The organism is Phnomibacter sp. (assembly GCF_036803085.1).
Taxonomy (GTDB): Bacteria; Bacteroidota; Bacteroidia; order Chitinophagales; family Chitinophagaceae; genus Phnomibacter.
The window spans coordinates 1-230,686 of sequence record NZ_DAIRUZ010000007.1 but is presented as its reverse complement, the minus strand read 5'-3'; the positions used below and the strand labels follow the sequence as shown (position 1 = coordinate 230,686).

Annotated in this window: 205 protein-coding genes, 1 tRNA gene, 1 pseudogene and 1 riboswitch (1 of these 208 cut by a window edge); of the genes and pseudogenes, 122 read left to right on the top strand and 85 right to left on the bottom strand. The window is 45.7% G+C overall.

What is annotated here, in order from left to right; genetic code table 11:
* Window positions 1-184: the end of a 6-pyruvoyl trahydropterin synthase family protein gene (locus V7Q13_RS14540; RefSeq protein ID WP_333801388.1), read on the top strand. The gene continues 224 nt to the left of window position 1, outside the view; the window shows 184 of its 408 coding nt (coding positions 225-408); its start codon lies beyond the left edge, outside the window; it ends in the stop codon at window positions 182-184.
* A 28-nt stretch (window positions 185-212) separates the two neighbouring features.
* Window positions 213-512 (top strand): hypothetical protein, encoded by a 300-nt coding sequence (locus tag V7Q13_RS14535; RefSeq protein WP_333801387.1) that lies wholly within the window; start codon window positions 213-215, stop codon window positions 510-512.
* On the opposite strand, the gene V7Q13_RS14530 is transcribed toward V7Q13_RS14535, so the two are convergent.
* Window positions 509-922 (bottom strand): thiol-disulfide oxidoreductase DCC family protein, encoded by a 414-nt coding sequence (locus V7Q13_RS14530; protein ID WP_333801386.1) that lies wholly within the window; start codon window positions 920-922, stop codon window positions 509-511. The genes V7Q13_RS14535 and V7Q13_RS14530 overlap by 4 nt on opposite strands.
* Before the next feature lie 351 nt (window positions 923-1,273).
* On the opposite strand from V7Q13_RS14530, the gene V7Q13_RS14525 reads away from it, so the two are divergent.
* Window positions 1,274-2,428, top strand: a complete 1,155-nt coding sequence (locus V7Q13_RS14525; RefSeq protein ID WP_333801385.1) for a dipeptidase — start codon at window positions 1,274-1,276, stop codon at window positions 2,426-2,428.
* A 290-nt stretch (window positions 2,429-2,718) separates the two neighbouring features.
* On the opposite strand, the gene V7Q13_RS14520 is transcribed toward V7Q13_RS14525, so the two are convergent.
* Both V7Q13_RS14520 and V7Q13_RS14515 read right to left on the bottom strand, forming a co-directional pair.
* The gene (locus V7Q13_RS14520) at window positions 2,719-3,891 is read right to left on the bottom strand and encodes an MFS transporter (protein WP_333801384.1); all 1,173 of its coding nucleotides are present in this window, start codon (window positions 3,889-3,891) and stop codon (window positions 2,719-2,721) included.
* Between the two features lie 281 nt (window positions 3,892-4,172).
* Window positions 4,173-5,459, bottom strand: coding sequence for a Y-family DNA polymerase (locus V7Q13_RS14515; protein WP_333801383.1), 1,287 nt, complete (start codon window positions 5,457-5,459; stop codon window positions 4,173-4,175).
* Between the two features lie 143 nt (window positions 5,460-5,602).
* Here V7Q13_RS14515 and V7Q13_RS14510 point away from each other — a divergent pair, with 143 nt between their 5' ends.
* The 4 genes from V7Q13_RS14510 (at window position 5,603) to V7Q13_RS14495 (ending at window position 9,114) form a co-directional block, all read left to right on the top strand.
* Window positions 5,603-6,040, top strand: coding sequence for a LexA family protein (locus V7Q13_RS14510; protein ID WP_333801382.1), 438 nt, complete (start codon window positions 5,603-5,605; stop codon window positions 6,038-6,040).
* Between the two features lie 3 nt (window positions 6,041-6,043).
* Window positions 6,044-6,685 carry a 2'-5' RNA ligase family protein gene (locus V7Q13_RS14505; protein WP_333801381.1) on the top strand — a complete coding sequence of 214 codons (642 nt, stop codon included), beginning with the start codon at window positions 6,044-6,046 and terminating at the stop codon, window positions 6,683-6,685.
* A gap of 4 nt (window positions 6,686-6,689) precedes the next feature.
* A complete protein-coding gene (locus V7Q13_RS14500) occupies window positions 6,690-7,799 on the top strand; it encodes a PA0069 family radical SAM protein (RefSeq protein WP_333801380.1) in 1,110 nt (369 codons plus the stop codon).
* A gap of 79 nt (window positions 7,800-7,878) precedes the next feature.
* A complete protein-coding gene (locus V7Q13_RS14495; RefSeq protein WP_333801379.1) occupies window positions 7,879-9,114 on the top strand; it encodes a DEAD/DEAH box helicase in 1,236 nt (411 codons plus the stop codon).
* A gap of 100 nt (window positions 9,115-9,214) precedes the next feature.
* Here V7Q13_RS14495 and V7Q13_RS14490 read toward each other — a convergent pair whose 3' ends face one another.
* The 9 genes from V7Q13_RS14490 to V7Q13_RS14450 all read right to left on the bottom strand — a co-directional run bounded on the left by V7Q13_RS14490 (window position 9,215) and on the right by V7Q13_RS14450 (window position 21,499).
* Window positions 9,215-12,109, bottom strand: a complete 2,895-nt coding sequence (locus tag V7Q13_RS14490) for a TonB-dependent receptor (protein ID WP_333801378.1) — start codon at window positions 12,107-12,109, stop codon at window positions 9,215-9,217.
* Window positions 12,110-12,230: 121 nt separating this feature from the next.
* Window positions 12,231-13,739: a TSUP family transporter gene (locus V7Q13_RS14485; protein WP_333801377.1), complete on the bottom strand. Its 1,509-nt coding sequence runs from the start codon at window positions 13,737-13,739 to the stop codon at window positions 12,231-12,233.
* A 1-nt stretch (window position 13,740) separates the two neighbouring features.
* Entirely contained in the window at window positions 13,741-15,402 is a 1,662-nt protein-coding gene (locus V7Q13_RS14480; RefSeq protein ID WP_333801376.1) for an NADPH-dependent assimilatory sulfite reductase hemoprotein subunit, read from the bottom strand.
* Window positions 15,403-15,432: 30 nt separating this feature from the next.
* Window positions 15,433-17,133, bottom strand: coding sequence for a diflavin oxidoreductase (locus V7Q13_RS14475; protein ID WP_333801375.1), 1,701 nt, complete (start codon window positions 17,131-17,133; stop codon window positions 15,433-15,435).
* Between the two features lie 20 nt (window positions 17,134-17,153).
* Entirely contained in the window at window positions 17,154-18,008 is an 855-nt protein-coding gene (cobA, locus tag V7Q13_RS14470) for a uroporphyrinogen-III C-methyltransferase (RefSeq protein ID WP_333801374.1), read from the bottom strand.
* Window positions 18,009-18,075: 67 nt separating this feature from the next.
* The gene (locus V7Q13_RS14465) at window positions 18,076-19,317 is read right to left on the bottom strand and encodes a sulfate adenylyltransferase subunit 1 (protein ID WP_333801373.1); all 1,242 of its coding nucleotides are present in this window, start codon (window positions 19,315-19,317) and stop codon (window positions 18,076-18,078) included.
* A 54-nt stretch (window positions 19,318-19,371) separates the two neighbouring features.
* The gene (locus V7Q13_RS14460) at window positions 19,372-19,740 is read right to left on the bottom strand and encodes a four helix bundle protein (protein WP_333801372.1); all 369 of its coding nucleotides are present in this window, start codon (window positions 19,738-19,740) and stop codon (window positions 19,372-19,374) included.
* A gap of 81 nt (window positions 19,741-19,821) precedes the next feature.
* Window positions 19,822-20,730: a sulfate adenylyltransferase subunit CysD gene (gene cysD, locus V7Q13_RS14455; protein WP_442958262.1), complete on the bottom strand. Its 909-nt coding sequence runs from the start codon at window positions 20,728-20,730 to the stop codon at window positions 19,822-19,824.
* 46 nt (window positions 20,731-20,776) lie between these two features.
* Window positions 20,777-21,499: a phosphoadenylyl-sulfate reductase gene (locus tag V7Q13_RS14450; protein WP_333801370.1), complete on the bottom strand. Its 723-nt coding sequence runs from the start codon at window positions 21,497-21,499 to the stop codon at window positions 20,777-20,779.
* Between the two features lie 372 nt (window positions 21,500-21,871).
* A riboswitch (SAM riboswitch) is annotated at window positions 21,872-22,002 on the top strand.
* 281 nt (window positions 22,003-22,283) lie between these two features.
* Between V7Q13_RS14450 and V7Q13_RS14445 the strand changes: the two genes are divergently transcribed.
* The 5 genes from V7Q13_RS14445 to V7Q13_RS14425 all read left to right on the top strand — a co-directional run bounded on the left by V7Q13_RS14445 (window position 22,284) and on the right by V7Q13_RS14425 (window position 28,308).
* The gene (locus V7Q13_RS14445; RefSeq protein WP_333801369.1) at window positions 22,284-23,591 is read left to right on the top strand and encodes an O-acetylhomoserine aminocarboxypropyltransferase/cysteine synthase family protein; all 1,308 of its coding nucleotides are present in this window, start codon (window positions 22,284-22,286) and stop codon (window positions 23,589-23,591) included.
* 65 nt (window positions 23,592-23,656) lie between these two features.
* Window positions 23,657-24,775 (top strand): homoserine O-acetyltransferase family protein, encoded by a 1,119-nt coding sequence (locus V7Q13_RS14440; RefSeq protein ID WP_333801368.1) that lies wholly within the window; start codon window positions 23,657-23,659, stop codon window positions 24,773-24,775.
* 35 nt (window positions 24,776-24,810) lie between these two features.
* On the top strand, window positions 24,811-26,115 hold the full coding sequence (locus V7Q13_RS14435) for a homoserine dehydrogenase (RefSeq protein WP_333801367.1): 1,305 nt from the start codon (window positions 24,811-24,813) through the stop codon (window positions 26,113-26,115).
* Between the two features lie 245 nt (window positions 26,116-26,360).
* The gene (locus V7Q13_RS14430) at window positions 26,361-27,308 is read left to right on the top strand and encodes a glycosyltransferase family 2 protein (protein WP_333801366.1); all 948 of its coding nucleotides are present in this window, start codon (window positions 26,361-26,363) and stop codon (window positions 27,306-27,308) included.
* An 88-nt stretch (window positions 27,309-27,396) separates the two neighbouring features.
* Window positions 27,397-28,308, top strand: a complete 912-nt coding sequence (locus tag V7Q13_RS14425; RefSeq protein ID WP_333801365.1) for a lysylphosphatidylglycerol synthase transmembrane domain-containing protein — start codon at window positions 27,397-27,399, stop codon at window positions 28,306-28,308.
* A gap of 1 nt (window position 28,309) precedes the next feature.
* Here V7Q13_RS14425 and V7Q13_RS14420 read toward each other — a convergent pair whose 3' ends face one another.
* From V7Q13_RS14420 to V7Q13_RS14395, 6 genes are all read right to left on the bottom strand, one after another.
* A complete protein-coding gene (locus V7Q13_RS14420) occupies window positions 28,310-28,510 on the bottom strand; it encodes a hypothetical protein (protein WP_333801364.1) in 201 nt (66 codons plus the stop codon).
* 123 nt (window positions 28,511-28,633) lie between these two features.
* Window positions 28,634-29,392, bottom strand: a complete 759-nt coding sequence (locus V7Q13_RS14415) for an SDR family NAD(P)-dependent oxidoreductase (RefSeq protein ID WP_333801363.1) — start codon at window positions 29,390-29,392, stop codon at window positions 28,634-28,636.
* 57 nt (window positions 29,393-29,449) lie between these two features.
* Window positions 29,450-32,101, bottom strand: coding sequence for a PKD domain-containing protein (locus tag V7Q13_RS14410; protein WP_333801362.1), 2,652 nt, complete (start codon window positions 32,099-32,101; stop codon window positions 29,450-29,452).
* Between the two features lie 82 nt (window positions 32,102-32,183).
* Complete coding sequence (locus tag V7Q13_RS14405; RefSeq protein ID WP_333801361.1) at window positions 32,184-32,987, bottom strand: alpha/beta fold hydrolase; 804 nt, start codon at window positions 32,985-32,987, stop codon at window positions 32,184-32,186.
* 2 nt (window positions 32,988-32,989) lie between these two features.
* The gene (gene lnt / locus V7Q13_RS14400; RefSeq protein WP_333801360.1) at window positions 32,990-34,573 is read right to left on the bottom strand and encodes an apolipoprotein N-acyltransferase; all 1,584 of its coding nucleotides are present in this window, start codon (window positions 34,571-34,573) and stop codon (window positions 32,990-32,992) included.
* A gap of 61 nt (window positions 34,574-34,634) precedes the next feature.
* Complete coding sequence (locus V7Q13_RS14395; RefSeq protein ID WP_333801359.1) at window positions 34,635-36,158, bottom strand: dipeptidase; 1,524 nt, start codon at window positions 36,156-36,158, stop codon at window positions 34,635-34,637.
* 69 nt (window positions 36,159-36,227) lie between these two features.
* On the opposite strand from V7Q13_RS14395, the gene V7Q13_RS14390 reads away from it, so the two are divergent.
* A complete protein-coding gene (locus V7Q13_RS14390; protein ID WP_333801401.1) occupies window positions 36,228-37,145 on the top strand; it encodes a TonB family protein in 918 nt (305 codons plus the stop codon).
* Between the two features lie 30 nt (window positions 37,146-37,175).
* On the opposite strand, the gene V7Q13_RS14385 is transcribed toward V7Q13_RS14390, so the two are convergent.
* Complete coding sequence (locus tag V7Q13_RS14385; protein ID WP_333801358.1) at window positions 37,176-37,805, bottom strand: O-methyltransferase; 630 nt, start codon at window positions 37,803-37,805, stop codon at window positions 37,176-37,178.
* Between the two features lie 288 nt (window positions 37,806-38,093).
* On the opposite strand from V7Q13_RS14385, the gene V7Q13_RS14380 reads away from it, so the two are divergent.
* Window positions 38,094-39,131 (top strand): hypothetical protein, encoded by a 1,038-nt coding sequence (locus V7Q13_RS14380; protein ID WP_333801357.1) that lies wholly within the window; start codon window positions 38,094-38,096, stop codon window positions 39,129-39,131.
* Window positions 39,132-39,167: 36 nt separating this feature from the next.
* Here V7Q13_RS14380 and V7Q13_RS14375 read toward each other — a convergent pair whose 3' ends face one another.
* Window positions 39,168-39,863 (bottom strand): TIGR00730 family Rossman fold protein, encoded by a 696-nt coding sequence (locus V7Q13_RS14375; RefSeq protein WP_333801356.1) that lies wholly within the window; start codon window positions 39,861-39,863, stop codon window positions 39,168-39,170.
* Between the two features lie 87 nt (window positions 39,864-39,950).
* Window positions 39,951-41,468: a sodium:solute symporter gene (locus tag V7Q13_RS14370; RefSeq protein ID WP_333801355.1), complete on the bottom strand. Its 1,518-nt coding sequence runs from the start codon at window positions 41,466-41,468 to the stop codon at window positions 39,951-39,953.
* A gap of 170 nt (window positions 41,469-41,638) precedes the next feature.
* Between V7Q13_RS14370 and V7Q13_RS14365 the strand changes: the two genes are divergently transcribed.
* On the top strand, window positions 41,639-42,199 hold the full coding sequence (locus tag V7Q13_RS14365) for a TIGR00730 family Rossman fold protein (protein ID WP_333801354.1): 561 nt from the start codon (window positions 41,639-41,641) through the stop codon (window positions 42,197-42,199).
* Here V7Q13_RS14365 and V7Q13_RS14360 read toward each other — a convergent pair.
* On the bottom strand, window positions 42,196-42,771 hold the full coding sequence (locus tag V7Q13_RS14360; protein WP_333801353.1) for a hypothetical protein: 576 nt from the start codon (window positions 42,769-42,771) through the stop codon (window positions 42,196-42,198). The two genes, V7Q13_RS14365 and V7Q13_RS14360, sit on opposite strands and share 4 nt — an antisense overlap.
* Before the next feature lie 190 nt (window positions 42,772-42,961).
* On the opposite strand from V7Q13_RS14360, the gene V7Q13_RS14355 reads away from it, so the two are divergent.
* Window positions 42,962-43,684: a hypothetical protein gene (locus tag V7Q13_RS14355; protein WP_333801352.1), complete on the top strand. Its 723-nt coding sequence runs from the start codon at window positions 42,962-42,964 to the stop codon at window positions 43,682-43,684.
* Window positions 43,685-44,333: 649 nt separating this feature from the next.
* Here V7Q13_RS14355 and V7Q13_RS14350 read toward each other — a convergent pair.
* Window positions 44,334-45,209, bottom strand: coding sequence for an HIRAN domain-containing protein (locus V7Q13_RS14350; RefSeq protein WP_333801351.1), 876 nt, complete (start codon window positions 45,207-45,209; stop codon window positions 44,334-44,336).
* 672 nt (window positions 45,210-45,881) lie between these two features.
* Here V7Q13_RS14350 and V7Q13_RS14345 point away from each other — a divergent pair.
* The 3 genes from V7Q13_RS14345 to V7Q13_RS14335 all read left to right on the top strand — a co-directional run bounded on the left by V7Q13_RS14345 (window position 45,882) and on the right by V7Q13_RS14335 (window position 52,766).
* The gene (locus V7Q13_RS14345; protein WP_333801350.1) at window positions 45,882-49,283 is read left to right on the top strand and encodes a DUF4011 domain-containing protein; all 3,402 of its coding nucleotides are present in this window, start codon (window positions 45,882-45,884) and stop codon (window positions 49,281-49,283) included.
* Window positions 49,229-51,784 (top strand): DUF3320 domain-containing protein, encoded by a 2,556-nt coding sequence (locus V7Q13_RS14340; protein WP_333801349.1) that lies wholly within the window; start codon window positions 49,229-49,231, stop codon window positions 51,782-51,784. Before V7Q13_RS14345 ends, V7Q13_RS14340 begins: the two co-directional genes overlap by 55 nt.
* A 271-nt stretch (window positions 51,785-52,055) precedes the next feature.
* On the top strand, window positions 52,056-52,766 hold the full coding sequence (locus tag V7Q13_RS14335; RefSeq protein ID WP_333801348.1) for a hypothetical protein: 711 nt from the start codon (window positions 52,056-52,058) through the stop codon (window positions 52,764-52,766).
* Between the two features lie 6 nt (window positions 52,767-52,772).
* On the opposite strand, the gene V7Q13_RS14330 is transcribed toward V7Q13_RS14335, so the two are convergent.
* From V7Q13_RS14330 to V7Q13_RS14315, 4 genes are all read right to left on the bottom strand, one after another.
* Window positions 52,773-53,237 carry an ASCH domain-containing protein gene (locus tag V7Q13_RS14330; protein ID WP_333801347.1) on the bottom strand — a complete coding sequence of 155 codons (465 nt, stop codon included), beginning with the start codon at window positions 53,235-53,237 and terminating at the stop codon, window positions 52,773-52,775.
* Window positions 53,238-53,365: 128 nt separating this feature from the next.
* Window positions 53,366-54,106 carry a hypothetical protein gene (locus tag V7Q13_RS14325; protein WP_333801346.1) on the bottom strand — a complete coding sequence of 247 codons (741 nt, stop codon included), beginning with the start codon at window positions 54,104-54,106 and terminating at the stop codon, window positions 53,366-53,368.
* A 1,078-nt stretch (window positions 54,107-55,184) separates the two neighbouring features.
* Window positions 55,185-55,697, bottom strand: a complete 513-nt coding sequence (locus V7Q13_RS14320) for a hypothetical protein (RefSeq protein ID WP_333801345.1) — start codon at window positions 55,695-55,697, stop codon at window positions 55,185-55,187.
* On the bottom strand, window positions 55,694-56,764 hold the full coding sequence (locus V7Q13_RS14315) for a helix-turn-helix domain-containing protein (RefSeq protein WP_333801344.1): 1,071 nt from the start codon (window positions 56,762-56,764) through the stop codon (window positions 55,694-55,696). Before V7Q13_RS14315 ends, V7Q13_RS14320 begins: the two co-directional genes overlap by 4 nt.
* 721 nt (window positions 56,765-57,485) lie before the next feature.
* Here V7Q13_RS14315 and V7Q13_RS14310 point away from each other — a divergent pair.
* The 9 genes from V7Q13_RS14310 (at window position 57,486) to V7Q13_RS14270 (ending at window position 64,311) form a co-directional block, all read left to right on the top strand.
* Window positions 57,486-58,451 carry a CBASS oligonucleotide cyclase gene (locus tag V7Q13_RS14310; protein WP_333801343.1) on the top strand — a complete coding sequence of 322 codons (966 nt, stop codon included), beginning with the start codon at window positions 57,486-57,488 and terminating at the stop codon, window positions 58,449-58,451.
* 5 nt (window positions 58,452-58,456) lie between these two features.
* Window positions 58,457-58,966, top strand: coding sequence for an HORMA-1 domain-containing protein (locus V7Q13_RS14305; protein WP_333801342.1), 510 nt, complete (start codon window positions 58,457-58,459; stop codon window positions 58,964-58,966).
* Entirely contained in the window at window positions 58,967-59,902 is a 936-nt protein-coding gene (locus V7Q13_RS14300; protein ID WP_333801341.1) for an AAA family ATPase, read from the top strand.
* A gap of 2 nt (window positions 59,903-59,904) precedes the next feature.
* On the top strand, window positions 59,905-60,624 hold the full coding sequence (locus tag V7Q13_RS14295; RefSeq protein WP_333801340.1) for a DUF6602 domain-containing protein: 720 nt from the start codon (window positions 59,905-59,907) through the stop codon (window positions 60,622-60,624).
* Window positions 60,625-60,628: 4 nt separating this feature from the next.
* On the top strand, window positions 60,629-61,696 hold the full coding sequence (locus tag V7Q13_RS14290; protein ID WP_333801339.1) for a hypothetical protein: 1,068 nt from the start codon (window positions 60,629-60,631) through the stop codon (window positions 61,694-61,696).
* 308 nt (window positions 61,697-62,004) lie between these two features.
* The gene (locus tag V7Q13_RS14285) at window positions 62,005-62,253 is read left to right on the top strand and encodes a thermonuclease family protein (RefSeq protein ID WP_333801400.1); all 249 of its coding nucleotides are present in this window, start codon (window positions 62,005-62,007) and stop codon (window positions 62,251-62,253) included.
* A 430-nt stretch (window positions 62,254-62,683) separates the two neighbouring features.
* Window positions 62,684-63,616, top strand: a complete 933-nt coding sequence (locus V7Q13_RS14280; RefSeq protein ID WP_333801338.1) for an exonuclease domain-containing protein — start codon at window positions 62,684-62,686, stop codon at window positions 63,614-63,616.
* 50 nt (window positions 63,617-63,666) lie between these two features.
* Window positions 63,667-63,885 carry a hypothetical protein gene (locus tag V7Q13_RS14275; protein ID WP_333801337.1) on the top strand — a complete coding sequence of 73 codons (219 nt, stop codon included), beginning with the start codon at window positions 63,667-63,669 and terminating at the stop codon, window positions 63,883-63,885.
* Between the two features lie 9 nt (window positions 63,886-63,894).
* Window positions 63,895-64,311 carry a hypothetical protein gene (locus V7Q13_RS14270; protein WP_333801336.1) on the top strand — a complete coding sequence of 139 codons (417 nt, stop codon included), beginning with the start codon at window positions 63,895-63,897 and terminating at the stop codon, window positions 64,309-64,311.
* A gap of 865 nt (window positions 64,312-65,176) precedes the next feature.
* Here V7Q13_RS14270 and V7Q13_RS14265 read toward each other — a convergent pair.
* Entirely contained in the window at window positions 65,177-67,585 is a 2,409-nt protein-coding gene (locus V7Q13_RS14265) for a S8 family peptidase (RefSeq protein WP_333801335.1), read from the bottom strand.
* A gap of 150 nt (window positions 67,586-67,735) precedes the next feature.
* On the bottom strand, window positions 67,736-68,710 hold the full coding sequence (locus V7Q13_RS14260) for an AAA family ATPase (protein WP_333801334.1): 975 nt from the start codon (window positions 68,708-68,710) through the stop codon (window positions 67,736-67,738).
* A gap of 717 nt (window positions 68,711-69,427) precedes the next feature.
* Between V7Q13_RS14260 and V7Q13_RS14255 the strand changes: the two genes are divergently transcribed.
* The 6 genes from V7Q13_RS14255 to V7Q13_RS14230 are packed head-to-tail and all read left to right on the top strand — an operon-like array spanning window position 69,428 to window position 75,569.
* Window positions 69,428-70,021, top strand: coding sequence for an RNA polymerase sigma factor (locus V7Q13_RS14255; protein ID WP_333801333.1), 594 nt, complete (start codon window positions 69,428-69,430; stop codon window positions 70,019-70,021).
* Window position 70,022: 1 nt separating this feature from the next.
* Window positions 70,023-70,619 (top strand): hypothetical protein, encoded by a 597-nt coding sequence (locus V7Q13_RS14250; RefSeq protein WP_333801332.1) that lies wholly within the window; start codon window positions 70,023-70,025, stop codon window positions 70,617-70,619.
* A 1-nt stretch (window position 70,620) separates the two neighbouring features.
* Entirely contained in the window at window positions 70,621-71,637 is a 1,017-nt protein-coding gene (locus tag V7Q13_RS14245) for a PD-(D/E)XK nuclease family protein (RefSeq protein WP_333801331.1), read from the top strand.
* Complete coding sequence (locus tag V7Q13_RS14240) at window positions 71,591-73,981, top strand: hypothetical protein (protein WP_333801330.1); 2,391 nt, start codon at window positions 71,591-71,593, stop codon at window positions 73,979-73,981. Before V7Q13_RS14245 ends, V7Q13_RS14240 begins: the two co-directional genes overlap by 47 nt.
* A 14-nt stretch (window positions 73,982-73,995) precedes the next feature.
* A complete protein-coding gene (locus V7Q13_RS14235) occupies window positions 73,996-74,439 on the top strand; it encodes a hypothetical protein (protein ID WP_333801329.1) in 444 nt (147 codons plus the stop codon).
* On the top strand, window positions 74,436-75,569 hold the full coding sequence (locus tag V7Q13_RS14230) for a hypothetical protein (protein ID WP_333801328.1): 1,134 nt from the start codon (window positions 74,436-74,438) through the stop codon (window positions 75,567-75,569). Before V7Q13_RS14235 ends, V7Q13_RS14230 begins: the two co-directional genes overlap by 4 nt.
* A gap of 398 nt (window positions 75,570-75,967) precedes the next feature.
* On the opposite strand, the gene V7Q13_RS14225 is transcribed toward V7Q13_RS14230, so the two are convergent.
* Together V7Q13_RS14225 and V7Q13_RS14220 are read right to left on the bottom strand one after the other, a co-directional pair.
* Window positions 75,968-76,114, bottom strand: coding sequence for a hypothetical protein (locus V7Q13_RS14225; protein WP_333801327.1), 147 nt, complete (start codon window positions 76,112-76,114; stop codon window positions 75,968-75,970).
* 120 nt (window positions 76,115-76,234) lie between these two features.
* Entirely contained in the window at window positions 76,235-76,576 is a 342-nt protein-coding gene (locus V7Q13_RS14220; protein WP_333801326.1) for a hypothetical protein, read from the bottom strand.
* 766 nt (window positions 76,577-77,342) lie between these two features.
* Between V7Q13_RS14220 and V7Q13_RS14215 the strand changes: the two genes are divergently transcribed.
* From V7Q13_RS14215 to V7Q13_RS14205, 3 genes are all read left to right on the top strand, one after another.
* Complete coding sequence (locus tag V7Q13_RS14215) at window positions 77,343-80,318, top strand: SusC/RagA family TonB-linked outer membrane protein (RefSeq protein WP_333801325.1); 2,976 nt, start codon at window positions 77,343-77,345, stop codon at window positions 80,316-80,318.
* Window positions 80,319-80,328: 10 nt separating this feature from the next.
* Window positions 80,329-81,711 carry a RagB/SusD family nutrient uptake outer membrane protein gene (locus V7Q13_RS14210; protein ID WP_333801324.1) on the top strand — a complete coding sequence of 461 codons (1,383 nt, stop codon included), beginning with the start codon at window positions 80,329-80,331 and terminating at the stop codon, window positions 81,709-81,711.
* 94 nt (window positions 81,712-81,805) lie between these two features.
* On the top strand, window positions 81,806-83,065 hold the full coding sequence (locus V7Q13_RS14205; RefSeq protein WP_333801323.1) for a TlpA family protein disulfide reductase: 1,260 nt from the start codon (window positions 81,806-81,808) through the stop codon (window positions 83,063-83,065).
* Between the two features lie 32 nt (window positions 83,066-83,097).
* Here the strand turns inward: V7Q13_RS14205 and V7Q13_RS14200 are convergent, their stop codons facing one another.
* Window positions 83,098-83,451 carry a hypothetical protein gene (locus V7Q13_RS14200; protein ID WP_333801322.1) on the bottom strand — a complete coding sequence of 118 codons (354 nt, stop codon included), beginning with the start codon at window positions 83,449-83,451 and terminating at the stop codon, window positions 83,098-83,100.
* 203 nt (window positions 83,452-83,654) lie between these two features.
* The gene (locus tag V7Q13_RS14195) at window positions 83,655-84,059 is read right to left on the bottom strand and encodes a hypothetical protein (RefSeq protein ID WP_333801321.1); all 405 of its coding nucleotides are present in this window, start codon (window positions 84,057-84,059) and stop codon (window positions 83,655-83,657) included.
* Between the two features lie 428 nt (window positions 84,060-84,487).
* On the opposite strand from V7Q13_RS14195, the gene V7Q13_RS14190 reads away from it, so the two are divergent.
* The 3 genes from V7Q13_RS14190 to V7Q13_RS14180 all read left to right on the top strand — a co-directional run bounded on the left by V7Q13_RS14190 (window position 84,488) and on the right by V7Q13_RS14180 (window position 87,251).
* On the top strand, window positions 84,488-86,014 hold the full coding sequence (locus tag V7Q13_RS14190) for a sensor histidine kinase (RefSeq protein WP_333801320.1): 1,527 nt from the start codon (window positions 84,488-84,490) through the stop codon (window positions 86,012-86,014).
* A 39-nt stretch (window positions 86,015-86,053) separates the two neighbouring features.
* Entirely contained in the window at window positions 86,054-86,800 is a 747-nt protein-coding gene (locus V7Q13_RS14185; RefSeq protein ID WP_333801319.1) for a LytR/AlgR family response regulator transcription factor, read from the top strand.
* A 235-nt stretch (window positions 86,801-87,035) separates the two neighbouring features.
* Window positions 87,036-87,251, top strand: coding sequence for a hypothetical protein (locus V7Q13_RS14180; RefSeq protein WP_333801318.1), 216 nt, complete (start codon window positions 87,036-87,038; stop codon window positions 87,249-87,251).
* Window positions 87,252-87,557: 306 nt separating this feature from the next.
* Here V7Q13_RS14180 and V7Q13_RS14175 read toward each other — a convergent pair whose 3' ends face one another.
* The 3 genes from V7Q13_RS14175 to V7Q13_RS14165 all read right to left on the bottom strand — a co-directional run bounded on the left by V7Q13_RS14175 (window position 87,558) and on the right by V7Q13_RS14165 (window position 88,842).
* Window positions 87,558-87,791: a hypothetical protein gene (locus V7Q13_RS14175; RefSeq protein ID WP_197429062.1), complete on the bottom strand. Its 234-nt coding sequence runs from the start codon at window positions 87,789-87,791 to the stop codon at window positions 87,558-87,560.
* Window positions 87,775-88,023: a hypothetical protein gene (locus V7Q13_RS14170; RefSeq protein WP_333801317.1), complete on the bottom strand. Its 249-nt coding sequence runs from the start codon at window positions 88,021-88,023 to the stop codon at window positions 87,775-87,777. Before V7Q13_RS14170 ends, V7Q13_RS14175 begins: the two co-directional genes overlap by 17 nt.
* Before the next feature lie 63 nt (window positions 88,024-88,086).
* Window positions 88,087-88,842 (bottom strand): hypothetical protein, encoded by a 756-nt coding sequence (locus V7Q13_RS14165; RefSeq protein WP_333801316.1) that lies wholly within the window; start codon window positions 88,840-88,842, stop codon window positions 88,087-88,089.
* A gap of 678 nt (window positions 88,843-89,520) precedes the next feature.
* On the opposite strand from V7Q13_RS14165, the gene V7Q13_RS14160 reads away from it, so the two are divergent.
* The 3 genes from V7Q13_RS14160 (at window position 89,521) to V7Q13_RS14150 (ending at window position 94,279) form a co-directional block, all read left to right on the top strand.
* Entirely contained in the window at window positions 89,521-92,016 is a 2,496-nt protein-coding gene (locus V7Q13_RS14160; RefSeq protein WP_333801315.1) for a gliding motility-associated C-terminal domain-containing protein, read from the top strand.
* A 421-nt stretch (window positions 92,017-92,437) separates the two neighbouring features.
* On the top strand, window positions 92,438-92,887 hold the full coding sequence (locus V7Q13_RS14155) for a hypothetical protein (protein WP_333801314.1): 450 nt from the start codon (window positions 92,438-92,440) through the stop codon (window positions 92,885-92,887).
* A 168-nt stretch (window positions 92,888-93,055) separates the two neighbouring features.
* A complete protein-coding gene (locus V7Q13_RS14150) occupies window positions 93,056-94,279 on the top strand; it encodes an S-adenosylmethionine:tRNA ribosyltransferase-isomerase (protein ID WP_333801313.1) in 1,224 nt (407 codons plus the stop codon).
* Here V7Q13_RS14150 and V7Q13_RS14145 read toward each other — a convergent pair.
* Together V7Q13_RS14145 and V7Q13_RS14140 are read right to left on the bottom strand one after the other, a co-directional pair.
* Window positions 94,276-94,530, bottom strand: coding sequence for a hypothetical protein (locus V7Q13_RS14145; RefSeq protein ID WP_333801312.1), 255 nt, complete (start codon window positions 94,528-94,530; stop codon window positions 94,276-94,278). The genes V7Q13_RS14150 and V7Q13_RS14145 overlap by 4 nt on opposite strands.
* A gap of 224 nt (window positions 94,531-94,754) precedes the next feature.
* Entirely contained in the window at window positions 94,755-96,098 is a 1,344-nt protein-coding gene (locus V7Q13_RS14140; protein ID WP_333801311.1) for a sensor histidine kinase, read from the bottom strand.
* 159 nt (window positions 96,099-96,257) lie between these two features.
* Between V7Q13_RS14140 and V7Q13_RS14135 the strand changes: the two genes are divergently transcribed.
* On the top strand, window positions 96,258-96,809 hold the full coding sequence (locus tag V7Q13_RS14135) for a YqgE/AlgH family protein (protein WP_333801310.1): 552 nt from the start codon (window positions 96,258-96,260) through the stop codon (window positions 96,807-96,809).
* Window positions 96,810-96,864: 55 nt separating this feature from the next.
* Here the strand turns inward: V7Q13_RS14135 and atpC are convergent, their stop codons facing one another.
* Both atpC and atpD read right to left on the bottom strand, forming a co-directional pair.
* Entirely contained in the window at window positions 96,865-97,116 is a 252-nt protein-coding gene (gene atpC / locus V7Q13_RS14130; RefSeq protein ID WP_157479388.1) for an ATP synthase F1 subunit epsilon, read from the bottom strand.
* A gap of 47 nt (window positions 97,117-97,163) precedes the next feature.
* Window positions 97,164-98,669, bottom strand: coding sequence for a F0F1 ATP synthase subunit beta (atpD, locus tag V7Q13_RS14125; protein ID WP_333801309.1), 1,506 nt, complete (start codon window positions 98,667-98,669; stop codon window positions 97,164-97,166).
* Between the two features lie 338 nt (window positions 98,670-99,007).
* On the opposite strand from atpD, the gene V7Q13_RS14120 reads away from it, so the two are divergent.
* Together V7Q13_RS14120 and V7Q13_RS14115 are read left to right on the top strand one after the other, a co-directional pair.
* Complete coding sequence (locus V7Q13_RS14120; protein ID WP_333801308.1) at window positions 99,008-99,355, top strand: RNA recognition motif domain-containing protein; 348 nt, start codon at window positions 99,008-99,010, stop codon at window positions 99,353-99,355.
* Window positions 99,356-99,842: 487 nt separating this feature from the next.
* Window positions 99,843-104,621, top strand: coding sequence for a translocation/assembly module TamB domain-containing protein (locus V7Q13_RS14115; RefSeq protein ID WP_333801307.1), 4,779 nt, complete (start codon window positions 99,843-99,845; stop codon window positions 104,619-104,621).
* 62 nt (window positions 104,622-104,683) lie between these two features.
* Here V7Q13_RS14115 and V7Q13_RS14110 read toward each other — a convergent pair whose 3' ends face one another.
* Window positions 104,684-105,271, bottom strand: coding sequence for an OmpH family outer membrane protein (locus V7Q13_RS14110; RefSeq protein ID WP_333801306.1), 588 nt, complete (start codon window positions 105,269-105,271; stop codon window positions 104,684-104,686).
* A 113-nt stretch (window positions 105,272-105,384) separates the two neighbouring features.
* Between V7Q13_RS14110 and V7Q13_RS14105 the strand changes: the two genes are divergently transcribed.
* Entirely contained in the window at window positions 105,385-105,858 is a 474-nt protein-coding gene (locus tag V7Q13_RS14105; RefSeq protein WP_333801305.1) for a 23S rRNA (pseudouridine(1915)-N(3))-methyltransferase RlmH, read from the top strand.
* On the opposite strand, the gene V7Q13_RS14100 is transcribed toward V7Q13_RS14105, so the two are convergent.
* On the bottom strand, window positions 105,855-106,223 hold the full coding sequence (locus V7Q13_RS14100) for a YraN family protein (RefSeq protein ID WP_333801304.1): 369 nt from the start codon (window positions 106,221-106,223) through the stop codon (window positions 105,855-105,857). The genes V7Q13_RS14105 and V7Q13_RS14100 overlap by 4 nt on opposite strands.
* Window positions 106,224-106,309: 86 nt before the next feature.
* Between V7Q13_RS14100 and V7Q13_RS14095 the strand changes: the two genes are divergently transcribed.
* From V7Q13_RS14095 to V7Q13_RS14085, 3 genes are all read left to right on the top strand, one after another.
* Complete coding sequence (locus V7Q13_RS14095) at window positions 106,310-106,873, top strand: DUF6580 family putative transport protein (protein WP_333801303.1); 564 nt, start codon at window positions 106,310-106,312, stop codon at window positions 106,871-106,873.
* 196 nt (window positions 106,874-107,069) lie between these two features.
* Window positions 107,070-109,220 carry an elongation factor G gene (gene fusA, locus V7Q13_RS14090; RefSeq protein ID WP_333801302.1) on the top strand — a complete coding sequence of 717 codons (2,151 nt, stop codon included), beginning with the start codon at window positions 107,070-107,072 and terminating at the stop codon, window positions 109,218-109,220.
* A gap of 99 nt (window positions 109,221-109,319) precedes the next feature.
* A complete protein-coding gene (locus V7Q13_RS14085) occupies window positions 109,320-109,982 on the top strand; it encodes a Crp/Fnr family transcriptional regulator (RefSeq protein ID WP_333801301.1) in 663 nt (220 codons plus the stop codon).
* A gap of 190 nt (window positions 109,983-110,172) precedes the next feature.
* On the opposite strand, the gene V7Q13_RS14080 is transcribed toward V7Q13_RS14085, so the two are convergent.
* Window positions 110,173-111,468: a DUF5690 family protein gene (locus tag V7Q13_RS14080; protein WP_333801300.1), complete on the bottom strand. Its 1,296-nt coding sequence runs from the start codon at window positions 111,466-111,468 to the stop codon at window positions 110,173-110,175.
* A gap of 111 nt (window positions 111,469-111,579) precedes the next feature.
* Between V7Q13_RS14080 and V7Q13_RS14075 the strand changes: the two genes are divergently transcribed.
* Window positions 111,580-112,329, top strand: coding sequence for a ribonuclease H-like domain-containing protein (locus tag V7Q13_RS14075; protein ID WP_333801299.1), 750 nt, complete (start codon window positions 111,580-111,582; stop codon window positions 112,327-112,329).
* Window positions 112,330-112,364: 35 nt separating this feature from the next.
* On the opposite strand, the gene V7Q13_RS14070 is transcribed toward V7Q13_RS14075, so the two are convergent.
* Window positions 112,365-115,511, bottom strand: coding sequence for a VPS10 domain-containing protein (locus tag V7Q13_RS14070; protein WP_333801298.1), 3,147 nt, complete (start codon window positions 115,509-115,511; stop codon window positions 112,365-112,367).
* A 332-nt stretch (window positions 115,512-115,843) separates the two neighbouring features.
* Between V7Q13_RS14070 and rpsJ the strand changes: the two genes are divergently transcribed.
* The 23 genes from rpsJ to map all read left to right on the top strand — a co-directional run bounded on the left by rpsJ (window position 115,844) and on the right by map (window position 128,883).
* The gene (gene rpsJ / locus V7Q13_RS14065; protein ID WP_157479374.1) at window positions 115,844-116,149 is read left to right on the top strand and encodes a 30S ribosomal protein S10; all 306 of its coding nucleotides are present in this window, start codon (window positions 115,844-115,846) and stop codon (window positions 116,147-116,149) included.
* A gap of 274 nt (window positions 116,150-116,423) precedes the next feature.
* Entirely contained in the window at window positions 116,424-117,041 is a 618-nt protein-coding gene (gene rplC / locus V7Q13_RS14060) for a 50S ribosomal protein L3 (protein ID WP_333801297.1), read from the top strand.
* Window positions 117,042-117,083: 42 nt separating this feature from the next.
* Window positions 117,084-117,716, top strand: coding sequence for a 50S ribosomal protein L4 (gene rplD / locus V7Q13_RS14055; protein WP_333801296.1), 633 nt, complete (start codon window positions 117,084-117,086; stop codon window positions 117,714-117,716).
* Between the two features lie 26 nt (window positions 117,717-117,742).
* The gene (gene rplW / locus V7Q13_RS14050; RefSeq protein WP_157479372.1) at window positions 117,743-118,042 is read left to right on the top strand and encodes a 50S ribosomal protein L23; all 300 of its coding nucleotides are present in this window, start codon (window positions 117,743-117,745) and stop codon (window positions 118,040-118,042) included.
* A gap of 81 nt (window positions 118,043-118,123) precedes the next feature.
* Window positions 118,124-118,963, top strand: coding sequence for a 50S ribosomal protein L2 (rplB, locus tag V7Q13_RS14045; RefSeq protein ID WP_157479371.1), 840 nt, complete (start codon window positions 118,124-118,126; stop codon window positions 118,961-118,963).
* A 77-nt stretch (window positions 118,964-119,040) separates the two neighbouring features.
* Window positions 119,041-119,310, top strand: a complete 270-nt coding sequence (gene rpsS / locus V7Q13_RS14040; protein ID WP_157479370.1) for a 30S ribosomal protein S19 — start codon at window positions 119,041-119,043, stop codon at window positions 119,308-119,310.
* Between the two features lie 91 nt (window positions 119,311-119,401).
* The gene (rplV, locus tag V7Q13_RS14035; protein ID WP_157479369.1) at window positions 119,402-119,737 is read left to right on the top strand and encodes a 50S ribosomal protein L22; all 336 of its coding nucleotides are present in this window, start codon (window positions 119,402-119,404) and stop codon (window positions 119,735-119,737) included.
* Between the two features lie 40 nt (window positions 119,738-119,777).
* Window positions 119,778-120,554 carry a 30S ribosomal protein S3 gene (gene rpsC, locus V7Q13_RS14030; protein ID WP_333801295.1) on the top strand — a complete coding sequence of 259 codons (777 nt, stop codon included), beginning with the start codon at window positions 119,778-119,780 and terminating at the stop codon, window positions 120,552-120,554.
* A gap of 52 nt (window positions 120,555-120,606) precedes the next feature.
* Window positions 120,607-121,026, top strand: coding sequence for a 50S ribosomal protein L16 (gene rplP, locus V7Q13_RS14025; RefSeq protein ID WP_333801294.1), 420 nt, complete (start codon window positions 120,607-120,609; stop codon window positions 121,024-121,026).
* A gap of 105 nt (window positions 121,027-121,131) precedes the next feature.
* Complete coding sequence (gene rpmC / locus V7Q13_RS14020; protein WP_333801293.1) at window positions 121,132-121,341, top strand: 50S ribosomal protein L29; 210 nt, start codon at window positions 121,132-121,134, stop codon at window positions 121,339-121,341.
* A gap of 39 nt (window positions 121,342-121,380) precedes the next feature.
* The gene (rpsQ, locus tag V7Q13_RS14015) at window positions 121,381-121,638 is read left to right on the top strand and encodes a 30S ribosomal protein S17 (RefSeq protein ID WP_157479366.1); all 258 of its coding nucleotides are present in this window, start codon (window positions 121,381-121,383) and stop codon (window positions 121,636-121,638) included.
* Between the two features lie 121 nt (window positions 121,639-121,759).
* Window positions 121,760-122,128 carry a 50S ribosomal protein L14 gene (rplN, locus tag V7Q13_RS14010; RefSeq protein WP_157479365.1) on the top strand — a complete coding sequence of 123 codons (369 nt, stop codon included), beginning with the start codon at window positions 121,760-121,762 and terminating at the stop codon, window positions 122,126-122,128.
* An 83-nt stretch (window positions 122,129-122,211) separates the two neighbouring features.
* The gene (rplX, locus tag V7Q13_RS14005; RefSeq protein WP_333801292.1) at window positions 122,212-122,550 is read left to right on the top strand and encodes a 50S ribosomal protein L24; all 339 of its coding nucleotides are present in this window, start codon (window positions 122,212-122,214) and stop codon (window positions 122,548-122,550) included.
* The gene (gene rplE, locus V7Q13_RS14000; RefSeq protein WP_333801291.1) at window positions 122,550-123,125 is read left to right on the top strand and encodes a 50S ribosomal protein L5; all 576 of its coding nucleotides are present in this window, start codon (window positions 122,550-122,552) and stop codon (window positions 123,123-123,125) included. The genes rplX and rplE overlap by 1 nt, the downstream gene beginning before the upstream one ends.
* Before the next feature lie 93 nt (window positions 123,126-123,218).
* Window positions 123,219-123,488 (top strand): 30S ribosomal protein S14, encoded by a 270-nt coding sequence (gene rpsN / locus V7Q13_RS13995; protein WP_157479363.1) that lies wholly within the window; start codon window positions 123,219-123,221, stop codon window positions 123,486-123,488.
* A 110-nt stretch (window positions 123,489-123,598) separates the two neighbouring features.
* Window positions 123,599-123,997: a 30S ribosomal protein S8 gene (gene rpsH / locus V7Q13_RS13990; protein ID WP_333801290.1), complete on the top strand. Its 399-nt coding sequence runs from the start codon at window positions 123,599-123,601 to the stop codon at window positions 123,995-123,997.
* 96 nt (window positions 123,998-124,093) lie between these two features.
* Window positions 124,094-124,648, top strand: coding sequence for a 50S ribosomal protein L6 (gene rplF, locus V7Q13_RS13985; protein WP_333801289.1), 555 nt, complete (start codon window positions 124,094-124,096; stop codon window positions 124,646-124,648).
* A 70-nt stretch (window positions 124,649-124,718) separates the two neighbouring features.
* Window positions 124,719-125,072, top strand: a complete 354-nt coding sequence (gene rplR / locus V7Q13_RS13980; protein WP_333801288.1) for a 50S ribosomal protein L18 — start codon at window positions 124,719-124,721, stop codon at window positions 125,070-125,072.
* Between the two features lie 81 nt (window positions 125,073-125,153).
* Entirely contained in the window at window positions 125,154-125,672 is a 519-nt protein-coding gene (rpsE, locus tag V7Q13_RS13975) for a 30S ribosomal protein S5 (protein WP_333801287.1), read from the top strand.
* Window positions 125,673-125,759: 87 nt separating this feature from the next.
* A complete protein-coding gene (rpmD, locus tag V7Q13_RS13970) occupies window positions 125,760-125,948 on the top strand; it encodes a 50S ribosomal protein L30 (RefSeq protein WP_333801286.1) in 189 nt (62 codons plus the stop codon).
* A 122-nt stretch (window positions 125,949-126,070) separates the two neighbouring features.
* Entirely contained in the window at window positions 126,071-126,520 is a 450-nt protein-coding gene (rplO, locus tag V7Q13_RS13965) for a 50S ribosomal protein L15 (RefSeq protein WP_333801285.1), read from the top strand.
* Window positions 126,521-126,606: 86 nt separating this feature from the next.
* A complete protein-coding gene (gene secY, locus V7Q13_RS13960) occupies window positions 126,607-127,944 on the top strand; it encodes a preprotein translocase subunit SecY (protein ID WP_333801284.1) in 1,338 nt (445 codons plus the stop codon).
* A gap of 108 nt (window positions 127,945-128,052) precedes the next feature.
* Window positions 128,053-128,883 (top strand): type I methionyl aminopeptidase, encoded by an 831-nt coding sequence (gene map, locus V7Q13_RS13955; RefSeq protein WP_333801283.1) that lies wholly within the window; start codon window positions 128,053-128,055, stop codon window positions 128,881-128,883.
* Between the two features lie 66 nt (window positions 128,884-128,949).
* Here map and V7Q13_RS13950 read toward each other — a convergent pair whose 3' ends face one another.
* The 3 genes from V7Q13_RS13950 to V7Q13_RS13940 form a co-directional block, all read right to left on the bottom strand.
* The gene (locus V7Q13_RS13950; RefSeq protein WP_333801282.1) at window positions 128,950-129,483 is read right to left on the bottom strand and encodes a DUF4878 domain-containing protein; all 534 of its coding nucleotides are present in this window, start codon (window positions 129,481-129,483) and stop codon (window positions 128,950-128,952) included.
* 93 nt (window positions 129,484-129,576) lie between these two features.
* Entirely contained in the window at window positions 129,577-130,257 is a 681-nt protein-coding gene (locus tag V7Q13_RS13945) for a YiiX/YebB-like N1pC/P60 family cysteine hydrolase (RefSeq protein ID WP_333801281.1), read from the bottom strand.
* A 7-nt stretch (window positions 130,258-130,264) separates the two neighbouring features.
* Entirely contained in the window at window positions 130,265-131,290 is a 1,026-nt protein-coding gene (locus tag V7Q13_RS13940) for a PhoH family protein (protein WP_333801280.1), read from the bottom strand.
* 462 nt (window positions 131,291-131,752) lie between these two features.
* Here V7Q13_RS13940 and ppdK point away from each other — a divergent pair, with 462 nt between their 5' ends.
* Window positions 131,753-134,518, top strand: a complete 2,766-nt coding sequence (gene ppdK / locus V7Q13_RS13935) for a pyruvate, phosphate dikinase (protein WP_333801279.1) — start codon at window positions 131,753-131,755, stop codon at window positions 134,516-134,518.
* A gap of 146 nt (window positions 134,519-134,664) precedes the next feature.
* On the top strand, window positions 134,665-135,966 hold the full coding sequence (locus V7Q13_RS13930) for an aminopeptidase P family protein (RefSeq protein WP_333801278.1): 1,302 nt from the start codon (window positions 134,665-134,667) through the stop codon (window positions 135,964-135,966).
* A 5-nt stretch (window positions 135,967-135,971) separates the two neighbouring features.
* Here the strand turns inward: V7Q13_RS13930 and V7Q13_RS13925 are convergent, their stop codons facing one another.
* A complete protein-coding gene (locus V7Q13_RS13925) occupies window positions 135,972-138,512 on the bottom strand; it encodes a gliding motility-associated C-terminal domain-containing protein (RefSeq protein WP_333801277.1) in 2,541 nt (846 codons plus the stop codon).
* A gap of 160 nt (window positions 138,513-138,672) precedes the next feature.
* Window positions 138,673-139,119: a hypothetical protein gene (locus V7Q13_RS13920; protein ID WP_333801276.1), complete on the bottom strand. Its 447-nt coding sequence runs from the start codon at window positions 139,117-139,119 to the stop codon at window positions 138,673-138,675.
* Between the two features lie 303 nt (window positions 139,120-139,422).
* On the opposite strand from V7Q13_RS13920, the gene V7Q13_RS13915 reads away from it, so the two are divergent.
* The 6 genes from V7Q13_RS13915 (at window position 139,423) to V7Q13_RS13890 (ending at window position 145,924) form a co-directional block, all read left to right on the top strand.
* Entirely contained in the window at window positions 139,423-140,301 is an 879-nt protein-coding gene (locus tag V7Q13_RS13915; protein WP_333801275.1) for a CDP-alcohol phosphatidyltransferase family protein, read from the top strand.
* Window positions 140,302-140,516: 215 nt separating this feature from the next.
* Complete coding sequence (locus V7Q13_RS13910; protein ID WP_333801274.1) at window positions 140,517-142,913, top strand: tail fiber domain-containing protein; 2,397 nt, start codon at window positions 140,517-140,519, stop codon at window positions 142,911-142,913.
* A 127-nt stretch (window positions 142,914-143,040) separates the two neighbouring features.
* Window positions 143,041-143,286 (top strand): phosphoribosylformylglycinamidine synthase subunit PurS, encoded by a 246-nt coding sequence (purS, locus tag V7Q13_RS13905; RefSeq protein ID WP_157479349.1) that lies wholly within the window; start codon window positions 143,041-143,043, stop codon window positions 143,284-143,286.
* Window positions 143,287-143,411: 125 nt separating this feature from the next.
* The gene (gene rsmI / locus V7Q13_RS13900) at window positions 143,412-144,077 is read left to right on the top strand and encodes a 16S rRNA (cytidine(1402)-2'-O)-methyltransferase (protein ID WP_333801273.1); all 666 of its coding nucleotides are present in this window, start codon (window positions 143,412-143,414) and stop codon (window positions 144,075-144,077) included.
* Between the two features lie 54 nt (window positions 144,078-144,131).
* Window positions 144,132-144,977: a TIGR01459 family HAD-type hydrolase gene (locus V7Q13_RS13895; RefSeq protein ID WP_333801272.1), complete on the top strand. Its 846-nt coding sequence runs from the start codon at window positions 144,132-144,134 to the stop codon at window positions 144,975-144,977.
* A gap of 41 nt (window positions 144,978-145,018) precedes the next feature.
* Window positions 145,019-145,924 (top strand): DUF72 domain-containing protein, encoded by a 906-nt coding sequence (locus tag V7Q13_RS13890; RefSeq protein ID WP_333801271.1) that lies wholly within the window; start codon window positions 145,019-145,021, stop codon window positions 145,922-145,924.
* Here the strand turns inward: V7Q13_RS13890 and V7Q13_RS13885 are convergent.
* The 3 genes from V7Q13_RS13885 to V7Q13_RS13875 all read right to left on the bottom strand — a co-directional run bounded on the left by V7Q13_RS13885 (window position 145,921) and on the right by V7Q13_RS13875 (window position 149,517).
* Window positions 145,921-147,156: a cation:proton antiporter domain-containing protein gene (locus V7Q13_RS13885; protein WP_333801399.1), complete on the bottom strand. Its 1,236-nt coding sequence runs from the start codon at window positions 147,154-147,156 to the stop codon at window positions 145,921-145,923. The two genes, V7Q13_RS13890 and V7Q13_RS13885, sit on opposite strands and share 4 nt — an antisense overlap.
* Window positions 147,157-147,261: 105 nt before the next feature.
* Window positions 147,262-147,978, bottom strand: coding sequence for a nucleotidyltransferase family protein (locus V7Q13_RS13880; protein ID WP_333801270.1), 717 nt, complete (start codon window positions 147,976-147,978; stop codon window positions 147,262-147,264).
* Between the two features lie 96 nt (window positions 147,979-148,074).
* Window positions 148,075-149,517, bottom strand: coding sequence for a RapZ C-terminal domain-containing protein (locus V7Q13_RS13875; protein WP_333801269.1), 1,443 nt, complete (start codon window positions 149,515-149,517; stop codon window positions 148,075-148,077).
* Window positions 149,518-149,858: 341 nt separating this feature from the next.
* On the opposite strand from V7Q13_RS13875, the gene hisG reads away from it, so the two are divergent.
* The 10 genes from hisG to V7Q13_RS13825 all read left to right on the top strand — a co-directional run bounded on the left by hisG (window position 149,859) and on the right by V7Q13_RS13825 (window position 159,410).
* Entirely contained in the window at window positions 149,859-150,713 is an 855-nt protein-coding gene (hisG, locus tag V7Q13_RS13870) for an ATP phosphoribosyltransferase (protein WP_333801268.1), read from the top strand.
* 169 nt (window positions 150,714-150,882) lie between these two features.
* Window positions 150,883-152,094, top strand: coding sequence for a histidinol dehydrogenase (hisD, locus tag V7Q13_RS13865; RefSeq protein WP_333801267.1), 1,212 nt, complete (start codon window positions 150,883-150,885; stop codon window positions 152,092-152,094).
* A gap of 128 nt (window positions 152,095-152,222) precedes the next feature.
* Entirely contained in the window at window positions 152,223-153,305 is a 1,083-nt protein-coding gene (gene hisC / locus V7Q13_RS13860) for a histidinol-phosphate transaminase (protein WP_333801266.1), read from the top strand.
* Window positions 153,298-154,443 (top strand): bifunctional histidinol-phosphatase/imidazoleglycerol-phosphate dehydratase HisB, encoded by a 1,146-nt coding sequence (gene hisB, locus V7Q13_RS13855; RefSeq protein ID WP_333801265.1) that lies wholly within the window; start codon window positions 153,298-153,300, stop codon window positions 154,441-154,443. The genes hisC and hisB overlap by 8 nt, the downstream gene beginning before the upstream one ends.
* 94 nt (window positions 154,444-154,537) lie before the next feature.
* Complete coding sequence (gene hisH, locus V7Q13_RS13850) at window positions 154,538-155,140, top strand: imidazole glycerol phosphate synthase subunit HisH (protein ID WP_333801264.1); 603 nt, start codon at window positions 154,538-154,540, stop codon at window positions 155,138-155,140.
* Between the two features lie 103 nt (window positions 155,141-155,243).
* Entirely contained in the window at window positions 155,244-156,053 is an 810-nt protein-coding gene (hisA, locus tag V7Q13_RS13845; protein ID WP_333801263.1) for a 1-(5-phosphoribosyl)-5-[(5-phosphoribosylamino)methylideneamino]imidazole-4-carboxamide isomerase, read from the top strand.
* Window positions 156,054-156,115: 62 nt separating this feature from the next.
* Window positions 156,116-157,000, top strand: coding sequence for an imidazole glycerol phosphate synthase subunit HisF (gene hisF / locus V7Q13_RS13840; protein WP_333801262.1), 885 nt, complete (start codon window positions 156,116-156,118; stop codon window positions 156,998-157,000).
* On the top strand, window positions 156,997-157,158 hold the full coding sequence (locus V7Q13_RS13835) for a hypothetical protein (RefSeq protein WP_157479336.1): 162 nt from the start codon (window positions 156,997-156,999) through the stop codon (window positions 157,156-157,158). Before hisF ends, V7Q13_RS13835 begins: the two co-directional genes overlap by 4 nt.
* Window positions 157,155-157,754 carry a bifunctional phosphoribosyl-AMP cyclohydrolase/phosphoribosyl-ATP diphosphatase HisIE gene (gene hisIE, locus V7Q13_RS13830; protein ID WP_333801261.1) on the top strand — a complete coding sequence of 200 codons (600 nt, stop codon included), beginning with the start codon at window positions 157,155-157,157 and terminating at the stop codon, window positions 157,752-157,754. The genes V7Q13_RS13835 and hisIE overlap by 4 nt, the downstream gene beginning before the upstream one ends.
* A gap of 243 nt (window positions 157,755-157,997) precedes the next feature.
* The gene (locus tag V7Q13_RS13825) at window positions 157,998-159,410 is read left to right on the top strand and encodes an MATE family efflux transporter (RefSeq protein ID WP_333801260.1); all 1,413 of its coding nucleotides are present in this window, start codon (window positions 157,998-158,000) and stop codon (window positions 159,408-159,410) included.
* A 189-nt stretch (window positions 159,411-159,599) separates the two neighbouring features.
* Here V7Q13_RS13825 and V7Q13_RS13820 read toward each other — a convergent pair whose 3' ends face one another.
* From V7Q13_RS13820 to V7Q13_RS13800, 5 genes are all read right to left on the bottom strand, one after another.
* A complete protein-coding gene (locus V7Q13_RS13820) occupies window positions 159,600-160,784 on the bottom strand; it encodes an acetyl-CoA C-acyltransferase (RefSeq protein ID WP_333801259.1) in 1,185 nt (394 codons plus the stop codon).
* 129 nt (window positions 160,785-160,913) lie between these two features.
* Window positions 160,914-162,563, bottom strand: coding sequence for an AMP-binding protein (locus V7Q13_RS13815; RefSeq protein ID WP_333801258.1), 1,650 nt, complete (start codon window positions 162,561-162,563; stop codon window positions 160,914-160,916).
* 76 nt (window positions 162,564-162,639) lie between these two features.
* The gene (locus tag V7Q13_RS13810) at window positions 162,640-163,137 is read right to left on the bottom strand and encodes a hypothetical protein (RefSeq protein ID WP_333801257.1); all 498 of its coding nucleotides are present in this window, start codon (window positions 163,135-163,137) and stop codon (window positions 162,640-162,642) included.
* A 96-nt stretch (window positions 163,138-163,233) separates the two neighbouring features.
* Complete coding sequence (locus V7Q13_RS13805) at window positions 163,234-165,366, bottom strand: elongation factor G (protein ID WP_333801256.1); 2,133 nt, start codon at window positions 165,364-165,366, stop codon at window positions 163,234-163,236.
* A gap of 151 nt (window positions 165,367-165,517) precedes the next feature.
* Complete coding sequence (locus V7Q13_RS13800; protein ID WP_333801255.1) at window positions 165,518-165,880, bottom strand: hypothetical protein; 363 nt, start codon at window positions 165,878-165,880, stop codon at window positions 165,518-165,520.
* 186 nt (window positions 165,881-166,066) lie between these two features.
* On the opposite strand from V7Q13_RS13800, the gene V7Q13_RS13795 reads away from it, so the two are divergent.
* A complete protein-coding gene (locus V7Q13_RS13795; RefSeq protein WP_333801254.1) occupies window positions 166,067-167,209 on the top strand; it encodes a M28 family metallopeptidase in 1,143 nt (380 codons plus the stop codon).
* A 9-nt stretch (window positions 167,210-167,218) separates the two neighbouring features.
* Window positions 167,219-167,743, top strand: coding sequence for a DUF1572 family protein (locus V7Q13_RS13790; RefSeq protein WP_333801253.1), 525 nt, complete (start codon window positions 167,219-167,221; stop codon window positions 167,741-167,743).
* 132 nt (window positions 167,744-167,875) lie between these two features.
* On the opposite strand, the gene V7Q13_RS13785 is transcribed toward V7Q13_RS13790, so the two are convergent.
* On the bottom strand, window positions 167,876-168,361 hold the full coding sequence (locus V7Q13_RS13785) for a cytidine deaminase (RefSeq protein WP_333801252.1): 486 nt from the start codon (window positions 168,359-168,361) through the stop codon (window positions 167,876-167,878).
* 78 nt (window positions 168,362-168,439) lie between these two features.
* Window positions 168,440-170,185, bottom strand: a complete 1,746-nt coding sequence (gene lepB, locus V7Q13_RS13780) for a signal peptidase I (RefSeq protein WP_333801251.1) — start codon at window positions 170,183-170,185, stop codon at window positions 168,440-168,442.
* A 197-nt stretch (window positions 170,186-170,382) separates the two neighbouring features.
* Here lepB and V7Q13_RS13775 point away from each other — a divergent pair, with 197 nt between their 5' ends.
* Window positions 170,383-171,279, top strand: a complete 897-nt coding sequence (locus V7Q13_RS13775) for a MerR family transcriptional regulator (protein WP_333801250.1) — start codon at window positions 170,383-170,385, stop codon at window positions 171,277-171,279.
* An 11-nt stretch (window positions 171,280-171,290) separates the two neighbouring features.
* Here the strand turns inward: V7Q13_RS13775 and V7Q13_RS13770 are convergent, their stop codons facing one another.
* Together V7Q13_RS13770 and V7Q13_RS13765 are read right to left on the bottom strand one after the other, a co-directional pair.
* Window positions 171,291-172,448, bottom strand: a complete 1,158-nt coding sequence (locus V7Q13_RS13770) for a sigma-54-dependent transcriptional regulator (protein ID WP_333801249.1) — start codon at window positions 172,446-172,448, stop codon at window positions 171,291-171,293.
* Window positions 172,449-172,513: 65 nt separating this feature from the next.
* The gene (locus V7Q13_RS13765) at window positions 172,514-173,293 is read right to left on the bottom strand and encodes a (Fe-S)-binding protein (protein WP_333801248.1); all 780 of its coding nucleotides are present in this window, start codon (window positions 173,291-173,293) and stop codon (window positions 172,514-172,516) included.
* A 172-nt stretch (window positions 173,294-173,465) separates the two neighbouring features.
* Between V7Q13_RS13765 and V7Q13_RS13760 the strand changes: the two genes are divergently transcribed.
* The 4 genes and pseudogenes from V7Q13_RS13760 (at window position 173,466) to V7Q13_RS13745 (ending at window position 177,076) form a co-directional block, all read left to right on the top strand.
* Window positions 173,466-174,134 (top strand): LysE family transporter, encoded by a 669-nt coding sequence (locus tag V7Q13_RS13760; protein ID WP_333801247.1) that lies wholly within the window; start codon window positions 173,466-173,468, stop codon window positions 174,132-174,134.
* A 212-nt stretch (window positions 174,135-174,346) separates the two neighbouring features.
* Window positions 174,347-175,231 carry a CHASE3 domain-containing protein gene (locus V7Q13_RS13755; protein WP_333801246.1) on the top strand — a complete coding sequence of 295 codons (885 nt, stop codon included), beginning with the start codon at window positions 174,347-174,349 and terminating at the stop codon, window positions 175,229-175,231.
* 18 nt (window positions 175,232-175,249) lie between these two features.
* A pseudogene (locus V7Q13_RS13750) lies at window positions 175,250-175,462 on the top strand (CHASE3 domain-containing protein); the annotation flags it as partial.
* Window positions 175,463-175,639: 177 nt separating this feature from the next.
* Window positions 175,640-177,076, top strand: a complete 1,437-nt coding sequence (locus V7Q13_RS13745; RefSeq protein WP_333801398.1) for a PAS domain-containing sensor histidine kinase — start codon at window positions 175,640-175,642, stop codon at window positions 177,074-177,076.
* An 18-nt stretch (window positions 177,077-177,094) separates the two neighbouring features.
* On the opposite strand, the gene V7Q13_RS13740 is transcribed toward V7Q13_RS13745, so the two are convergent.
* The 3 genes from V7Q13_RS13740 to V7Q13_RS13730 all read right to left on the bottom strand — a co-directional run bounded on the left by V7Q13_RS13740 (window position 177,095) and on the right by V7Q13_RS13730 (window position 180,007).
* Window positions 177,095-178,180 (bottom strand): LptF/LptG family permease, encoded by a 1,086-nt coding sequence (locus tag V7Q13_RS13740; RefSeq protein WP_333801245.1) that lies wholly within the window; start codon window positions 178,178-178,180, stop codon window positions 177,095-177,097.
* A 91-nt stretch (window positions 178,181-178,271) separates the two neighbouring features.
* Window positions 178,272-179,393 (bottom strand): BT_3928 family protein, encoded by a 1,122-nt coding sequence (locus tag V7Q13_RS13735; RefSeq protein WP_333801244.1) that lies wholly within the window; start codon window positions 179,391-179,393, stop codon window positions 178,272-178,274.
* Between the two features lie 65 nt (window positions 179,394-179,458).
* Window positions 179,459-180,007 (bottom strand): DUF1599 domain-containing protein, encoded by a 549-nt coding sequence (locus V7Q13_RS13730; RefSeq protein WP_333801243.1) that lies wholly within the window; start codon window positions 180,005-180,007, stop codon window positions 179,459-179,461.
* A gap of 52 nt (window positions 180,008-180,059) precedes the next feature.
* Between V7Q13_RS13730 and folP the strand changes: the two genes are divergently transcribed.
* Window positions 180,060-180,890 carry a dihydropteroate synthase gene (gene folP, locus V7Q13_RS13725; RefSeq protein WP_333801242.1) on the top strand — a complete coding sequence of 277 codons (831 nt, stop codon included), beginning with the start codon at window positions 180,060-180,062 and terminating at the stop codon, window positions 180,888-180,890.
* Window positions 180,891-180,892: 2 nt separating this feature from the next.
* Here folP and V7Q13_RS13720 read toward each other — a convergent pair whose 3' ends face one another.
* On the bottom strand, window positions 180,893-184,204 hold the full coding sequence (locus V7Q13_RS13720; protein ID WP_333801241.1) for a caspase family protein: 3,312 nt from the start codon (window positions 184,202-184,204) through the stop codon (window positions 180,893-180,895).
* A gap of 106 nt (window positions 184,205-184,310) precedes the next feature.
* Between V7Q13_RS13720 and V7Q13_RS13715 the strand changes: the two genes are divergently transcribed.
* Both V7Q13_RS13715 and V7Q13_RS13710 read left to right on the top strand, forming a co-directional pair.
* Entirely contained in the window at window positions 184,311-184,727 is a 417-nt protein-coding gene (locus tag V7Q13_RS13715; RefSeq protein WP_333801240.1) for a nuclear transport factor 2 family protein, read from the top strand.
* Window positions 184,728-184,832: 105 nt separating this feature from the next.
* Window positions 184,833-185,603, top strand: coding sequence for a 3-hydroxybutyrate dehydrogenase (locus V7Q13_RS13710; protein WP_333801239.1), 771 nt, complete (start codon window positions 184,833-184,835; stop codon window positions 185,601-185,603).
* Here the strand turns inward: V7Q13_RS13710 and V7Q13_RS13705 are convergent.
* The 6 genes from V7Q13_RS13705 to V7Q13_RS13680 form a co-directional block, all read right to left on the bottom strand.
* Window positions 185,600-186,109, bottom strand: a complete 510-nt coding sequence (locus tag V7Q13_RS13705) for a YkgJ family cysteine cluster protein (protein ID WP_333801238.1) — start codon at window positions 186,107-186,109, stop codon at window positions 185,600-185,602. The two genes, V7Q13_RS13710 and V7Q13_RS13705, sit on opposite strands and share 4 nt — an antisense overlap.
* A gap of 34 nt (window positions 186,110-186,143) precedes the next feature.
* On the bottom strand, window positions 186,144-186,785 hold the full coding sequence (locus V7Q13_RS13700; RefSeq protein WP_333801237.1) for an NAD(P)-dependent oxidoreductase: 642 nt from the start codon (window positions 186,783-186,785) through the stop codon (window positions 186,144-186,146).
* 376 nt (window positions 186,786-187,161) lie between these two features.
* Entirely contained in the window at window positions 187,162-187,494 is a 333-nt protein-coding gene (gene ytxJ / locus V7Q13_RS13695; RefSeq protein WP_333801236.1) for a bacillithiol system redox-active protein YtxJ, read from the bottom strand.
* Between the two features lie 218 nt (window positions 187,495-187,712).
* Window positions 187,713-188,777, bottom strand: a complete 1,065-nt coding sequence (locus V7Q13_RS13690) for a hypothetical protein (protein WP_333801235.1) — start codon at window positions 188,775-188,777, stop codon at window positions 187,713-187,715.
* A complete protein-coding gene (locus tag V7Q13_RS13685) occupies window positions 188,774-190,141 on the bottom strand; it encodes a DNA cytosine methyltransferase (RefSeq protein WP_333801234.1) in 1,368 nt (455 codons plus the stop codon). The genes V7Q13_RS13690 and V7Q13_RS13685 overlap by 4 nt, the downstream gene beginning before the upstream one ends.
* Before the next feature lie 2 nt (window positions 190,142-190,143).
* Window positions 190,144-190,452, bottom strand: a complete 309-nt coding sequence (locus V7Q13_RS13680; RefSeq protein WP_333801233.1) for a helix-turn-helix domain-containing protein — start codon at window positions 190,450-190,452, stop codon at window positions 190,144-190,146.
* Window positions 190,453-190,678: 226 nt separating this feature from the next.
* Here V7Q13_RS13680 and V7Q13_RS13675 point away from each other — a divergent pair, with 226 nt between their 5' ends.
* From V7Q13_RS13675 to V7Q13_RS13660, 4 genes are read left to right on the top strand one after another with little or no spacing between them, the layout of a single operon-like run.
* Entirely contained in the window at window positions 190,679-192,061 is a 1,383-nt protein-coding gene (locus tag V7Q13_RS13675) for a UDP-N-acetylmuramate--L-alanine ligase (protein WP_333801232.1), read from the top strand.
* A gap of 57 nt (window positions 192,062-192,118) precedes the next feature.
* Entirely contained in the window at window positions 192,119-192,889 is a 771-nt protein-coding gene (locus V7Q13_RS13670) for a 3'-5' exonuclease (protein ID WP_157479309.1), read from the top strand.
* An 8-nt stretch (window positions 192,890-192,897) separates the two neighbouring features.
* Complete coding sequence (locus V7Q13_RS13665; RefSeq protein ID WP_333801231.1) at window positions 192,898-194,010, top strand: hypothetical protein; 1,113 nt, start codon at window positions 192,898-192,900, stop codon at window positions 194,008-194,010.
* Between the two features lie 45 nt (window positions 194,011-194,055).
* Window positions 194,056-194,802: a polyprenol monophosphomannose synthase gene (locus tag V7Q13_RS13660; protein ID WP_333801230.1), complete on the top strand. Its 747-nt coding sequence runs from the start codon at window positions 194,056-194,058 to the stop codon at window positions 194,800-194,802.
* A 219-nt stretch (window positions 194,803-195,021) separates the two neighbouring features.
* Here the strand turns inward: V7Q13_RS13660 and V7Q13_RS13655 are convergent, their stop codons facing one another.
* Entirely contained in the window at window positions 195,022-196,737 is a 1,716-nt protein-coding gene (locus V7Q13_RS13655; RefSeq protein ID WP_333801229.1) for a hypothetical protein, read from the bottom strand.
* 37 nt (window positions 196,738-196,774) lie between these two features.
* Window positions 196,775-197,545 carry an ABC transporter ATP-binding protein gene (locus V7Q13_RS13650; protein ID WP_333801228.1) on the bottom strand — a complete coding sequence of 257 codons (771 nt, stop codon included), beginning with the start codon at window positions 197,543-197,545 and terminating at the stop codon, window positions 196,775-196,777.
* A gap of 105 nt (window positions 197,546-197,650) precedes the next feature.
* Here V7Q13_RS13650 and V7Q13_RS13645 point away from each other — a divergent pair, with 105 nt between their 5' ends.
* Entirely contained in the window at window positions 197,651-198,523 is an 873-nt protein-coding gene (locus tag V7Q13_RS13645) for a DMT family transporter (protein WP_333801227.1), read from the top strand.
* 5 nt (window positions 198,524-198,528) lie between these two features.
* Here V7Q13_RS13645 and V7Q13_RS13640 read toward each other — a convergent pair whose 3' ends face one another.
* The 6 genes from V7Q13_RS13640 to V7Q13_RS13615 form a co-directional block, all read right to left on the bottom strand.
* Window positions 198,529-199,281 carry a LytR/AlgR family response regulator transcription factor gene (locus V7Q13_RS13640; protein ID WP_197428314.1) on the bottom strand — a complete coding sequence of 251 codons (753 nt, stop codon included), beginning with the start codon at window positions 199,279-199,281 and terminating at the stop codon, window positions 198,529-198,531.
* Between the two features lie 152 nt (window positions 199,282-199,433).
* Window positions 199,434-200,315: a sensor histidine kinase gene (locus V7Q13_RS13635; RefSeq protein ID WP_333801226.1), complete on the bottom strand. Its 882-nt coding sequence runs from the start codon at window positions 200,313-200,315 to the stop codon at window positions 199,434-199,436.
* Between the two features lie 76 nt (window positions 200,316-200,391).
* On the bottom strand, window positions 200,392-201,351 hold the full coding sequence (locus tag V7Q13_RS13630) for a fasciclin domain-containing protein (protein ID WP_333801225.1): 960 nt from the start codon (window positions 201,349-201,351) through the stop codon (window positions 200,392-200,394).
* A gap of 217 nt (window positions 201,352-201,568) precedes the next feature.
* Window positions 201,569-204,025 carry a TonB-dependent receptor gene (locus tag V7Q13_RS13625; RefSeq protein WP_333801224.1) on the bottom strand — a complete coding sequence of 819 codons (2,457 nt, stop codon included), beginning with the start codon at window positions 204,023-204,025 and terminating at the stop codon, window positions 201,569-201,571.
* Between the two features lie 572 nt (window positions 204,026-204,597).
* Window positions 204,598-205,164: an outer membrane beta-barrel protein gene (locus V7Q13_RS13620; protein WP_333801223.1), complete on the bottom strand. Its 567-nt coding sequence runs from the start codon at window positions 205,162-205,164 to the stop codon at window positions 204,598-204,600.
* Window positions 205,165-205,478: 314 nt separating this feature from the next.
* The gene (locus V7Q13_RS13615; RefSeq protein WP_333801222.1) at window positions 205,479-205,661 is read right to left on the bottom strand and encodes a hypothetical protein; all 183 of its coding nucleotides are present in this window, start codon (window positions 205,659-205,661) and stop codon (window positions 205,479-205,481) included.
* A 96-nt stretch (window positions 205,662-205,757) separates the two neighbouring features.
* On the opposite strand from V7Q13_RS13615, the gene V7Q13_RS13610 reads away from it, so the two are divergent.
* Window positions 205,758-206,294 carry a GNAT family N-acetyltransferase gene (locus V7Q13_RS13610; RefSeq protein ID WP_333801221.1) on the top strand — a complete coding sequence of 179 codons (537 nt, stop codon included), beginning with the start codon at window positions 205,758-205,760 and terminating at the stop codon, window positions 206,292-206,294.
* Window positions 206,295-206,311: 17 nt separating this feature from the next.
* The gene (locus V7Q13_RS13605) at window positions 206,312-207,271 is read left to right on the top strand and encodes a YpdA family putative bacillithiol disulfide reductase (protein WP_333801220.1); all 960 of its coding nucleotides are present in this window, start codon (window positions 206,312-206,314) and stop codon (window positions 207,269-207,271) included.
* Here V7Q13_RS13605 and V7Q13_RS13600 read toward each other — a convergent pair.
* The 3 genes from V7Q13_RS13600 to V7Q13_RS13590 are packed head-to-tail and all read right to left on the bottom strand — an operon-like array spanning window position 207,268 to window position 208,257.
* Entirely contained in the window at window positions 207,268-207,663 is a 396-nt protein-coding gene (locus tag V7Q13_RS13600) for a hypothetical protein (RefSeq protein WP_333801219.1), read from the bottom strand. The two genes, V7Q13_RS13605 and V7Q13_RS13600, sit on opposite strands and share 4 nt — an antisense overlap.
* 11 nt (window positions 207,664-207,674) lie before the next feature.
* A complete protein-coding gene (locus V7Q13_RS13595; RefSeq protein WP_333801218.1) occupies window positions 207,675-208,043 on the bottom strand; it encodes a phage holin family protein in 369 nt (122 codons plus the stop codon).
* 1 nt (window position 208,044) lies between these two features.
* Window positions 208,045-208,257: a YtxH domain-containing protein gene (locus tag V7Q13_RS13590; protein WP_333801217.1), complete on the bottom strand. Its 213-nt coding sequence runs from the start codon at window positions 208,255-208,257 to the stop codon at window positions 208,045-208,047.
* 184 nt (window positions 208,258-208,441) lie between these two features.
* Between V7Q13_RS13590 and V7Q13_RS13585 the strand changes: the two genes are divergently transcribed.
* From V7Q13_RS13585 to V7Q13_RS13555, 7 genes are all read left to right on the top strand, one after another.
* Window positions 208,442-210,013 carry a L,D-transpeptidase family protein gene (locus tag V7Q13_RS13585; RefSeq protein ID WP_333801216.1) on the top strand — a complete coding sequence of 524 codons (1,572 nt, stop codon included), beginning with the start codon at window positions 208,442-208,444 and terminating at the stop codon, window positions 210,011-210,013.
* Between the two features lie 21 nt (window positions 210,014-210,034).
* Window positions 210,035-211,201 carry a hypothetical protein gene (locus V7Q13_RS13580; RefSeq protein WP_333801215.1) on the top strand — a complete coding sequence of 389 codons (1,167 nt, stop codon included), beginning with the start codon at window positions 210,035-210,037 and terminating at the stop codon, window positions 211,199-211,201.
* A 74-nt stretch (window positions 211,202-211,275) separates the two neighbouring features.
* Entirely contained in the window at window positions 211,276-213,132 is a 1,857-nt protein-coding gene (locus V7Q13_RS13575; protein ID WP_333801214.1) for a DNA polymerase III subunit gamma/tau, read from the top strand.
* Between the two features lie 181 nt (window positions 213,133-213,313).
* Window positions 213,314-214,975, top strand: a complete 1,662-nt coding sequence (locus V7Q13_RS13570) for a pyruvate dehydrogenase complex dihydrolipoamide acetyltransferase (RefSeq protein WP_333801213.1) — start codon at window positions 213,314-213,316, stop codon at window positions 214,973-214,975.
* Window positions 214,976-215,124: 149 nt separating this feature from the next.
* The gene (locus V7Q13_RS13565) at window positions 215,125-215,691 is read left to right on the top strand and encodes a hypothetical protein (RefSeq protein WP_333801212.1); all 567 of its coding nucleotides are present in this window, start codon (window positions 215,125-215,127) and stop codon (window positions 215,689-215,691) included.
* A 333-nt stretch (window positions 215,692-216,024) separates the two neighbouring features.
* A complete protein-coding gene (locus tag V7Q13_RS13560) occupies window positions 216,025-216,627 on the top strand; it encodes a class I SAM-dependent methyltransferase (RefSeq protein WP_333801211.1) in 603 nt (200 codons plus the stop codon).
* 67 nt (window positions 216,628-216,694) lie between these two features.
* Window positions 216,695-219,349: an alpha-L-rhamnosidase-related protein gene (locus V7Q13_RS13555; protein ID WP_333801210.1), complete on the top strand. Its 2,655-nt coding sequence runs from the start codon at window positions 216,695-216,697 to the stop codon at window positions 219,347-219,349.
* Between the two features lie 142 nt (window positions 219,350-219,491).
* Here the strand turns inward: V7Q13_RS13555 and fumC are convergent, their stop codons facing one another.
* Window positions 219,492-220,892: a class II fumarate hydratase gene (fumC, locus tag V7Q13_RS13550; protein WP_333801209.1), complete on the bottom strand. Its 1,401-nt coding sequence runs from the start codon at window positions 220,890-220,892 to the stop codon at window positions 219,492-219,494.
* Window positions 220,893-221,280: 388 nt separating this feature from the next.
* Between fumC and V7Q13_RS13545 the strand changes: the two genes are divergently transcribed.
* On the top strand, window positions 221,281-222,036 hold the full coding sequence (locus tag V7Q13_RS13545) for a CHAP domain-containing protein (RefSeq protein ID WP_333801208.1): 756 nt from the start codon (window positions 221,281-221,283) through the stop codon (window positions 222,034-222,036).
* 547 nt (window positions 222,037-222,583) lie between these two features.
* On the opposite strand, the gene V7Q13_RS13540 is transcribed toward V7Q13_RS13545, so the two are convergent.
* The gene (locus tag V7Q13_RS13540) at window positions 222,584-224,038 is read right to left on the bottom strand and encodes an SLC13 family permease (protein WP_333801207.1); all 1,455 of its coding nucleotides are present in this window, start codon (window positions 224,036-224,038) and stop codon (window positions 222,584-222,586) included.
* Window positions 224,039-224,163: 125 nt separating this feature from the next.
* Here V7Q13_RS13540 and V7Q13_RS13535 point away from each other — a divergent pair.
* Together V7Q13_RS13535 and V7Q13_RS13530 are read left to right on the top strand one after the other, a co-directional pair.
* Window positions 224,164-224,250: transfer RNA gene (locus V7Q13_RS13535), tRNA-Ser, on the top strand.
* Between the two features lie 234 nt (window positions 224,251-224,484).
* Window positions 224,485-225,684, top strand: coding sequence for a site-specific integrase (locus V7Q13_RS13530; RefSeq protein WP_333801206.1), 1,200 nt, complete (start codon window positions 224,485-224,487; stop codon window positions 225,682-225,684).
* Between the two features lie 89 nt (window positions 225,685-225,773).
* Here V7Q13_RS13530 and V7Q13_RS13525 read toward each other — a convergent pair whose 3' ends face one another.
* Window positions 225,774-226,187 carry a hypothetical protein gene (locus V7Q13_RS13525; RefSeq protein ID WP_333801205.1) on the bottom strand — a complete coding sequence of 138 codons (414 nt, stop codon included), beginning with the start codon at window positions 226,185-226,187 and terminating at the stop codon, window positions 225,774-225,776.
* A 286-nt stretch (window positions 226,188-226,473) separates the two neighbouring features.
* Between V7Q13_RS13525 and V7Q13_RS13520 the strand changes: the two genes are divergently transcribed.
* The 3 genes from V7Q13_RS13520 (at window position 226,474) to V7Q13_RS13510 (ending at window position 230,500) form a co-directional block, all read left to right on the top strand.
* The gene (locus V7Q13_RS13520) at window positions 226,474-227,406 is read left to right on the top strand and encodes a metallophosphoesterase (protein WP_333801204.1); all 933 of its coding nucleotides are present in this window, start codon (window positions 226,474-226,476) and stop codon (window positions 227,404-227,406) included.
* A 117-nt stretch (window positions 227,407-227,523) separates the two neighbouring features.
* Window positions 227,524-228,411, top strand: coding sequence for an agmatine deiminase family protein (locus V7Q13_RS13515; RefSeq protein ID WP_333801203.1), 888 nt, complete (start codon window positions 227,524-227,526; stop codon window positions 228,409-228,411).
* Window positions 228,412-228,808: 397 nt separating this feature from the next.
* Window positions 228,809-230,500, top strand: a complete 1,692-nt coding sequence (locus V7Q13_RS13510; RefSeq protein ID WP_333801202.1) for a reverse transcriptase family protein — start codon at window positions 228,809-228,811, stop codon at window positions 230,498-230,500.
* The last annotated feature ends 186 nt before the right edge of the window (window positions 230,501-230,686 follow it).

Here is a 230,686-nt window from a genome sequence, read left to right as displayed (position 1 = left end):
GGATCCGCTGGATCATCATAACCTGAATGTGGGTGTGCCATGGCTGGCAGGCAAAATGTGTAGTACCGAAGTGCTGGCCGAAGCCATCTGGCAGCAACTGGCGCCACATATTAGCGGTTGCACCCTGCACCAAATTCGCCTCTACGAAACGCCCCGCATTTATGTGGACTACTTTGGCGAATAAAACAGAATTTCGCACCCATTCATTTCACATGTCTATCAGTACAGAAGAACGCCGTTTTATCCGCAATTGGGAAGAACAACGCAAAGGTGGCAAAGCCTCGTTTGTAGCCATTTATACGTTTGGCTATTTCATGGTTTTGTTTATGTTGGGTATTGCCGGTTGGCTGTTTTCAGGCCTGCGATTTGTAACACTGCCACTCATTACCGGATTGGGTAGTGTAGCATTGGTTGGTGCCATCGCACTCAGCTTTTGGCAATGGCAGCGCCACCAAAAAAAGTTTGCCCGCATCATTCAGCGGGAAATTACCGAAGGCGATCAGCAGGCTTAATCGAGAAAACGACTGCGCCACTCCGGCCGGGGCAGCCAGCATTCATTTTTGTGGCCAAACCAGCGATAGCGGTTGCGGGCCACCAGATTGTACACAGCATCACGAAGGAAACGCGGCACCACTATCAACGGGTACAACCACTTATAACCCCGCAGGTGCCGGGCGGCCCGCAGCGCAGCGGTAGAGCGGGTGTACACCACGCCATCTTCTATCAGTACAAAAGAATTGAAATCGGTGAGCGGCAGTCCATGCTGCTGCAGCAATTGCTGGCCGGCAGCACCTTGCAAAGAAGCAAACTGAAAATAACCCGCAGCATCATGCGTAAGTACCTGCTGCACACTGCTGCTGCAGAGGTTGCATACACCATCAAACAAAATGATGGCCCGTGCCGAAGAATTGTTGCTGCTCATTTTCCAAAGATATCTGCCAAATCAACGGCAGCCATACCCTGTAATACGGATGTTGGAATGTGTTGGTATTAAGCTTTGCTATGGCACTGGAGGAACAATGGCCTATTAAGTTTACAGTTAAACAGGGGGAGGCGTTGGCTGGGCAAAACGGCCGGAGGCGTCGGGTTTGCCTTGAATTTTCTTTGGTTACTTTCTTTTTTTCAAGAAAAAGAAAGTAACAATGCTGCTGATAAAACCGGGTTGTTTGATGAGATCGGCGAAAGAAATGGGAAGTCATCATATTCATCATCTGTAGAAGAATGGAAAAAGTAATTCAAACTCCACCATCTTAGCACCGCATTCCACTACCACATGAAAAAGTTCCTGAAAATTACCAGCGGGGTACTGGCCATTGTTGCCATCCTGTTTTTTGCACTGGCACCGGGCATTATCGACCGCTCTAAAAACAAAGTGAGCATCAAAGGTCCATTTGCCAAAAACAGCTGGTACGATTCCATTCCGTTCATTGCCGATTTGCATTGCGATGCCCTGCTGTGGGACCGCAACCTGCTCAAAGAAAGTGATCACGGCCATGTAGACATTCCCCGCATGCAGCAAGCCAACATGGCTTTGCAGGTTTTTACGGTGGTGAGCAAAGTGCCCGCAGGCATCAACATTGAGCAAAACGATGCCAGCTCCGACCAAATAGGGCTGCTCAGTTTTGCGCAGCTGCGGTCGCCATCGTGGTGGTTTGGAGTAAAAGAAAGAGCCCTCGGTCAGTGCCAAAACCTGCACGATTTTGCCGCCGCTTCCAACGGTGTGTTTCGGGTAATTACGAATCAAACAGAATTGCAGCAATACTTTCAAGACCGTACCGCCAACCGCCAGCTTACGGCAGGCATGCTGGGACTGGAAGGGGCGCATTGCTTGGAAAACGACCTCAGCAACCTCGACCTGTTTTACAAAGCTGGTGTACGCTACATCGGGCTCACCCACTTCTTCGACAATGAATGGGCCGGCTCGGCACATGGTATGCAAAAAGGCGGTCTTACGACCAAGGGCCGGCAACTGCTACGCAAAATGGATAGCCTGCACATGATTGTGGATCTGGCACATGCATCGCCGCAAACCATCAGCGATGTACTCACCGAACACAACGGACCTGTATTGGTGTCGCACACAGGTGTACGTGGTGTATGTGATAACCAACGCAACCTGAGTGATGCACAAATTGATGCCATCGGCCGCCGCAACGGGCTCATTGGTATTGGTCTGTGGGAAACCGCCGTGTGTGGCAAGGATGCCGTGGCTACTGCCAAAAGCATTCGCTATGTGGCCGATAGAATTGGGGTAGATAAAGTGGCCCTCGGCTCCGATTGGGATGGTGCTTTTGAAATGCACTTCGCCGTAACGGGCACACCGCTGATTGTAACGGCACTGCAGCAGCAAGGCTTCTCCCGCCCCGAAATAGAACAGATCATGGGTGGTAACATACGGGCATTTATGCTGCGGAATTTGCCGAAGTAGGGCGGGGAGGTTTTTCGCACAGAGCTAAGGAGGTCAGGGAGGTTGTGTGCCTTCGGCAAAATGGCTCTGCGTACACTGTTTCGCAGCGGTTTAAACGGGAGATTTATTTCGCACAACTTGTGCCGCAGCAGGCGGGAGAGGACGCAGAGAGCACGGAGGTTTTGTTGCCTTCGGCACAGCCTCTTTGCGTTCACTGTTTCTCTGCGGTGTAAACGGGAGAATTTTTTTCGCTGAGCTGAAACAAAGTGTTTATTGGAATTTTAGCTTGAGCTAATGAAGATGGCTCTTTATTATTTGTTGGGCGAAGGAGTAGTACTTAAATACACCACCACCAGCAGCGTAACCACAGCAGTGATAGTAAAGGCAACGCCAGCGCCAAACTGAAACCACAGCCATCCGGTAAGGGTACTGGCCAGCAGGCTGCCGATGCTTTGCAAACCGGCAAAAGAACCAATGGCAGTGGCTGTTTCTTTTTGGGGTACAATGTTGGATATCCATGCTTTGACTATGCCTTCAGTGGCAGCGGCATAAACACCATAGAGTAGAAACAAGCCTGCAAAAACATACAGATTACTGCTTACAGACATGCCCAGATAAACGATGGCAAACAGTACAAGTCCGAAGATAAAAATCTTTTTCAAACCTATTTTATCGGCCAGTATGCCAATGGGATACGCCAGCAATGCATACACCAGGTTGTAAAAAATATACACACCAATTACCTGCGCATCATTGAGGCCGGCATCTTTGGCTTTGAGCAACAGAAACACGTCGGAGCTGTTGAATAAGGTAAACAGCAATAGGCCTGCAACCAGTTGCTTGTACGCAGCAGGACTTTCTTTCCAGTAATGAAACAAGGAAAGGAATGGTACTTTTTGATGAGAAGGCTGCCGCGGCTGTTTTTTTTCTTTCAATATAAAAGAAGCAATAACGGCCAACAGACCGGGGATGAAAGCGATGTAAAACAAGGTACTGTAATCCTGTGGCCAAAAGTAGAGGTACAGCAAGGCTGCGGCGGGGCCCAACACAGCTCCCAGTGTATCCATTGAGCGGTGAAAGCCGAACACCCTGCCCTTGGTAGCCGGAGTAGCTTCATCGGATAGCAGGGCATCTCTGGCACCGGTACGAATACCCTTGCCCAGGCGGTCAATGGTACGGGCCGTAAAAATCCACAATGGATATACAAACATCGCCATCATGGGTTTAGAAAGGGCACTCAGTGCATAGCCCATTTGTACAAAAGGTACCCGCTTGCCACTGCTGTCGGATAGCTTGCCGAAATAACCCTTGCTCAACCCTGCAGTGGCTTCGGCCACCCCTTCCAAAATGCCTATCACCACAATGGAAAAACCAATGGATTTGAGATAAATTGGCATTATGGGGTACAGCATTTCGCTGGCCATGTCGGTAAACAAACTCACCAACGATAGTACCCAAACGGTTCTGGTAATGGCGGGGCGCATAGAGGAGATTTTTTTCGCACAGAGGCTTAGATGTTTTATTGTCTTCGCAAAAGTCTTTGGTTCTCTGTTTCTCTTTGGTTTAAAGGGAAGGAATTTATTTCACACGTAGGCTTTTGGGTACAGAAGTTCTTTGAATAAGCAGATTGCTGTATTCAGGGAGGATAGATAATTTATGAAAGGAAGCGGGGTTAAAAACTGTTCGTCTTTTTAGTAGTTACGGGTGTTATCAGCCCTACTACTAAAACACAACTACAAACCCCAAGCCACAAACAGTTTAGCTATCATCCAATCTCAAACAATTCATTCCACCGCGTAGTATACCTCGGGCTGTGGAAGTTTTGCTGCATCTTCCAGTTGCGGGTGGTGCCGCCGGCAGCGTATTTCAGCACATCGTTGCGCTGGCTGAAGTTGATGTTATCCATCATGTCCATGAGTTTGCGGCTGCGGTCGTCCATGGCATGGTCGAACAGGCTGCGTTGCACGGCAGTGTCGGGCACAATATCGCTGAGTAGTACACCTGCTTTTTTGTAGGCCCTGCCTGGCTCGTAGAGGGCTTCTACCATTTGCACGGCAGGTTTGATTAATTCGTGGGTAACGGAAGTGGCTACGGGCAATACCATGTAGTTGCTGATGGTGGGCCCGTGCCTAAAGCGGCCATCGGCTGCCGGTGGCTCTTTGGGTATCACAAATACACTGATGCTTCCGGCTGCACCATGCTGCCGGCGCAGCTTTTCGGCCGCCCGGCTGGTGTAGGTAGCCACCGCTTCTTTAATGCTTTGCAGGTCGGTTACGGTTTGGCCAAACATGCGGGTGGTGGCAATCATTTTCTTTACCTTTAGTTCTTCTTTCATGCCCAGCACCGGCTGGCCCTGCAGCTCCCGCAGCAGGCGTTCGCCCACCACGCCACCGAGGTGGTTGCGGGCAAACAGCAGGTTTTGCTGGCGCAGCTGCCAGGCCGTTGTAATGTTCATGCGTTGTAGCTTTTGCGCATAGCGGTGGCCTACGCCCCACACATCTTCCACGGCTGTTTTTTCGAGGGCCTGTTGTATGCGGCGTTCGGTGTTCAGCACCAATACACAGTTCGTGATGGCTTTGTTTTTTTTAGCCAGCCGGTTGGCTACCTTGCTCAGCACTTTGGTGGGCGCCACACCAATGGATACTTTAATGCCCGTCCACTGTTCTACCTGTTGGCGCAGGTTCATCGTAAATGCGTGGAGCGTGGCAGTACTCATGTCGTCATCAAGGTCAATAAACGCTTCGTCTACGCTATACACTTCTACTTTATCGGGGCCCACGGCCTGGCGCAGGGTTTCCATTACCCGCCAGCTCATATCGCCATACAGGTTGTAGTTGCTGGAAAATACCGCCACATTGTGCTGCTCTATCAGGTGCTTGTTTTGAAAATACGGCGCTGCCATGCCTACGCCCAATGCCTTGGCTTCGTCGCTGCGGGCAATGATGCAACCATCGTTGTTGCTGAGCACCACTACGGGTTGCTGCGCCAGTTTGGGTTTAAACAGGCGTTCGCAGGAGCAGTAAAAACTATTGCAATCAACGATGGCTTTCATACAAAAAAGAGGATGCACGGAGCCGCCCGGCCAGCCACTCCACCGGAGCGGTGCCGCTACTAACCCTGTGTACAACTATTTTGCAAAACTAATTATTTGAGTATAAAAATACTAAATAATTTAGCGCAACAATTGGAAGTACCATGGATGAGGAAACCCTGCATGAGAGTGCCTACCGGGGCACAAAGGCCTTTACACAGCTGGATGTGAAAACGGCCAATGCCACAGGTTTTGGTGCCGCCGCCGACGACTATATGGAGCGGGGCATCGACCTGAATGAGCAGTTGATACGCAACAAACCGGCTACGTTTTTCTTTCGCATGGCGGGTGATGCCATGGAAGGGGCGGGCATTTATGCCGGCGATGTGCTGCTGGTAGACCGCAGCATTAAAGTGGCCAGTGGCAAAATTATTGTGGCCATCCTCAACGGAGAGTTGATGGTGCGGCGCTACAAACAGCAGTTCAACAAAGCCTGGCTGTGTGCCGAGCACAAGCGGCACAAAGATGTAGAGCTCACCGAGTTCTGCGATTTTCAAACCTGGGGTGTGGTTACGTATTCCATTCACCAGCACAAACACTAATGTATGGCAGCTTACCCGGCGCATGAACGCAAGCCTGCTGTACGCAGCAGCCGCTATGCATTGCCCCTCACGGACTACAGATTGGTGCTGCAGCCACACCCCGATTTGTACGGGCAGTTGCTGCAATTGAAGCAGGATTTTGCGCAGCAATACCAGTGCCCCGATGCGGTGGCTGATGAACCTACGATTCTGCTGATGCGGTTTCAGCAGTTTGCCATGAGCGAAGCGGCATTGCAAAAGCGACTGCAGGATTTGCTCTGTCATCAGGCGCCTTTTTTGGTGCAGCTGCATGGCTTTGGCAACCTGCCCACGCATACGGTATTTGTGCAGGTGGCTACTAAAAATGGCATTCTGCAATTGCTGCAGCTGCTGCTGCCTTTGCAATCGATGCTGCGGCTGAGCCAGTTTAATAAAGCGCATTACATGGCAGACCCTTACCTCACACTGGCCCGGCAGCTACAGCCCTGGCAATATGAAAAAGGCTGGCGGCAATACCGGCACACGCCATTCAGCGGCAGCTTCGTAGCCAGCGAAGCCCTGCTGCTGAAGCGGCCCCCACAGGCAACACAATTTTCGCTACTGGCCCGCTTTGCATTTGCTGCCCACCCGGTAGCGGCACCGCCGGTACAAACCCTCTTGTTTTAACCACATGCCCCAGCAACAACACCCCAATGCCCGCCCCAAGCCAGCCGCTGCCGATGCGACTGCTACGCCGTACGTAAAAGGGCGTGGCGCACAAATCAATACGCCCAACCGGTTTTTGAAAAATCACCGGGTGCAGGAACACATCGAAGCCATTGATGAATGGACCGTAGCCAACGAAGCCACGGTGTATCTGGAAGACAACGCCAAAACGCTGGTGAATAAAGTAGACAGTCCTGATGTAGGCATGTTTTACAGCATGAATCCGTACCAGGGTTGTGAGCACGGCTGCATTTACTGCTATGCCCGCAATGCCCATGAATACTGGGGTTACAGCGCCGGTCTCGATTTTGAACGCAAGATTATTGTGAAGAAAAATGCACCGCAGCTGCTGCGCAAATTTTTGCTGCATCCCAAGTGGGATGCGACGCCCATTAGTCTGAGTGGCAATACCGATTGCTACCAGCCGGCAGAGCAGCGCTTTCGGCTTACCCGCCAGCTGCTGGAAGTATGCAACGAGTTTAACCAACCCGTGGGTATGATTACCAAAAATGCCGGCATGCTGCGGGATAAAGATTTACTGCAGGAAATGGCGGCCAAAAATCTCATCAGCATTTTGGTAAGTATCACCAGCCTCAACGAAGATTTGCGGCGGGTAATGGAGCCCCGCACTACCACGGCCACACAGCGTTTGCGGCTGATTAATGAACTGAGCCATGCGGGTGTACGCATGGGCGTAATGCTCGGCCCCATGATACCGGGCCTCAACGATCATGAAATGCCCAATATCATAAAGGCTGCTGCCGACAATGGTGCCGTGTTTAGTGCTTACACATTCATCCGGCTCAACGGATCGGTGAAGCTGATGTTTCATGATTGGTTGTATAAAAACTTTCCCGACAGGGCCGATAAAGTGTGGCACCAAATTGAACATGCACACGGTGGCAAAGTGAATGACAGTCGCTTTGGTATCCGCATGCGGGGCGAAGGGCCGGTGGCTGAATTGGTGCGGCAGCAGTTTCTGCAATACAACAAACGTTATGGTCTCAATGCTGAACGCTGGAACCTCGACAGCAGCCGATTTCGCCGGCCGGGAGAGCAGGGAAGGTTGTTTTAGGCAGGACAGTCGGTAGCCCGTAGTCCGTGGTCGGTAGTCGGTAGTCCGTCGTCAGCCCGAACCGTTACCTTTGCCCCACATGAAATTTGAGAAGTATCCCATTTTGCCCGCTATAAAAACCAACCTTGCTGCGTTGGGTTTTAACCGTTTAACCGATATTCAGTACAAAGCCATGCCCAGTATTATGAAGGGCGAAGATGTGCTGGCCATTGCGCAAACCGGCACGGGCAAAACCGCTGCCTTTGCCATTCCGCTAGTGCAGCACATACTCACCAGCAGACGCCGGGCAACTGGTGTGCGGGCATTGGTAATGGTGCCTACCCGTGAGCTGGCCATGCAAATTCATGAAGTGTTTTGCAGCATTGCCAAAGGCACTACGGCACAGGTAATGGCGGTGGTAGGCGGTGTAGAGCAAGACAAACAAATAGCCCGTCTGCAAGCGGGTATTGATGTACTGATTGCTACACCCGGCCGATTGTTTGATTTGATTGCACAGCAGCACATCAACATTGAAGCGGCAGAAATACTGGTGCTGGATGAAGCAGACAGAATGATGGCTTTGGGTTTTATGCGTGACATTAAAGATGTAAAGCGCCGACTGCCACGGGAGCATCAAACCTTGTTTTTTTCTGCTACCATCAACGAAGAAATAAAAGACCTGGCTTACTCATTGGTGCGTAATCCTATTCGCATACAAGTGAGTCCGCAGAATACAGTGAGCCGTAACGTAACACACACAGTGGCCAACATTGCCATGGATGACAAACGTTTTTTTCTGGAGCGTACCATACAGCAAAATCCCGATAGTAAAATACTGGTGTTTGTACGTACACGGGTACGTGCCGAACGGGTGCAGAAAGCCATGGAAAGAGTAGGGTTGAAAACAGCCGTGATACATGGTGATAAAGAACAGGATGAACGCTTTGAAGCGTTGAAGCAATTTGCGGATGGTACCATCAAAGTACTCATTACTACTGATGTAAGTGCAAGAGGTATTGATATCAAAAAAGTGGAGTACGTTATCAATTACGATATACCTGATGTAGCCGAAAACTATGTACACCGCGTAGGCCGTACAGGTCGTGGTATGGAAAAAGGTTATGCCCTTTCTTTTTGCAGCGAAGAAGAAAAGCCCCTGCTGGCCGCGGTAGAAAAATTCATCGGGCAAAAAATAGATGTCATTGATATTTCGAAAGGCGATTACAACGACATGATTGATTTGTCGGCATCAGCTGCAACAGATATGGATGCCGTTAAAAAACTGATTGCTGAAAATGAACAGCGTCAGCAAGCTAAAAAGCGAAAGAAAAAGTAGCAGCATTTACAGCGGTAAAAATAAGCCCACTGTAGAAACAGCGGGCTTTAAAACTGCTAGTGAAAACATGCGTGCCGTTCATTCACGCAATATTTTTAAGTTATTTGAACAAGCCATCCAGCGTAACGGATGTGTAATACAAACCGCCGATGGTAGGTCCGGCTGCATATTGGATGTAACGGTTGTTGAACAGGTTGCTGGCGCCCAGTTTGATGGTCGCATGCAGTTTTGGAATGCGATAGTTCACTTGTGCATCTACCTGCTGGTTGGCTTCCACACGACCTATTGCCAAGGGGCTTTCCCAGTTGAAAGCATTTTGCCAACGCCACACAATATTGAAGCCAACATTCTTCACCACTTCGCGGTTGCCAAACGACACATTTACAACCCAGTCTGGTGTATTGAAGCCAGTGAGAAAAACATCGCTGCTTTCATTTTCTTTCAGTTTGTTGTAGTTGGCATTGGCACTAAATGTGTAGGTCTTATAAAAGTTGTAGGTGATGCCCGCAGCCGCACCATAACTGGTATATTGATTTTTGGCATTGGTATACACCCGATAACGAATTTGCCTTGCCCGGTTGCTGCTCAGCATATCCAGCACCGAAGCATCTGTACCTACTTTGTCTGTTGATGGCACTGCTACCTCTACTTGTCCGAGGAATCCATCGTACACATTGAAATACACATCTACGTCAATGGTAAGTTTGTTGTTGAGTAAAATACTTCTGTAACCAGCTTCAAATGAATTGACTCTTTCCGGACGGGTAGGTGAAAGGTTGGTAATAGACAACAGATTGCGATTGTTGAGTGCAGCCGTATTTCGTGCTGTTCCATTGTCTACATCTCTGTTTACGGCATTGTTGAATGCATTCACACTTGCCAGAGTGTAGCTGTTTTCCAGATAGCCCAATCCTTCATTGATGTAAGCCAATCCACCCACTCTTCGCACATTACCGTTGTTGACATAGCTGAGTGCTTCAAACAAAGCAGGGAAGCGAAATCCGTTTTGAAAGGAAACCCGCAGGGTTTGCTTTGGTGTAACCGACCAAATAGCGGCAATGCGTGGATTGAACTTCGGATTGAATTCGAGGTTCTGATCTACCCTTGCTGATGCGGTGAGTTTCAGTTTGTCTTTGAAGAATGCTTTACTCAATTGTGCAAACACGCCGTATTTATGATAGTATACATTGTTGCCACCGGGTGTGGTACGTTTATCCAATGGCTTGCTGAAGTCAACAAAGTTGTTGCCATCAGGAATCACTTCGTATGTACGCCAATCGGCACCCACCAACAGGTTGGCAAATTTGATTTCATCACTCAAATCCCATTGCGTATCGAAATGGTAAATGCGGCTTTTCTGCGTAAGCCACGCACCACCGGTAGCCGGGGCATTGGGTACTGCAGGCACCAGGTTGGCATGGTCCCAATTGTTGATGCCGACAATGGTTTGTTTGAGTTGCTCAAAAGCCGGTGTGCCCGGTTCTACACGGCCCGCATCGGCTACCAGTCTTGCCTGGCGCATGGCTTCAGCAAGGGATGTGCCGCCATCAATGGAGCTTTGTAAACTGCCTGCAAATTTGCTGGCCCATTGGGCATTGCTTAAGTGCGTCAAATCAAGATTGTCGCTGAGTGGTTTCAGATTGTAACTGTTCCCTGTATTTTCAATGCTCACATAGCCTCGTACAAAAAAGGTTTTTCCTTTTAATTCAAGCTTGTGGTTTTGCACCACTACGCCATCCAATTGAATTTTATTTCCCCGCTGAAATATGCCATCCATTTCGCCAATGCGATAGGCGTAAGAGGCTTCGAGGTTGCGATTGATTTTATAGTGAAGTCCGGCATCAAACTTCAGGTTTTCAACGGTAGGGCTCACCAGATCTTTTTCCCAATAACCTGTTCTCCGCACATTAAACGTTTCATTGCGACCGTTGTACCTTACTTGTACAGAAACATTGTTGTTGTTTTCATCGCCATACTTGTTCCATGCATCATAGCCGGGGTTGTTGCCAATGCCATTGAGCTCCGGAAAGCGACTGTTAGCAGCCGTGTTTTGATCGGTAGCGGTGCTGCTTACCCAATCGGTTCCTTTCAGATAACTGAAATTGATTTTATACGCCCATTTTTCACCAATCACATCAGCCCAGCGAACGGCAGTTTCTGTAAGAATACTTGGGTCGCGGTCTTTGCCATCTACATGGTTTACTCCCAGCTTTTGGTAAAAGCTCAACCCACGATGATTGAAAGGGCTTTTCGTGATGAGATTGGCCATGCCATTGATGGCATTCATACCATACAAAGCTGAAGCTGCACCCGGTGTAATTTCTACTGATTGAATGTCTAGTTCTGTTGGACCAATAGTATTGCCCAGTGGCACACCCAGCGTAGCGGCCTGCATATCAACCCCATCTACAACTTGCATAAATCGAAAGTTGTTAGGATTATTAAAGCCACGGGTATTGGGCACTTTAAACGTAAGGGAAGACGTGGTGAGTTGTACACCCTTTACATTGGCTAATGCATCGTAAAAGGAGGGTGCTGGTGTTTCTTTCAAGGCCCGTATGCTTAGCTTTTCAATAGCTACCGGCGACTTCAATCTCGATTCCTCGGCACGACTGGCGGTAACCACTACTTCGTTGGCAATAAAGGTTTGCGTTGTAAGTTGTACTGCCACATTCGATCGGGCATTCCGTACTTCCAACTGGTATGGCGCATACCCGACACTGGTAAATACAAGGGTAAACGGAAAGCGTTGGTTGATGATGAATGAAAAGTTGCCTGCAGAGTCTGACGCTGTACCTTGCGTACCGCCTTTCAATACAATACTAACGCCTTCCAGCGGACTGCCGGATTCATTTACTACCCGTCCACTAATTTGAACAGAGCCGTTTAGTTGTGCGAAAGCAATATTGGCTGCAATAATGAAGAATACCGCTAGTGTAAATTTTTTAAAGTACACTAAAACAGTGAACAAAAATGATGTGTGTTGTTGATTCATGTTTTTCGATATGCTAATAAAAGAAATGGAGATATTATCGATGGTTAATAAACCATCGTTTTATGAGATTTCAAATGTTCATTAAAACAGTGAACAAAACAAATTCTTTGAAAATAAATTCTTAGAAAATTTTAATGAGGATTTTGGTGCTCCATACAATCACCAAACAACCCAACAATAAGAAGGCTGTTTTGCGGGGCATTTTGCCTGCCAGCCTTGCAGCAATTGGGGCGGCAATAAGACTGCCAATGATGAGTGCGACAATCGCTTGCCAATGGCTCACGCCTATCATGATAAAAAAGGCGAAGGCACTACTGAGCGTAACAAAAAATTCGGTCAAGCTTACGGTACCTATCACGTACTTGGGTGTACGACCACGGTTGATGAGGGTGCTGGTAACAATGGGCCCCCAGCCACCGCCGCCAAAAGAATCAAGGAAACCACCGGTGCCGGCTAACAATTTGTAGTGCTTGAATTTCTTTTTGGGTACCGTTGTTTTAAAAGCATTGAAAATAAATTTCACACCCAAAAACAAGGTGTAACATGCCATCATGGGGCGCAGGTATTGAGCATGGCTTTCGCCAAATTCTACCAACAACCAGGCACCAACCACTGCTCCAATAACACCTGGTATCACAATGGCTTTGAATAGTTTTTTATTGACGTTGCCAAAACGGTAATGGCTCAATCCGCTGGCGCCGCTGGCAAACATTTCTGCTGTGTGTATGCTGCCACTCATGGCAGCCGGTGGTACTCCTGCGGAAAGCATGATGGTAGCAGATGTGATGCCATAGCCCATACCCAATGAACCATCAATAATTTGGGCGAGAAAACCTGCCAGCAATATCCAGCCAAAGTTGTTATCGAGCTGTAAATACAAATCAATACTGCCATCGGCCAATGCCTGAAAAGGGATGTAGGAAAAAATGAAATGACCAATGAGCATGGAGGCAAACACAATCAACGACCAGCGGGCAATATTGAACCACCGGCTACGTTGGTCTTTCGATTCATCTACATGCAAAGAGGCGGTGATTTTATTTAGCTGTTTTACTTTCTTATCAAAATCGCCGCTGAGTTTGCTGCGTACCTGATGCAGGTTGTTGGCCAATGCATCTAACTCGTCGGGCAGGCTGTCATGCAATACTTCTTTCAAACGCTTGGCGAGTGTGGGCGATTTTCCGTTGGTAGAAATCGCAATTTTTACCTGTCCTTTTTTTACCACAGACGATAAGTAAAAATCACAGAGGTCGGGTGTGTCTGCCACGTTTACCCATTTGTGCTGTTGCTTGGCTTCATGGTAAATGTCTTCTGCAAGTGCTCGGTTATTTACCGCCACCATCACTACATCAGCAAGGGAAAGATGATCAGGAGAATAAGATGCCTGCAGCTGTTGAATATGCGGATGCTGCTGCAATAACTGCTGCATGCCCAGGCTGAATACTTCGGCCAGTACCGTAATGTTGGTACGGGGCGAATTGCTCAAAATGGCATGTAGTTTTTCTGTACCCACAGGACCGGCACCAATTACCAGCACCCGCATTTGTTCCAGTTTTACAAACACCGGAAACAATGGGTTGGATTCCTTGGCAGAGGCCACTTCATCTTCTATCAACAATTTCGCACTCATCTTACTTACTGCTGTTTTGAACAAAGCGATAACTGAAATCGCCAAAATTTTCGTTGGGTTGCTTTTGCTGCACATACGTTGCAAACAATGCGTCAAGCTCTTGTAAAATACTCGCTTCGTCTACATTTTCCTGGTATTTTACATTCAGGCGTTTGCCAATTCTATCGCCACCAATATGCAAATTGTACAAGCCATACGCCGTGCCGATAAATCCTATTTCAGCAGCTGGCGAACGACCGCAGCCATTGGGGCAGCCCGTCATGCGAACAATGATTTCTTCCTCTTGCAAGCCATGTTTCTCCAACAGCGGTTCTATTTTGGAAATGAGTGAAGGCAGATACCGTTGCGCTTCTGCCAATGCTAACGGACATGTATTGAAGGCAACACAAGCCATGCTGTTTTTGCGAACTGCACTGCTGTATTCTGTAAAGGCTTTCACAGAAAATTGTTCCAGCAATGCATCAATAGCGGCTTTGTCTTGCTCCTGCACATCAGCCACAATCACGTTTTGATTGCTGGTAAAACGAAAATTGCATTTGCCTGTTTTGGCTATTTCATACAAAGCAGTTTTGGTAGCTGCGTTGGCATCATCCGTTACACGGCCATGTTCTACAAACACAGTATAATACCACAATCCATTGGTGGCTTGCTGCCAGCCAAACAAATCTTGCCGGGCATCAAACTGTACCGGCTTAGCGGGTTCAATGGTGACGCCACTCCTGCGTTCTACTTCGGCTTTGTATTTATCGAGGCCAAGGTTGTCAACGGTATACTTTAAACGGGCCAGTTTTCTATCGCTGCGGTTGCCATAATCTCTTTGCACCGTCAGTATTTCATAAATCACTTTCAGGGTGTTTTCTTCGCCTGCCACAAAACCAATGGTGCTGGCCAATCGAGGGTAAGTGGCTGTATTGCCATGGGTTTGGCTAAGGCCGCCACCAATGGCAATGTTGAAACCAATCAACTCATTGTTTTCGATGATGGCAATCAATCCCAAATCATTCGTATACACATCCACATCATTGTTGGGTGGAATGGCAATGCCGATTTTAAATTTTCTCGGCAGATAACGGTCTTGGTACAGGGGATCTTCTTCCGAACGATCGGCTAGTTTTTCTTCATCCAGCCATATTTCATAGTAAGCCCTTGTTTTGGGCATGAGCAGGCTGCTGATTTTATCGGCATAGGCATGCACTTGTGCATGAATGGGAGAGAATGCAGGATGCGAACTGGCAGCAACGTTTCGGTTGATGTCGCCGCAGGTAGCAATGCTGTCTAATTGGGCGGCATTAAATGCCTGTATCGTTGGTTTGATGTCTGACTTCAACAAGCCATGTAATTGTATGGTTTGTCGAGTGGTGATTTTGATAACGCCTGTAGAATGTTCGCCGGCTATATGATGCGTTGCCAACCATTGGTCAGCAGTTAAAGTACCGCCAGGCAGGCGAAGGCGAATCATAAAAGAGTAGAGGCGTTCCAGTTTTTTGGCGGCCCGTTCTTCTCTTCTGTCGCGGTCGTCTTGCAGGTACATGCCATGAAATTTGATGACCTGCAAATCGGCTTCACTCACGGCGCCTGTCAAATCATTTTGCAGCGCTTCTGTGAGTGTGCCCCGCAGTCCCTGACTTTCTTTTTTTATTTTTTCAACCGGTGATGGTTTCATGTATGCTGCTTATGAAATGGATAGAATGAATTAATACAACTCTTTTGCGTAGCGGCCTTCTTTGGCCAGCTCTTTCAAATAGTTGGCAGCAGCTTCTTCACTGCTTTGTTGTTTGCGGGCAATGAGTTGCAACAAGGCTTCCTCTACTGGTTTACCGGCTACAGCTTTTTCTCCACTAATGAATACATACGCACCACTGTTCAGCCATTGCCACAGTTGCTCTTCATGCTCCAGTACCAATTGTGGCAATGATTTTTGTTGCTGTGTATTGGTAGAAAAACCTACATGCCATTGATGCAGGCTGCCGGTTTCGTGCAAGCTCTGCCATTCGCTTTGGTAATAGAAATCGGTTACCCGGTTTTCTTCTGCAAACAGCAACCAGTTTTTACCGCTGGCTCCCGTGGCATCTCTTTCTGCCACCATACTGCGAAACGGTGCTATGCCTGTGCCATAAGCCAGCATTATGAGGTGACGATCGGAGCGGGGAATCTGAAAATGTTTTTGCTGATGCAGGAACATGTCCACTTTGGTGCCCGGTTTGAGTTGCGTTACATAAGTAGAGCCAAAGCCATGTTTGCTGCCTTCTTCTGTATCAAATTCATGCAATGCTGCCGTTAAATGAATTTGCCCAGGGTGGGTGTTGGGTGATGAAGAAATGGTGTAGAGTCTTGGTGTAATAGGGTTGAGAATGTCAAACAGTTGTTGCGGGGCAAACTCTGAAGGCCAAGGATAAATGCGCAGCAAATCAAACAAATCGATGCGGGTGTCTGGAATGTCTGTTTGAATGAGTTGCGCATATTTTTTTACCACAGCGGTAGTAAGGTGAGAAATGCTAACGACCTGTGTGAGCAAGTGTTTGGCTGATGCTGATTGCTGTTTGAAACTAAAGATAGCATCGGGTTGTACCTGTAGCAGTTGAATGATTTGTGCTACAACGGAAGCGGAGTTATGCGGGGTAACGCCCACGGCGTTTCCCGGTAAATACACCAGCTCTTCGGGTAAATCAAATTCAAGATGGTGCACCTTTTTATTACTGCCGGTATCGTTCAGCAATTGATTGACACCGAGAGTAGCGGTGAACGTTTTTTTGCCACTGCTTTGTACCGAAACCACTGCTGCTGCAGGTTTTGCTACCGGTGCCTGCTGTTGCAATGCAGTGAGTACATTACTCATCCACGCATCGGCTACGGGTTCATAATCATCATCGCATAGCGCAATGGGAGCGATGGCTGTGGCCTGCAGTCTTTTGAGCTGTGCATCCACATCAATGCCGGCCTGACAAAATAAAGGGTATGATTTACTGCCTAAGGCAACCACCGCATATTGCAAGCCCTGCAATGGTGTTTGCAATTGATGCAAGTAATCATACAATACTTTTGCGTTGGTAGGCGGCTCGCCTTCACCTTGTGTGCTGATGGCAATGAGCAAGGTTTCTTCAGCACTCAGTTGTTGCAGTTTGTATTGTTCGGCAGCAACTAATTTTGTTTTTCTTCCGGCTTGTTTCAGTTTGCCGGCGAGGGTAGTGGCCACTTTTTTGGAGTTGCCGGTTTCTGTGCCATAGAGTACGGTTACGGTGCCATTTGCAGTGGCTTTATTACTTGCAGGCGGCAGTTGCGCAGCGTCGTTTCCTCTGGCCAATCCTGCGAGGTAGCCACTCATCCACAACCACTCTTCCGAAGTGCTTTGGTCAATGAGGGCATGTAATTGTTGCAATTTTGCGGGAGCCAACATGATGGAGTAATTGAGATGGATTAACGAACTATGGTAACGGTTTCAGCAGGCTTAGCTGCAGGTAATGTTGGTATCACGGTTACCGGATCAAAAAATTCTGTATTGGTTTGTGCGTTGCTGGTCCACATGAAACGCTTGTGCAGTTGTGCAGCTTCGCCAATGATGAGTAATGCCGGTGATAGAAAGCGATGCTGCTGCCATTCGTTACTACAATTGGCGAGTGTGCTCAACTGAAACTGTTGCAACGGCGTTGTGGCTTGCTCTGCCAGTAATATAGGTGTGTCTCCTTTTTTGCCATGTGCCATCAGTGTTTCCGCAAGGGTGAAACAGGTTTCGCCACTCATGTAAAACACCAATGTGTCGCTGGTGTTGGCAAGGTTTTGCCATTCGGCTTCATCTACGGCATCATGGTTATAGTAGGTTAGAAAACGAACACCTCTCGAAATATTTCTTGCTGTAAGTGGAACGCCAGCCACAGCGGCAGTGCCTAATGCTGCTGTTACTCCCGGCACCAGCTCGAAAGCAATCTGGTGGGCTTCGAGTGTTTCTAGTTCATCGAGGATGTTGCTGAAAATGCTGATATCACCGCCTTTTAAGCGAATCACATTGCGGTGCATGCGGGCATGGTGTACCAGCAATTCGTTGATGGTGAGTTGCGGCGTACTCTTGTCTTTACGGCATTGTTTACCAACAGGAATAATGATGGCTTGAGGTGCAAACTGCTGCGTAATGGCAGGATTGACCAGGCGATCAACCAGTACCACATCGGCTTGTGCCAAATGCCGGGCTGCTTTTAACGTCAGCAATTCCGGGTCGCTGGGGCCGGCACCAATAATGATGACTTTTCCTGTGGGCGGTGCTGTGAATGTTGTCAAGTTGATTTCACTAAAAAGGTGAACAATAATGATGCGGCTATATGCCAAAAATTCTTTTGGTCTTTGATTACTGAATCATGCAGGCACCTACAGTAATGTTGCTGGTATCATCGATGAGGATGGCGCCACCATTGGCTCTCAGGTCGGCGTAGCTGTCGTATGGCAGGGCTACTGCTGTACGAATGGTCGCTTTTACAACTTCATTGAGTTTCACACTGCCATCAAAGCGAATGTTTTCCAGCGTATTCACATCAATTTTGTACTCAATGTTTTTTACCACGGCACGTACCCGGCTGCTGTTGAGTTGCAGCTGATATTTGTTGCCACTCAGCAAGGGTTTGGTATCCATCCAGCAGAGCAGCACTTCCAGTTCATTGCTTTGCTTGGGTAAAAAAGAGGTGGGTACAATTACATCGCCACGGCTTACATCTACATCATCTTTAAGATGCAATACAATGCTTTGTGGCGCATGTGCTTCTGTCACGTCTTTGAAGTTATGTTCGATGCGGGATACCGTTGTTTGAATGCCTGCTGGCAATACCGTTACTGGTTCTCCCACTTTGTAAGTGCCGCTGATGATTTTGCCGGCATAACCACGGTAGTCGTGCAGTTCTTCTGTTTGAGGTCGTATTACGTACTGTACGGGAAAGCGACCTTGTGACAGGTTGATGTTTTCTGCTATTTCCACTGTTTCCAAAAACTCCAGCAAAGGCAGTCCTTTATACCAGGGCATACTGTCGGTTTTGTCAACGATGTTGTCGCCATTGAGTGCAGAAATGGGTACATAGGTTACATCTTTCAGGCCCAGTTTTGCTGCAATCTGTGTATAGTCAATCACGATGTTGTTGTACACGTCTTCCGAAAAATCAACAAGGTCCATTTTGTTGATGGCTACCACTACTTTGGGTATGCGCAGCAGCGAGGCAATAATGCTGTGGCGTCGAGTTTGTTCCACCACGCCTTGGCGGGCATCAATGAGTACAATAATAAGTTCGGAATTGCTGGCACCCGTCACCATGTTGCGGGTGTACTGAATGTGGCCCGGCGCATCCGCAATAATGAATTTGCGTTTGGGCGTAGAAAAGTATTTATAAGCCACATCAATGGTAATGCCTTGCTCACGTTCGGCACGAAGTCCATCCGTCAGCAATGCCAGATCAATTTCGCCATTGGCTTTGTTTTTGGTTTGCCTTTCTATGGCTTCCAGTTGGTCTACCAATATGCTCTTGCTGTCGTACAGCAAACGACCAATTAAAGTGCTCTTGCCATCATCAACACTGCCGGCGGTTATAAAGCGAAGTAAATCCATGTGTTCATTTTTTGATGTCTGATGTGTGATGTCTGATTTGGAAAACACATCAAACTATGATTTCAAATTATCTCTGTTTGCTTTTGCTGTTTTATCGGTTGCGGTGAATATCGCTGTCAGTTCATTAGCTTCTTGAATTAACCGATCTAATACATCGGATTGAGTTAGCTCAGATTCTTTTACAATTTCTAACCAATAATGACTTTCATCTGCTTCTTCAATTACTATCTGAATTTTATGTATAAAGTCTGCTGTTGACTTAGCTCTTTTGCTGGCTCTGTAATTGGCTCCAACACTTCCTGCCGATCTGATGAGTTGTCTTGCTGTTTCAAAGCCTGCTGCATTTTTTGGAAAATCATTACAGCGCTTAATTACATCTACATGAAATTTCTTTGTACGGTTTTCTAGTTCTTGTCTTGTCATGTTCCGGCGATTTTGGTCTATAAGTTAATCACCGAATCGCTGGTTACAAAATCAGCCATCGTACATCAGACATCATAGAATTTAGAAGTATCCATTCTTCTTCCTGTCTTCCATAGCCGCTTCGGTTACGCGGTCGTCGATGCGGGTTTCTCCACGTTCGCTGATGCGGGTGGCAATGATTTCATTCACCACTTCATCGAGAGTTGCTGCATGGCTTTCTACAGCAGCAGTACAAGTCATATCGCCAACAGTACGATAGCGAACTTTCTTCACGGCTACCACATCACCTGCTTCAATTTGAATAAAATCAGAAACAGCAATGAGTTGATCGTCATGCACCAGCACTTCACGGTCGTGAGCAAAGTAGATGGATGGCAGTTCTATGCCTTCGCGACGGATGTAATTCCATACATCCAACTCTGTCCAGTTGCTGATGGGGAAGGCTCGTACATTTTCGCCCTTCGAAATGCGACCATTGTAAGTGCTCCACAGTTCCGGGCGTTGTTGTTTGGGATCCCATTCACCAAATTCATTCCGCACACTAAACACTCTTTCTTTTGCCCTCGCTTTTTCTTCATCGCGACGGGCACCACCAATGCAGCAATCAAATTCAAACTCTTCAATGGTTTCGAGCAGTGTATAGGTTTGCAAAGCGTTGCGGCTGGCAAACTTGCCCTTCGGTTCAGTGAGTTGCTGGCGCTGAATGGTGTCAGCAACCTGACGTACAATCAAACGTTCGCCTATTTTTTCAGCCAGTGCATCGCGGTAGGCGAGTGCCTCCGGAAAGTTGTGACCGGTATCGATGTGTACCAACGGAAATGGAAACTTTCCGGGGCGAAATGCTTTCAATGCGAGATGCACCAGGCAAATAGAATCTTTACCACCACTAAACAGCAGGGCTGGACGTTCAAATTGTCCGGCTACTTCCCGCATAATGTGTATGGCTTCCGACTCGAGGTGGTCTAAATAATCAAATGAATAACTGCTCATGAATGCTGTAGTATTTATAGCACATTGTGAGTGCTGTTTTTTAAAATCAGGCGCTGTGTACATGCAGGCCGCATTCTTTTTTGCTGGCATCTTCCCACCACCAGCGGCCGGCTCTAAAGTCTTCGCCGGGCTGCACGGCTCTGGTACATGGGGCGCAGCCAATGCTTACAAAACCTTTTTGGTGTAAAGGGTTGGCAGGAATGTGATGTTGTTGAATAAAGTCTGTTACCTGCTCAGTAGACCAATGCAGCAGCGGATGATATTTTACTACCTGATGCGTGGCGTCCCATTCTAATTGATGCATGTCATTCCGGTTGGGCGAATGCGCAGCACGAATGCCGGTGATCCATACTTTTTTACCGGCCAGTGCCCGTTGCAGTGGTTCTACTTTACGTATGTGACAGCATTGCTGCCGCAGCGCAACGGATTCATAAAAGGCATTGGGACCATTGGCCGCTACGTAGGATTGTAAGCCATCGGCCTGAGGATAATAAGCGGTAATGGGCAGCTGGTATTTTTCCAGCGTGGCTGTCCAGGTAGAATAGGTTTCCGGAAACAAACGGCCAGTGTCCAACGTAAACAATCCGATAGGCAAATTGGCCTCCGCAATGAGGTGCGTAATGATTTGATCTTCCCAACTAAAACTGGTAGACAATACAACAGCACCCGGCCATGCATGTGCAGCAGCGGCCAGTGTAGCAGTGGGGTCATTCAATTGCAGCAAGGCCTCAAATTGGGCCAGTTGTGCTGCTCCTTGATGTTGGCTCATGTGTACTGATGATTCAGGTTTTTTTGTTGAATATGCTGCGGGTAAAACGGAGAACGGTACCGTTTACCAACAACAACTATTTAGGCTCACCCTTTTCATCAGAGAACAAAATTGATTTCGTATTAGCGAGGGTAAAATTAGAAGCGGGTGCTGAAATAGAAAAAATAATTTTCACCAAGTTAGTGAACATTAACAAATGGCATACCTCCTGATTTGTCTGAAGCCTTGTGCCACAAGGGTTTGCAAGCATGAAATCGATTGCGGATTTTTTTCTTTCCTGCTTTTTTGAACGCTGAATTTTGCAACAGTCTCAAAAAAAGTTTTGGAAATTCGGAAAGCAGCCTATTACATTTGCGGCAGTTCTTTCAAAACAACTTATCAAGAAAGGCAGAGGGAAATGGCCCTGTGAAGCCTTGGCAACCCTATCGGAGTACTCGTCTGATAGAAGGTGCCAACTCCATCCTGTACACTGGTTTCGGCCGGTGAACGGAGAGAGATAAGTCAGAGATCAAGTTTGATTACAAATCGTATTAGCATACTATCAAGCTCATCCTGACTTATCCGGATGAGCTTTTTTGTACCCTTTACCACCGGTTTCGGTGGCCAGAGAATCAATCGCCGGTACGTGTGGCACGGCCGGCACTAAGGTTCTTCCGGGTAAGTCTACCAAGCACTCCTCTGATAAGTTTTTGAAGCGGCCCTCACCCGGCTTTCTCCCACAGGTAACTATTTACCTGTGGGGGAATGGGTGGCAATTTCATTTATCAAAAAAAACACAAACATCATGAGCCAGTTAAGATTTGAAACACTGCAATTACACGCCGGTCAGCAAGTAGACCCCACTACCAAGAGCCGTACTGTACCCATTTATCAAACTACTTCTTACGTATTCGACAATGCCGAGCATGCCGCCAATTTGTTTGGCCTGAAAGCTTTCGGCAATATTTACACCCGCATTATGAACCCCACCACCGATGTGTTTGAGCAACGCATTGCTGCATTGGAAGGTGGCGTTGCTGCCCTGGCCGTGGCCAGCGGTCAGGCGGCACAATTCATTGCCCTCAACAATATTTTGCAAGCCGGCGACAACTTTGTAACGACCTCGTATTTATACGGCGGTACCTACAATCAATTCAAAGTGGGTTTCAAACGTCTCGGCATTGAAGCCCGCTTTGCCGACGGCGACAATGTAGACAGCTTTGAAGCACTCATCGACGACAGCACCAAAGCCATTTACCTCGAAACCATTGGTAACCCTCGTCTCAATATTCCTGATTTTGAAAAATTTGCTGCGCTGGCAAAAGCACACAATCTCCCACTGATTGTAGACAACACTTTTGCTGCAGGTGGTTTCTTGTTTCGCCCTCTCGAACATGGTGCCAACATTGTGGTAGAAAGTGCTACCAAGTGGATTGGCGGACACGGCACCAGCATTGGTGGTGTAATTGTAGATGGTGGCAATTATGACTGGGGCAATGGTAAGTTTCCACAGTTTAGCGAACCATCAGAAGGCTACCACGGCCTGGTGTTTAAAGATGTGTTTGGCGTAAATAATCCGTTGGGTTTGCCAAACATTCAATTCGCTATTCGTGCAAGGGTAGAAGGCTTGCGGGACTTTGGTCCGGCTATCAGTCCATTCAATTCATTCCAGTTTATTCAAGGACTGGAAACGCTTAGCCTTCGTGTAGAACGCCACGTACAAAATGCACTGGCACTGGCAAAGTGGCTGGAAAGTCATCCGCAGGTGGAGTATGTGTTGTATCCCGGTTTGGAAAGCAACCCCTACCATGCCATCGCTAAAAAATATTTGAAAAATGGTTTTGGCGGTGTGTTGCAAGTGGGTCTGAAAGGCGGTAAAGAAAAAGCCACGCAGTTTATTGATGCCTTGCAACTGGCCAGCAATCTGGCGAATGTGGGCGATGCCAAAACACTGGTGATTCATCCTGCTTCTACCACGCATGAGCAACTGAGTGAAACCGAACAGGCTGCAAGCGGTGTATTGCCGGCACAAGTGCGGGTAAGTGTGGGTATCGAACACATTGAAGACATCAAAGCTGATTTTCAACAAGCATTCGATAAAGTATTTGCATAATCAAAAAAGTCACCTGCATCAATTGGTGCAGGTGACTTTGTACCATATCTATTGCAGTAGCTACCATGAGTGAAGCACATAAACAAACCGGCACAACACAAAACCCCTGCGAAGTGAAAACTTTTCGGGTACCGCAGGATTTGTGTTCGCCGGCAGAGAAGCTGAAGTGGAAAGGATTTGAACTGGAAAGTGGCGAAAAGCTACCGCAATATCATTTGGCGTACACCACCTGTGGCCAACTCAATACAGAACGCAATAATGTGGTGTGGATTTTTCATGCACTCACTGCCAACAGTAATCCGCAGGAGTGGTGGGACGGATTGGTGGGGGCCGGCAAATACATTGATCCCGCCAAGTATTTTATTGTGTGTGTAAACACACCCGGTAGTTGCTACGGCAGCATTGGCCCGCTTGACACGAACGTGGCTACGGGCAAACCTTACTATCACGATTTTCCTTTTTTCAGCACCCGTGATTTGATTCGTAGCTATCAACCGCTACGCCGTTTTTTGGGTATCGAAAAAATACACATCGGTATTGGCGGCAGCATGGGCGGCCAACAGTTGCTGGAGTGGAGTATTGAAGAACCTGAACTGTTTGAGCACATTATTCCCATTGCTACCAATGCCATTCATAGTGCATGGGGTATTGCGTTCAATACTACGCAACGCATGATTATTGAAGCAGATGGCACTTGGTTGCAACAGCATCCGCAGGCGGGCATTGCCGGCATGAAAGCAGCCCGTGCGATGGCGTTGATTTCATACAGAAGTTACGAAGGCTATGCATTGAAGCAATCCACGAATAACAGTCAGTGGCAAGTTGATAATAGTGGAGAGTCGGTAGGTGGCGCTGCATCTTACCAACGCTATCAGGGCGAAAAACTGGCCAACCGCTACAATGCATTTAGCTATTATACACTGAGCAAAACTATGGATAGTCACAACCTTGGTCGTGGCCGTGGTACTGTGGCTGAAGCCTTGCAGCTCATACGTGCCAAGGCTTTGGTGATTGGCATCGACAGCGATGTGTTGTTTCCCTTGAGTGAACAACAATACCTGGCCGATCAAATTCCCGGTGCTCAGTTTTTAAGCATCAGCAGCCATTTTGGGCACGATGGTTTTTTGCTGGAGTTTGATACCATTGAAAAAGCCATTGATTCATTTTTGAATGATAACAAATAGTTTCATCAACACCGTAAACAATAAATCATATAAATATGTCACAACACATTGAGCATCCCGATTATCATCATAAACAGTTGACCATTGGTCTGTTTGGATTTGGTGTAGTAGGCGAAGGTTTGTATCAGGTTTTGAAGCAAACGCCATCCTTAAAAGCTTCTATCAAAAGAGTGTGTATCAAGAATCCGGAGAAGAAGCGCAATGCACCGGCGGAGCTGTTTACCACAGAGAGAGATGAGTTGCTGAATGATGAAGCAATCAATGTGATTGTAGAAGTGATTGATGATGCAGACGCTGCTTTTTACATTGTAAAAACGGCATTGTTGGGTGGCAAGCATGTGGTGAGTGCCAGCAAAAAAATGATAGCAGAACATTTGACAGAATTGCTGCAACTGCAACAGCAAACCGGACAATCGTTTTTGTACGAAGCTTCGGCTTGTGCGTCTATTCCGGTGATTCGTAATTTGGAAGAATACTACGACAATGATTTGCTGCACAGCATTCAGGCCATTGTGAATGGTAGTACCAACTACATTCTCACCAAGATGTTTGAAGAGAAACTGAGCTATCGCGATGCCTTGTTGCAGGCTCAGCAGTTGGGCTTTGCAGAAAGCAATCCCAAGCTGGATGTAGAAGGCTATGATGCTGTGAACAAATGGAACAACCTGTTGGTACATGCTTACGGCATTGTTACATCTCCCGAAAAAATTCTATTTACCGGTATTCAAAGTGTACAGGCATTTGACGCACAGGTAGCCGAAGAAAGACACTACGTTATTCGACTGGTGGCACAAGCTAAGAAGTTGGAGAGCGGCAAAGTAGCTGCTTTCGTATTGCCGCAGTTTGTACAAGCCAGCGATCACCTGTCGTTTGTACGCAACGAATACAACGGTGTGGTGATAGAAAGCGGCTTTGCCGACAAGCAATTCTTCTATGGCAAAGGAGCCGGTAGTTTCCCAACGGCTTCTGCTGTGTTGAGTGATATTTCAGCACTCCGTTACGACTATCGCTATGAATACAAAAAGTTGTACCACCACACACCGGGTGAGCTCACCAATGATTACTACCTGAAAGTGTACCTAAGTTTTGAAAATGTAGAAGAAGTACCAAAAGATAAATTTGAGTGGATTGAAGAATGGCATGCCCGTGAAGACCGCAAGTACCTGGTAGGGGTGCTGCATGTGCAACACCTTATTGATAGTGATTGGTGGAAAACCAATGGCACTTCGCTGGTGCTTTTGCCCAATGCTATCATTGAAAGTCTTGATTTACAAAAGCTCAAAAAGAAAAGCCTCGAACTCGCTGGCTTGCAATTGCACCACGGGTTTAAGCAGTGGTAGCCTTTTTAGTTTGCAGTTTGCAATTAGCAGTTTGCAGGGCAACCCCTTGCAAGCTGCTAATTTTTTATTACCCCTTCGTACCTCCTTTGTGTCTTTGTGGTTCAAATAATCAGCTTCCAGTTTGCAGTAGAAGAACCGATTCCTCGCAATCCCGATAGCTATCGGGAGCATACTGTCAACTGCAAACTCTTAGTGCTTCGTGGTTCAAAAACTTGGCCACCGTTTCCTTCCTTACCTTTGCGCCCATGAATCAGCAATACCAGCGTTATTTATCGGTAGTAGTACCGGTAATGAATGAGGAAGACAATGTACAACCCATGATAGAAGCCGTGCAGGCTTCCGTGGGCCAGTACGATTACGAACTCATTTTTGTTGACGATGGCAGCACCGACCAAACCCGCCAACGCATTGCGGCCCTGCTTACCGATCGCATTAAGCTGGTAGAGCTCCGCAAAAACTATGGTCAAAGCACGGCTATGGCAGCGGGTATCGATCATTGCAGTGGCCAGTTCATTACCATGCTCGATGGCGATTTGCAAAACGACCCCAGCGATATTCCCATGATGCTCGAAAAGCTCATTCAGGAAGATTGGGATGTGGTAGCCGGCAACCGGGCCAACCGCAAAGACGGTGCCCTGCTGCGCAAACTACCCAGCAAAATTGCCAACGCCATCATCCGCCGCTGGACGGGTGTTTACATCAAAGACTACGGCTGCACCCTCAAAGTATTTCGGGCCGAGATAGCTCAAGAAATGGGTTTGTACGGCGAGTTGCACCGCTTCATTCCCGTGCTGGCCGCCATGCAGGGCGCCAAAATCACACAGGTAGATGTAAAGCACCATGCCCGCCGCTTTGGCAAAAGCAAGTATGGCATTGGCCGTACCACCCGGGTTATGAGCGACCTCATTACCATGGTGTTTTTCCGCAAGTACATACAGCGCCCCATGCACCTGTTTGGTGGTCTTGGCTTTGGCAGTTTGGCATTGGGCATCCTCATCAATTTGTATCTGCTGGTGCTCAAACTCATGGGCCACGATATTGGTGGCCGCCCCTTGCTGGTAGCCGGCATGGTGTTTTTGCTGGGCGGCATACAACTCATCACCATTGGCATTGTAGCCGAAGTCAGCATCCGCAATTATTTCGAAGGCACTGGCCGCAAAACCTACAACGTACGCCGCATACACAGCAAGTAGTTTTTTTTTGGTGACCAGCTAATGGCTACTATGGAGCATCGGTTGTGTCACTCTCTTGTACTGCACTGCAAGCATCGGCTTTACATTTATGCATACGGGTTCATCTACATCCAGCAATCCTGCATCGGCAGCCGGCACCAAAGGGTTGCCCGGTTGGGCCAAGCTCTTGCTCAAGCTGCTTGTATCGGGTGGTTGCTTGTATTATGTGGGCCAAAAAATCAACTGGCAGGAAGCCGTGCAGCTATTGCAAAAAAGTAACGTGCTTTGGTTGCTGCTGGCTACTTTGTTGTTCACCGCCAGTAAGGTGTTGTCTTCCGTACGGTTGCGCATTTACTTTCACAACATTGCTGTGGCTTTGCCACAATTGGCCAACCTGCGGTTGTACTGGCTGGGCATGTTTTACAATTTGTTTTTGCCCGGTGGCATTGGTGGCGATGCGTACAAAGTCATCCTGCTCAACAAAGCCTATCCGCAAACGGGCGTCAAAAAGTTATCTGCTGCTGTACTGCTCGACAGAGTAAGTGGCGTAGCCGGATTGGGCATACTGGCAGCTGCCTGCTATGGCTGGGTATTTCAGCCGCAGTGGCATGCATGGCTGGCACTGGCGGGCATACCGGTTGGCTTGCTGGTTTTTTATGTCGGTGTCAAAAAGTTTTTTCCCTCTTTTGTGCCTGGCTTTTACCCTACGTTATGGATGGGCCTCGGCGTACAATTGCTGCAGGTATTCAGTGTGGTGGCCATCATGCAAAGCATTGGCATTACCCACCACATGCCGGAGTTTCAACTCATGTTTTTGGTGAGTTCTATCGTCGCTATTTTCCCATTTACCATCGGCGGCTTGGGCGCAAGAGAATTAGTGTTTTTATGGGGTGCCACACAGTTTGGGTTACAGCAAAGTGAGGCTGTATTTATCAGCCTATTATTTTATTGTATTACGGTTGTGGTGTCGCTGGTGGGCCTTGTTTGGGTGTTTCGTTCGCCTTTGCATCAGGCATCCTGAATCATTCAAATTCCAGTTCGCTTACAAAAGCATCCCAGGTGCTGCTTCTTGTTTTGCCCGTCCATTTGTCGGCCTTATCCGATACTGTTCTTTTACTGTGGCCTGCTGTATTAGCAATGGTCAATTTGCGTAGTCCGCTCAACGATTTTGTGTCCGGCACCTTTGTCTCAACAGACGATGTGGGTGGTTGTTCCTTTCTCATACCTACTATGGCAATAGCCTTGTTATTGCCATATAAAAGGTAAGCATTTGTATTACTAAAAAAGAATATTCCGGGGGTTCTTTTGTCAAATATTTGTAATGAATTAAGCCTGAATAATTTGCGCTATTGTTTGTACATATTGAAGCTGTTTGCTTGTGCGGTAGGGGTTACCACCAGGTCGTTGATGCACACATGCGGCGGCTGGCTGGCCACAAATAGCACAATATCTGCAATGTTTTCAGCGGTCATAGGCGTGTAGCCTTTGTAAATGGCGGCAGCTTTTTCTTCATCGCCTTTAAAGCGTACTAAAGAAAATTCGGTTTCGGCTGCACCTGGTGCTATTTGCGATACTTTGATGTTGTACGGCAACAAATCAATGCGCATCGCCTTGGTCAGTCCATCCACTGCAAACTTGGCGGCATTGTATCCATTACCAAATTCATAGGCTTCTTTACCTGCAATCGAACCCATGTTAATAATGTGGCCTTCTTTGCGTTCAATCATTTGAGGCACCACGGCTTTGCTGATGTACATCAATCCCTTTACGTTGGTATCGAGCATGGTTTCCCAGTCGTTGATGTCGGCATCGTTAAAACGGTCGCGGCCCCAGGCACCACCTGCATTGTTGATGAGTACATCAATACGGGCAAAGTCGGCTGGCAGACCGGCTATAGCGGCTTCGCAGGCAGCACGGTCTCGTATGTCGAAATGCAATGTGTAACAACGTACACCGTACTGTGCCATCAGATTGGTCTGCAGTTGTTGCAGCCTTTCCAGCCGGCGGCCGGTGATGATGATATCGTATCCTGCGGCAGCAAATTTTTTGGCCATGGCTTTGCCAAAACCAGCAGTAGCACCGGTTATCAACACTGTTTTCTTCATGGCTGCAAGTTGCTGAAATGCGGCCAGTTTACCAGTAATAAAATGGACTTCTTTTCCTTAGCGTACCAACACAAAAGAACCTTTTGCAGTTACCGTTTGCCCGGTGTAATCAATGGCCTGGCATTGGTACACGTAAGCATTGCTGGCTTGCAGGTTGCCGTTGATGCGGCCATCCCAACCGGCACCTATGCGGTTGGTTTCGTACACCAGTTGGCCGTATCGGTTGTATATGCGGAAGAAGTTCATGCGCTGCATGCCCGCCAGTGTGGGGCGTATCAAATCGTTGAGGCCATCACCATTGGGGGTAAAACCGTTAGGCACAAAAATGCTGGGGCCTGTTTTGAAAATGCGAACCACAATATCATCGCTGGCGGTACAACCCTCGGGCGTAGATGCTGTAAGTACGTAACGAATGGTTTCTTGCCCGGGTAACAATGTATCCAACGTGTACAAACCAACAGGGTTAAGCATACTCCGGTTGTTGAGGCCTCGACTGGGCGTCCAGCTAAACAGCGTGGCATTAGAAGTGGAAACAAACTGCAACGGTTGACCTATCACGGCAGATGTGTCGTTGCCGGCAAACACATTGATACGGGGTCGCACTGTTATCAGTACTGTGTCTGTAACGGGTTTAGGACATCCAAGCGTATCTGATACCGTGAGCACAAATGCGGTGGTTTGTGTAAGGCTGCGGGTACGGGTAATTAACGCTCTTGGATTAACGACGAGTGCCGAAGGTGTCCAGTTGTAAGCAGATGCCACTACATTTCCCTGCAATTGAAAATCTGATTGGTAGCAAATGGTTTGATTGGGGCCTGCATTGGCTTGCGGGTACGGCACCGTTTTTATCGTCAGCGAATCCCTATCCTGACATTTACCCAAATTGGCCACTATGTACACCGTAGTAATGGAATCGACTGGTGTAACGGTGGCACGTTTCAACGTGTTGTTATCAAACAATGCAGCAGGTTGCCAATTGAAGCTCAGGGCTTGTGTGGAGGGGTTTAGCACAATACCATCAGTTCTGCAAATGGTGGTATCTGGTCCGGCATTTACAGTTATAAAATCAAGCACATTTACCGTAATGGAATCACGGGCAATACAACCACGGTCATTGAGATTGACGTAATAAGTGGTGGTATCTTTCGGAAAAACCAAGGCATCTCTGTTGTTGCCATTGATAAGGCTGGGCGATGGATCCCACGTAAATACACCGGTGCCAATGGGGTTCATCCGCAGGGTGTCAATGCTGCAAATCAATGTATCTCTGGTGATGGACAATGCCGGCCTGTCAAATGCTGTAACGGGTATCACCACACTATCGGCACAGCCCAAATTACTGGTTGCCTCCAGCGAAACATTGTACGTGCCCGGAGTTGGAAATGTATAACTCGCATTGCGTAAACGACTGGTGTCGTTAGTGGCAGCAGGGTTACCAAAGTTCCAGCGCCAGCTGTTCACAAATCCGTAGCGGGTGGTGCTGGCATCTAAAAAATTGAATGGATTACTAAAGCAACTGCCATCGGTAGTAAACGAAGGGTTGAAGCCCGGATACACCCGAACTTCAGTAGTTGCACTATCGGAGCAAGTTTCTCTTTTGTTGATGATGAGTTTGGCAATGTAAATGCCGGTATCTGGAAAAGTAAAACTTGGCCTTGCCGCAATGCTGGTGTCGTTGGTTTGATTGGTAACACCAAAATCCCAGTAGTAAGAAAGAATAGCCGGCGATGTAGATAGATTTTCAAACTGAACCGTGTACCCATCACAGCTCATAATGCGGATGGGTAAGTCTGCTGCCGCAATAGAACAGGCTGCAACGTTTACATGCAATTCTTTTCGGGTGCTGGCAATCAACACGCCATTGCGGTATTCTGCTATGTCAACGGCCAGCACATACTCGCCGGTAACGCCGGGGCTTGTGCCAGTAATTACCCCGGTTCGGTTATTGATTTGCACATTGGTGCCAAATGGATTGGTAGGGCTGAAACCAGCACGGTAGGTCAGTGCCGAATATGGCGGCGCACTGGCACTAGCCGGTGCCGGATCATTTTGGCCGCCACCGTTGATGGCCGGAGTAAATGTGTATGCCAAAGAATCACCATCGGGGTCTGTGGCACTATAATCAAGTTCGATGGGCGCATTGTAACATACCAGCAATGTATCACGCATGCTGAATACGGGACTGTTGTTAATGACGTGTTGAGGATTTACCGCATTGCCCGGAATACTTAAGGTGTATGTGTTGCCCAGTATGTTGGATGGTGATTGAATATTGACGATGCCATCTATACGACAACAGCGCTGAAACGCCAAGGTATAGCCCTGCGTACTGGCTGGTAGTGTAACCGTACCCTGATATTCTAAAATGACGTAACAAACCTGCGGTTGTGGATTGATGCATGGGTCGTAGCTGCTTTTGCTAAGTGTATTGCTCGACACTAACGAAGCAGCAAAGTTGCCGACTGAGGTATTACTCCCATTTCGATACACCGTTACATTAATGCTGTTGTCGTTTTGATTGAGCTGTGGCGGTTCACAGTCGCGGTACACCCGCACCGTAACCCGGTAAATTTGGTTGCCACTGCCATCCACTCCCTGATGCGTATAAAACATCCAACCGCCTTTAATGTGACGGGCTTGTACCAGCAGTCCACTCAGTATCATTATACTGAGCAACAAAAAGCGATGGAAATATTTGGGCAATAACAAGGGGGCAGTTTTTATTGGTAAAAATGGTACAACAAGAAACTTAAAATTAAGGGTTGACTCATGTACATGGGCCAATACAACGTTAATTCAGCAAAGCCAGAAAAGAAGCGATGTGATGAGCTGTGGCAGCAGTGTCTTCCAGCATACCCATGTGGCCAATGCCTTGCATAATATGTACCATCGATTGTTCGGGCAGATACACTTGCTGCAACACATCCTGCATAGGCACAGCTTTGTCTTCATCGCCAATAATAAACAACACCGGTACTTGTGCATTGCGTAATACTTCGGTACGGTCGGGCCGGGCTATCATGGCTTCGTAATACGCTTCCAATGATGCGGCTTTAAAGTTGTTGCCTTTGAACACCAATGCATCTACAACGTTGGCGTTTGATGCAACAAATGCCGGTGCAAATAAGCCAGGTATGGCTGTTTTTAAAAATGCAGCCGCTCCATTTTCCTGTATAAATGCAATGGATTTGCGGCGGTTCGTTTTTTTCTCTTCGCTATCAGCAAATGCTGTGCTGTGTATTAATCCAACACCATTGATAGCATTAGGTTTTTGCTCCATCATAGCCAGGGCAATATAGCCGCCCATGCTGTGCCCCAATACGGTAAATGAAGACAATCCTTCAGCCTCCAGCAATGCTAGTATTGCCGCAGCCATGGCATCTATACTGTTGCTGATGGTTGGTTGTAAAGGGGATGCGCCGCTACCCGGCAGGTCGGGCAAAATGTATTGATAGCCCGTTGGCAAATGCGGCAACAGTGCATCAAACACATGGCTGTCTTCCCCAAAACCATGTAACAATACAACTGGCTTTCCATTGCCGCTGCTGCGGAAGAAAATTGGTTGCGCTTCGTAAAAAAATGAGCTGCTTGTCATGGTTAAATATTGTGCCGGTTTTTCCAACGTTTGTAGCATACCCACAAGAACAGTGCCACGGCCAGCGGCCAGGCAAGCCGGCTCATCCAATCGCCATAGCGGGCATAAAAAGAAAGCTCATTGTTGGGTATAATATTGCGTTTTATCACAGCCTGTTTATCCCAGGGTTGTGCATCTATTACTTCGCCCGAAGGGCTAATGAAACAGCTGATGCCGGTGTTGGCACTACGGGCCACCCACATGCGGTTTTCAATGGCCCGAAGGCGGCTCATGCTCATGTGCTGTTTGTAGCCGGGGGTATTGCCCCACCAGCCATCGTTGGTGATAACGGTGAGCACATTTGCACCAGCCCTTACATATTCGGTTACATAATTGCTGTAAATACTTTCGTAGCAAATAATGGGCGCTGCCACATAAGGATTGTTGCTGCCGCTAAACGCAATGGCGCTATCGCTTTTTCCCAACGAACCACTGATGCCACCAAAATCATCAAACAATTTGCCCATAAACCCCAGCCAGCTTGGCAAGCCTTCCACACCGGGAACGAGCTTGGATTTATGATACAGCTGTGGTTGTGTATTGCCATGTAAAGCCATGGCGGTATTAAAGGCTTCGTAGTAGCTACCGTCACTCATTTGGCGGGCACTGAATTTCTCAGGGTTGGTATTGCCGTAAAATGTATAGCTGTCAATACCGGTTACAATCAAAAGGTTGGGATGCTGACGGGCAAAGGCATACAGCGGTTGAAACAATGGTTCTTCTTGCAGCTTGTGCTCCCATGCCTGTGCGGGAATAGCCGTTTCGGGCCACACCAGCAGGCGGGTGTTGCTGTCTATATTCGCCTTGCTTAAATCAATCAGCTCTTGCAATAATTGCCCGGGTGGCGTGGTAAATTTTTCGGTGTAGGGTTCTACGTTGGGTTGCACCACTACTACATTGGGGGCGGTAGGTGTATTGTTTTCAAAATCCTCGTTGGGCATCATGAATGTTGAAGCAATCATGGGGCCGAAAATCACCAACAGCCGCAGATAAAAAACCGATTTTTGTTGGTAGTGCGGCAGTTTGAACAGCGGATACACCACTGCTATGTTGAGCAACAATATCCAGAGTGTGCCGCCCGTAGTGCCGGTGTATTCATACCACTGAATAAACGTGGTGGCATTGGCCAACGCATTGCCAAGGGTAAGCCATGGCCAGCTGAGCTCCCAGTTGTGGTGAATATATTCAAACGTAATCCAGTACAATATCAGCGAGAGATACCCGATGGCATCGCCGGCATGCCTGCGGGTAAACCGGAAAGCCATGAGTGGAAAACACATAAGCAGGCTGTTGGCAATAATGGCCCCCGCTGCTCCGGGTGGCGAGGCATTCCATATCCACCAGGTGGTGCTGATGTTCCAGATAAACATATTGAGCCATACGAGCCAGAAAAAACGACCGTCGTTGATAATGCGGCGTTCGAGCCAGAGCAGCGGCACAAAAGCAAATAGCAGCAAAAAAGTAAAGCTGCTGTTGGGCCAGGCGGCAAACAACAATATGCCCGTGAGCGGATAAAGCCAAGCCTGATTTGCCAACGATGATTTCATACCTACAAAAAAAAGGCACTTGCTGCAAATGCAAGTGCCTTTTTATACCGGTAACTTTTTCTTATCCCTGCTTCATCATTTCCGCAAAATGCTTGTGGAAATAGGGAATGGTTTCGATGCCTTTGTAGTAGTTGTCGATGTTGAATTTTTCGTTGGGGCTGTGCAGGTTGTCGCTGTCGAGGCCAAAACCCATGAACACAATTTTTACACCCAGCTCTTGCTCAAACAAGGCGCAAATGGGAATGCTGCCACCACCACGAACGGGGATGGGTTCTTTACCAAATGTTTCTACGATAGCTGCAGCTGCCGCTTTGTAGGGGATGCTGTCAATGGGCGTTACATAAGGTTCGCCGCCATGATGCGGCCTTACTTCTACCTGCACATAGTCAGGGGCAATTTTTTTGAAGTGCTCCATGAGCATGGCTTCAATTTTGTGGCTGCTTTGGTTGGGCACCAGGCGGCAACTTACTTTGGCAAAAGCTTTGGATGGCAATACGGTTTTGCTGCCTTCGCCAGTATAGCCACCCCAAATGCCATTCACTTCCAGTGTGGGGCGAATGCCGGTGCGTTCGTTGGTGCTATAGCCTTTTTCACCCCAAAGTGATTTTACGCCAAGATCGTTTTTATACTCTTCTTCATCAAAAGGCGCTTCGGCCATTTTGGCTCTTTCAGCTTCGGTGGCCACCAATACATCATCATAAAAACCGAGGATGGTGATGTGGTTGTTTTCGTCGTGCATGCTGGCAATGAGCTGACACAAAATAGTAGCGGGGTTAGCCACAGCGCCACCGTACACACCGCTGTGCAGGTCGCGGTTGGGGCCTGTTACTTCTACTTCTACATAGGTCAATCCACGTACCCCTACATCAATGCTCGGTGTATCGAGGCTAATCATGGCGGTGTCGCTGATGAGAATCACATCGCAAGCCAGCAGTTCTTTGTTGGCCTTCACAAATGTAGCCAGGTTAGGACTGCCTATTTCTTCTTCTCCTTCAATAATAAATTTCACGTTGGTGGGCAGGCCGCCATTGTGGTGCATGGTTTCCAGCGCTTTTACATGCATGTAAAACTGGCCCTTGTCGTCGCAGGCACCACGGGCATAAATTTTACCGTCTTTAATGGTAGGCTCAAACGGACCGCTGTGCCACAGCTCCAGCGGGTCGGCGGGCTGCACATCGTAGTGGCCATACACCAGTACGGTGGGCAATGAAGGATCGGTTATTTTTTCGCCATACACAATGGGATGGCCTTCGGTAGGATAGATGGTTACACTGTCGGCACCGGCTTCCAGCAGGCGGGCTTTTACCGCTTCGGCGCAGGCTTCCATATCGGTTTTGTGTTCGCTGCGGGCACTTACGCTGGGTATACGCAGCAGGTCGAGCAATTCGTTGAGGAAGCGATCTTTATGCGCTTCGGTATAGGCTTTCCAACTCATAACAATGGTTTGCTTTTTGAGGCTGTAAATGTCGGGTAAAAATGGCTCACCCCGCAGGAAATTAGCAGCAGTTTGGCCAATGTAAAGATGAGAGAACACCGCTGATACATATGGCGTCGTTTGCCAGCTTTGTCCACCTATATTTGACACCTTAACCCTTGGGAGAATATGAAGTTCTGTTTTCGTTTCATTTGCCTAATCAGCCTTTGTTGTTTGAGTATGGTACAGCTGACAGCACAGGCTGTAAGTGATACCAATGTTTTAAAACTGGATTATCAGGGACGCCGGATCATGAATGCTGATGATGCGTACAGCTATGTATTGAAAGTGTGGCAGGAGCCCCCACTCTGGGCTACCGATTTGTACAGCTATCCCGATCAGAAACGCCTCTACACCCGTCATTATGCCGATAGTACCCGGCGTATTTTGCAAGGTTTGTATACCAGCTATCATCCATCCGGCAAAATATCGGAGCAAGGCATGTATGAAAATGGCAAACGCCATGGCCGCTTTGATGGCTGGCACGAAAACGGTAAACGAAGCTCCTTGTTTCAGTACAATATGGGCGTAATGGTAGATACCAACCGCCGCTGGAACGATGCCGGCGAACTGGTGTATGAAAGTGTGCTCAATGCAGAAGGTACCGGTTATGTAAAAGGCATGAATCGTGGGGCTGGCTTCAAAGAATCGGGGCCCATGCTGAAAGGAGCCCGCCATGGCGAGTGGACCATCTTTCAAGAAGACCGGTTAATGATGAAAATGCAGTACATCAAAGATTCTATTGCTGTAAGTGAATGTTATGATTCGCTGGGTAATGTAGCCAACGGCCCTTGCATTTATGAAAGAGAGGCCATGTTTCCCGGAGGAGTGAACGGGTGGCGCAACTATTTGCAAAGCAACCTTCGCTACCCCGACGAAGCAAGACGTGGAGAGATTCAGGGAGTGGTGAAAATCAATTTTACTGTAGATAAAGACGGTGTGCTTTCTGAATACAGCATTGCATCATCGCCGCATGAATCGCTGAGCAGAGAAGTGATTCGCCTGTTGCAAAAAGGCCCCCAATGGATGCCGGCCATACAATACAACCGGCCCGTAAAAATGCGGCACAGTCAGAATGTGGTTTTCCGGTTGCAGTAAGCTATTGTTGTATGCAGCAGTCTGCTTCCGTTATTTTTTGCGAATGAGCATGAGCCCATCCCGTACGGTCAACAACACATTTTGGGTACGGTCGTCGGCCTGCACATGGGCATTGAATGCCGCAATGGCTTTGGCGTTTTTACCTTTCAGTTCGTCCTGCAATACTTCGCCATGAAACAGCACATTGTCGGCCAGTAAAAAACTACCACTGGCCATGCGGGGGATCAGCATTTCGTAATATTCGATGTATGAAACTTTGTCTGCATCAATGAAAACCAAATCCCAACTTTCTTGCAGTGTTGGAATGATTTGCTTTGCATCGCCCTGCAGCAAATGCAACTGATGTTTATAAACAGAACGATCGAAAAATGTTTGTGCCGTCGCAGCATCTTCTGCCCGCATTTCTATTGTGTACAGCAATCCGTCGGATGCTAAACCTGCTGTTAAACACAAGGCACTAAACCCGGTGAATGTGCCGATTTCCAAAATGCGTTTTGGCCGCAGCATCTGGCTCAACTGTTGCAGCAGCAAGCCTTGCACTGCCCCGCTAATCATGTGGGCCTTGGAATGATGTTGTTCGGTGTAGGCAAGAACTTCTTGCAGCAAGGGCTCCGGCTGGCTACTGTGTTGAACGGCGTATGTTTCTACATCTTGCGGCATGTGTAATAGTTGAAGTGGCACAAAGGTAGTGGATGAGTTGGGAGTCCGGAGTCGGTAGTCCGGAAGACGGGAAGTCAGGAGTTCACTGCAACACTCTAAGTCCCCTCTCACTTGGGGAGAGGTAAAATTGATGAAAGAAAGTCCCAAAGTAGGTAAGACGATAAGTCTGTTGTCCGTGGTCTGTAGTCGGTGGTCAGTAGTCTGTAGTTCGTATCTTTATCGCCTATGCATTTTCCCGATTTACAGGCCCAACATGAGCCATCTCTTAAGCCGTCACGCAAAAAACCGATGTATAAGGTTAACCCTGATTTAAGGGAGTTTTTGCAGCAGCATGGCCGGCAAAAAAAATACCTGGTTGACTACGCAGATTTACGTCGTTTTACTTACTCTACTGCACTAAAAGACAAGCATGGCAACGACACCATGTGGGAAACGGTTTCTTACGACAGCCGCGACTGGGATTACCTCCGCGAAGTGCTGGTAGAAACATACGCCGCGTTGCGTACAGAAGGCGATCTCACTTTTGTGCCACAACTCGATTTGGCAAGAATTGATTTTTGCCCTTTCGGCAATTCGCAACCGTTTCGTATTCGAATTGTCAATAAGTTCAACGATAACTACGACCACTACTATGTAAAGCAAGCCGATGCTTCACGCATTTATGGGTTGGAGCTGGAGCACATGCTATCACCAAATCGAATTACGTTTTTAACCAGCGGCAATACGTTGATTGAAGAGCATATACCCGGCATACCCGGCGATGTATTTATTAAGCAATACATGGATGATCCGAACTTCAATAAAATAAGGTTTGCCAAAGAGTTTGTGAAGTTTAACGAACGCTGCTTTGTGCGGTTGCTCGGCGATATGCGCAGCTACAATTTTGTAGTAAATATTACCCCCGATATCGAAGATTATCAGTACCGCATACGGGCTATCGACTTCGATCAGCAATCGTACGAAGGGCGCAAAAATTTGTACCTCTGCCAGTTTTTAAAAGAAAATTATCCGTTGGTAGAACTTACGCTCAACAATCTGAATAAGGATAGTATAGAACAATATCAGGCAGAAGAAAGAACACTGATGTCTTTTCGATTGGCTACATCTCGCTATCGTCTCAAGCATTTGTTGGATATCATGCATAAAGATGAAATAGCGCCGCCCGAAAAATTGACACAGCTTCGGCAAGAATTGGCCGAGTATTACCATGCACCTCATTTTTTAAAATGCGGCTCCATGGGCGATGTGGTAAAAATGCACATGAAACAAACGCTTCGCAAAAGCATGAAACTACTGCCAAGAGTGAGGGCACGATATGACGATTGATAAAAAAGGAGCACCATATTGATGCTCCTTTTTTTATTAGAAATTCGGCTCCAGTTTGTGTTTGGAATAAAAGTCGAGAATGTAGTCCACCACTTCTTTTGGCGTGTCTACCACGGTAAATAATTCTATGTCGCCGGGGCTGATATACTTCTCTTTCATCATCGTATTGGTTACCCAATCTACCAATCCTTTCCAGTAGTCGCGGCCAACCAGCACCATGGGTACCCGGTGCATTTTGTTGGTTTGTACCAGCGTCATTACTTCAAAAAATTCATCTTGTGTACCAAAGCCGCCGGGCATCATTACAAACGCCTGCGAGTATTTCATGAACAGCGTTTTGCGTACAAAGAAGTAATCAAAATGCAGGTTCTTATCGCGGTCGATATAGCTGTTGGGTTTTTGTTCGAAAGGCAATTCAATGTTGAGGCCAACGGATTTTCCACCTGCGAGAAAAGCCCCTTTGTTGGCCGCTTCCATGATGCCGGGGCCACCACCAGAAATGATACCAAAGCCTTCCTGCGATAATTCACGGGCTATTTCTACCGCCAGTTCATAGTGCGGATGGCCAGGCTGAGTGCGGGCACTACCAAAAATGCTGATGCAGGGCCCGATGCGGCTCAGTGCTTCAAAGCCATCTACAAACTCCGCCATGATTTTAAATATTTGCCAGCTGCTGTGTGCTTTGCTTTCTGCCCACCGGCGGGGCTGTGCTGTTTTCACTACTTCATTCATATGCGTAGGTCATTTATTATTCGTGTATTACAAAAGTTGTGGGGTCAAAGTTGATGGCTATTGCCGAACCCGTAGATCATTTAACAATCATGCTACAGCAGGCTGTGCATTGGTTTTGTGCGATACCAGCCACAAACCAATAAACGTGAGCAGCCCGTTGATGATGAGCAGTTCGAGCCCAATTTCAAAATTGCCAAACAGGCTTTTCTGAAAATAATCGATGAAGAAACAAATGATGGGAGCGGTGATGCACACAATGGGCACCAGCTTGTCTTTTACCTGCCGTTTGGTAATGATGCCGAAGGTAAACAAGCCCAACAGCGGTCCGTAGGTGTAGCCTGCTACTTTGAGTATTACCCCAATCATACTCGGGCTGTCTATCCATTTAAAGAGCATCACAAATACAAGGAAGATACCTGCGAAAACGAGGTGTACCCGCTGGCGTAGTTTTTTCTGTGCGGCTTCATCCAAATCGCTGCGGCGTTTGAGGCCAATAATGTCGATGCAGAAAGAAGAAGTAAGGGCTGTAATGGCACCATCAGCACTGGGGAACAAGGCACTGATAAGTGCGATGATGAAGATGATGCTGAAAACATGCGGCATGTATTGCAATGCCAGCGTGGGAAACAGTTTATCGTTCGTTACATTTTTGCCATCGAGCATCAGTTTGCCTGCTTCCCACACGGCACCTTTTTCAAACGCATACAGGTGCATAATGCCACCGAGGAACAAGAAGAGCAGAATGACCAGCAGCATAATGCCGCCCAACACCAACACGTTTTTCTGAGAATCTTTCAGGGTACGTACGCTAATGTTTTTTTGCATCATTTCCTGGTCCATACCGGTCATGGTAATGGTGATGAATGCACCCGCCAGAATTTGTTTTACAAAAAAGAGTTTGTTGCCCGGCTCACCAAAAAATACTTTGGAGTAAGGTGCTCCTTCGGGGTTGATGGTATTGCCCAGTGCTGTTACGGCTTCACCCACACCCATATTGAGCTGCGATAAAATGAAGTACACACAAAGCACCAAGCCTGCCAGCATACAAGTGGTTTGCAGCATATCGGTATACACAATGGTTTTTACACCGCCTTCGTAGGTGTATACCAATATCATGAGCAGTAGAATGAGTGTGGTAGCCCAAAACGGAATATTGAAACTGCTGAGGATGGCATCCTGCAAGATATTGACCACCAGATACAAGCGGGCCGTGGCGCCCAATGTACGGCTGAGTATAAAAAAGCCGGCGCCGGTTTTGTACGATTTAAAACCAAGCCTGGAGCTGAGGTAATTGTAAATAGACGTGAGGTTGAGCCGGTAATACAAGGGCAGCAACACATACGCTATTACGATGTAGCCGATAAGATAACCGAGGGTGATTTGAAAGTAGGCAAATGATTCTTTGGCTACACCGCCGGGTACACTTACAAACGTAACGCCACTCAGACTTGTGCCAATCATACCAAAGGCTACCAGCATCCAGTTGCTGTTTCTGTTGCCTATGAAAAAAGAATCATTGTTGGCATTGCGGCTGGTGTACCAGGCCACCCCCAGCAATACCAAAAAATAAACAAACACAATCGATAACAACAGCACTGCACTCATAGTGTAAAGTATAAATGATTGATGGTACAAAATAGGCATTTACCACATACCGAAGCTGCTTATGATTGGCTGCACGGTGTGGCAACTGCAACACTAAAGCGAAACATTCTTAAGAAAAAATATTTAAGGCAGTATAGTGCTCTCTGCTTACTGTAGTAAATTGCGTTTCCATGATACAAGCAATACAATCCATAGCCGTTTTTTGCGGCTCTAAAAATGGCAACAACGATTTGTTTGCCATACATGCCCGCCAGTTGGGCAGGCTGTTGGCCGAAGGGGGCTACCGGCTGGTGTACGGTGGTGGTGGCAAAGGGTTAATGGGTGCTGTGGCAGATGCTTCATTAGCTGCCGGTGGCACCGTAATTGGGGTGATACCGCAGCACCTGCGGAGTTGGGAGCATCAGCACGACGGGCTTACCGAACTGCATGTAGTACCCGATATGCATGTACGCAAAAAAATGATGTATGAGTTGTGCGATGCAGCCATCATATTGCCCGGTGGTTTTGGCACCATGGACGAGCTGTTTGAAATGCTCACCTGGAACCAACTGGCCATACACGATAAACCCATTTACGTACTCAACAGTGGCGGCTATTACTCCGATTTGTTTCAGATGATGCAACGCATGCAGCAGCAAGGTTTTTTATACGATCCCGTAAGTGAACGGGTGGGTATTTATGATTTGCCACAAACGCTCATGCTGCAGATAGACAAATTTGGAAAAGCCTAAAGTGCAAACCCGATATTGAAAAATGCCCTTTGCCCGTAAGGCGAACGGCTGTTTTGCAACACATCGTATTGCATACTCAGCAGTGTTTGTCCGCGGTTGCCCATGGGTATAGCCAAACCACCACCAAGAAGCAAGGAAGGGATAAACGCACCATTGATTTTTACATCGGCTGCCGGTGGATTTTTATATTTGATTTTGCCCCAGTTGTAGTTGAGTTCCGGCTGTGCCGATAAAAATAAAAAGTTGACCGGGTACACTCTGGTAAAGACATTCAAACCTGCGTATCCATAATTGTACCGCTGGCTTTCATCGCCATTGAAGAAGCGGATTTTTTGGCTGGAATACGAAAAGTTGACACCGGCCCCGGCTACTATATTTCTGGTAAAAGCATAGCCCACTTGCGGCGAAAACTGGATGAAAGTAAAATCGCCAAAGGTGGCGCCAATATTGCCACCCATCACCAACTTCGATTTGTCAAACTTGCGGGGTGCTTCTTCGGTTGCGGGTGTTTCTTGTGCCCATGCTTGTGTAGCTAAGATGGCCATTGCTGCCAATGTCAATATTTTTTTCATCCGGATATTTTTTTGTGTGTTGCCCTGCAAAATAGAACAAATTGGCATGGGCCGCAGCCTGCCACATTGATAAAGAAATCTCAAAGCTGTATCAGCGCTAATAGTTTGTTAAGAGGGATGAAGGAATTTTGTACGAAATGAATCGTACTATATTTACGAATCATTTCGTAAATCATATAAAAAAACATCTATGCAACAAACCATGTACCGCCGTCGCTGGCTATTGCCGGCCATTGTAGTGGTAACCGCCATTGTATTGTTACAACCTCCGTTTCGGGGTACTGCGCAGCCAAAAGCCGCCCCGCCGGCTGCAGCAAATGCGGATACTAGTCGTAAAAAATCTGTTAGCATGGCGGAGGCCGAAGCCCGGTTGGCCGAAGCCATGGCCGCTTTGCAACAAGCCATGGCCAACCTGCCCAAAGATGCGCTGCTGCAGGCCCGTGCCGGCATGCAAACTGCCCTGCAGCAACTGGATATGCAGGCCGTGGAAGCATCGCTGCAAGCAGCCAAAGCGCAACTTGATGCGATACGATTAAACAAAGACATCAGCAAACACCTGAGCCACGAAGCCTTGGCCGCCATGGAAACGGAGCTGGCCCATGCCCGGCAGGTGCAGGCCACCGAAATGGCCAGTGCCATGAAAGAAATGCAGGCGGCCCTTGCGGGTAAGGAAAAAGAAATACAACAAGCGATGGCCGAAGCACAGGTGCAGCTAAAAGCCGCAGCGGCACAATTGAAGAAAACACAGGAAGGGCTGAAGGAATTGAAAAAAGATGGATTGCTGAAAGATGAGGAGCAAGTGCAACTGGAATGGAAAGAAGGTATTCTGTACATCAACGGAGCGGCACAATCGAAAGCCGTATCGGATAAATACAAAGCCTATTTTGGTGAAGAGCGGAAGCAGTATCAGTAACAATTCAGTGATAAAACATTTTACCGAAAGGCAATCCAAACAGGATTGCTTTTTTTTCTGCATGGAAATAAGGTTGCATAACCCCACAACGGCTAAACATGATAGGTGTGTTTTTACCGTTTTGATTATCAATGGATATGCAGATAATAAGCCGGGTTGTTTAATTTTTGGGTATTTGATGCGAACGAAAATGTGGATAAGTGCCACTCCCCATGCATTATCTAGGGCGTATGTAGGGAGTAACTATGGGGAAGGTTTGTAGTTGGTGGTTTGTAGTTGGTGGTTGGTGGACTCGACCTAATAAAACTATACCAGTTATTCAATTAAGCCAGATTGGGTTAGATAGTATCACGGCGGGCTGGCATTATACCCGGTATTACAAAAACGCTGCCTGTGTAAGTAGATGGTTCGTGAACTACGAACCATGGCTTTTGGATCACGAACCAAGGCGGAGGAGATTATTTATCAAAAGCTAAAAATGACCGAAGGGGAAACATATTGTTTCCCCTTCGGATTGGTCAAGTACGCAGCCTGACCAGATTGTAACAATTCAATAAAATGCTACGGCTGTAAAATTATAAGAATTAGGTGATAATTGATTGTTTGAAGAGGTTTGATTCGTGAGATACGAAAAATGGCGGATAACTATCTACTGGATGATGGCATCAAAAAACAGGCGGCCTTCTTTGTCGGTTACTTCTGTAAAGCGTTGGATGCGGTCAGAGAGTTCTGCCAGCCGGTCTATATTGGCCACCACATAGCCATTTTCGGCAAAGTGGCCATCAATGTTTACTATTTCATCATCCAGTGCCTTTACCACATCATCCAGCTGCAAATCTTGCGGCAGCCTGTTGCGGTTGATGATGATTCTCGATTCCTGTACAGCCAGCTCCATGTTTTCAGCAGTATTAAAACCTTCGTGGATGAGCTGGTACACCCTGTCGTTATCGCTATGGTCTACTAACCTTATATAAAAGTCGTCGGCGTTTTGTATTTCCTTTCGTCCGTGGTGCGGGGCTGCTTGGGCATAGCTTACCCGTGTCAGGCGGTCTTTGCTGCTTCTTAAGGTGCGGTAATTCGGGCTTTCTATAGTGGTAAGATAACTGGCGGTTTCCGGCAATGGCTCGTTGGTTATTTCTTTGAGCACATACACGGCTATGGCTACATGCTCCCAGGCTTGCGCCTTGGGTTCAATATGGGTTATTTCTGCCAGCAGCTCTACCACCTGCGCATCCATGAGCCTGCTCAATATTTCGTTTTCTTCTCTTGGGATGTAGCCTATCATGTGCGGCCCACAGTACAGCGCAATGGCGCAGGCATCGTGCTCGTTTTGTGGCTCCCGCTGTAGCTCCAGCAACTGGCCCACCGTCATTTGCTCCAACAGCTTGGGCCCTTGGTGAAACCGAAAGCCCCGCACAAAGCACTGCAACAAATACACTTTTTGATACTGCTTTACCAATGCCTTGGGCAATGCGCCTACGCCGAATAAACCAATGAGGTTTTTTATAAAGGTTGTACGGTTCATATTGGTAGATGATGGATGGCAGTTGACAGATTACAGGATTACTGCCTGCCAACTTCTGCCATGCTATTTTTTATTGCATACAAACCTTTACTTTTGAAGTGCAGAGGCTTGCGGGCCACTGCACCCTATGCAGCCTTCGGGCTGCATATTTTTTTGTTCAGATATCAAATACAGGATTCAGTATCACCTCAAAAGTCTATCAAGTTTGCCTTTTCATCGTTTAGGCATTTAAAATTAGCGTGTTTCTCTTTTTTTAAGTCATCGAATTTCATGGTAGCGTAGAAAACAGCTTTAAAAATATTTTGTTGATATACGGGAAGTAAGGATATTTAAGGTAGAGCAATTCTCAGTTACGGGTGTAACAACACTGCCTGGGAGCGTGATGACATAACGACTGCGTGTGATGCAGGCGCTTGGTATACCTGTACCTGTCGGAAACGCTCCTCGTTTAAAAGCAGTATACATGTGCCTAAACTCCTTATCCCGTTTTGTTCATCCCTTTTTTCGTGTAATGATTTTTCATTTTGATCAAACTTGGGGATGTTTTTGCATTTGGCATTTTATCATTAGTATACTCAAATGGTAAGATTTTTTAGCAACATCATCTGAAACTATCAAATTAATCTCCTGCCTGGCATATTTCTCTAAATATTTGCACAAATACAAACTCGTATGTCAACTGAAAACACACATGAATTATTTGAAATAGTACCTGTGTATCAAGTAGCCATGAATGCTGCGATGTTACATAATCATGTGCCACCCATTCGGGAGATTTCTATTACAGCACATGCTGGTGCAGATGAGTCATCCTCTTATCGGTTGTTATTGGAAAATGATTTGGGTGCTTGGTCCAGCTGGTCTGTAACGATTGACAAACTGGTTGCTGATGTACCCTTCGTGTTAGATAATATCCCGGTGCGGATGGATTGGGATTTGCTATCCGGGCTTACTGAACGGCAGGATGGATTCTTTATCGTGAAGTTGTTTCGACAATCCGATAGTTCATTATGTATAGAACAAAGCTTGCCTTTGAGTTTAATGCCATTAGACATGTGGTTAGGGGTACAGGTATTACCAGAGTTGCTGGCATCATTTGTTACGCCTAATATTCCTGCCATTCAACAGCTTTTGCAAGCCTCTACTATTGAATTGCAACGACTGAGTGGTAATCCTTCATTAGATGATTATCAAAGTCAGGATATCAGTCGTGTTCGACTTATGATGGCGGCTATCTACCATACAATTAAGCAAACTCAGATTGTATATGCTACAGTACCTGCCAGTTTTGAACAGCAAGGTCAGCGAGTACGGATGCCGGATGCCGTTGTGAATCAGCGGATGGGTAATTGTTTGGATATGAGTTTGCTTTTTGCTTCTTGTTTGGAAGCGGCTGGTCTGAATCCGCTTGTGGTCATCATCAAAGGGCATGCATTCGTAGGCGCATGGCTTGTTCAGGATACACTTGCTGATCCGGTAACTGATGACCCGAGCATTCTTAGCAAACGAATGGCAGAAGGCATTTATGAGATTGCATTAATTGAGGCTACCGCCATGAATGCAGGTAAAGAGTTCGGATTTGAACAGGCAGAGCAATTAGCCGCATCGCATATGACTAATGTCGACGATTTTATCATGTGTATTGATATAAAGCGGGCCCGCTATGGAGGTGTATTGCCTTTACCGATAAGGGTGCAAGATGAAAATGAGTGGAAATGGGCACCAACAGCAATGCCATCAAAAATGGATAGCAAAGAAGATGTTATCAGTGAAATCAGACAAGGTGACCGGCTTGTTCATACCAGCAAGATTACAGTTGGCCGACAGCAAATTTGGGAACGGAAGCTGCTGGATCTTTCATTGCGCAATGCTTTGTTGAATATGCGTATCAGTCAGCAAACACTTCAGCTGATAACACCGCCTTTGTCTGAATTAGAGGATATGCTTTCTTCCGGTAAGGAAATGACATTGCTTCCCAGACCTGCAGATTGGGACGGTCATTTACGTCATTCGGGGTTGTATGAAGCATTACATGCTAACGATCCTATCCTACAATTGGTTGCTCATGAGCTGCAGCATCAAAGAATCAGGTGCTATCAGGCAGAGACGCACTTTCAGGAGGTGCTAACCGGGATGTATCGTAAAGCCAAGACTGCCATAGAAGAAAATGGCGCCAACACGTTGTTTCTGGCTATTGGTGTTCTTCGGTGGTATGAGACGCCGCAGAGTCAAAGACCAAGATTTGCTCCTTTGATTTTAACTCCAGTGGAAATCATCCGAAGAGGCGCTCAAAAAGGGTTTGTGCTCAGAAGCAGGGACGAAGAGTCTCAAATCAACATTACGTTGTTGGAAATGCTTCGCCAGGACTTTGGTATTACTGTTTCAGGACTTGATCCGTTGCCCAGAGATGAAAATGGCGTTGATGTAAAGCGAATACTACATATTTTTCGACAACTTATCATGAGTCAGCCCCGTTGGGATGTAGAAACACAGGCGCTGATTGGTCATTTTTCTTTCAGCAAGTTTGTGATGTGGCGAGACCTACATGCGCATTCCCATTTGCTTGCCCGCAACCCTGTAGTAGACAGTTTGATTAAAAATCAGTTAAGCTGGGCGGCAGACCTGGATAACACAGGTGATGCCCAACCCGATAAACAATGGAAACTTACTGATGTGCTATTGCCTATTGGTGCCGACAGTAGCCAATTAAAGGCAATAGCATCAGCTCTTTCTGATAAAAGTTTTGTATTGCACGGACCTCCCGGTACAGGTAAGTCACAAACAATTACCAACATCATTGCCAATGCTTTGTACAGGGGCAAACGTGTGTTATTTGTAGCAGAAAAAATGGCTGCGCTGGAGGTTGTTGAAAAAAGGCTTGCGTCAATTGGTCTTGGGCCCTATTGTCTTGAACTACACAGTAACAAATCGAGAAAGACCGCTGTATTGGAGCAACTCAAGCAAGTGATTGAAACAGGCAGGGTTGATGATTCGGGCGTTTTTGAACAGGAGGCGAATAGACTTGAATCCTTAAGGGCGGATCTTAATTTATACATAGAGGAGTTGCATAAGCCGGGGCTAATGGGGCTGTCTTTATACGATGCTATACATGGTTTTTCTGGTATGCCTGTTTCGCTTGAGGAAGCACCCATTGAGAAAGCTGTTATTCAATACCCTGATGCCATCCGCCTACAGTTAATCGAAGACCAAGCGCAGGCTGTTGAAGCTGCTGCTCATTCATTGCGTGAAGTTCACAAGCATCCACTGCAGTCAGTATTTCTCCAACACTATTCGACGCAGGACCAGACTGAGGCGAATCAGCTATTAGTAAATCTTATTGAGACAGGAGACTGGATTGAGTTTCATACAAGCCGGTTGATTCAGACTATTGGATTGGAAGAGGCGTTTATACCGGGAAGAGAACAATGGATTTATATTCAGCGGTTATTAGAGATTTGGATTCAAGTGCCGGACTTTCCAGTTTCTTTTTTGACAGTGAGTGAGCCAATCCAAACATGGGAGCGTATACGTTCGGTTGCCACTATGGGCTTAAAATATCAAGAAAGTGTAAGTAGGATTTCAGAAAGATTCTTAGATTCTATTCTGCAGGTGCAACCAGAGGCTTTGCAAATGGAATGGCAGCGGGCCAGCCAGGGGTGGTGGCCTGTGCGGTGGTGGCAACAACGAAAGGTTAGACAGCAACTTCAGATTCATGCGAAGAGCAGGAAACTAAGTAATGAAGAGGTTCCAGCATTACTTGAGCAACTCAGGGTAGTTCATGGTGAGGAAAAAGCGCTTATGAGTGAGTCGAATTGGTTGTTGCCATTGCTTGGACCATTGTGGAAAGGTGTGTCTACAGATTGGTCAAAAATTTTGACCGGCATTGAAGTATTAGATTCCAGTTATAACCATGTATTGCTTACTGTATCTGAGGGGGCTCAATTGACTTTGTGGCGAGAAAAGTTTGGTGGCATGTTAACTGAAGGAGTAAGTGGTTATGCTGTTTTAAAGCAATCTTTTTGGCGGAATTTTCACAGATGCTCACCACATTTTTTAAGGAAGAAGAAAGGCTAAAAGCGTTGTTGTTATGGACATTTGATTCGGATGATCCTGAGACAAAGCGACTGAGTAACATAGTGAGTTTGTACAAAAACGCACATGAACATTTACAGGATTTGCGTGACTGGTGTATTTACAGGCAGCAGAGTGGTCAGTTAGCATCGATTGGTCTAGCAGCAGCTGTTGTGGCCCTGAATAAAGGAAAACTAACTGTTTCGGGATTTGCCGATTCAGTTAAAAAGGGTGTGTATAAAGCCATTGCAGATTTTCAAATTGAGACCTCGGGTGTGTTGAGTAAGTTTAGTTCTGATATTTATAACGACAGTATCAAAAGATATGCTAAGCTTATGCAACAATTTGAGGATTTGTCGCGTAAAACGATTGCTGCAGTTGTCACTAGCAGATTGCCCAATATGCTGCACGAGGCTGCCAGAAGTAGTGAGGTGTCGATATTAAAAAGAGCTATTGGTAATAATGGCAGAGGTATTAGTATACGACAGTTATTTCAGCAGCTACCTCACTTGTTGCCAAGGATTACGCCATGTATGCTGATGAGCCCGATGTCTGTGGCACAATACCTAAGTCTGGATTTGGAGCCGTTTGATTTAATCATTTTTGATGAGGCATCTCAGATGCCCACTGCAGAAGCTATCGGAGCCCTTGCGAGGGGTAAAAATGTGGTGGTAGTTGGAGATCCGAAGCAAATGCCCCCGACCAGTTTTTTTGCTGCGCAGCAATTTGACGGGGACAATGCAGATAAGGAGGATATGGAGAGTATTTTGGATGACTGTTTGGCTTTGCCCATGCCGAGCAAACATCTATTATGGCATTATAGAAGCCGTCATGAGAGTTTGATTGCTTTTAGTAATGCTAAGTACTACGACCACCAATTGCTGACTTTTCCGAGTGCAGATGATATTGAGACGAAGGTTGGTTTTGTGTCGGTGCAGGGGTATTATGACAGAAGTAAAGCCCGGAACAACAAGGCGGAAGCGGAGGCTGTGGTAGCAGAAATTGTACAACGGCTTAAAGATCCGTCACTAAGGATGCGAAGTATAGGTGTAGTGACATTTAGCAGTGTACAACAGCAACTGATTCAGGATTTGGCAGATGCAGTATTTGCACAGGAACCTATATTGGAGAAATGGGCATATGAAAGGGAAGAGCCGCTTTTCATTAAGAATCTCGAAAACGTGCAAGGAGATGAAAGGGATGTGATTCTTTTTTCTGTGGGATATGGCCCGGACAAAGAGGGAAAGTTGTACATGAATTTCGGGCCTATTAATCGTGATGGGGGATGGCGACGATTGAATGTGGCAGTGAGTAGGGCCCGCTATGAAATGAAAGTGTTTAGTACCCTTCGTGGCTCTCAGATTGATCTGACCCGAACTTCGAGTGAGGGGGTGGCAGGGTTGAAAGCATTCTTAGAATATGCTGAGAAGGGAAAAACAGCTTTGCCAGGGGCAATGCATCGAGCATTGAGTCATTCAGGTAATGTAGAAATGGCTATAGCCGATACTATCAGGGAAATGGGCTATGAAGTACATACCGGAGTAGGCACTTCTGGATTTAAGGTAGATATAGCTGTTGTGCACCCACAGCACAAAGGAAAATACCTCTTGGGAGTGCTGTGTGACGGTAAGCAATTTGCCGGGGTACCTGCCGCAAGGGACCGATATATTGGTAAAGTTGACGTGTTGCAGCATTTGGGCTGGCGGATACATCGTATTTGGGTAGCAGACTGGTGGATGCGTAGTAGCAGGGAAATTCAAAAGTTGAGGGATGCAATCGGTAGCGCTATTGAAAATGCTCCAGTTGATGTAAGTGAAACTATAGTGGAGGTGCTACCTGCAACGGAGCTTGAAAAAGCGGAAGTTGCATCTGAACAGGCGTTAGCAGCCCCATTAATGTTGAATAAAAATGTAGCGGCAAAGACTCAGACCCAATTCCGACAATTTTATAGAGAAGCCAATTTGCCAAAGGTGCAGCTGAGTTACATAGATTTCTTAGCCTATTCTCAAGAGGCGTTTATTGCCCAACAGTTAGGCGCTGTAATACAAGCTGAGGCACCTATTACCAGACGGTTGCTGTATCATCGAGTGCTACAAGCGTGGGGAATAGCCAGATTGGGCGTTAGAATTGAAGAACAACTGACTAGTGCTATTGAACAAGTGTCATGTGAATACTTATCCATATCAAACCAAGAGATTGTAGTGCCAAAAGGATTTGTGGTGAAAGATTATGTGCAATATCGTGTTCCTGAAGTGTCATCAACTTCTGTCAAGAGGAATATAGAGGATATTCCTTTTATTGAGATTGTGAATGGCATGCATGATATCTTAACGCATCAGATAAGTTTGCCATCAGAAGAGTTGCTTCGGGAAACAGCAAAATTGTTTGGTTTTGCCCGTATGGGACAGAACGTGCAGCAATGTATGGAGGAAGGGCTTAACTACGGTCTTGAAATTGGGAAATTGCTGAATAGAAATGGCAGGATAATCGCTGTTACGATTTAGAAGCCGATACAATTTACCAGCTGCAAATAATATAGGATATGGGAAACGAAAATTTGCATTACCATAATAATGGTGGCTATAATCAATTGGAAAATATGGAGCCAGAAATGGCCATAGAGAAACTGCAATTGTATCTGCAGGAATTGTTTGCACAAAAAAATGATGCAGTGAAAAGGGGCTACTATGAGAAAGCTACCACAATCAGAGATGAGGAAAAAAGAATAGAAGCATTGATAGCCAGCAAAGCTGGCAAAACTGAAAACTGCCAAGTATGCCAACCATTAAACCTAAAAACAGCTATCATCCTGCAATTGACACATTGCAAAAGGAAATAGAACAATATTTTAAAAGCTTAGCTGAAAAGAATGAAACTATACGGTATCAGTTTTTGTTCAGTCCTTTCTATGAAAATGCTGATGTGCTGATTTTGGGATTTAACCCAGGAATGGGTGATAAATATTGTGCTGATGTGATGGAAAGAACAGGATTGACTTATACGAAATATGATACATACTCTACAGGAAGAGACACATTTTATGTGTTTAGAAAAGCTGGATTAGAGAACGTATTAGAAGGAAGAATAGTGAAATCGAATGTATTTCATTTAGCCACGAGGACAGCCTCACAACTATACACTACAGCCAAAAAGATTGATGAAACGCCGAAATGGTTATTTTATAAAAAGCACTATGAATGGACTCGTGAATTGATACAGAAAGTAGCCCCTAAATTAATCATCATTGAAGGCATCAGGGCGTATCGTGAAATCAAAAAAGCTATTGAGGAAAACAGGTTTGGACAAGGAATTGACTTCATTGACAAGACTGAAATATTCCAAGGGAAATTTGAAATTGGTAATAGAACTTTTGTCTTTATTGGCTATCATAGAGCCAGACATGGCATGATAAATAAAGATGGTTTTGCAGAGTTGTTGCGAGAACAGTATCTGCAGTTAAATATGCTTGAAGAAGCTACTAAGTAGGCTAAACTAAATGCCCGGTACAAATGGACTTTTGAGAATTCTTCCAATTTTGATGTGGTACTTGCCATTGCGAATGGAAAAGCCTTTGTACTCAGTTATCATTCTTTTGGAATCGGGATTATAGCCGTTGATAAACTCTATAAAATTGTACTCCTTCCGGCTGCCGTCTTTGTTGAACAAACGGGCATGCCAAAAGGGCTTTTCATCACGGTATTCTGTTTTTTTGGTGCCTGCAGCAATTTCATTGAACCAAGGCTGCTTGATGACAATGCGTAGTGAGGTTGGGAGCGATGGATAAGTTAACTTTTCAGAAGCATGCATATCATAGGGTTTCAATGTTAAACTGTTTTTCAGATACAGCGGATGTACCGGTACACCACTCAGGTTCATGCCATTTTTCCAACTAAATAAATCGTTGAGGTTGCGGAATGTCAACGCTTGCAGCCCGATGTTATCGGCATACCAATGCATGTTGGGAAACTCCTATTGTTGCTTCCAAAAAGCCACAAATGTGTCTGCGTTAGCCATGCTTTGGCGCTCCAGAACCGTGAAGAGCTTGGGGGCGTTGGTTTTTGGTGACTTTGACATGTGCAGCACGATTAAAGCGTGTCTTTTTGTAAAACAAGCAGCCGGGTATCAAAGTCGTATGAATCCTTTGCAGCACCTTCATTGAATAATTGTATTGGCCACTTGATGGTGAGGCTATCCTTCGATGAACTAAAAAAGCCATACAGCTTTGTAATGTCTTTTGAAATAAAACCAGCATTGCGGGAAAGCAGTAAGCTGTCGCCTTTGATGGATTGTTTCATATACAAATCTTGCCCTTCACCAATCATCACCAAGCCAAGGCCGTTCTTTTTGAGTTTAATGTCAAAGATGAATAAGTCGGAGCCATCACCGTTTGGATGATTGTAGGACCATGTGCCGATGTTTAATGTGTCATCCATATCTACATCCGGGTTGTTTGAACTCCAGTACAGATAGTGAACGCCAGCACTTGACACCAACTGCTGAGTTGCTTTATCAAACTTCAGTTGTGCAACACCGGTATCAGTATTGACATTGAATTGTTGTTTGGCACTATCAAAAAATCCTGAAAATTGATTTCCGATCTCGTCGTACAGTAATTCATTATCAACAGCAATCATGAAAGAATCTGAACCGTTATGCGTAATGGTAAGGTATTCCCCACAATCGGATTCCCGTACCCATATTCCTTCAATAATAGGGATAGCACTGGTCTTGGATTCATCAGCAGAAGGATTTTTAGTTGAAGAGTCAGAAAAACAGGCAGTAAGAAAGCCCAAAAGAAACAACGCAGAGATAGATTTCGATAACATGAATTTGTATTTTAATTTCTGATTCAGGTTAAAATAAGGTCTTTTTAATTCCTCTAATTCCAAAGGGCAACAGGGTTATTGAATTGCCACAAGCCGCGTTTAGCAGCTTTGGCGGTTCGTTTCAGCTCTGTCCATTTGTGGGTTTGATCAGGTGGTTTATCGTGCCAGGTGAGACCGTCAATTGAATGAACGTGTAGACTCCAATATTCCGACTACTTTACCGGTATGCTGGTACCAAGTACTGGTGGCAGCCTATAGAATCATGCTGGTTGTGAGTGTACATAATAGTGGCATGGATTGAGTATTTGTTGGTATGCAATTTAATAAAATTGGGGACGGTATAATTAACTAAGGTTAATGCAGCCAGTTAGTATAATGGTTATAGGCTGCTTTTATAGTATGTACTTTTTGCCTTGATGCGAAAAGTACCAAAAATTCCGATTGCTATCGGGACAAGGCCAACCCGAACCCTCCGGGCTCCCGATAGCTATCGGGATGGCCGTGCCTGCGCCTCCCTCTGTGTGGCGGGTTGACTGAACGTGGTGGTTTTTTTGAGGTTGGTAGGTTGGTAGGTTGGTAAGTGTGAGGGCTGGCCTGGTATTATACCCGGTATGACCAACACGCTGCGAGGGCGAAGATGGATGGTTTGATGGTACGAGCCAAGGCGTTGCATGGGTTAGCATGTACTTTTTGCCTTGATGCAAAAAGTACCAAAAAAATCAAGGCAAACCCGATGGCTCCGCCCGTTTTGCCGTGCCAGCACCTCCCTTTGTGTAGCGGGTTGACTTTTGTGGTAGTTGGTGATTTTTTGGGTTGATAAGTTTGGAGATTGGTAAGTTGGTAGGTGAATGGGCTGGCGTGGCATTATACCTGGTATGACCAAAACGTAGCCTGGGCAAAGCTGGAGCTGGCTGCTCATACTGCCCAGATTGGCCTGTGGGCAGAGAAACAACCAGTTGCACCGTGGGAGTGGCGGTAAATGCAGTAATGTAATGGTTATGGGATATTGTTGCTGTATTTGGCGCCTGTTTCGTGAGCCACGAACCAAGGCGGAGCTTATGCTGAGAATTGATTTTTACTAAGGAGTTTCCCAGCTTTTCAGCCGGTTTTCTATTTCCTCTTTCAGCCGGGGATTGTTTTGGAAAGTGTTGTTGATACAACAGAGGCGTTGAAGTGCAGCAATAGCTGCCTTTTTTGTGATTAGCTGATGCAATAGCATTTGGTCGAACAGCCATAGCATGCCATGGTATTCGATAGCTTGCCTGCCTGCATGATAGCGCACCTTTGCATCGCTGGTGAGTACCATGCCGCCGGTTTTTGAGGCCAGATAGAGCACCGTTTTGTCATTAAATGTTAGTCCATCTGGCAAAGGCAAGGCCTGAATGGATGACATGTCTTCTAAGGTTAATGCATGAATGAACAATCGTTGGCTGGATACAAATGTCCTTAAGATTTCTTGTTGCTCCGCATACAGCTCTGCAAATACGGCATCGCTGGTATGAATATCAATAGGTAGTTGGAATAACTGATGTGTGAGTGAGAGGTCGTGCAGGTCTATAAAAATACATGCATCGGTGAGTGCTATATTCATTCTACCATTTGTAACTGTTTTCTGAATGCGAGTAAAGACTGGTTATTCAATACGGCTGCTTTGTCTATTGAAATTATTTCTTCAGCCAACGCCCGCATCAATAACTGATTGAAGCGGGTAGCCTTTTCTTCACCGGTGTAAGGTGCCGGTTCAGTTTGGCGCCAGCCATGCTGATAAAACATAAATATAAACTGTTTCAGGTAACTGTCGGTAATGATGCCCAAATCGTTGGCACGGAAGGCGAGGGCCTGCATGGATATGCCGTACTGCTTTTTCAGATCGGCCAGTTCTTGCAGGTGCAGGCGATTGCGTTTGGCTCCGAATTCCATTTTGGCAGTAGACTCAGGCAATAACATAGCTGCTGCAAAGCGGTTGCACATCCGTTCTCTTTCTTTTTCGGGCAAATGGTTGATGGGCAGTAAGAGGTGGCCTAATTCGTGTAAGGCGGTAAAACGAAGCCGGTCGGGGCTATTGAGGCGCACACTATTCAGGGCAATGACTGCAATTTGCTGGTCATTCACCCAGGCTTTCATACCATCGAAGCTGTCCTCGGATTGGAGGAGTATCATTTTTACATGCTGGTCTTCCAATAGTTCGAGCACATTGTATAATGGGCCGGTACCCCAATTCCATTGGGTTCTAACGTGGTTGGCTGCAACTTCCACCTCTGCCAGCTCGTTGATTTCCGGAAAGTTGGCTAAGGGATTGATGAAAGGAGTATTCAGGCCTAATAAGGACTCCAGTTCGAGATAGCGGGACACCGCAAACCGGGTAATGGCAGTGATGCGTTCCTGCTCTTTTACCGGCAGCTTGCTGAGCTTCCTGTACTCCGGAGTGCTGAGCTCTACGGTGTGGCGTTGGAAAAAGAAATCGAGGCGTACACCCAGCACCCTACTGAGCTGCAGCAGCATTTGGGTATCGGGTATGGCTTCGCCTTTTTCGTATTTGTGGAGTGCCTGCTTTGAGATGCTGATTTGTTCGGCTTGGAGTTTATTGGCCAGATCTTGTAAAGAAAACCCATTGAGCATACGGGCTTCTTTGAAGCGCTGTGAAAATGGGGCTGACATAATGCGAGAATTGTTGTGCAAAGGTAAGGGTAAGTTGACAAATTTCGATTCACGTTTATTCCACTTCAGTATTTATGTCAGTTTTTACTAGGGTATGGATGGGAGTAGGTTGACAAAAGTTGTATATTTGACTGTCTGTCAGAATTATGGTTGTCTACTTACGGGTTGCTAATGAAATGTTAAGCCAATGTGGCAGGTTACAGTTATTGGCCCGTGATTTGGAGGGTGATTCTGAAAAAAAGAAGAAGCCCCCACTGGTTGGTCGAGAACCGGCGAGGGCGAAGGGAAGATTTATAGCATGCTAGAAACTTCCCGGAATCGGTATGAACACCGGTGCCAAAAATAAGGGAAACCCCTAAACCCCTTACGATTTGTATCCGGGGCCATTGCGGCCCATCGATTTCCTTCACAGCATGTATGACGGCTAGAATGCCCGCTACTCCGCAAAATATTGTGGGCAATTATTGTATTCACCCATTTAAATGAAAAACAATGGGATAGTATCAACTCTAACACCAAATACCCCGGCGCTGTACGGATGGTTAAAAGGGGGACTAAGAAAGTCACCAAAGTAAACGAAACGCAAAAGGGGCTAATGATATAGCCACTGTGTTTACAATACTTCGCAAATCAAAAGTTGTAATTCAGTATAGAGGTGGTGAGATATCATATCAAGGCTCTAACAGAAATGAACTAGTAACACATAAATAAAAATAAAATAATGGCAAAAGAGCATGTCAGTCACTCAGATATTGCAGAGTATGCAAAAGAAAAGGTGAATTTACCGAAGGACAAAGCCGATGAATATAGAGCCCAAGTGCAACGGTTAAGAGAGAAACTTGAGGGTTACATATCGGAGTATCCTGATTTTACTTTAAAGAAAATGATTTTATCGGGGAGCCTTGCAAAGGGAACTGCTTTAAAATCATTAAATGATATTGATGTTGCTTGTTACGTAAGCGGAGCCGAGGCACCAAAGGATGTTAAGGCTCTTATTGAGTACTTGGCAGAACGTTTACGCAAGGCATTTCCTAATTTTAAACCGGAACAGGTAAAACCTAAAACATATAGTGTAACAGTTTCATTTATTGGCAGTGGCCTCGATGTTGATGTTGTGCCTATTTTATACAGCGGGGATCCAAATTGGTACGGTGATTTAGTTAGCCAGGATGATGGTTCGTTTTTGAAAACTTGTATCCCGAGACATATTGAGTTTATCGGCAAAAGAAAGAAAAAACAAGAAGTCCACTTTTCACAGGTTATACGTTTAGCCAAACAGTGGGTATATTTTCTCAAAAGCGAGAATGAAAATTTTCGATTTAAGTCATTCATGGTTGAATTAATTATGTCGAAATTATTGGATAGCGGTAAAGATTTTTCAGATTATCCTGAAGCACTTCAGGAGTTTTTTACCTACTTAGCTAAAAGTGATTTGAAAGAACTAATTGCTTTTAATGATTATTACCCGTTATCAAGTATTGGTTCTCATTCCAGTCCTGTAAAAATTATAGATCCGGTTAACGCTGAGAACAATGCTGCTAAACAATATAATATTCAGCAAGCAAAAGCTATTGTTGAAGCAGCAATTGATGCAGGAGATGCAATTGACGCAGCTATGGCTGCTCCTACAAAAAAAGAAACAGTTTATTATTGGCAAAAAGTTTTTGGCCCTTCATTTCAAATTTAATTATCATGAGTTATAGTTATACTGTTTCACAATCATTTACCGAAACGCATGCAAAGCACATTGCATCAAAAGTTGCTACTGATTTAAAAAGAGTGCAAAGATTTTATGGTCAGCCCAGTGACTATGATATCAGTTCATATGAAAGCGAGTTAATTGAATTACTGAAGAAAGGATACCTGGGAACTGTTACTTACGGATACAAGAAGAACGACAATTGGATTACCCCTACTCTGCGATATACAGCTAAAGAATTATATGGAATGAGTTCTTCAGATGATGATCCAGGAAGAATACCTGCAAACGCAAATATTGAAGGGGCTTCATTCCATTCTTTTTTAACATACAGCTTGGCTTGGGATGGTTTATCCCAAGCTGAAAAAGATGCTTTTAAAAGAACTCTTCCTTTTCAACGAGTGTATGCTTCTGAACCTGGTATATCCGGGTATATGAGTGTAGACAAATCTTATTCTGCTGGCGGCAAATCATTAGATCGTTCAATTTTAAAAAGTTACTAAATGGAAAATTTGAAACCCAGTGCTGAGGAATTATTTGAGCAAGCGTATACTTATCCTGATACAGATATGAAAGAGAGATATTCTATGCTTATCGGTCTTGATGAGCAAAAGAATAAGTTGAAAAAAATATTAGGTCTCCTTGTCAATCCGACAGGAATTGAAGAGTGGGCCAAAAAACACCATCCTTCTGCAAAGAAAATCATCCATACTGTACTTAGGAGACCACCCCTAATTGTATTAGCGGGTGACGTAGGTGCTGGTAAAACTGAATTAGCATTAACCATAGGTGATGAAGTCGCAAGACAGGAAAAAATAAATATTACACTTTTACCAATAAGCCTGTCAGCCCGAGGTAATGGCCGTGTTGGACAAATGACGCAGTTAATAAGTACGGCATTTGAATATACAATTGAAAAAGCTAAAAAAATAAAAGGCCAATCTGGGGCTGCAAGAGGAGCCGTTATTTTATTGGTTGACGAGGCTGATGCGCTTGCACAATCCAGAGAAAATACACAAATGCATCATGAGGACAAAGCAGGAGTAAATGCTTTCATCCGGGGTATTGATAATCTTGGAAATGGTAAACTGCCAGCTGCAGTCCTAATGTGTACTAATAGAATAGGCTCTCTTGATCCTGCAATCAAAAGAAGGTCTGCAGAAGTTCTTTACTTTAACAGACCAAGTAAAGACCAAAGGCTAAATGTATTAAACGGACCATTACAAGAGTTGGGGTTTAATCTAAAAGACGTTGAAGAGATTGTGGAAATGACTGGAGAAAGCAAAGAGTTTGAATACGGTTTTACCTTTTCTGATTTAACACAAAGACTTATACCTTCTATCATTCTGGATGCATATCCTGATAAAAATGTGACCCCAACAAGGGCAAAGGAAATTGCAAAAGGCATTATACCTACTTCACCATTTAAAGAGTATTAATTATGGCAGATTGGTCATTAAAAACATTGCTTGAGGGCCTTCATGACGTTATCCATCAAAAATTGGAGACAGCTCGTAAAACAATTGTACACCCTGGATCGAAAGGCGATGCCAGTGAAAAAATATGGCTTGAAATGCTCCAGACTTATTTACCTAAAAGGTATCAAGCAGAAAAAGCCTTTGTTGTAGATAGTAATGGTGTTTTTAGCCAACAGATGGATGTAGTTGTTTTTGACAGGCAATACTCACCTTTTATTTTTGATTATGAAGGGCAGAAGATTGTACCTGCTGAGAGTGTATATGCTGTATTTGAAGCAAAACAGGCAATTAATGCAGACTATGTAAAGTATGCACAAGAGAAAGTGCAGAGTGTGAGGAATTTGCATCGCACTAGCTTGCCAATACCACATGCAGGTGGTGTTTATCCTGCCAAGCCGCCAGTGAAAATTGTAGGAGGAATTTTGACACTTGAAAGTGATTGGACACCAGCGTTCGGAAAATCTTTAGAAGATGTTTTGAAATTTGATTTAGGATGTTTGGATATTGGTTGTGTCGCTGCACACGGATACTTTTTATTTGATCTTCCTTTAAAACAATATCAGTTTTTTAATGGAGGCAAACCTGCAACAGCATTCCTGTTTCAACTTATATCTCAGCTACAATATAGTGGAACAGTTCCGATGATTGATGTGCTTTCATATTTCAAATGGTTGAATAAATAACATAATGGATAAAGCAAGTAGATATGCAGTAAAGGTGGCTTGTATTGCGGGAATCGGAAATGCATTACTAAATTTAATTCACCAATTAAATGAAATGGATAAAACTCAAGAACAGAAGTTTGATTGGGAAAGATTATTTTATGAAGGGTGTAAAGGTGCATTTGTCGGAGCAATTGCTGGATATATATATGGGTCAATCGTTGATTATGAAAATTCACTGGAGAAACCGATAAATACAGACGCATATTTGCAAGCACTTGCATCAAAAGTTAAGTTGAAAAAATCAGATAAAAAGCATCTACTTTTAAGTGAAAAAGCAAATATTCTCGTATCGGTTCTAAAAAATAACTTTGCAGATAAATTGAATGGGGAGCCAGTTCGTATAGGTTCAACCGAAAAAGGAACCGCAATAAAGGATAAATTTGATATAGATGTTTGCTTTGCATTCAAGTCTAAAAGCTTCAGTTCAACAAGAGAAATGTTTGAAAACGTTTTAGGATTTTTAGTAAGTCTAAAAGGGCAATACTCTATTGCCGATGTTAGAGATCAAAAAAAATCTATAGGTGTATATATTAAAGTTGGAATTAATGAATGCAGAGTTGACATTGTTCCATATAAACTTACTGATTCAAAAAAAAATAGCAGTTCCGGTTATTTATTTGTTAATGATAATTCTTTTTTCTCTGATAACTCTAGCTATACTAAGACAGATATTGGTCTGCTGAAGAAGAGCCTATTAACTGAGACGCAAAAGCAGATAGTTATAGTTCTTAAGCAATGGAAGAAAAGAAATGGTCTGCCTTTAAGTTCCTATTTGTTGGAGAATTTAGTTTTGGATGCATATCGATGCAACTACAATCGAATTTCCCAGACGTTTACACAGCAAGTAATTATGGTAATAAATCATATTGCTAGTTACCTTGACGTTATTGTTATAAGAAGTGTAGAAAATTCCAATAATATTCTAACTAACATTTCTGAGAAAAGCAAAAGTGAAATTATATATGCCTGCAAAGAAGTGATAAAAAAATATGAATATCAGCCAAATTCAGTTTTAAAAGAATTTTACTAAATTTAGTGTCAATTGTGGCTGTTTGGTGCGTTAATCAAGAAAGTATATTTGGGATTACACAGAAATATTGCTCTAAACGTGGGGTCGATTGCCCTGATTTGCAGTAATGCCCTTTTTGGCCCGCTAGCCGGTAAACTGGTAGGTTGTTAGGTTGATAAGTTGGCAGGTTGGTAGGGTTTGGCAAATTGCCGTTATGATAACCGGTATTATCAATATGCTGCTTGTGGAAGGCCGATGTCTTTTCGTAAACGAAATGAGGGACTTGATGCACATTTATTTTTCTGACCCTGTAGAAAAAGGAAGTACGGATACGGCTGCATGGGATTGATTGCCCGGAGAAGGGGCAGCCGTTTGGGCAGGTGGCGAAGCAATTTGCCAATAAAGCCATTTATGGTAAGACCGTGAAGGTGGATAGTACTGATACCGACCGGTACGGCCGGACGATTGGCATTGTGTGGTACGATGAGCCGACGCAAAACCTGAATGAAGCTTTCTGTTTCGCCGTGGGAGTGGCGGTATATGCAGTAATGGTTCTGGGTTTTTTTGCAGCTGTATGAGGGTCACGTTTCGTGAGCCATGAACCAAGGCTGAGTATAATTTGGAAAAAAAATTAAGAAAGTAACTTTTTTCAGACAAAATCACCGATTTTCAGCAAAGTTTCTCCTGGAACAACCTCGAACCGGGAGCGTGATGATTACAAATTGGACCCATTTTGGGACCCCTGTTCGGTATTGTTCGAAAGAGATGCCTCTTTTTCATAATAAATCAAACCGAACACAATGGAAAGGTATTTAAACAGAGGTGGGAACTCCGGCGTCGCCGGTTACAGTATCACAGCCGACAGTATCACAGTTTACTTCAATGATGGCGGGCAGTATTTGTACAACTACACCTATACAGGCCAACGTGATGTTGAGCACATGAAAGCACTAGCAGTTTCTGGAAGGGGATTAAACAGCTATATCAGTTCTGTGGTAAAAAAAAGGTATGCACGGAAAATCAGATAAAACTATGCTACCAAAAAAACTAACCTTCACAGCTATCGATTTTGAAACTGCCAACTGGCAAAAGACTAGCGCATGCCAGCTTGGACTTACTATTGTAGAAGAAGGGATCATCAAAGAAACGCTCAGTTACCTTATTAAACCCGAACCATTCTTTTTTGCCCCCAGGCATATTGCCATCCATGGTATAACCCAAGATCAGGTTCTGAACCAAAAGACTTTCGTTGAGCTTTGGCCGGAAATACAGCTACATATCGATCATAAAATACTGGTGGCACATAACATGCCATTCGATAAGTCGGTGCTACTGAGCTTATTTGAGAATTACCAAATAGAAAACAAAGTGGTCGATTATTTTTGCACCCTATATATGAGTAGACTTTACCTGCATCACCTGCCGGATCATCGTCTTCCTACGATTGTCGAACACTTGTTTAACGAAGAAATCCAACACCATAATGCTTTCGACGATGCACTTGCATCTGCTAGAATAGCTATTGAGTTAAGCAGCAGAGAGGGGGTACCCGATTTTAATGCTATGACTGCTGCATTCTACGAGCTGCCAAGGTCTGAACGCAGGGTATATAAGAAAGAACCTCCCATCACCAGTTTTGTACAGGAAGAGGCATACAATGGATGCAATCAGCTTTCAGGAGAGGAGTTTTGCTTCACAGGCGATATCACTGGATTTACTAGAGCCGATGCCTGGCAATATGTAGTCAATCACGGAGGTAGAATAAATAATAGCATGAGCAACAGAACCACAGTGCTGGTCGTAGGAGGATACAATGGTGATTTTATAGATGGTCAGATAAGTTCTAAGCATAAAAAAGCTAATGAAATGCTGCAGCTCGGGAAAAAAATACGCATCATAAGTGATGAAGATTTTTTAGAAATGACCAGAAATATTGTATAAAAAAAGGATAATGCTTATACCTTTTAATTCGATTTTAATCGACGATTTCCATGGCACGCCAACGCAAACCATATAACTCAAACACAGCCTTCGGCCGCAAAAAAATTAGGGAAGAATTTGAAGTGCGCCGATTAGAAATGACACCTGCAGAAAGAAGCAGTAATGATTTTTGGAGTACAGTTATGGTACTGGTACTCATCGTCATGATAGCTGGTTGCGCATACTGCGCCGGCGGCTCCAAAGGAATGCTCAAAGCACTATCACATTAAAACAATTCAATGCCACTCATTACAGCAGAGCAGAAAGATGTTTTCATTAAAGTAATCGCTGATAATTCTGCGCTTTACCATTTATCCAGCGTGGATTTAGTCACATTGAAAAAATACACTGGATTCAATGAAGATGCTTCTCGAGCTATGCTGGAGTATATGCAGGAAAGGGGATTGATATCTGACTACAACGATTACCGGGTGGAGCTCGCTTATGTTGTAAAAATCGACTTACATGACTTTATACAGTCCGGTGGTTTTACTATGCGTGAAGTACTGTACGATGTACAGTTGAAAAGAATGCAGCTTGAGATAGATAAATTACTTCTGGACCTAAAGCCCGATCACCTGGACACAGCAAACAAAATCGCCGGGGTCGTATCCGGAACCATGTCAGTTTTTCAAGCCTACCTTGCTGGTAGATAACTTTGCTCCACCAATCAATTAAGCGAGCTAAAACTATCCGTCATCCCGATTCCGAGCATCGGGAGAGGGATACTATCATTCAACGACCAAAATCTTTACCTCACTAGTATAAAAAGGGGCTGCCAGGACAGAGGCTTCATCATTCTGTGACTGTTCACTGCTGACAGGAAACATTACATTTACTTTCATGCTCCGCTGCTGGCGAAAGTGTTCCGCCTCTGCGGGTCGCTTTCGCCTTTGTTGGTATTCCTTTCGGAGTCGCCGTTGCGGTTCCCGATAGCTATCGGGATGGCCGTGCCTGCTCTTCCCTCTGTGTTGCGGGTTGACTTGTTGTGGTAGTTTTTTTGGGGTTGGTAGGTTGGTAGGTGTGTGGGAGTGGCCTGGCATTATACCCGGTATGACCAACACGCTGCATGGGCGAAGATGGATGGTTTGATGGTACGAGCCAAGGTGTTGCATGGGTTAGCATGTACTTTTTGCCTTGATGCAAAAAGTACCAAAAATCCCGATAGCTATCGGGACAAGGCCAACCCGATCCCTCCAGGCTCCCGATTGCTATCGGGATGGCCGTGCCTGCGCCTCCCTCTGTGTGGCGGGCTGACTTGTTGTAGTAGTTTTTTTGAGTTGGTAGGTTGGTAAGTTGGTAAGTGTGAGGGCTGGCGTGGCATTATACCCGGTATGACCAAAACGTAGCCTGGGCGAAGCTGGAGCTGGCTGCCCGTACTGCCCAGATTGGCCTGTGGGCAGATAAACAACCTGTTGCGCCGTGGGAGTGGAGGTATATGCAGTAAATGGTATGGGATGATGCCGCTGTATGAGGTGCTTGTTTCGTGAGCCACGAACCAAGGCACAGCTAAGCTACCAATTATGATGATATTGGAATTGGGACCGCTATCAGCATTTCGACAGGAGTATAAATGTCTACTTCCTTTACAGGAGTTTCAATTGAGATAATCAAACTATACCGAACTGATGTATTGTAGCGGTTCAATCTTTTGCGTGTACGGTACCAACCTGCCTTGGGAAAGATGGCTAAATAATGCCGGTCTGCCAATTCAGCACCGCTTACCGTGAGCATGTCTTTTTTGATAGATCCTTTGTTCCGGACCCTTTCTTTAATGAACCAGTCTTCACCTTTCTTATTGGCTGGCATGATTTCTTCTAGTTCATCCTCCTCTTCTAGCACGGATGCTGCCGATACTCTTCTTTGAAAATGATCAAGCGATTCTCCTGGTTTTATGAGCTTAAAGTCGAGACTGTGTGAGTGATAGGAGAAAGACCTCGCATATTGCCGGTTGCCCGGGTTGGGTTCAATAAAATAGGAGAGCGTAATGGTAATGGTTGCATTCTTTTCTGCCACTTCATGCAGCAGCACTGCTCTTGGCCAAGGTAGCTCATACAGGTGATATTCATTGTAGCGTACATTGCTTTTTCCCAGTTTGTATGGAATGATGTGTTCCTGAGCGATAAGCGTCAGAGAATTGTTAGCACTGCTAACGGCTTTCGAAATATTTGGCACACCATATCCTACCGATCGAATCAATGATCTTCGTTCATTTTCTGACAAGGTATGAATGGCCTTCCCGGCCAACATGGCTGGTGTCCATTCGGCACTATGAATGAGCAGACCTCTTATGGTCTCTGGCCATAAGTCAGGATACTGGTGCTGTAGCATAGACGCCATGTTTGCCACCATGGCAGAGGCTCCACTGGTGCCACCAAATGGAATGAAAATATTTCGGTTGAAATTCTTATCTATTGAAAGTGGGTTTAGTTGATCGTTGTGTAGTAAGTCGTTGCCATCTATTTCCTGGTTTCCCCCTTCCATTACAATGTCCGGCTTGTTGGGCCACTGGCCTTCCCATGCAGCTGAAGTGCTGTTAAATGGCGACATGCCGCCATAGGGTGCAATGGCAGCGTTAGCGCTGTTGCTCATTTTGTCCTTTTGGGTAAATGCGCCAACGGTGATAGCGTTGTAAGCCTGGCCGGGGTCTTTTACTGAAGAAATGAAATTATTGTTGGGGTATTGTTGGGGATGATTGAGCCAAACATTTCCACCGCTCACGATAAATAGCTTTTTCGGATCGCCTTCATAACTGCCACCAAAACACAATTTGTCAATAGCTGCGGCGCTGGATGTGGGTCGGCCTCCATTGTCCAAATCTTCATTAGTTATTGCCAGGCAATAGACTCTTTGATTATTTGGCCTTTCGGATAGCACTGTATTGCACCCGTCCCGATAAATGATACCATACAACTTGGCGTCATTGGCTGTGCCAGGCCGCACAATTTTAAATGACTCCACACCATGCACGATGCTGATGCGTGCCGGACTTGCCAAAGCCTCGGTCAGGTCGCCATAAAAGGCAAGGCCTGCCATACCCGTACCATGTCCACCTCTTTCCCATGAATCAGCCACACCCCAATCAGGATTCCAGGTATGTAAGTGATCTCCGGGTATCAATGGCTGTAGCAAGGGGTGCATATGATTGACGCCTGAATCCAATAGGCAGACCAGCACTTTGTCAGGGTCTCCATTTACATCAGTCCGTCTTATTAAGTCATCCAGCCATTCCTGCTTTTCGGTAAAGGTTACAGACCTGTCGGTGATGAAATCATTCAGCTGCTGTGGTTTGCGCAGTTCTGATAAGGAGTCCAGCAGGAACAAGGATCCGCTAAGCTGCCTCGCACTGGCTTTTACCAACTGCACTATATGCTCGGGAAACTCAAGTGCGCCTACTCCTAAGTCTGCTCCAGCTAACTGCAGTTGTGTTCGTAGCGTGTCTGCGTTATATGCCTGTTTGTGGAACCATACTTCCCACCAAACTACTTCGTCTTCGGTTGGAAAGGGTGCTTTTTTTGAACTTTCAGCCCAGAAAGCCGCCAGGGTGGCTAACTGAATGTCTTCAATATTGGCGATTAAGTCATTGGATGCCGGCTTGCCAGTATCCTCTCCTCTATAGCGTCCGTTTCGCTCCAAATACCTTGTTACCTGCGTAATGAAATGGGAGATGCCACCTTTCTTAAGCATTAGCAACGACCGATAGCGAAAGTTTGTTTTTGGATCATCGTTGCCATTCTGGGCCTCCCTTTTTGTGGACAGTAGCAGATAATGTGGGTCCTCCACAGTATGGATAAGGCGCTCAAAGTTTAGTTCATACCCCCAAGGAGAAACAAACTCCACATAAACTACCTCATCCCAACGGATACCATTATCCACCAGCTCATTTCGGGTGGCTTCGTCTTGTTCAAAACGATTGAGTACCTGTTGCATTTGCTGCAGCAATCGTTGGCCATGCTGCTGCCGATTGCGTACCATTACCTTAAAAGTAGAACCTGTAGGTCGAGGGTACTTGTATTCCTGAGACTGCTGAAAACGTTGGGGGAGAATGAGGTGTGGTTTCTGAAAAGAGTGGGCCATAGTTTATTGTCTTTTCTGTAATGCCTGTGTGAGGTGCGCCGTTGATATGGCGGGCAGTTCTTCAATTATCATTTCTTTGATGCCTTCTTCGCAAGCCTGTACAATTTGTGCGTGGTTAAGGCCTGTGGCCAGCCTGGCTATATCATGCAGGTCAAACCTGGCTTCTTTGGCGAAACCCTGCAGGGAGCGGCTGATCAGATTTTCAATTTCTTCGGTATCTGGTAGAGGATAAGCAATCACTTCATCAAAGCGGCGGAATAAAGCTTTATCCAGCATGTCGGGCAGGTTTGTAGCTGCAATGATGATGCTGTTGCTTTGGTCCTTCTCAATGTGGATAAGGAAGCTGTTGAGGATGCGTTTGATTTCGCCGACATCCTGCCCTTTATCGCGGTGGCTACCAATGGAGTCGAACTCATCGAAGAGGTAAACGCCACGATTATCTACCATGGCTTCAAAAATGAGGCGCAGCTTGGCAATGGATTCGCCCATGAATTTGGAAACGATACCATCGAGGCGCACAATGAATACTGGAATGCCCAGTTCACCCGCCAATGCCTGTGCTGTCATGGTTTTGCCTGTGCCGGGCGGGCCCACCAGTAGCAGCTTGCGCTTGGGCTGTAAATTGAATTGCTGCAGTTTCTCCCAATGCTTTTGCTCCTTCACCAGCTTTTGCAGCGATTGCGCAACAGGCTTGCTCAACACCATTTCTTTGAGGCGCACCTGAGGGTAGAACACATCTATTAAATCTTTCAGTTCCCGTTTGGGCTGCAGAATTGGTATGGTCTTGGCCCTGTCGGCATAAGCAACCGACCTGTAGGCTTTCGCCTTTTCAATCAGCAATTTCAGCTCATGTGCCAGGTTTGTATGCCCTTTGCGGGCTTCCATGGCAGCAATTTGCAAGGCCGATGAAAAGAAACGTTCTTCATCGCCTTCGCCAAAATAGCGGATCATGCTCTTGATTTGGTCAGATGCTGCCATACTGCGAATCTAAAAACTTGTAGGGTATAAATAATTATCAAGAATTGCCCAGATGTTAATTTCAATCATTTTCATTTATTGAAAGAGGGTAATTACGAATGATTGAGGCAGAAGATGGAAGTACGGATACGGCTGCATGGGATTGATTGCCCGGAGGGTAATATGTACTTTTTGCCTTGATGCAAAAAGTACCAAAAAAATCAAGGCAAACCCGATGGCTCCGCCCGTTTTGCCTTGCCTGCTCCTCCCTCTGTGTGGCGGGTTGACTTTTGTGATTGAGGCTGCTTTTTTGAGGTTGATAAGTTTGGAGATTGGTAAGTTGGTAGGTGTGTGGGAATGGCCTGGCATTATACCCGTTATGACCAAAACGTAGCCTGGGCGAAACTGGAGCTGGCTGCCCGTACTGCCTGGGTTGGCCTGTGGGCAGATAAACAACCTGTTGCGCCTTGGGAGTGGCGGTATATGCAGAAAGGGGATGGGATGATGCAGCTGTATTAGGGCCTTGTTTCGTGAGCCACGAAACAAGGCGATGGGATTAAAGTTAGCTTAATACTAAGTGAGTTGTCACGTTGTTAAGTAGTTAAGCAATCGTTTTTGATATAGATTCACCATAAAGTTAGCTTTTCTGCATATTTTTTTGCTAAAAAGTATAATGCACTGATTATCAATTTGAAAAAAACATGTAACCAATCTGCATTATTATATTTAATAGGACTAATGAGATATCAATCAATAATTCAATTAATTGAGATAAAAGACCCAAAAGGCTTAGAAGAATTATATCAAGCCTATGGAAGTAGATTTTATGCCTATGCGGTTCAACGGTGGCATTTAACAGAAGATGAAGCTTGGGACGTAGTTTATAAAACATTAGAAACGCTGGTATTAAAGCTTTCCAATTATCAATTTCAATCCCAGGCTCTTTTTGAAGGTTTTTTATTCAAGGTGTTAGTCAATTTTTTAAGGCAACATTTTAGGAGTAAGAGGAATAGTCATCAGGGTGAAATAGATTTTGTGGATTTGAATAATGAAAGAGAAATGCCTTACCAGATAAGTAAACAAATCAGCAAATCTGCTTTTTCTGATTATTATAAAACCGAAACAGTAGAGAATCCGGCACTCGTAATGTTAAATGAGGCATTAAGCAAATTGGAACCACATGAAAAAGATATTTTATTGTTGAGAGCACAGAATTACACTTACGATGAAATAGCCGACTTATTAGGTATTGATAACAACCAATTAAAAGTAAAGCATCATAGAGCAAAACAAAAATTACTTAATCTGATTAACGAATCACAAAACAAATAAAATGGACGCTCCCAAAAAAATAGATACTCTTGATGAAGCACTAAGAGTGATTTTCTTAGAGAGTGCCAAAGACACAGATGCAGCTGGCGTTGGAGTGCAAATATTACTATCTTCTCCGGTATCTGTAAATATGAGTGATGAAAAAAAAGCACTCATCATTCAACAATTGAATGCTGTTATTACCTCTTTATCATTTGGACAGCTATTGCAGCTGGCAATGCAAAATCTGAATACAACAGATGAAGTGGTTGCTGAAAAATCTAAGCTTCCCATTACTGTAATAGCAGATTTGAAAAACGATAGCATCTATACAAACAATGTTCCAATAGTTCTTTTCAAAGGCTTGCTTACAAATTTGAATCTTTCTTTTAAGCCCGTTGAAGAAGCTATCCGTAAAACATTTGAGATGTTGCAAAGCCAAGTTGGAATAAAGAGCAATAATTTTTCCGGCTTCAGTCCTGCTTTTCGAAAGGGATATTATACATCAAGAGAATTACTTTCAAAAAATGCTCCGAATACAGATGGTAAAGAGTTATTTGAGAATAAAGAAGCCCTTGATAAATACCTGGCAAGATTAAATGAACTGATGAATAACTAAAATGATGACAGAAAAAGTAAGTTGGTCATATTCTACAGTAAATACGCTACGGCAATGTAATAGAAAATATTACTTCGGGAGCGTACTGGCAAACTTTGGGCGTAAAGACCTTTTAAGAAGGAAAGCATATGAATTGAAGAAAATGCAAAACCTGGTAATGTGGAAAGGAACAGTAGTAGATAAGTTTATGGAAACAACAGTAATTCCTGCAATCATTGAAAAAAAAGAACTTGATTTCAACAGGTTAGGTGACGAAGCTGTGGCCTTGGCGAAAAATCAATTTGATTTTTCAAAATTTCAGATTTATACCGACCCTACTGTTACTAAAACAGAAGCAGCTAATGAGTTTTGTATCTTGGATATTCATGAGATAGGGAAAATTTATACTGAAGAAGAATTGGCACAAACATATTCGCTGATAAGAGATGCTGTATTGAATATACCAACCATCAAAATGCCTGATGGCAAATTGCTGATAGATTTTTTGAAAGAGTGTAATCTATTGTTGCCTAACGTAAGTAACTGGCAGGTTGAAGTTGAGAAGGCGAGAGTAAAACCCCAGATGGACTTAATTGCTTACCATAACTGGAAACCAGTAGTGATTGATTGGAAGCTTTCCGAAAGTTATGCCGCAGATTATTCACGTCAATTAATTATTTGTGGTATTACTGTTTATTTGAAAAGACTGGAAAAAACTGATAAGAAGCCTTATGAGTATGCAGATATAAAACTTTTTGAAGTAAATCTTCTCAAAGGAGTGGTTAAGGAGCATGTCTTTTCCGAAGAAAAGATTAACGATATGATTGATTACATCAATCTTACGAGTAAAGATATTGCATTGCTTACAGACACTCCCGATGGGGCGCCTGTAGACATTGAAGATTTTGAATTGACAGATAATGAAGGTTCTTGTAAATTTTGCAACTACCGTTCTCTATGTTCATTTTTATTGCTAAACGAAAATCAATACGATGAGAAATCATACTTTGAATTTGTACAAAATAACCAACTTGTCTGATTTGGATTTTTCTTACAAGTTGGTTGAGTTTGACCTGCCTTCTGTGGATGGCAAAGAAGATTTATACAATAAACAGTTGCAAAAAATAGCTCAAAAAGTATCTTCAGTTACCGGAGGTCCTGCTGCTATCTTGAAAAGAGACGGCAAAATGTACATTGCTATTCCTGGGGATAGAAATTTGCGGGAAATGAAGGTTGATGTAACACCTTTCAATATATCGGTAAAGATGCTGGCAGATGTTTATCATATCCAGTCATCGAGTATTACTGCAGACAATATAGATGTAGTGCAGAAATTTCTTGAATTTGAGATACGAAGACAACTGACTAATAATAACCAGCTTTGGAAGCTTAACACAAGCCAGTTCTTTTTGAAGAAACCCGTTTACAGCAGTGAAGAATCAACGATTGAAATTTTCGGAGGGTTTACCTTCAAGCTTGTGAGGCTTTCGGATGGCAATTTCTACATCTGTTTAGATTTAACTTCAAAATATATTGACAAACATTATTTGTCTCATTATGTAAACGAAACGAATGCAAATACAGTTGGAGCAAGGTTTAGGGGCAGGCGTTTCTTATATCTTAATGGGGATGATTGGTACACTACAGAAGTGGTTGGATTTGGAAAGAATATTAAAGAGCATGAGTTTAGCTTCGATGGGAAAACTCATAATGTATTCGACTACATAAGCAATAAAACAAACAACCATCAGTTCAGTGCTGTTTCCTTAGTGAAGCCAACAGATATAACAATGTTGTACAAATATCCTGGCAGGTCTATGGAACCTCATAACGGAGCTTCTTCGTTGGCTAAAATGCTATATAGCACCAATGACAATGAAGTTAAGGCTTTGCACAGGTATTCAATCAAAGACCCTTCAAGAAGATTTGATGCTATAGGGAAGAACATCAACAGGTATTTCCAGAATATCACTTTCAACAGAAAGCCATTGAATATTACTGCCAGTCCAGTTGTTGAACAGGTTAGAAACTTTCCAATGCCTGAACTAAAATACAACAATGATAGAATATTAAAAGTTGGTCATTACTCAACTGGTGCAAGTGCTCCACTAAGAGAATTTGGTTTTGAAAGAAAACAAAATATCATTGAAAACGGGGTATTAAACAAATCGACTTTCGATGAACAATTTTTGATAGTTCCTGATTATCTCAATAAAGAATTGGTAGAGGCTTTTAAGAAAAATGCAGAATGGCAAATCAAAAAATTAGCTCCTGCCTTTGTGAGTTTCAAAGTTATCAGGTATAAAGTAAGAGAAAATCAGGCGGCTACTTATCAGATCCAGGAGATAGAAAAAGTATTGCATCAACAAAATGCTTTAAGTGGATTTGCATTATTCCTACTTCCTGATATCTCTTTCGATTCAAGAAGGCATATAAAAAACTTTCACGACTGCCTGAAAAGTAAATTTTATCCGGGGCTGAAAGTGCAATGTGCTTCTGCATCGAAAATAAAATCATTTTTTATGCCCTTTACTTCTAATAGTAGTAGGGTAATGGAGTACAAAGTGCCGGAAGACAAAAAGCCACGATTCAGGTCTTACCTGTTTAACTTGGTAATGGAGCATTTGATTGTTAACCGGAAATGGGCTTTTGCTTTATCCAAAAACCTTCACTACGATATTTATATTGGAGTGGATGTGCACGAAAGATATGCCGGCTTTACGTTTTTCTTTAAAAATGGAGAACACATCTTTTTCTTTCCTGAACAGGTAGCTAAAAAGAACAAGTCGCAAAGGACGGAAAAACTAAAAGCAGGGCTACTATATAAAATGATTTATGAGAAACTGAAACTATTTATCCCTAAGTATGCAGCCAATCCTAATGGTATAGTTATAGTAAGGGATGGCAGAAGTTTCGGTGAGGAAGAAAAAGCATTAAGTAGTGTTATAGAATCATTGGCAAGTGATGGCATTGTTAGTAAGGCTACTTTGAAATCCGGAGTGATCGATTTGCATAAGCAAAGTGCAGTCCCCCTACGTGTTGCTTCTCAAACAAACAGTTACAATAATTTGGAAAACCCGATAGCCGGAGCATACAAATTGTTTGAAACTACAGAGGGCTTTATTTATAATACAGGTTTTCCATTTCAGATACCTGGCACTGCTAAGCCTTTACACCTGTCATTAAAAGCAGGAGATGTAGAATTTTTAAAAGTCATGGAAGATGTTTTCTGCCAGAGTATGATGGCATTTTCTGCACCCGACAGAAGCAACTCATTGCCTGTTACAATTAAACTGATAGATACCTTACTAGAACCGCTGGCTGCTACCGTTGAAGTCATTGAGGAAGAAGAGGAATTTGAAGAAACAACAATTGATAACTAATTAAAATAAATTTTATGAGCGACATAAGTGTTCTATCCAATCAGTATGAGCAATTAGTTGCCACATCTGATAAGGTCAATAATTCTGTAATAGCTTTTAAAAAGAAAAGTTTACTGGACGATGCTGCAACTAAAGCTAAATATCCCAAATTGAGCATATCAACAGAGGAACTTGCAACAGCAAAGCAAATCCTTTTACTGTTTTTGGAAAATATCATAAAGCTAATAGAAAATGATTCCTTAGAATCAGATTTTATTCCTGCGATAATTTTAGATGATTATAAAACTCGGTTGTCATTCAAACCATATCTGAAGGATGATTTGAAAAAACTTATCAGTGAGTTAAAACAGAATCAGCAGGTTACCGAAGATGATATTGAAGTATTGGATAGCATTTTGTCAATTTTGGATAATGAAAGAAGCATTCTATTTAGAAAATTAAGAACAGCAAGAGGATGATTTCATTTGTAAAAGGAATTTTTTATGACCAATCTAACCGGGTAACAAAAATGTTATCCGACCTTGCTTCTCCCCAAATAAATGGGGAGATAGATAGGGCTTTTCTGGACAAGACAATCCAAATGCTTGAGGATTTAAATGCAGAAATTCAAATCCTCGCCAATTCCGGTGACCTTGATATAGATGCATTGGCTCCGTACAATATTATCCGTTATAACACTTTTCATGAGAGGTTATTGACTATTGAATTGTTTCGCTATCTGGTGATAATTAATTATGGAAGCCCTGAAGAATATTTTAAAAAGAAAATCAGCCGCATTTATACAGAAGTAAACTGTATGCAGAAGCAACCGATTGTTACCACAATCAGCAATTCCCAAGATTATTATTGGGCGCTTCCATCGTATGATGTAATTGCCGTGCCTAAAGGCGAACAAAGAAATTTGCTAAATCTGCCGGACTTGTACCATGAAATGGGACATTTGGTTTACAATCAGCATGAAGTTTATTTAAAAGGAGGAATAGAACCCGTAATCAATCAGTATTATAATGATGAAATGCAACGGGTGCTTACCGAGCAGAGAGATCCAAAGTTGATTCCATTTTTTCGGGAGAAAAATCAAAGATGGATTAGTGGATGGATAATGGAATTTACATGCGATTTTATAGCAACCTATTTGGTTGGTCCGGCTTATGCCTGGACAAATATGAAACTGACTACACTAAGCAGCAGCAACGACAGAGTTTATAAAGACATACCAAGCCATCCATCAGATGAGGCAAGGATGAGAGGCATATTTTATATACTTGAACAAATGGGGCATAATGCAGAAGTAACACAGCTAAAAAGTAGTTGGCAGGATTTTTTAACGGCTACAAATAACCCCATCCCCGCAAATTATAATTATATCTTCCCTCAACGCATTATTGAGCACTTGGCAAATAATGTTTTATCAGGATGTCAGGCAATAGGTCTTATAGCATATAATGAGCAGATTAGAAAATTCGGAAAGCCCATTTCCAAAATACTAAATGATGCTTGGTATGAATTATTTAGAAATCCTGCTGGCTTTAAAGGATGGGAAGAAGAAAGAATTTCTGAAATTAATGGGTTGATCGAAAGAAGGTAAGTGATAGTTTAAGTAACCTTATTATAGTGAGTATTAGATAGAGTATAGAAGATATATTTTTATATTAATTTCTATTCTTAATGAATTATGATACTGAAGTGATTCATGTAGTTCTTTGGTGTTGTGTTTTTTCAGTTGAACCAATTAAATATTTGATTTATAAACTATATAAAATTAGGAAAAACATTTAAATCAAAGGATAAAAACGAAATACTGTACTTAAGCACAAGCATAACGTTTAAATTTACATTTAAGCTATTTACTGTGACTTATATTTATTTGTCAAAGTCGCAATTTGAATAATATAAAAAATAAAAGTTGTGGCCTTTCGTTGTTAAAAGCGAAGACCACAACTTTTTTGAAGTAGGATGCATTAAGTCACTTAGGAACTGTCTAATTCAATTATTTTTTCCCTTATTTTTTGCTTGTGTAAGGGCAGAAGCTGCTACACTTTTGACAGTTTTTGATGTACTAGGATTACTTAACAACTTTGCGGCTTTCGATGCAACAGATTTCGATGTTGACTCATTTTTTTGTTTGCTCATGGGATTTAGGATTTGTGAGAAATAATGATAACACTAAAATACTATTAAAGTTAGTTTTTAAAAGAACTAGGTGAATAGATTTTTTTGGCATTCTGCCATAAAGTTTTAAAATGAATTGCATCAACTTTCTTCTATTTGTCTCTTTAAAAGACGAATCTTTTCAAGACTTTCTAAGTAGAGTTTATAATAATAATCTCTTTGTTCTACTGCTTCATCAATGCTAGATGGCTTAGCAAGACCATTGTGAATTTCAACCTTTTGTTGTGATACTCCACTTATAGAATAAATATCTGCTGATTTTAAAACTTTCGCATAACGCAACAGTACCTTTTCTGATAATATTTCTTTTTTGAAATGGTCATAGATAGTTGAACGGGACTTATAGTGTAACAATTTTGCAATTTCATCTATTGTCTTCCCTGAGTTGGCTATTTCCTTTTGTATGATTTTACCTTGGTGCATGGTTTATTGAACTTTGTTCAAGCACTGTAAAGAAATATCCGAATGTGTTCAATAAAATGTACGAAAAAATGTATAAAATGGAATTTTTGTGTATTATAATGTTCAGAAGTGTATGATTAAGTTTGACGTATTATATTTGATAAGCTATTAGCTACTTTCGCTTTTACAAAAAGTATTGAAGCTATTCGCTTTAAGTCTCGTTCTGAAACCTAGGAAATTTCAACGCACCGAGGCGATAAGTGAAGAGCTCACGTTACGGCGTGGGCTCCCTTATCCGGTGCAAGGCTTTCCTAGGGCCTCAGAGCGGTAAGTGGAGTTCCACGCCTACTTTTTTGGGTGTTGTCTCCATGGGTTATTTACTCACACAACCAACTGTTGTTATGGAGAAACGGTACCAACACCTGGCCCTGCATTTATTGCAAACGCTTTTTGCGAAGAAGCCGAAGAATCCGATTTAGTTGATTGTTGATGGTTTGTGGTCCCGATAGCTATTGGGATCGGCTTTGCAAACTGTGGTTCGACGAGCTCACCACAGCAGAGCTTACCACTGCAGAGGGTGGTTCGAGTCTGTGGTTCGACAAGCTCACCACAGCAGTAATCACCACAGCAGTAATGTAGCAGACAGCTACTGGATTATCATCCATGCTTCGACTAGCTCAGCATGGCATTACGTATAGCAGGCCTATCGTGGGGGCCTGGGGGCTGTCTGTTGTCGGTTATCCTTTCATTTTTTATCCGGAGCCCCACGGTTCCGACAAAACATTTTATGATGATGCGCATACGTGTGTATGGCTTGGTGGCCATGCTATGGCTGTGGGGGAGTGCCATGGGGCAGCCTCTTATGAAATCCTTAAAGGGTCAAATTGTTCATGCGGTTACCCAAAGCCCGGTGGCTGGTGCCAGTGTATTGGTGTTGCCAACGGGTGCTATGGTGGTGAGTGATGAGCAAGGTGTGTTTGGTTTTCTTCAGGTCCCTCAAGATGCCGTGTTGCAGGTGAGTGCCGTTGGTTTTCGAACAGCAACCGTGGCGGTGAATGGCAGGGATTCGATACAAGTACTGCTGGAGCCTGTAGTGGCTGCCTTGGATGAAGCCATTGTGATTGGCTATGGCAAAACCAGCCGCCGTTTGAGCACAGGAAGTGTGGGGAAGGTAGACGCGGCGACGATTGAACGGCAACCGGTGACCAATGTATTGGCGGCACTACAAGGCAGGGTTGCTGGGCTTTGGGTGGAGCAAAGCAATGGGTTGCCCGGTTCGAACTTCAATGTAGAAATCAGGGGGCGCAATTCTATCGGTGGAGGTACCAGGCCATTGTTTGTTGTAGATGGTGTGCCATGGATGCAGAATGTAAACCCGGGTTCATTGGCTACGGGTTTGGCGCCGAATCCGCTGAACAGTTTGAACCCTGCTGATATAGAGCGGGTGGAGATATTGAAGGATGCAGATGCCACAGCGATTTATGGTGCTGCAGCAGCCAATGGTGTGGTGTTGATTACGACGAAGAAAGGGGGGCAGGGAGCCAGTAGCTTTAGTGTCAATTTTTTCAGCGGTGCGGGTGTAGTGACAAGGGGGACACCCCAATTGGCCACAGCCTCTTATCTGGCGATGCGTCGTATTGCATTTGCCTTGGATGGTGTAAACCCGAGTGTATCTACCGCGCCGGATTTGTTGTTGTGGGACAGTACCCGCTATACAGATTGGGCAGGGGAGCTCACCGGCGGTGCGGCATCGCTGGTGAACCTGCAGGGCAGTTTGCGGACAGGTAGTAAAACGTTGCAGGTATTGTTGAGCGGGCAGTATCAATCTCAAACAACGGTGTTTCCACAGACGCAGCCGACCACGAGGGGCTCTGGCATGCTGAGTGTGGTATACCGGGGATTGAAAGACCGGTTGGGGGCTACGTTGCAGCTGAATTATGGGATATTCAATATCCGGACGCCGGTGTTTGATTTGGCCAATTTCATGTATTTGCCGCCGAACGCACCGGCTGCCTATGACAGTACGGGGAAACTGACCTGGACCAACTGGACAGGAGCGGACAACCCGATGGCCCAGTTGGAGCGGCGGTTTGAGCACCGCAATGCCACGCTGAACAGCAATCTGGTATTGGATTACCGGTTGCTGCCGGGTTTGGTACTCAAAGCCACCGTAGGGTATAACGATGCATTGACGGAGGAGTACCGGTCTTTTCCTATCAGCAGTAAGCGGCCTGCAGCGGGCCTAACGGCAGAGGCCAGTTATTTTGATTACAGCCAGCGTAACTGGATAGCGGAGCCTTATTTGGTGTACAATGTAAAAAAGGGTCGTTGGAAGGCCGAATGGACGCTGGGAGCCAGTTGGCAGGAGCGGCTTTATCAATCGACCAGCATCAATGGAACACAGTATACAACGGATGCGTTGCTGCGGAATGCGGCCGCTGCAGGGCAGTTGTCGGTAGTGAGTGGTTATAGTCAGTACCGGTATCAATCTTATTTTGGCCGATTGAGCACCCATTGGGCAAACCGGTACCTGCTGAATCTGAGTGTTCGGCAGGATTACTCCTCCCGATTTGGACCGGCGAACCGGCGGGCCTTGTTTGCAGCTGTTGGGGCTGGTTGGGTATTATCGGAGGAGCAATGGTGGAAGCGACGTGTACCGTGGGCGTCATTTATGAAGTTGCGGGGCAGTTATGGTAGTACGGGCAATGATCAGATTGGTGATTATGCTTTTTTGGATGCCTGGGGCGTTCCTTTTGCTGGCCGCTATCAAAACAATCTGAGTTTGGTGCCGCAGTCGTTGTTCAATCCGTATTTGCAGTGGGAGCGTAACCGGAAGTTGGAATTGGCGATGGAAGGTGGGTGGTGTCAAAACCGGCTGATGCTGACTGTGGCCTGGTATCGCAACAGGTGTGATAATCAACTGACGGGTTATGCGTTGCCCACACAAACCGGGTTTTCGAGTATTGCAGACAATCTGGATGCTGCCATTGAAAACAGTGGCTGGGAAATTGACTTGCAGGGCACTGCTGTTATGCAGAAGGATTGGAAATGGCAAATGGGTTTGAACCTTACGTTGCCCCAGAGCCAGTTGCTGTCTTATCCGGACATAGAGCAAACGCTCAACAGATTTGTGTATCAGGTGGGGGCACCGTTGGATATACGGTTTGGCTATCAGTATGAGGGCGTGGACCCGCAGACAGGGCTGTATCGATTTACGGATCAGAACGGTGACGGGCGATTGTCGAGCACGAATGATTATGTGCCGGTAGGCCGCATTGGGCGTCGGGCATTTGGTGGTATCAACCAACAGTTGCAATGGAAGGGCTGGCAACTGGACTTGTTTTTTCAGTTTGTACAGCAAACGGCGAGAGCTTGGTTTGCCAGTATGCCAGTGGCAACAGGTTCGTTGGGCAACCAGCCTGCTTGGGTGAAAACTGGCGCTTGGTCGGGTGCCGGTGATAACAGTGCCTTGCAGCGGTATACGACAAGGGCGGGGGCTGCCACAACCGCCTACCGCAATTTGCAGAATTCATCAGCAGCCATTGTGGATGCCAATTACATACGCCTGAAGAATGTATCGGTATCGTGGACGATACCGGAAGCATGGAGAGCCCGGCTGCGGTTGAAAGAAGCCCGGTTGTATGTGCAGGCGCAAAACATGATTACCTGGACTGACTATGAAGGTGGGGACCCCGAAACGGCCAATTTGCGCAGCCTTGCGCCGTTGCGGATGATAACCGGCGGCATTTTCATTACACTTTAAAAGAATCAGCATGACAAATAACAATAGGATTTCAATAAAGGGCATCAGTATATGCTTGTTGCTGTTGATGTCGGCATTGGGGTGCCAGCGTTTTATAGAAGTGAAAGAACCTGCCCAGCAGGTAACAGCTGGCGCTGTATTTAGTGATGACATGAATGCTACAGCTGCTATCAATGGGATTTACAGCCAGATGATTGGCGGTTCATCCAGTTTCAGTAGCTGGATGACGACTGTTTTGGCAGGGGCGGCGGCAGATGAATTATTGCGTTTTAATGCCAGTGTAGAAGAGCAGGAGCTTGTGACCAATGCCATAACGCCGGACAACAATCTGGTCAGTATTCTTTGGACGTCGGCTTACAGAACAATTTATCAATGCAATGCTGCCATCGAAGGGTTGGGGCGACCCAGTGCGGTGAGTATGCCGGTCAGGAATCAGTTGTTGGGAGAGGCGCATTTTGTCAGAGCCTTTTGCTATAGTTATCTGGTGCAATCATTTGGTGATGTGCCTTTGGTGTTGACGACGGACTGGGCCAGTAATCAGGGACTGAGCAGAAATGCAGTAGCAGAAGTGTATGAACGCATTTTATCGGATTTGCAAAAAGCGGGTTCGTTGATGTCTGTGAGTTATCCATCGGCCATGAAAGGACGGCCTAATAAGTGGTCAGCCGTTGCTTTCAGCGCAAGGATTTTGCTGCTATTGGGGCGTTGGGAAGAGGCCGCTCTGGCTGCTACTGAAGTGCTTGACAAGGGCGGGTATCTGCCGCTGCCCAGCTTGCCACAGGTGTATTTGGCGAATAGCCGGGAAGCTATCTGGCAACTGGTGCCAGATGCGGTGAATTATGGGTATGTACCAGAGTTGCGGATGCCTCCATTTTATACAGCGAATGTGCCGGGATATTATTTGCGGCCAGACCTCATGATGGCATTTGAGCCGGGTGACAGGCGGAGGAGTGCCTGGGTAGACAGTGTGCAGTATCTGGGTACCAGATACTACTATCCGGGGAAGTACAAGAGCCTGAGTGGCAATACAGAATACTATGTGGTATTGAGAGCTGCAGAGTTATTGTTGATACGTGCAGATGCGAGGGCAAATATGGGCTATATAGCTGAAGGGATGCAGGATGTAAATGCGGTCCGCCTCCGGGCACAATTGCCTATACTGTCCGGAGCAATGAGTAAGGATGAGTTGTTGGCGGCAGTGTATCGGGAGCGTAGAGTGGAGTTGTTTGCAGAATGGGGACATCGTTGGTACGATCTGAAAAGAACGGGCAGGGCAACGCAGGTATTAGGGAGGTTAAAGCCTGATAGCTGGCAGCCACATGATACCCTTTGGCCGATTCACTCGGGGCAGCTGGTGTTGAACCCTGCGCTCCGGCAAAACGAAGGGTATTGATACGAATATTCAGCAGGCAGGAAATGCCTGTGGCAGATTTTTTCAGGGGTTTGTACAGGAGGGTGGGTAGGTGGGGTATTTAAAACTTAAAATCATGAAAAAAAGTTTTATAAGCACAATCGGATTGTGGTTGTATATGACATCAGTAGCACAGCCAGTGTTGACGATAGGTGACCAATGGAAACCAGTATCGCTGGGGCCTTTGGCCAGTGTAGCTGTAACGCAATTGACACCTGCTATGTATGCCGATAAGTTGTTGATTGTAGATTTTTGGGCGACCTGGTGTGGCACCTGTGTTGCCAGTATGCCGAAAGTAGCGGCTTTACAGCAGCGTTTTGGTGATAGTGTACAGTTTGTGTATGTGACTGTTCAGGACAGGAAGGTTGTGGATGCCTTTTTAGATAAGCGGCCATCCTTGCGTTCGTTAGGATTGCCAATTGTGACAGGAGATACAATGTTGATAAGGCAATTTCCATGTGTGAGTGTGCCGCATGTGGTTTGGATTGGCGCAGACAAACATGTAAAGGCAATAACCGGAGGGGAGTATCTGACCGAGGCTACAATTGCTGCTATGCTACAAAGAAAAGTGGTGCAATTACCGTTGAAAGAAGATGTGTTGGTTTTTGATTACGAACAACCCTGGAGTTTGGATAGTACTATACAAAGCCAGCTGATACAAAAGGGGCTATTGTTGAAAGAAGAACGGTCGCTGAAAAGCCGATCGGGTTTTAATGCTGTTCAGCCCGGCATGAAGCGTTATTATTCAACCAATAACTGGTTGGTGAGTTTGTATGCAGATGCGTATTCGTTGCGGACCGGTTTATCTGCGCATGAACTGTATAGCAGGTTGAATGGAGAGGAAGAATTGAAAGAACGGATACTTGAGACGAGGTTGCCAGAGGATGAAAGGGGGACCTATAGTTATGAGGGCATGATACGGGCCGGAAAGGATGAGCTTTCAGACAGGGCGGAGTTACTTCAATTGTTGCAAGGAGATTTGGACAAGTATTTGGGTATACGCACATGGGTGAAAGTAGACTCAGTACTGTGTTGGGTCATCCGGCCAGTTCATGCAAGATTGGAGCCAACGAAGGAAATGAAGGGCATTGTGTATGGGCTTGCTGAGAAGCAACTTAACAATCAGTCGGGGAAAGCGGTTGCCAATGCAGTTTATATGAGTAGTGACAAAAAGACTCCTGTTTTGTACGATGGGGCTGCCGGAGATGTACATCGATTGACTTTACCCTTGCACTATACAGATTTGGAAGAGGCTGCCCGGCATTTGGAAGCACAAGGTTATAGTATGCGACAGGAATGGCGGTTGTTGCAAACAATTGCAGTCGACAAAAGATAACAGGCAACCCTGTTGGGGTTGCCTGTAGGAAATCAGGGTTTTTGCAGCGTTGCATCGTAGTATGCAGGACTACTGATGTCTACGCCAGCTTTGATGGTGTAGGTTCCATCATTGTTATCGATGACTTCACTGGCAGAGGGATTGGCGGCATCAAAAGTGAGGGCTCTTGAGCAGAGGTTTGAGCCTGTGTTGGGGCAGCCAAAGGGGTTTGAGCCCGCCTGACCATTGGATTCATCGATTGGGTTACCATCTTCATCTACCTGAAACCAAACGAGAACAGGCGTAAGCGATGCTTTCTGATCAATGGTTGGTTTGCTGAAAGCGAAAATGGCGATGGCCATGAGGAGCAATGCCGGGATGGCCAAGAAAAGGGATTTGTTTTTCATGATGTGTTGGTTTGGGGGTGGCTATGCTTTTGCTGGTAGGGCTTAAGAATGGTCCACCCCATTTTTTGAACATTGCCTACTGTTTTCTACAGGTGTTCGGCTATGCCTGGGTTCGGTCACCCACGGGGCTTTATGTGACCGGGTGTGCGGAGATGGGCCTACTTTTTTCTACAGGTGTTCGGCGGAGCCTGGTATGCGCATACTTATTGAATGGTCATGGTGCAGGGGGTGCAGGAGCAGCGGATGGAAGGTTCGCCGAGTTCGGATAATTCGATGATGATTTGGCAGGCGCAGAAGTTGCTGTCGCAGCGATAGCTGGTATAGACGAGTTGGCCTTCCGTGTTGTAATAGCTTTCGATGACCAGGGTAGCTGTGGCTTGCTGCTCATTGGTATAGGTGATGTGCGTGTAGGTGTGGTTGTTGTACTGGTAGGACTGCAGTTGTTGAATGTTTTGTGGCAGGAGTTTTTGCTGTGGTGCTTTTGCCGCGAGGATGTGGATGACTTCTTCTTGGGTGATGATTGGCGCTGCTGTGGGGTGTAAAGGCATTTTGGAACAGGCCACACTACAGATAACGAATAGCAACAGGGGTAGTAGATACTTGTGCATAAGGATTTGTGTTTTTAGTGAAGGAATAAGCGTACAAAGTTTTGCCTGTTGGATGGGTTGTGCAACCGGCTGTCGGCCGATTTGCAGGAATTGCCGGCAGATGGTACATATGAACCTGTATTTGGTCTATATGAACCGGGATTTGGTTTGTTTTGGGTTTGTTGTTTTTGGTTTGGGGTTTGGGGTTGGTTATGAGGAATTAGGTTTTAGTAGTTAGGGATTAGGGAGGAGAGGGGGATTGGTAATTAGGGAATGGTAATTAGGTGTTAGTAGTTAGTGATTGGGAGTGGGTTGAAGGGGGTAGTTGATGGTGCCTGTTGATTTGAGCCGGTATTTGGTATATATGAGCCGGAATTCGGTATTGCATAGCTGATAGGGGCTTTCTACTTTAGTGACATCGTATTGTTCACCAGAGAAAGCACTGCTCTATGCGTATTGTACTGTTGTTGTTGCTTCCATTATTGGGCTGTTCAGAAGTACGGTCGGCGGATACGACTGTGCTGGTGGATAGGGTGATGCTGGTGATGCCGGGCATACGGGAGGCGCAGTTGGTACCACAGGAGCGGCGGTTGCAGCTATATGAGGGTCTATTGCAGGTATTGGTGAGTGGGAGTCCGCTACAGGTGTTTGGCAGTGTGCAACTGTGGGGGGATGTCAGGAAAGGCTACTGGCTGCGGCCAGTGGAGTTGGGGATTGGAGACAGCCTGCAGGCGCCACAGCAATGGCGGAGGGTGCCTGTAGGGCAATTGGCATTGGATACATTGTTGCCATTGGGGGCTTCTCTATCCATTTGGATCCGATTGCCAGCGGATGGCAGGGCCTGGCCGCTGCTGAGGGTGATGCGGCCGGATATTGCACCCCGGGTGGGCGGATATCAGGTGAAGCTGGAAGCAGATACGCTAGGGTTGGCGATGCGGGCCATGCAGGTGATGCAGGGCAACGGGCACCGGCTGGCGTGGCGGGAGGGAAAACCCATGCTGATGGATGGTCAGGTGGCGGAGTTGTATGTGCTGCCAGCGAAAGGTATTGAGGACAGCAGTTTGGTATACAGGTTGCTGGATAACACTGATGATATTGGTACCAGCGGACATATTGTACAGGACTGGCAGGCAACAGGGCATTTACTACGGTTGCCAGCATTGCCAGCGGGCAAGGAGTATGTGCTGCAGGTACGCTATAAAAGTATGCAAGCAATGAGCAGTTTACAGATAACAGTGTCGAGGTACTGGTATCAGCAACCCCTTTGGGTGGGGATGGTGGTACTGGTGCTTTGTGCATTGGTGGTGTACGGGATGAATGTGCGGTACCGAAAGCGGCTGCGACAGGTAGAAGAGCACAAGGCAGCGATGCAGGAACAGTTGCGTCGGTTGCAATTGCAGCTCAATCCGCATTTTTTATACAATGCCCTTAGTTCGATAGCCGGGCTGGTGGGGAGCCAGCAATACAGTGCTGCGAACACCTATCTCTCTCAGTTTGGGGAATTGCTGCGGCAAACCATTGAAAGCAGTAAGGGAGACCGGCCGTTTACGCTGGCGCAGGAGTTGGGAATGATGGAGAAGTATTGCCGGCTGGAGCAGTTGCGGTTTGGTTTCCGGTATTCGATTGAGGTAGATGATTGTTTGGACAGCGAGTCATTGCAGTTGCCTGCCATGCTGATACAGCCCTTAGTGGAGAATGCCATCCGGCATGGTGTACAGGGGTTGAGGGAAGCAGGGTTTATCAGGATTGTGTATGCCCGGGAGGGGCAGGATTTGGTGCTTTCTGTATCGGATAACGGACCGGGCTTGGCGTACAAGGCCACGGAAGGAGGCACGGGCACGGGGCTGGCGTTGACCCGGTTGCGGATTCAGTATTTACAGGATTTGACAGGCGGGCCACCCATCGTGTTTACGCTTGAACGGCTGGGCAGTGAGACCGTAGCGAAGATTCGGTTTACCGATTGGATTGAGCTATAACGACATCCTATTGATGTTGTATGTATAACCCATTGAACCATGAAGACGATTGTTGTTGAAGATGAGCAGCATGCCCGTGAGCATCTCTGCCAGTTGTTGCGGCATCATTTTCCATGGCTGGAGTTGTGTGGTGCTGCTGGCAATGTGACAGATGCAAAGGCATTGATTGTGCAGCATCAGCCAGCATTGTTGTTGCTGGATATCCGTTTGGGCAATGCGACGGCTTTTGATTTGCTGGATGCATTGGGTCAGTTTTCTTGTCAGGTTATTTTTATTACCGCCTATAATGAATATGCCATCCGGGCATTCCGGATAGCGGCGGTGGATTATTTGCTGAAGCCCTTGCAGACAGCCGAGCTGACGGAAGCCCTATACCGTGCAAAGGAACGGTATGAAGGAGCGTTGGGTAAACCCATGCTGCAGGAGTTGTCGGCCATTGTGCGGGAGCTGCAGCAACAGCAGCGGATGATTACGCTTGCTGACCGGCAGGAGTATGTACGGGTGTCGGTGTCTGAGATTGAGTATTGTTTTTCTTCGAATGGCTGTGTACAGGTACATTTTGTGCAGCAGGAAAAGCTGGTGGTGGCCAAGGAGCTCCGGGAGTTGGAAATGCTGCTGGAGCCATCCGGTTTTATCCGTTGCCATCAATCGTATCTGGTGAATGAGCGACGGGTACGCAGTATCAAGCGGGAAGAAGGGCGTACGTATCTGATTTTAGTGGACGGCATCCGGATTCCGGTGTCGCGTTCCAGCACTTCCTGGGTAAGGATGCGGCTGGGTTTGTAGTGTTCTACTGGCTGACTGTGGTTGCGGTCGGCGATTGTTTCGATACTGGCGGCATCGTTGATGCTGCACATTTATGCCAAAGCGATCTGGCTGGGTAGCTGTTGGCGATTGAACAAATCCCTTTACCCTTTTATGGCTGGTTGGTGCTGCTGCCGGGGCTGCTGCTGCTGGTGTATGCCGGTGTGTACAGTGGTTGTGGTGGTGTGTGCTGTATTGTTTCACCAAAACAAATGCTATGCAAAAGCAAGGACATCGTATGCCCTTACGGGTGGTGATTTATGCCAAGGACATTCAGTTGATAACGGGGAAGAAGGAGCGGAGTGCCCGGCGGCTGCTGGAGGCGGTGCGGCGGCATTATGGGAAGCGGCGAAATGCGTTGGTGACGGTGCGGGAGTTTTGTATGTATACGGGATTGGCGGAGGAGGAGGTGAGGGACGTGTTGGTGGGGTAAAGTGTTGTTGTTGGGAGGTTGGCAGGTTTTTAGTTTTTGGTTTTTAGATTGGGGTTGGAGGGGAGGTGGTTGGTGGGTTGTGGTTGATGGTTGGAAGGTTTGTTGTTTTGGGTTTTTGGTTTTGGGTTGGAATGTTTTTAGTTTTTAGTTTTTGGTTTGGGGTTGGGGGGGGGGAGGTGGTTGGTGGTTGATAGTTTATGGTTGGTAGGTGGTTAGGTGGTAGTTGTTTTGTGGGACAAGAAACAAGGTAGGGCAAAGAAAAAACCCGGCCGGAGCCGGGTTTGGGGGTTGATGCGGGCATGTGGTTTATGCAGGGGGTGTTTTGTTTTGCCGGATCCATTGTTCGATGCGCCGGGTGAGCCATTTCAACAAACAGGAGGCCAGGAAGCTGGTGCAGGCGCCTACTGCGGCCATGGCGGCAGTATAGGCAAGGTCTTTGGCGGGGATGTTGATGAGGATGGCGACGAGGGTACCTACGATGGTGCCCGACAGGTTTTGTGCATCGTGCACATGCGGTTTGGCATCATTCCACATCTTCAATGGTGTTTGAAGGTTGTGGCTGGCTTTCTTCGCGGGTAGTGAGCTGGCTGACGGCTGAGGCAATGCTGCCGGCGACAGTGAGGTAACCGGCGATGCTGGTGACTGCAGCGGGCAGGGCAATGGGAGCGGTGGCGATGGCACCGGCGATGCCTGCTACTACGAGCCCGATGTTGCGGAGCTTTTTGAAGAAAGGCGGGGTGGGTTTGCGCATTCTGCGCATGACTTGTTTCATGGTGTGTGGTTTTTGGTGTGTGTGAGAAGGAGTGAGATAAAAACAAGTGTGGTTGACGGCGGTTTATTCGCCGCTGATGTCAATAACGCTGAGGCAGTTGAAGGCCCCGTTTTTGAGGCTGTACTGAGCGTCGTTGACCATTTGGTAGAACTCCAGTCCGAAGAGCAGCAGCAGTGGTTTGGTGCTGGCTGCGGTGATGGTACAGTTGAGGGTGATTTCGGCGGTATCGGCGCCGCTCAGGGGCAGGTGGGTGGTACCTGTGTTGGCGGCGTCGTAGGTGTTGCCTTCGAAATCGATGGCGGCGCCACCGGCGATGAGCCGGAAGTGGGTGGCACCCGCCGGGGCTGCAATCATGTTGGCTGCGGAGAATGGCGGAATGGTGATTTCGAGTTGGCCACTGCTGCGGTTGATTTCGGCTGAGTAGGGAGCGAAGAGGGTGGTGGCGAGTTTGCCGTTTACGTTGAAGTCGAAGCCTTTGAGAAAGATGAGATTGGGGCCGTTGACTTTGCGTAGCCCTCGTTCGCTGACGGTGTCGGCTTTAATGACCTGCATGAGCACCTGTGTGAGGCGGCTGACCATTTTGCTGTCGGACACGTTGAGGAGCATTTCGCGGAAGGCGGTGCGGATGAGTTTGCCGCTGGTGCCGGCCCGGCCGAATTCGGCGCCGTTTTCACGGGTGCGCTGAAAGGCGGGGTCGGTGCTGATGCGGGATTTGGAAACGCCGCCTTTTTCGCGGATGAGGTAGCCTTCTTTGCTACGGTAGAAGGTAATGTTGCCGAGGGTACCTTCGATGGGGATGATGCCTTTTTGTTTGGCCATGGTAGTGTGTGTTTGTGTTGCAGTGTATGTGCTGCAACGGGTGATAAAAAGTGTGTGTGGAGTGTGACTCCTATGGAGCTGATGATCATCCGGTGTTGTGTTGTCAGCAGCTGGTGTATTGCTGTTAACAACACAAGGTTAGTGCAGGGAAAAATTATTTGCAAAGGTGCTGGCCGGAAGTGGCCGAAGTGGCAGGATTGGATGGTAGTTGGCAGGTGCTGGTGGGGTTATTTGTGGCGGTAATGGCTTTCCAAGAGCGTTCAGGGGGGTGGGGTAAGTGTTATTTAAAAGTGAATCCGGTTATTTATTTGTCTGCGTTCAATAATCTTGCTGGCAAATTCGTTTTACCGCACGTCCACACCACACCCAAGCGTACACACATTTACCAACGACCGGAAATCTGGCATCTGCCGGTTTCCGGTTTTTTCATGTTGCCCTACTGTGGTAGCCGGAGGGTAGGAAATTTTTCAGGGGTAACGGCAACAGTTGTAGATTAGCACCAATATATGGTGGTGATAATATGAACAGTGGCGGCAAACTGAGGTTTGGAAAATGTGCAAGTACCTGGCATTTAGCTGACTATTTCAAAAGCAGCACTTTCTCACCGTGTTCTGTAATTTCTATTTTCAAAGTTGCCTTTTCTCATCACGCCCTTTTTTTATTACCTAACCTAATTGAATGCTAAGGTTCTTTTTTCTATTCCTGATTAGTGTTGAATTTATTTCGGCCCAAGCTCAATTGCCATTACTGCAATGGGCTGGATCATTTGTAGAAAAAAATACCTATAACAGAAGAGCATACAGTAACGGACGCTCTATTGGCACCGACTTCTACGGCAATGTATTCAGTGCAGGATATTTTGAAGGAACTATAGACTTTGATCCTGGGCCCGGAGTCTTTTTGATGACAGGGGGTAGTCCTTCACAATATGGTATCTATATCACCAAGCAAAATAAGAATGGTGAACTGGTATGGGCAAAGCAGATTGCCACTTATGTAGAATGGGGGCAAATTGAACTTAAAGTAGATCGAAAGGGCAATGTGGTTGTTGCCTCCCAAATTCGTAATGAGCTCGATATTGATCCAGGGCCGGGAGTGGTAACGTTGAAGCCAACCGGTTATATGAATGCGTTAGTTGTAAAATTTGATACAGATGGAAACCTGGTTTGGGCCAAAGATTTTGGTGGGCCGGGTGATACTGGGGCAGAAGCAACCTGTATAGCCATTAATCAACAAAACGAAATAGTAGTTTGCGGCAATTTCAATAATACTGTTGATTTTAATCCTGGGCAAGGCGTTTACAATATTACTTCATCCGGACATAGCAAAAGTTTTGTTGTAAAGCTTGATGAGCAGGGAGATTTTTTGTTGGCTGTGGAATTTGGCAATGCAACAGAAATTTATCATGGTATTTCCGTTACAGATGCAGAATTTGACAAGCAGAATAATCTTGTTTTGACTGGCGGTTTTTTTGGCACATGTGACTTCGACCCCGGACGCAGCACCTATACTTTGCAAAGTTCGACTGGAAGTTTTCGGGATGGGTTTATATGTAAATTCAGTAACGACTTGACCGGGCTGCTGTGGGCGAAGGCATTTTCACAAAGCGGAGGTTACAATCAATACCTGACGCCAATGGGAATTGCCATTGATGCAAACAATCATGTGATAGCAGGCGGTTTTTTCAATGGCAATTTTGATTTCAATCCCGGAACCGAAAACTTTTCATTTGTAAGTAAAGGCGAAGATTGGTTTGTTTTAAAACTAGATGATAAAGGAGATTTTCTTTGGGCCAAGCAATTGGGTGGATCGGATTTGGATGGTTGCAGTGATGTTGCGGTTGATCCCGATAATCAGATTTACCTCAGTGGTTCCTTCGGTAAATCGGGTGACGCAGATCCAGGCCCAGGCACTTTCATTGTGAATGCACTTAGTTATGGCTCTTCTCTACTCATCAAACTCACAGAGCAGGGGAATTTCACCTACGCCATTCCTTACAATGAAAGAGATGCAACACTCAGTATACGAAGATTGGTTGTAGATGAAGCGTACCAAATTTATGCAGTAGGTACAGTGGCAGGCTCTATAGATGTAGACCACGGCCCGGGGATGTATCAAATTAGTGGTTTCAACGACTCTGCTCCATTTGTTTTCAAATTGGGCAGATGCCAAAACCCCACCAGCGCCAACATTATAGCCAATACATGCGACAGATATACAATTGAACAATACCAATTCGATTCTTCTGGCATTTATAAAATCACCATACCAAATTCAGCAGGTTGCGATTCTATCATCACATTAAACCTCACCATTAGTAAAACCAGAAACTCGCAAACAAAAACTATTTGTCAGGGCGATTCCATACTGTTACAAGGTCAGTTTGTATCGAAGGCTGGTGTGTATATAGATTCTCTCAAAACAGTATTTGGCTGTGATTCCATTGTTGTAACCCAACTGGTGATGAATCCCTTGCCTCAACCCATGCTGAGTGCCGATACAAGTATATGTAGCGGTAGCAGCATCCTACTTTCACCCGGACAGTTTGAACAATACCATTGGCAAGATGGAAGTACAGCCGCAGCTATATCTGCTGATGCTCCAGGGCTCTATTGGGTAAGGGTAGTCAATACTTACAATTGCACTGCTGCCGACAGCATGCGGCTACTGAAAGTGCATGCTCTGCCTTCCAATTTTTTGAAGCCAACTGACAGTCTTTGCAGCTATGATAAAATTACATTGTCAGCATCTGGTACGTTTCAACAGTATCGATGGAGCACTGGCGAATCAACAGCCCAAATATCTGTTGAACGTGCAGGCAGATACCAACTGACAGTAACTGACGGCAATGGTTGCACAGGTAAGGATTCAATGGACGTGATAGCAAAAAGCTGCATCGAGGGTGTTTATATCCCTACAGCATTTACACCCAATGCCGACGGGAAAAATGACAAATTCAGAGCCAGTGTATATGCTCGTCTTTCCTCATTTAAGCTATCGGTATTCAACAGATTTGGACAAACCGTTTTTGAAACAAATGACCCAGGAGGCGCATGGGATGGAAGATTTGCAGGACAAGCACTGAGTACCGGCACCTATGTCTGGATTTGCCAATACACAGAAGTTGGCAAAAGCCCAAAGTCCGAGAAAGGAACTGTTGTATTAATACGGTAAGTGGAATCGTCACAAGTGGCCCGCAAAGCGGAACATTTACGCAAGAGCAGCTTTAAAGGAACAATTAAAAATGAGTAAAAAAAGTTGGATAATCATAATTAGATTAGCTCAAATAGGCTGTTCGATTGCTATTGTTTTTTTGATATTTTTTTCGCTAATGGCCTTTGCAGGTGGGCATAAAGTACCCTCCTTAACCTACATACAGGCTGCAACTTTCGCATTGTTCTTGATTGTCTTTATAGTATTGCTGCAATATTTGGCAGGCAGAATTAGAACGAGAGAATAAAATATTTTCGCCTTTGCGAGTGTCTAATCGGAGCCGCCGTTGCAGGGTCCCGATTGCTATCGGAATTGCCCGCAAATACGAGAGTGCACAAATTGATGTAGGTGATGGCAGCAACAGTGATGTAAAAGATGAAACATGAAGAATAACCAATTATCAAAGACTACAAAAAGGATTTATTGGCTATCAGGCATTGTATTTACTATTTGTATCATGCTGTTATGGCAAAGAAATGAGAGAAAGCAGGTACGGTTAATTGAAAAGGGTGATGTTGTAAATGGAGCTACCATTATGTCAATCCATAGATATGGAAATAGATATCGTATTTACAATGTTCAGTATGATTATCAGTTTAGGGGTAAGGCATATACTGAAAAGATGTACTTAACCTTAGTTCCCGATGAGGATCTGGCTGCAACTTATTTTATTGGGAAAAAGGTGCCTGTTATTTTAGATAGTACTGATCCGTCAAACTCCCTGCTTTTATTGGGTTCAGCAGCTTTTGAGGAGTACGGACTTCCATGCCCCGACTCACTTTATTGGTATGATTCTATTGTGAATGCGAACAAGAGATTTTTTGATTTTTAACTATGCTGTTATCAGTGGTTTCACGCCAATATGGAAATGATCAAACACAACTTTTATTTTGGGAGCAATAGCTGTTGGTGATGATTTAAGTCGTGTCATTTCAAACTCACAAGCCCCCGGTTTCCACTTTTTTTGCGCCACATCCGTTTCTAGCAACATCTTTGCGGCATGCATCCCAAGCACATTTCCATCGCCGATTATACCTACCATTTACCGGAAGACCGCATAGCCCGCTACCCGTTGCCCAACCGCGACGATAGCCAGCTGTTTGTGTACCAACAGGGCCTGCTAATCCGGGAAAAATTTCCGGCCATTGTGCAGCATTTGCCTGCGCATGCCATGCTGGTGTTCAACAACAGCCGGGTGGTAGAAGCAAGGTTGTTGTTTCAGAAAGCCTCGGGCGGTATCATCGAGTTGTTTGCACTGGAGCCGCATGAGCAATACGCCGATATTACCACGGCCATGAACTGCACGGGTAACATCGAGTACAAATGTTTGGTGGGTGGTGCCAGCAAGTGGAAGGCCGGTATGCTGCTACAAAAAGAAGTGCAGCACGAAGGCGAAACGGTGCTCATTACTGCCGCCATGCAGGAGCGGCGCAGCGATTGTTTCATCATTCATTTTTCTTGGACGCCGGCTTCGCTGGCTTTTGCGCAAATACTGCACCTGATGGGTGAAATGCCCATTCCGCCGTATTTACAACGCAAGGCGGAAGCTTCCGATCTGGAACGCTATCAAACCGTGTATGCATCGCAGGATGGCAGTGTAGCGGCACCTACAGCCGGCCTGCATTTTACACCTGCCATTCAGGAGGCCCTGGTAAAAGCCGGTCATCCGTTGCAGTATGTAACGCTGCATGTGGGGGCGGGTACGTTTAAACCGGTAAAAGCCGACAGCATGCAAGACCATGAAATGCATGCCGAGTTTATAGATGTAGATACGGATACCATTGAGGCATTGCTCCAACAAGACAGCATCATTCCTGTAGGTACCACCAGCATGCGTACGCTGGAAAGTGTGTACTGGATGGGGGTGAAAACCTATCATCAACCCGAGATTAGTTTGCAGGCACTGGAAATGCAACAATGGGAAGTGTACGATACGTGGCTGCAGCAAAATCCGGGCAAGGAAGCGGCACTGAACAGTTTGCTGGCGTGGATGCGGCGGCAGGGCTTGCAGCGGCTGATTTTGCGGACGCAAATCATTATTGCGCCGGGCTATGCGTTTCAGTTGTGTAGAGGATTGGTCACCAATTTTCATCAGCCCAACAGTACGTTGCTGTTGCTGGTGGCGGCATTGATAGGCGAAGACTGGAAGCGGCTGTATGAATTTGCCCTCGGCCATGAGGGGCGTTTTTTGAGCTATGGCGATAGCAGTTTGCTGCTGCCTTAGTCTACCATGGTTTCGAAGCGGCCTTCGTGCAGTACGGCATCGTTGCACACAATGCGCAGCAAAAAACGCTGGCCTTTGGGCAGTAATCTTGTTGAAATGTAAATGTTGCTGCCTTTAAACCAGCCTTGGCGGAGTACCTGCCCCAATTGAGAGAGTATTTGGTACTGCAGCATTTCGTTGCAGTGGCAAGATGGTATGCTGATGGGCAAGCTGCTTTCAGCCAGTACCGGATGCATGTAGCCTGTGTTCATATACGCACTTGATTAAATCAATCGGTGATTGCGATCAATGTTGTCTAAGGCTTTGGGCCAATGCTGATGGTTGGCTGGTGTGCGAAAGGAGCGGGATATAAATGTGGGTTAGTAAGTAAGTAGGATGAATATAGACATCCATTTCCGCAAATCAATGTGTGTACATTAATATTATGCTGAATAGCTACATTTTTTGATATAAGTCAAGTTGGTATGCCGGATTATCAGGCTTTTGCCAGCGGAATTTCTACTAAAAATGAACTGCCTTTACCAAGGGTGCTTTCTACTTTGATGCGGCCTTTGTGGGCATCCACAATCGATTTTACATAGCTCATGCCCAACCCGAAACCCTTCACGTTGTGAATGTTGCCGGTATGTGCCCGGTAAAATTTTTCGAAAATGCGTTTGACGGATTCTTTGGTCATACCAATGCCTTTGTCATCAATCTTCATACAAAAGTATTTGCCGGTACTGTGGGTGGTAATCATTATTTCCGGCGCATCTTTTGAGTATTTGATGGCGTTGTCCATCAGGTTGTTTACCAGGTTGGTAAAGTGTTGTTCATCCACAAAAATCTGATCGTTGCGGGCATTGAGTTGCAGGGTGGCACTGCCTTGTTTTTCGGCCAGTACCAGTTTGTAGTTGTCGAGCACATGCTCAATAATATGGTGGCCGCTGCATTTTTGTTTGTTCAGTGTCAGCTCTTGCCGTTCAAGGGTTGCAGCCTGCAAAATGGTTTCCACGTGTTTGTTCATCCGCTTGTTTTCATCTTTGATAATGCCACGGAAATATTGCAGTTTGCTTTCGTCTTTCAGCACTTTTTCGTTGCTCAGCGCATCTACCGCCAGTGAGATGGTGGCCAGTGGGGTTTTAAATTCATGCGTCATGTTGTTGATGAAATCACTTTTGATTTCGCTCAGCTTTTTCTGGTTGAGCATGGTGCTCAGGGTGAGGTAAAAAGCAAACATGATAAAGAGGGTAAAAATGATGGCGCCGATGAAATCGAAGTACGATTCTTTTACCGCCAGCTTTTTGTAATCAGGAATAACGACGACGATGTTTTCATAAGGGGCCAGGCCCTCGGCCCATGTGCCTACGGGCGGTTCTATGGGTAGGTTCCAGATGTAATTGTTGATGGTATCTTCTACTACGTGGTTGAAGCCCGGCGACTTCATTTCGTAGTTCATCAGGTTGATATTGTTGATGATGGCAAACTCGAAATGATTAGCCGGAATTTGATTGGCTTTGAAGGCTGCATCCAGTTTTTCCCGTACTTCAAATTGGGTAAAACGTTCGGATATAAGCGCCGGTTGCATCAGTTCTACAGGCACCAGCTCGTTGCTGAGGCTGAGCGAACTTTTGCGGCGCTGCCGTAGCGAAGGCGTACGGGTATTGGTTTCGCTAAGGTCTTTGCCTACTGTTACAATCGACTTTACTACCTTTTCGTAGAGTTGCTCCTGCTTTACCAGCAACAGGTTTTGAATACGGTTGTACTGCAAGTAGATGATGCCAATCAACGAAACGGTGATGAGCAAAATGATTACGGGGAGCAGCTTTTTTAGCGACATAGAAGAAGTAGAATAGCGGACAAATGTAACGGTACAAATCACTGCTCCGGAAAATCCTGATTTTTTTTAACGTCCGTTGAAACACCTGCCACTACCAATGGGGTAAAAAAACTTTCAACAGCTGAATGAGAATTCAATCATTACACAATACTTTGAAGTATGATTGAACCTGCACCTGGAGTGATATTGATTTCGGAGCCTTTTTTGAAGGATCCCAATTTCATGCGAACGGCTGTGTACCTGTGCGAACACAGTGAGGACAGCAGCTTTGGCCTGGTGATGAACCGTCCTTTTGAACAGCAGCTCGACGATTTTATACCGGCACTCGATGGCATGGCCATTCCGCTGTTTTATGGCGGGCCGGTGCAAACAGATACTTTACACATTTTGCATACCCTGCCCGATGCCATTCCCAATGCCACACAGGTATCCAACGGCGTGTACTGGGGCGGCGATTTTCCCAGTATTATCGATTTGATTGTGGCGCAGCAACTCGATCTGGACCGTATCCGGTTTTACCTTGGGTACAGCGGATGGGGTACAGGGCAGCTGGAAGGTGAGATAGCTGAAAAAAGCTGGCTCACGGTAGCGGGTGGCCCATCTCTGGTATTTCATCCGGAGCCCGAAGACATTTGGAAAATGGCGGTGCAGCAGTTAGACAAATCGTTTCACCCCATTATTCATTATCCAATCGATCCTCAATTGAATTAAAATAAAAAACGCTTCGATGATGTATCGAAGCGTTTTTCTATTGCTGAATGAGTGCTTACAGTTCAGTAGCGCCTTCTACCAGTACAGTGGCCTTGTTATTGATGACCTCAATAAAACCACCGGTGATGTCGAAGCTTACGGTACTGTTTTTGTCTTTCAGCACTTTTACTTTTCCCTTGCCCAAAGCACTTACCATGGGGGCGTGTTTTTCCAGTATTTCGAACAAGCCGCTTACACCGGGAAGCTGTACGCCGTACACGTCGTCGCTAAAAAGCTTTTTTTCGGGAGTCAGTATTTCTAAGTTCATGTGTTACAGATTTGGCGTTGAAAAATGGGCACAAAAGCAAGTGGGAATTAACCCTGAGCCTGAGCCAGCATTTTCTTACCTTTTTCAATAGCGTCTTCCAGAGTACCTACTAGGTTGAAGGCAGCTTCAGGATACTCATCCACTTCACCGTCCATAATGGCGTTGAAGGCACGAATGGTATCGTCGATGCTTACGAATACACCTTTGAGACCGGTGAATTGCTCGGCCACGTGGAAAGGCTGGCTGAGGAAACGCTGCACCTTACGGGCACGGGCTACGGTCATTTTGTCTTCGTCGCTCAGTTCGTCGATACCGAGGATGGCGATGATATCCTGCAGTTCCTTGTAGCGCTGGAGAATCAGCTTCACCCGGTTGGCAGTGTTGTAGTGAGCATCACCCACGATAGCTGGTGTAAGGATACGGCTGGTAGAATCCAGTGGATCCACCGCAGGGTAAATACCCAAGTCGGCAATCTTACGGCTCAATACAGTAGTAGCATCCAGGTGGGCGAAGGTGGTAGCAGGAGCTGGGTCGGTCAAGTCATCCGCAGGTACGTATACGGCCTGTACAGAAGTGATTGAACCGTTTTTAGTTGAAGTGATACGCTCTTGCATCAGACCCATTTCGGTAGCCAGTGTAGGCTGGTAACCTACCGCTGAAGGCATACGACCCAAGAGGGCAGATACTTCAGAACCGGCCTGAGTGAAACGGAAGATATTATCTACGAAGAAGAGGATGTCTTTTCCTTTACCCTGACCGTCGCCATCGCGGAAGTATTCTGCGATAGTCAAACCAGAGAGGGCTACACGGGCACGGGCACCAGGAGGTTCGTTCATCTGGCCAAACACGAAGGTTGCCTTAGATTCTTTCAGGCCTTCCATGTCTACTTTTTCCAGATCCCAGCCACCTTCTTCCATGCTGTGCTTGAAGTTGTCGCCATATTTCATAATGCCGGCTTCGATCATTTCACGCAGCAGGTCATTACCCTCACGGGTACGTTCGCCTACACCGGCAAACACAGACAGACCACCATAACCTTTGGCGATGTTGTTGATCAGTTCCTGAATCAATACGGTTTTGCCTACACCGGCACCACCGAACAAACCGATTTTACCACCTTTTGCGTAAGGTTCAATCAGGTCGATTACTTTGATACCTGTGTACAGTACTTCAGTAGCTGTGCTCAGGTTTTCGAATGCTGGTGGCTTGGCGTGGATGGGGCGACCGTTGGTTTTGTCCACTGCAGGCAATCCATCGATAGGATCACCGGTTACGTTGAACAAGCGACCATTGATGGCTTCGCCGGTAGGCATGGCAATGGCTTTGCCGGTGTCTACCACGGCCATACCGCGAACCAGACCTTCGGTTCCGTCCATGGCAATGCAGCGAACGCTGTCTTCACCCAGGTGTTGCTGGGCTTCGAGTACCAGGGTATCGCCATTTTCACGCTTTACTTCCAGGGCGTTGTAAATTTCAGGAAGCTTTGACTTGCCGTCGAATTGAACGTCAATTACGGCACCAATGATCTGTTTGATCTTACCAACGTTGGCCATAGTATTTATTGTTTGTCGAAATAATGGTCAAATTGAAAAGGCGCAGGCAATACCGGTAGGGTTGGAAAACTAGTATACCTGTTTTCAAATTGGCTGCAAAAGTAAGGGAGGCAATTGTATTATAGTGATGCGGGGCCACAAAAAAACCAAATAATCATGGCGGCGAGGTTAATAAGCGCAGCAGAAAGAGGGCCAAGGATTATTTTGGAAAATCTGGCCTTGTTTTTTTGGGTAATATTTGGATTCCTGCAAATATTCCTGCAACCTTTGTTGGTATTTTTCACCTACCTGTGTCCGGTAAGTAATTTGGAGCACGGGTGATTTTTGAAATTTTTTTTATGAATTTGTACATTGGTAACCTCAGCTGGGGTACATCGGAAGCAGACCTCCAGCAGCTCTTTGAAGCGTACGGCGAAGTATCTTCTTGCAAGATTGTAACCGACAAGATGACGAACCGTAGCAAAGGCTTCGGCTTTGTAGAAATGCCGAACAATGATGAAGCGAACGCTGCTATCAATGCCCTCAACGGCAAAGATGTTGGTGGTCGTAACATCAGCGTAAACGAGGCACGTCCTCGTGAAGAGCGTCCTTCTGGCGGCGGCGGTGGTTTCCGTGGCGGCAACCGTGGCGGTGGTGGTAACTACGGCGGCGGTGGCGGCTATGGCGGCGGTCGTGGCAGGTACTAAGCTTTGCATCATTTAGGTTCTCCATATATCGGTCCCGTTATTTGGCTCCCCGTAAATGAAAACGCATTTCAACCCCGGTTTCACCAACCGGGGTTTTTTGTGCCCCTGTATTATCAGCATTGTATGCGAAACAGCCATTGGCTCCCCTGGTTTGATGTTTTCCCATTTGCCAATCCTACGCTAAACCTTCCGGCAAGGCCAAATTGCGGTGCAATAATTGTTTTACCCGTAGCGTCTTTGTAGCCTGCTTGGCCATGGTCGAAAAACAACAGCGGTGTAGCCATTTTTGCATTAGGCTAAATGCAAGAGCAGCAAACTCAATAGCAAAAGGGTGATGATGAAATGAATCCTGTTGTATCAATAGCGGTTGTAATCTGGCTGATTCATGCGCTAATTTATTGATTTACTGCACCAGAACATGGTCGGCAGTGGCAGGGACACTATTTTTACAGTCGCAAACAAATATTTGAAAAACAGCAGAACCCTTTTGGCAAAAGCACTTCGCATATTCAAAAACATTGTCCTTACCATTCTTGCAATTATTGCATTGCTGTGGCTATTGTTGCAAACGCCTGCTTTTCAAAACTGGTTGGCACATACGGCCGCCAAACGCCTGAGTGCACAATTAGGCACTACTGTAAAAGTGGAAAGTGCATACATCGGCTGGCTCAACAGGGTAAGTTTGAAAGGCGTGTACATAGCCGACCAGCAAAAGGACACATTGCTGTCTATTGGTTTGGCGCAAGTCAATACCACCGATTGGCTGATTTGGAAAGACAGCATCACCCTTCACTACCTGAAATTGGAAGACGTGCTCATCCGGCTGCAACGAACAGACAGTACCTGGAACCACAGCTTTTTGAAAAATGCTTTTGGCGGAAAGGGAAGTACTGACAGCACCGCTGCAGCCACGGCAAAAGACAGCACTACGCCTGTGGTACTGCAGCTCGATATTGTTTCTATCAGCAACCTGCGGTTTGAACAACTGGATAAATGGCGTGGTAAAACCCTGATTGGCGGGGTAGAAAAATTGTACCTAAAAGCCAACAAGTTTGATATAAACAATCTTGATTTTGAGATAGCCAAACTCGATTTAGTAAAACCTGAGTACCGCGAATTTAAACGCCAGGGCCTGTGGTCTTCGGCCGACTCTGCCAAATACTGGCGGCGGATAGATTCGCTGGATGCTTTGCGTACTTACCCCGAATCGTGGAACCCCGATGGCATGCGGCTAACTATTGGGGAAGTAAACGTGACGCAGGGGGTGGTTGAAATTTTTAACCGGCATGGGCCAGTGTATACTGCCGGCCTGTTTGACGAAAGAGACATTATTGTAACGCCCATAGATGGACGGTTAAAAAACGTACGGCTCAACGCAGATACACTTACGGCAAAAGTGCAGCTTACAGCCAAAGAAAGAAGCGGACTGGAAGTAAAACGGTTTGAAACCAATCTCCGTTTGCATCCGCAGCTCATGGAATTTGCCAACATGGATTTGCAGCTCAACAAAAGCCGGCTGGGTCCATACTACGCCATGCGCTACACCAGCCTGGATGCCATGGAAGATTTTGTAGACAGTGTGCAGGTAACGGCCATGCTACGCAACAGCACTGTGCACATGGATGATCTTGGATTTTTTGCCACCGAGCTTCGTGGCATTGGCCAGATAGGCACACTTAGCGGCGATGCCACTGGAACAATCAGCAATTTTGTGGTGCAAAATGCCGACTTACGTACGGGCAACAGCCGGTTTACAGGTACCTACAAAATGAAGGGCCTGATTGATATAGACAAAACTGTGATACAAGCCGAAACGGGCGGCTCCCAATTCGATTTGAAAGACATTGAGCCTTGGGCACCGGCATTAAAAGACTTACGGTCTACGCCTTTATACAACGCGGGATTGTTGCAATACAAAGGGCGTTTTGATGGCACCATCAACAATTTTACGACTGATGGGCATTTACAAACAGCAGCCGGTGGAATGGATGCAACCGTGGCGGTGAATATGAATGGCCCGGCCAAAGGATTTGATGGTACTATCCGCAATGCACAATTGAACGGTGCCAGGTTGCTTGGTGTACCTTCTATGGGGATGATGAAGTTTAATGGAAAAATTTCCAGCAATGGTTTTTCTGCTGCAACTCCCATTAAAATGAAAGGAGATGTATCGGCCATTGAGTATGGCGGATACACCTATCACGATATTTTGGCGGACGCCATTTTCGTAAATGAATCGCTGTCTGCCAACCTCTCCAGTACCGATCCAAACCTGATGGCCAATTTTACCACGGTCTTAGATTTCAGAAAGAAAAAACAAAGCTATAATGCCCGTGGTGCTGTAGCGTATGCCAACCTGCATGCACTACAACTTACCAAAGATTCGGTGGTGGTTTCTGGTTTGTTTGATGTTGATTTTACAGGTACCAATATTGATGATTTCAGGGGGTATGCCCGCATTTATGACGCAGAAGTGTACAACAAGCGGCAGCTGTTGAACATCGATTCAATGTACATCCAGTCTTCCATTGATGCCAATAATATTGAAACGCTGATAGTGCAAACAAACGAAGCCGATATCAACATCAGTGGTGATTTCGACATCAGCGATTTGCCCAATGGCTTTCAGGCGTTTTTGCACAACTATTATCCTTCTGTAATAGACAAACCGGCAAAGCTGCCCCGCAATCAGTTGCTCACTTTTTCAATAGAAACAAGAAACGTAGAACCCTTTCTCGATTTCATAGATCCCAAACTGAAGGGACTCAACTATACATCATTGCTGGGCAGCCTCGATACCCGCCAAAATGAGCTGTTGGTAAATTTGGATATGCCCTACCTCGAGTACGGCGGGGTAAAGCTTACCAATACAGCCATCAGGGCAAATGGCAGCAATCAAGCATTGATGCTTACCGGCACCATTGACGAATTACTGGTGAATGACAGCATTGGTTTTCCGAACGCTCAAATGCTCATTAATACAGTAAACGATACCACCAAGGTGCAGTTGACTACCCGCACCAACGGGCCGCTCGGCAATGCATCTATCAACGGTTTTTTCTTTAGCAAACCCGATGGCTTTGAAGCAAGGTTCGAAGAATCGTCGTTTATCCTGAACAATAAAAAATGGACGGTAAAAAGCGATGGCAGTATTGAAATGCGGAAAGGGTATCTCATATCCAACGGGCTGCAGATAGAAAACGATAACCAACGCATTAAGATGTACACCAAACCATCTGACGATGGCTATTGGAATGATGTGTATGTAGATATTGATGATTTTATAATGGGTGATGTTTTGCCCTTTGTAGTAACAGAGCCAAGACTGGAAGGCCTGCTGAGTGCCCGAACTGTTATTCAGGATTTGATGGGTAAACCCTACGTAACCACTGAGTTTGCAGCAAAAAACTTTTATTTCAATAATGATTCTGTAGGAGTGGTTTCAGGTACTGCACAATATGACCATGCAACCAGAATGTTGAAAAGCAAGATTGACTCCCGAAATGAAGGATACGACTTTAGCGGTTTACTTGCCTTAAACCTGAACGATTCGGCCAACGAGCAAATTAATCTTGAAGTAGACTTACGAAGAGAACGTGTAAACGTACTGCGTAAATACCTTGACGGTATATTGGATGATGTGGATGGATATGCTACCGGTAAGCTGGCGTTGAAAGGGAAAATGAATGCGCCATCATTATTGGGCGATGTGCTCCTCAATGATGGCCGGCTAAAAGTAGAATATACACAATGCACATACTGGCTAGCCCCTACGCGGCTGCGATTTGGCGATAATTATATCGACTTCGGAACGGTACAGTTGAAAGATGAAAAAGGAAGAAACGGTACCATGGAAGGATTGATGTACCATCGTTTTTTCGACAGTCTTTCTTTTAATATGCGGATGCGGTCGAATGGCTTACAGTTACTGAATACCGGCAGTAAAGACAACGATTTGTTTTACGGGCAAGCCGTAGGAAAGGCCAGTTTCGACCTGACCGGGCCACTCAATAATCTGAGAATGCGCATTACCGGTGCCACTACAGATACTTCACACATTATTATTGCCAATAAGCTGGGGAAAGAAAGCGGCACAGCCGATTTTATAGTATTCAAACAATACGGCCGGGAGCTGCAAAACGAAGCCGACAGCACAGAAACCAATATTCACATCGAGCTTGATTTAACAGCCACTCCACTATGCCAGATTGATGTGATTATGGATGAAACAACCGGTGACATTATCAAGGCAAATGGAACAGGTAATTTGAAAATAAAAACCGGCACTACTGAAGAAACTGAAATGCGTGGACGCTATCAGATTGAATCTGGCAGTTATAACTTCAGTTTTCAAACCTTATTTAAAAAACCATTTACGCTTGATGGAGGCGAAAACAGCTATATAGAATGGAATGGTAATCCTTACGACGCCAACCTGAATATTGGTGCCCGCTACCGTGCCGTAGGTGTGAGCTTGCGAGATTTAATGGCCAGCGAACAGGGGCAAACGGTGCTGGACCAATCGGCTCAGAATTATAAAGGTGATGTGTATGTAAAAGCAAGGCTAACAGGGTTGCTTAGCAAACCTGATATTGCTTTCGGTATTGAGTTTCCGCAGGGGTCTGCCATGCAAAACAACCTGAGTGCCCAGCAAATGCTGCGGCAAATAGAAAGCGATAAAAGTGAAATGCTGCGGCAGGTAACCTACCTGATAGTATTTAAATCTTTTGCCCCCTACAAAGAAGGGGTGGGAGCCCGCAACCCCGGTACAGATTTAGCGGTGAATACCATTAGTGATTTATTGAGCAACCAGATGGGCAAAATTCTCACCAGCATTATTCAGGAAATAACGGGCGATAGAAGTTTGAATATTGATTTTAGCACAGAAGTATATAACTCAAACTCATTGGTTGGGGGCTCGGTTAATACGCCTACAGGTTACGATCGGGTGAACTTCAACTTTATGCTCAATAAAAGCTATTTCAACAACCGGGTAGTTGTTAATTTAGGTAGCGACTTTGATTTGAACGTACGAAATACCACTACCACTGGCTTTCAGTTTTTGCCTGATGTAAGTGTTGAATTTATACTCACCAATAACCGCAGGTTACGGGCTATTTTATTTAAAAAAGACGCACTGGATTTTGCCGGCCGGCGCAACAGGGCGGGGGTGAGTCTCAGCTATCGCAAAGAGTTCGATAAGCTTTTTTCATCCAATAAAGAAGAGGCGTTAATCTTCCTGAAAAAAACAGCGGACGATAAGTAATGGACAATAAAAAATGAGTACAAAACTGTACTCATTTTTTTATAAAGAAAATAAGGCTGTTATTACTTTTTGTATGCAGCGTTCAATCCTTTTATCACATCATCTGTAATGTTGTAAGTGCTATCAGCAAAATATACAAAGTCGCCGGGCGAACGTGAAATAATGTAAGCATACTTTTTATCGGCATTAAAACTTTTCAGAAAATCAGCAATTTTATCGTTGATTTCTTTCATCATCTTAAACTGCTTCTCTTGCAGGTCTTGAGTGAGCTTAGCTTCCCGCTGTTGCAGGGTCATTTGCATTTGGTTTATTTCTGCTTGTGCAGCTTCGCCTTCTTGCTGGCTCATAGTGGGTGCTTTTGATTGCAGTTGCTGTATGCGCCCCATATAGTTCTTTTTCATGCTACCCAACTCTGCAGTGATGTTGTCTTCATCTTTTTTCAGTTGGTCACGAACGTTTTTCACAAATGCATAATGCTGTTCAATGGAGTCCATTTCAAAATAACCAATTTGGCCATGTGTATGGCTATCGGTTTGGGCTCCGGCACTGACTGGTTTATTACTGGAAGTGCTGCCTGCAAATTGCATTACAAAAAGACCTGCAACCCCTGCGAGAGACAGGATACTTAGAATAGTGGAAACATTTTTCATAGAAAACAAACAAAACTGATTTGCTGCGAATGTAGCAGTTTGGAAGTCACAATGCTGTTAAATCAGGCAAAGCAAAACAAGGCTCTTGGGAACTATGCCTGCATCTTTGCAATATGAAAATACTTTTTTGGTCGGTAGGTGCCCGGCACGATGCCAGCCTGGTAAAGGCAATAGAAGATTTTACCCAAAGGATATCGCATTATTATGCCTGTGAATGGAAGCTGGTTTCGCCCCCAAAAAATGCAGCCAGCATGCCAGTTGCCGATCAAAAAGATGCCGAAAGTGAGCTGCTTTTAAAATCATTAGACCCGGTTGATTATGTGGTATTGCTGGATGAGCGGGGCAAAATGCTGAGCTCTCCTGAATTGGCTGCGGTGATAGAGCAGCGGGCTATCAATGGGGCTAAAAAAATTCACTTCGTCATTGGCGGGGCCTTTGGGGTAAATGATGCCGTTCGAAAAAGGGCCGACCTGGTTTGGCAATTATCTAAGCTCGTTTTTCCGCATCAGTTGGTGCGGCTTATGTTGGCGGAGCAGGTGTACCGTGCCAGCACCATTATCCGGGGCGAAAAATATCACCACATCTAAAAAACGTCTTCAATAAAAAGAAGGTCGGCCAGGTTTTCGCCATTAAACCTGATGGCGAGAATGTCAAACTGGATAAAATTCCACTGCGGATATTCTGCCAGAAAACCTGCCGCTCCCAACTTCATCTGTTGAATTTTAGCCTTGTTTACTTTTAGTTCGGGCAGGGCATCTACAGGAGTATTCAAGGTTTTCACCTCTATAAAATGCAATACGTTATCGCAACTGGCTATAATATCCGTTTCTGTTTTCTTAAACCGCCAGTTTCGGTGTAAAACAGTATACCCCTTTTCCGTCAGGTAATTGCAGGCATAGGTTTCGCCCTTTTGGCCTGTATATTGGTTGCTATGGTTGGCATGTTTTTCCACAATCAGCAAAAACTATTAAAGGTACAGATGGGGTTGGCATTCAAATTGGCCTATTTTTGTCGTCTTCTAAATGGAAATTTAATCAAATGAACAGATCTGTCGCCTTGGTTTTTGCCCTACTGATTGCAATTTGCACCATCTACCGTATTATACCTTACGAAATGCGGCCCGAATGGCTGGGTGCTCCTCAGTTGGCACTGGCTGTATTTGCTGGCAGTGTTATCAAAAACCGCAAAGTGGCTTTCTTACTTCCACTGGCTTCCATGCTGGTGAGTGATGTGCTTATGCAAATATTGAGTTCTTTCGACCCTGCTTTTTACGCTGGTTTTTACAAAGGACAGCTGATTAACTACGTACTTATTTTATCTACTACCGTTATTGGTTTTTTCATCAGCGAACGCAAGCCAGCACAAATTCTGGCGGGTGCCGTAGCCGCTCCGGTTGTATTTTTCCTGCTTTCCAATTTTCAGGTTTGGGCTGCAACAGGCGGCCTTATGCGTAGCAAAACCGCAGCTGGTTTGCTGCAAACCTACATAGACGGCCTTCCATTTTTACGTACCAGCCTCATCGGAACTATATTGTTTAGTGGTGTATTCTTTGGCATCAAAGCCTTACTGGCAGCACCTGCGCAACAGATGGCCAAAGCCTAACCTGGCAGCTATAACTCATTTGAAAGCCACCCCAACGGGTGGTTTTTTTGTGCAAGTTTTGAGCCATCCGCTATCCACCATGCATCCACATTTACAATTTCTTTACAGCCCAGCTGAATTATTCCATGCATTACCTGTACTTTTGCGCCTCGAAATTTTTTAGGGCAAAACCCGCATATTCAATAAAACGACCACAATGGCCGATCTTAAATTCAGACGCAACTTTGGTATTGCCGCTCACATCGACGCCGGCAAAACCACCACTACTGAGCGTATTCTGCGCTACACAGGTATGATCCACCGCATTGGTGAGGTGCACGAAGGTGCTGCCACCACAGACTGGATGGAACAGGAAAAGGAACGTGGTATCACCATCACATCTGCAGCTGTAAGCTGTAAGTGGAACTTTCCTACTGTAAAAGGTAAAGCCGATGCCAACACCAAGGAGTACTCCTTCAACATCATTGATACTCCCGGACACGTGGATTTTACAGTGGAAGTAGAACGCTCCATGCGTGTACTCGATGGTTTGATTGCCCTCTTCTCTGCGGTAGATGGTGTTGAACCTCAGTCTGAAACCGTTTGGCGCCAAGCCAACCGCTACGGTGTACCCCGTATTGGTTTTGTAAATAAAATGGACCGCTCAGGTGCCGACTTCCTCAATGTAGTGAAGCAGGTACGTGAAATGCTGGGTTCAAAGGCTGTGCCTTTGCAGCTTCCCATTGGTGCCGAAGACAGTTTCCAGGGTGTAGTCGACCTCATTAAAATGAAGGGCATCATTTGGCACACGGAAACAGAAGGTATGACTTTCGATGAAATCGACATTCCTGCCGATATGGTTGAAGAAGCTCAACTCTGGCGTGCCCAACTGGTGGAAGCTGTTGCTGAGTACGACGACCAGTTGATGGAAAAGTTCTTCGATAACCCAGATAGCATCAGCGAAGTTGAAATTCATGAAGCCATCCGTAAGGCCACTATCGATCTAAGCATTGTGCCCATGATGTGTGGGTCTTCATTTAAGAACAAAGGTGTACAAACAGCCCTCGATGCCGTTTGCCGCTACCTGCCTTCTCCTGTTGATATTCCTGATACAGTAGGTACCAACCCCGATACAGGCGAAGAAGTACTGCGCAAGCCGGATGTAAAAGAACCTTTCGCAGCTTTGGCTTTCAAAATCATGACTGATCCTTTCGTAGGTCGTTTGGCGTTCTTCCGGTGTTACAGCGGTAAGCTCGATGCCGGTAGCTACGTACGCAACATGCGCAGCGGAAAAAACGAACGTATCAGCCGTATCATGAAGATGTTTGCCAACAAGCAAAACCCCATTGACTTCATCGAAGCTGGTGACATTGGTGCTGCTGTTGGTTTTAAAGAAATCAAAACCGGTGATACCCTTTGCGATGAAAAGCATCCTGTAGTATTGGAAAACATGTTCATCCCAGAACCTGTAATCGCCATCGCCGTTGAGCCTAAAACTCAGGCCGACGTTGACAAAATGGGTATGGCCATTGCCAAACTGGTAGAAGAAGATCCTACACTGCGTGTAAATACCGACGAAGAAACAGGCCAAACCATCCTGCGTGGTATGGGCGAACTGCACCTGGAAATCATCGTAGACCGTATGCGTCGTGAATTCAAGGTAGAAGTTAACCAAGGTGCGCCAATGGTGGCCTATAAAGAAGCCTTCACACATACTGTACAGCACCGTGAGGTTTTGAAGAAGCAGTCTGGTGGTCGTGGTAAGTTTGCCGATATTCAGTTCGAAATCGGACCTGTGGACGAAGAATGGCAAAAAGAGAACCCTGACAAGCACTTCCAGTTTGTAAACGACCTGTTTGGTGGTAGCATTCCGAAAGAATTTGTAGGACCTATCCAGAAAGGTTTTGAAAACAGCATGGGTACTGGTGTTCTTGCTGCTTACCCTGTTGTAAACATGAAAGTTCGTGTATTTGACGGTAGCTTCCACGCAGTTGACTCTGATGGTATGAGCTTCGAATTGTGTGCCCGTTCTGGTTTCCGCGAAGCTGGCCGCAAAGCTAAGCCCGTATTGCTGGAGCCAATCATGAAGGTAGAAGTAATCACTCCTGACCAGTACATGGGTGATGTAACAGGTGACTTGAACCGTCGTCGTGGCATGCTGGAAGGCATGGACAGCCGCAACAATGCTCAGGTAATCAAAGCTAAAGTACCATTGAGCGAAATGTTTGGTTATGTAACCCAACTGCGTTCACTGAGCTCTGGCCGTGCTACGAGTACCATGGAATTCAGCCACTATGCTCCTGCGCCAAACAACATTGCCGAAGAGGTAATAGCCAAGCAAAAGGGCAAGTTGAAGGTTGAAGATTAATTACTTAGGAACGTAATATTCAAAAGCCACTACAATTGTAGTGGCTTTTTTACGTTAAATTCGCAATAGCCCTATGCCCGAATCATCAAAATTCGGATTATGAATCCTTCCATTGAAGGCTTATACTTTGTAGAAAAAACGAGAATTGCTGTGCCGGCAGGAGTCATCCTTCCATCGGCCTTTTTGCGTTTTTTTCATCCTATCAGCGAAAAGGCTGCACGTTTTATCGATAGCAAAGCATTTCAATGCAGCATTCCCAAAAACAAGTTTTTGCTGCGCAGCGGTCAGGTTTGCCCATATTTATTTTTGGTGAGCAAAGGCCTTTTTAGAGGATATATTGTAGATGGTAAGAACGAAGCAACCACTTGGATTACAGCAGAAAATGATCTGGTAGCATCTATCAGTAGCTTCTTCGACCAATCACCTTCCGTAGAGAATATACAGGCTTTGGAAGACTCAGAGCTGATTGGCATACATTTTGATGATTTAGAATTGGCCTATCAAAAATTCCCTGAACTGAACATCGCCGCAAGAAAGGTTTTGCAACAATTGTACCGGCAGGCAGAAGAACGGGCATATTTAGTTCGACTGGCAAAGGCAAGCAGCCGCTACACCTACTTTCAAGAACACCAGCCAGAACTCGTCAACCGGGTTTCGCTCAAGTTCATTGCTTCACACTTAGGAATGACTTTAGAGACCCTCAGCAGACTGCGAGGCTCCATTTTGCGTCCATCTACGGATAATTCTGAAAAAAGTATTTGACAAATGTCAAAAAAATATTCTTTTCAGCACGAATTTGACATTTGTCAAATTCGTATAAATGACTGATTTACAGCTAATTACATTTTTTGCTAATCGAATTGGCATTTTAATACTAAATAATTGCGGGGTTTATGCACTTTTTTATGACCTGTCAATGGTGTTTCTTTACACCAGATTCTGAAGCAAACCCCTAAACTCCTTGTAAGTCGCCTCCCTCGTGGAGGCGATTTTCTTTTCCGGATAGTCCATCCATCATTGCCTTTTTTCTACCTTTTTTAAAAAAGTACATGGCGGCCAAAATCGTAATTATCAAACCTGCTAATGACAGCCACTGAGTGCTTTGGCTGAAAAAAGGTACCCAAGCTGTTTTAAACTGTAGCAATTCTTTCGAAACCAAAACCGCTACACTACCCACATAGCCAGCCGAATCGGCCAGATAAATCAGAAAGCCCACATTGCCGCTTATTTGAAAGGAAGCAATCATCCGCTCGAAATAAATAGAGTTGAAGGGAATATATACCATGTAGAGCCCCATTCCTGTGCCCACCATCCAGGTAAATGCTTCCACCTGCCCGGCCATAAATAACAAACTACTGGCGCCGGTGATAATAAATCCGGCGGCTATCAGTACGTGGGCTATCATAAACGCTTTGCTGCTGTTACGTACAAGGGTGAGGCTGCCTACCATCATCAGTATACCGAGGGTGATGGGTAGTTCTGTTTGAGTGAAGATGGCCGGTCTTTCACCAAATCCCAGTTCCTTCCACATATCAGCGCTAAAATTGTCGCGGATATCCCGGAAGATGGTAGCAAATACGTACACCAGAATAGCCAGAATGAGGCCCGGCCAAAACTCTTTCAATATTTGGCTTCGTTCTAATTGGGTAAGTGGTTTGCGGTGCATTCTTTCTGCTTCGTCCTGCGCAGTAGGAGCAGGAATTTGCTCCATCATCCATACAAATAGCAAAAGGGGAATAGCGAATGCCAAACCTGCTACAAAAGGCACCCACAATTCTGCCACGCCCCAATGCTGCATGAGCCAGCCGCCAATGGATTTTACAAAGCCACTGGAGAAAATAAAACTCACCGCTAAAGCCGCCCCTAAAAAGTCGGTACTTCTTCGGCCTTCTATGTAAGAAAAAACAACACCCCACAGCATTCCTAACGGAAATCCATTGATGGCAGCAAACACAATGTTGTAGGGTGCCGGAAACAGGGCAAATAGCAACCAGGAAAGCCAGGCAATACCCGTGAGCATCAAAATGATTTTCCAACGCTGTTGGCGTTTCATTTCTGCGATAAAACGAATGCCATAAAACTTGGCCAACAAGTAACCAAGCACCTGAGCCACTACAATTAATGTTTTGTACCCTACCCCCCAATATTGAAGGCCATCAAAAGTGGCTACCGTAAATGTTTTACGAAAACCAAAGATCATGGTGTAAGTAAGAAAAGCCGCCATGGCACTAAAGAGTGCAATGCTCAATGGCGACCTTAGTTTCAGTTGTGGGGCTAATGGCAACTGTATGGATTTATGTGGTAAGATATCAGCTAGGGTAACCCGAAACATGACACACTTATCCGCATATGTTGATTAATGCAAATTCATTACCTTACTGCCATGCAAATACCCCAACCAGAACAATGTATTTTCATTGATATTGAAACTGTTTCGCAGCAACCGGACTTTAAGCAACTGCCTGCAGAGTGGCAGTCGTTGTTTGAAGAGAAAACCAGCTGGCTGCAAACGGAAAACTCAACCCCTGAATCGTTGTATCAGGAGAAGGCGGCTATTATGGCTGAATTTGGAAAAATCATTTGTATTAGCGTAGGTTATTTGCGAAAAGATGCAGCCGGCAAGTTTGAACTTCGGTTGAAATCCTTTTATGGCGATGATGAAGCGGTTGTACTTACCATGTTTGTACAATCTGTAGCGCAGTTGATGCAAGCCCGCAAAATGCGGATGTGGTTTGCCGGTCACAACATCCGTGAGTTTGATATTCCATATATCTGCCGCCGTTTGCTTGTGCAAGGTCAAACCTTGCCACAGTGGCTCGATTTTCAGGCTTTAAAGCCTTGGGATGTGCCGCTATTGGATACGCTGCAACTGTGGAAGTTTGGCGATTACAAACATTTTACCTCGCTTAAATTATTGGCAGCCTGTTTGGGCATTGCCTCTCCCAAGCAAGACCTCGATGGTAGCATGGTGGGTAATGCGTACTGGCAAGAAAAAGCATTGGACAAAATAGTTTCATATTGCCAGCGGGATGTACTGACCGTTGCTCAACTCTTGTTGCGTTTTTCGCAGCTGCCATTGCTCAACGATGAACAGGTTGTGGTTCAATAAAAAAGCCGGAGTTATCCGGCTTTTTTATTCGTCTGTTATTTCGGTAAAAGAATGGCGGGTAATGCTTTGGCTTTGTACAAATCATTAAACGCAGGTAAGTCACGATTGATGATTTGGAGTAATTCGGTTTCATAATTTGTCCATGCTGAAAGCAAGGTTTGTAATTGCTTTTTATGGCCTGCAGGAACGATGGGTTGCTGAGCATTGTCTACCCGGCCACGCAGGTCGAGCAGTTCCGCACTCAGCCGGTTGTAATAATTAATGACATCCTGAAATGTTTCCTGCTGGGTAGTAATGATTTGTTTTTCCCATGCATTGATTTTTGCAATCAAGGTTTTGCCGGTTTTTACCAACGTATCCGTATCAGCAATACCTTTTAGTTGTGTGTTCAATTGTTCAACTTGTTGCTTTATCGAACGCATACGTACTACAGATTGATGCATGTTGGTTACTGCAGCATCAATCTGTTTGCAAAACGCATACTGCTCATCAAAAGCATTGGCAGATACTTGTACTCTTGGATCTTGCAACACCTGTAGCGTAGCATCGCTGCTTGTAGTGCCTGCTTTCAAGGTTACGCTATACGTTCCGGGTGGTACACTAGCGCCACGATAATCTGCATTCAGGAATTGGCCTTTGATGCCAGGCAAACTTTCGTGCCGCAAATCCCAATTGAATTTGTGCAGCCCTTCTTCTGTTGGCAGCAAAGGCTCAGGAGCAGGGCCACCAGGGTAGCCACTTACTTCGGCATCATTTTTCCAGCTGTTGTATTGGCGTATGGTGTCGCCTTTTGCATTGCTAATGATGAGGCTAATGCTATCAGTTTTTGATGGTAAATAATAATACAGTGCAGCGCCTTCTGCAGGGTTGGCGCCCACTTGCGGACTGCCGCCGCTCCAGCCTGTTTTCACGGTTGGTTTCGATGTAAACAAAGTAGCGGTTGGCGGCAATTGATCTTGCAGTTGCTGCAAGGGTGAGAGGTCATCTAAAATCCAAAAGGCACGGCCGCTGGTGGCAGCCACCAAATCGTTGTCGGCAATGGTGAGGTCATTGATGGCCACCACTGGCAGGTTGAGTTGGAAACGCTGCCAGACCAGTCCGTCATTCGTGCTGATGTACAGGCCCCGTTCGGTGCCGGCATACAGCAGCCCTTTTTTTACCCGGTCTTCCCTTACTACCCTGCAAAAGTCTCTCGAATCAAAGCCATTGATTTGTTTGCTCCATGTTTTGCCATAGTCGTAGGTAATGAAAACAACAGGAGAGAAGTCATTCATTTTGTAACCTGTGGTAGCAATGATGGCTTTGCCCGGTGTGTGGTAAGATACCTCGATGCTGTTGACGAGTGTTTCGCCAAGACCTGCAGGGGTTACATTGCTCCAGGTGTTACCGCCGTCGCGGGTGAGGTGTACCAGGCCGTCGTCGGAGCCGGTCCATATTTCACCCTGTGTAATAGGAGAGCAGGCAATGTAAGCGAGGGTATTGTACACTTCGCCACCTGCCCCTTCATTGGTAAATGGCGCTCCACCATCGCCTTGTTTGGTACTGTCATTGCGGGTGAGGTCGGCGCTGATTGCTGTCCAGCTTTGGCCAGCGTCGGTGGTTTTGAGCACTTTGTTGCCACCGTGGTAAATAATAGCCGGATTAAACGGATCAGCCACAATGGGGGCATTCCAGTTGAAACGATAGACTTGTTTTTTGGGTATCACCCCTAATCCAATGGTGGGGCTGGCCATCACGTCTTTAGTGCTGCTGAGTTTGCGGTCGAGCACTTCGATATTACCCTGGTAGCTACCACCAAAAACCTTTACCGGATTGTTAGGGTCAAAGGCAAGGAAAGCACTTTCACCGCCGGGGCCAAAAGTCCATTGTTGCCAATCAACGCCCCCAAAGGGGCTTTTGCTGGGAACAATAACGGCAGAATTGTCTTGCTGGCCTGCATACAAGTTGTATGGGAACTGCTTATCGGCGATGACGCGGTAAAACTGTGCGGTGGGTTGGTTTTGCTGGCTGCTCCAGCTGGCCCCGCCATTGAAAGAAATATTGGCTCCGCCGTCGTTGGCGTTAATCATCCTTTTATTATTGGCCGGGTCTATCCACAGCCAGTGGTTGTCGCCGTGTGGCGTGGGCAGGTTGGTAAAAGTTTTACCACCGTCAATCGATTTGAGTGCCGGCGCATTGAGCACATACACCGTGTTTTGATCTTGCGGGTCGGCAAATATTTCAATGTAGTACCAGGCTCGGGCAACGGTTACCCTTGCTTTGCTTGTTTGCGACCATGAGTCGCCGCCATCATCGCTTCGGTAAACGCCACCCAGGCCATCTTCGCTTTCAATATTGGCATACACCCTGCCGGGGTTGGCCCTGCTTACATCAATGGCTACTTTGCCCATGTTGGCAGGCAGGCCTTTGCTCATTTTGTGCCAGCTGTTTCCGCCATCTGTGCTTTTGTACAAGCCGCTGCCCGGGCCACCGCTGCGCACCAGCCAGGGCAGCCTGCGATGATCCCACATGCCGGCATATAAAATGCGAGGGTTACTCATGTCCATACTCAGGTCGGCACAACCAGTATTGTCATCAACAAACAGCACCCGGTCCCAGCTGCGGCCGCCATCGGTGGTTTTGTAAATGCCCCGTTCGGCTGTAGGACCATGAATGGCTCCCTGCGCCGCTACAAACACGATGTCGGGGTTGGAAGGATGAATGCGGATGGCTGCAACGTGCATGGTATTGGTAAGGCCAATGTGTTGCCAGGTTTTGCCGGCATCGGTGCTTTTGTACACGCCATCGCCGGCGGAGGTCATTACACCACGTGGGGCGTGTTCGCCCATTCCCACATATATCACATTAGGGTCGCTTTCGGCTACGGCAATGGCACCCACGGAACCGGTATTGAAAAAGCCATCGGAGATGTTGCGCCAGCTGATGCCGGCATCTTCGGTTTTCCAAACGCCGCCACCGGTGCTGCCCATATAGTAAATGAGCGGTTGGCCCGGCACGCCGCTGCAAGCTACCGAACGGCCCCCACGGGTAGGACCCAGGTTGCGCCATTGCATGCCCTGTAAATGGTCGTTCCAGCTAACTGATGGGGCAGGAGCGGGAGTTGTTTTCTTTTTACTGCTGTTTTGGGCAGTCAGGCTTAAGCAAGCAGCCATCGAAATGGCGAACATCAATACATGTCTCATAAATATGTGATATAGGGAGCTGTAAGTTAATGGTTTGAGTTGAGTGGAGATAGCTGCGTAGTGTATTGCAGCTGATGGGCCCGGGATGTGGAGGGCTTGGCCACGGCCGGCGGGTGCAACCCGTGCCGGCAAGGGGCGGAACCCCGAAGCAGCCCGATATGTAGCTGAGATATGCACAGCAGCTGGTGGCCCCCCAATGGGGATTTGTGGAAAAACTGGCCCGAAAAACAGACATTTGCGGCCGGATTGGTAAAAATGTTTCAAAAAACTTTTGCCTGATAGTTGAATCCCATTACCTTCGCATCCCAATTCGAAAAAAGGGTCTTTGAATTATGAGTCAGCGGATACGTATTAAACTGCAATCTTACGATCACAACCTGGTTGACAAATCAGCCGAGAAAATTGTGAAAACTGTGCGGAGCACAGGTGCTGTGGTAACAGGTCCAATTCCTTTGCCAACACACAAAAAGATCTTTACTGTACTGCGTTCACCGCACGTAAACAAGAAAGCTCGTGAACAATTCCAACTGAACACGCACAAGCGTTTGTTGGATATCTACACCAGCAGTAGTCGCACAGTAGATGCCCTGAGCAAACTGGATTTGCCAAGTGGTGTTGAAGTTGAAATCAAAGCGTAACAGCTGACCAAGTGGGGCGAGGCTCCACATCAGAACAACAAAGCAATCATCTCTCAATCCGGCCAAAGGGACGTGAAAAAAGAGCTCTGATTTTACATAACTCTCACTACCAAGTGAGCCAAACATATGAACAAGCCTTTCAGGGTTTGTTTACTACCGGTACTTCCCCTCTGCAAAACGGCGGAAACAAAGGAAAAGGTCGGTAGCTAAACTGGGATTGAATTCGCTTCTGCGCGGATGTCCTCTTAACTCTGCCGGGCACAAACCGATATCAATGAAAGGTATTATTGGAAAAAAAATCGGGATGACCAGCATATTCGATCCCAATGGTAAGCAAATAGCTTGCACCATAGTAGAAGCTGGTCCCTGTGTTGTATCGCAGGTGAAAACCGCCGATGTAGACGGTTACAATGCACTTCAGTTGGCTTACGGCGAAAAGAAGGAAAAGAATGCTACTAAAGCAGAGAAAAATCACTTCGCTAAAGCACAAACTGCTCCCAAATCATTTGTAAAAGAATTTCGTGACTGTACGCTGGAGAAAGCTCTTGGCGAACAAGTCACTGTTGACATTTTTGCCGAAGGCGAAAAAGTTGACGTTGTGGGTACCACCAAGGGTAAGGGTTTTCAGGGTGTTGTAAAGCGCCATGGCTTCCACGGTGTTGGTGAGCAATCACATGGTCAGCACGACCGCCAGCGTGCCCCCGGTTCTATCGGTAACTCATCTGACGCCAGCCGTGTATTTAAAGGTATGCGTATGGCTGGCCGTATGGGTGGCGACAGGGTAAAAATGAAAGGCCTGAAAGTGGTGAAGATTTTCCCTGAAAAGAATTACATCCTGATCAGCGGATCAGTTCCCGGCCACAATGGTTCAATCGTTTTAATCCAGAAGTAATTGTAAACCGTGCCGGCCCGGCCGGTGAGAAACGAAAAAGTTATGACAATCGAAGTTTTAAATACAGCAGGTCAGAAAACTGGCAGAACAGTTGAGCTTCCCGAAGAAATCTTCGGTACCGAGCCCAATGATCATGTGATTTATCTGGCTGTAAAACAATACCTCGCCGCTCAGCGTCAGGGTACTTCAAAAGTAAAAACCCGTGCCGAAGTACAAGGTGCCAGCCGCAAGCTGCACAAGCAAAAAGGTACTGGTGGTAGCCGTAAGGGTAACATCCGTAACCCATTGTACCGCGGTGGTGGTACCATTTTTGGACCTAAGCCTACTACTCACGACCAGAAGTTGAACCGTAAGGTGAAGGATCTGGCTAAAATTGCTGCTCTGAGCTACAAAGCCAAAGAAAGCGCCATCGTAGTGGTAGAAGACCTGAAGTTCGATGCTCCCAAAACCAAAGCTTTTGCTGGCGTAATGCAGGGCCTGGGTGTAGCAGATAAGAAGACGTTGTTTGTATATCCTGAACTGGATACCAACTTCTACCTCAGCCTGCGCAACATCCCCAACGCTGCTGCTATTGAGCTGGCCGACATCAACACTTACGATATCGTAAATGCTGACGTAATGGTCCTCACTGAATCAGCTGCTAAAATCTTCACCGAAGAAGGTACTGAAGCTTAATTAAGAACCGAATAATTCTGATCGAAATGAAACTGACAGATGTATTAATAAAGCCTGTGTTGACCGAAAAGGTGAACAAGCAAATTGAAAAGAAGCGCAGCTACACCTTCATCGTAGATCGTAAGGCCAACAAGCTGGAGATTAAAAAAGCGGTTGAAGAATTCTACGGCGTAAATGTAACTGACGTGAATACGTTGGTAATGCCCGGAAAAGCAAAATCTCGCTTCACCAAGTCTGGCTTTATCAATGGCCGCAAGCCTGCCAAAAAGAAGGCAGTTGTAACTGTAGCAGAAGGTGAAGAAATTAACCTGTACGGCGAAATCTAATCCACTGCAATTCTAACAAAAACAAGAATGGCAACCAACCGCCGCGAAGTGTTGAAATAAACCAACTCAGAACTAAGAAAAATGGCACTGAAAAAATACAAACCAATGACCGCCGGTACCCGCTGGAAAATTGGTAATGCGTATGCTGAAGTAACCACTAACAAGCCTGAGCGTAGCCTGCTGGAACCAGTGAAGAAATCTGGTGGCCGCAACGCACAGGGCCGTCGTACCATGCGCTATATTGGCGGTGGTCACAAGCAGAAGTACCGTATCATCGACTTCAAGCGTAACAAGCAAAACATTGAAGCAACTGTACTGACTGTAGAATACGATCCAAACCGTACTGCTTTCATCGCTCTGGTAGAATATACCGATGGTGAAAAGCGCTATATCCTGGCACCACAGGGCATTCAGGTTGGTCAGAAAGTAATTTCTGGTCCTACTGTAGCTCCTGAAATTGGCAACTGTCTTCCTATGAAGAACATGCCTTTGGGTACCAACGTACACAATATTGAAATGCAGCCTGGCCAAGGTGGCAAGCTGGTACGTAGTGCCGGTTCTGCTGCTCAGCTTACCAACAAGGAAGAAGCTTACGCTGTATTGAAAATGCCTTCTGGCGAATTGCGCAAACTCCTCATCAATTGCTACGCTACTGTAGGTGTAGTAAGCAATGGCGACCACAACCTCCAGAGCCTCGGTAAAGCAGGTGCAAACCGCTGGCGTGGTATCCGCCCCCGCAACCGTGGTGTGGCTATGAACCCTGTAGATCACCCAATGGGTGGTGGTGAAGGCCGTGCTTCTGGTGGTCACCCACGCAGCCGCACTGGTAAGTACGCCAAAGGTGAGAAGACCCGTACAAAAGGCAAAGGCAGCGATAAGCTGATTCTCCAGCGCCGCGACGGTAAAAAACTGGCTAAGTAATTTGAGAATTGATTTAAGCTTTTACAGAAACCAATTCAATTTTCAAATCCTCAAATTTTCAAATTAACGAATTCAATATGGCTCGTTCAATTAAAAAAGGTCCCTACGTTGATGCCAAACTCGAGAAGAAAATCGTGAACATGGCAGAAGGCAAAGTGAAGAAGGGTGTTATCAAAACCTGGAGTCGTCGTTCTACTATTACTCCTGATTTTGTAGGCCAAACATTCGCTGTGCACAACGGTAACAAATTCATCCCTGTGTATGTAACCGAATTCATGGTTGGTCACAAGCTTGGTGAATTTGCTCCTACCCGCAACTTCAGAGGACACGCCGGTAGCAAAAAATAAATTGTTTAAATGTTGGTGGTTTTTGGTTGGCAGTTGTTTGAGATTCTTCTGCAACAAAAACTAAAAACCAAAAACCTGAAACTGAATAAAAATGGAAGCAGTAGCTAAACTGAGAAATTATCCCACTTCGCCCCGCAAAATGCGTTTGCTGGCCGACCTGATTCGTGGCATGAAGGTTGATCAAGCCCTGGCTGTATTGGAGCACAACACCAAGCACAGTTCTGTACCGCTGGCTAAGTTGGTTAAGAGTGCTGCCTTTAACTGGAAAGCAAAGAATGATGGTGCTGACGAAAGTGCACTGGTGGTAAAAACCATTATGGTAGACGGTGGCCGTACCCTGAAGCGGATGCGTCCAGCTCCTCAGGGCCGTGGATACCGTGTACGTAAGCGTAGCAATCACGTAACCGTAACTGTAGACACCATCTAATTCTCACTAAACGAATTGTTCAAATTTTCAAATTGAAATAATGGGTCAAAAAGCAAATCCAATCGGTAACAGGCTCGGTATCATCCGTGGTTGGGACAGTAACTGGTACGGCAACAAGAAAGTATATGCCGACCGACTGATCGAGGACAACAAGATCCGTACCTACCTGAATGCCCGTATCAACAAGGGTGGCATTTCTAAAATCGTTATCGAACGTACCCTCAATAAACTGATTGTAACTATTCATACTTCAAAGCCTGGTATCATTATTGGTAAAGGCGGTGGTGAAGTAGACCGTATCAAAGAAGAGCTGAAGAAGCTTACCGGTAAAGAAGACGTTCAAATCAACATCCTCGAAATCCGTCGTCCGGAAGTAGATGCTATGATTGTAGCTGATACTATCGCCCGTCAGATCGAAAACCGCATCAACTACAAGCGTGCCATCAAAATGGCAATTGCTTCTGCTATGCGTATGGGGGCCGAAGGTATCAAGGTAAAAGCCAGTGGCCGTTTGGGTGGTGCTGAAATTGCCCGTAGCGAAGAAATCAAAATGGGCCGTACTCCATTGCACACCTTCCGTATGGATATTGACTACGCCAGCCTGGCTGCTCAAACCGTATACGGTAAAATTGGTTTGAAAGTATGGATTTGTAAAGGTGAAGTATTGACCAAGCGTGACCTCAACCCGAACTTTGTAGGCACTGGCAGCGGTCTGAGCGACCGTCGTGGTGGCGAAGAACGTGGTGGTGACCGCGGTGGCCGTGGTGGAGACAGAAGAGGTGGTGGTGATCGCCGCGACCGTGGAGGCCGTCGTTAATAACAACAGCATCCAGCTTCAACTAATTGTAAATATTCAAATACGTAGATAAATGTTACAGCCGAAAAGAACCAAGTTCCGCAAGCAACAAAAAGGCCGCATCCGCGAAGTGGCTAAGCGTGGCGCTACCATTTCATTCGGTTCGTTTGCCCTTAAAGCACAGGAACCTATTTGGTTGAACAACCGCCAGATCGAGAGTGCCCGTCAGGCAATGACCCGTGCCATGAAACGTGAAGGTAGTGTGTGGATCCGTGTATTCCCCGATAAGATCATTACCCGTAAGCCTGCCGAAGTGCGGATGGGTAAGGGTAAAGGTAACCCCGAATTTTGGGCAGCCGTAGTAGAACCAGGTCGTATCCTGTTTGAATGCGATGGCGTACCGATGGAAGTAGCCCGCGAAGCAATGGAACTTGCTGCGCAGAAGCTTCCCATCAAAACCAAGTTCGTTGTACGCCGCGATTATCAGGCGTAATGATGCGAATAAGCTGGTGTGCTGATGACAATATTTCAGACATACAGCTGAGAAAATAATTTCATTAGCAGATTAGCATATTGGCTAATTATCAAATTGAAAAAGATGTCTAAGAAAGTTGACTTCAACAAAAGCCTGAGCGAAATAAGCATCGAAGATCTGAAGGTGCGCATCAGCGAAGATGAAGTGCGCCTCAAGAAGCTTGAATTTGCACATGCCATCACTCCTTTGGAAAACCCAATGAGCATCAGAGATCTCCGTCGTGATGTTGCCCGTTTGAAAACCGAACTCCAGAAAAGAGTACTGGTAGGCTAATTTTTAATTGAATAGTAGTTCAGCAAAATAATGAACCAAATGGAAACCAGAAATCTCCGTAAAACCAGGATTGGTGTAGTAGCCAGCAACAAAATGGATAAAACCATTACAGTAGCGGTGGAGCGTAAAGTAAAGCACCCAATCTACGGTAAGTTCGTAAAAAAGACGACCAAGTTTCATGCACACGACGAGAAGAACGAGTGCAGCATTGGCGACACTGTAAAAATTATGGAAACCCGTCCTCTCAGCAAAACAAAGCGCTGGAGACTGGTAGAAGTAGTTGAGAAAGTGAAATAATCAGCTAACAGCTGCAAGCTGCATGCTTCAAGCTTTTCGCTGGTGTTGTATAACATAGCAAAAGCCTCTGACAAATTCGTAACATCATTAGCCCGAGTGCTAAAGCTAAAAAGCTAACAAAATGATTCAGCAAGAAAGCCGGTTGAACGTAGCGGATAACAGCGGTGCCAAAGAGGTACTTTGTATTCGTGTATTGGGCAACAGCGGACAAGACTACGCCGGTATTGGCGACAAGATTGTGGTTACTGTAAAGGACGCAATTCCTGGTGGCGGTATGAAAAAAGGTACCGTAGCCAAAGCCGTTATTGTACGTACTAAAAACAAACTGCGTCGCAAAGACGGATCTTACATCCGTTTCGATGACAACGCCGTTGTAATCCTGAACAACTCAGACGAACCACGTGGTACCCGTATTTTCGGACCCGTTGCCCGTGAGCTTCGCGACAAAGGATACATGAAAATTGTATCGCTGGCTCCAGAAGTACTGTAATGCAAAACGCCGAAGGCAAAGTGCTGAAAGCGAATTTCAATAACTGCGTTAAGCGTTAAGCGTTACGCATCAAGCTATAAAGTATGACTAATCGTTTCAAACCAAAGTTCAACATCAAGAAAGGTGACAACGTTGTTGTTATCACCGGTGATGATAAGGATCTGAAAAAGCCCCGCGTTGTACTGGCCGTTTATCCTGACAAGGCTAAAGTGCTGGTAGAAGGCGTAAACATTCAGACCCGCCATACAAAACCTACAGCACAAAACACCCAGGGTGGTATTGTGAAAAAAGAAGCACCTATTGCTATCAGCAACGTGCAACTGTGGGATGCCAAAGCCGGCGCTGCAGTACGTGTAAAGCGTAGCCGCGACAACGGTAAATTAGTTCGTATTTCTAAAAAATCCGGGGAGGTTATTAAATAATGGCAACTACAAATTATACTCCGCGCCTGGCAGACAAGTACAAAGCTGAAGTTGTACCTGCCCTCATGAAAAAGTTCGGTTACAAAACCGTAATGCAGGCCCCCAAGCTTACCAAAATTTGCTTGAACCGTGGCGTAAACGGTGCAACTGCCGATAAGAAACTTGTAGACATTGCTATCGAAGAGCTGACTACCATCACTGGTCAGAAGGCTGTAGCTACCATGTCTAAAAAGGACATCTCAAACTTCAAGCTCCGTCGCAATATGCCGATTGGTGCCCGTGTTACCCTCCGTGGTGATCAGATGTTTGAATTCCTCGATCGTTTGATTGCAGTTTCACTCCCTCGTGTTCGGGATTTCAAAGGTATCAATGATAAGAGCTTTGATGGCCGTGGTAACTATACCATGGGTGTTACTGAGCAAATTATCTTCCCAGAAATCGACATTGATAAGGTGAACAAAATTACTGGTCTCGATATCACTTTCGTAACTACTGCCCGTACCAACGAAGAGGCTTACGAACTGCTGAAAGAAATTGGTCTTCCTTTCAAGAACATCAAAAAAGACAACAACTAATAAAACCAGATCCCAAAGGAAATTTTCCATACTTCCGGCGGAAACTAAGCACCACTTAGGATTTGGAATTTTAAAATTTGGAATTTCATTTTTATGGCAAAAGAATCAGTTAAAGCCCGTCAGCGTAAGCGTGAAGCTACCGTAGCCAAGTTTGCTGAAAAGCGTGCAGCCCTCAAGGCAGCAGGCGATTATGCAGCTCTCGATCAGCTTCCCCGCAATGCATCGCCTGTACGCCTCAAAAACCGCTGCCAGCTCTCTGGTCGTCCTAAAGGTTACATGCGTCATTTCGGTATCTGCCGTAACATGTTTCGCGACATGGCACTGGAAGGTAAAATTCCTGGCGTGAAAAAAGCAAGCTGGTAATTGCTACGGCAATAGCCACAAGCAAGCAACTTCATTCAATTCATTTTAAACTAAAATCCAATTATTCCGTCCCGAAGTTTTCGGGAGCCGGAATGTAGGAGGGAAATCATATGGTAACTGATCCTATAGCAGACTTTCTGACTCGTATTCGGAATGCTCAAATGGCCAACCACCGCATCGTGGAAATCCCCGCTTCTAACCTGAAGAAGCGTATGACTGAAATTTTGTACGAAAAGGGTTATATCCTCAAGTACAAATTTGAAGATGACAACAAGCAAGGTGTTATCAAGATCGCATTGAAATACGATCCTAATACTAAGCAACCCGCTATCGCTTCTTTGGAGCGTATGAGCCGCCCAGGTCTGCGTCAGTACGCCAAGCCTGCCGACTTTAAGCGTGTAATGAACGGCCTGGGTATTGCCATTGTGAGCACTTCTAAAGGTGTAATGACTGACAAAGAAGCCAAAGCTCAGAATGTAGGTGGCGAAATCTTGTGTCACATTTATTAATTGATTGTATTCGGGCGGTTTGTTTATTTAAGCCTTTTAGTCGGGGCTGAACGCATGCCACTCATTTGATTCACATATTTAAACACAACAACGACTATGTCTCGTGTAGGAAAAAAACCGGTAACAATCCCCGCTGGTGTTACTATCACAGTAAGTGGAGATAACACCGTTACCGTAAAAGGCCCCAAAGGCGAATTGAAGCAAACCTTGGATCGTGACATTCATGTAGAAATTACTGATGCCACACTGACAGTAGGTCGTCCTACCGATCAAATCCGCCACCGTGCACTGCATGGCTTGTACCGTGCCCTTATTGCCAACATGGTAAAGGGTGTAACAGAAGGTTTCATTAAGAAAATGGAACTGGTAGGTGTAGGTTACAAAGCTTCTAACACCGGAAATATTCTTGATTTGGCGTTGGGCTACTCGCACAACATCATTATTGAAATTCCTAAAGAGTTGAAAGTAACCACTGCTCAGGAAAAGGGTAAAAACCCGGAGATTGTGATTGAAGGTACCGACAATCAGCTGTTGGGTCAGGTATGTGCCAAAATCCGTAGCCTGCGTAAGCCGGAGCCTTACAAAGGCAAGGGTGTTCGCTTTGCTGGCGAAGTGGTTCGTAAGAAGGCTGGTAAATCTGCTGGTAAATAATCATCGGTAACCGCTTTTTAAAATCTGATTTCAAAGAAAATAGTGCTCCCCCGGAGCCGGAGGATATAAAATGGATAAGAAAGTACTTTCAAGAAAGAAAATCCACTACCGCATTCGTAAGAGAATCATCGGTAGCGCTGCCAAGCCTCGCCTGAGCGTATTTCGCAGCAATGCAGATATTTACTGCCAGCTGATAGACGATGCTAATGGCACCACACTCGCAGCTGCCAGCAGCCGCGATAAGGACATCGCTGCACAAAAGGTCACCAAGTCTGAAAAAAGCAAATTGGTAGGTAATGCTATTGCCCGCAAAGCTGCTGAATTAGGCATCACTACCTGTGTATTTGATCGTGGTGGTTTCTTGTACCACGGTCGCATTAAGGCAGTAGCCGATGGTGCCCGTGAAGGTGGCCTGGTTCTGTAATTGTACAGGATTTTCATTTAAACGATCAGCATTCAACAATCGTAAATCTTGCCTGCTTGCAGGCTCAATTGAAAAATAAAAATGGCAAAAGCTATCGTAAACCGCGTAAAAGCCGGCGACCTCGAACTGAAAGAAAAGGTTGTAGCTATTAACCGTGTTGTAAAGACCACCAAGGGTGGCCGCACTTTCAGCTTCTCAGCCCTGGTGGTGGTAGGCAACGAAAATGGTGTGGTAGGTCATGGCTTGGGTAAGGCTAAAGAAGTACAGGAAGCAATCACCAAAGGCATTGAAGATGCTAAGAAGAACCTGGTGAAAGTACCTGTAATACACGGCACTATCCCCCACGAACAATTTGTAAAAGAAGGCGCTGCAAAAGTTTTGCTGAAGCCAGCTGCTCATGGTACAGGTGTAATTGCCGGAGGTAGCATGCGTTACGTGTTGGAAAGTGCAGGCATTACCGACGTATTGGCTAAGAGTCTTGGTTCTGCCAATCCTCACAACGTGGTTAAAGCTACATTTACCGCACTGGCTACTTTACGTGAGCCAATTCAGGTGGCTAAAACACGTACCGTTTCTCTGAAAAAAGTATTCAACGGATAATTAGTTTGCTGTTTGATGCCCGATGTTTTGAGATCTACGGATAGCATAACCTCAAACTTCAAACCTTAAACTTCAAACCTCATAACGATGAAGAAGATCAAAATCACTCAGGTTAAAAGTGTGATCGACCGCCCGGAGCGCCAGAAGAAAACAATGGAAGCCCTCGGACTGCGCAAGATGAACGCTACTGTAGAAAAAGAAGCCACCCCACAAATTCTGGGTATGGTAGAAAAAGTATTGCACCTGGTAAAGGTGGAAGACGTAGCGCAAGCCTAATTTCGAATCAATCATTTTCAATTCCAAATTCCAATCTTCTGATGATGTGTTGGGATTTGGAATTTCATTATTCTCATTTTTAAGCGAGGGGAGCTAACCCCGTAAGTAAAAACTCGTAGTCTATGAAACTGCACAATTTGAAGCCTGCCGAAGGCAGTACGCACAGTGAAAAACGTTTAGGTCGTGGTGAAGCATCTGGTAAAGGTGGTACTTCTACCAAGGGTAACAAAGGTCAGCAGCAGCGTGCCGGTTACGCCAGCAAAATGGCTCACGAAGGTGGTCAGATGCCTATCCAGCGTCGTATTCCTAAGCGTGGTTTTAAAAACCCGCACCGCGTATCTTACACTGTTTTCAATCTTGGTCAGGTAGATCAGCTGGTTGAAAAATATGAACTGAAAGAATTCAGCCTCGATAATTTGTACATCAACGGGTTGGTAAACCAATCAGCTTTGGTAAAAGTATTGGGCACCGGCGAATTGAAAAGCAAGATTGATTTCAAAGTAAACGCTATCAGCGCAAAAGCAAAAGCTGTTATTGAAGCTGCGGGTGGTACTGTTGAAATTCTGAAGTAATCGGGCAGTGCAAAAGTTCCTTTCGCAACATCGAAAGGAACTCTTGTTTTACCTACATTTGAGGCCCTTTAAATTGACTGAATTCCGTGAAGAAATTTTTTGAAACACTAAAGAATATCTGGACGATTGACGAGCTGAAGCAAAAGATTATTGTAACGCTGCTTTTGCTGGTCACTTATCGTTTGGGTACGCACATCGTTTTACCTGGTATCGATCCTAACGCATTGGATGCCGTAAAGGGTAAAGCTTCTGGATTGCTTGGCCTGTTCGACCAGTTTGCTGGCGGCGCCTTCTCTCAGGCATCTATTTTGGCACTGGGTATTATGCCTTATATCTCTGCTTCAATTTTCATGCAGTTGGTTACCATTTTGGTTCCCCAATTTCAGAAAATTCAGAAAGAGGGAGAAAGCGGCCGTAAGAAAATTAACCAATGGACCCGCTACCTCACTGTAATTGTTACAGTGTTTCAGGCTGGTGCTTATATCACTTATTTGCAGAGCCCCGGTTACAAAGAGGCACTCATTCCTGCATACGAGCCATACTTCTTGTTTAGCACTATTGTGTTGCTTACAGCAGGTACACTGTTTGTAATGTGGTTGGGCGAAAAAATTACAGACAAAGGTTTGGGTAACGGTACTTCACTCATCATCATGGTGGGTATCCTGGCCCGATTGCCACAAAGCTTTGTACAAGAATTTACTTCGCTCAATACCAAAGGCGGTGGTGGTATGCTGGTTTTCATCATTGAGATTGCTATTCTCATTATGATTATTATGGGCCTAATAGTATTGGTACAAGGTGTACGCAAAATTGCTATCAACTATGCAAAGCAAATTGTTGGCAACAAGCAGTTTGGCGGTGCCCGTCAGTTTTTACCTATCAAGGTAAACAGTGCCGGTGTAATGCCAATCATCTTTGCACAGGCTATCATTTTCATTCCTACCATCTTTGCTAAGTTCGATACGACTGGTGGATTTATGAAGATTTTGAATGACCACAGCAACGGTTGGTACATGCTCATATATAGTGTGCTGGTTATTGGTTTTACTTACCTCTATACGGCCATTATTTTCAACCCCAAGCAAATTGCAGAAGACCTGAAGCGCAATAACGGTTTTATACCTGGTGTAAAACCCGGTCAGCCTACTGCAGATTACATTGGTTCTGTAATGGATAAGGTGACCCTGCCTGGTGCATTGCTGCTTGCCTTTGTGGGTATTTTGCCAGGCGTGGCTCAGAAACTCGGTGTTACCGCTGGTTTCAGTAGCTTCTTTGGTGGTACCAGCCTGCTCATCATGGTGGGTGTTATCCTCGATACACTGCAGCAAATTGAAACACACTTGCTAATGCGCCAGTACGATGGTTTAATGAGCGGTGGCCGCATTCAGGGCCGTCAGGCTGTAAGCAGCTCTCCAATCGGATAATTGATTTGTTATTAATGTACAATAGAAATACCTGTCTTTATGGGCAGGTATTTTTTATTGATTTATTACGGAGGTTCCTCATAAAGCATTTGTTTCTTTGCATTCTTTATGAGCCTGTTTAAAAAGTATAAAGAAGTGATTCAACTGAAAAATGCTGCAGAGATTGAATTGATGCGGCAAAGCAATTTGTTAGTAGGAGATACCATAGCTGTTTTGGCCGAAATGATAAAGCCCGGTGTTACTACACTACAGCTTGATGTAATAGCTGGTCAATACATCAGAGATCATGGTGGTATTCCCAGCTTTCTCAACTATCATGGTTTTCCTTATAATACCTGCATTAGTGTAAATGATGCCGTGGTGCATGGTTTTCCCGACAACAGAGCATTGCAGCCCGGAGATATTATTACCATTGACTGCGGGGTATTTAAAAATGGCTTTCACGGCGACAGTGCCTACACTTTTGCTATAGCTGAGGCCGACCCCGAAGCCCTCACATTGATGAAAGTAACCAAGGAGTCTTTGTACAAGGGTATAGAGAAGGCAAGAGCCGGCAATCGTATTGGAGATGTTGCTTTTGCGATTCAAGATTATGCAGAACGTCAGCATGCGTACGGCGTTGTACGTGAGTTGGTTGGGCATGGTATTGGCAGGCAACTGCACGAAGATCCTCAGGTGCCCAATTTTGGCAAAAGAGGTACCGGCAGTAAGTTGCAAGTGGGTATGACCATAGCCATAGAACCAATGGTAAACCAAGGTAAAAAAGAGGTGTATACCGATGAAGACGGCTGGACCATCAGAACCAAGGATGGTAAAGCGGCGGCTCATTATGAGCACAGCATTTGCATTCAAAAAGACAAGGCTGATTTACTGAGTTCTTTTACGGCTATTGAAGCTGCAGAGAAGGCCAACAGCCATTTGGTTTCCAATTACTATTAAGCCGAAAGGCACTAAATAAAAAAGGGTGGATTCACAAGAATCCACCCTTTTTTATTTACGACAGCATTACTTCATCTTCATGGAGTCCAGCACATCGCCGGCTTCTTCCATTACCTGTTTCAATGAGTCGCCGCTGAGCATATCCATTGCTTTTTGAGCGTCTTCCATTTCTTCTGCAGAGGCGCCCTTTTGTTGCATTTTTTCCATGCCGGTTTTCATCAGCGTGTTTTTATCAAACGCTACTTTCCAGGCACCTTCTTCTTTTTTCAATTTAAAGTCTGTCTTGTCTTTGCCATCTACTGTTACGCTGATGGTAGCTTCATCGCCATTGATAACGGCATCGCCATATTCAATTTTTTGCTTCGCCATTTCCTGCTTCAGGCTGTCTTTGTTTACCGGTGCAAAGCTCATACCCATTTTCATCATATCCAGCATTTGCTTGCTGTCTTTGGTGGCATATTTAGCTGCTTCGTCAATGTCCATGGTTTTGAACGCTTCGAAGAATTTTTTTGCAACAGATTTTGGATCGCCAGAGCCACCAGAGCAAGCGGCCAGTGCCAGCATTACGATTGCCAACAGGGGGAGGAGTGTTTTTTTCATTAAGAATGTTTTGGAGAATGATTGGATTAATGGTCAACAAATGTAGGGGGCCGTTTTGTGTAAAACAGCTTTGTATAAAAAAAGATAGGGCTACTAATAGTTTTTCTCCACCACAGTTTTCATCACCGGCGACAATAAAAGATTATCGACACCCACATACTGCATTTTACCTGCGGTTGAAAATGTGAACCAGCTGCTGTCTGCCACTGCCCGTGCAATGGTTTTAGCAACAAATTCGGCACAGTAAAAACGGTCTTCTGTGTGGTAATCAAAAGCCATATCGAAGGGAATGCCCTGTAGCCAAAAGTGATTGGCCTGAGTAGCAATGACCCTATTTTTTGATGCCGGAAACTGTGGCCTGAAAATAGCAGCAGCCTTGTTATCTGCAGCATGGCAAAAGGAGTACAAAGGCTCTCTTTTGATGCGTTGGTCTGGATTGAACTCACCGCCAATAGCATGGTACACAAATACGGTATCATTTTCGATGCTGGCAATGCCGCAATGGCTGTAGCGTTTGTCTGTTTGGTTCATTTGGCGTAGCATTTCGCTGGTCATATCACTGCCGGAGCGCAGTACCATATCACCTGTTTGTACCTGATGTATAAGTGTGGGATAAATAACGGAATCGTATTGCTGCAGTCTTTTAACTTGAAAAGACTGCGCATCAATCTGCTGGCTATCCGGCTCTGGCGTAGCAGAAAACCGGCAACTCCAACACAGCAAAAAAAGAGATGGCAACAGGTACCATCTCTTTTTTGTGTTTGGCAATATCATTGAATATTTATTGCGGTTTATCACGGTTGCGAAAATATTCTTTTCGCTGCGCCTGATACGCTTCTTCTTCCGCATTTTCTTTTTCTTTCTCTTTATCGTAGGCCTTAATGATGGCTTTTACGAGGCGGTGGCGTACCACATCTTCCTCATCGAGCTCAATGTGTGCAATGCCGTTGATGTTTTTGAGAATACGGGTGGCTTTTTCCAAACCACTGCGCTGGCTTTTGGGCAGGTCTACCTGCGTCATATCGCCGGTGATGATGGCTTTGGCATTGGCACCAATACGAGTGAGAAACATTTTCAATTGCAGGTCGGTGGAGTTCTGTGCTTCATCCAAAATGATGTAGGCATTGTCCAACGTACGGCCACGCATGTACGCCAGCGGGGCAATTTCGATGGTGCGGGTACTCATGTAGTAGCCCAGCTTATCTGCCGGTATCATATCATCCAGTGCATCGTACAACGGCCGCAGGTACGGATCAATTTTTTCTTTGAGATCGCCGGGCAAAAATCCAAGGCTTTCACCAGCTTCTACCGCAGGGCGGGTGAGGATGATTTTTTTGACAGACTTGTTTTTGAGGGCTCTTACAGCTAATGCAACAGCGGTGTACGTTTTACCAGTACCGGCAGGGCCAAGGGCAAATACGATGTCGTTGGTATCTGCTGCACTTACCATGCGTTTTTGGTTTTGCGTACGGGCCCGCACTGTTTTGCCATTGGGGCCAAACACCAGTACATCGTTGGGGTTTCGCTCTACAAAGGCATCTACCGTTTCAGCATCATCACCGCCTAAAATGGTTTCAAAATAGTTTTCGCTCAGGTGCCCGTTGCGTTCAAGGTATTGTACAACAAGGCCAATCTTTTCTTTTGCAAACTCGATCTGTTCAGGACTGCCGCTCAGTTTAATTTGTGTCCCGCGGCCAAGGATCTTTAACAATGGAAATTTCTTTTTCAGCAGATCCAGCTTGCCGTTATTTACCCCAAAAAATTCAATGGGATTCACGGTTTCCAGGTTAATGATTGTCTCAGTCAAATGGTGTAAGTTTTAGTGTTGCGATGATGTAAAAAGAACTCAGGTGATTGCGATATCAACTCTCTCAAATTTATTTTTTACTATTCCTATATCCCAAAATTAGTTGTACACTTTTTGTGGAAAGAAACGGTGGTACTCTGCGCCAATTCCCTTTCATTTAAACAGAAACAAATGGCCGATTGCCACGCTTCTTACAGTAACAATTTGCTTCGTGGTTCGGTTGTAGCCAAGTCAAAATTGATTGACCGCTATCGCAGCAAGCCTGTTGGTTTGCGTATCCATTTCCTGATGTTTGTTAGGTTTTCTCTTGCCAATAATCATTTTCTAACCATCCTGCTCCGTCTACTTTTACGTTCGTCAATGAAGAACAACCACAATCATTCATTTAAACGGACATCCATTGCAAACGCCTCATTGTAGGCCTGCAATAGACCCGATCAATTCAAACTAAATACCTATAAAATGGCTACAGTAAAAAAGGCAATCAAGTATGTCTATTCCTTTGGGGGTGGCAAGGCCGACGGAAACGAATCCATGAAAAACCTGCTGGGTGGCAAAGGTGCCAACCTCGCTGAAATGGCAGGTCATCCAAAACTGAAACTGCCCGTGCCACCGGGTTTTACACTCACTACAGAAGTTTGTACTTATTACTACGCCAACAAGCGTACCTATCCTAAAGTATTGGACGCACAAGTGAAAGAGGCATTGGCCAAAATGGAAAAAATCACCGGCAAGAAATTCGGCGATGTAAAAAATCCGCTGTTGGTTTCTGTACGTTCTGGTGCCCGCAAGAGCATGCCCGGTATGATGGAAACCGTATTGAATGTGGGCTTGAATGAAAAGACCATTGAAGGCTTGATTGCTCAAAGTGGCGATGCCCGTTTTGCTTACGATGCATACCGCCGCCTCATTATGATGTACGCCGATGTGGTGATGGAAAAAGCCGCCGGCATTGAACCTAAGGGCAAAGGCATTCGCAAACAGCTGGATGAAAAGCTGGAAGCTATTAAACACAAACAAGGTTATACCAGCGATACAGACCTTACAGTAGACGAACTGAAAGTGCTGGTTGCAGATTATAAAAAGACGGTTAAGAAAGTATTGGGCGTTGAATTTCCTGACGATCCCATGAAGCAACTCTGGGGTGGTATGGGTGCCGTATTTGCCAGCTGGAATGGCAAGCGGGCCATCGAATACCGCCGCATCGAAAAAATTCCTGATGAGTGGGGAACAGCGGTAAACGTACAGGCCATGGTGTTTGGCAACCTGGGTAACGACAGCTGTACAGGGGTAGCTTTTTCCCGCAACCCTGGTAGTGGTGAAAACAAATTTTATGGCGAGTACCTGGTAAACGCACAAGGTGAAGACGTAGTGGCTGGTATCCGCACTCCGGCGCCGCTCAATGCGTATTCTAAAAATGCGCAAAGCGAACATTTTGATACGCTGGAAAAACTGATGCCTGTTCAGTACAAAGAACTGGATGCCATTCAGCAGCGTTTGGAAAAGCACTACAAAGACATGCAAGACATTGAGTTTACCATTGAAAAAGGAAAACTCTACATGCTCCAGTGCCGTGTTGGTAAGCGCAATGGTGTAGCCGCTGTACGCATGGCTACCGAAATGTACAAGAGCAAAATGATTGATGCCAAAACGGCCATCATGCGGGTTGCACCCAACCAACTGGTAGAACTGTTGCTGCCCATGCTCGATCCTAAAGAAGAATTGCTGAAACCCGTAATTGCCAAAGGTTTGCCTGCAGGTCCCGGTGGTGCCAAAGGCCGTGTTGTCTTCACTTCTGAAGACGCAGTAGCTTGGGCTGCAAAAGGGGAGAAAGTGATATTGGTACGTGAAGAAACGTCACCCGAAGATGTGGATGGTATGCATAAAGCACAGGCCATTCTTACTACCAAAGGTGGTATGACATCACACGCAGCATTGGTGGCCCGTGGTTGGGGTAAATGCTGTATCGTGGGTTGCGGCGATATCGAAATTCACAGCGATAGCAAAGTATTCAAAGCCAAGAATGGTGAAGTCATCAAAGAAGGCGATTGGATTAGCCTCAACGGTACCAAGGGCGTAGTATACGAAGGAAGCATGCCACTGGTAGACATCGACATCGAGAAAAACCAGAGCTACAAAGACCTCATGAAACTGGTAGACCAGGTGAAACAAATAGGTGTACGTGCCAATGCTGAGACCCCTGAAGATGCCAATGTGGCCTTCAAGTTTGGTGCAGAAGGTATCGGCCTGTTCCGTACCGAGCACATGTTCTATGGCGAGGGTAGCGAAGAGCCACTGTTCCAGCTGCGCAAAATGATTGTGAGCAAAACAGAAAAAGAAAGAAGAGCAGCGCTGAACGATTTGTTTAAATACGTGAAGAAGGATGTGAAGAACACGCTGAATGTGATGAAGGGACACCCCGTAACCATTCGCCTGCTCGATCCACCACTGCATGAATTTGTACCACACGATAAAGAGAAACTGACACACCTGAGTAAAGAACTCGGCATCAGTATGAGTGTGTTGAAGCGTCGTGTGCTGGCGTTGCATGAAAACAACCCAATGCTCGGTCACCGTGGTGTACGCCTCGGCATCAGCTATCCGGAAATTACTGAAATGCAAATCCGTGCTATTTTCGAAGCCACTGCTGAATTGACCAAACAAGGTAAAAAAGCATTGCCCGAAATCATGATTCCGGTGACCTGTACGGTAAACGAATTGATACACCAGCGCAAGATTGTAGACCAGGTGTACAAAGAAGTGTGTGAGAAAACCGGTTTGAAGAAAATTCCGTTCCTGTTTGGCACCATGATTGAAATTCCACGTGCAGCCTTGAAAGCGGCACAAATGGCTGAAGCCGCAGACTTCTTCAGCTTTGGTACCAACGACCTTACGCAAATGAGCTTTGGCTTTAGCCGCGATGATATCGGTGGCTTCCTGCCCAACTACCTCGATCAGAAAATTTTGTTGGACGATCCGTTCCAGACCATTGATCAGGATGGCATTGGTGAGCTCATCAAGTTTGGTACCGAACGTGGCCGCATTACCAAGCCCAACCTCAAAGTGGGTATCTGTGGTGAGCATGGCGGCGATCCGGAGAGTGTGAAATTCTGCCACCGCATTGGTATGAACTATGTGAGCTGTTCACCATTCAGGGTGCCTATTGCCCGCCTTGCTGCTGCACAGGCTGCAATAGAATCGCCCCGCAAAGTGACCGGCAAAAAATAGGATTTGGTTTTTTTGAAAATGGAGAAAGTACAAGGCCGTCTGCGAAGACGGCCTTTGCTTTTGCAATCCGTTGCCATGTTTCGTGTCACGCAAACCATCAGAAACCATCTTACCTGCTTACATTTACCCCCTCATAAAAATGACGTATGAAAAATCTTCCGCTCAATCCGAAAATCTTCATCCAAAACCGTCAACGCTTCATCAAAAAAATGAAGCCCAACAGCATTGCTATTTTCAACAGCAATGATGAAGTACCCAGCAATGGCGATGCCCTGTATCGCTTTCAGCAAAACAGCGATTTGTTTTGGCTCACCGGCATTGAGCAAGAAGATACCATGCTGGTATTGTACCCCGATAATCCGGATCCCAAATACCGCGAAGTATTGGTACTGGTGCGCCCCAACGAAATGAAAGAAAAATGGGATGGCAAACGCCTTCGTGCACAAGAAGGAAAAGACATCAGCGGTGCTGCAGCGGTGTTGTGGCTCGATAGTTTGGATGGCTTGCTGCAGCAGTGGATTCACCTCGCCGATACCATTTACCTCAATACCAACGAGAACGACCGCAAAGCATCGTTAATACAAACACGTGACTATCGCTTTGTGCAAGACATGCAAAGCCGCTATCCGCTACACCAGTACGAACGCAGCGCCAAGATTATGCGGGAAGTACGGGGCATCAAAACCAAGGAAGAAGTGGAAGTGGTTAAAACTGCTATCGACATTACCCACAAAGCTTTTTTGCGGGTGATGAAGTTTGTGAAGCCCGGTGTATATGAGCATGAAGTGGAAGCCGAAATTGTGCATGAGTTTTTGCGCAACCGTGCCCGTGGCGAAGCATACGGCAGCATCATTGCCAGCGGCGACCGTGCCCGCACCCTGCACTACATCAGTAACAATGCGGAATGTAAAGATGGTGAACTGCTCCTCATGGATTTTGGCGCCAACTATGGTGGCTACTGCGCCGACCTTACCCGTACTATTCCTGTGAATGGAAAGTTTAGCAAGCGTCAGAAAGAATTGTACAACGCCTGCCTCGACATTCACAACTATGCCAAAAGCATTTTGAAACCCGGCATTACCATTGTGGACTATACCAACAAAGTAGGTGACGAAGCCACGAAGCAGTTTTTGAAAGTGGGGCTGCTGAAAAAAGAAGACGTGAAAAACGAAGACCGCAATGTGCTCGAATCACGGGCTTTCCGTAAGTACCTCTACCATGGCATCAGCCACCACCTGGGTGTGGATGTGCATGACTTGGGCCTGAAGCATTTGCCCATACAGGCCGGTATGTTGTTTACTATCGAACCGGGTATTTATGTAGAAGAAGAACAACTCGGCATCCGCATCGAAAACAACGTATGGATTACTAAATCTGGCAACGTTGATTTGTTCAAGGGTATTCCGATTACGGTGGAGGATATTGAAAAAGCAATGAAAACCCTGTAGCTGTTTTACCGAATCAATTTTACATTTCCAGACATCTTTTTTTCAGGTTCATTCCTAAATTTTATAACCAGCTGCCAAACGTACAGCCCGCTTGGTTGTGGCTGTCCGTTTATACTTCCATTCCATCCTTCAGCAGCTTGGGTTTTGCTAAAAATACGTTGCCCCCATCTGTTTCTTATTTCAAACCGATAATATTCAACCCTGCCTTGAAGAATGGGTCGGAATGTATCATTTAAACCATCTTGATTGGGCGTAAATGCGGTGGGAACATATATGCTTGTAGTACAGTTATTGACCATTACACGAAACAAACCTTTTTGTATGCAGCCGGTGTTGTCTGTCATCCAAACATCAAATGCACTGTTGGTGCTTGCATTAATCCTCAGGTTTTGCAGCGTATCTGAAGCACTTGTATTGGGGCCGGTCCACCTATAACGCACTGGCCCCAATGGTGCTACCAATATGCTGTCGTAACCCTTACATATTTCTATAGTTGTAGAAAAGCGGTAATCGTTTTCATCTTTTGTAAACAGCATGGTATCTGAAAATGAATGACCACAGGCGTCGTTTCCGGTATACCAATAGGTACCGGTGTTTTGAACAGTTTTACTCGAGGTTTGCTCGCCGGAGTTCCAGCGAAGGTTGTATAAGCCCGAAGGCGCAGTTAGCGTATAAGTATCTCCAGTGCACAGCACTTTTGTGGCAGCATCATAGTTTTTGTGTGTATAGGGGGTTACTTCTATCACCATGGAATCTGCCGGGTTTGTACACCAGTTTGGTTTTAAATACAAAACGAAAGTTCCTGCCCTTTTCCATTTTAAGTTGAGTTGCTCTTGCCCAACATTATTGGTTAGTTGCAATGCGGCATCTTCAGGTATAATCCATGTATAGTTTCCCTTGCACGAACTGGCACTGTAGGTATAGCTATACGTGTTGGAAGTATCACATATCTTTTGCATACCCTGTATGACCGGCGTGCTGCAAGAAATTGTTTCGTAGCAAAGGGTATCAGTTGTGTAATTAATATCTGTAAGCTGAAGGTAGCTTTGACTTTCTTTAATAGTATTTGTATCTATTCGCTCTATACTTAGGGTGAGTGGCATAGAACCATAATTGGTACGCTGTGTGGTAAAAAATTCTGCATTTGTATCTAGTTTGATACAATTTCCAGTAAGTGCTTTAGAAAAATGATAGGTTGTAAATTCTGAAGATAAAGGGGGTGGAAAGCCGGAATTTAATGGGGCTAACCTAAGACCATTCGTAATGAAATAGGAGCTATCATTCTGGCTGAAAAGTAGATTGCTTGATATTTTAACATCGCTTGGGCTTCTAAGTCGAGTCATTTCGTTTTGGATACTGTTGGTCAATATATCTAGTGTGAAGTACTTAGAATTACTTTCAGAAAAACTTGCAAACGGAGATTGCAATACTTCTGCCGATAAAGTGAACTTACTCCCAATATTGCTGATATGACTAATAAATGTTCGAAATTCTCCAGGGCGCTGTAAAAGAACAGCACGTTCTAAGTGCTGAGTACGCAAATTGAATAGTGAGAAACTCATTATCTCATCAGCAAACGCATATTGTCTTGGTAAGGCAACTATAGTATCATTAACTCTAAATATGTTATTTGTCCAACTTAAATCCATGCTTGCTGTCGAAGAAAAACTATTCCATTTTTCCCAAGGCTGGAAGTAACGCACACACTTGCCCATTTTATTTACTGCTGGATCAAAAGAGAACAAAGCATGGTAAATGCCTCTTGGTGAGTCAGATGCTTGTGGAAAACCAATTGAATTGAAGAATATCAATTTTTTATCATACTCTACCACAGAGTGAGTAGAAATACCAAATTCTGGAGCAGTGTGTAGTTTGAAAAACTCATTTTTGGTAATCCCCATTTGTTTATCAAAAAAAAGCAAGTGGAAGTTCTGTTGGGAGCTAGAGTTCCACACTTGTGGCATGTAGGCTGCATAAGTGCCATTTTCTAGTGGTACAATGGAATGAAGGTGTGGCCCCTCTTCAGGATTTTTATAAAAAAATCTATCTCCGATAAAACTTTTATTTAATCTAATATCACCGGATTTATCCAATATTATGATAGAGATTTCTTTCTTGAACACAAAAGATGATTGTGTTGAAAAATCAGCGGAATCATGGCGAATTCCTAAGACAAGTTCCTGATAATTGTTTAGTATGGCATGAGTAATAGTCACGTACGTTTGATGGCGGGGGTCAGTAATTATTTTAGTCCATTTTACCGAATGATCATTGAGTGATCTGCATTCAATGATGTGATAGTAAGGTTTTGGAGATGCCTCATGAGGTAATTCTGCATTGTAAATAAAATATGCAAGTTTATTGATTGTGTCAATAGTTGGAGCTATTGTACCCTGATTAACAGGCATTAATACATCCTTGCCTTTTATTGTAGGCCGTTGTATCGTTTTAATATTATTGACAGAACATGTTTGGGCTTGCAGAAGAACCAGACAGTTTGACATAAAAAATAACATCAACAAAACTATGTAAGCACAACTTTTCATGTATGATTGTAAAAGTCATCTTTAAAAACCTTTCATTTGGATTTGACAATCGTAAAACCCAAAATGAAAGGTTCCTTTTGCTAATAAGTGAAGTTGTAACGTAGTTATTGAGATACTACCATTTTAGGTGTGCTCCATGGCCCAACACAGCCATTGGATCCTATATTTCTAAATCGAATATTGCGTTTTCGCTGCTAATAATAAATGAAGCATATACTTGCCAATCATTTTGACTACAGCTATTGCGCATCATGGATTGACTTTCAATAATGGTCTCCGGTTCAACAGTAGGGTAGCAACCGGTTCCGCTTCCAAGTAGATTTATTTTATTTTTTTCAATTTGACTTATTGGATTGCCGTCCTCATTTACATGTGTTGTTACTAATTTGGTATTTGATCCGGATAGTTCAATACCCTTTGGGTGCTGTTGAATATATTGTTGTATATATTCCTTTGTTGCTGTTTTGGTCGTTGTTTGATCGGTGGTGTTTGATTGCTTCTCACAGGAATAAAGCGTAGAAATGAATAAGGCAATAATAGTAAATATCAATGCACTATTCAATCTTGATTGAAATAGCAAGTGAATTTGTTGGAAATAATGTTTCATAAATAATTTTCCATAAATCTAAATAATTTATATCTGGAAAACCATGACTATTTATGCCGGTAACAATTTTTTGACTTTAGTCAAATTCAAATTAATACCTTAACAACGTTTTTATTTTGAATTAATAATATGCTCGCAGGGAATTCTTAATCTATAAATAATACTGTCGGATGGATTCTAAAAAAGGATGCTTTAAACTATTTTATGTGTTTTTCACATTCTAATTAAAAGCATGATATGTAATTCCTTTGCTCCTACATTTACCATCCATAATTTTTACTGCAAGAATAGAACCAATATAATATGACTGGTCGTAATGAAATGTCCTCAGTAACCGGTGGTCAGTCGTCGGCTGTCGTCTCGAAAGCTGCCGGTAGTCCGTCGTCGGTGGTCGGTGGTCTTTCCATCATTCCCAATCTGTTCACATTACTCAACCTCATTCTCGGTTGTTGTGCCATTGTGTTCTTGTTACAAAATGGTATTGCCATTGTGGAGACTGATCCTTCACCCGAAAATCCTATTGGCCAAAAGCTGGAACTGTTGCCCGAAGCTGTGTACATGGCACCCTTGTTTATAGCATTGGCAGCCGTCGTAGATTTTCTGGATGGCTTTGTGGCCCGTGCCCTCAAGGCCAGCAGCGAAATGGGCAAACAGCTCGATAGCCTGGCCGATGTGGTAAGTTTTGGCGTGGCACCAGCCATCATTGTCTATCAGTTTTTGCGCCTCAGTGTAGCCAAAACTGAAGCAGGTCTTGATACCTCATTCTGGTGGCTGGCCCCGGCCTTTGTGCTGGCAGCAGCAGCGGCATACCGGCTCGCCAAGTTCAACCTCGATACCCGCCAAACGCATTGCTTCCGGGGTACGCCGGTGCCTTCAGTAGGATTGATGGTGGCTTCCTTTCCGCTCATTTACTGGACCAGTAATGATGCCACCACCCTCAACCTGCTCACCAATCAGTGGTTTTGGTATGGCCTTGTTGCAGTGCTCAGCTGGCTCATGGTAAGTGATTTGCCCATCATGAGCAACAAACCCAAATCAGTAACGCTGCAGGGATTATTGCCACAGCTGTTGCTGCTGGCTGTAACCATTATTGCAGCGGTGTTGCTCGGTTGGTGGGCTGGCCCCATTGCGTATGCTGCATTCGTGCTGTTGTCAGTAGTCTTCAAAAAAACCATTCAATAAATTGTTTCAATCGAATTAGCGCAGGCGGCCTTCGGGTCGCCTGTTTTGTTTTGGATAAGAGAATCCCTTTTTTAAGGGAGGCCGTACGGTTACTGAGTCAATATTTTTACGTGTAGGATTATACCTCCCAATATCAACCCTCTGCCAGCAAAGTTGGCACAGCAATTACCATAAAGACGCTTATCGCTGCATCTCCAATCTATCATTCATTTCGTATGAAGCATTTATTTTTCTGTTGCTCACTACTTTTTATTTATGCAAATGCGCTGACTCAAAACATTGGCATAGGCACAGATGCACCACAAGCAAAACTGCATGTGAATGGGAACCTGCAATTGCAGGATGGAGCGGCCGTGTCAAAGTTTAGCAGGGATAGCCTGATGAGCGAAAACAGCCACAACAATGTGCCCACCGAAAGGGCTTTGCGTTCTTACCTCAGTACCGGCCGCTGGACCGGTTTGGATACAGCTGTTACCAGCACCAATGGTATTGTAGCCAAAGGATTCGGTATACAGGGTCTTGGTGGTCCAACCGCCGTAGCATTAAAAGACAACCTGGCTTTTGTAGTCAACTGGAGCAACAACTCTCTCGTTTCTTACAACATTTCCAATCTTAGCGATCCGCAGTCGAAAAGCAATGCTTATACCAATATCAATGGGCCCAGCAGCGTAGCTGTTCAGGGCAATTATGTATACATAACTTCAGAGTTGGGCAATGCACTTACGATTTATAGTTTTACCCCTACGGGAAGCCTTATCTATGTTGGCATGATTGGCACCGGAAGGCGTCCAACTTTTGTAACCGTACAAGGAAATTTCGCCTATGTAACCGCAGAAAGAGAGTTGGCCATATATGATGTTTCAGTACCCGCCACACCGGTTTTTAAATCAATCGTAACGGCCAACCTGAGTTTTCCTACAGGGGTAGTGGTGCAAGGAAATATCGCTTATGTGGTTTCCAATGGCAACAATCGCTTGTGCATGTTTGATGTTACCAACCCTATGTCCATCACAGCACTTGGCTTCACCAATACGGGCTTGAGCAATCCCCGGCATGTGTATGTAAAAAATGGATTTGCCTACGTTACGTCAAGAGATAACGACCGCATTCAAATATTCAATGTGAGCAATCCGGCAAGCCCCACGGTAGCCGGCTTTGTGCAGGAAAATATTTACCAGCCTTATAGTATTCATGGTGCGGGCAATTTTTTGTTTGTAGCCAACGGCCAATACAACATGGTGTCTGTGTTCGATATCAGCAATCCAACAGCACCAGTTGCCCGTGGCTACAATACCACCAACATCAGTGGGCCGGGTATTTTATTTGCCCAAAACGATGTGCTGGCGGTGCCGTCTTCTGGCAACAACCGTCTTTGTCTTTTTACCCTCGACCGAACCTTTGGCCTAAGCATGTCGCCTACAGGTTTGCAATTATCCACTACGCAATGGCAAACAGATGGCATGAACATTTTTCGGGGTGAGGGCAATGTGGGCATTGGCATCAGCAAGCCTACAGCAAAGCTGCATGTAGAGGGCCAAACTTTCCTGATGGGCGAAGTGGGTATTGGTACCAATTTTCCCATGGCAAAATTGCATGTAGAAGGCAACAGCTATTTCAATGGCAACCTGAGTATTGGCACTACTACACAGTTGGCTACGCAAACATTTGCCAACACATTGGGTGCCAAAGTAGCCTTGTATGGTTCCAGCGCCACTAGCCAGTACGGCTTGGGTATTCAAAGCAATTTGCTGCAGCTGTATACCGATATAGCCGGCTCCAATATTGGTTTTGGATGGGGCAGCAGCACTGCTTTTACGGAAAGAGCCCGCATCATCAACAGTGGCGAAGTGGCCATGCAAACCAACGGCAGGTTACAGATTCGTACCGGTTCACAAACAGCAGGGCTCTGGCTGGCCAATGCGGCTAATACCGGCAATGTGGGTTTTATTGGTTTACCCAACGACAATGTGATGGGCTTTTATGGCAACAACGGTGCGGGCTGGGGGCTGACAATGAATGCGAACAATGGTTACGTGGGTATTGGACTAAACGGTGCTTCTGCATCGGCACCACTGCAGTTTTCGAATAACCTGGGCCTTACAAAAATCTCTTTGTACAAAGGCACATATGGCGATGTAGGTATTGGTGTATATGGTGGCGAACTGCGTTTGCAAAACGACATTCCCAATGGCAAAGTGAGCATGGGCGTTATTCAAACCGATGGCTCCTATGCAGAACTGGCCAAGGCCGAACGAAACGGAGCATATGCCTTTGCCATCTTCGGCAGCTTATGGGCCAACGGTACCACTTATGCCAGCGACCGCCGTTTTAAGCAGCACATTAGCGGCATTGCTTCGCCCTTGCAAAAACTGCTGCAGCTCAATGGGGTGACCTACGACATGAAGGCGGGCGATTTCAACAACATGAATTTTAAACAAGGCCGGGAGATGGGCCTGATAGCACAGGATGTGGAGCTGGTGGTGCCCGAAGCCGTGTCGGAATTAAACGGTTACAAGGGCGTGGATTATGCCAAGCTGGTGCCGTTGCTAATTGAGAGCATCAAGGAATTGAAAAAGGAAATTGATACGCTGAAAGCACAGCAAAAACGATAGTCGTGATGCGTTACAGCTACCGGCCATTTGCCCGCTCGGGTAAATGGCCTTTCTGTTTTGGCTTGCTGGGCGGTGCCGGTTACCTTTGCTGCTTTCTAAGCCATTTTCGTTTTCAAAACAACTCAACATGACATACACTGCGCATATCACCGTAATGCCATTGAAAGAACTGCTCGACCCACAAGGCAAGGCCGTCATGGGCGGACTGGGCAACCTCGGCCTGAGCCAAATCAAAGATGTACGCATTGGTAAGCACATTACCCTGCAGGTAGAAGCCGACAGCCCCGAAGCCGCCAAAGCCGTTGCGACCGAAGCTGCTCAAAAAGTACTGGCCAACGCCGTAATGGAATACTTTGAAGTGGTGATAGCCTAATTTGAAAATTTGAAAATGAGGGAATTTGAAAATTATTCAATTCTCTCAGGTACAACATAAGCCTTGTAGAAAAGCCACATCAGTTGTGACCTTTTCAAACTTTCAAATTTTCAAATTCTTGCATTTTGCTTTACCTCGTTCCATCTCCCATAGGCAACTTGTCTGATATGACGTATCGGGCAGTGGAGGTATTGAAACAGGTGGATGTGATTTTGTGTGAAGACACCCGCACTTCTTCGGTGTTGCTCAATCATTACGGCATTAGCAAACCGCTATCGCCTTACCACCAGCACAACGAGCACAAAGTGCTGCAGCATTTGGTTACCCAACTGCAAGCTGGTAAGCAAATGGCGGTTCTTACGGATGCGGGTACGCCCGGCATCAGCGACCCGGCTTTTTTGCTGGTGCGGGAATGTGTTCGCAACAATATTGCTGTTGAATGCTTGCCCGGTGCAACGGCATTTGTGCCGGCATTGGTCAACAGTGGATTGCCTACCAACCGCTTTACATTCGAAGGATTTTTGCCGCCCAAAAAAGGCCGCCATACCATGCTCACCAAACTGGCTACCGAAGAACGCACCATGGTGATTTATGAAAGCCCCATGCGGCTGGTAAAAACCCTCGACGAAATAGCTACCTATTTTGGTGCCGACCGCCAATGCTGTGTGAGCCGGGAACTCAGTAAAAAGTTTGAAGAAAACAAAAGAGGTACTTTGCAAGAAGTAGCCGACTATTTCAGAGAGAAAGGCGTGAAGGGTGAGATTGTAGTAGTGATAGCCGGAAAAGAATAACGACTGCTGCTTTACGAAGTTTTTTTTTCGTACCAACTAAACTGCCATAGCACCATGCATTTGTCTGATTTCCGTTCCGTGATTGATCAGTACGATGTTATCTTTTTTGACTCGTATGGTGTGCTGCGTTCTTATGAGGGACTGGTACCCGGGGTAGACCGCACATTTGCATTGCTGGAAGAGCAGGGAAAAGAATTCTACATCATTACCAACGATGCCAGCCGCAGTCCCGAATTGTTGGCTTCCTCCTTTCACCGGGCAGGCCTGCACAACATTCAGCCCGATCATATTATTTCATCGGGCATGCTGGCCAAAGAATTTTTAGACCTGAAAGTAAATGATGGTATTGTTGCTTATCTGGGTACTGAAAATTCGGCGCATTACATTGAAAGCAGTGGCTTGCACACCATGCCCGTGAGTGAAATAGACGACAGCAACATGCACAAGGTAAATGCCCTGGTAATGCTGGATGACGAAGGCTTTGATTGGTTTCGTGATTTGAACAAAGCCGTGAATTTGTTGCGTCATCGTACCATTCCGGCCATTGCTGCCAACCCCGATAATTCTTACCCGGTAAATAACCACGACGTAAGCATAGCAGTAGGTGCATTGGCCCACATGATTGAAAAAGTAGTGGGCAAAAAGTTCATTCGTTTTGGTAAACCCGATACGCAGATTTTCATGTTTGCCTACGAAAAGCTGCAAGCAAAACGAAGCATTTCAAAAAAAGATATTTTGATGATTGGCGATACACTCGCTACCGATATTTTGGGTGGCAATAAGTTTGGATTGGATACCATGCTGGTGCTTACCGGCAACACACAACCCAAAGATGCCGAGAGCCGCATTGTATCAACCGGCATTGTACCCACCTGGATTTGCGAAGCAGCCGTTGTATAACGGATGTGGAGTTACGATAGTACAAAGAACGAATTAGCTGTATGAAGTTTGGCCGAATTGATCCTGCATTGCTACAGATGGCGCAGCTACAACTGCCGCCAGATCCTGCTATGAATGCAGTAGTGTTGAAAGGGAAGTCGGCCACTGCCCCCACTATTTATTTGGGCTGTACCCAATGGAAATGCGATGCTTGGTTGGGTAAAATTTATCCGGCCAATATCAAGGATGCGGAGATATTGGACACGTACATCCGTCAGTTCAACAGCATTGAAATGAATGCGATGCACTACCGCATTTTTCCTGCCGAAACGGTAAAAAAATGGGTTGCCAAAGTGAAAGGTCGTGCATTCAAATTTTGTCCAAAGTTTCCGCAGAGCATCAGCCATTACAGCCAGTTTACCAATGCCACACAGCAAACGCAGCAGTTCCTCGAATCCATAGAAGCATTGCAGCCACATTTGGGGCCATCGTTTTTGCAGGTGAGTGAAGGATTGTCGCCGGCCATGCAGACACCGCTGATGGAGTATCTCGAATCATTACCCAAGCACTTGTCTTTTTTTGTAGAACTCCGCCATCCCGATTGGTACACGCCAGCTGCTCAACAGCAAATAGCACAGCTATTACAGCAGCATGGCATTGGCTGGGTGATAACCGATGCCCCCGGCCGCCGCGATGTATGCCACATGAATTTGACCACGGATATTGCATTGGTGCGATTCTTGGGCAACAACCTGCATCCTACAGATTACACCCGTATTGATGCATGGATTGAACGCATACATCACTGGGTGAAAAACGGTGTACGTGAAGTGTATTTTTTCATGCATCACCCCGAAGAAGAAGGAGCACCTGAGCTGATTGATTACATGGCGCAGCGGTTGCAATTGCGAACAGGCATTTTGTGCAAACGCCCTCAGTTTCTGCCCAAGCAGTCAACCTTATTTTAACTTGTTTTCGCCACTGTTTCTGAGGTGGGCAGACTTTCGTGGGATAAATTATCTGCAAACAACTGCTCCTCTTGAATGGGCTCTTTTTCTCCTTTGTAAAAAATGCTACCGAGCATCATTAGTGTACTTGTAGCCAAAATCACGAAGGCAATAATACTTTCATTGAAACTGCTCAGTTTTAATACATCAGGAATTTTATAGAACAACACGATGGTGATAAGGCCACGGGGCATGAAAAACAATTCGGGTAACAAATTGGCTTTCATAAATACCCGTAAATAAAACAACCTTACCAGTAATAACGCCAGCACAATCATGCCGCCTACGAGTGCTACATCTGCCTGAAATACCAATTCTATTTGTATGGTGTAGCCAAACAAAATGAAGAAAAAAGTACGCACCAAAAAGGAAAGCTCGGCTGTAATGGAGTGGAGTATCTCATGAATTTCGTGTACTTGTTTTTTGCTGTAAGTGCCTAAAAATGCTGGCAGTTTCACCAGGTTCCAGTTGTTGATCATTAAGCCGAAAACAAGTATAATCAACAACGAGGGGAGGTGTAATAATTTGCCACTGGCGTACAGCAAAATCAACAATGAAATAATCAGAAAAAATTTAATGTTGAGTTTAGTGTTGGTCATGATGAGAAACAGCAACACCGAAAATGCAATGGATAAAACAACAGAACCAACAATGCCCCCGACAAAGATGCCTGCCGAAGCCCAGGTGAGAATTTCTTCTGCAACAAAATAGTTGAATACAATGATGCCAACGATGTCGGAGAAAGACGCCTCGTACACCAAAAATTCTTTTTTGGCATTGGTCATGTGATGCAAACTCGGAATAACAATGGCGGAGCTGATAATGGACATGGGGATGGCATACACAATACACTGAATCAACGATTCTTCTAACCAATACACCAATATGCCCGTTATTAATGCCGCTGAAGCAAAGAAGATAACACTCGCAGAGAAAAACGATTTGCGTATTAAAGGCAACTTATCTCTGGTCAATTTCAAATCAAGCCCGGCTTCCAGTACAATCATAATGAGTCCCACCACACCAAGTCCTTCTACTACCAGTCGGGGAAGCTCAACAGTGAGTTGATATTTATCGGTTACGTAGCGGCCAATAATACCTGAAAACATGAGCAGCAACACTGAAGGCACCCGCAGTTTTCTACTCATAATAGAAAATAAATACGAAATCACAATTACGCCGCATAATATCATTAATACCTGTTCTGTTTGCATGTGTAGTAGTTTGTTTTGTGTAACAATGCGGTTGCCAGTATTGCAATATCTCCTTACTGTATGAATGTACTTGTTCCCTTTCTGTTAAATAAATATCTCTGCCGCTTGAGCCAGCTTTTCTATCGTACCAATATCAATAAACTTGCTGCCAGTATGGTCAAATGATTGTATGCGGTGCGAAGCACATAGTTGTAGGTACACATCCACCATCGAAAACTTGCCTTCAAATGGCATGTGCCTGAAAATACTTTCGTGTATGATGTGGATGCCGCTGAAAGATTTTTCAACAGGAGTATCCGTAGCAACAGGAAGTTTGGTTTCACCAGTGTTTTTATTGCGCCAGCCTACCAGTTGGTGCTGTTCATTAAATAAAAAACAACGGGAGGAAGTACGGTTGCTCACAGCCAGTGTAGCATCGGCTTTGTTGCTGGCATGTGCCTGCATAAATGCGTGCAGGTTCATATCTGTGAGGATGTCGGCATTCATCACCAAAACGTCTTTGGCATCGCCAAACAACGGCACAGCTTTTTTAATGCCGCCGCCAGTTTCCAACACTGCATCCGTTTCATCGCTTATCAGCACTTCGGCGCCCCAGCCATTGTTTGCTTGCACTGCAGCCATAATTTGATCCGCAAAATGATGAACGTTTACCACCACTTTTTGTATGCCCGCTTGTTGTAGGTATTCAATATTGCGCTGCAGCACGGGCTTGCCATTTACCACTGCCAGTGCTTTAGGATGTGCATCTGTCCACGGTTTCAATCTTGTGCCGAGACCGGCGGCGAGTATCATGGCGATCATGCGTTGGTTGGTTTGTAGGTTGGTTGAACAGTTGACGAGTTAACTAGTTAACCTGTAAACGCGTCAACTAAAAACTATTGAATGGGTGAGGGTTATCTACTTCACCCAATGCTCACTATTGATGTGCTTCACTACCGTTTTTACCTTGTACTTATTGCGCAGGTGTCGGGCGGTTTGCTCGGCAGCATACACGCTGCGGTGCTGGCCACCAGTGCAGCCAAAGTTTACCATCAGTTTGCTAAAACCACGTTGCAAATAATCTTCCACGCTGATGTCTACCATATCCCACACACTATTCAAAAACTCCGGCATGCGGGTTTTTTGTTCCAGATAGTCCATCACTTCTTTGTCTTTACCCGTCAGGGTTTTGTATTCGTCTATACGGCCTGGGTTGAGTATGCCCCGCATGTCAAACACAAATCCACCACCGTTATCGCTGTCATCTTTGGGGTAGCCGTTTTTCTTAAAGCTAAAGCTGTTTACTTCCACCACCAGCGGCGTGTTTTCATCAGCCTTCGGCGGATCAAAACGGGCAATCACGGCATCATCTACCACAAGATTGAGCATGCGTTTAAACTCGGGCACATGTATCGCCAGCGGACGGTTTGTGATAAACCATTTCAGGTTGCGCAATGCTTGTGGTATGCTGCTCAAAAACTGCGCCTTTCTTTCAAACAAACCACGGAAGCCATACGCACCCAACACTTGCAATAAGCGAATGAGTACATATCCATAATACTGCGCCACAAAAATATTCCTGTCAATAGGATGGCCCAGCACTTCTTCCAGCGATGTCATGTAATGCTGCAGCAGGTCTTGCTTCCAATCGTCGGGCAGGTCGGCACGGGCCTGCCAAATCATACTCGCAGCATCATATTGCGGAGCACCTTTCATACCACCCTGATAATCGATGAAGTAGGGCTGGTCGTTGTTGATGATGATGTTGCGGCTCTGAAAATCGCGGAACATAAAAAACTTGTATTCCGTATGCGTCAGGTAAGTAGCCAGTGCATCAAAATCATCAATCATGGCCTGCTTGTCGTAGGGTTGCTGCAAGGCATCCAGAAAGTAATATTTAAAATACAGCAGGTCGCTCAAAATGGCCTGCTTGCCAAACTCTTTCGCCGTAATGCAGCGGTTGTAATCGAGGCCTTCATGGCCCTTCACCTGCAGGCGGGCCAGCTGGGTGAGGCTTTCAGCAAACAAGCTTTTTACATAGTCGTTGTAGCCGTGGGCCTCCAGTTTGTTCAGCAGGCTGTCGTTGCCCAGGTCGGTTTGAATGTAGGCTGTCCCTTCTTCATTTACAGCCACAATAGCGGGCACGGGCAGGCCTTTTTCCGAAAAGTGCCGGCTGAAATAAATGAAAGTGTCGTTCTCTTTTATGTTGAGGTTATACGTGCCAATCAGCGTTTTTCCTTCATCATAAATCCGGAAATAACGTCTGTCGCTACCACTTTGGGGCAATAGTTCAATGCGTTCCGGTACATGGCCACAGGCTTGTGCCGCCAGCGTTTCTATGGTATCAATGGTTTTGTTCATGTCAGTTATTCGTCAGGAAAACGAAAATACCGGTTTCCGAATTTGGCGGTTTGAAATGTCGGCCTATTTTTGCACAGCAAATGAAAAAGCAACTCGTACATATCCATCATCATCATACTTACCTCCTCGGGTAGGCCGGTGCTGCTGTGTACGTATACATACAAAACATTGCAAGAAGGGCTTACCTACGTGGTGAGCCCTTCTTTTTTTTTGTTGATGAGCTGCAGTGCAGGTGGCATCCTGGTTGTGTCACTCCCTTCATCTGCATCGCCATGATCAACTTGAGACAATTAAAGCAGAACCGATAAAAAAAACGACAAACGAAAAACGCGAAGCATAGTATGAAACTCAAAATAGCCATTCAGAAATCCGGCCGCCTCTACGAAGACAGCATCAAGCTCCTGAAAGATTGCGGCATCGACGTTCGCAACGGCATGAACAAACTCAAAGCCGAAGCCGAAAACTTTCCCCTCGAAGTATTCTTCCTCCGCGATGATGATATTCCACAGTACGTAGCCGACAAAGTAGCCGACATTGGTATTGTAGGCGAAAACGTACTCTACGAAAAGCAGAAATCTGTGACCGTTGTAGAAAAGCTGGGCTTCAGCAAATGCCGCCTGGCAGTGGGTGTGGGCAAAGACGAAAACTACACCGGTGCTCAATATTTGCAGGGCAAAACCATTGCCACCAGCTACCCCGTATTGGTGCGCAAGTTTTTAGATGAGAACAACATCAATGCCGAAATTCATGAAATCAGTGGCAGCGTAGAAATTGCGCCAGGCATTGGCCTCAGCGATGCCATTGTAGATTTGGTTAGCAGCGGCAGCACTTTGTTCATGAATGGCTTGAAGGAAACCGAAACCATTCTCAAAAGCGAAGCTGTACTGGTACGCAACAATGAGTTGAGCGAAGAAAAACTGGACATCCTCAGCAGCCTTGTGTTTCGCATGCAGGCAGTAAAAAAGGCCAAGAACAACAAATACATTTTGCTGAATGCACCCAACGATCGCTTGCAGGAAATCATTGCTTTGCTGCCCGGCATGAAAAGCCCCACTGTATTGCCACTGGCCGAAAGCGGCTGGAGCAGCGTTCACAGTGTGTTGAATGAAAATGATTTCTGGAACATCATCGAACAACTCAAAGAACGTGGTGCACAAGGCATACTGGTGATACCGATTGAGAAAATGATAGTCTAAGATTTGTTGATGTCTGATGTGAGATGTCTGATATGAATCAGTGATTGATCTAATAAAATCAGCCGTCAAAAGTCTCCCTTTAGGGAGATATAGAGGGTAACTTGAAACTATGAGAACGCTAATACAACCTGATAAATCTTCATGGGCCAGTCTCATCAAACGCCCCGTCATGAATCTCTCTGAGATCTATGCCAGAGTGCAACCGGTGATGCAAGCCGTACAGCAGGAAGGCGATGCGGCATTGCTGCGTTTTACCACACAGTTTGATGGCGTGGAACTGCAGCACATTGCCGTGTCTGACATAGAAAAAGCACAAGCCGCTGGCATGTTGAGCAACGAACTCAAAGCCGCTATTGAGCAGGCTGCTGCCAATATTCGCTTCTTTCACAGCAAGCAACTTGCCCCTGCCGAAGTAGTAGAAACAATGCCGGGTGTACGCTGTTGGCGCAAGTCGTTGGGAATAGAACGGGTAGGTATTTATGTTCCCGGTGGTACAGCACCTTTGTTTTCTACCGTGCTCATGCTGGCCGTGCCGGCGCAGCTGGCGGGTTGTAAAGAAATTGTGTTGTGTACTCCACCACAAAAAGATGGTACCGTCCATCCCGCAGTGTTGTACAGTGCACAGGTAGCGGGTGTTTCGCAAATCTTCAAAGCAGGCGGTGCACAAGCCGTTGCCGCTATGACCTACGGCACAGAAAGCATTCCTGCTGTCAGTAAAATATTTGGCCCCGGCAATCAGTATGTAACGGCCGCCAAAATGCTGGCACAGCAAGCAGGCATTCCCATTGATATGCCGGCCGGCCCCAGCGAAGTATGTGTTATGGCTGATGAGAGTGCCAATCCAAAGTACGTGGCAGCAGACTTATTGAGTCAGGCCGAACATGGTGCAGATTCGCAGGTGCTGCTGGTAGCCACTCCCGATTTCAACATGCAGGCATTGCAAGAAGAACTCGCTGCACAACTCAGCCGTTTGCCCCGCAATGCCATGGCGGCCGCGGCACTGGAAAACAGTACTGCTGTTGTGTTAGCAAACATCGAAGACATGTTGGCCTTGGTAAATGAGTATGCTGCGGAACACCTCATCATTAGCATGAACAATGCAACGGCTATTGCAGAGCAGGTAATCAATGCCGGTTCGGTATTCATAGGGCATTTGTCGCCGGAGAGTGTGGGCGATTATGCCAGTGGTACCAACCACACACTGCCTACCAATGGTTATGCCCGCATGTACAGCGGTGTTAGTATAGATAGCTTCGTGAAAAAGATAACGTACCAGCAATTGACGCCCGAAGGTTTGAAAACCATTGCGCCAACCGTTATTGCCATGGCAGAAGCCGAAGGGCTTGAAGCACATGCCAATGCAGTGAGAGTAAGATTGTAAGTGAGAAGTTTGAAGTACGATGTACAAAGTAGAAAGGAATTAGGAATTTGTTTTTAGTAATGACAACAAACCAACAATAGTTTACTGTTTAAAGTCTCCCTTTAGGGAGGTTTGGAGGGTTCATCATCATGTTCGATATCAACAATCTCGTAAGAGAAAACATTAAAAAGCTGACGCCGTATTCTTCCGCCAGAGATGAATTCAAAGGCGAAGCGAAAGTGTATCTCGATGCCAACGAAAACAGCCTCGGCTCGCCACTCATGAAGTGGTACAACCGCTACCCCGATCCCTTGCAGTTGAAGGTAAAGGAGAAGTTGAGTGAGATAAAAACAGTGCCGCCGCAAAACATGTTTTTGGGCAATGGCAGCGATGAGTGTATCGACTTGTTGTATCGGGCGTTTTGTAATCCCGCCAAAGACAACGTGATCATTTGCCCGCCCACTTATGGCATGTATGAAGTGAGTGCCAATATCAACGATGTGGAGGTTCGCAAAGCACCACTGCTCGATGACTTTCAACTTAACCTGGCACATATTGAACAACTGGCGGATGCCAACACGAAAATCATCTGGATTTGTTCGCCCAACAATCCTACGGGCAACAGCCTCAACCGCGAAGACATCGAAACGGTACTCAACAATTTCAACGGTTTGGTAGTGGTGGATGAAGCCTACATTAATTTTTCGCGGCAACGCTCTTACTTAAAAGAACTGACAGACTATCCAAATCTGGTGGTGATGCAAACCCTTAGTAAAGCATGGGGTTTAGCCGGCTTGCGGTTGGGGATGATGTTTGCGAGTGAAGCCATCATCAACATCATCAACAAAGTAAAACCACCGTACAACATTGGGCAGCACACACAGGAAATTGTGTTGCAGGCATTGGAGAATACCGATCAGGTAAACGACATGATTATGATGATTGTGGACATGCGGTATGCTTTGGAAGAAGTGTTCAATCAAATGCCGATTGTAGAAAAAATATATCCCAGCGATGCCAACTTTTTGCTAGTGAAAATGCAAAATGCCGATGACGTTTATAACTACCTGCTGAATGAAGGCATCGTGGTACGTAACCGTAGCAAGGTTACCTTGTGCGAAGGTGGCTTGCGCATTACCGTAGGCACCGAACAAGAAAACACAGCACTGGTAGATGCGCTGGGTAGTTACATTGGTCAACTCAAATTTGAAAAAGCAACCGACAATGGCTAAGCGAATATTATTTATTGACAGGGATGGTACATTGATCAACGAAGCACCACCAACGTATCAACTGGATAGTTTTGAGAAACTGACTTTCTATCCCGACATGTTTGCCTATCTGCGCAAAATTGCGGAGGAGTTGGACTATAAGTTGGTGATGGTGACCAATCAGGATGGTTTGGGTACGGATGCTTTTCCGGAAGATACTTTCTGGCCCGTGCAAAACTTTGTGATGAAGAGCCTCGAAAATGAAAACATTCATTTTGATGCGGTACACATCGACCGGAGTTTTCCGCATGAAAACAAACCTACCCGCAAGCCGGCAACGGGTATGTTGACTGAATACCTGAATGCCGAGTTTTATGATATCGAGCATTCATTTGTGATAGGCGATCGCATCACCGATGTACAACTGGCCAAGAACCTTGGTTGCAAAGCCATTTGGATGAATGCAGATCCTAATCTTGGCTTGAATGATACAAGCATGAACGTGGCGGAACTGCGGGAAACAACCGTTGCGCTGGAAGACGTTTCATGGAAACGCATTTACGAATTTTTGAAACTGGGCTTGCGGGTGGTATCGCATCAGCGCAATACCAACGAAACCCAAATATCGATTGACCTTAATCTTGATGGTACCGGCAAAGCCAATGTACACACCGGTTTAGGCTTCTTCGATCACATGCTCGATCAGATTGCCCGACACGGCAATATTGATGTAACGGTGAAAGTAGATGGCGATTTGCACATTGATGAACACCACACGATTGAAGATACCGGCATTGCCTTGGGCGAAGCTTTTGCCAAAGGATTGGCGGATAAACGAGGCATGGAGCGTTATGGTTTTTGCCTGCCCATGGACGATTGCGAAGCACAGGTGAGCATCGACTTTGGTGGCCGCAACTGGATTGTGTGGGAAGCGGAATTTAAACGGGAGAAAATTGGAGAGATGCCTACAGAAATGTTTTTCCATTTCTTCAAATCCTTTAGCGATGCCAGCAAAAGCAATCTGATAATCCGGGCTACTGGCACCAACGAACATCACAAGATTGAAGGCATTTTTAAAGCCTTTGCCAAAGCCATTAAAATGGCAGTAAAGCGGGATGCGTCGAAATTATTTCTGCCGTCGACTAAAGGTGTTTTGTAGTTCCAGCGTACACAAGTTGAAGTTTCGTTGAAACGAAGACCGTGAAAATCTCAAACAGCTTCTAACCAACAACTAAAAACAACAAACCAAAAACTTGAAAACTGTAGCCATCATCAAATACAATGCAGGTAATATCCGTTCGGTATTATTTGCTTTAGAGCGACTGGGCGTAGCAGCAACCGTAACAGATGATCATGAATTGATTCGTCAATCCAGTCACGTTATTTTTCCGGGTGTGGGTGCTGCCAATAGTGCCATGCCTTATTTGCAGGAGCGTGGTTTGGATCAGCTGATGTTGTCATTAACACAACCATTTTTAGGTATTTGCCTGGGTATGCAACTCATGTGCCGCCACAGCGAAGAGGGTGATACGAAATGCCTCGGCATGTTTGATATTGTGGTGCGTAAATTTCCTGCTACCGATGATGATGGCCAGCGCATCAAAACGCCACACATGGGTTGGAACAGTTTGTACAATTTGCAATCTCCCATCATGAAAGGCGTGGATGAAAATGCCTTCATGTATTTTGTGCATAGCTACTACGCCGAAATCAGCAGCCATACTATTGCAGCTTGTAACTATGCATTGCCCTTTAGTGCCGCTTTGCAAAAGGATAATTTTTTCGGTGTGCAGTTTCACACAGAAAAAAGTGCAGTAGTAGGAGAGCAGATTTTGAAGAATTTTTTAACCCTCTAAATCCTGTCTGCCAACAGGCAGGCTCCCTAAAGGGAGACTTCTCGCTGGCTAAAATTGAAAGTGCATTCAATATTTTAAAAGCGAAGAGTCAAAAAATGAAATAATGGATTACAAAAACAATCAACATAATCAGCCGTCTGCAAGTCCTCCCTTTAGGGAGGATTTAGGAGGGTTTCAGGGGGGGGATTTTATCATCCCCGCCATCGATTTAATCGACGGCAAATGTGTACGCTTATCGCAGGGCGATTACACACAAAAAAAAGTATACAACGAAAACCCGCTGGAAGTAGCAAAGCAGTTTGAAGCGGCAGGTATCAAGCGGTTGCATCTGGTAGATTTGGATGGTGCCAAAGCTGGCGCCGTGCAGAACTGGAAAGTGTTGGAGTTGCTGGCAGCGAATACTTCTCTGAGCATTGATTTCGGCGGCGGTGTAAAAACAAAGGACGATGTACAAGCTGTGTTGAATGCCGGTGCTGCATTGGTTACCATTGGTAGCCTCGCTGTAAAACGCAGAGAGCTGTTCCTTAATTTGGTCGCAGAGTTTGGTGCAGATAAGTTTTTTATGGGTGCCGATGTCAACAATGAACGATTGGCGGTTCATGGATGGCTGGAGCAAACCGATGTATTGGTGTATGATTTTATCAATGCATTGACATCTGTTGGATTGGAACAGTTTTTCTGTACTGACATTGCCAAAGATGGCATGATGGAAGGACCATCAACAGCGTTGTATCAGCAAATATTACAGCAATGTCCGGGCATTACGCTGATAGCCAGTGGTGGTGTAAGCAAGCTGGAAGACCTGCATGAATTACAAGCGGCAGGATTGCATGGTGCTATCGTAGGTAAAGCCATTTATGAAGGAACGATACGATTGGAAACCCTCCAAACCTCCCTAAAGGGAGGCTTATAAGATTCCGCATTATTTCGCCAGATTAACAATGGCCTGCTGATTGAAAATGAAAAGCAACAAGTATGAGTAATGTAAATAGTCAGGAACAGCAACTTTTATCAAGTCTCCCATTAGGGAGGTTTGGAGGGTCTGCGTTTGGTGGTTCCGGCCTCACCAAACGCATCATTCCTTGCCTCGACATTAAGGATGGCCGTACTGTGAAGGGCGTCAACTTTGTGAACATACGGGACGCTGGCGATCCCATAGAACTTGCACAACAGTATGCACGTGATGGTGCCGATGAGCTCGTATTTCTCGACATTACTGCGACCAACGAAGGCCGTAAAACTTTTGCGGAGCTGGTGTTGCAAATTGCAAAACATTTGAATATTCCATTTACCGTAGGTGGGGGCATAAGTAGTGTGGCCGATGCCAGCCGATTGCTGGAAGCCGGAGCTGATAAGGTGTCTATCAACTCCTCTGCAGTGAAACGTCCCGAATTGGTAGATGAACTAGCGTTGGAATTTGGTTCGCAATTTGTGGTAGTGGCAGTGGATACCCGCTTGCTTAATGAAGCCGGCGAGCCAACGCTGGACTATACAAAATATCCAGTTGAAGCGCATCATTATGTGCATACACATGGCGGCAGAAAAGCCACGGAATTAAAAACTGTTCCCTGGGTGAAAGAAGTGTACAGCCGTGGTGCCGGTGAAATTTTACTCACCAGCATGAACACCGATGGTGCCAAAACCGGTTTCGATTTGCCCATTACCAAAGCTGTGGTGCAAGCCGTAGATATTCCGGTGATAGCCAGCGGTGGTGCGGGGCAGAAACAACATTTTGTAGATGTGTTTACGGAAGCCGGAGCCGATGCAGGCCTTGCCGCCAGTATCTTTCACTACGGTGAAATTCCTGTTCCCGAATTGAAACAATATCTTGCTACCCAACAAATACCTGTTCGCTTATGATTTGGCTGATTCTTTTAGGCTCCATGCTGCTGGGCATCATGGTCATTCGCTTTAGTTACAAAATTGAAAAAAAGCGATTGGATAAAGACCGTGCCGAAGCAGCCAAAGCCATGCAGGAATTTCAGGAAATGCTCAAACAACAAAAAGAGAAACAATGACAATCGATTTTTCTAAATACGCAGATGGATTGGTGCCTGCAGTGGTGCAGGATGCAGTGACGAATAAGGTATTGATGCTGGGCTTTATGAACCAGGAAGCGGTGGATATAACCCATGCTACCGGCAAGGTTACTTTTTACAGCCGTAGCAAGCAACGCTTGTGGACGAAGGGCGAAACCAGCGAAAACTATTTGCTGCTGAAAAGCATTACTGTAGACTGCGATAATGATACACTGCTGGTAAGAGCACAGCCCATTGGCCCCACCTGCCACACGGGTGCTGATACTTGTTTCAATGAAGTGAATCAAAACAATCCGGCTGATTTTTTGTGGTACCTCGAGTCGGTTATTGCCGGCAGAAAAAACAACCCGACAGAGAAATCATATACCGCCAGTTTGTTTGCCAAAGGCATCAACAAAGTGGCGCAAAAGTTAGGAGAAGAAGCTGTAGAACTGGTGATAGAAGCGAAAGATGACAACGAAGAATTGTTCTTGGGCGAAGCTGCTGATCTGATGTTTCACTACATCGTGTTGCTGCAGGCAAAAGGCTATAGCCTCACTGATGTGGTGAACGTGCTGCGGGGCAGACACAAATAGACAACCATGTTATGTTTATAGAAAACGGGTACTACGCAGGTGGTGCCCGTTTTTATTGGCTATCCACCGCTCATCCACTTGTATTGCACAGGTCAGCAACTTTTGCTTTCTTCGCTGCACAATTTCCAACGCATATGATTTTTTAAGTGCCGGCCTTACGCCGGGAAAGTAAGGCAGTTTACACCGAAGCATTCGCTGCTTCGTCTTTCCCTCATTCTATTTTATCACCTTACTTTTTTATGTATGTCGTTGACGAACATCACACGATTCTTTCATCGTATTTTTTATTATATCCGTTTGTCATTGTCCAGCGAAGGACAGGACTTTACCACCGGTAGTATTCGCAAAGCCATTTTTCTGTTGGCCGTACCCATGATTTTGGAACTGAGTCTCGAATCGGTGTTTGCGCTGGTGGATGTATTCTTTGTCGGAAAGCTCGGCTCGGTGGCCATTTCTACGGTGGTACTTACTGAATCTATCATCACCATTGTATACTCAGTGGGCATTGGTTTAAGTATGGCTGCTACAGCCATGGTAGCCCGGCGCATTGGCGAAAAAAATGCTGCAGCAGCTGCCAAAGCGGGGGCACAATCTATGCTGTTGGGCTTGTTGGTATCAGTGCTCATCAGTATTGTAGGCGTTACGATGGCACCTACATTGTTGCGTTTAATGGGTGGCTCTGCAGAAGTGATACGAATGGGTACACCGTATATGCGCATCATGTTGGGCGGCAATCTGGTGATTATGATGCTGTTTTTAATCAACGGCATTTTTCGAGGTGCTGGCGATGCATCCATTGCCATGAAAAGTTTGTGGATAGCTAATATCTGCAACATCATGCTGTGTCCGTTACTTATTCAGGGCTGGGGCATTGTGCCAGCGTTTGGCCTTACGGGGGCAGCATTGGCTACCACTATTGGCCGTACCATGGGTGTGCTCTATCAGTTGTACAAACTCAAATACAGTCATGGTGTGATACACCTGAAGTGGAGTGATTTCTTGCCCGACAAATCTGTACTGGCATCGCTGGCAAAAGTGGCCGGCAATGGCACTTTGCAGTTTTTGATTGGTTCTGCCAGTTGGATTTTTTTGGCCCGGCTCGTAGCACAGTTTGGCGAAGATGCTACGGCTGGCTATGGTGTAGCCATCCGGTTGATTGTGTTTTTCATTTTGCCTGCCTGGGGACTTAGCAATGCCGCCGCTACATTGGTAGGCCAAAATTTGGGTGCAGGCAATGCCGAACGTGCCGCCAAAAGTGTATGGCTTACGGCCAAATACAACGTGTTGTTTATGCTGGGTGTTACCTTGCTTTTTTTCTTTATGGGTGAATGGCTGGTGCAATTGCTCAATGATGATGTGGCCATTCGGCCTGTGGCGGTAGAAGCCTTGCGCATTGTGAGTTTGGGCTATGTGCTTTATGGAATCAGCATGGTCATGATGAATGCATTTAACGGCGCCGGCGATACAAAAACACCCACCATTATCAACCTCATTTTCTTTTGGGGCATTCAAATTCCATTGGCGTATGTGCTTAGTATTTCTTGGAAGATGGGACCAACGGGTGTGTTTGTAGCCATCGTTTCTGCAGAGTCACTCATTGCTGTTGTGGCCATGTGGTTGTTTACCAAAGGCAAATGGAAAGCGGTGAAAATTTGATGAGAGAACGACCCTGCTGTTCGGCTTTCAATGTTGGTCAGCGACCAACATTGGCGGTGAAAATTTGATGAGCATTACAGCCATCGTTGCTCGCCTGACCAATATTGATTCATCCAACAGCAATTAAAAAAGCAACGCTTCACCAATAGAGAAGCGTTGCTTTTTTAATAAAGAAATTTTGCGGACAAATTACTGCGGCATGGCTTCAATCACCATGGCGCTGGCGCCACCGCCGCCGTTGCAAATACCGGCTGCGCCATAGCGGGCACCGTTTTGCTGCAGCACATTAATGAGCGTTACAATAATGCGGGCACCACTGCAACCCAGCGGGTGACCCAATGAAACAGCGCCACCATGCACATTTACTTTGGCAGGGTCGAGCTGCATGCGTTTGCTGTTTTCAATGCTCACTACGCTAAAGGCTTCGTTCACTTCCCAGTAGCTGATGTCTTGCATGGTCAGTCCTGCTTTGGCAACAGCTTTTGGTACAGCCAGTGCAGGCGTTGTAGTAAACCATTCAGGTGCCTGTTCTGCATCGGCGTAACCAATTACTTTGGCAATGGGCTTCAGGCCCAGCGCATCGGCTTTGCTCTTGCTCATGAGAACCAAGGCTGCAGCACCGTCATTCATGGTGCTGGCGTTGGCTGCTGTTACTGTACCATCTTTTTTAAAGGCGGGATTGAGTGAAGGGATTTTATCAAACTTCACATTGAAAGGTTCTTCGTCTTTGGCAATGATAACGGGCTCGCCTTTACGCTGCGGAATTTGTACTGGTACAATTTCATTGGCAAACTTGTCCGCTTCCCAGGCTGCCTGGCTGCGTTTGTAGCTTTCAATAGCAAAGGCATCCTGATCTTCGCGGCTAATGCCACAAGAGCTGGCGCAGAGCTCTGCTGCAATACCCATGGCTTGTCCATCGTACACATCCGTCAGGCCGTCTTTGGCCAAACCATCGAGTAATTGCACATTGCCGTACTTATTACCCCAGCGCATGTTGGGCGCATAGTAAGGCACATTGCTCATGCTTTCCATACCACCTGCCACTACAATATCGGCATCGCCCAGCAGAATGCTTTGTGCCGCTTGTGCTATGGCTTTCATGCCACTGGCACACACTTTATTTACGGTGGTACAATTTACTTCGTTGGGCAAGCCGGCAAACTTAGCCGCCTGGCGGGCAGGCGCCTGACCAAGGTTGGCTTGTATTACACAACCCATCAATACGTCGTTTACGGCTTCAGGAGCTACACCGGCTTTTTCCAATGCACCTTTGATGGCAATGGCACCGAGCTGTGTGGCCGACAAATCTTTCAGTGATCCGCCGAAGCTGCCCATGGGCGTTCTTACTGCGGAAATGATGTACACTTCATTCATGGCAAACAATCAATTTAGGCGGCAAAGGTAAAGACTTATCGCTGCTGCTATAGCTTGTAACTGCACAGTTAGGCGAATGCACTTTCGTGGCTGGTGAGTGTTCTAAAACAGCGTACTAATAACGATTGGTTATCCGTTGTCTCGTACTATGGTAGTGGGCTTGCTGTACCACATGGGGTAGTGGGGCAGATAAATTTTTTCCAGCTCATTGCGCTTCACTTTTAATGAAGGCGTCAACAAACCATTTTCAACTGTCCAGCTTTTTTCGAGAATCACAATTTTTTCAATGCGTTCGTGTTTTTCCAGCGTTTTATTGAGTACTTGCATGTCGGCTTCCAGTTGTGCATACAGCGCATCTTGCTGTTGCATTTTACCAGAGTCGGACAAGGTAACCAATGCAATGGGCTGGGGTATACCTGTACCTACCACGCATACTTGTTCCAAATGATGATTGGTGAGCATGCTCGTTTCAATAGGAGCAGGCGCAATGTATTTGCCTTTATCCGTTTTAAACTGATCTTTTACACGTCCTGTAATCATGAGGTAACCATCAGCATCCAGTTCGCCAATGTCGCCGGTTTTCAGGTAGCCTTCTTCATCAAACATGTCGGCTGTCATGGCGGGCTCTTTGTAATAGCCCTGCATATTGCCTTCGCTTTTTACCCTTATTTCTTTCTCTTCTGAGAACTTCACTTTCAAACCTTGCAACGGTAAGCCTACGGTGCCAAATTTGTTTCGGCCGGGGCGGTTGAAATGCGCATACACACAGTCTTCTGTCATGCCATACGCCTGGCAAATATCAATGCCCAGCTTTCCGTACCATTCTTGTACTTCTTTGGATAGTGGCGCAGCAGCGCTTACAATAAACTTTGCGGTTGATAACCCCAAACTGGTTTTTATTTTTTTGCGAATCAAGCTGTTGACAATTGGGATTGACAGCAACAGATTGAGCTTTTTCTGTGGTAGTTTTTGCAAAATCTTTTCTCGGAATTTGATCCAGATACGGGGCACAGCAAAAAAGATATCAGGTTGTGTATCGGCCAGGTTTTCTGCAAATGAATCTAACGACTCAGCAAAAGAAACACAGCCACCGTTGTACAATGCATTTAATTCAATGCCCATGCGTTCTGCAATATGGCTGAGTGGCAAGTAAGAAAAAAGTTTTGGGCGGGCAGGCAACGGTATATCTGCAGTGGCACGATGAATAACCGTATCGATAGCATGCAGTGAGTGCATTACTCCTTTGGGGGCACCTGTTGTGCCGGATGTATAAATAATGGTGAGTGTGTCAGAAGGGTTCCATGCATATACTTCATCAATAGGTGTATGTGATGCAATCAAATCTTCCCATTGCACATCGCCATTGCTGTTATAGCTGTTATTGCCAATAATGCGGACATTTGCAGGAATACCTGAGCGTTGTTTTTGAAACTGATCCAGCTTGCCGGCAAATATGGCTTTCGATTCGCTATGTATCACAATGCTTTCAATACTGCCTGCTGTAAGCGTTGGATAAATGGGTACACTTACCACACCGGCCATCATCATGGCAATGTCGGCCATAATCCATTCTGCACAGTTTTTACTCAGCAGTGCTACTTTATCGCCGGGTTGTATGCCCATGCTGCGCAAGGCTTGTGCCATGCGTTTGCAGTGGTCTGCTGCTGTGGCATAGCTGATGGTTTGCCATTGCCCGTTAACAGGTTGGCGCAAGAAGCAATCAGTAGGAGCGGTATTGGCCCAATGCAGTAATTGCTGTACAGGAGTGCTTACAGGCATAGCAATGTTTTTATTGATTTAAAAAGTAGACATTACAAAATACGTGAATAAGACAGACGGACAAAATGCGTATGATCTATAAACATTGCACATCCATCAGGTAGGTGTTCCAATCGTAAAATTCGGCCCGGTAAATTTTCTGGGAGATTGTATAAACGCCAATGGCTTGCAAATAACCATTACACTGGTAAATGCTGAGTTGGTAAAATCCTTTTCCAAATTCACCGGTTGTTTCTATGCCTCCCGTAGCCATGGGTGCTGATGCTGCGTTGTACGACTTTCTGAATTTTGGTACCATGGCTGTGTCGCTTGTCTGCATCCATTTTTTCCAACTGTAGGCAAAGGCCGAATCTTGCTTACCGGTAAAGGGTTGTCCTTTTAAGATAGTTACCACAAAACGGGTACTTCCTCTCACATTATAATTGTCGTACACCAGCCCTTGCGTAGTTGTTTGATTGCTCCATCCTGCAGGTACAACAGGTAAGCGCAACTTATCGAATTGAATGGCTTGTGCCCATCCAGCATGAGCAACGAAAAGCAGCAAAAATGAAAGAAAAGTTTTCTGAACACTCATAGCACAAATGTAGGCGGCTGGAGTGTTATCAAAACCTGATAAAAAATGGCCGGCACATTTTGTGCCGGCCATGTGATTTGTTGTTGTAAACAAAAATTATTCTTCTTCCTTCGCTGTTTTGGTGTAGTCTTCATGCAGTTTTTTCTGCAGGTCGTATGGCACAGGTGCATACTCATGAAAATGCAGTCTGAACTTAGCACGGCCCTGCGTAATGCTGCGCAGTGAAGATGAGTAATCCGCCATTTCTGCCAGTGGTACTTTTGCTACTATTTTCTGGAAATGACCTTCGGTATCGATGCCTTCTACAAAAGCACGGCGTGTTTGCAGGTCGCCCATTACAGCACCGGTCAGGTCAGATGGACAAAGCACTTCCACATTGTAAATGGGTTCCAGTATTTGCGGATCGGCCTGGCCGAATGCATCTTTGAAAGCCTTGAGGCCAGCGAGTTTGAATGAGATATCGTTACTATCTACCGGGTGCATTTTGCCATCAAATACACTCACCCGCACATCTCGTACATACGAGCCGGTCAAAGGGCCTTCCACCATTTTTTCCATTACACCTTTTAAAATGCTGGGTAAGAAACGGGCATCAATGGCACCACCAACAATGCAATTGTAGTACACCAGTTTGCCACCCCATTCCAACGGATGTTCTTCACGGCCACGAACGTTCAACGCTTCGGGGTCAGGCATGCCTTCATACCAGGGTTCAATGCGCAAATGCACTTCAGCAAACTGTCCGGCACCACCACTTTGTTTTTTGTGGCGGAACATGGCTTCCGCTTTTTTGCGAATGGTTTCGCGGTAAGGAATACGGGGCTTATGGAAAGCAACTTCGAGCTTATGAATGTGTTCGAGTTTCCATTTAATTACCTGCAGGTGCAGTTCGCCCTGGCAATGCAGCAGTGTTTGTTTCAGCTCTTGCGATACTACTACTTTAATAGTCGCATCTTCTTCAATCAGCGTATGCAAAGCCTGGCTCAGTTTTTCTTCTTCGCCTTTGCGGGTGCTTTCTACAGCCACAGTTAAATTGCTGGTCGGAAACTCAATGGGATGCAGCTCAATATTCTTGCCTTTTTCGTGCAAGGTGTTGTTGACATGCGTATTCTTCAGTTTCATAGTAGCACCAATATCGCCTGCCACCAATTCGTTTACGTTAATCCTGTTTTGGCCTTCGAGCAACAGCAGCTGGTTCATTTTTTCGGAAGCGCCGGTCGTTTCATTCACCAGTTCCATGCCGGTTTTAATAGTGCCGCTGTACACTTTGAATAAAGACAGTTCGCCTACGTGAGGTTCGCTGATGGTTTTGAAAACAAAAATGCAGGCGTGGCCACTGGCATCGCAAGTAAGTTCGGTGCCGGCTTGTGTTTTTTGGGCAGGCATTTCATTGGCACTGGGGCACACATTGTCAATAAAACCCATGATGCGGCCGCTGCCCATATTCTTTTCTGCACTTACACAAAACAGCGGGAAAATGTCATGATTAATCATGGCTTTGTGCATGCCGGCTTTCATGTCGTCTTCGTTCAATTCGCCCAACTCAAAATATTTTTCCATCAGGCTTTCATCGTTGCTGGCTACGGCTTCTACCAGTTCACGGTGCAGTTCATCTGCGGTTGCTTTTTCACTGTCGGGGATGGGTTTTTTCTCTGGTTTGCCACCATCTTTTCCGTACTCATACATTACCATGTTGAGCACGTCAATAATTTGGTTGAAACCTGTACCGGCATTGAGCGGATATTGCACCTGCACCACTTTGCTGCCAAAGTGAGCCTTAGCTTCGGTTACGGTTTTATTGTAATCGGCATTTTCATGATCCAGTTTATTTACCGCAAAAATCATGGGCGTTTTAAACTCTTCGGTATAGTCCCAAATAATATCGGTGCCTACTTCTACACCGGCAGTGGCGTTCAGCAGCATTACGCCGGTATCGGCTACCCGGAGTGCACTTATTACTTCGCCTACAAAGTCATCATACCCCGGTGTATCTATAATATTTATTTTGTAACCACGCCAGGTAGTGTGCAGTAGGGAAGAAAAGATAGAGTTGCCTCTTTCTTTTTCGAGTTCATGATAATCGCTAACGGTGGTTCCTTCTCGCACCGTACCACGGCGGTTAATCAAACCAGCTTCAAAAAGCATGTCTTCGGCTAATGTTGTTTTGCCGCTGCCGGCATGGCCAAGCAGCGCAATGTTTTTTACGTGAGCAGTATCAAAAGTTGCCATAACGTAAGTATGTAAATGGTGAAAAAAACCGTGTAGCCAAAACAGGTTCGGCCACGGCAATAATTAAGCAATCGGAATACAATGAGGGTAAGTACTTCATGTATTAAAAAAGGTTGCAAGTGTGTAGATACCTGCAACCTTTTCTATCATGTTATGCCGCTTCTCCAATGAAACGGTGAAAGTCTTTGGTGAGTTGGTCAATGTCGGCCATTAATTGTTTTACCTGTAATTCCAGGTTGTGGTGCGGAATTTTATGACCAAAGTTGGGATGGTGTTCGGCTTCGGCTACATGGTGCTTAATGGCGTGTTTTACGTCGTGCACATTAATGAGCTGAATGTGAAACTGATTGTGGTAGTGTTCTACCTCTTTCAAATAATCGTGATCCGTTTTGCCAGCAGCAGCAGTGTAGAGTTCACTGCGCAAATGATTGATGTTTTCTTTTGCCTGGCGAAGTTGATTACGCCACTGGTCGCATTCGGCCAGCAGCGCCTGATGTTCGGCTACGGTAACCATAACATGAAGTTTTAAGGTGAGCAATCTGATCAAAAGAACGAAAGGAGCTTATCAAGATACATCGTTTTTTTCCCTTCGTCAATACCAAATTTGACGAAAGTAGCTACAACTAACTATGAGGCAAGTCATGCTTTTCGGTATCTTTCCTCATGCTGAAAATTGGTTGAAAAACCTTATACTTTAGGGATGCGAAAGTTTTGTGTGACCGTTTTGTTTTGCTGTGTACTGCAGGGTGTGTATGCACAGGATAGTGCCATCATTCGCCGGTGGATGGATACCCTTGCAGCACCGGCCTTTCATGGGCGTGGTTATGTGAATAATGGCATGCAGCAAGCTGCCAATTGGATAGCTGCTACTATGCAGCAACAAGGCTTACAGATACAGCGCCAAACGGTGGAATATCCGGTGAATGTTTTTCCAAGTCCAAGTTTGTTGCAGGTGAATGGCCATACCTTACAGGAAGGCGTTGATTATTTAATAGGGCCAGAGTCGGGCGGTTTTGATGGCACTGTTTCCCGCTTATTGCAGGTTGATTCTGCTACATGGGTATCGGCCGATCAAAAATTGATTGTACAGCTGGCAGACAAACTCACCTGGAGTGTGGCTACCCGTCAGCAAAACCATTGCCGGGTTATTGTACGTCGTGCTGCAATTGCATCTGCACCCAAAAAAATTAAATTGCAGGTCACTCCATTTTTTCAGCCATCCTTCAAGGCCGATAATGTGATTGCCACCGTAGCCGGTACCCTGCGCAATGATTCTGCCATCGTTTTTACGGCACATTACGATCATTTGGGGCAACTGGGCAATGCTCTATTTGCCGGTGCCAACGATAATGCCAGCGGCTCCGCTTTGCTCATGCAATTGGCGTGCCGCATACAGGCACAACCCTTGCCGTACAAAGCGGTGTTTATTTGGTTTGCCGGCGAAGAAGCCGGATTGGTGGGTTCATCGTGGTATGTAGAAAAACCAGCATTCCCATTATCGAATATTCGCTTTTTACTCAATCTCGATTTGATGGGGAACGGCGAGGAGGGCATTACTGTGGTGAATGCTACTGAGTTTCCTAACGCATTTGCATTGCTGCAAAAACTGAATTCGGAAAAACAATATCTCACGGCCATCAACAGCAGGGGCAAGGCGCAAAACAGCGATCATTATTGGTTTACCGAAAAAGGGGTGCCTTCTTTTTTCTGGTACACGTTGGGCAAGCGAAAAGCATACCACGATGTGGAAGATATTGCAGCCACTGTTCCTCTTGTAGAAGCCAATGATTTAATACGTTTGATTCTCGATTTTTCTCAACAGCTCATTCTTCAATCCCGATAATTTTCTTGCATGATTACTGCTGCCGATTTTACCAAAGACATCATTGCCCGCTTTACCTATTACAAGCAACTGGGTGATAAAACATTTGCGCAACTAAGCGAAGATGAATTGAAATGGGAGCCAGCGGAAGGTGCCAACAGCATTGCCATTATTGTGCAGCACATGTATGGCAACATGATGAGCCGCTTCACTCATTTTTTAACAGAAGATGGTGAAAAGCCCTGGCGCAACCGCGATGCAGAATTTGAGCCCATGAACGTAAGCAAGCAAGACCTGATTGATTTTTGGGAAACCGGCTGGAGTCATGTGCTGAGTACTATTGGTTCGCTCAGCGATGCGCAACTCATGCAAGACGTAACCATCCGTACCGAAAAGCTGAAAGCCTACGATGCTTTGCTGCGGCAGCTGGCTCACTATGGCTATCACATTGGACAAATAGTGATGCTGGGTAAAATGCTGCGCAAAAATGACTGGCAAAATTTATCGGTACCCAAGGGCGGCAGTGCAGCGTACAACGAAGCGATGAAAAAGTAGTCGGCGACTTGAGAAATGATGAATGGTGAATTAGGAATGTTGAATTGAACCCGCAATCAGCATTGGCAAACTTCGGCGACCAACAAAGGCGGCATATCAGACATCAGATATCAGATATCCTACATCCTTCATCTACTTCATGTCTTCTGCCGTAAAGCCAAACGGCAGTATGTCTTTGGCAGAAGCAATCACCATTACCTCGCCTTGCTGGCCCGATAAAATGAGGCGCATAGGCTGGTTGAATCTTTGCTCGTATTCTACCAATGCCTGTCGGCACATGCCGCAGGGCGATGCTGGCTTACCACTGTTGCCATGCAGGTTGTGGTAAGATATGGCCAAGGTAGCAACCGCTTCTGTTGGGTGCAACGTGCTGAGTGCAGAGAGCAATACTCTTTCTGCACAAATACCAACAGGGTAGCTGGCGTTTTCCTGGTTGGTGCCTTTTACGATATGTCCGTTGGTTGTTTGTGCTACGGCAGCTACTTTAAATGCACTGTAAGGTGCGTATGCTGCAGCGGTATGCTCCCGGGCTGCTTGAAGTAATGCATGGTCTGCCGGCGAAAGGCTGCTTTCGTTCTCGTGGAGCTCGTAAGTAAATTGATGTGTTTTGTTTGCCATCTTTCATCAGTTTGAGTGATAAAAAATCCTTCCCCATGTTGGAGAAGGATTTCTGTTGTGGCAGTTAAAATTACGTGTTTATTTAATGCTGCTGAAAATTCGCTTCCAGCGTGGTCCTTTTTCCCAACTAAACCAAATAAAACTGGCTTTGCCTACTACATGCGTTTCGGGCACAAAACCCCAAAAGCGGCTGTCCTGACTGTTGTGGCGGTTGTCGCCCATCATCCAGTAGTAATTGTATTTAAACGTGTATTTGTCTGCAGGCTTACCATCAATGATGATTTGGTTGCTTTTTACTTCAAGGCTGTGCTCTTCGTAGTTGCGAATGATGCGTTCGTAAAGCGGCAAATTTTGTGTTGTCAAAGAAATGGTAGTTCCTTTTGCAGGAATAATAATGGGTCCAAAATCATCTACCGTCCAATCAAAACCAGCGTTGTTGATGTTGGGAAAAATGTAAGCATCATCGTGCTGGCTTACTTGTGCCACGTTTGGCGATTTACGCACTGCGTCAGCTGCTTGTTTGGTAGCATAAATCAAATCAAAGCGGGCCGTATCCAATTCAGGAAGGCGCATGTCTCGCTGGTATCCGTTGAGGTTTACTTTCATGGCTTCGCCAGTAAAAAACGATGGATGAATAGCTTCGTAAATAACAGGGCTGGTCTTTTTTTCTACTAAATAAATACGGGGCAACAAGCGAATGTTTACTGCCGTTACGTTGCTCATTTTTTTCATTTTGGCAGCATCTTCGGGGCTCATGCTGAGCTGGTATTCTCTGCTGCTAACGAATTGATTTTCGAGGTTGGCAATTTCCGTTTCCTTATCAGTCCATCGAATGTGGATGTCCGCATTTTCTTCAAGGCTGTTGAAATCAATGGCACTTTTAACCGATACGTTGTAATCGTTTTGCATGCCTGCAGGCTCGTAAGCCTTGGTATTGTTTACATACAGTTCGCCATTTTTCAGGTAGAGAGTGTCGCCGGCTACTGCTACACATCGTTTTATGTAGTTGTCGGCTTTGTCCATGGGGTGTACAATTATTTTATCGCCCCAGTCGGCAAGCAGAGCATTGCGGTTGCCACCGTAGGTGCTTCGCAATACATCGTAGTAAGGCTTGGCAGAACCATAGCCCGGATCGTTGATGATGGTATCGCCCAAGGGGAAATTAAACACCACTACATCGTTGCGTTCTACTTTTTCGTAGCCGGCTATACGGCTGTAGGGTATTTGAATCCAGGTGAGGTAGGACGGTACTTGTGAGTTCGGCATCAGGTTGTGTACAAATGGAAAGCTAAGCGGCGTTTTGGGAATGCGTGGTCCGTACGAAACTTTGTTGACGAAGAGGAAATCATTCACCAGCAAAGTCTTTTCCATAGATGGAGTAGGAATGGTGTAAGCTTCGAAAATAAAGGTGCGGATAAGTGTAGCAGCTACAACTGCAAAAACTGCCGCGTCCACCCATTCGCGGCTCGAAGGCTTTTTGTAATTGAGAAATACTTCGTGGCCGGCATAACGTTCGTTTGGCGAAAAGCCGAGGTAGGGGAAATATATAAATGGCACCAGCACGGCACCTGCATGATGCAACACATTGAAGCGGCCAAAGTGCATCACAAAAATGATGGTGAGCCAAATGCTGATGAACTGCCCTGCAATGGGAATAAACTGCAGCCAAAACCACACCCGGCGCACCTGAATTTTTTCAATAATGCACCAGGTATTGTAAAAGGGAATGAGGGCTTTCCAGGGAGTAATGCCGGCTTTTTTAAACATGCCGTACATACCAATGTGCCAGCCTATCGTTCCTATCAAAAAAATGATCCAACCCATATCGGTTTTTGTTTTAATGCCTGCCAAAGTAAAGTGTGCAGAGCGGTTCCGGCAAAAATACCTTTTCGTAGTATCGGGCCAATCCGGCAATATAGTTTATCATTTCGTTTGTATTTGACACCAGAGATTCAACAGACGACTGAAACTGATTTTTGTCAGGGTTACAAACGGGGCTTCAGCCTACTTTTCACCAACAAATGCAGTTGTTTTCGATTAAAGATGTAGAACGATTGAGTGGGATAAAGGCCCATACCTTGCGTATGTGGGAGGCCCGCTACGGGCTGGTTTTGCCTCACCGGAAAGAAAGCAAACACCGGTATTATACCAACGAAGACCTGCGCCGCATTTTGAGGGTGAGCTGGCTGTACCATCAGGGCTACAAAATTTCGCACATTGCTTCGCTGGCCGAAGAAGCCATTGCGCAAATGATAGACAAAGAAGTGCGGAGCGGCGTTTTTTTTGTAGAGCAAATGAATGATATGCTGCTGGCCAGCCGCGATTTTAATGAAGCGTTGTTTGATGCCACCATTACAGCCACCATTTTGCAACTGGGGCTGGAGCGGGCTGTGGTGCATGTGGTGTATCCCTTGCTGGAAAAAATAGGTCTGCTGTGGATGAATGAAGAACTGCTACCGGCACAAGAGCATTTTGCCAGTACACTTATTCGCAATGTCATCATCCGCCACATCAACGAACTACCCTTGGTACGTACCGAGCATCAGCAGCTCATATTGCTGTTTGGCCCCGAAGAGGAGTATCATGAAATTCCGTTGTTGTTTACCTACTATTTGCTACGCAAAAATGGATATCCGGTAATCAATCTTGGTTGCAATGTATCAGAGGCTACGGTGGAAGAGTATTGCAAACACAAGCAGGTGGCGCAATTGCACTACCATCAGCTCACCAATTTTACCCGTATGGATGCTGAAGAATATCTGGAAATGTGGAGTTATCGTTTTCCGAACAGGCAAGTGGTAGCCAGTGGGCCGCTGGTACAGTTTATACGCCATGTACCACCTAACGCAATGCTCATTAACAGCATGCAAGAATTGCTGCATTATTGCCGCCAGCCTTTTGGCGGAGTGTTGGCATAATTGCAAATGCGTTACATTCGCACATTTTCACGTACGTCGTTTTCGGTAATGGTTTTATCACTCAGGATAACAAGTCGTTCTACAATGTTGCGTAACTCACGAATATTGCCCGTCCAGTTGTGCTGCTGCAACAGTGCCACAGCTTCCGGTGCAATTTGTTTTTTAGCTGTACCGTATTCGTTGCAAATGTTGGTTAGGAAATGATCGACCAAAGCCGGAATGTCGCTGCGGCGGTCGTTGAGCGATGGTACATGAATAAGTATTACACCAAGGCGATGGTATAAGTCGAGTCGAAAGCGCCGGGCTTCCACTTCTTCCATCAGGTTTTTGTTGGTAGCGGCTACTACCCGCACATTCACTTTTATTTCTTTATCGCCACCTACACGGGTAATAGTACCTTCCTGCAAAGCCCGCAGCACTTTGGCTTGTGCATCAAGGCTCATGTCGCCCACTTCATCCAAAAACAACGTGCCTTCATTGGCCAGCTCAAACTTGCCAATGCGCTGTTTTACGGCAGAAGTAAAGGAGCCTTTTTCATGGCCAAACAATTCGCTTTCGATGAGTTCGCTGGGGATGGCAGCACAGTTGACTTCAATCAGCGGACCACGGCAGCGGTTGCTTTGCTCATGAATCCACTTGGCCACCAGTTCTTTACCCACACCGTTTTCTCCGGTTACCAATACCCGGGCATCGGTTGGGGCTACTTTGGCTATCGTGTCTTTAATTTTTTGAATGGGTTCGCTTTCGCCTATAATCTCCTGCACCTTGCTGATTTTGCGTTTCAGCGTTTTGGTTTCGGCTACCAGCGTGGTTTTGTCGGTGGCATTGCGAATGGTGATGAGCAACCGGTTGAGATCGGGTGGCTTGGAAATATAATCGTAGGCACCTTTTTTTACTGCTTCAACCGCTGTTTCTATATTGCCGTGGCCGCTAATCATTATCAGCGGCACATCAGGATTTACTTCGCGGCTTTTTTCCAAAAATTCAATGCCGTCCATCTTCGGCATTTTAATATCGCACAACACTACGTCGTAGCTGTTTTTCTTAAACTTTTCAAAGCCTTCCTCGCCATTTTCAGCTACATCAATTTTGTAGCCTTCGTGTTGTAAAATTTCGCTGAGGGTGTTGCGAATGGCTCTTTCATCATCAATAATCAAAATGCTCGACATAGTGGCTTGTGTAGGGTATTACTTCTAAAAAATGCTTGTATTAATCGGGGGCTTTACTTCAGCAATCATGCCAAACTTTGCGCCACCAGTTCTGCCACATCCAGTACCTGTACCTCAGTTTCTTTTTCGTTCACTTTTACACCATCGGTAAGCATGGTATTGCAGAAAGGGCATGCAGAAGCGATGACAGCGGGTTGTGTTTCCAATGCTTCTTTGGTACGTTCCCAGTTGACACGGGTATCGCCTTTTTCTTCTTCTTTAAACATTTGTGCACCGCCGGCACCACAGCACAAACCATTGCTGCGGCAGCGTTTCATTTCTACCAGCTCGGCATCGAGGGCTTCGAGCACGGCACGGGGCGCTTCATAAATTTGGTTGGCCCGGCCGAGGTAGCAGCTGTCGTGGTAGGTAATGCGTTTACCTTTGAAACTACCGCCTTCTTTCATTTTCACTTTCCCTTCATTGATGAGTTGCTGCAGCAACGTGGTGTGGTGCACCACTTCGTATTTGCCACCCAGTTCGGGGTATTCATTGCTCAGTGTATTAAAGCAATGCGGACAGGTGGTTACTATTTTTTTTACTTCATAACCATTGAGAACGGCAATATTTTGGCTGGCCATCATCTGAAATAAAAATTCATTACCTGCCCGGCGGGCAGGGTCGCCGGTACACATTTCTTCGGCACCCAGTATGCCGTAGCTTACACCAGCAGCATCCAGTATTTGAGCAAAAGCTCGGGTTACTTTTTGTGCCCGCTGATCAAAACTGCCGGCACATCCTACCCAAAATAAAATATCCGGCGCAGTGCCTTCGGCAGCCCATTGGGCCATGGTTTTTACATTCATATGTTCTAAGCTTAGTCATTGTTTACCAGCCAATACATCGGCAGGCAATCGATATACAAAAATGCGGGTTTGAAGGTAGCTGTTCGCCATCAGTTTGCCACATTTTGTATGGCTTGTTCACAGGGCTGGTTCAGGTCGGTTATATTTGGCCGCTTTGAAGAATGTGGGAGAAATGAAAGCATTGCTGCGTATTGCTTTTTGGGGATTGGGCATCAGTGCCTTGGGTACTTTGCCTTTGGGCACCATTAATGTGGCGGCCATGCAAATTTCTATTGCCGAAGGTGTGTGGCATGCCAGCCTGTTTGGCATAGGAGCAGCTATTATTGAGGTAGCCTATGTACGTGTGTCGCTGGTGGGCATCAATTGGATAAGGCACCGGGCCGGACTCCTACGATTGATGGACTGGCTGGCTTTTGTTATTGTAGCCACCTTGGCGGTTACCAGTTTTATGGCAGCCAGCAACCCCGCACAAGCAGGAAAAAATGTGATTCTGAATGCCGATGTACATCCGTTTATATTGGGCGTAACCATGAGTGCTCTCAACCCTATGCAAATTCCGTTTTGGTTTGGGTGGAGTACGGTGCTGTTTAGCAAAGGCATTTTGCAGGCTAATGGGCAGCAGTTTAACTGGTACAGTGTGGGCATTGGTATTGGCACCCTTATTGGATTGGCTGTGTTTGTAATAGGCGGGCAGGTGCTGCTGCAAAACATGCATAGCCACATGAACGTGGTGCAATACAGTATTGCCGCCATTTTCGCCGTTACAGCGGTTGTTTTTTTATATAAAATTATTTTCAATAAAGGTGCTGCAGCAGCGCTGAAAGCCAAAGAAAAAGTGTAATTCAATAACCGTTTAACATGAAGAAAAGACCATTGACGGAAAAGATATTTGGGCACAAATCGGTCATTCAGCTCACAGGAATGTCAAAACCGGGTAATTAGCGTCATATGTCATTGTTTTTCAATTTGTTTACCCCTACATTCACGTTAGTAACTGACTCATCTTCTCCTCTTGCATAACAGGTGAGTTCATTTAATATCCAGCTACAATTGATGTTGAAAAAACTTCATACTAGTAAAGTATTGTCGGCAATAGTGATTGTTGCGGCTATACTGGTAGTATATGGTTGGATATTCAATGTCAATATATTCAAGTCGGTTTTACCTGGCATTATCAACATCAAATTCAATACGGCAGTTGGTTTTTTATTGCTGGGTACTGCTGTATGGTTGCTGGAAGAAAAAGCAGAACCCCGCTATGTGCAGTGGGCAAAAGGCATTGCATTGTTCATGTTTGTTTTTGGCTTGCTCAGTGCCTCTCAAACCATTTTTGATTTCAATGCAGGTATTGATGAACTGATTTGGAAAGATGATCCCAACCCCGTTGAAACAAAATATGCCGGCAGGCCAAGTGTGCACACTTCGTTAAGCTTTGTCATTATTTCGTTGATCATTCTTTTCATTCAGTCAAAAAGAATGTTGTGGTTTTGTGTGATCAGTCTTATTGGCGTCATCAGCGTTTCGGCATTGGTATTTTTAAACCAGCTTTTCGGCAGTAGTTTTTTGCAGGCCATTCCATGGTTGGCCAAAACAGCATTGCTTACGGCCATATTGTTTTTACTACTGAGCACATCATTGCTGAAGAGCCGGCATTTGGCAAACTTCAAACTCACATTTGAGCAAAAAGTGGGCGTCTATTTTGCGGTGTCGTTGTTACTGTTGATTTTCATCTTTTTTGCCATTAGTGATAACAACAAGCAACGGGCCGATAGTGAAATAACAATCCGCCACACTTACGAGAGGCAGCTAATGTCGGAAAGGATAAGCAAGATGACTGCAGAAATGCAAAGCAGTATTCGTGGCTTTTTTGTTACAAAAGATCAATATTATGTAGCCGCATTCGATAGCCTTTCGATAGCTATTGTTCGTGAAATATAGCATTTCAAAAAGCTCACGCTTGACAATGGTGAGCAGCAGGAAAGGGTTGACTCGTTGAGCCGCATGGTGGAAACATATATCCATTCAAGGCGGGAAATGATCGCTTTACAGAAAAAGGGGCAACTCACTCCAGACAGGTTGACCGTAGCGGCGAATGAAGGATTATACTTAGGCAGTAAACTCCGCAGCCTTATTGGCGACATGCAACAACACGAAAATGCATTGCTCGAAATAAGGGAAGAAAGGAATAATAAAACCATTACGAATTCCAACCGCATCATTGTCATTTTTCAGGGGCTTACATTGTTGCTCATTGTTACCACGTTTTTAATTATTTATCGTAAAAACCAGGAACGAAATAGTGCAGAAGCACAATTGAAAGCATCGGAAGCGGAGCTGCGAAAATCGATGGAAAACCTGGCGTTTGCATTGGAAAGTGCAGGCATTGGCTCGTGGACGATTGATTTGGTTACAGGTGATATAAAGCGATCTGCACTTCATGATAAAATCATGGGGTATGATACACCAGTGAAGGATTGGTCATTCGATCTGTTTTTTGAAAAACACGTGGTGGCGGAAGACCATGAAAAAGTGCACAAAGCCTGGGAAGTAGCCTCGGGTGGAGAAAGAGACCTTGAGTTTGATTGCCGCATTATAAAAGCTGACGGCACGTTGGGATGGATATGGTGTAAGAGCCGCATTTTTTACAACGAAGCAGGAAAACCCTCTTTCCTGATGGGTTTTGTGGGTGATGAAACGGCAGCCAAAAGTGCGGAGCAGGAAATTAAAATGTTGAATGCCACACTGGAAAAAAGGGTAGAAGAAAAAACCCGGGAAGTGCTGGAAAAAGAAACACACTACAAAGGCTTGCTGGAAAACATGCAGGAAGGTATCCAAATCATTTCCTTCGACTGGCGCTACCTGTTTTTAAACAAAGTGGTGATACGGCAGAGCAAGTTTTCAGAAGCTGAATTACTGGGCAGGAGAATGATGGATGTGTATCCCGGCTTTGAAAAAGCGCCGTTGTTTGTTGAGTTGCAAAACTGCATGCAAAGCAGAATTTCAAAAACCATTGTCAACGAGTTTGAGTTTCCGGATGGCAGCAAGGGGTGGTTCGAGTTGAGCGTTCAGCCTGTGCCCGAAGGCATACTCATTCTGTCGATTGATATTACCGATCAAAAAAGGCTGGAAAAGGAACTGGTAGACCGGCAGCTTGAACAGCAAAAGCTTACCACACAACTCACCATTGAAGCACAGGAAAAAGAACGCAACGAACTGGCCAAAGAACTACACGACAATATCAATCAGATTTTGGCTACTGCAAAAATTTACCTGGCACGTGCCAAAAAGCATGAAATCATTCCGCACCATTTAGTGCAGCAAGGCTTCGAATGCGTCAATCTTGCCGTGGATGAAATCCGTACCTTATCTCACACGCTGGTTACGCCCACGCTGGGCGACACCGGATTGATTGATGCCCTGCAAAGTTTGTCTCGCCAGTTTGCCAATGCACATGGCCATGAAATCACACTCATCAATCACTTAGATCCTGCTGTAGCCATTGATGAGCAAAAAGAGTTGATGCTGTATCGCATAGCACAAGAGCAAATCAGCAATATCAACAAGCATGCAAAAGCTACCGTTGTTACCATTGTGCTGGCTTCTACCCCCACACAATTGCAAATGACCATCACAGACAATGGTGTGGGATTTGATACCAAAGAAAAAGCAAAAGGTATTGGCCTGCGCAATATGCAAAGCCGGGTTCAGTTTTATGCCGGTGAAATGCGTATCATTTCTGCTCCCGGCGAAGGCTGCAAATTGGAAATAACAGTGCCACTCTAATGCAGCAATGCCCTAGCGTTACTTGGGCGCTTTTTTAAACAGGTAAATCGTTACAAAAAAGAAAATCAGGTTGGGCGTCCACGCTGCAAGAGCAGGCGGAAAATTACCCTTGGTACTGAATATGGTACTAAACCTGTCGGTAAGGATAAATAGGGCTGCCAGAATAATACCCATGGCCAAATGCAAGCCACTGCCACCACGAACTTTGCGGCTGCTCACCGCTACACCCATCATGGTGAGCAACACAATGCTTACAGGAGTAGCATCTCGGCGGTGTCGTTCCACAATCAAATCGTTGATGCCTTCTGTGCCTCGTAGTTTTTCTTTCCGAATCAACTCTTGCAACTCTGGCGTTTTCAAAATGTCTTTGGTGTATTGGCCTTTCTTAAACTCGCTGGGTTTAAAGTTGAGGTTAATCACCGTGTCGTTTATCTGGCGCACTTTTTCTACATCACCGTTGATATCCCGAATGGTTACCACTTCCAGTTTCCAGCGTTTTTTGGCGGTGTCCCACACCAGGCTTTCGGCCCGTATGTTTTGCTTCAGTTCGTTGTGTTTTATTTCCTGCAGCGTAAAGGCATTGCCTCTTTTAGTAGCCGTATCAAAATAGCTTACAGAACCATAGTGCGTACTATCGTTGCGGAAGTAAATGGTACTGGCATTGTATTCACCACTATAGTTGGGGTTATCGATGTACTTGTTTTGAAACGTAGAAAAAATGCCATTGGCAATAGGTGTTACGTATCGGAAAGACAGCCACAACAAAACGGCAAACAGGATAGAGCCAATCCAATAAGGGCGCAAAAAACGGTTGAAAGAAATACCGCTGGCGAGGATGGCGACAATTTCTGTGCGGCCAGCCAGCTTGCTGGTAAAGAAAATGACCGAAATGAAAATGAACAACGGAAAGAGCAACGTAATCATCCGTGGCACAAAACCGAAATGATACTGCTTAATAATTTCCCAGGTACTGAGGCCGCTTTTTACAAAATCGTCGGAGTGCTCACTGGTATCTATCACTACGGTGATGAATGTGAGAAGCAAAATGGCAAACACAAAAGTGGAAATGTATTGCCGCAATATGTACCAATCGAGTTTGGTCAACGCTGGAGGTTTTATCGGGCTGCAATTTGCAGTATTATTTGCAATGAACAGGCCGCCGTTGTTTGCCGGCCGCTATTTTAACGATGCGCTGTTACAGCCCGTTCATCCATTTCACCGCTTCGTTCATATCAGCATCACTCCATTTGACAGCTACGGTAGCACCTTGCAACGCTACCACGCCCACTTTGCTGCGGAGCATGGTTTTAAGCACTGTGCCATCGCAGGTAAGCACCGGAATATTGAAGTGGTTGGTTTGGTTAAACCATTCTTCCACATCACCCGGTTGGTTGCTTACAATGAAAAACGGAATGGATTTTTCCCTGGCCTTGGTGTACAGTTTTACAAACAGTTCCTGCCACTCGGGCTTGTAGCCATTAAAATCTTTGGCTACAAACAGCAGCTGCTTACCGCTGGCTTGCAACAGCTGGCGGGTGGTATCTGTTTTGTTGCTGTTGTACAGCGCAAAGTCTTTGATGGCAGGTTCTGCATTGCCCTTGCGTACCACTTTTTCTTCGCGGCTCACATATTCGTAGCTCGACTCATCAAAGTCGGTGGGGAAGTGCATGGCATCAAACACCACGTTTTGACCCGCTTTTCTATAGGTATAAAAAATGGCTACGCTATCAGGTATGGAGCCCGGTGGCGGATCCATTTGTTGCAGCAGGTTTTTACCCGCCGCATATGGCAGGCAATCTACATATGGCAAATGCTTGAGCACGTTGAGCTGGCCGAAAAACACCATGCCGGTGCTAAACAAAACAGCAAACAAATTGGCCCGAAGCGGTAGTACTGCTTTTATGAATTCATGTTTCCAAACAAGCACCAATATAATGGCCGTTAGCACCAAATCTTTTACAAAAGATTGCCATGCCTGCAATGGAACGCAATCGCCAAAGCAACCACAGGTTTTTATTTTTCCACTGAGTACGGCATAGCCGGTCAGGAAGGTGAAAAAGACCATGAGCACCAGCAGCAGCCGGGTGATGAATTTAGGTGCCCAACCCAGCAGCAATGCCACGCCAGCCACTATTTCCAGCACATTCATGCCTATGCTCAGGTACAGGCTAAATGGGCTGGCCCAGTGCCAGTTCCATACGGTAAAGTATTCGTCCATTTTGTAGCCAAGCCCTAGCGGATCGTTGGCTTTGATAAGCCCGCTGAAAATGAACAACAGCCCGGTAAGAATGCGCAGTATGTTGACGATACTTTTCATGCTAAAAAAGTGAAGTGGGTTTGGGTAAATGAAAAACGTTTTTTTAACATGGGTTATCTGTTACCTCACAGCTGCTCCGCTTCGGCCAGCAGTATCAGGGCAAACACCGCGTAGTTCATGATGTCCATATAGTTGGCATCCAACCCTTCACTGATGATGGTTTTGCCTTCGTTGCGAATGATTTGCTTCATGCGGTAAATCTTCATCATAATCAGGTCGGCAAAACTTTCCTGACTCATTTCCCGCCAGGCCTCGCCATAGTCGTGGTTTTTCATTTCCATTAGCTGGCGAACGATGCTCACTTTTTCATCGTACCGGCTGGCACATTCTTCCAGCGGCAGGGTTTCAATTTCATCATTGTCAATGTCGAGCTGAATGAGTCCAATGATGGCATAGTTAATAATGCCACGAAATTCGCTGGGAATATCATCGGCCACCAGCTGCAGTTCATTTTCCTGCAACTGCCTTATGCGGCGGGCCTTAATGTAGATTTGGTCGGCTACAGAAATGGGCCGCAGCACCCGCCACGAAGTGCCATAATCGCTGGCTTTCTTCATAAAAATATCTCGGGCAGATGCAATGGCGGCGTTGTATTGTTCAATTGTTTTAGTCATGCGATGTGGTACTTTTACCGGCAGCCAAAAGTAAAGCTTCGTTATCAACCGCATGTATACACTCAATTGCAGGGGAAAACTTGTCGTCATCGACCAGCCCATGGTGATGGGCATTATCAATACCACGCCCGATTCTTTTTTTGCCAACAGCCGCAAAACACAAGTGGAGGAAGCCGTAGCCACCGCAATGCACATGCAAAAAGCAGGTGCAGCAATGGTGGATATTGGCGGCCAAAGCACCCGCCCCGGTGCCGATTGGGTAGGGGCGGCCGAAGAAACCGACCGCGTAGTGCCTGTCATTGCGGCCATTGCATCCGCCTGCCCCAACCTGCTGATTAGTGTGGATACCTTTCATGCGGCGGTAGCCGAAGCTGCCGTGCAAGCCGGGGCACATATTGTAAATGATGTAAGCGGTGGCCATCTTGATGCGGAGATGCTGCCGACTGTTGGCCGCCTGCAGGTGCCCTACATCTGCATGCACATGAAGGGTACACCCGGCAGCATGAACCAACTGGCCGAGTACGACAATCTGCTGACAGACATCCTGGATTATTTTATTGAACGATTGGCGGCATGCCAGGCGGCTGGTATAAATGATGTGATTATTGACCCTGGATTTGGGTTTGCCAAAACCACGGCACATAATTTTCAATTGTTGCGCCAGATGGAAGTGCTGCACTCATTACAACGTCCTTTGCTCATGGGCATCAGCCGCAAAAGAACCATTTACCAAACCTTAGGTACCACCTCTGCTGAAGCATTGAATGGCACCACGGTACTCAATACCATTGGCTTGCAAAAAGGAGCCCACATACTTCGGGTACACGATGTGCAAGAGGCTGTTGAAACCGTAAAACTGGTAACCGCTATGCAGCAAGCCTGAGCTTAAAACGCCCAATCGTAGCTGGCATTTACACTACGGCTGGTAGGTTGTTGTTTGCCATTGGTGAGTTCCTGTACCCGCTGCTGCATGTATTTACGCAACTCTGTTTGCGTTATTTTTTTATCATAGTTGCTGTCTGCTTTTTTATCGAACAAAGCCTGCATAAAACTGTACGAAAAAACACCGTTGTTCCACTCACTGCTTTCCAGAGCATACTCTTCACCCGCTGCAGCGGAAATGATATTGACACCCAAATCTTTCGACACATCGGTGAAATAAGTTTCCATCAGCTTCACGGTATTGCCTAGCTGTGTTTTGCCTTGCACTTTGCGAATGCTGCTGCGCCCCAAAGGTTTGGCTGCCATGCTGCTGCCAAAGTTGAACTGCACATTTTCTTTGTCTATTTCACCGCTGTGGCAGGCATCTATCAGCAAGAGCTTTTGCCTGGCCGGTACATCTGTAAAAATATTGGTGAGACTGGCATATGGAATGCTGTGCAAGGCTGGTTGTTCAAAGCTGGTTGCATAACTGGCGAGGTAAAAATTGTAACCGGTATCTAACAAACCATGGCCGGAGTAGGAGACAACCACACGGTCGTGTACGGTGGTTTGTTGTAGCAGTTGATGAATGCGGTCGAGTAAGGGCAGCGTCACTGCAGTGTCGGTGTACAAATGCACAGATGCATTGCTGTATTGCTGTTGAAAACGCTGCGCAATATCCTGCACATCTTTGGTAGCATATTGCAGGTTGTAATTGCTGTCGGCGTAGTGCGATACCGCAATGCCGATGTAATAAGTGCGGGCCTCAACAGGTGTTACGGGTTCGAAAGTAATGTCGATGCTTTCCCGCAGGCTTTCGGTGCCATTGTTGTTGAGATAAGACGCCTCAATCAAATTGTTGCCAGCACTTAGTGCTACCGGAATTTTCCAACGGTTGGTACCTGCTTTGCCGGTGTAGGCTTTTTGCCCGTTTACATACACCGTTAGTTGCTTGATGTTTGCTGCAGCATATCGGGTAATAAACTGCATCTCAACCACCGGCTCTGTGCTGCTGTTGCTGAGCTCCTTGCGGTTGTACAACAGCAAGGGCTCCATGCTGTCGAAAGCCTGCAAATCTTGTGCGGCCGTCATGCCTGCTTTTTGCCAGCGGCGTTCTGCAGCTTTTTGTTGCATTTGTATCAGCTCTGGCGCTGCTTCGCCCATGCGTTGCAATACAATGTCGGGGCGGTTCAGCTGCAGGTCAAACTGGGCGAAGGAGTAGGTTTGAAAGCCTTTGGCAAAATGCATTTCGGTGGTGAGTGTGGGCGGCATCATGTAATAGCGGTCGGGGGTAAAAATGGCGGGCCCTTTTTCTGCCGCATTGCTCAGCAATGCCATGCTGTATTGAGTGCTTTGTTTGTCGATGTCAATGCAACGCAACAATTGGTCGCTGCCCAAGGTACTCACCCAATTTCTGGTCGGGTGAAACAATACTTCATCCACTACTGCATCATGCACTTTTTGCAGAAACAAAATGACATCTGTTTGAGCATCCCGTATTTCCACCACACCATTGAAATAACCAATGGCATACATGGGTTTGGTGGGATGATGTTTGATGATGCTGATGAGAGTGTCCGATTTTCTTTTCAATCGGTATTCACCGGTCGAAAAGCTGTAGCTGTAGATGACGGTTTCTACCTTGTTGTCCAACAGCTCAAACCACAATTCTTTACTGTCTGGCGTTACCGTAAAATTATCGATGCTGTACACCCTTGCCGTGTCTCTCAATACCTTCCATTTGTTGCTTTGAATATCATAAATACGGATGCTTTCACTACCCACAATGAGGTAGCGGCTATCCGGCGTAAATTCAATATGCGTGGAAGTGGTAGTAGGCAGCAGCATCCTTGTTTGCTGGCTAAACTGTGGGCCTTTTAAAATCACCAGTTCTTTGTACAACGCATTGATGCTGGCAAATGCTTTTCTGTCTGGTGAAAGCAACGCTGCTTCCGGTTTTTTTTCGGCTTTGGGGGGTACAAAAGTTTGCAACACGTTGCCTGTATAAAAGTTGCAAACCTGCGCCAGCTTGGGCTTGTCGCCAAAGTCATTGGGTACGGTGGTGAGCACCAGCGAATCGCTTAGCCATTGATAAATACCCAATGGATAATTGCGGTTGTGCATCAGCCTGCCGGTGCTGAGGTCAATTACATGGCTGTAATCTGCAAACGTGATGCCGGGTACCGATGACAGCATTTTTCCGTTGGGTGAAAATCGCAGCTGTTGCAGGCTCATCACTTTGGTATCAAAACTGGTAAAGTTTTGTTGCTGCGGCCAGCGAAGTATGCTGGGCAATTGCTTGCCTATCGCTGCTATTTTATCATTGCTGTCATCAATGGCCAATACATGATTGGCATATTTCAAAGCATCGTTTTTATCGTTGATCCATGTTTGCTGATGGGCATCATACACATGGGCATCTTGCCCAATATTGCTGAGCAACAAATTGCCCGCAATATTCCAACGAACATCGTAGTGCTCATAACTCCGAATGTTGTTACTGCCGCGTAGCGTTTCTTCCTGCAGCGTGGTATCTGCGTCGTTAAAAATCATCAGCTTGTTGGGCGCCAGTAGCATGGCCATTTTACCCGATGCATGAAAGCTAAGCGCCATCGGCTTTTCGCTGCGGTCGTAAATGGTTTGAAGCTGCTTGGTATAGCTGTCGTTGATGTAATGCAGCTCCACCTGGTCGTTGCGGTTGGCAGCAATCTGCCAGCGTTGTGTTGATGCATTGTACGCTATCTGATTGTCGTAAGAAAACAGTTCAATTGCCGGGCTGCGCTGTTTCGTCGTAAGATTGATGAGCTGCAAAGTGCTGAAAGACCGAACGGCTACTTCATCGTTTTGGCCACTGCTGATGAGGGCATCCATTGGCGGAAATGAACTGCCCCATGCATTGGTTTGTTTAAAGCTGATGCTGTCAGTGAGTGCTCCGGTTTGTGTATTGTACCAATACAAAGCCGACACAATGCCGTAGTCGTACAAAAGAATAGCCAGCTGCGATGCTTTGTTGCACAGGGCCATCCCCCTGATGGTTTGCCCGCTGGTGATTTTGCGCAACTGCCGGCCATTGCTGCTGTTCCAGAGTATTACGTTGTGTTTATCCGCCGTGGCCAATACTTGTGCCGAAGCATCTGCGTCAGCAAACAAAATATCATCTTCATGCCCGGTTTGCAACACAGGTTGCAGGCCACTGTTTTGTGCTGTTGCAACAGCAGCCAGACTTGCGGCCATCAACAAAAAAAGGGTGCGTTGTATAAAAGCTGAAATCGTCACGTTGGCTTCTTTTGGTAAAAGTGCTTGAATTCGTGTTTACAAATTGTATGCTGATACGCTTGTGGAAAACAGTTGGCGGTCTTACATTGTCGCAACAATTTATCCTATGAAAATAAGTGTCCCTTTTTTCCTCAGCATGTGTTTGCTGTTGATGGCTGGTAATGCCTTTGCACAAACTACGCCCAGCCTGCCGGCACAGCTGGCACAGCAGCAATTGGATGCCTACAACAAACGTGACATCAACGCTTTTTTACAACCTTACGCCGATACAGTGGCGGTCTATATGTTTCCCAACAAGCTGTTGTACAAAGGCAAGGAAACCATGCGGCAGGAGTACACAGGTATGTTTGCCCAAACGCCCGATTTGCATTGTACGCTTGTCAACAGAATCGTACAGGGCAATACCGTAATTGACCAGGAATCGGTGGTATTTAAAAAAGGCGTTCCACCCTTGGCTGCCATCGCTATTTATACCATCAGCGGCGATAAAATTGTGGCCGTTCATTTTATTGCAGCAGAGTAACAACGGCGTTGGGCTGCACTTTCACCAGAAAAATGCGGCCATTGGCTACAGTTTTTGTGCTGTAAAAATGTTCAGACCTGTAGCTTGTGCATTCAATTGATTGCTATGCCAAAAACAGTGTTGATTACCGGCGGTACCAGTGGTATTGGTTTCGGCATTGCCCGTGAATTTGCCAAAGCCGGATACAATCTTTACCTCAATGGTTTGGAGCCTAACGGCGAAGCCATTACTGCAGAACTTGCAGCAGCGCATTCCGTTGAAGGTTTGTTTTCGAATGCCAACATGTTGCAGCCCGATGCCATTGCGCAAATGGTGCAGCAGGGCATCGCACAATTTGGTAGCATTGATGTGTTGGTGTGCAATGCTGGCATTCAATACGTGGCACCCATCGATGAATTTCCGGCAGAAAAATGGGAAGCTATTTTAGGTATCAACCTCAGCTCGGCTTTTTACCTGAGCAAAGCCGTATGGACCGGCATGAAGGCTAATGGTTTTGGACGCATCATCAACATTGCTTCTGCACATGGATTAACGGCCTCTGAATTTAAGTCGGCGTATGTAGCGGCCAAGCATGGCCTGGTGGGGCTTACCAAAGTGCTGGCGTTGGAAGGCGCACCGTTCAACATCAACTGCAATGCCATTTGCCCCGGCTATGTAAAAACGTCCATTGTAGAAAAGCAAATAGCCGATCAAATGAAAGTGCACAGCATGACAGAAGAGGAAGTGGTGAAAAAAGTAATGCTGGGCCGACAGGCAGTAAAAGATTTTATACCTGTAGAAACACTCGGCAAGCTGGCGGTGTTTTTAGCCAGCGAAGCAGCAGCAACCCTTACGGGCACTGCATTGCCGGTAGATGGTGGCTGGACAGCCTACTAAGCTGATGCGATAAAAAAACCGGTTTCTTTTTTTAATCCTTCTACCACATTGTAAATGAGCGGACACATGCCGTAATGGCTGAATGTGCCAAACATGCGGGTGGTAAAACCCGGCCGGTCGAGCTGCGGAAAATTACGGCACTCATCGGGCCTTATCTCATACACCTGGCATGCCTTGCCATCAAGAAACTGGCAGGGGATGGCATTGAGAAAAGACATGAAGGAGCCGCCTTCTACAAACCGTTCCCTGAATTGTGCTTCGGTCAGTTGAAGCTTATTGCTGAGACGTACGATTGCTGCATCATCAATATTCACCATCAAACGGGTGCAGCATTTGCCACAGGCAAGGCAATCTATGCCCGCTTCTGCTTCCTTGTTCAGGCGCATCACCGCTTCATCTATCACCTCTGAATCCAGTGTTTTGAGATGGGCTTTGAAATGCTCGTTTTCTTCAAAACGGTCGAGAGCCAGCGCAGCTACTTCGTCGGGGGTGGTGATGAGTTGCAAATGAATTGGTTGATGGTAATTGGAAATGGGTGTGTTATTCGCCCACAATATTGCTGATTCCTACCCGATGGTGGAGGTATTGTGGAAATGCTATTTCCTGTACCATCAACAAAGCCAGGTTGCCGGCATTGATTTCCCAGCTGCTGGGCATGTGTTCTTCCAGCGCCATAAAATGATTGTCGGCTTCCTTGGGTAAAATGTTGGGAGCACACACAAAAGTCCAGTCGAGGTCGGACGCTTTGAGGTATTCGTAGGCCTGTTTGTGCTCTTGTCCTACGGGTACATATTCCTGAGGATAATCGGGTGCATCCATTACATAATGGCCGTTTTCGTCGGGCAACACGCCGAGCCCGCCGAGTGCTACAATGCGGCGAATGCCGGTGGCTTTCATTTGGGCAATGATGTTTTTGATGCCGAGGCTGCGGGCCTTGTCGGTACCATCAAAAGCGCCGCCCAGCGCCGATAGTACCGCATCGCTGCCTTGCAGGGCTTTGCGTACATCACCCTCATCAAACACATAGCCTTTGATGCTGTGCAACTGCTCCGAACGCAGGTCTTCATCAATTAAGCTTTCGACATTGCGCCCAAAAGCGTTCACCTTCCAGCCCTTGGCCAGTGCATGAATCATGAGTTGCTTGCCTACCATTCCGGTGGCGCCAAAAATTGTTACCTGCATACATTCGATTGCTTTGCTGTATCAGCTAAAACTACGGAAAAAAGACAGGGAAGGATGCAGGTAGACAAGAGAATATTGACCGATGTGTTGCACTATTAAAATAAAATATCAGGCAGACAAGTAGTAAATCAAGTAAAGTGTTTCAAAGAAAAATCACACAGGGGGAGGCGTTGGCCGGGCAATCCCGATAGCTATCGGGAGGCCGGAGGCATCGGGTTTGCCTTGATCCCGATAGCTATCGGGATTCTTTGGTTACTTTCTTTTTTTCAAGAAAAAGAAAGTAACAATGCTGCTACATGAACCACATTGATTTATGAAGGATTGGAAGAAAAGAAAACTCAATTCCCTTGTGGTTATGACAAAATCACCACTTGTATCAACTGGTGGCTTGCGCCACAATCTCCGCCATCTGAATACCCATGTGGCTTTCATCAAAAATGCATTCGCCTTGTTTGATGAGCAATACCTGCGGGCTTTCGTGCCATACATCAAAATGCTCGGCGATGTGGTTGGAGAGCTGGCGGTGGGCAATGAGGTCGAGCAGGTGCCAGTCGAGCTGGTCGTTCAGTCCGGCACGTTCGAGCCTGTGCAACACCATGCTACTGATGCTGCAACGGGTACTGTGCTTAAAAATGAGTTGCGGTTTGCTGGCCGACTGCGCAACGAGCTGCGTCAATTGGTCGGCCGACTGGAGTAAATTCCACGACATCCGGAAGCCTAAATCTTTGGGGTGCAACAATTACCGACGGATAGCCGTAGGATTGCCGGGGCAGCCAATGCCACGCTTGCTGCTGGCGCAGCTGCTAATGCCGAGGGCCAACACAGCAATCATGGCCAATGCAAATACTTTACGCATGATGGATAAAATTTGAGATTTAAAGGTACAGCAGAATGCCTGTAAATGTTCAATCATTGAAAAAATGGAGGCTATTTTAAAACCAATTCAGTCAATATTTGTCTTATGTTCAAATGATTAGCATCTTGAATTTTCATTGAATATTTTGCAACTAAGTCAATCCAATCGTAAAGTTTATTTTTCTCAGTAGTCTTTGTTTCCCAATAATCAGATAATTCAAAAGCAGATGTATTAATTATAGTCTCAACGATACTGAGAACGTTATCAAATAAATTCAAGAATATTCTCGGAACTTTTTTATAAGTTTTTTTACCTACTATGATATCGATTTTTCCACCTGCAGTAAATAAATCACGAACATTCGGACAAACAACAGCTTCTCTAGTAACTAGCCAAATTGCAAGTCGTCCAAACTTATCATTACTATTTCCGAAAAGTTCGGGGAAATAAGTCATTGCTCTATTTTTGAGTTCTTGTTTTTCTTTTAGCGATAAATTATTCCAAATCCTGATGACAATATTGCTCGGCTTACTATTGTTTTCAGCATCCATCCACCAAAGTTCTTCGCCTGGCCTTAGCTTACTTTTATAATAATCAACTATTGGTCTGATTGGATTTCCCTTTTTTCGTAACGTGTCATAAGGCATTTTGATTTTATCGAAAATGGTATTTCCTTTTTCCAAATTCATGTCAATCAAGTACCGAGGCGAATGTGTTACTACAACTTCAGATAGCACCTCTTCATAAGGCCGACAACGGAATTCAACTGGGCTTGCTAACTTTGCAAACAGCATGAAAATTCTTTCTACATTGTCAACTCTTGTGCTTTCTAAAACACTATTACCTGTTGTTTTCCAATGATTTTGTGTTGTTGTCTTTACTTCAATACCATAATATTTTTTTGCAACAATATCGGGGAACTTTTGCCCCCCAATTAACTCAATTGAATTTTCGAAAGTTGTCCCTTTGGCTAAATCTGTCATTAAGTCTTTTACATATGGCTCAAGATTTCTACCTATAAGGGTGGATACTTTTTTAGAAGAATTTTTAGCATGTGCATTCAACTCAGAAATTGTTGAGCCAAGCAATGAATCAAATTCGTTCTTTTCCGGGTGTGGATTTGTTGATACTATCATTGTGCTTTCTTAAAATATAAATCCCAAATTTCTTCAATCCTCTTTGCCAAGTTATAGGCTAGTAAAGGTGGAACGGCGTTACCAATTATTTTATAAGCCTGGGATGGACTAACTAAAAAGGAACCTTTTCTTCCATTCTTATTTTCAATTACAAAGTCATAGTCTGGAGGGAAGGTCTGAATTAAGGCACACTCTCTGATGGTTAATCTCCTTTCTTTTAGGCCTTTCTTTAATTCGCTTTCAATCTGTCCTCCATTTTCTTTGGACAGTCGCCTAAATTCAATATTACCATGATGTTCAGATCGAATTGTAGGTGAAATATTTGAGAGTTTTATCTCTGTTTGTCCTTGGCAATGTTTACCCATAAATTTTGCTTTTGAGTAAAATCTTTGAGATAAGTCCTTAGTTTGCTCTGGTTCTTCTAGGTGTTTAAATACCTCTCTAAGCTGCACAAATGGTTTTAGTTTCCCTCCTTCAACTGTGAAGGAATGAGTAGGACTTGGGTAAGGATTATATCGCATTGAAATCTTTTCTTTTTCCAATTCTTTCAATGCGGACTTTTTCAATGCCGATTTTTTTATGCCAATAAATATTACCCTTTCTCTAGATTGAGGAACACCAAAATCTGCGGAGTGTAAAACTTGGGGGTCAAGCACAATATATCCATTCCCATTTGCGGAGGAAAAGTCATTTTGGATAATTGTTTTTACATCTCCAAGATTTACAAGACCTTTTACGTTTTCTGCAATGAATACTTTTGGTTGTGTGATTTCTACTACTTCTTTCATCCACATGTATAGTTGCCCGCGGGTTTCTATCGACGCTGTTTCATTTTTAATTATTTCTCCTTTGTGATTTTTATGCGAATTGAATCCATTTCGTTTGCCAGCAACACTAAAGTCTTGGCAAGGAAAGCCACCTGTAACAACATCAATATTTTTCGGAAAAACATTTACTCCATTCCGATACATTTTTACGAGGTCTACAATACTTTCTCTATGAAAATTTGCAGAGTCATGACCACGTTTAGAAAAATAATTTACCCAAGCATTTCTTGCATCAGTAAAAATATCATTAGCAAATACTGTCTTGAATTTTGTTTTCTCAAGTTGAACAAAACCATTATTGAGTTTCTTATCTATAAAATGAGGGCATAAAATTTCATTTACAGATGATTCTAAGACAGAAAAACCACCCTCGAAACCTAAATCCATTCCACCACAACCTGAGAAAAGAGATAGCACATTTAGTGATTCCTTCTTCTCATAATTAGATGTACTTAAGGATGATTTATTGTAATATAAAATATCCAATTGCGGTTCTTCCAATATGCTTATTCCTGTTTCTACTGCTCTTGTCCGCATATTCAATTTTTTTCAAGATTTGACTTCAAATATTTCACTTTTTGCTCTGCTGCTTTAAGAACCTTGCTTGCACAATGTTCATTGGCAATTTCTAAGGCAATTTTTTCACTCATAAATTGTATTAGCAAATCCTCGCCATCCATTTGCAGAATCTCAGCAAGTTTTATAATGTTGTCTCTAGATGGTTTACGTTCATTTCTTTCAATTTTACTGAGGATTGCCTGATCAATGTCAAGATATGATGCGACTTGTCTGAGTAGTAAGCCTAAGCTTTCTCTTTTGGCCCGGATAGTTTGCCCAACGGTTTCCATTTGAAATATTTTACTTGACAGAATTTGTCAAATGTAAAATGTCTTTCTAGTATTCAAAATTTCAGTTGATAACATCTTAATAAATGGAGATATTAGATGTTAAGCTTTGTATGTTAGCCCTAGTTTCTTTAAATGTTTTGGCTAATTCTATTGTTCGTGCCTGTCCTAAGTCAGGTATCATTTACTTCCCTTAAAGACCTTACTTTGCTGCTTTCAGTTCAAACGTATGACGATTCATTTTATTTCCATAGGAGGCAGTGTAATGCACCAGCTGGCGCTGGCCCTGCACCACAAAGGCTATACCATTACTGGTAGCGACGATGAGATTTTTGAACCCGCCAAAAGCAACCTGGCAGCCGCCGGCTTGCTGCCTGCACAAATCGGCTGGTTCGAAAGCAATATACACAGCGGCCTCGATGCCGTGATTTTGGGCATGCATGCCCGTGCCGACAACCCCGAACTGCTGAAGGCACAGGCTCTCGGCATTCCGGTATATTCTTTCCCGGAATACATTTTTCAAGAAAGCAAAACCAAGCAGCGCATTGTGGTAGGCGGCAGCCATGGCAAAACCACCACCACTTCCATGATTATGCATGTGCTGCAGCAGTCAGGCCTGGCTTTCGATTATCTGGTGGGTGCCAAGCTACCCGGCTTCAGCCAGTCGGTGCAGGTAACCGATGCGCCCATCATTGTGTGCGAAGGCGACGAATACCCCGCCAGCGTGGTGGAAAAGCGGCCCAAGTTTCATTTTCTGTTTCCACATGTCGCTATTCTTACGGGCATTGCGTGGGATCATATCAACGTGTTTCCGACATTCGATTTTTACCTGGAGCAGTTCAGCATTTTTATCCAGAAAATTGAACCCGGCGGTGTTCTCATTTACAACCAAACCGACGAAACGCTGCATGCATTGGTGCAAGCCAATTTGCGCAGCGATATCCGGTTTATTCCATATGGTGTGCCGGCACATCGCATTGATAACGGTGCTACAGTTGTGCTGTGGCCCGGTGCCGAAACAGCCATCAAAGTGTTTGGCAACCACAACTTGCTGAACATGGAAGCCGCCCGGCTGGCTTGTGCCGAAGCCGGGGTGAGCACGGCTCAGTTTGCTGCCGCCATCGGCAGTTTTACCGGTGCTTCCAAACGCTTGGAAGTGTTGTTGCAAAATGAGCATACCACCGTGTATCGTGATTTTGCCCATGCACCCAGCAAAGTGAAAGCCACTATTGATGCAGTGAAACAACAGTTTCCCAACCGTAAACTCATTGTCTTGCTGGAGCTCCATACGTACAGTAGTTTGAATGCCGATTTTATGCCGCATTACAAACAGGCGTTGGATGCGGCCGACGAAGCTGCTGTGTACTATAGCCAGCATGCATTGGCCATCAAAAAAATGCCGCCATTGGATAAGCAAGTGGTAGCTGATGGCTTTGCCAAGCCCGGCTTACAGGTGCTCAACGATGCTGCGGCTTTGCAGCAATGGATGGAACAATTACAGGTAAAAGATGCCAGTGTATTGCTCATGAGCAGTGGTACTTTTGAAGGCATCAATCTGTTGGAATTGTTCGGCGGTTTGATGCAATTGCCCACGGGAAATCCGGCACAGTAAATTTTCAACTACCTTCAATTATAAATCATCGTTTTCACAGGAAAGCTGCTACTTGTTATGAACCTCAGTCTCACCCGCCCATTGGCATTTATCGATTTGGAAACCACCGGTATCAACATGTCTTCCGATCGTATTGTAGAAATTGCCATCGTCAAAATTTTGCCTGACGGTACCAAGCAAGTCAAGCGGAAACTCATCAATCCGGAGATGGTGATTCCTCAGTCTTCCATTGATGTGCATGGCATCACCAATGAAATGGTGAAAGATGCGCCGACTTTTAAACAGGCGGGCAACGAAATCAAACAGTTTTTGGAAAACTGCGACCTCGCCGGATACAACAGCAACAAGTTTGATATACCACTGCTGGTGGAAGAGTTTTTACGTGCCGGGCAAGACTTTAATGTAGATGGCCGTAAGCTGGTAGATGTGCAGAAAGTGTTTCACATGATGGAGCCACGTACATTGAGTGCCGCGTATAAATTTTACTGCAGCAAAGAATTGGAGAATGCCCATAGTGCCGAAGTAGATGCTACTGCCACTTGGGAAGTGCTGGATGCACAAGTGGCCCGCTATCCGCAAATTGGCAATACCGTTGACAGTATTTTGAAAGCCGTAGGTGATGATGAAATTGTAGACTTTGCCCGCCGCATGATTGTGCAGGAAGGCAAAATCGTTTTCAATTTTGGTAAGCATAAAGGCAAAGTGGTAGAAGATGTATTGCGGATGGAACGCAGCTACTACGATTGGATGATGCAGGGCGACTTTCCGCAGCATACCAAGCAAAAGCTGACGGAAATATTGCATAAAATGATGCTGGCCAAAAAATAAGCAGATACATGCAGGCTTCTTTTCAGCGTACGTTCCTGTTGTTGCTGGTCATAGTTTTGGCCACGGCAGTGGGAGCGTGGTTCTCTTTGTACAACAACTTTTTTAGCTGGGATTTAATTCCATACCTCGGTGTGGTGCTCGGCTACGATGGTATGCAGGGTGCAGCGTTGCATCAGGCAGTGTTTACCAACGTGCAGCAACTGCCTGCCGATGTGGTGCCTGCTTTGTTGCACGAAGTGCCGTACAGAGAACAATGCCTGAATGATGCCAGTTTCTTTGAAGCACAGTTGGGTTTTTATAGGGTAAAGCCATTGTTTACAGGCATGGTGTACGCTGGCTATAAGGCCGGCCTGCATTGGTGGACAGCCATGCGGATACCCGGTATCATTGGCTTTGCAGGTATGGCCACGGTATTGTATTTGTGGGTACGCCGCATGGTAAAGCCTGGCTGGGATTTGGTAGTAACTACATTGTTGTTGTTTGGCTATGCCACACAATTGGCCCGACTTACTACACCCGATGCGTTGGCATCTTTCCTGACTCTCACTTTATTTTATGTGTTGTTTTGGCATGGCCGACAAAAAGCTATCGTGCTTGTATTGCTGCTGTTGCTTACGCTTACCCGTATCGATTTGTTGTTGTTGTGCATTCCTGTGTTGTTGCTGTGGTGGTCCCCTGCATCACTCACTCAATTGTGGAAACAACATTTGACTAAAATCCTCATCGCTGGCGGCTTGTTGTTGATTCTGGCATTTATCATTCCTATGTTGTTTGGCAATAGTTGGGAATGGTATTTCAATTATTCCATGACGCAGTCGCTGAAGCAATATGTGGTACATGCCGGAAGAAGTTTCCGCCAGTTGAGCGGTACCTGGATGCCTTTATTTTTTGTATTGTTGCTGATGACATGGCCAGTGCAACAACCTAAATGGCCGTGGTTGCTCGGTGGTATGATGGCTGTCATTGCTATACGGTGGCTGTTATTTCCCGCCTTTCAGGAGCGTTTTTTTGTGGGCTACGAAATGGTCATGGCTTGCTACCTGCTGCATGTGTGGCAGCAGCGGCAGCAGGGTGTTGGTATTTTTACCAAACCATTGCCACAAGCTCATCACGGTTCATAAAAGTTGATATTGTATGTTTGCGGATATTCAATCGTGTACAATTCTGTGAAAAAGCTGGTCATCATACCCACCTATAATGAAAGGGACAATATCCGGGGCATCATCGAAGCAGTGATGCAATTGCAGGCGGGTTTTCATGTGCTCATTATTGATGACGGCTCGCCGGATGGCACTGCTGCCATTGTGCAGGAGTTATTGCCGGTGTACAACGGCACGTTGTTTTTAGAACAACGCAGCGGTAAGCTTGGCTTAGGCACCGCTTACATTCACGGTTTCAAATGGGCACTCAGCCGCGGTTACGATTATATCTGCGAAATGGATGCCGACTTCAGCCACAATCCTGCTGATTTGCCAAGGCTGGTTGCAGCCTGCGAAAATGGTGCCGATGTGGCCGTTGGTAGCCGCTATGTAAAAGGGGGCAGCATTGAAAACTGGCCACTCGACCGACACATTTATTCAAGAGGCGGCAGTTTGTACACCCGCATGATTACCTGGATTCCGGTGAAGGATGCAACTGCTGGTTTTGTATGCTACAAACGTGCTGTGCTCGATGATATCAATTTTGATGAAATCCGTTTTGTGGGGTATGCCTTCCAGATAGAAATGAAGTTTGCATCGTGGAAGCTGGGCTACAAAATTGTAGAAGTGCCCATCACCTTTGTAGATCGCAAAGTAGGCGTCAGCAAAATGAATACCGGCATTGTAAAAGAAGGCGTACTTGGTGTGTTGAAAATTCAATGGAACAGCATGTTCAAAAACTACCGCAAGAAAGTGCGGAGTGGGAATGCTTAAGAAATTTGCAGTGTACATGTTTGCAGTTTGCAGGGGAACATAGGTGAAAAACGTTGTGCTCCTTCGTGTCTTCGTGGTTCCAAAAAAAAGTTTCCAGTTTGCAATTTTCAGTTTGCAGTAGTAGAACGTACGCCTCGAAAATTGCTAACTGTTGACTGCAAACTTTACTTACTCTTTGTGTTCCTCTGCGCTACCTCCTAAACCTCTGTGGTGAGAGCATCAATACTGATACGTCTTCATCCGATTCCATCCCGTTTTTTGCAAATCCCGGAAGCTGAACCACGCTGCTGCACCAGCAAGTACTCCCAAGGCTACACAAGCCCACCAATACGGAAAGGCCAGTGAATGCAGCAAGCCCAGGATACTCAATGCAAACATCAATGCCAGTGTTTTCATTACCGATGAACCCTGATTGTTTTTGTTGACAGGTGCCGACCACGGCAAATAATCATTGCTAAACATGACCAGTGCCACAGCCATGAGCGACAGGTTGCAAAAAGCTACAGCTACATGCAGCAATGCCATGGGCCCATTGATGATGGTGAGTAGTACCGCTACCAGCATAAATGCAGGCAGTTGAAATTGGATAATGGATGCTTTTACCGCACCACTTAAAATAGGTCCAGGCGTTGCCACCGGCGTTACCCGAAACATCCATGCCGCTTTGTAGTGCTCACTAAAATTCATTTGCCCCAAAGACGTGATGGAAACCAAACCGGTGATGTAAAGCAACATCATGATGGTGATGTTGCTTTTCCTCGATGTCAAATCCAGTTCTTCGGCTACATCACTCAGGCTGTTGTCCCGCAAAAAACTTACTGCAAAAATCACCAGCATGTAACCAATGGCCGGATACACTTTCAGTTTGAAATCACGGTTGCGCAGCATCATGCGCCAGCTAAACAAAAACGATGCTTGTTCAATTCCTTTATTGGTAAACAGGTTGGCCATCATTTGGCTGTAAGTGGTTCGGTTGCCGGCTACTTTTTTTGCTACCGCAGCTTCTCCCGAACTACCGGAAATCTGCGCCAGCTTTTGGTTGAACGTGGGTGCAAAAAAACGAACCACCACATAGATGCCCAGCACAGGCATGAGCAATGCCAATGCTGCAGCCATCAGCACAACAGGATGCGTAGAGAATTGGGTGCTTTCTTTCAGCAAGGCGGCAAACCAATAAGGTGGTGCCAGCAGCAGTGCAGGTGCTTCGCCAATCACGGCGTTTTTAAGAATGCTTTTTTCAAACAGTCTTGGTACAATTTGATAGCCGCCGTAAATGAGCACCGCAAATACAATTTGAATATAGCTGATGATGTTTTTAAACTTCTGTGGCGATGACACTTTCAATACCAACAAGTAAATGGCATTGATAAGGAAAATGGTAAAGACCGTGGATAGCAAAACACCTGCCAGTAAAGCAATACCAGCGATGGGGCCAAGTTTTACAAATGCTGTAATGAGCCCCGGCAGCGCCATGGGCAACATGAGCTTGCATACGTGTATGCTGATATGAACAATACGGGCAATCACAAACGTGGCATCATTTACCGGCTTGGGTAAAATGATGAAATTGTCGCGGATATCGATTAATACATTGGTGAAGTCGGTGATAAGGGTAAGAGCCAGCATGATGATGAACATGCTGAAATAAATAACACCGCAGGTAAGCACATCTTCGCTGGCGAAAAAGGCGATGATGAACAGCAAACCCATTAACAAAGACATGAGCATGGTGCCCAGCGTGGCCATACTAATTTGTTTGTCCTGTTTTTTATGGCTGGTTTGGTGAAAGCTATTAGGACGACGGTCATCCATCATCAGCTTGTATTCCAGTATGGTGCGGAGTTGTGTAGTATTGGCTCCAGCCTTGCGGTACAAGGCTTTGGGCAACATAAAAGCACCGAGTAATGATTGGTTGATAATGTTCAGCTTGGGCATACACAAGGCTTAATGAGTATGAAGAATGGTGTGAACCTTATTGAAAAGCACTCAGCAAATCGGATGCTGCCTGATTGATGGAATCACTGGCCGTGAGCTGCGCAAAAATTCGTTCGAGGCTTTGGTTGCCTTGTTGCGATTTCAATTCTTCAAAACTACCATCGGCCACTACTTCGCCCTGATTGATGAGGATGATGCGGTCACTTACTTTTTCTACCACATCCATCATGTGGCTGCAGTAAAAAATGGTTTTGCCTTCAGCCGCCAGTTTGCCTATCAGTTCTTTAATGATGATGACACTGTTGGCATCTAAGCCACTCAGTGGTTCATCCATAATGATGATATCTGGATTGTGTAACAAGCCGGAAGTAATCAATACTTTTTGCCGCATGCCTTTGCTAAACGTATCCATGCGTTGGTGCAGGTTGCCTGCCAATCCAAAGGCACCCAGCATTTTGGTCATGCGTTCTTCGGCTACCTGTGCATCCATGCCATACAAAGCGGCCATAAAGTGCAGAAATTCGTGTGGCGTTAGTGTTTCATACAACTCTGCCAACTCCGGTATGAAACCAATTTTTTGCTTGGCTGCCAGCGGCTCTTTGCGAATGTCTTTTCCTGCTACCAATACTTCACCTTCAAAGTCGGAGAGGAGGCCGCACAATATTTTTACGGTGGTGCTTTTACCAGCGCCATTGGGGCCAATGTAGCCAATCACCTGTCCGGGCATTACGGATAGATTGATGCCTTTGAGTACCGGTGTGCCACTGTAACTTTTCCAAAGATTCTTGAGAACGATGATGGGTTCCATAGCAATAGCTTGTGTTGATAGCAATAATAATGAAACTCGGCGCTGCTGCTGTCACTGAAATGATGAAATGTTGCGCCAAACCTCAGGCGGCGTATTTTCGCCCACATGCGGTTGGCGTTTATCAAATTGCACATAGCGGTATTGTTGGCGGGTTTTACCGCTATTTTGGGTAAGCTCATTACCCTCAACGAAGCGGCACTGGTTTGGTGGCGATTGTTGTTGTCGGTGGTAGCCTTGTTGCTCCTATTTACATGGTTGAAAAAGAGTGTGCTCACTACCCGCAAAACCATCCTGCAGCTGTTGGGTATTGGTAGCTTGGTAGGTATTCACTGGTTGTGTTTTTTCGGCAGTGTCAAGTATGGCAATGTATCTATAGCGTTGGTTTGTTTTTCTGCTGCTGGTTTTTTTTCTGCATTATTAGAGCCTGTTATCACCCGGCGAAAATGGCGACCCATTGAGTTGTTGCTGGGCCTCATGTGCATGGCAGGTATCTATATCATTTTCCATTTTGATACCCGCTACAAAACGGGCATACTCTTGGGTGTAGCAGCCGCAGCATTGAGTGCTTTGTTTTCGATACTGAACAAGCAAATGGTGAATGCCAGGGCCGATGGTTTGCAAATGACTTTTTGGGAAATGAGTGGTGCCTTAATAACGCTCAGCGTAGCTATGCCGGCGTACGTAATGCTGCGAGGCGATAGCATGCTGCCCGCACCACTCGACTGGTTGTGGCTGCTGATACTGGCCCTGGTTTGTACCGTGTGGGCTTTCTTTTTGCAGCTTCAGGCATTGCAGCATATTTCTGCCGTTACGCTCAATCTTACCTACAACCTTGAGCCGGTGTACGGCATTATTCTCGCCTTTATTTTCTTTCAGGAAAATCAATACCTGCACAGCACTTTTTTTGCCGGACTCATATTTATTGCATTGGCAGTAGCCATACAAATGTGGCGGGTAAAACAGGGTAGAGACAGATAAATCGCTTACACTTCTGCCCAGGCTTTAAAGTCTCTCACCCGTTCTCTGCTCAGGATGACTTCTTCTTGCTTGCCGGCACTGCGCAGCATGAGTTTGTAGCGGCTGTTTACATACGGTTTGATTTGAAAAATACTTTGCTGATGCACCAGGTAACTTCTATTGAGTCGGAAAAACACTTTTGGATCAAGGCATTTCTCCAGCTTCTCCATAGTATAATCTACTGTGAATTTATTGCCGTCTCTGTCTACGAGGTACACAATTTTATCTTCTGCAAAAAAGTAGCGGATATCGTCGCAGGGAATGAAATACATTTTTTGCCCCGACTTAGCCAGGAAGCGGGTTTTGTATTCCGGTTGCTCAAATGTATGGAGTAACGCAGCCGCTGTTTGTGCAGACACCGGAGTGCAAAGTTCTTTGTACTTCTGCAAAGATTTTGCCAGCATGCCGGCACTAACCGGCTTTAGTAAATACGCAATGCTGTGCAGTTGAAATGCATCCAATGCATACTGGTCAAAGGCCGTGGTAAATATGATGGGCTTGCGGTAATCTACCTGTTTGAAAATTTCAAAACTGTACCCATCCGCTAACTGTATATCGAGAAATAATAGATCGGGATGCCGGTGTGTTTCCAGCCATTGCACAGCTTCGGCAATGCTGTACAAATGAGCCACTACCTGTATCTGATCATCGTACTCCTGTAACTGGTGTTGAAGCCTTTCGGCTGCCAATAGTTCGTCTTCAATGATAACTACCCGCATATGTGTGAACTTGAATGAGTGGAATACTGACGCTGAACTGTTGACCATCGTTTTTCACCGCTATGTGCTTGCCGGTGGTGATGGCATATCGTTGATCAATGTTCACTAGTCCAACATTTCCCGATGCGGCTTTGTTGCGTTTGGGTTGTAAATTATTCGCTACAGTCAATTGTTTTTTTATCACTGCTGGTTATGTGAATCTGCAATGGTTGCTGTGGCGAAACAATGTTGTGCTTAATGGCATTCTCCACCAGCATTTGCAACGCCACAGGCACTACCTGCAATTGCTTTGCTTCTGCTGCAATTTGAATGTTGAGTTGAATGCTGTTGGGAAACCGGTGTTGCAGTAAGTAAATGTAGGGCTCCAGAAAATCCAGCTCTTGCTGCAGGTCTATCAGTTCTTTCTCCTGATTGCGCAAGATGTATTGATAGACGTTGGAAAAGGCTTCAATAAAATGATTTGCATCCTGACTTTGTTTCATCACCAATGCACTCAGTACATTCAGGTTGTTGAATAAAAAATGCGGATTCACCTGCGATTTAATGCTTTGCAGCTCAGCCTGTGTGTGCATACGGAGCAACTCTTCTGCTTCGAGTTGTTTGTTTTTGTACCGCTCCATGTAGTAGGCTACTGCATGCAGCAAATGAAAGAGCAGGTTGATGAGCAACGCATAGGTGAGAGTGAGTTTGAGTGGATTGTACAAATCAATAGGAGCGTGGTGAAACAAACGGTCGAAGGCAAAAACAACGGCAACAGTAAACAGTCCGCTGGCTACACCGGCAGCCATCCAGTACACCAACAGATTGCGAATAATCAGTTCTTCTTTTTGCGGTAGTTTATGAAACAGCGGATATAATAATCTGCCCGCTTCCCAGGTGCCCACCGTAATCACCACAATGCTGCCCAATGCCGTGTACCATTGCACATCCATACCAAAGTAGCTGTACACATTGCAAAACAAGGTGCTCAGGTAAGTGTACACGGCCAGCGCCAGTGCAAACCAGTAGCGGTATTTATGATTGAAGAAAAGCATGGCAATCGGTTATAAACAACATTCCGGATTCATAGTTCGAACCCGGAATGCTGCCGTCATATCTGTAAGGAATAACTTATGGAATAATCACTTTATCGATAACGTGAACCACACCATTGCGGGCCATAATATTGGTGAGGGCAATATTGGCGGCACCATTGTTAAACACCGTACCACTACCGCTGATGGTAACAGCACTGGTACCTACGCCAGCAACGGTGGCATTGCTACCATTGGCCATGCCGAGGTTGCCATTGGCAAGGTCGTTGCTAAATGCACGGGCTGTAACCACATGGTGGCGCAGCACGGTGCGGAGGGTAGCTACCGGTATGGCATCAATATTGCGGAAAGGGAATGCAGCATTGGCAAACAAGGCCTGGAACGCAGCATTGGTGGGCGCAAATACAGTAAGCCCATTGGTATTGCTCAATACATCAGCAATGTTGTCGGCACCGGTGGCACCTGTGCTTACACGGGTTACGGCTTTTACCAATGAGTCAAAGCCGGGTGTAGCTACAGCGGTAGCCACGATGTTGCCTACTGGTGGCTGGAGTATTCTGCCCAAACCATGTACCACTCCATTGCTGGCAGTAAGGTCGGCTTGTATTACCTGTACACCATTTACAAATACACCGGCGCTGCTGGCTTTTACAAATACAGAGTCACCATTCAGCATGTTTACTTTCACCAAATTGCCATTGCTCAATGCAATGACCTGTGCGGCAGTCAAACCCTGACCAGACAACACATGGTACGTCAACAGATTGGTGAGAGCTGCTCCGGTAGGTGCAGTTACACCGGTAAAGGCAGCATTGTTAGGTGCAAAAACGGTAAACGGTCCTGCGCCATTCAATGCATCTATCAGGCCGGCATTGGTTACCAAAGTGGCCAAAGTGCTGTAGCCATTATTTACCACAGCGTTCACCACCGTGTTGGGGGCCGGATCGTCTTTGTCTTTTTTACAACCCGTTGCAGCAAGCATCAATCCGCTGGCGGCCAGCACCAACATCTTCTTTGAAAACAGCATTTCTTTCATAGTGTTTGTGTTTGAATTGCAGTAATGACAGCAATTGTCGGGCTGTGGTTTTTACACTTTGCCCAACTGTAGCAATTTGCTCCGTCAACTGTCGTTTTTAAGGAGTGAATTGTATTGTCTCTGCTGCTCACACCAGCTTATAATCAGTGGTCATAAAAACAAAACAGCAGCCCATTGTAACGGGCTGCTGTTGCTATATATTTAAAAACAGATAGTCTTAAAACTCTACGATAAAACCAATGGTAGGTAAAATACTTACCTCATCATTCGGCAGTATTACAGGTATCGCATTGCTGCCGTTTTGCTGAATGGGTTGCCCGTTGGTAGTTACAAAAGCAGTGTTGTCTGCATTGCGTTTAAAGGTGTAGTTAGGCAGGCCGGGGTTGGCAGCACCATACCAGTTTTGTACATCCAGAAAAACATCCAGCGTAAATCTGCGGAAGTTCCATTTTTTGTCGATGCGTACATCGGCTGTATTGAATGATTGGAGTGTCAGCGTATTGGCTTGGTTGTAGTTGAAAACACCCGTGCCCAGTGTCAGGTAGTTTTGCTGGCTGGCTATCAAGTCAAACGGTGTGTAAGGGGCACCGCCCTGGTAGCGAAACTTCAAACCCAGTTCCCAGTTGCGGTTAAACTTATAGCCCCAGGTCAGGCTCAGCAGGTGGCGGTTGTCCCAGTTGGCACGTACATAGTCGCCGCTGCTGTTGGTGAATTCAGAACGGTAGAAAGTATAGCTCAAAATACCAAAGAAGCGGTTGGTGAGTTTTTGCTGCGCAAAAAATTCAATACCATATGCCCGGCCTTTGCCATCTTGGGTTACGGGTTCATTGCCAATGGCGCCAAAGTCGGTGCCTTTGTTGGCCAAACTTACGCCATCCAGCAGGCTCACAGGGTAGTTGCTGTACTTTTTGTAAAAACCTTCCAGCGTAAATCGGGTAGCGTTACTCGGCAGGTACTCCACACCGGCCACCACGTGGCGGCTGCGGATGTATTCGCCGGGGTTGTATACAATGCTACTCTGAATAGCATTCAAATATGCCAGTTGTGTATAGCTCGGCAGCTTGTAATAAATGCCGTAGCTGGCACTCACATTCCACTTGTTGCTCAGCGCATAGCTGGCACTAATGCGGGGGCTCAGTTGCTGCAGCGGATTGCTTTCGCTGTTCTGCAAATCATTTGCATCCATCCGCAGGCCGGCACTCAGTGCAAGCCTGTCGTTTAATATTCTCTTGCCCGCTTGTACAAAAGCACCATAGCGCAAAAAGTTGGCGTCGGTAAAACTGCTGATGATTTGTGCCGGTGCAACCAGGGTGCCATTGGCATCGTATTGCGGAGCACGAAAGCGTTGGCTAAATGAGTTGTCGAATTGCACCAGTTGTGCCACTGCGCCATAGCTCAGCTTCCAGCCATCAAAGTTGTTGGTAACATCAAAGCGCAGTTTGTTTTCTGTTTCGCGGCTCTGCACCCGCAGCGTTTGTTCGGTGGGTTGGGGGGCTTGATTGTCTTCATATTTCTCGGCTGAGTTGTCGAGGGTGTTGCGGCTCAGCGCCAGGTTCCAGTAGCCATTGTTGGTAAGGCGGCGCAGACTTGCACCAATGGTATAGCTCCATTGGTTGATGTTGGGGCTGCTGTTGATGGCATATAGTTTTTCCGGCGTGGCTTCTTTCGGCGCCGCAAAACTGAACTCATCTATTGCACCAATGCCTATTACGTTAAAGGTGGTTTTGGCATTAATTTTCGTAGTGGTCTTCAACTGAAAATCCCAGTAGTTGGGGCGAATGGGCAAGTCAAGCGCCTGAAACAAAAACTGCAGATAGCTGCGCCTTGCCGATGCCAGGAAAGTGGTGTTCTTGCTCAGTGGGCCATCAAACGTAGCTGCCGCTTCGGTTCCACTCAACCTAAAGTTGCCTTGCAGGCGGTTGGCGTTGCCGTTCTTTTGTTTAAACTGAAACACACTGCTCAGCGCATTGTCGTAGCGGGCATCAAATGCCGAGCTGCTCAATTTTACATCTTCAATAAAGCTCACGTTCAAAATACCCTGCGGACCACCACCGCTGCCTTGCGTACTAAAGTGGTTGATGATGGGCACTTCAATACCATCTAAGTAAAACACGTTTTCGCTGGGGGCGCCACCACGTATAATGATGTCGTTGCGAAAGCCGCCGCCACCAACACCGCCGCCTACACCGGGCAGCGATTGAATCACTTTGCTGATATCGAAGTTGCCGCCGGGGTTGGCTTTAATGTCTTCGGTGGTAAGGCGCTGTATGCTCAGCGGGCTTTCGAGGCTGGTAGCTTTGGCCGTGTTTTTGCGGCCGCTCACCACCACGTTTTCCAATTGGCTCACTTTCGCTTCCAGCTCTATCGTCAATACCGTTTCGTTACCCGTTGTTATCACCAGGTTGCTGATGGTTTTGGGTTGGTAGTTTACCGAACTCGCCGTAAGGCTGTAAGAGCCCGGGGCCAGATTGGTGAGCCGAAAGTTGCCCGCTGCATCGGTGGTAGTACCTTTGTTGCCGGGCTGCAGCACTACCGTTGCACCGCTTTGTGGCTGCAAGGTATTTTTATCAATCACGTTGCCACTCAGGCTGGCTGTGCCTTGTGCTATTACTACCAGGCTCACTATGTTGCCCACCAGGGCCAGCATCCATTTTCTCAAGCAATTTTTGGTCATACAATTAGTTGTCTACAGTTTCTATTTCTATTCCGGGTTCTACATATTTTTAATGGGGGCTGTCGGCTATTTACACCAATCAGCTGCAGTTCCGGCTACTCCGGGCTTCGCTGCGCTCCGGCCCCGCTTGCTGCGTGGCTACCGCTGCATATCCGGCTGCCCTTCAGCAATCTGCCCACTTCAGCTTTCGCCCGTTGTTGAACAAACGTCGTTCGGTTTGGTTCTACCGTTGTACAAAAGTTTTGCAAAAAACTACTGGTGCAAGCCAACACCTGTCGCAGGCCTCCCGGCCTGCGACGTTCTGTTACTAAAGCAAGCAGTAAAACCACCTGAAATTAGGTCGCCCTTTCAGGGCTTTGTTTCGTGTGTTGGTAACATTACCACGGGCTACACCCGTGGCTAGGTGATGGTCGCCCTTTCAGGGCTTTCGCATCCATTTTACCTAGGCGTATTCCTCAATGAAACTCCGTTCAATCCGCTACATCTGCTTCCAAAAAAAAACATGTTTCTGCCGCTGTTTTGTAGCAATGCATCGTGTACCTGCCCATATTGAAGGATTATTTTCTACAGCCTTAGCGCAGTACATACCGTGTACCCAGCGAAAAACCGCCATACACCCTTTCGCCGCTAAACAACGGATTGAGGCGTAGCTCCGGTTCCAACAGCCAGCGGTTGGCCAGTTTAATTTGTTTGCCCACTTTCAGCATCAGGCCCATGTCAAAGCTGTTGCTGGTCTCATAGTTGGTGACCACTACATTTGGGGCGCCTTTGGTTTGCACGGCATCCAGCAAAAAATCGAAGGTTGGCCCGGCACTGATGTTTACAATGCGGGAATAGAATTTATACAACAACGGCACCGATATGAATCGTTCAACCACCGTGCTGTTGAACACAAACATGCCGCCCGGAGGTACCTGAACATAAGTGGTAAAATGTACCGGATTGTTGCGATAATAAACGCCCGTTTCGAGGCCGCTGTGTTTGGTCAGTTTTCTTTCCAGTGCCAGCCCCACCCCCGGCTTCAGGTCGTTGGAAAAAGTAAGGTCGGCAGTAAAATTGGCACCAATGCGGGTTTCGGTTTGCGCATGCAGCAATGGCGCCGTGCACGTCAATACAATCAGGGTAAAAATATACTTCATAGAGGCGTGTGGTTAGTTGGGCGCAAAATAGCTGTCGCTTCATTGCTATTGCTGCTGGTCGTCATTTATAGACAATTCTTAACAAGCAGCAATCCCTGTACGTTGCACAATGTTTAATGATTGATACTACTGTCGCAGGCCTGGCGGCCTGTGACAACTCGTTGCGCAACTTCTATATTCATCCACCGGAAATATGTCACCCCTGCGGAGCTTTGCAACTTCGCTTCCGTGCAAACCCAAACGCATCTGTGTAAATCAGTATCACATTTATCTATATCTCAAAAAAGCTTGCAACTGAGGGAAAAAGTGAATGATCACTTTTCATGCTTCTTTTTATACGCCATCACACAGCGTACCAGTATTAATAAATCGAAAACCAGAAACAACGCCAGCACAGCCCACAACCAAGTTCGGGTTTGCGGCGATATCTGCTGAAAGGCCGGGGTATTCATGTTGCGCATCAGGTACACCATAAAGAGTAACGCCGATACACTCATGATCGAAAAAAAACAACCGAATGCGGATTTTCCTGAAACTTGCATTACTTGAAAGTTGGTGTTCACTCAAAACTTAAAACTACCACAATCTTGCGTATGCAACTTCAGCCCACCCGGTTACACAACCATCTGGTTCTACTGCAACCCCTGCAGCCAGCCGATTTCGAACGCCTGTATGCCGTAGCATCCGATCCGTTGATTTGGGCACAGCATCCCAACCCCGACAGGTATAAAAGAGAAGTGTTCAGCACTTATTTTGAAGGAGCACTCGCCTCAGGTGGTGCGTTTTTGATTGAAGATGCAGCCACAGGCACCGCCATTGGCAGCAGTCGTTTTTATGATTATTTACCCGAACGTAGCGAAGTGAAAATCGGCTATACTTTTTTTGCCCGCAGCCATTGGGGTGGGCAGTACAATCCACAGGTAAAAGCCCTGATGCTGAACCACGCTTTTCAATTTGTTGACACGGTTATTTTTCATGTGGGTGCCAACAACGGGCGGTCACGCAAGGCCATGGAGCGGTTGGGCGCCACGAACCTTGGCGAAGAAAATGTGGCCTACTTTGGCGAAGCGTCGCGGTTGAATGTGGTGTATGCCATGTACAAAAACGATTGGCTGGCAAGGCAAGGGTAGGTCTGTATCTTCGCGGCATGTTGGATGTAGTCATCATTGGAGCGGGGCCCATTGGTTTGGCCTGTGGTATCGAAGCACAGAAGGCTGGTTTATCTTATGTGATTTTGGAGAAAGGTTGTTTGGTCAACAGCCTGTACAACTATCCCGCCAACATGACTTTTTTCTCCACCTCCGAAAGACTGGAAATCGGGGGCGTTCCTTTCACCAGTTTGCAATCTAAACCCAACCGTGCCGAAGCGTTGGAATACTACCGGCGGGTAACCATGCACTTTCAGTTGCAGGTACGTTTGTTTGAAGCTGTGCAGCAAGTGCAGCCACTCCACAAAGGGTTTGAAGTAACATCAACCAAAGCGACCTATACCTGCAAACACCTCATTTTGGCAACAGGATTTTACGACATTCCGGTTCGCATGAATGTGCCCGGCGAAGATTTGCCGAAAGTGACGCATTATTATAAAGACCCACACTACTATGCGTTTCAAAACGTGCTGGTAGTAGGCGCCAATAATTCGGCAGTAGATGCAGCGCTGGAAACCTATCGTAAAGCTGCACACGTTACCATGGTGCTCAAGCATGATGATATTGGCGAACGGGTAAAATACTGGGTACGGCCCGATGTGGTGAACCGCATTGCCGAAGGTTCTATTAAAGCTTACACCAATGCTACGGTTGCGGCCATTCGGGAGCTGGAGGTAGATATTCAAACACCGGAAGGATTGGAGACCATTCCCAATGATTTTGTAATTGCCATGACCGGCTATCAACCCAATTTTGAATTACTGAAACAACTCGGCATTGGCCTGAGTGATGATGGTAAAATGTATCCGCAATACAACCCCGATACCATGGAAACAAACGTGCCAGGCATTTACCTGGCAGGTGTGGTTTGTGGTGGTATGGATACACATGTATGGTTCATCGAAAATAGCCGGGAACATGCAAGACTGATTGTGCAGCACATTGCCACAAAAGCTTAAGATGTTTCTTCTTTGTCCTCCTCCTCATCTTCATCAACAAACATCGACATCCAGTCTTCATGCTGTTGCTTTCCTTCTTGCTTATTAAAGAAGTATTTGGCTATTTGCATGCCGGCAAAAATGGCTACACTTTTCAGAATAGCAGGCAGTGCTTTGCCACTGCCGGAAGCAGCAAAAAAATCGGCGGCGTAGCTACCGGCTTTGCTATGAATGATTTTGCTGCCAAAATGCTGTAAACCCCGTAGCATGGCTACGGCAGGCAGCCTTTGTACACGACGCCGCAATGCATGATCTGCTGTTTTAATGTGCGCCTTCAGTTTTCTTTTTTCAGCTTTCAATTGCCGCAAGTTGCCAATAGGTTGCTGAATGCGATATGGTTGCATATTACTCATGTCACAATTACTTAATCGTTATCATCTTCATCCTGAGCAAACAGGGTGCTGATGATGCTGTTTTGAATGGCCTCCTGCAACGGCTTTCGCACAAAAGCCATCACAGTAAGCAGGAGTAATATATAAAAGGCGGCTACCAGTCCAAAGCCAATAAAAAAACTCTCGTATACCTGCGAAAAATAATATCCAGCCATGAAGCTGATAAACAATAGGGCAAAGAACAACAAGGAGCCTGCCAAAATGCCCACAATGAGTTTACCACTCAATATGCTTAGCTTTTCGGCAGCCTCCATTTTGGCCAGCAATAGCCGGTCATTTACCAGTTGTTTTACGGTATGTTGTACTTCATCGTACAATCCTTCTGCTTGTTGGTCAGGCATGTTATTCACTTTGTGGTAAACCGTCTTGCACTTTTTTCATAGCATGGCGGGCTTTGTCACTCAAATCAGCAAAATCCTGTTTCAGGTCAGTTGCTTTGTCTTTCATTTTCTGCGAAAGTTCTTTGCCCTTTTTGCTTTTCAGAAAGGCATATACTCCGGCACTCACGGCAATACCTGCTAAAAATCCCAACAGCGTTTTTGTACTTCCTTTCATAATGAAATGTTTTAAAAGTGAAGGCGTTCCTGCAAGAGCACAGGCTCGCTAAAAGACTCTATAAAGTTAGTGAAAATGTGGCGGAGGTCACGTATGCATTGTTATCTTTCACTAAATGTTTTTCATGTTTTACACTTCTGTTATAAATCGATTCAAATGGGTGGGTTTGATAATACTAATCAGCATGTTGCAGATGGCTTGCCAAAACAGCAATGCCAAAAAAATGCCGGAAATGAAACCGGTGGATACAACTATTACTGCACAAAATGCATTCATGGATTTGTTTACTGATTCTGCCACTGTATTGTTATTTGTGCAGCAACAACACCTCAATGTGCAGGACAGCATTTACCTCATCAGTTTTTACAAACAGCGCAATTATCAGCTGGCCTGGTACGACAGTAGTGGGGTAGCTGAGGAGGCATTCAATTTTATCAATCTCTATCGCAGTTATCAATCATCTACACAAGACAGTTCTTTGCTGCAACCCGATTTTGATGCATTGGCCAATCAGCTATACAACGATAGTCTGCCGCAGCTATTGAGCCAGTCAGAAAAAGTACAGGCCGATTTATTACTCACCCGGCATTTCTTTCGCTATGCCGAAAGAGCTTATGCCGCCGATGCGCAAATCAATTTGCGGGAACTCGATTGGTTCATACCCAAACGCAAAACCGATCCTGTTGCTTTTTTAGACACCGTAGTAGCCAGTGGCGGCAAAGGCATCAGTAATCTGTTGCCTGTGCATCCACTGTTTGAAGGATTGCGCAAGGCCTTGCTGCAATATACCCAGCTGGCCAAAGTACATAATTGGGAGCCTATTGCTTTTACCCAAAAAAAGTACCAGTTGGGTGATAGTACTACTGAAATATCCAGCATCAAACAACGATTAATTTGGCTGGGCGATTTGGCAGCTGCCGATACCGGACATGTATTTACGCCAGCATTACAAAAAGCGATATTGCAGTTTCAGCAGCGCATGGGCCTTGCCGCAGATGGCGTAGCAGGAAAAGGTTTTCTGGAAGCTATCAATGTGCCGCTTGAAGAACGCATCAAACAAATTCGCATCAACATGGAGCGGGCCCGTTGGATTCCCAAGCCTGGTAATGGGAAGTATGTAGTGGTTAACATTCCTGAATTTATGCTGCGGGCTTATGACAGCGGCCAACTCAAATTGCAGATGAATGTGGTGGTAGGCAAACCCGCCAACAACACGGTTATATTTAACGGCAACATGCAGTATGTAGTGCTGGCTCCTTACTGGAATGTACCGTACAGTATTGTGAAAAATGAAATGGGCCGTTCGGCAGCTTATTTCTCCAAACGCAACATGGAAGTGGTGGGTAAGTACAGCGATGGCCTGCCCATGGTGCGGCAAAAGCCAGGCCCCAACAACTCACTGGGAAGAGTGAAGTTTTTGTTTCCCAACAGCTACAGCATTTACCTGCATGATACACCTTCCAAAAGTTTGTTTGACCAAAACAAACGGGCATTCAGCCACGGGTGCATTCGGGTGGCCAAACCCCGGGATTTAGCATTGTGGGCACTGGCAAGCAACAAAGAATGGACAGCAGAAAAAATAGACTCAGGTATGAGTGGCAGCAAAGAAATTACCATCACCATGCAGCAGCAAATCCCCGTGTTTATTGGCTACTTTACCTGTTGGGCAGATGCTCAGGGGTTACTTCATTTTCGCAACGATATTTATGGACACGATAAAAAATTAGGCAATCACTTGTTTGCTTCGGTAAAATAACATTGCCTGTACATTTGCAGCATGCAAATAGTAGAAGTGAATTCGCCGGCTTTGGCAAAAGCCTTTTTGTTGGTGGCGCCTAAATTGTATCAGCAAGACCCCAATTACATCCGCCCATTGGATAAAGATGTAGAAGAGGTTTTTGATGAAACAAAAAACAAGACATTTCGCTTTGGAAAAGTTTGCCGCTGGCTACTGCAAAACGATGCCGGCGAACACATTGGCCGCATTGCAGCTTTTGTAAACAAACGCTACAAAAACAAAGGTGATACCCAACCCACTGGTGGCTTTGGTTTCTTTGATTGCATCAACAACCAGGCGGCCGCCAACCTGCTGCTCGATACTGCCAAAAACTGGTTGCAACAGCAGGGCATGGAAGCCATGGACGGACCTATCAACTTTGGCGAAAGAGACAAATGGTGGGGCCTGCTGATTGAAGGTTTTGACCCGCCCTTGTATGGCATGAATTATAATGCACCATACTATAAAACACTGCTGGAAAATTACGGCTGCGAAGTTTTCTTTTACCAAAACTGCTGGGCCCGTGAAGTAAAGCCCCGCCTGCCAGAAAAGTTTTATGTAGCCCATAAAAAAATTGAGGCCATGGGTGGTTTTGAAGCCCGTCGGGTGGATAAGAATAACCTGGAAAAAGCAGCGCAGGATTTTTGTATCGTTTACAACAAGGCCTGGGCACAGCACGAAGGCAACAAACAAATGGCACTGCCAGTGGCGGTTAAAATGTTTCAGAGCATGAAGCCCATTATGGACCCCGATTTGGTGTGGTTTGTGTACTACCATAACGAGCCGGTAGCCATGTATGTGTGCCTGCCCGATCTTAACCAGGTGTTTAAGTTCCTGGATGGCAAGTTTGACTGGTGGGCCAAACTGAAGTTTGTGTACTACCGCTGGCGGGGTGTTATCAAAAACTTTACGGGCATCGTATTTGGCATAGTACCCGAGTGGCAGGGTTCCGGGGTAGATTATTTTATGATTGTGGAGGCCAGTAAAATATTACAGCATCCCCAAAAAGGGAAATACGACTACACCGAACTGCAATGGCAGGGCGATTTTAACCCCAAAATGAACAACATTTCCAAAAACCTTGGTTTTACGCTCAGCCGCCGCCTGGCTACCTACCGCTACCTGTTCGACAGAACCAAAGAGTTTAAGCGGCACCCTATTTTATAAGCGGGTTCACTTGTATGGCCGATTTATAAACAGGCCTTGCCGAAGCATGCGTCAACCTCCTACATTTGTGGGGCATGGAAAAGTTTATTGTATCTGCCAGAAAATACCGTCCCCAAACCTTTAGCTCGGTGGTGGGGCAGCAGCATATTACCACTACTTTAAAAAATTCTATCCGCAACAACACGCTGGCACATGCCTTCTTGTTTTGCGGTCCCAGGGGCGTGGGCAAAACCACCTGTGCCCGAATTTTGGCCAAAACCATCAACTGCGAAAACCTGCAAGACGACGGTGAGGCCTGCAATGAATGCCCCAGCTGTGTGTCGTTCAACAATGGCAGTTCGCTCAATATCCATGAGCTTGATGCGGCTAGCAACAACAGCGTAGATGATATCCGGGAGCTGGTAACACAGGTTCGCTTTGCCCCGCAAGAAGGTAAATACAAGATTTACATCATCGATGAGGTGCACATGCTAAGTCAGGCGGCCTTCAACGCCTTTTTGAAAACGCTGGAAGAGCCACCTTCTTATGCCAAGTTCATTTTGGCCACCACCGAAAAGCACAAGATTCTGCCCACTATTTTGAGTCGTTGTCAAATCTTCGATTTCAAACGCATTACCAATGCCGACACGGTAGAGCACCTGCAGGAAATTGCCGATAAAGAAAGCATCAATGCCGAGAAATCTGCGCTGCAACTCATTGCCCAAAAGAGTGAAGGTTGCATGAGGGATTCGCTGAGTATCCTCGATAAGATTGTGAGCTTTACCGATGGAAAACTCACGTATCAAAATACGCTGGAGCACCTCAACCTGCTCGATGAAGATTATTATTTCCAACTGCTGGATGCCGTAACCGGGCAAGATGTAACCACTGCATTGCTGCTCTTCGATCAAATCAACCGCAAAGGTTTTGAAGGCAACACGGTGCTCGAAGGTTTTGCAGAATTTATGCGCAACCTCATGGTAAGCCGCGACCCCAAAGCTGCAGCATTGCTGGATGTACTGGAAGGCATGCAGGAACGCTATGCCAAAACCGCAGCCAGCTTGCCGCTCAGCTATTTGGTGAGTGCCCTCAATGTAATTAGTCAGGCCTCTATGCAATTCCGCGACGTGCACAACAAACGCCTGCATGTAGAACTTTGCCTCATCAAGCTTTGCTATTTGCAGCAAGCACTGGAACTGGTGGCGGATTCTTCGGGCCATGTGGTAAAAAAATCAAAAGTGTCGGCGCCGGTGGCAGTAAAAACAAAGCCCGTTGCCCCCATTTTTAAAACAGCACCCGCTGCCGGCGAAGCCCGGTTGGATATAGAAACGCCCAAGCCGCAGGCTCCCGTGGCGCCGGTACAAAAAGCGGCGGTTCCTCCCGTGGCTGTAGCACCGGCTCCGGTTACTGCAGCACCCCTGCAGGAAGTCGTACCTGTACCTCCCAAACCCATGCCCACAGCTATGCCTGCTGCTGCAGTAAAACCTGCCGGCGGCAAAACATCATTGCTGGACAAACTGAAACAGCAGGTACAGCAAAATGGTGGCAAAGCCGTGGTGGAAGCCCGCATGCCGGTGCTGGAAGAGGTACAGCAACTCTGGGATGCCCATGCCATTAAAGTAAAAGAAATGCAGAAGCACAGCACCGTTACCAACATGCAGTTGGCTACGCTGGCCGTGCAAGACGATACCGTTATTATCACCAGTGAAACGGTTTTCGGTGCCAAAATGCTGGAGCAGGAAGCCACTGATTTAACAGAGGCTTTCCGTCAGCATTTTCACAATGTGTCCATCAAGGTAAAAATTGAAGTGAACGAGGACGAGGCTTCCAAACAGCCGAAAGTGCTGGAGCCACGCTACCTCAATACGGCCGAACGCTACAAACTGATGGTAGATCATTACCCGCTGGTAAAAGAATTGAAAGAACGGTTGAAGCTGGATCTGGGTTTCTAAGAAATAAGCTACTGCAGCGGTTAAATGCAATCATTTTCCACTGTAGTTTTCTCATGGAGTGGTGGGCATTAGCCCATTGAAGCCATACAATTTGTAAAGAAGCCGCAACAATCGACACTGCAGGTTGGGGGGTAAGTCATTTTCCCCGAAATTCGCAACTCCAAAAAGCAAGCAATCTATTATGGCCGAAGTAATAAAGATGCCCCGACTGAGCGATACCATGACAGAAGGTGTAATTGCCGCCTGGCACAAAAAGGTAGGCGATGCCGTGAAAAAAGGGGATTTGTTGGCAGAAATCGAAACCGATAAAGCCACCATGGAACTGGAAAGTTATCAGGAAGGCACCCTGCTGCACCTCGGCACTGCTGCCGGTGGCAAGCTGCAGGTAGACGACCTGCTGGTAGTGCTGGGTACGCCCGGCGAAGATATTTCGGCCCTGCTGGCTGGCGGCGCTGCTCCTGCACCCGCTGCGGCTCCCGTGGCTGAAGCACCCGCTGCTGCTCCTGCCGCTGCGGCTTCATCTCTCGATTTGGCCAGCATTGAAGAAGTGGTGCTCATGCCCCGCCTCAGCGATACCATGACCGAAGGGGTGATTGCCAACTGGGTAAAAAAAGTAGGCGAGACTGTAAGCAAAGGCGATGTACTTGCAGAAATAGAAACCGACAAAGCCACCATGGAGCTCGAAAGCTACAAGAATGGTGTGCTCCTGTACCAAGGTGCTGCTGCCGGCGAAAAAATTCAGGTAAATGATTTGCTCTGCATCATTGGCCCAGCCGATTTTAAAATTGATGAGATTGTAGCCGCCGCCAAAGCCGGAGCTGGTGCTGCACCTGCTGCCCCCAAGGCTGAAGCTGCTGCGCCAACTGCTGCCCCCGCTCCGGCTGCCGCTGCGCCTGTTGTTGCTGCTCCCGAAGTGGTAAACACCGGCCGTATTTTAGCCAGCCCGCTTGCCAAAAAACTTGCTGCCGATAAAGGCATCGACCTGCGGTATGTAAAAGGCAGTGGCGACCATGGTCGTATCATTAAGCAAGACGTAGACAACTATACGCCAACAGCTGCACCTGTGGCCAGTGCGCCTGCCGCTGCTGCACCTGCGCCTGCTCCGGCGGCTGCTGCACCAGCTGCCACCGTTGCGCCATTTGTACCGGGTGGTGCCGGCGAAGGCTACAGCGATACCGCCAACAGCCAAATGCGCAAAGTGATTGCCAAGCGCCTCAGCGAAAGCAAATTCACAGCACCGCATTTCTATCTCAAGATGGAAATCAACATGGACAATGCCATGGCGGCCCGCATCAAGCTCAACGAAATCAGCCCTGCCAAAATCAGCTTCAATGACATGGTCATTAAAGCATCGGCCATGGCGCTGAAAAAACATCCTGCCGTAAACAGCAGCTGGATGGGCGATTTCATCCGTACTTACGAGCATGTGCACATTGGTATGGCCGTGGCCATTCCTGATGGATTAATTGTGCCGGTGATTCGTTTTGCCGACCAAAAAACCTTGAGCCAAATTGCCGCCGAAGCCAAAGAACTGGGTGGCAAAGCCAAAGGCAAAAAGTTGCAACCGAATGAGTTTACAGGTAACACCTTTACCATCAGCAACCTGGGTATGATGGATATTGATGAATTTACTGCCATTGTAAACCCGCCAGATAGCTGCATTTTGGCAGTAGGCAAAATCAAAGAAGAAGTGTACCGCAACGAGAAAGGTGAATTTGCTGTTCGCAACATCATGAAGCTGACGCTGAGCTGCGACCACCGCAGTGTGGATGGTGCTGTTGGTGCCGCCTTCTTGCAAACGCTGAAAGCCTATCTCGAAAATCCTGTAACCATGCTGGTATAACTACCGGCTTTGTATAACGAAATCCCGCTGCCACACAGCGGGATTTTTTTATGCCCTTAAAAAAAGGATCTGTGAGTAATCCATGTTTGTAGCCGATATGGCGGCGTTGTAACATTGAAGCTGAATCGGTACTAAAACGGGGTATCATTATGGGAAAGAAAATATTTTTCGGCGCAGCTTTTTTGTGTTTGTACTTGATGCTTGGCTGTAATGCAGGCTACACGCAAACTGTCACTAATATTGGCTTACAGCGGCATCAGATTGCCAACAGCGGCTGTGCGGCACTTTTTCCAAAAGCGCCTACAGGTATTGAAAGCGGATTGGATGTTGATAGTAATAAAGTTTTTACCGCCAGGGCAGAAACCATCATCAACAAAGAAACCTACGTGTATAGTGTGCAGGTAATTCAGCTAAGAAATCCTGATGCGGTGGTGGATGATTACGACCAACTTACTCAATACCTCGATTACATCAAAAGCACCCTCAATATTGCTGATGAAGAAGGCTACAAAAAAGTAAATGGATTGGTAAGAGGTAAACTCGCCAAAGCCATCAGCGATAGCTGGAGCGATCATACCGGATTAGATATGAAAGTAATGGGTTGGATACAAGGCCGGACCATGGCAGTTCTGTATGTAATGGGTAAAGGACCATTGCCGGCGCAGCTTTCTATCAATCAGTTTCTCAATGGATTTCAGTTTCCGGCTACTTTTTAAGCACCACCAAATTTGTAACATGAAGAAAGGAGCCGATGAGGGCTCCTTTCTTGTTGGGAGTAAGGGTTTGAGGGTATTAACTCAACGTACTAACCGCCGTACATGACTATAAGCGGTTTCTGTTCTCATGGAAAAAATATTAAAAGCTATTGCTGTTTTGTTCATTATTTCTGTGTAGTAAAGTTACGACAGGGATATATTAACCCATCCTTTACCTCCTATATTTTCGACGAATCGGTGGGTGGCGTTCAGAAAAAAATAATTCATCTTCATAGGGGGTTCTACATTTTTTTGTGTCTACATCTTGCTACCTATTCTGTAAACCCATCCAGCATGTCTGTCGATTTTTGGAACCAACGATACGCCGAGCAGCCATTTGCCTATGGCGAGCAGCCCAATCATTTCTTTGCTACACAGTTGTCAAAGTGGCCGGTTGGTAGTTTGTTGCTGCCTGCGGAAGGAGAAGGCCGGAATGCTGTGTTTGCGGCAACGATTGGCTGGCAGGTTACAGCGTTCGATCAAAGTGAGGCAGGATGCCAAAAATGTAAACAACTTGCTGCGCAACATGCGGTAACTGTAAATGTTCAGGTGGCCGATGCTGCAGCTTTTGACTACGGTGAAAACCGCTACGACGCCATTGCACTCATCTTTACGCATTTTCCATCGGCACTTCGCCAGCAGGTGCACAGGCAAGTGGTAAAAGCACTGAAACCCGGCGGCATATTGCTGTTGGAAGCATTTACTCCAGCACAACTGCACTACAGCAGCGGTGGACCAAAAGAGCTGCCCATGTTGTACACAGCTGCTATGCTGCATCAGGAGTTTCATGCATTATCCATTCAGTATTGCGAAGAAATAAATACAACGCTGGATGAAGGTCCTTATCATCAGGGCACAGCTGCTGTGGTGCGGCTGATTGCACAAAAACCCATGTAAACTGCGGGCCTGTATTGGCCCGTTCTTTTCACGGATGTTATACATTTAACCAGTTTATTTATTGCTTATGAAACGATTATTGCTGCTTGCTATGGCTGCTTCCTTTTTTGCTTGCAAAAGCACTCCGGATAATGTGTTGTATCAGTCGGATGAGTTTACCGTGTACACCGATAAAGTAGTACAGGGTAATTACGAAGCCACAGTAGTTTCGCCTACAGAAATTCGTTCCAACTATGTGAGTGCTGCCAGCCAGCAGTTTAGTCGTTTGGTAAAATTTAAAGTGAGCATCAATGAAAAAGACAATGAGATGCTGCCGGGTCAGGACCATTGGGTGCTGATTGGTGATGAACATACATCAGACATCAAAACATTCGGGCAAAATGATGGCGCTGTACCGGCAAAAGATCCGGGCTTTTTACCTCCCAACTACGAGTATACATTTCGCATCAATATGGCACCGGTGCTGCGTCAATTTGCGGCACAAGGGTATTTTGAAGCATTTGATGGCAGTAAGGTAGCAAAGGCCGATTTCAAAGGATTTTATTTGGCCGGAGGAAGCGAGCCACTTACTTGGGATTTTGTGAATCTCGATGAACAGGGATTGAAACTGACGGACGAAGACAACGATTCTGTGTATAGCATCAAACTCAAACTCAATCCGCTCAACCCCGAAGACACCGCTGCTAAAACATGGAAGCTCACAAATGACCTTTCCGCAAAGCCTTCTTACTCGTCGGAACAGCCCATTGTTGATGCCTTGTTCAACCTGAGTTTGGAAGAATCACTCAAGAATATTGAACCCGATACTACGTTCAGAACGGGTGCCAAATGGGGTGGTGTATGGACCCGTGACATCAGCTACAGCATTTTGTTGGCCTTTGCTTACCACGAACCAGAAGTAGCCAAGCACAGCCTCATGAAAAAAGTGAAGCGGCGTCGTATTATACAAGATACCGGTAGCGGTGGTGCATGGCCGGTCAGCAGTGACCGTACCACCTGGGCACTGGCAGCATGGGAAATATACAAAGCCACCGGCGATACTGCATGGCTGCGCAATGCGTATGAAATCATCAACAATAGCTTGCAAGATGATGCCAAAGTGGTTGGACTTACCACATCGGGCATGTACAGTGGCGAGTCGTCTTTTCTCGATTGGCGGGAGCAAACCTATCCCCGCTGGATGGATAACAAAGACATTTATATGAGTGAAAACCTCGGCACCAACGCCGTGCATTTTCAAGTGCACAACATCTTGAGTTTGATGGCGAAAGAACTGGGTATGGATGCCGGCAATCATGCAGCGACTGCACTTAATATTCGTACAGGTATTAATAACGTACTCTGGATGGCAGACAAAGGCTATTACGCCCAATACAGCTACGGCCGTGCATACGCCAATGTGTCGCCACGATTTGAAGCATTGGGTGAAGCACTTGCAGTATTGTTTGATGTAGCAGATAAAGAGAAAGCAAAAAGCATCATTGCCAAATCGCCAATCACACCTTATGGTGTTACTTGTATCTATCCTCAAATCCCTAATATTCCACCTTATCACAACAATGGTATTTGGCCTTTTGTACAATCGTTTTGGAATTTGGCGGCAGCCAAAGCCGGCAACGAGCAAGCGTTATCGCATGGCCTCGCAGCTATTTATCGTGCAGGTGCTTTGTTCCTCACCAACTACGAAAACTTTGTAGCCGAAACTGGTGACTATGCAGGAACAGAAATCAACAGCGACCGCATGTTGTGGAGTATGGCTGGTAATCTGGCGATGGTGCACCGGGTGTTTATGGGCATTCAATTAGAGGCCAATGGCATTCGTTTTCAGCCGGCAGTGCCTACTGCATACCAAGGCAGCAAAACGCTGCGCAATTTCAAATACCGCAATGCCATGCTCGATATAACGGTCAATGGCACGGGCAATGTGATTGAATCCATTACACTGGATGGAAAACCATTGGCAAATGCATTTTTGGCAGGTAATACCATTGGCAAACATCAGGTGGTCATCAACATGAACAATCAGTCTTTTGACAAGGATGGTATCAACATGCAGACGGTACATTTCAGCCTGCCCGATCCACAAGTAACATTGAATGGCAACCAACTCAGCTGGAAGGCCATTAACGGTGCCCGTAAGTATTGGGTGTATAAAAATGGGGCTGTTATCAGCAAGCAAGCCGATCCGGGTTTTGTGATTACAGATACTAATCTTGCTGAATACAAAGTGAGTGCTGTTGATGGAAAAGGCTATGAATCATTTACCTGCGAACCTGTATTGTACGGCCGTCAACAGCAGCAACTACAGGTAGAACTGGAACAGTTTGCTGCACCATCTTCTTTGCCATATTCTGGTTTTACAGGCAAGGGTTTTGTAGCCATCAGCAATACTGAAAACACAGTATTGAACATCACTGTTCAAGTACCAGTTGCTGGTCGTTACTTGATTGACTTTCGATATGCCAATGGCAGTGGCCCATGGAATACGGATAACAAATGTGCCATCCGCAGTTTGTATGTAAATACGCACTATGCAGGCAGCTTTGTGTTTCCGCAACGGGGCAAAGATGAATGGAGCGAATGGGGCTACAGCAATGCACGGTACGTGAATTTGAATGCCGGCACTAACAACCTGCAACTCAAGCTGGAGTCATGGAACATCAACATGAATGTAGATGTGAACACGGCAATGCTGGATGCCTTACGATTGGTGAAGATGTAAGGTTTAAATTTGGTTTTGCCACAGATGCGCAGATTAAATGGATATGAGTACCGGCTTTGTCACAGGCCAGGAGGCCAGCGACAGCTGCAATAAAAAAGCGACCAACATTTGTTGGTCGCTTTTTGCTTTTCTATGTATCAGGTTACTTGAGTTCACCAACCATTTCGGCAGGAATCACCCATGCATCAAATTCTTCTGGTGTTACATAGCCCAGCTTCACCGCCATTTCTTTCAGCGTAGTACCTTCTTTGTGGGCTTTCTGCGCTATTTCAGCAGCTTTGTAATAACCAATCTTGGTGTTCAAAGCCGTCACCAGCATCAGGCTGTTGTCTACGTGCTTTTTAATGTTGGCTTCAATGGGTTCGATACCTACAGCACATTTATCGTTGAAGCTGACACAACCATCGCCAATGAGGCGGGCACTGTGCAGGAAGTTGTAAATCATTACCGGCTTAAATACGTTCAGTTCAAAATGACCGGTAGCACCGCCAATGTTGATGGCCACATCGTTGCCCAACACTTGAGCAGCTATCATGGTGAGTGCTTCGCACTGGGTGGGGTTTACTTTACCGGGCATGATAGAAGAACCGGGCTCATTGTCGGGGATGAAAATTTCACCAATACCACTTCGAGGTCCTGAGCTGAGCATGCGGATGTCGTTGGCTATTTTCATGAGGCTCACTGCCACAGTTTTCAACGCACCATGTGCTTCCACAATAGCGTCGTGAGCAGCAAGGGCTTCAAACTTGTTTTCAGCTGTTACAAAAGGCAAACCGGTGAGAGCTGCAATATGCTTCGCTACATTTTCGCTGTAGCCTTTTGGCGTGTTGATGCCAGTACCTACGGCTGTACCACCAAGCGCCAGTTCACTCAGGTGTTCCAGTGTATTGTTAATGGCTTTTAAACCATGGTTCAACTGGCTTACATAACCACTGAACTCCTGACCGAGTGTAAGTGGTGTAGCGTCCATAAAGTGGGTACGGCCAATCTTCACCACGTTCATGAAAGCCTTGCTTTTTTCGGCCAGTGTATTGCGCAGCTTCTCAATGCCGGGGATGGTTACTTCCAGCAAAATTTTATACGCTGCAATGTGCATGGCAGTCGGGAAAGTATCGTTGGATGACTGTGATTTGTTCACGTCATCGTTAGGATGTAAAAACTTCTCCTTATCGGTAAGGCTGCCACCATTAAGCACATGGCCGCGGTAGGCCACCACTTCGTTTACATTCATGTTGCTTTGTGTGCCGCTACCCGTTTGCCACACTACCAGCGGAAAATAATCATCGAGTTTGCCTTCGAGAATTTCATCGCACACCTGGCCAATGAGTTTGCATTTTTCTTCGGGCAGTACACCTGCTTCAAAGTTGGTGATGGCCGCCGCTTTTTTGAGGTAAGCAAATGCCCGAATGATTTCTTTGGGCATGCGGTTGATGTCTTGCGCAATTTTAAAATTGTCAACACTGCGCTGGGTTTGTGCTCCATAGTACGCATTCACGGGCACTTGCACTTCGCCCATTGTGTCTTTTTCTATCCGGTAGTCCATATATGTGTTTTTTAAAAGTTCCACAAGTTCACAAGTTCCAAAGTTCAATGGTTCACAAGTTGGGATGTTGAAAGCGGGTCAAGTTAATGCTGTGGAAAGATGTATATCCTAACATCTGTCATCTGCCATCTAACATTCAAATTGGTTGCGCAAATGTAGCTGATGTGGTGCAGACGCAGCTGTCATTTAGCAGTAAAAAGCATGACGATGGAGTGTTTTTAAACTGTCGAATGTCATAGCATTTATGGGCAATCTGTCCGAAACTTGTAATTGCAACGGATGCTTGGCGAACAACATTGCTGATGCTGCATGAAACAACAAACGACAAGACGAGTGGGCAAGACAAGAGGCTGTTTCAAATCTTAATGTTTACCAGTAAAACTTTCATATGAAATATCCCGGCCGCATTATCTGCAAGGGCGATACCGACACCCGCATTGTAAAAGCCATTCAAACAAGATTACAACAACTGGGCATCGATCGGTTTGATGGCACCGGTGTTTTTGGCCCCAAAACGGAGCAGGCCATTCGCTTGTTTCAGGCCCGTTTTACCGATCAGGAAGGCATGCCATTGGCCATAGATGGCGAGGTGGGCAGCATTACCTGGGAGGCGCTGTTTGGCAAGGCCAAAGTGCCCGATAACCACAGCACCAGCAGCAAATGGACAGAGGCGATGCTGCAAACCGCCCGTGGCGAAATAGGTGTACTGGAGCAACCCACCGGCAGCAATTGGGGGCCCCGTATTAAAAAGTATTTACACACAGTGGGCATCAACTTTCCGGCAGCATGGTGTGCCGCATTTGTGTACTGGTGTTTTGAAGAAACAGCACTGGCGGCAGAAAAGCCCAACCCGTTGGTAAAAACAGGCGGCGTACTGGCGCATTGGAACAAAACCACCGGCAAAAAAATAACAGCAGAAGAAGCGGTGAATAATCCGGCACTGATAAAGCCGGGACAAATATTCATCATGAACTTTGGTGGGGGACAAGGACATACCGGCATTGTAGAAAGTGTGCAGGGCGGTTTCATTACTGTGATAGAGGGCAATACCAATGATGGTGGCAGCCGCGAAGGCGTGGGTGTTTTTCGCCGTACAAGAAAAATAGCGACGATTAATAAGGGGTTTATTGAGTATAAGATTTGAGGGATTTAAACACAGAGGAATTGGAGGTTGGCACAGAGGTACACAGTTTTTTTTTGAACCACGAAGAAGCACGAAGAGTTTGCAGTTGGCAGTATGCTCCCGGTAGCTGTCGGGATTGCAGGGCAACAGTTCGACTACTGCAAATTGTGAATTGCAAACTGCAATCTATTTCTTTTGAATCACGAAGGCTCAGAGACAAAGAGTAGCACAAAGGATGTGTGATTGCTTTCTATTTACTTATTGCCTATTCCTTATTTCCTGCCTGTTTTCACACCCTGTGTACAAGCAAAACCAACTGCGTATAAAAAGAGTGGTAGTTTACTGTTCAGAACTACTCTCCCAGAATTTTAGTACCAACCATTCAGCTCACGGCAACATCCGTGGGCTGGTTGATTTTATGGAGGCAGGCACAATAGCTGCACATGGCTGAAGGGCTGGGGGATAGAACGGGTAGCTGGCCTGAGGCACGAAGGCCACTACAAGTGATAGCCCCAACTGCAGCTGCTGATTGCACTGCAGTTGACAGCCCCACAATAAAAACATAACGCTAACGGATATGTGCTACGGCATAGGGCAATACATAATAACAAAACAGGGTGATGAGTACAACGGCGATGAGGTTCATCACCAGGCCCGTTTTAATCAAGTCGGCAAGGCGGAGGCGGCCGCTGGCAAACACAATGGCATTGGGCGGAGTACCCATGGGCAGCATGCTGGCGCAACTGGCGGCCAGCACCATGGGCGTGGCCAATAGCAATGGATCGAGCTGCATGGCATCGGCCATTCCAGCCAGCACGGGTGCAAATACAATGACCTGTGCTACGTTGCTCAGTATTTCGGAAACGAAAATGGACACCAGCGTTATCACCAGCACCAATACAAACAGGTTACTGCCGGCACTGGCAGCCATCCATTTACCCAGGCTGTCGATAATGCCAACTTCATCGAGCTGGTTGGCCAGCGAAATACCGCCGCCAAACAACAGCAAAATGCCCCATGCCATTTTGTGCGTGTCGGTCCACTCGAGTAGCTGTCGGCCAATGCCTTTGGTATCGCCACTGGGCATGGCAAACAGCAGTATGGCACCCATTACGGCTATCAGATTATCATCGAAACTGGTATGCAGTTTGGTATTGATGAGGTCTTTGAAAATCCACAGAAAAGCGGTGAGGCAAAAGATAACGAGCACCCTTTTTTCGGGTACACTCATGCGGCCCAGTTGCTGCAGTTCGTGTTGTATTACTTGCCTTGCTGCGGCATTGCTTTTAATTTGGTTGCGGTACAGCACACGGGTCATCACCCAATACAAGGTAAACATGAGGATGATGGAAATGGGTACGCCAATAATCATCCAATCGGCAAACTGAAAAGTGTAGCCGTAAGTCTTTTTCAGAAATGCAGTGTACGATACATTGGGCGGCGTACCAATGATGGTGGCAATGCCGCCAAAGTTGCTGGCGTAGGCAATGCTCAAAAGCAGGCAAATGCCCATGTTGCGAATGGCTACGTCATTTTCTCGGTTGCGTTCGAGCACCTGCACCACACTCATGGCTATGGGATACATCATCATGGTGGTGGCGGTGTTGCTGAGCCACATGCTTAAAAAGCCGGTGGCCAAAATAAAGCCGAGAATAATGTGGTTGCCGCTGGTACCTGTAAACTTGACTACGTTTAAAGCGATGCGGCGATGCAGGTCCCATTTTTCGATGGCGAGGCCAATCATAAAACCACCCATGAATAAAAAGATAGCGGGATTGGCGTATGGCGCTGCTGCATCTGCAGTGCTGCAAATGCCCAACAGCGGAAACAACACAATGGGCAATAAAGAAACAACAGCCATGGGCAATGCTTCGGTAACCCACAGTGTTACCATGAGCCCGGCGCAGGCTACAGCTTTTTGTGCCAATGGTTGTAGTCCAAAAGGATTGGTGGCCCACAAGAAAATAAACAGGGCCAAACTACCCAACTGGAGCCAGCCATTTTTTGACAGAACGAATCGCATAGTTGGCGGACAAGATATTGATAAAAGCAAAACACAAAACGAGTTATAGGGCAGGTAAAAGGATAATGATGATTTTCTGTTGTTTTGTGCACTGGCTCTCAAACCTTAGCTTTGCCGCCCCATACAGAGAGGTGCCCGAGTGGTTGAAGGGGCTCGCCTGGAAAGCGGGTATACGGGAAACTGTATCGAGGGTTCGAATCCCTTCCTCTCTGCTTTTTACACTGCGAAAAACGCTGCAAAACGCTGCAAATCAACGCTTTATACATTATTTGAGTTTCTGGAAAAGTGCAAATGTCTCCGAAATTACACCACGTTTTGGTGTGATTTTAGAGACATTTTTTTTGGGCATTTTGGACTGCTGCGATATGCTTCATTTTGCATGTTTCTAAGTTCCACCAACACGTCAATTTTAATCATCAAAATGATTGACCGTTATGTTGGATTTCATGGACATTCGATTTGGCTTCATGCTGAGAAACACATCTCCGAATAAAAAGGGCCAATTCCCCATCATTTTTAGAATCACTTTTCGCAATGAGCGAAGAGATCTTTTTACAGCATTGTATTGCAGTAAAAAAGACTGGAATGCATCCGCCGGAAAATTTGACCGCAAATCAAAAATGGCTGTTGAAGGCAACCGCAATCTGGAAATGCTGCACCGGAAAGCTGCCAATGCATTTGATCAGTTGCGGTTCAATGGCGACGTGTTTAGCCTGGAAGAATTGATTGATAAAATCAAGGGCAAAGAGGAGCGTCCGCAATTGCTCATCGACTACCTGCGGGAAGGTGCCGAAAAAGTAAAGCTTCGTGCAGGGGTGGACGTCACCAAAGCCACGTATGAAAAATACCGGCGCAGTGTTTTGCACACGGAAGAATTTCTGATGAAAGAATTCAAAGTGCGGAACTATAGCATCAACCGCTTAAACACCCATTTTCTAGAAAAGTATTTTCGATACCTGCGCACCACCCGCAATTTGCAACACAATACAGCAGTAAAACATTTGTCGTTTGTAAAAACGGTACTACTGCCAGCCATAAGAGCTGGTGTGATAAAAAATGATCCCTTTCGGGAATTGAAGCTCCGGTTGAAGCCGGTGTATCCTGGCTTTCTCAACCAGGAAGAAATTGATAAGCTAGTGGCGTTAGAATTAAAGGACAGAAACATGGCCCGTAAGCGGGATATCTTTTTGTTTGCCTGTTATACTGGTCTGGCTTATGTAGACTTAAAGGGTTTGAAAGGTGAGCATATTTTTCAGGAAAAGGATGGTAGTTATTACATCATCAAAGCGAGGCAAAAAACGGGTGAGCAAAGTATTATTCCGTTGCTGCCTGCTTCAGCCCGTATTCTTCAGTCTTACAGCCCTACCGGAGATATCAGAGATTTTATGTGGTATGTTTCCTCCAACCAAAAAATGAATGAAGGCATTAAAATACTCGGCCAGATGGCGGGGATTGAAAAACCGCTGCACATGCACCTTGCCCGGCACACGTTTGCCACAACGGTCACGTTGAGCAATGGTGTTCCTATTGAATCAGTGAGTAAAATGCTGGGGCATGCTACCATTAAACAAACGCAGCACTACGCCAAAGTTGTCGCCTCGAAAATAAAAGATGATATGTCGAAGATTATGGGGCTGTACCAGTAGTAAAAAGTTATAAAAATAAATTACATAACAAGAAACACCCCTGAAAGAACCGCGTCGGAGTAATTTAAAAAAAGTATGTTGAGATGCAATTAATGCATTGTGAGGTGATACACATCTGACTTATTCCGTTGAATATCGCGGATCAAGAACCCACCCGGTTCCGGTATCTTTTCCCACAAATCGAAGCTGCTGCAGGATTTCGGCAGTGCGTCAAACACAAGTGTGAAGATGTGTGGTTTATTGGCTGGAATTGTCAGCCAATTGGGGTAAATGCCAATATTGTATGCGTGTATCAGTTGCACTTTTTCGCTTGCTGGAAATGGCACCAAATAGGTAGTGGGCCAAATTCGAATCCATTCCATTACATCAGTGCTGTTATAAGTAACATGCAAAATAACCTGTCCTTCTTCGGCATGTTGAGCCGAAAGGGCCAAACGGGTGGCTTCATCTATCTGTACTACCGTTTCTGTTTGTATGGAACAGGTTGGAAGATTGAGAATCATATTTGGGCGGGTTTATTGAAAACGGGCACAAAGTTTTCTGAATTTGATTGCAGTCTATTTGCAAAGTATCCTCACCTATTCAACAAATAGCTGGTACTTCTTCCGACAGCTTTTCCGTATGGAACAAAGACGCCAATTTACAATAGCTGTTGCAAATCCTTTGCAGGTTATGCCATAAAAGGTGATCGCTATTTTTAGTTGGTATGAGCCAATTGTAAGGTTTATTCGGCTCACGGTAAAACCAGCTTCGCAAATAGGTTGGTATTTTGCGTAGTAAACTTGTATCATGAAATACGACGTTTTCGGCGATATACACGGGTATGCGCAGGAGTTGGAAATACTGTTGCAGCAATTGGGATACGAAAGGAAAGGAGGTGTGTACACACACCCGGCGGGAAGACAAGCTGTATTTGTGGGTGATTACATTGACAGGGGGCCGATGATACGGGAGACATTGCACCTCATCAAAGACATGTGCGATGCTGGTAACGCTTTGGCAATAATGGGCAATCATGAATTCAACGCAATTAGTTTTCATACGCCACATATTGAGAAAGGTGGATTTTTCCGTGATCATTCGCTGACGGAAATTGAGCAACACATCGATACGCTCAAACAGTTTAAACACGTAGAGAAAGAGTGGCAGTATTTTCTTGATTGGTTCAAAACGCTGCCGTTGTTTCTCGATCTTGGCTACATACGTGTGGTGCATGCCTGTTGGGATGCAAAGCACATTCAATGGCTGAAAGAAAATTATACGGGTATCAATACCGAAATCCTTCGATTGGCCAATGATAAAAGCAATCGGGGCGAAGGATTTACCGTCATCAACGAAACACTGAAGGGCAAGGAATACACGTTGCCTGAGGGACATTTTTTCTTAGATAAAGGAGGAGTGCTGCGCAATGAGAGCAGAATAAAATGGTGGACGCCAAAAGCAGCTCCAATCGCTTTCAATCACTATCTGATGGATTGTCCTCCTGAATTGGCGAATGAAAGTTTGCCGGATGATGTCGAACCATTTTCATACACAGATCATGTGCCTGTATTTTTCGGACACTATTGGCTGAAAGGAAAGCCGTCTATTGAAAACAATGCTGCTATTTGTCTTGATTACAGCGTGGCAAAACACGGATATCTCGTTTGCTGCAGTGTTGACGTAATAGACCATAAACCTGTTATGAAACTATCCTATCAGAAAGCGCTTCAAAGCAGATAGAAGCGCTTTGCAAATACATTGCTATCTGTGCGACCATCTTTGGTGTATGCGGCTTTAGTGGTCTTGATTTTTCCATTTGTGCGTATCGATAAGAAGCTGCTGTAAATCGCTTTTAGTATGATTGCGAACGCTGATTGCAATGCCGTTTTTTTGGCCGATCTTTTTCCTGTGCAATTTCCGGATATCTACCGCCGATTGGTGTTTCAATTCGACCGGTATGGTATACATCACGGATTGATTCCTGGTTGCAAGGATATTTGGGTAACCGACTTTATGCCGTTGCAGACCAAGGACGATTATTTTGTGCATTACAAATACGATCCGGATTACCTACAAGCAAAAAAGTGGCAAAAGACCATTTCGAATACCAAAGCGATTTGCGAAGCCATCGAATTGAGAGCTACGCCACTCACTATAAAGCTGGATGGTGGCAATGTGGTATCCTGCGGCAACAAAGCAATTGTAACCACCAAAATATTCAAGGAAAACGAAGGATGGCACGAATATGCTTTGAAGCAAGAAATAAAAGCACAGCTTAAAGTGGAACAACTCATCGTCATTCCACAAGAACCGAATGATCCTATTGGTCATGCGGACAGCATGGTGCGATTCCTCGATGAAAACACCGTGTTGGTCAACCATTATCCCAATACAGCACCGTACCGTGATTTTGGCCTTGCCTTGCGGTGGAGCCTGCACAACGCAGGCTTGCATTGCCGCACTTTTCCTTACTACGCCTGGAAAAACAAAGACGCTTATGATGCCACCGGCTGCTACCTCAACTATCTGGAAGTTGGTCCATATATTTTTATGCCGTGGTTTAACATATTCGAGGACATGGAAGCAGATATTTCTTATCAGGATGTGTTTGGAGGCCGACAAATTATCGGCATTGTTTGTCCGGAATTAGCCAAGAAGGGTGGGGTGCTCAACTGTGCTACCTGGAGAGTAAAGCTGACCGATGATGATATTTTTACAAGGCCGAAGGCATTGTTATTAAAATAAATTACATCTATGGGTTATACTGTTCAATTCTAGCGTTTGCTTTCGCAGTTGTGCAATTAAAATTTAGTAGAAGTAGAACATGTATTCAATCCGGTGTTTACATTTAGTAATGTGGATAGTATTGATGCCAGTGTAGAAAAAGACATGGCATTGCCTGATTTGGATACTGTCAAAGATATGTATAGGCCTCCTTTTATATGTTGCAACTTACTCTTAACTAATTCGCATCATAGGGAATTATTCATCTTTAAAAGTTTTTTTAAATAAAAAGCTATAACTTAACCATATGATTTGTGTTACTGCAAATCATCATTTCAAGTTAGCGACATGAACGACAGAAGGAGAAGGCTATAGACTTCTCTTTTCTGTTTATAATTATTTTTGATATATCATATATATGTATTCAAAAAAAGTTAAAACACCAAGCGATTTTCTTCTATTGTCGAATGAGTTAGAAAACATTCGAGATTTTAGTGGGTTAGCTGTTCTTCTAGGAGTAAATCAAGACTATCTATTGATGAACATACTTCCTAGTTATACTTGTTTCGAAATAAAGAAAAAGAGTACCCTAAGAAAGGTATACTATCCTGAATATTATGTCAGTGAAATTCAGAGAACTTTGAATCTTTATTTGACCGCTTCATATTTGACAAATTACTACTTGCCTACTCAATTGCCAGTTCATTCTTATATACCACGAATCACATTAACAGAGCAGTCTGATTCTGATATTTGTCGCAACAACAAGTCAAATGCTGAAGTTCACTTTGGGAGTGAAAGGATATTGAAGCTAGACTTAGCGAACTTTTTTCCTTCAATCAAGAGTATCCATGTTAGGGATGGATTAAGAAGACTTTTGCCAAGATTACCTCAATATTGTATTGAATGGCTTGTACATCTAACTACTTTTGAAGGATTTCTTCCGGCCGGCGCACCCACATCTCCAACTATTTCAAATATTATTTTATATGACTTCGACAAATTTGCCAATTCGATAAATGGTATAAAGTATTCTAGATATGGAGACGATCTTACCTTTTCTGCAATTGACGGAAGAATAAATTTAAAGCAGGTAGAAAGGGATGTCAAAATTGAACTTGAAAAGTGGCAATTTCAAATTCAAGAAGCAAAAACATTTTTCCTCAGAAAGGGGCAGAGGTTGAGAATTACAGGTGTTGTTTTAAATGAAAAATTAAATATTAGCCGTGAATATCTTAAGTGGCTCAGGGCAGTAGTTTATTCATGCGAATCGATTGGAATTGAAAAGGCCGCAACTAAATATGGGGATAGGTATTTTGAGAAGATGCTTAACTCAACAAGAAAGAAGTATCGATATATTGGTGTTTATGTTGATAAAGGGCTTATTAAGAAATGTATAACTAACAAAGAGTTGGTATCATTCTTAAAAGCTTCACTATTGGGTCATATTAGTTATGTTTCTAGTGTTAGAGGAAAGGACGATGTCTATGTTCAAAATCTTAGAAATCGATTCATAAACTGTTTAAGAGAGGAGGGTTTAGAAAAGAAAGAAATTGAATTTGAAGCAAAATCATTTAAAGAGAATGAAAATTTAGTTTACATAACTAATGCGACATCTCAGTCTGTTGTTTATTATGCTTATGTTTTTCTTAAATCTGCTAAACTGTCAGATGATGACATCAATAGGCTCAGAAAACATTTTTCTTACAAAGATTCCAGTAACATTGATTTCAAAAAGATAAAAGAAAATTTCATCAATCAGAGTATCTATTTTCTTGAATTATATAACTATATGTTTTATAGGGATAGATTCAAATTATTTTATGAGAGCCTAAGTGATGATGAGTGGAATCAACTCTTTAATAGGGATCAAAATTTTGCTAATAAAAGAACTTATCCTCGATGGATTTATCATTTAGATTTTAACTGTTCTAATATTCGAAATAATTATAATGAAGAAGGCGTTTTTCATCCAAATTCCGGCGTGTTTTTTGAAGAAGAGAAAGCCAACCAAGTTTACAATGCATATTTGTTAGAGAAAAATTTTCTAGATCAACTAGGAATGAGAACCTGCCTTATCTGTCAGAGCAACATTTCGGAATTTACCTAAGCGTGGTTACGGTAGTATAAAACACTTTGTGTAAATTTAATCGGTAACTGTATTAGAGAAAGATTCTTTGTAGGTGTAGTGAAGAGATTACAGATGACCAGGCTGCGCAAAAAGCCGTTTATCTGTGTAATTGGTAGTATAAAACACTTTGTGTAAATGTATTCTATAGCTGTGTTCAGAGGTAAG

What these genes read in the sequence shown, in the direction of transcription:
- V7Q13_RS13515 (WP_333801203.1), top strand. Translation starts at nt 227,524, where the DNA reads ATGATTGCGAACGCTGATTGCAATGCCGTTTTTTTGGCCGATCTTTTT.
- V7Q13_RS14145 (WP_333801312.1), bottom strand. Translation starts at nt 94,530, where the DNA reads ATGAACACAGGCTACATGCATCCGGTACTGGCTGAAAGCAGCTTGCCC.
- V7Q13_RS13885 (WP_333801399.1), bottom strand. Translation starts at nt 147,156, where the DNA reads ATGATATTATGCGGCGTAATTGTGATTTCGTATTTATTTTCTATTATG.
- V7Q13_RS14305 (WP_333801342.1), top strand. Translation starts at nt 58,457, where the DNA reads ATGAGTTATAGTTATACTGTTTCACAATCATTTACCGAAACGCATGCA.
- V7Q13_RS14240 (WP_333801330.1), top strand. Translation starts at nt 71,591, where the DNA reads ATGAGAAATCATACTTTGAATTTGTACAAAATAACCAACTTGTCTGAT.
- V7Q13_RS14180 (WP_333801318.1), top strand. Translation starts at nt 87,036, where the DNA reads ATGCAAAAGCAAGGACATCGTATGCCCTTACGGGTGGTGATTTATGCC.
- V7Q13_RS14485 (WP_333801377.1), bottom strand. Translation starts at nt 13,739, where the DNA reads ATGAGTGCGAAATTGTTGATAGAAGATGAAGTGGCCTCTGCCAAGGAA.
- V7Q13_RS14415 (WP_333801363.1), bottom strand. Translation starts at nt 29,392, where the DNA reads ATGAAGAAAACAGTGTTGATAACCGGTGCTACTGCTGGTTTTGGCAAA.
- V7Q13_RS13605 (WP_333801220.1), top strand. Translation starts at nt 206,312, where the DNA reads ATGTTGGATGTAGTCATCATTGGAGCGGGGCCCATTGGTTTGGCCTGT.
- V7Q13_RS13670 (WP_157479309.1), top strand. Translation starts at nt 192,119, where the DNA reads ATGAACCTCAGTCTCACCCGCCCATTGGCATTTATCGATTTGGAAACC.
- rpsQ (WP_157479366.1), top strand. Translation starts at nt 121,381, where the DNA reads ATGGAAACCAGAAATCTCCGTAAAACCAGGATTGGTGTAGTAGCCAGC.
- atpD (WP_333801309.1), bottom strand. Translation starts at nt 98,669, where the DNA reads ATGGCCAACGTTGGTAAGATCAAACAGATCATTGGTGCCGTAATTGAC.
- V7Q13_RS14205 (WP_333801323.1), top strand. Translation starts at nt 81,806, where the DNA reads ATGAAAAAAAGTTTTATAAGCACAATCGGATTGTGGTTGTATATGACA.
- rpsS (WP_157479370.1), top strand. Translation starts at nt 119,041, where the DNA reads ATGGCTCGTTCAATTAAAAAAGGTCCCTACGTTGATGCCAAACTCGAG.
- V7Q13_RS13655 (WP_333801229.1), bottom strand. Translation starts at nt 196,737, where the DNA reads ATGCCCAAGCTGAACATTATCAACCAATCATTACTCGGTGCTTTTATG.
- rplP (WP_333801294.1), top strand. Translation starts at nt 120,607, where the DNA reads ATGTTACAGCCGAAAAGAACCAAGTTCCGCAAGCAACAAAAAGGCCGC.
- V7Q13_RS13745 (WP_333801398.1), top strand. Translation starts at nt 175,640, where the DNA reads ATGGAAAACCTGGCGTTTGCATTGGAAAGTGCAGGCATTGGCTCGTGG.
- V7Q13_RS14370 (WP_333801355.1), bottom strand. Translation starts at nt 41,468, where the DNA reads ATGAGTGCAGTGCTGTTGTTATCGATTGTGTTTGTTTATTTTTTGGTA.
- V7Q13_RS13525 (WP_333801205.1), bottom strand. Translation starts at nt 226,187, where the DNA reads ATGATTCTCAATCTTCCAACCTGTTCCATACAAACAGAAACGGTAGTA.
- V7Q13_RS14155 (WP_333801314.1), top strand. Translation starts at nt 92,438, where the DNA reads ATGAAGAATAACCAATTATCAAAGACTACAAAAAGGATTTATTGGCTA.
- V7Q13_RS14250 (WP_333801332.1), top strand. Translation starts at nt 70,023, where the DNA reads ATGGACGCTCCCAAAAAAATAGATACTCTTGATGAAGCACTAAGAGTG.
- V7Q13_RS14315 (WP_333801344.1), bottom strand. Translation starts at nt 56,764, where the DNA reads ATGTCAGCCCCATTTTCACAGCGCTTCAAAGAAGCCCGTATGCTCAAT.
- map (WP_333801283.1), top strand. Translation starts at nt 128,053, where the DNA reads ATGAGCCTGTTTAAAAAGTATAAAGAAGTGATTCAACTGAAAAATGCT.
- V7Q13_RS14500 (WP_333801380.1), top strand. Translation starts at nt 6,690, where the DNA reads ATGCCCCAGCAACAACACCCCAATGCCCGCCCCAAGCCAGCCGCTGCC.
- V7Q13_RS14120 (WP_333801308.1), top strand. Translation starts at nt 99,008, where the DNA reads ATGAATTTGTACATTGGTAACCTCAGCTGGGGTACATCGGAAGCAGAC.
- rpsC (WP_333801295.1), top strand. Translation starts at nt 119,778, where the DNA reads ATGGGTCAAAAAGCAAATCCAATCGGTAACAGGCTCGGTATCATCCGT.
- V7Q13_RS14475 (WP_333801375.1), bottom strand. Translation starts at nt 17,133, where the DNA reads ATGTTGGCTCCCGCAAAATTGCAACAATTACATGCCCTCATTGACCAA.
- V7Q13_RS13650 (WP_333801228.1), bottom strand. Translation starts at nt 197,545, where the DNA reads ATGGAACCCATCATCGTTCTCAAGAATCTTTGGAAAAGTTACAGTGGC.
- V7Q13_RS14325 (WP_333801346.1), bottom strand. Translation starts at nt 54,106, where the DNA reads ATGTTATCGAAATCTATCTCTGCGTTGTTTCTTTTGGGCTTTCTTACT.
- purS (WP_157479349.1), top strand. Translation starts at nt 143,041, where the DNA reads ATGACATACACTGCGCATATCACCGTAATGCCATTGAAAGAACTGCTC.
- V7Q13_RS14480 (WP_333801376.1), bottom strand. Translation starts at nt 15,402, where the DNA reads ATGAAACCATCACCGGTTGAAAAAATAAAAAAAGAAAGTCAGGGACTG.
- V7Q13_RS14440 (WP_333801368.1), top strand. Translation starts at nt 23,657, where the DNA reads ATGAGTGAAGCACATAAACAAACCGGCACAACACAAAACCCCTGCGAA.
- V7Q13_RS13890 (WP_333801271.1), top strand. Translation starts at nt 145,019, where the DNA reads ATGAAGTTTGGCCGAATTGATCCTGCATTGCTACAGATGGCGCAGCTA.
- V7Q13_RS13555 (WP_333801210.1), top strand. Translation starts at nt 216,695, where the DNA reads ATGAAACGATTATTGCTGCTTGCTATGGCTGCTTCCTTTTTTGCTTGC.
- V7Q13_RS14190 (WP_333801320.1), top strand. Translation starts at nt 84,488, where the DNA reads ATGCGTATTGTACTGTTGTTGTTGCTTCCATTATTGGGCTGTTCAGAA.
- V7Q13_RS13700 (WP_333801237.1), bottom strand. Translation starts at nt 186,785, where the DNA reads ATGCAGGTAACAATTTTTGGCGCCACCGGAATGGTAGGCAAGCAACTC.
- rplD (WP_333801296.1), top strand. Translation starts at nt 117,084, where the DNA reads ATGACAATCGAAGTTTTAAATACAGCAGGTCAGAAAACTGGCAGAACA.
- V7Q13_RS14320 (WP_333801345.1), bottom strand. Translation starts at nt 55,697, where the DNA reads ATGAATATAGCACTCACCGATGCATGTATTTTTATAGACCTGCACGAC.
- V7Q13_RS13735 (WP_333801244.1), bottom strand. Translation starts at nt 179,393, where the DNA reads ATGAAAAGTATCGTCAACATACTGCGCATTCTTACCGGGCTGTTGTTC.
- rplB (WP_157479371.1), top strand. Translation starts at nt 118,124, where the DNA reads ATGGCACTGAAAAAATACAAACCAATGACCGCCGGTACCCGCTGGAAA.
- V7Q13_RS13595 (WP_333801218.1), bottom strand. Translation starts at nt 208,043, where the DNA reads ATGCCTGACCAACAAGCAGAAGGATTGTACGATGAAGTACAACATACC.
- V7Q13_RS14230 (WP_333801328.1), top strand. Translation starts at nt 74,436, where the DNA reads ATGATTTCATTTGTAAAAGGAATTTTTTATGACCAATCTAACCGGGTA.
- hisG (WP_333801268.1), top strand. Translation starts at nt 149,859, where the DNA reads ATGAAACTCAAAATAGCCATTCAGAAATCCGGCCGCCTCTACGAAGAC.
- V7Q13_RS13930 (WP_333801278.1), top strand. Translation starts at nt 134,665, where the DNA reads ATGAAAAATCTTCCGCTCAATCCGAAAATCTTCATCCAAAACCGTCAA.
- V7Q13_RS13790 (WP_333801253.1), top strand. Translation starts at nt 167,219, where the DNA reads ATGATTACTGCTGCCGATTTTACCAAAGACATCATTGCCCGCTTTACC.
- V7Q13_RS14330 (WP_333801347.1), bottom strand. Translation starts at nt 53,237, where the DNA reads ATGCATTGGTATGCCGATAACATCGGGCTGCAAGCGTTGACATTCCGC.
- rplR (WP_333801288.1), top strand. Translation starts at nt 124,719, where the DNA reads ATGGATAAGAAAGTACTTTCAAGAAAGAAAATCCACTACCGCATTCGT.
- V7Q13_RS13685 (WP_333801234.1), bottom strand. Translation starts at nt 190,141, where the DNA reads ATGCGGACAAGAGCAGTAGAAACAGGAATAAGCATATTGGAAGAACCG.
- V7Q13_RS14445 (WP_333801369.1), top strand. Translation starts at nt 22,284, where the DNA reads ATGAGCCAGTTAAGATTTGAAACACTGCAATTACACGCCGGTCAGCAA.
- V7Q13_RS14185 (WP_333801319.1), top strand. Translation starts at nt 86,054, where the DNA reads ATGAAGACGATTGTTGTTGAAGATGAGCAGCATGCCCGTGAGCATCTC.
- V7Q13_RS14225 (WP_333801327.1), bottom strand. Translation starts at nt 76,114, where the DNA reads ATGAGCAAACAAAAAAATGAGTCAACATCGAAATCTGTTGCATCGAAA.
- V7Q13_RS13770 (WP_333801249.1), bottom strand. Translation starts at nt 172,448, where the DNA reads ATGTCGAGCATTTTGATTATTGATGATGAAAGAGCCATTCGCAACACC.
- V7Q13_RS13895 (WP_333801272.1), top strand. Translation starts at nt 144,132, where the DNA reads ATGCATTTGTCTGATTTCCGTTCCGTGATTGATCAGTACGATGTTATC.
- V7Q13_RS14425 (WP_333801365.1), top strand. Translation starts at nt 27,397, where the DNA reads ATGCATACGGGTTCATCTACATCCAGCAATCCTGCATCGGCAGCCGGC.
- V7Q13_RS14465 (WP_333801373.1), bottom strand. Translation starts at nt 19,317, where the DNA reads ATGGATTTACTTCGCTTTATAACCGCCGGCAGTGTTGATGATGGCAAG.
- V7Q13_RS13630 (WP_333801225.1), bottom strand. Translation starts at nt 201,351, where the DNA reads ATGAAAGAAATGCTGTTTTCAAAGAAGATGTTGGTGCTGGCCGCCAGC.
- lnt (WP_333801360.1), bottom strand. Translation starts at nt 34,573, where the DNA reads ATGAAATCATCGTTGGCAAATCAGGCTTGGCTTTATCCGCTCACGGGC.
- V7Q13_RS14355 (WP_333801352.1), top strand. Translation starts at nt 42,962, where the DNA reads ATGCAACAAACCATGTACCGCCGTCGCTGGCTATTGCCGGCCATTGTA.
- V7Q13_RS14295 (WP_333801340.1), top strand. Translation starts at nt 59,905, where the DNA reads ATGGCAGATTGGTCATTAAAAACATTGCTTGAGGGCCTTCATGACGTT.
- rplC (WP_333801297.1), top strand. Translation starts at nt 116,424, where the DNA reads ATGAAAGGTATTATTGGAAAAAAAATCGGGATGACCAGCATATTCGAT.
- V7Q13_RS13800 (WP_333801255.1), bottom strand. Translation starts at nt 165,880, where the DNA reads ATGGTTACCGTAGCCGAACATCAGGCGCTGCTGGCCGAATGCGACCAG.
- V7Q13_RS14450 (WP_333801370.1), bottom strand. Translation starts at nt 21,499, where the DNA reads ATGAGCCAACATCAAGGAGCAGCACAACTGGCCCAATTTGAGGCCTTG.
- V7Q13_RS14165 (WP_333801316.1), bottom strand. Translation starts at nt 88,842, where the DNA reads ATGGCCAAACAAAAAGGCATCATCCCCATCGAAGGTACCCTCGGCAAC.
- V7Q13_RS13610 (WP_333801221.1), top strand. Translation starts at nt 205,758, where the DNA reads ATGCAACTTCAGCCCACCCGGTTACACAACCATCTGGTTCTACTGCAA.
- V7Q13_RS14335 (WP_333801348.1), top strand. Translation starts at nt 52,056, where the DNA reads ATGCCAACCATTAAACCTAAAAACAGCTATCATCCTGCAATTGACACA.
- V7Q13_RS13950 (WP_333801282.1), bottom strand. Translation starts at nt 129,483, where the DNA reads ATGAAAAAAACACTCCTCCCCCTGTTGGCAATCGTAATGCTGGCACTG.
- V7Q13_RS14505 (WP_333801381.1), top strand. Translation starts at nt 6,044, where the DNA reads ATGGCAGCTTACCCGGCGCATGAACGCAAGCCTGCTGTACGCAGCAGC.
- V7Q13_RS13715 (WP_333801240.1), top strand. Translation starts at nt 184,311, where the DNA reads ATGAAAATAAGTGTCCCTTTTTTCCTCAGCATGTGTTTGCTGTTGATG.
- V7Q13_RS13580 (WP_333801215.1), top strand. Translation starts at nt 210,035, where the DNA reads ATGCAAATAGTAGAAGTGAATTCGCCGGCTTTGGCAAAAGCCTTTTTG.
- V7Q13_RS14160 (WP_333801315.1), top strand. Translation starts at nt 89,521, where the DNA reads ATGCTAAGGTTCTTTTTTCTATTCCTGATTAGTGTTGAATTTATTTCG.
- V7Q13_RS14260 (WP_333801334.1), bottom strand. Translation starts at nt 68,710, where the DNA reads ATGGCAGCATCTGACCAAATCAAGAGCATGATCCGCTATTTTGGCGAA.
- V7Q13_RS14105 (WP_333801305.1), top strand. Translation starts at nt 105,385, where the DNA reads ATGAAAATACTTTTTTGGTCGGTAGGTGCCCGGCACGATGCCAGCCTG.
- V7Q13_RS13680 (WP_333801233.1), bottom strand. Translation starts at nt 190,452, where the DNA reads ATGGAAACCGTTGGGCAAACTATCCGGGCCAAAAGAGAAAGCTTAGGC.
- V7Q13_RS14535 (WP_333801387.1), top strand. Translation starts at nt 213, where the DNA reads ATGTCTATCAGTACAGAAGAACGCCGTTTTATCCGCAATTGGGAAGAA.
- V7Q13_RS14525 (WP_333801385.1), top strand. Translation starts at nt 1,274, where the DNA reads ATGAAAAAGTTCCTGAAAATTACCAGCGGGGTACTGGCCATTGTTGCC.
- V7Q13_RS13635 (WP_333801226.1), bottom strand. Translation starts at nt 200,315, where the DNA reads ATGCTTTTCTTCAATCATAAATACCGCTACTGGTTTGCACTGGCGCTG.
- rplO (WP_333801285.1), top strand. Translation starts at nt 126,071, where the DNA reads ATGAAACTGCACAATTTGAAGCCTGCCGAAGGCAGTACGCACAGTGAA.
- V7Q13_RS13945 (WP_333801281.1), bottom strand. Translation starts at nt 130,257, where the DNA reads ATGATATTGCCAAACACAAAAAAGAGATGGTACCTGTTGCCATCTCTT.
- hisA (WP_333801263.1), top strand. Translation starts at nt 155,244, where the DNA reads ATGGATTACAAAAACAATCAACATAATCAGCCGTCTGCAAGTCCTCCC.
- V7Q13_RS14435 (WP_333801367.1), top strand. Translation starts at nt 24,811, where the DNA reads ATGTCACAACACATTGAGCATCCCGATTATCATCATAAACAGTTGACC.
- V7Q13_RS13825 (WP_333801260.1), top strand. Translation starts at nt 157,998, where the DNA reads ATGTCGTTGACGAACATCACACGATTCTTTCATCGTATTTTTTATTAT.
- V7Q13_RS13880 (WP_333801270.1), bottom strand. Translation starts at nt 147,978, where the DNA reads ATGATCGCCATGATACTCGCCGCCGGTCTCGGCACAAGATTGAAACCG.
- atpC (WP_157479388.1), bottom strand. Translation starts at nt 97,116, where the DNA reads ATGAACTTAGAAATACTGACTCCCGAAAAAAAGCTTTTTAGCGACGAC.
- V7Q13_RS14405 (WP_333801361.1), bottom strand. Translation starts at nt 32,987, where the DNA reads ATGACAAGCAGCTCATTTTTTTACGAAGCGCAACCAATTTTCTTCCGC.
- V7Q13_RS14215 (WP_333801325.1), top strand. Translation starts at nt 77,343, where the DNA reads ATGATGATGCGCATACGTGTGTATGGCTTGGTGGCCATGCTATGGCTG.
- V7Q13_RS14290 (WP_333801339.1), top strand. Translation starts at nt 60,629, where the DNA reads ATGGATAAAGCAAGTAGATATGCAGTAAAGGTGGCTTGTATTGCGGGA.
- V7Q13_RS13615 (WP_333801222.1), bottom strand. Translation starts at nt 205,661, where the DNA reads ATGAGTGTATCGGCGTTACTCTTTATGGTGTACCTGATGCGCAACATG.
- V7Q13_RS13590 (WP_333801217.1), bottom strand. Translation starts at nt 208,257, where the DNA reads ATGAAAGGAAGTACAAAAACGCTGTTGGGATTTTTAGCAGGTATTGCC.
- rpsN (WP_157479363.1), top strand. Translation starts at nt 123,219, where the DNA reads ATGGCAAAAGAATCAGTTAAAGCCCGTCAGCGTAAGCGTGAAGCTACC.
- V7Q13_RS13545 (WP_333801208.1), top strand. Translation starts at nt 221,281, where the DNA reads ATGAAATATCCCGGCCGCATTATCTGCAAGGGCGATACCGACACCCGC.
- V7Q13_RS13820 (WP_333801259.1), bottom strand. Translation starts at nt 160,784, where the DNA reads ATGAATGAAGTGTACATCATTTCCGCAGTAAGAACGCCCATGGGCAGC.
- V7Q13_RS13540 (WP_333801207.1), bottom strand. Translation starts at nt 224,038, where the DNA reads ATGCGATTCGTTCTGTCAAAAAATGGCTGGCTCCAGTTGGGTAGTTTG.
- V7Q13_RS13760 (WP_333801247.1), top strand. Translation starts at nt 173,466, where the DNA reads ATGAAAGCATTGCTGCGTATTGCTTTTTGGGGATTGGGCATCAGTGCC.
- rplE (WP_333801291.1), top strand. Translation starts at nt 122,550, where the DNA reads ATGGCAACTACAAATTATACTCCGCGCCTGGCAGACAAGTACAAAGCT.
- V7Q13_RS14140 (WP_333801311.1), bottom strand. Translation starts at nt 96,098, where the DNA reads ATGTCGCTAAAAAAGCTGCTCCCCGTAATCATTTTGCTCATCACCGTT.
- V7Q13_RS13625 (WP_333801224.1), bottom strand. Translation starts at nt 204,025, where the DNA reads ATGACCAAAAATTGCTTGAGAAAATGGATGCTGGCCCTGGTGGGCAAC.
- V7Q13_RS14460 (WP_333801372.1), bottom strand. Translation starts at nt 19,740, where the DNA reads ATGACAAGACAAGAACTAGAAAACCGTACAAAGAAATTTCATGTAGAT.
- V7Q13_RS13690 (WP_333801235.1), bottom strand. Translation starts at nt 188,777, where the DNA reads ATGATAGTATCAACAAATCCACACCCGGAAAAGAACGAATTTGATTCA.
- lepB (WP_333801251.1), bottom strand. Translation starts at nt 170,185, where the DNA reads ATGGGTTGGATCATTTTTTTGATAGGAACGATAGGCTGGCACATTGGT.
- V7Q13_RS14430 (WP_333801366.1), top strand. Translation starts at nt 26,361, where the DNA reads ATGAATCAGCAATACCAGCGTTATTTATCGGTAGTAGTACCGGTAATG.
- V7Q13_RS14095 (WP_333801303.1), top strand. Translation starts at nt 106,310, where the DNA reads ATGAACAGATCTGTCGCCTTGGTTTTTGCCCTACTGATTGCAATTTGC.
- V7Q13_RS13640 (WP_197428314.1), bottom strand. Translation starts at nt 199,281, where the DNA reads ATGCGGGTAGTTATCATTGAAGACGAACTATTGGCAGCCGAAAGGCTT.
- V7Q13_RS13925 (WP_333801277.1), bottom strand. Translation starts at nt 138,512, where the DNA reads ATGAAAAGTTGTGCTTACATAGTTTTGTTGATGTTATTTTTTATGTCA.
- V7Q13_RS13835 (WP_157479336.1), top strand. Translation starts at nt 156,997, where the DNA reads ATGATTTGGCTGATTCTTTTAGGCTCCATGCTGCTGGGCATCATGGTC.
- V7Q13_RS13910 (WP_333801274.1), top strand. Translation starts at nt 140,517, where the DNA reads ATGAAGCATTTATTTTTCTGTTGCTCACTACTTTTTATTTATGCAAAT.
- V7Q13_RS14150 (WP_333801313.1), top strand. Translation starts at nt 93,056, where the DNA reads ATGCATCCCAAGCACATTTCCATCGCCGATTATACCTACCATTTACCG.
- V7Q13_RS14200 (WP_333801322.1), bottom strand. Translation starts at nt 83,451, where the DNA reads ATGAAAAACAAATCCCTTTTCTTGGCCATCCCGGCATTGCTCCTCATG.
- V7Q13_RS13620 (WP_333801223.1), bottom strand. Translation starts at nt 205,164, where the DNA reads ATGAAGTATATTTTTACCCTGATTGTATTGACGTGCACGGCGCCATTG.
- V7Q13_RS14235 (WP_333801329.1), top strand. Translation starts at nt 73,996, where the DNA reads ATGAGCGACATAAGTGTTCTATCCAATCAGTATGAGCAATTAGTTGCC.
- V7Q13_RS13575 (WP_333801214.1), top strand. Translation starts at nt 211,276, where the DNA reads ATGGAAAAGTTTATTGTATCTGCCAGAAAATACCGTCCCCAAACCTTT.
- fusA (WP_333801302.1), top strand. Translation starts at nt 107,070, where the DNA reads ATGGCCGATCTTAAATTCAGACGCAACTTTGGTATTGCCGCTCACATC.
- rpsJ (WP_157479374.1), top strand. Translation starts at nt 115,844, where the DNA reads ATGAGTCAGCGGATACGTATTAAACTGCAATCTTACGATCACAACCTG.
- V7Q13_RS14280 (WP_333801338.1), top strand. Translation starts at nt 62,684, where the DNA reads ATGCACGGAAAATCAGATAAAACTATGCTACCAAAAAAACTAACCTTC.
- V7Q13_RS13730 (WP_333801243.1), bottom strand. Translation starts at nt 180,007, where the DNA reads ATGACTAAAACAATTGAACAATACAACGCCGCCATTGCATCTGCCCGA.
- hisC (WP_333801266.1), top strand. Translation starts at nt 152,223, where the DNA reads ATGTTCGATATCAACAATCTCGTAAGAGAAAACATTAAAAAGCTGACG.
- V7Q13_RS14515 (WP_333801383.1), bottom strand. Translation starts at nt 5,459, where the DNA reads ATGAAAGCCATCGTTGATTGCAATAGTTTTTACTGCTCCTGCGAACGC.
- rpsE (WP_333801287.1), top strand. Translation starts at nt 125,154, where the DNA reads ATGGCAAAAGCTATCGTAAACCGCGTAAAAGCCGGCGACCTCGAACTG.
- V7Q13_RS13765 (WP_333801248.1), bottom strand. Translation starts at nt 173,293, where the DNA reads ATGAATGTAAAAACCATGGCCCAATGGGCTGCCGAAGGCACTGCGCCG.
- V7Q13_RS14270 (WP_333801336.1), top strand. Translation starts at nt 63,895, where the DNA reads ATGCCACTCATTACAGCAGAGCAGAAAGATGTTTTCATTAAAGTAATC.
- V7Q13_RS14070 (WP_333801298.1), bottom strand. Translation starts at nt 115,511, where the DNA reads ATGAGACATGTATTGATGTTCGCCATTTCGATGGCTGCTTGCTTAAGC.
- V7Q13_RS14520 (WP_333801384.1), bottom strand. Translation starts at nt 3,891, where the DNA reads ATGCGCCCCGCCATTACCAGAACCGTTTGGGTACTATCGTTGGTGAGT.
- V7Q13_RS13920 (WP_333801276.1), bottom strand. Translation starts at nt 139,119, where the DNA reads ATGAAACATTATTTCCAACAAATTCACTTGCTATTTCAATCAAGATTG.
- V7Q13_RS14245 (WP_333801331.1), top strand. Translation starts at nt 70,621, where the DNA reads ATGATGACAGAAAAAGTAAGTTGGTCATATTCTACAGTAAATACGCTA.
- V7Q13_RS14345 (WP_333801350.1), top strand. Translation starts at nt 45,882, where the DNA reads ATGTCAACTGAAAACACACATGAATTATTTGAAATAGTACCTGTGTAT.
- hisB (WP_333801265.1), top strand. Translation starts at nt 153,298, where the DNA reads ATGGCTAAGCGAATATTATTTATTGACAGGGATGGTACATTGATCAAC.
- V7Q13_RS13560 (WP_333801211.1), top strand. Translation starts at nt 216,025, where the DNA reads ATGTCTGTCGATTTTTGGAACCAACGATACGCCGAGCAGCCATTTGCC.
- rplF (WP_333801289.1), top strand. Translation starts at nt 124,094, where the DNA reads ATGTCTCGTGTAGGAAAAAAACCGGTAACAATCCCCGCTGGTGTTACT.
- rplW (WP_157479372.1), top strand. Translation starts at nt 117,743, where the DNA reads ATGAAACTGACAGATGTATTAATAAAGCCTGTGTTGACCGAAAAGGTG.
- hisIE (WP_333801261.1), top strand. Translation starts at nt 157,155, where the DNA reads ATGACAATCGATTTTTCTAAATACGCAGATGGATTGGTGCCTGCAGTG.
- V7Q13_RS14300 (WP_333801341.1), top strand. Translation starts at nt 58,967, where the DNA reads ATGGAAAATTTGAAACCCAGTGCTGAGGAATTATTTGAGCAAGCGTAT.
- V7Q13_RS14210 (WP_333801324.1), top strand. Translation starts at nt 80,329, where the DNA reads ATGACAAATAACAATAGGATTTCAATAAAGGGCATCAGTATATGCTTG.
- V7Q13_RS14220 (WP_333801326.1), bottom strand. Translation starts at nt 76,576, where the DNA reads ATGCACCAAGGTAAAATCATACAAAAGGAAATAGCCAACTCAGGGAAG.
- V7Q13_RS13675 (WP_333801232.1), top strand. Translation starts at nt 190,679, where the DNA reads ATGACGATTCATTTTATTTCCATAGGAGGCAGTGTAATGCACCAGCTG.
- rplN (WP_157479365.1), top strand. Translation starts at nt 121,760, where the DNA reads ATGATTCAGCAAGAAAGCCGGTTGAACGTAGCGGATAACAGCGGTGCC.
- V7Q13_RS13600 (WP_333801219.1), bottom strand. Translation starts at nt 207,663, where the DNA reads ATGAGTAATATGCAACCATATCGCATTCAGCAACCTATTGGCAACTTG.
- V7Q13_RS14365 (WP_333801354.1), top strand. Translation starts at nt 41,639, where the DNA reads ATGATACAAGCAATACAATCCATAGCCGTTTTTTGCGGCTCTAAAAAT.
- V7Q13_RS13815 (WP_333801258.1), bottom strand. Translation starts at nt 162,563, where the DNA reads ATGCCTGTAAGCACTCCTGTACAGCAATTACTGCATTGGGCCAATACC.
- V7Q13_RS14075 (WP_333801299.1), top strand. Translation starts at nt 111,580, where the DNA reads ATGCAAATTCATTACCTTACTGCCATGCAAATACCCCAACCAGAACAA.
- ytxJ (WP_333801236.1), bottom strand. Translation starts at nt 187,494, where the DNA reads ATGTCGTGGAATTTACTCCAGTCGGCCGACCAATTGACGCAGCTCGTT.
- V7Q13_RS13570 (WP_333801213.1), top strand. Translation starts at nt 213,314, where the DNA reads ATGGCCGAAGTAATAAAGATGCCCCGACTGAGCGATACCATGACAGAA.
- hisD (WP_333801267.1), top strand. Translation starts at nt 150,883, where the DNA reads ATGAATCTCTCTGAGATCTATGCCAGAGTGCAACCGGTGATGCAAGCC.
- V7Q13_RS13755 (WP_333801246.1), top strand. Translation starts at nt 174,347, where the DNA reads ATGTTGAAAAAACTTCATACTAGTAAAGTATTGTCGGCAATAGTGATT.
- rplX (WP_333801292.1), top strand. Translation starts at nt 122,212, where the DNA reads ATGACTAATCGTTTCAAACCAAAGTTCAACATCAAGAAAGGTGACAAC.
- V7Q13_RS13585 (WP_333801216.1), top strand. Translation starts at nt 208,442, where the DNA reads ATGTTGCAGATGGCTTGCCAAAACAGCAATGCCAAAAAAATGCCGGAA.
- ppdK (WP_333801279.1), top strand. Translation starts at nt 131,753, where the DNA reads ATGGCTACAGTAAAAAAGGCAATCAAGTATGTCTATTCCTTTGGGGGT.
- V7Q13_RS14490 (WP_333801378.1), bottom strand. Translation starts at nt 12,109, where the DNA reads ATGAATCAACAACACACATCATTTTTGTTCACTGTTTTAGTGTACTTT.
- V7Q13_RS14085 (WP_333801301.1), top strand. Translation starts at nt 109,320, where the DNA reads ATGAATCCTTCCATTGAAGGCTTATACTTTGTAGAAAAAACGAGAATT.
- V7Q13_RS14510 (WP_333801382.1), top strand. Translation starts at nt 5,603, where the DNA reads ATGGATGAGGAAACCCTGCATGAGAGTGCCTACCGGGGCACAAAGGCC.
- V7Q13_RS13645 (WP_333801227.1), top strand. Translation starts at nt 197,651, where the DNA reads ATGCGGTTGGCGTTTATCAAATTGCACATAGCGGTATTGTTGGCGGGT.
- rpsH (WP_333801290.1), top strand. Translation starts at nt 123,599, where the DNA reads ATGGTAACTGATCCTATAGCAGACTTTCTGACTCGTATTCGGAATGCT.
- V7Q13_RS14420 (WP_333801364.1), bottom strand. Translation starts at nt 28,510, where the DNA reads ATGAGAAAGGAACAACCACCCACATCGTCTGTTGAGACAAAGGTGCCG.
- V7Q13_RS14265 (WP_333801335.1), bottom strand. Translation starts at nt 67,585, where the DNA reads ATGCAACAGGTACTCAATCGTTTTGAACAAGACGAAGCCACCCGAAAT.
- V7Q13_RS14530 (WP_333801386.1), bottom strand. Translation starts at nt 922, where the DNA reads ATGAGCAGCAACAATTCTTCGGCACGGGCCATCATTTTGTTTGATGGT.
- V7Q13_RS13810 (WP_333801257.1), bottom strand. Translation starts at nt 163,137, where the DNA reads ATGAGTGTTCAGAAAACTTTTCTTTCATTTTTGCTGCTTTTCGTTGCT.
- V7Q13_RS14275 (WP_333801337.1), top strand. Translation starts at nt 63,667, where the DNA reads ATGGCACGCCAACGCAAACCATATAACTCAAACACAGCCTTCGGCCGC.
- V7Q13_RS14170 (WP_333801317.1), bottom strand. Translation starts at nt 88,023, where the DNA reads ATGAAACAAGTCATGCGCAGAATGCGCAAACCCACCCCGCCTTTCTTC.
- V7Q13_RS13775 (WP_333801250.1), top strand. Translation starts at nt 170,383, where the DNA reads ATGCAGTTGTTTTCGATTAAAGATGTAGAACGATTGAGTGGGATAAAG.
- V7Q13_RS13565 (WP_333801212.1), top strand. Translation starts at nt 215,125, where the DNA reads ATGGGAAAGAAAATATTTTTCGGCGCAGCTTTTTTGTGTTTGTACTTG.
- V7Q13_RS13530 (WP_333801206.1), top strand. Translation starts at nt 224,485, where the DNA reads ATGGACATTCGATTTGGCTTCATGCTGAGAAACACATCTCCGAATAAA.
- V7Q13_RS14350 (WP_333801351.1), bottom strand. Translation starts at nt 45,209, where the DNA reads ATGAACCGTACAACCTTTATAAAAAACCTCATTGGTTTATTCGGCGTA.
- V7Q13_RS13710 (WP_333801239.1), top strand. Translation starts at nt 184,833, where the DNA reads ATGCCAAAAACAGTGTTGATTACCGGCGGTACCAGTGGTATTGGTTTC.
- V7Q13_RS14360 (WP_333801353.1), bottom strand. Translation starts at nt 42,771, where the DNA reads ATGAAAAAAATATTGACATTGGCAGCAATGGCCATCTTAGCTACACAA.
- V7Q13_RS14375 (WP_333801356.1), bottom strand. Translation starts at nt 39,863, where the DNA reads ATGAATGAAGTAGTGAAAACAGCACAGCCCCGCCGGTGGGCAGAAAGC.
- V7Q13_RS14195 (WP_333801321.1), bottom strand. Translation starts at nt 84,059, where the DNA reads ATGCACAAGTATCTACTACCCCTGTTGCTATTCGTTATCTGTAGTGTG.
- rplV (WP_157479369.1), top strand. Translation starts at nt 119,402, where the DNA reads ATGGAAGCAGTAGCTAAACTGAGAAATTATCCCACTTCGCCCCGCAAA.
- V7Q13_RS14255 (WP_333801333.1), top strand. Translation starts at nt 69,428, where the DNA reads ATGAGATATCAATCAATAATTCAATTAATTGAGATAAAAGACCCAAAA.
- V7Q13_RS13795 (WP_333801254.1), top strand. Translation starts at nt 166,067, where the DNA reads ATGCGAAAGTTTTGTGTGACCGTTTTGTTTTGCTGTGTACTGCAGGGT.
- rpmC (WP_333801293.1), top strand. Translation starts at nt 121,132, where the DNA reads ATGTCTAAGAAAGTTGACTTCAACAAAAGCCTGAGCGAAATAAGCATC.
- V7Q13_RS13875 (WP_333801269.1), bottom strand. Translation starts at nt 149,517, where the DNA reads ATGAACAAAACCATTGATACCATAGAAACGCTGGCGGCACAAGCCTGT.
- V7Q13_RS14390 (WP_333801401.1), top strand. Translation starts at nt 36,228, where the DNA reads ATGGTACAGCTGACAGCACAGGCTGTAAGTGATACCAATGTTTTAAAA.
- V7Q13_RS13785 (WP_333801252.1), bottom strand. Translation starts at nt 168,361, where the DNA reads ATGGCAAACAAAACACATCAATTTACTTACGAGCTCCACGAGAACGAA.
- V7Q13_RS14110 (WP_333801306.1), bottom strand. Translation starts at nt 105,271, where the DNA reads ATGAAAAATGTTTCCACTATTCTAAGTATCCTGTCTCTCGCAGGGGTT.
- folP (WP_333801242.1), top strand. Translation starts at nt 180,060, where the DNA reads ATGTATACACTCAATTGCAGGGGAAAACTTGTCGTCATCGACCAGCCC.
- V7Q13_RS13665 (WP_333801231.1), top strand. Translation starts at nt 192,898, where the DNA reads ATGCAGGCTTCTTTTCAGCGTACGTTCCTGTTGTTGCTGGTCATAGTT.
- V7Q13_RS13510 (WP_333801202.1), top strand. Translation starts at nt 228,809, where the DNA reads ATGTATTCAAAAAAAGTTAAAACACCAAGCGATTTTCTTCTATTGTCG.
- V7Q13_RS14135 (WP_333801310.1), top strand. Translation starts at nt 96,258, where the DNA reads ATGATTGAACCTGCACCTGGAGTGATATTGATTTCGGAGCCTTTTTTG.
- rpmD (WP_333801286.1), top strand. Translation starts at nt 125,760, where the DNA reads ATGAAGAAGATCAAAATCACTCAGGTTAAAAGTGTGATCGACCGCCCG.
- cysD (WP_442958262.1), bottom strand. Translation starts at nt 20,730, where the DNA reads ATGAGCAGTTATTCATTTGATTATTTAGACCACCTCGAGTCGGAAGCC.
- V7Q13_RS14495 (WP_333801379.1), top strand. Translation starts at nt 7,879, where the DNA reads ATGAAATTTGAGAAGTATCCCATTTTGCCCGCTATAAAAACCAACCTT.
- hisF (WP_333801262.1), top strand. Translation starts at nt 156,116, where the DNA reads ATGAGTAATGTAAATAGTCAGGAACAGCAACTTTTATCAAGTCTCCCA.
- V7Q13_RS14380 (WP_333801357.1), top strand. Translation starts at nt 38,094, where the DNA reads ATGTATAAGGTTAACCCTGATTTAAGGGAGTTTTTGCAGCAGCATGGC.
- V7Q13_RS13520 (WP_333801204.1), top strand. Translation starts at nt 226,474, where the DNA reads ATGAAATACGACGTTTTCGGCGATATACACGGGTATGCGCAGGAGTTG.
- V7Q13_RS13915 (WP_333801275.1), top strand. Translation starts at nt 139,423, where the DNA reads ATGACTGGTCGTAATGAAATGTCCTCAGTAACCGGTGGTCAGTCGTCG.
- V7Q13_RS13805 (WP_333801256.1), bottom strand. Translation starts at nt 165,366, where the DNA reads ATGGCAACTTTTGATACTGCTCACGTAAAAAACATTGCGCTGCTTGGC.
- V7Q13_RS14385 (WP_333801358.1), bottom strand. Translation starts at nt 37,805, where the DNA reads ATGCCGCAAGATGTAGAAACATACGCCGTTCAACACAGTAGCCAGCCG.
- fumC (WP_333801209.1), bottom strand. Translation starts at nt 220,892, where the DNA reads ATGGACTACCGGATAGAAAAAGACACAATGGGCGAAGTGCAAGTGCCC.
- V7Q13_RS14310 (WP_333801343.1), top strand. Translation starts at nt 57,486, where the DNA reads ATGGCAAAAGAGCATGTCAGTCACTCAGATATTGCAGAGTATGCAAAA.